The sequence below is a fragment of the Vibrio atlanticus genome (assembly GCF_024347315.1).
Lineage (GTDB): Bacteria > Pseudomonadota > Gammaproteobacteria > Enterobacterales > Vibrionaceae > Vibrio > Vibrio atlanticus.
This window is the reverse complement of sequence record NZ_AP025460.1, coordinates 2,652,050-2,882,735: the sequence shown is the minus strand read 5'-3', so window position 1 is coordinate 2,882,735 and position 230,686 is coordinate 2,652,050. Positions and strand designations below refer to the sequence as shown.

Here is a 230,686-nt window from a genome sequence, read left to right as displayed (position 1 = left end):
CAACCGCGATCTTTTTGGCGAGCAAGCTATCTCCTGATCTATTAGGTGCGATTGCGGTAGCGGCGTATAGCTACATGGCTTTAGTTCCTATTATTCAGCCACCAATCATGAAAGCGTTAACGTCTCCTGAAGAACGCCAAATTAAGATGGCTCAACTTCGTCATGTAAGCAAAGCTGAGAAGATCCTTTTCCCGCTAGCTGTACTGCTGATGACGATTTTGTTCCTACCTTCAGCAACCCCTCTAGTAGGTATGTTCTGTTTGGGTAACTTAATGCGTGAAGCGGGTGTGGTTGATCGTCTTTCAAAAACAGCCCAAAACGAACTGATTAACGTTGTGACTATTTTCCTTGGCCTAGGTGTTGGCTCTAAGCTTCAAGCAGATACTTTCTTGAATTTAGAGACTCTGGGTATTTTAGGTTTAGGTGCGGTGGCGTTTAGTATTGGTACGGCTGGTGGTGTATTGATGGCGAAGCTGCTGAACCGCTTCTCGAAAGAAGACATTAACCCACTGATTGGCGCAGCTGGTGTATCAGCGGTTCCGATGGCGGCTCGTGTTGTGAATAAGGTTGGACTTGAGGCAAATCCTCAGAACTTCCTGTTGATGCATGCGATGGGTCCGAACGTAGCGGGTGTACTTGGTAGTGCCGTTGCAGCGGGTATCCTATTAGCTCTCGTAGGTTAATGAGTTACTTGGTTATGCTGCTCGTTACGTTAATTGGTCGTCAATTTACGCATGAGCGGTTAACTTCGCCTTATTAAATGGTTTATAGTCAAAGGGATGCTTTCGCATCCCTTTCTTTTTATTAATGAGGGTGCTTACTCATCAGGGCTTCTATCAATCAAGGAAATGTGGAAATGGAAAATAAACAGATTGCGATTACTCAATTCGGCGGCGTCGAAAACCTCAGTATTCAAACCAGTGCTATTCCTGAGCCAAAGGCCGGAGAAGTGGTGGTTAAAGTTTCCTTTTCAGGCATTAATCCTATTGATGTGAAAACCCGTGCAGGCCTTGGTTGGGCGGCAGCACAAAACAAAGACAACCTTCCTTGGGTTCCTGGTTACGATATTTCAGGGCAAATTGTTACGCTAGGCGAACAGGCAGAGCGTTTTACTGTTGGTGATAACGTAGCCGGCTTTATTGGTTTTCCACTGCAAGGTGGCGGTTATAGCCAGTATGTGTGTGTTCCAGAAGTCGCATTAAGTATGGTCCCAGACTCGGTTGCGTTAGAAGCGGCTGCAGCTTTACCACTCGCTAGCCAAACCGCAGCACAAGCGCTTAACAAAGCGGAAGTGAAAGAGGGCGATCGCGTACTCATCTTAGCGGGCGCCGGCGGCGTTGGTCATCTTGCGGTTCAAATCGCAGTGGCTGCAAAAGCTGAGGTTTACACGACCTGCAGCGAGGCCAACCTTGATTACCTTGCTACGTTAGGCGCTCATGCTATTAACTATAAATTTGCGCCAGCATCGGAAAGAGTCTCTGATGTTGATGTACTGATTGATTTAGTGGGTGGTGATACCGCGCTTGATGCGTTGAAGTGTTTGAAAGATGGTGCGAGAGTGGTAACGGTGCCCACGCTGTCTGCTGAATTAATTTGCGAGAAAGCGACATTATTGGGTTTCACTGCTTCAGGTATGCTCGTTGAGCCAAATCCAGAGCAAATGGACACTATGCTTTACATGGTTAGCGTAGGATTGCTCAAAACAGAAATTCAAACTATCTACCCGTTAGATGAAGCACAGTCGGCGCATCGGCAGGTTGAAACCGGACACACCAGAGGCAAGGTACTACTTAAAATGCAAGAAGGTTAATATGCAGTGCTAGAGTTCTTTAATTCTCTTTTTGAAAACATAGCGTTGTGGTTTTCTGACTCGGCGCTGTGGGTGCTCTTCATTAGTGGCTTCTTGAGTGCCACATTGTTACCAGGGGGCTCAGAAGCAAGCCTTGTGGCAGCATTGAGCTTAGAACAGTTCTCAACATCATCAATCATTCTTCTGGCGACACTCGGTAATACTTTAGGCGGGCTGACCAACTATTGGATTGGTTTGTGGCTGCCTAATCGAACTCAATCTGAAAAGCATGGTCATAAGGCTATGGCTTGGCTGAGCCGCTATGGCTATTGGACACTGTTATTCAGTTGGTTGCCGATCATTGGTGACCCTTTGTGCTTAGCCGCGGGTTGGTTAAGAATGAAATTTATTCCTAGCGTTATTTTGATAGCGATTGGCAAAGCCGCTCGCTACAGCTTACTTGCTGCTATCTACTTCGGTTTTTTCTAAGGAGAACCTATGAAAAAGGTTTTACTTGGTACATTTTCTCTTATCGCCATTGCAGGCTGTTCTTACAATGTACCTAGCTCAACACCCTTCTTTTCCTCGTTACCTGAAGGTGTCACTCTGTTAGAAGAGGTTAAGCCTTCTAAAGATAAAGTGGTGATCCCTTACACCAAATATCAGCTTGAAAACGGCCTGACAGTTATTCTTTCTCCTGATGATTCTGATCCTCTTGTACATGTGGATGTGACCTATCATGTCGGCTCAGCTCGTGAAGAAATAGGCAAATCGGGCTTTGCTCATTTCTTCGAACACATGATGTTCCAAGGCTCTGAGAACGTCGGTGACCAGCAGCACTTTAAGATCATTACCGAGGCGGGTGGCTCGTTAAACGGCACCACTAACCGTGATCGTACTAACTACTTTGAAACCGTTCCATCTAACCAACTTGAGAAAATGTTGTGGTTAGAATCAGACCGAATGGGTTTTTTATTGGATGCGGTTTCTCAGAAGAAATTCGAAGTTCAAAGAGGCACGGTTAAAAACGAACGTGCTCAAAGTTATGAAAACCGTCCTTATGGCTTGATGTGGGAACGTATGGGTGAAGCGCTTTACCCTGAAGGTCATCCTTACTCATGGCAACCAATCGGTTATGTGGAAGATCTAGACCGTGTTGATGTGAATGACCTTAAGGCGTTCTTCCTACGTTGGTACGGCCCAAATAATGCGGTACTGACTATCGGCGGTGATATCGACGTTGATGACACGCTAGAGTGGGTTAATCAGTACTTTGGACCAATCCCTCAAGGTCCGGAAGTTAAGGCTGCTGAGAAGCAACCAGCTGTTCTAACAGAAGATAAGTACATCACCTTAGAAGACAACGTTCGTCAGCCGATGGTGCTTGTTGGTTGGCCAACAACCTACCGCGGTGAAGATACGCAAGCTTCACTGAATGCGCTGTCTAACGTGTTAGGTTCAGGGACCAACAGTTATCTGTACCAAAACCTCGTAAAAACGCAAAAAGCGGTGAGTGCAGGCTCTTTCCACGATTGTGCTGAGCTCGCTTGTACTATGTATGTCTATGCGATGGGTGACTCAGGTGAAAAGGGGGATTTGACGGTTCTAAATAAAGAACTGATGGAAACCCTAGAACAATTTTCGAAAGGCGGTGTGGAACAAGATCGTCTAGATCAAATTACCGGCATGGCTGAAGCGAATGCGGTGTTTGCACTGCAAAGTGTTAGAGGCAAGGTTTCACAGCTCGCGTCAAATCAAACCTTCTATGGCCAGCCTGATCGTATTGAATCACAACTCGATCAAATCCGAGCTGTTACCCCTGAAAGCGTAAGCAAGGCGTACCAAGATTTTATCGAAGGTAAGCACAAGGTTACCTTGAGTGTGGTTCCTAAGAAAAAACTCGACTTAGCGGTTCGCGAGGCTACATTTAGCACTCCTGCTCGTACCCTTCCTGAATACAGCAAGGTGACAGAAGAACAATTGGATTTCAGAAAGGCACCGAACACATTTGATCGCAGCGTGATGCCCGAAGTGAACTTTGGTGTTGAAGCGACTATGCCTGAGCTGTATCGCATGCATTTTGCTAATGGTACTGACTTGATTGGTACTGTGACCAGCGAAACGCCGACAGTGCAGCTACAAATTCAACTCCCTGCGGGTGAGCGCTATGTTGGTAAAGGTCAAGAGGGTTTGGCGAACCTAACTGCATCAATGATGGAAGAAGGTTCGACTAAACGAACGGTTGAAGAGTTACAGGCGACCTTAGATAAGCTGGGTAGTAGCGTTAGCATTAGTGCTGGCAGTTATACCACAGATATTTCAGTCTCGACGTTAGATAAAAACCTGCCTCAAACCTTAGCGATCGTGCAAGAAGTTCTATTCGAGCCTAAGTTTGATGTTCAAGATTTCGAACGCGTTAAGAGTCAGATGTTAGAAGGCGTAGTGTACAAGCATCAACAACCGAGCTGGATGGCTTCTCAAGCAACCCGAGAAGTGTTGTTCGGTAGCAGTATTTTTGGTCGAGCGAGTGGTGGCACCAAGGACTCTCTAGAATCGTTAACTCTAGACGATGTAAAACTGTTTTACAGTCAGCACTATACTCCTGAGGGAGCTAATATTGTTATTGTAGGGGACATCTCGAAGGAGGAGGTTGGAAAGCAGCTTCAGTTCTTTGAAGAATGGCAAGGTGACGCTGCACCACTCACTCGTCCACAGATCATCAAGGAGCTTTCGGGGCAGAACTTGTACTTAGTGGATAAGCCGGGAGCACCACAAAGTATTGTACGCTTAGTTCGTAAAGGGTTACCGTTTGATGCGACCGGTGAATTGTATTTAAGTCAATTGGCTAACTTTAATTTAGCCGGTAACTTCAATAGCCGTATCAACCAGAACCTGCGTGAAGACAAGGCCTACACTTACGGTGCAAGCGGTTACTTTGCGAGTACGCGTGAAACTGGTGCGGTAGTGTTTAGTGCTCAAGTTAGAGCCAATGCGACGGTTCCATCAATTCAAGAGTTTATTGCTGAGCTAAATGAATTTAGTCAGAGTGGATTAACTGACGAAGAGGTGAAATTTATGCGCCTTGCCGTCGGTCAACAAGATGCGCTTAAATACGAAACACCAAGTCAAAAGGCTGGATTGTTGAGTAATATTGTTACGCTAAGCCTTGATGAAGACTACCTACAGCAGCGCAACCAGATAGTAGAAACGGTTTCAAAAGAGACTTTAAATGAGCTCTCGAAGAAATGGTTTGACCCGAATGATTATCAAATAATTGTTGTTGGTGACGCGACTTCGCTGCGCCCTCAATTAGAAAAGTTAGATATTCCAATAGAAGAGCTTGAAATCATTCGTTAGAGTACACATTAAAGGGGGAGGGAGGAGATTCTACTTTTCTCCTCCAACCTAATTTATGATAGTTCTAATAAGAACAATATAAGATAAGTGAACAGAATTTTGACTGATTTTGCTGCGCGACTAAAGCAAGTTGCAACCAACCCTAAGACCTTCTCTCAATTTGGTCGTGGTGTTGAAAGGGAAACATTGCGCTACACGGAAGATGGGCATCTTGCTACTGGGCCGCACCCTAAGGCTTTAGGATCTGCGTTGATGAACGAATGGGTAACGACCGATTTCTCTGAGTCGCTACTGGAGTTTATCACGCCTGTTTCTAACGACGTTCCGACGCTTTTGAATCAGTTGTCTGATATCCATCACTTCACTCAAACCAAGTTAGACGGCGAAAAGCTGTGGCCACTCTCTATGCCTTGTTATGTGGGGAGTGAAGATTACATTCAGCTTGCGCAATACGGTACTTCTAACAACGGTAAGATGAAGACGCTATATCGTGAAGGCCTAAAGCGTCGCTACGGTAGTCTGATGCAGATTATTTCGGGTGTTCACTTCAACTTCTCTTTCCCAGAAAGCTTTTGGGACAGTCTGTTTGGAGAGCAAACCGAAGAAGCGCGTTGCGAAGCTAAATCAGATGCGTACTTCGGTTTGATTCGTAATTACTACCGCTTTGGTTGGTTAATCCCATACTTCTTCGGTGCTTCACCTGCGCTATGTTCTTCTTTTATCAAAGGAAGAGAAACCAACCTACCTTTTGAAAAGGTTGGAGAAACACTGTATCTACCCAAAGCAACGGCATTGCGCTTAAGTGACCTTGGTTACACCAACAGTGCGCAAAGTGTACTGAAGATTGGCTTCAACAGCCTAGACCAATACCTTGAAGGTTTGAATCAAGCGATTCGCACACCATCAGAAGAATTCGCTGAGATTGGCACTAAGGTTGATGGGGAATACCGTCAACTAAATAGCAACGTACTGCAAATTGAGAATGAGCTTTATGCTCCAATCCGTCCTAAGCGTGTGGCGAAAAGTGGCGAGAAACCATCTGAAGCACTGGCTCGTGCTGGCGTTGAGTACATCGAGGTTCGCTCTTTAGACGTAAACCCATTCAGTTCAATTGGCATCAATGAACAGCAAGTTCGCTTCTTAGATTTATTCCTAACGTGGAGCGTGTTATCAGACTCTGCTGAGATGGATAACTGCGAGCTTGAATGCTGGCGCGATAACTGGAATAAGGTGATCTTAGAAGGTCGTCAGGTTGGTTTAGAGCTCAAGATTGGTTGTGATGGCGAAAGACTGTCTCTGCAAGACTGGGCTAAAAATGTATTCAAAGATCTTCGAGTTATCGCTGAGTTGATGGATGCTGAGCAAGGTGGTCGTGCATACCAAGAAACGTGCGATACGCTTGAAGCCTGGATTGATAACCCAGAGTTGACCATTTCTGGCCAGTTATTAGAAGAGACCAAGAAATTGGGTGGTTTGGGTAAAGTGGGTTGTGCGTTAGGAAAAACGTATGCTCAGCAACACAAGGCACACCAATATAAAGTTTATTCTGCTGAGTTAATGGAAGCGGAAGTTCAACGCTCTGTCATTGCTCAACAGCAAAGTGAAGAAGCGAGCACTCAAGATTTTGATAGTTTCTTAACGGACTATTTTTCATATTTAAAAGCATAGCGAGACTTTGGTGGAAAGGAAGCAAACCTTATTAGGTCAGTCTACTCATGTGGGTGGAAAATGGTTACCTGTCGTGACTGTTGGTATTGTCTCTAGTCTATTGGTTGGATGTGCGACGCCTCCTCCTAAGCAGCAAAATAATATATGCAGCATCTTCAGAGAGCACCCTTCTTGGTATGAAGATGCGGTCGATATGCAAGATGAGTGGGGCACACCGATTAACGTCGCGATGGCTTTTGTTAAACAAGAGAGCAGCTTTCGGCATGATGCGCGTCCACCAAAAGATTATATTCTTGGCTTTATACCGTGGGGAAGAGTCAGTAGTGCCTACGGCTATGCACAAGCTCAAGACCCTGCTTGGGAAGACTTTCAAAAAGCGACCAATAATGGTGGTTCGAGAACCAATTTTGATGATGCATTAATGTTCATTGGTTGGTACACCAGCGAGACGCGCCGTCAGTTAGGAATCTCATTATGGGACCCGTATAACCAATATCTGGCTTATCATGAAGGCCGTGGTGGCTATAAGCGCAAATCATACAACAGCAAACCATCGTTGATTAAGGTGGCTCGCAAAGTCGAACAGCAAGCAAAAGATTATGGATGGCAACTTAAACAGTGCCGAAAAGAACTAGAAGACAATCGAAGTTGGTTTTTTTAAAGCCAATCGTCATGGAGAATAGCAATGCCTTTATTAGATAGTTTTACTGTTGATCACACGCGCATGAACGCACCTGCAGTTCGTGTTGCTAAAACAATGCAAACCCCAAAAGGGGATACCATTACGGTATTTGACCTGCGTTTTACTGCACCAAACAAAGATATCCTATCTGAGAGAGGTATTCATACTCTCGAGCACCTATACGCTGGGTTCATGCGTGCTCACCTCAATGGCTCTGCGGTTGAGATCATTGATATTTCGCCTATGGGTTGTCGTACCGGTTTCTATATGAGCTTGATTGGTACGCCTTCAGAGCAGCAAGTGGCTGAAGCTTGGTTAGCGGCTATGCAAGACGTACTGAAAGTTGAGAACCAGAATAAGATCCCTGAGTTGAACGAATACCAGTGTGGTACTGCGGCAATGCATTCCTTAGATGAAGCTAAAGAGATTGCGAATGCAATCATCGCTACCGGTATTTCAGTAAACAAAAATGATGAACTGGCATTGCCAGAGTCGATGCTTCAAGAGCTTAAAATCGACTAATCACTTTTCTTTACTTTAGATGCGCTTCACTCTAGATACATTTCAATCTAGAGACAGAGCGAGTTAGATACTAAAAGGCCCGGTTCAATGAACCGGGCCTTTTGTTGTAGAAGGACTTAGTTGGTTACTCAGTGGGTTACTCTCATATAATGAGTCGGCTCTATCCGTTTACGATCTGCGGAAACACACGCACCAGCTTGATGCGATTCTCTTCGAGCTCAACAATTTCCATTGGATGGCTGGCAACCTGAACACTCAGGTGACTCTCTGGAATATCTTCAAGATGCTCCAGTATCAAACCATTAAGTGTTCTTGGTCCATCGGTAGGTAGTGCCCACTGCAAACCTTTGTTGATATCTCGGATATTAGCGCTACCTTCAATCAAGAAGCTACCATCGCTTTGCGGTGTAATCTCTTCAGATAAACTTGGTGCGATTGAAGTCGTAAATTCGCCCACGATCTCTTCGAGAATATCTTCGAGGGTAACCAAACCGTTAATATCGCCATACTCATCAACAATCAAACCGATACGCTGTTTGTTGCGTTGGAATTTAAGCAGTTGGGTGTTAAGCGGTGTCGCTTCCGGAATAAAGTAGATCTCATCTGCAGCACGCAGCAGGGTCTCTTTATTGAATTCGTTCTTTTCGAGCATCAAGCGATAAGCTTCACGTAGCCTCAGCATGCCAACCACTTCATCTATCTGATCACGGTACAACACGATGCGACCATGAGGTGAATGAGTGAGCTGACGCACGATCGATTTCCAATCATCATTGATGTCGATGCCAGTGATCTCGTTACGTGGCACCATTATGTCATTTACGGTGACGTGTTCTAAATCGAGAATAGACACCAACATATCTTGGTGACGCTGTGGTATTAGGCTACCCGCTTCATTTACTACGGTTCTGAGTTCTTCTGAGCTTAGATGATCGGTTGCATCATGGTTAGCTTTAACGCCTAAGATACGAATGAAGCCATTGGTAATAAAGTTGACCAAGATAACCAATGGAGATAGCACCTTCATCAGTATTATTAATAGAATACTGCTGGCGTAAGAAACTCGTTCAGGGAAAAGAGAAGCGATTGTTTTTGGTGTAACCTCAGCAAACACGAGGATCACTAGGGTCAGGGCTCCGGTTGCGATTGCAACACCGATATCGCCGTAGATACGCATACCAAGAATAGTCGCGATCGCGGATGCAAGAATATTGACGAGATTGTTGCCGATGAGAATAAGGCCAATCAATCTGTCTGGGCGACTTAGAAGTTTTTCTACGCGTTTGGCACCTTTATGACCCGTATTGGCCAAGTGTTTTAAACGGTAGCGGTTCAAGGACATCATGCCCGTTTCGGAACCAGAGAAATAACCAGAAATTACAATGAGACACGCGAGTAGCGCAAATAAGATACCCGTTGATATGTCGTCCAAAACTATTCTTTTCCTTTTTGTGTATCTTGATTAATTTATGACCGAACATGGTCGAGATGTCAATTGAATGTATCGTACTCAATATTTTAAAGGCAAGGTGTGTGAGACCTTGCCTTCATTATCCAGATTAATTCAGGATTATTTCCTGAACGAAGCGGCTACCGAAGTAAGCTAATGTGAGCATGGTGGCACCCGCAAGGGCAAACCATGTAACTTTTTGCCCACGCCAACCTTTTTGATAGTGACCCCAAAGAAGGATGGAATAGATGACCCAAGCTATAAAAGACAATACTGCTTTATGTGCTTTACCTTGAGCAAACATATCTTGTACGAAGATAAGTCCAGTTAATAAAGTACCTGTTAACAAACCATTACCGATTAAAATGATCTTGAAAAGCTGTCTTTCCACCATCATTAAAGGAGGTAGGTTAGGGTTTATCACTAAGGCTTTTTTCTTTTTAAGTTTGTGATCTAGCCACGCGAGTTGCATAGCGTATAGCGCACCGATGGTAAGTGTCGCGTATGAGAACAGAGCTAAAGATATGTGTAGCAACAGCTTTGGGTCATTCTCTAAGTGTTTGATGAAGGTGCTAGGAAGAAAAGTGGCAGCCATTAGATTTAGAGCAGCGAAGCTATAAACAACAGGTAAGATGAACCACAAACGGGTTTTGAGCATAGCACCGCTCATGACCACAGATATGATTAAACTGATTAAAGAAGCAACGTTTAAGATACTGAGGTTTTGACCACTGGCATTAAAGATTAAATCGCCAAGCAACCAAGCATGGAAAGCTAAAGCAAGTAATGCGCTGATAAACACCGTTTTTACACGGATTCCTGTTTGGTGCACGAGACCTGGAATGATCGTGAAAATCGCCATTGTATAAAGAAAGGCTGCTGCGATCGCAATAAGACTGTCCATGGTATCCATTTAAATGATTACTAATTGGCGAATTATACCTCGCATCGCTCTTTGGGGCTATGGTGAACCTCATTCAATTCCAAGTGAATAATGTCTCACATCACATGCGTGGATGATTAACGCTCCACAACGGGTATGACTCTAATCCGCGCTAATGTATACTCACAGTAATAGTCGCAGTTTTGAGCGAAGAGAAAACTATGTTTGATAATTTAACGGATCGTCTATCCAAAACGCTGAAAAACATCAGCGGTAAAGGTCGCCTGACCGAAGACAATATTAAAGAGACGCTGCGTGAAGTACGTATGGCGCTACTTGAAGCCGACGTTGCACTGCCAGTTGTCCGTGATTTTGTTAAGCGCGTAAAAGAAGGCGCTGTGGGTGTCGAGGTTTCTAAATCTCTCACACCGGGTCAAGAATTCATTAAGATCGTTCAAGCTGAACTTGAAGCTGTGATGGGAGAGTCTAACGAGGCTCTTGACCTAGCAGCACAACCGCCAGCAGTTATCTTAATGGCGGGTCTACAAGGTGCGGGTAAAACCACATCGGTAGGTAAGCTATCTAAGCTCCTGACTGAGCGTGATAAGAAGAAAGTTTTGGTTGTGTCTGCCGACGTTTACCGTCCAGCCGCGATCAAACAGCTTGAAACCTTAGCAAGCGATGTGGGTGTCGACTTCTTCCCATCTTCAGCTGACCAAAAGCCTCTTGATATTGCAAACGCTGCAATCGACCACGCGAAGAAGAAATTCTACGATGTGCTAATTGTCGATACTGCCGGTCGTTTGGCTATCGATGAAGAGATGATGGGTGAAATCAAAGAGCTTCATACTGCCATTAAACCAGTAGAGACGCTGTTCGTTGTTGATGCTATGACAGGTCAAGATGCTGCGAATACTGCAAAAGCCTTTGGCGATACGCTACCACTAACCGGTGTTATCTTAACGAAAGTGGATGGTGACGCGCGTGGTGGTGCTGCACTGTCTGTTCGTCACATCACAGGTAAGCCGATTAAATTCTTAGGTGTTGGTGAAAAGACTGACGCACTAGAACCATTCCACCCAGATCGTGTTGCTTCTCGTATCCTTGGTATGGGCGACGTACTGTCTCTTATTGAAGACCTACAGAAAAACGTTGATACCGAGAAAGCAGAGAAACTGGCTAAGAAGTTCAAAGAGAAGAAAGGCTTTGACCTTGAAGACTTCCGTGAGCAACTTGGTCAGATGAAAAACATGGGCGGCATGATGGGCATGATGGATAAGCTTCCAGGCATGTCTCAACTACCAGACAACGTTAAAGATAAAGTTGATGACAAGATGTTCAAGCAAATGGAAGCGATCATCAACTCTATGACAATGAAAGAGCGTCAGCGCCCAGACCTAATCAAAGGCTCACGCAAAAAGCGTATTGCTGCAGGTTCTGGTACGCAAGTACAAGATGTAAACCGTATGCTTAAACAGTTCACTCAAATGCAGAAGATGATGAAGAAAATGCAGAAAGGTGGAATGAAAGGCATGATGCGCAACATGCAAGGCATGATGGGCGGCGGTGGAGGTATGGGCGGAATGGGTGGTGGTTTTAACCCGTTTGGCCGATAATCTACAAATGTAAGCTTTAGCTACGTTACTTTTCATAGTGTTAGCCGTGTCACAGAAAGTGAGCGGTGGCTATGTTGGTGAAAAAATAGCTAAAGCCCTTGCATTGCCCCGGAATAAGAGTAAAATTCCGGGGCTTTAATTTGGCACGAGACCCCAAGCTATTTACTTATACTTGGGGTTAATTATTTTATTAAGAAAGCAAAGAGGACGACATGGTAACCATTCGTTTGGCACGTCACGGTGCAAAGAAGCGCCCATTTTATCAAATCGTAGTTGCGGATAGCCGTAACTCTGTAACTGGCCGTTTCATCGAGAAAGTAGGTTTCTTTAACCCTACTGCTCAAGGTCAAGAAGAAGGTCTACGTCTAGACCTAGATCGTGTTAACCACTGGGTTGGTCAAGGCGCATCTCTATCTGACCGCGTAGCTAAGCTAGTTAAAGACGCTCAAAAAGCGGCTTAATTCTTTTTTAAAAAGAGAAATAGCTTATGTCGATGAAGGGTAAAGAAACGATGAGCGAGCAAAACGAAAGAATTGTTATGGGTAAACTTGGGTCTACCTATGGTATTCGTGGCTGGCTTAAAGTGTTCTCCTACACAGACAATGCTGAAAGCATATTTGATTACAGTCCTTGGTATTTAAAGCTAAAGGGCGAGTGGGTTGAGTATAAAGTTGAAAGCTGGAAACGTCATGGTCAAGGCTATGTATGTAAGCTAGCGGGATTAGATGTACGTGAAGACGCGCAACTGATGACCAATTTTGAAATTGCTATTGACCCTGCTTCATTACCTGAATTGTCAGAAGATGAATTCTACTGGCGCGAATTGTTCGGTATGCAAGTTTTTACCACTAAAGATTACAACCTTGGTGAGGTCACTGACCTATTAGAAACTGGCTCGAACGATGTTCTAGTAATCAAAGCAAATCTTAAAGATGCTTTTGGCCAAAAGGAACGGTTAATCCCGTACCTTGAAGAGCAAGTGATCAAGAAAGTTGATCGCGAAGCTCGCCGGATCGAAGTTGACTGGGATCCTGGATTCTAACTCCAAATTACAGAGCGAGAGAACACATGTGGGTTGGCATTATTAGCCTTTTTCCTGAAATGTTCCGTTCTGTTACTGATTTTGGAGTAACAGGTCAAGCGGTTAAAAAAGGTCTTTTATCTATTGAAACATGGAATCCTCGTGATTTCACTCATGATAAACATCGCACTGTTGATGACAGACCTTACGGTGGTGGTCCTGGCATGTTAATGATGGTTCAGCCTTTGCGCGATGCTATCCAAACAGCCAAACAGGCAGCACCGGGAAAGACGAAGGTTATTTACCTTTCACCTCAAGGTCGTAAACTCGACCAACAAGGTGTTGAAGAGCTGGCAACAAACGAGAACTTGCTTCTTATTTGTGGTCGCTATGAAGGGGTAGATGAGCGCATCATTCAATCTGAAGTCGACGAAGAATGGTCGATTGGAGATTTTGTGATGACGGGTGGCGAGCTGCCAGCCATGACGTTGATTGATTCAGTATCTCGGTTTGTTCCGGGTGTACTTGGAGATTTCGCATCAGCAGAAGAAGATTCTTTTGCAAATGGTTTGCTAGATTGTCCCCATTATACGCGCCCTGAGGTGCTAGACGATAAAGATGTGCCATCGGTACTCAAGTCTGGAAACCATAAGGACATTCGTCGCTGGCGATTGAAACAATCGTTGGGCCGAACTTGGCTAAGAAGACCAGAACTCCTGGAAAACCTAGCTCTGACTGACGAACAGGAACAATTACTGGCTGAATTCATTAAAGAGCAACGCTCTTAACGAAAAGCAAGCAGTAACCTATTAAATTTAGTATCAGTTTATTCTAGGAATTTATACAAATGAGCAACATCATCAAGGCTCTTGAAGAAGAGCAACTAAAATCAGACCTTCCTAAATTCGCACCAGGTGACACTGTTGTAGTTAAGGTTAAGGTAAAAGAAGGTGACCGTGAGCGTCTACAGGCTTTCGAAGGCGTTGTAATCGCTATTCGTAACCGTGGTCTACACTCTGCATTCACAGTTCGTAAGATCTCGAACGGTGAAGGCGTAGAGCGTGCGTTCCAAACTCACTCTCCAATGGTTGATAGCATCGAAGTTAAACGCCGTGGTGCAGTACGTCGTGCCAAGTTGTACTACCTACGTGAGCGTTCTGGTAAGTCAGCTCGTATTAAAGAGAAGCTTACTAAGAAGTAATTCTTTTTGCATTCTATCGATAAAAGCGGAGCCATTTGGCTCCGCTTTTTTGTGTCTGCTATTTAGAGTCTCACAGGTAAGAGATCTCCAACTTGCTCGTTCCTCACTCTTGAGGATGACGAATGACAAGCCTTGATACCTTGATAGGCTGTCGAACCGCTGAGGGAGTTTTTGAATCAACCAGAGCTGTCATTCCCTAGACTGACGAAGGAAGGAGTAGGGAATCCCCATTAGTGCCGTGTTATAGGCAATAAAAAAGGATTGCCGTAAAACGTCAATCCTTCAAATTCTATTCGCTATTCGCTATTCGCTATTCGCTACTCGCGCCTAGTGTGGGCCTTCAGACCAACCATCGCTATCCGACATATCGGGTGCGCCAGCGATGCTGTTTTCTTCGTCTGCCCATTCACCGAAATCAATCATCTGACATTGCTTGCTGCAAAACGGGCGGTGTGGGCTTTGTTCACCCCATTCAACGTCAGTATTACATTGAGGGCATTTAACGATGGTGATTTTGTTCGACATAGTGATTCTTAATTAGAGGGTGTAGTAATACCAATCGTAGCAAATAACTGGTCATCCTAGCTTGTTAAAACGCTCGATAACTTCGTTAGAAATTTTGATTGTAGAATAACTACTTATCGAAAATTTCTGTCTTGTTCTCAAGCCTTTTTCCTACGCTATTTATGAACACTTACTTACTGTGATTGGCATAAGAAATAGTTTAGGCTCAAGTGAGGACTCAAGCCAAACAATAAAGGAAATGAATTAGCTGCAGATAGCCAACTCAAATTCAATATCTTGAGTACAGGCTTGCCCAGTTTCAAAGCTCATAAATTTAATAGCGAAACGGTTTTTATGTCCCGAGATCATCGGGTAGGCACCGTACTGCATTGGAATTGAAAGGCGAAGGATATTCGCTTCATCAGCATCGCTTTGGAAGAAACCTGTACGAGCGATCTGATCCTTAAAGTGACCAGTCTCTCTGGTGAGCTTCAACCATAGTGTTAGCGCTTCATACAGAGGCTGTAAGCTATCCATCCATGTCTTAGCATCTCTAATTCTTTTATCAAGAGGAAGATGAAGCCAATAATGTAGAGCCGGTAAATCAAAGCAACATGAGCCACCTGGCAAGTTAAAGCGTTGACGAATAGCGCTAAGGAAGCGGTCCTCTTTTAATGATTGCCCAAAACGTTCCGCCTGCATCAGTTCACGATAGATATGACTAATATCATTGAGCAATGATGTCAGCATCTCTTGATCGACACCTTCAACATCTAACCAACTTTTATAGGTTACACGCTGTTTTTCAATATCTTTTGCGAGTTCGCACTTAAGTTGTATCTGTTCGAATATTTCAATCAGATCAAAGATAGAACGGAAAAAGAGTTGATACTGTTGAGCATCGGAAAATGCAGAAGACAGGTGTAACTGCCTCAAGAGTGATTCAACTCTTAAGTAGATGCGTGTTTTCTCATTTAGAGGATGTTCAAATTTGTGGGTGATCATCGAGCAAACCTTCATTCAACATTGTTCTATTCTGACCCATCTACTGCACTGATTGCCAGATACTTTTGATGTAAATCTGTGATTTGAGGCAAAAGTTCTTGGTTTTTAGTATGGTTTTTAATCACGTCATCTGCAACTGCTAAGCGCTGTTCTCTTGATGCCTGTGATTTTAAAATTGATTTAACTTGTTCCCTAGAAACATTATCGCGACTCATCGTACGTTCTATTTGCACTTCTACCGGCACATCAACGATTAATACGCGATCGGTCATGCCTTGCATTTGGTTTTCAACCAATAGCGGTGCGACTAATAAAGCATAAGGGGATGTGACTTTAGACAGGTCACTGTCAATTTTGTCGCGGATCATAGGGTGAAGCAGTTCATTGAGCCATTGTTTCTCTGTGGGATCAGAAAAGATCACTTCGCGCAGTTTAGCTCGGTTTAGCGCCCCATCTTCGAGCAATACCTCTTCACCAAAATGAGTCGCAATCTGTTTTAGACCTTCACTGCCCAACGCCACCACTTCACGTGCCACGATATCAGCATCGACAATATCAATGTGAAAATGTTCGCTGAAGAGATTAGCTACCGTCGTTTTACCACTGGCGATCCCACCGCTTAATCCGATAATGATTGCCATGATTAAATCCCTAGTACAGAAGTGAAATACCAACCCATGATGTCATTGCCCCACATCAAACTTACCCAACCCGCAATCGCCAGGTAAGGTCCAAATGGGAAGGCTTTATCTATGCCTTGCTGTTTCAAGCGAAGTTGAATCAAGCCGAAAACCAAACCAACCAGCGAGGACAAAAGAATGATCATTGGTAGGTGTTGCCAGCCAAGCCATGCACCTAATGCGGCTAGGAGTTTGAAGTCTCCATATCCCATGCCTTCTTTGCCTGTTAGTAGCTTGAACAACCAATAAACAGACCACAAAGCTAGATAGCCAGCCATTGCGCCAACTACGGAATTTTGAAGCGAGACAGGGCTGATGTTAAACAGTGCTAAAGCGATACCAGACCAAACCAAAGGTAAGGTGATTTGATCAGGTAACAGCATGGTATCTAGGTCGATAAAGGTTGCGGCAATCAATGCAAAGGTGAAAAAAATCAAAGCAATGGCGTAGTAACTGAAACCAAAGTGGCTAGCCACTACGGTGCATAGTATTGCAGTCAGCAGTTCGACCAATGGATAGCGAGCACTGATTGGGTTAGCACAGCTATGACACTTCCCTTTTAAGAACAACCAGCTTAATACTGGAACATTGTCGACGATTCTTAATTGGGTTTTACATTTCGGGCAAGCCGAACGAGGGATACTGAGATTGAACTTCCCCTCTGGCGCTGGAATTTTATATTGAGAGAAATACTCCGAGCACTCTTGTTGCCACTCTCGTTCCATCATAATCGGTAAACGGTGTATGACTACGTTGAGGAAACTGCCAATAAGAAGGCTAAAAATGAAAGCTAATACGGGGAATAGCCAAGGATAGTAGTGAAATACTTCCATAGTGTCCTTTACCACTTAATCAATACAAGCAGAGGTTCTCTGCTTGAGGGGTGTTTGGTTGCTTTTAGCTATCCTAACACACTCATAAGATTAAAGATCGGTAAGTACATCGCGACAACAAGTCCACCAATAGCGGTGCCTAAAAATACGATGATCAGTGGCTCTAGAATCTTACCTAAATTATCGACGGTGTTGTCGACTTCAAATTCATAAATAGATGCGATTTTATTGAGCATGTCATCAAGGTTACCGGACTCTTCTCCTATCATGACCATCTGCAAAACCATCTCAGGAAAGGCATCGGTATTGCGCATCGCGATATACATCGGCATGCCAGCGGCAGTTTCACGATGAACCTCGATGATGGCCGATTCATAATGCAAGTTACCTGCTGTTTTGGCTGTGGTCTTCAGGCTGGTTAAAATAGGAATCCCTGAACTAAAACTGGTTGATAAGGTTCGGCTGAATTTGGCGATTGAGGCTTTGGCCAATACTCCGCCAAGAATAGGGAATCGCAAACCTAGACGGCTGAATGATAAACGAATGGAATAAGACCGTTGACGCAGTTGGTAGGTAAATAATGTGACTAACCCTATGCCAACGGCAGCATAGAGACTGTAAGCCTGTACCCAATGCGAAAGGGAGAGTACTTGTTGAGTAAACCAAGGGAGGTCTGCCCCGAAGCCTGAAAACATCGATTCAAATTCAGGAATGACCATGGTGAGCATTAAGTAAGAGACAGTCAAAGCGACAGCGACCACCATTGTGGGGTAAATCAGTGCTTTTATGACCTTAGACTTTAGCTGCTCACTCTTTTCTCTATAGGTTGCTAAGCGTTCAAATACTTGCGCTAGGTTTCCGGAAAGCTCGCCCGTAGCGACCAAATCGGTGTACAGGTCGTCAAAGTGAGTGCTTGCCGTCCGCATCGCTTTTGATATAGGGGTTCCCGCTTCTACACCTCGACAGATGTGCAATAAAATTGATTTCATTTCAGCTTTACGGTGATTGTCTGACACTAGCTTAATGGCCTGAACGATAGGCACGCCAGTGGCAAGCATGGTCGCAAGTTGTCGAGTCAAAATGGTGATGTCTTTGGCTTTGACTCGATGTGTTAAACGAGTGACTGCTGAGATACTTTTCTTTTTGATTTTCTTAATCTGAATATGCTGCTCTTTGAGCTTTTCTCGTACTTCTAATTCAGCGAGTGCCAAGGTTTGCCCTGACACCTTTTTGCCTGAGCTGTTTATGCCTTTCCAGTGGTAGTTTTTTAATTGTGACTGCAGTTTAGTGCTCATGAGTGCTCCGATGGATTATAGATACAGAACACGTTGCAGTTCTTGATAGCTGGTGGTGCCTTCAAGCAACTTATCGATACCGGATTCTTGCAGTGTTCTCATTCCTTCTCTACGCGCGAGATCTTCAATCTCTAACGCGTTAGGTTTATTGATCAGACTATTTTTTAGTTTGTCGGTGAACGGCATTACTTCGTAGATACCCACTCGACCGGAGTAACCCTGATTACACTCATTGCATCCTTGTGGGGTGGCTTTGTAGATGTTTTGGCTGTTAGGAATAGAGTGACGTAGAAATATGTCCGGCGAGTTGTCAGCTGTTTTACAGTGGTTGCACAGTCGCCTTGCCAGTCGCTGCGCGATAATCAGGCTTAATGACGAGGCGAGGTTAAATGGTTCAATCCCCATATGGGCGAGTCGAGTCACGGTTTCCGAAGCTGAGTTAGTATGGAGTGTCGAGAGGACTAAGTGACCCGTTTGCGATGCTTTGATCGCGATCTCTGCGGTTTCTAAATCACGGATCTCACCGACCATCACTACATCAGGGTCTTGTCGCAAGAACGATCGTAGTGCTTCGGCAAACCCAAAACCGATCTTTGGCGTCACCTGTACCTGATTGATACCACACAGGTTGATCTCCACCGGATCTTCAGCTGTTGAGATATTACGCTCAGAGGTGTTAAGCATGCGAAGTCCAGTGTAAAGAGATACCGTTTTGCCACTGCCTGTGGGCCCAGTCATTAAGATCATCCCTTGGGGGCGTTTTAGGGCATTGAGATAGAGCGCTTTTTGATCCTCGCTGTAACCTAATTTATCGATATCTAAATTGGCTGCGCTGCTGTCTAGAAGACGCAGTACGATCTTTTCTCCCCACAATGTCGGCAGAGTCGACACACGCATATCGATCGCCAGCTCGTCGTTCAAACGCAGCTTAATACGGCCGTCTTGAGGTAAGCGACGTTCAGCGATATCAAGTTTGGCGAGAATCTTTAAACGAGCGGATAACCGACGGCTTAAATGAGACGCGGGTTGTTGGACCTCAACAAGAATGCCATCGCAACGCAGACGCACTCGGTAGTTTTCTTCATAAGGTTCGAAGTGGATGTCTGATGCGCCTTTACGCACCGCATCAACCAGTATCTGATTGATAAATCGACTGACAGGGGAGTCGTCTTGACTGAGATCTTCAATTGAACTCATTTCATCATCAGAGACTTCAACAAGATTGGCGAGCTCATCTTGGGTGATCTCTTTGCGCTTGGAGTCTTGCCCGGAAATAGAGCGACCATACAGCTTTCGTATGGCGCCTTCTAATTCTGAATAGTTAGCGACAACGAGTTCTATCTGCAATCCAGTCGCGAATCTAAAATCGTCTTCAGCTTGCAAGTCGGTTGGATCGGCAGAGGCGAGTGTGAGAGTAGAATTAGATATGGAAACTGGGATAGCACAGTACTTGGTGATCAGTTCACGAAGACCTAACTGTTCGCATAAAGCTTCATAGTCCGTATTGCCAAGTTGTACCAACGGCAAGCCGAAAATGGCCTTAATGTTATGCGCGAGACTCTCGCCGGTGAATAAGCCCAAAGTGAGCAAAGCTTCAGGCGTAGACCCACCAGAAGCTTGAACCTGCTCTGTAACAGCTTGTTTTTGAGTCAGGCTAAGCAAGTTAGCCTGACGGAGAACGGTTGGGAGGTTAGTTAGCACCTATGAGCAACCGTTTATACTAACACCAGCCGATACGGTTAAAGCGCAAGTCCACGAACCATTTGTAGTATCTCTTGATAGGATGACTTTAGAGCCACGACCACCACCTGATGTTACTTCAACTGTAACGTTATTAGATGCTACGGCAACAGTTCCAAGAGAGAATGGAGTTGCATTAACTGCTGCTGAAGTTCCCGGGTAAGTACCATTGACAGCAATATAATCTTCAATATTTGTTTTAAGTGCTGTAGCTGTTGCATATGCAGCGCCTGCTGCTCCTTTTTTTACGTAGGTCTGATATTGTGGTATCGCAATAGCAGCTAATACCCCAATTACAGCCACTACAATCATCAATTCAATCAGCGTAAAGCCTTTCTGGTTTTTTCTTTTGTTTTTCATAGTTCTATTCCATTCGTTAGTTTGTTTCAGTGCAAGCACCGGTTGATGGAGAGAATAGAAGTTGAGATCGAGAAGTGGAATGGTGTTCAGGTGTGGGCGCGAGTGGTTTTGTATTTATTGGTGTGTTGTTTCATATGGATCGCAAAATTATGCGATCAGCTTAGTTAACTGATTGATATACTGATAATAAAAGCAATAAAAAGGCATGGCTGATTGCCATGCCTAGAAGTTAAGTGATTGATAGAACTATGAGATTAAGCTTTGAATCGCATTGAAAGGTCCATTGCTTTTAGATGCTTAGTCAGTGCACCTACTGAGATGTAATCGACACCCGTTTCAGCGAACTCTGCAATCGTATCTAAAGTCACGTTACCTGAGTTTTCTAGTGCTGCACGACCTGCGTTAATTTTAACGGCTTCACGCATCATGTCAGTGGTGAAGTTATCTAGCATGATGATGTCTGCACCGGCGCTGATCGCTTGCTCAAGCTCTGCTAGGCTTTCTGTTTCCACTTCCACTGGCTTACCCGGGTTCAGCTCTTTTGCTGTCGAGATCGCTTTCTCAATGCCACCACATGCGATGATATGGTTTTCTTTGATTAGGTACGCATCGAAAACGCCAATACGGTGGTTGAAGCCACCACCACAAGCCACAGCGTATTTTAGTGCGCTGCGAAGTCCTGGAATTGTTTTACGCGTGTCTAATAGGCGGCATTCTGTGTGTTTGATTTTGTCAGCGTAGATTGCTGTCGCCGTCGCACAACCAGATAGTGTTTGAATAAAGTTCATTGCGTTACGCTCACCGGTTAAAAGTGCGCGAGCAGGTCCTGTTAGCGTGCAAAGTGTTTGGTTTGGTTCAACTTTGTCACCGTCTTCTACGTTCCACTCGATAGTGACTTCACCGCCCAATTGCTTAAACACTTCATCAGCCCAAGCTTTACCACAGAATACACCATGTTCACGGGTAATGATGGTTGCGCTGTTGATTGCGTCTGCAGGGATTAGACTTGCCGTAATATCAGCCGCTGGATCTAACGTTCCACCTAGATCTTCTTTGATGGTCTCAGCGACTGCGCGAGTGATCTCTAGCGGCAGTTGCTCTTTTAAGTAATCAAGGCGTTGGTGGCTGTTATGTGTGTTTTTCATCGCAAATCTAATCTTGAAAGGGAGTGGGAATGGAATGATACTCTTGCTTAACTTCAAATTAAAGAGGCTAGCGCGACTGCTCTATGGGCAAAGTCACAATCTTATTGCGCTAGTAGAAAAGAAAGCGAGACTAAGATGACGATCAGCTCCAACGGATGGTACGACAATGCTCGGCATGTTCCTTCTCCGTATTTTGATGCTAGACCCAGCACCGACGATATCTCTCTGCTGGTGGTTCATAACATTAGTTTACCACCGGGCCAATTTGGCGGCCCTTACATTGAACAGTTTTTCACGGGCAAACTTGATCCGGCAGATCATCCATTTTTTAAAGTGATTCACCAAATGGGCGTTTCGGCACATTGCTTGATTCGCCGCGATGGGGAAGTGGTGCAGTTCGTTTCTTTCTTAGACCGAGCTTGGCATGCGGGTCAATCGAGCTTCGCTGGCCGTGAAAGATGTAATGACTACTCGATTGGCATTGAATTGGAAGGCAGTGACTTTGTTGCTTATACCGAGCAGCAATATCAATCTTTGACTCAATTGACGAATACATTGATGTCGACGTTCCCGCAGATTACGCGCCAGCGTATCACTGGCCATCAATACATAGCCCCGCTACGAAAAACTGACCCCGGTTTGGTTTTTGATTGGCAGAAGTTTAAAGGCGAGCTCAAGGTTTAAGCCTCATTATCGAAGATGTTCTTATTGTTGCTAGTGGTTGAATAGTCAACGCCTAGCATAGTGACTTGTGAATTTTTGTTGTTGCGATGTAAATAAAGTGGTTAGGGGGAGGGCGTCAATAAATCGAGAGTGTGACGAGCTTATCAAACGATCTAATATTAAAACTTATGAACAGGATTTCTACCTCTAATGTGCGCTTGGTTTGATTTTTAATCAAGTGGCACTCATCTTTCTGAAACAATCCATTTTTATCCTGAAACTTTCTAGCACGGATACTCCCCAAAAGTATTACCCCTGTAAATGGTAAGACCAAATTGGTTGCTGTTTTAAATTTCATTTGTTAAATCATGGTTAATTCGTGCTGTGTTCTATGATTCAGGTCAATTTTAGTCTGGACAGTGGCGTTTTAATTATGTTAATTTCTGCCCAACTTAAAATTGGTAATACCAATTGTCAGCGAAGAAAAAGAAGAACAACAAACTATGGCTTATCAAAGGATTCGTCAGCCAAAACTCTCGGACGTTATCGAACAAGAGTTAGAAAGGTTGATAGTGGAAGGAACACTGGCTCCAGGGCAGCAGCTGCCGCCTGAGCGTGAACTGGCGAAACAGTTCGATGTGTCTCGTCCTTCAATCCGAGAAGCGATACAACGTTTAGAAGCAAAACGCTTGCTTACTCGCCGTCAAGGTGGAGGTACGTTTGTTAGCGAAAATATCTGGAAAAGCTTTTCAGATCCTTTGCTTAATTTGTTGTCCTCCCATTCTGAAACCCAACTAGACTTGTTGGAATCGCGTCATGCGATGGAAGGGATTTCGGCTTACTTCGCGGCATTACGTGGTACTGATGAAGACTTTGCTCGAATTCAAGCATGCCAAGAAAAAATTCGCGGTGCGCAAGATAAGGGTGATATTGAAGCCGAGTCTGCAGCTGTGATGGCTTTTCTTATTGCTTTAACAGAGGCAGCGCACAATGTGGTGTTATTGCACATTGTTCGTAGCTTGGCTCCGTTACTCGAACAAAACGTCTTAGAAAATTTAAAACTGTTGCATCGTCGTAAAGACGTTGTGGAGAAAGTGAGTATACATCGAGCTAACATTGTAGATGCGATCGTTTCAGGACAGCCAGAACAGGCGCGTGAAATGTCACACTCTCATTTAGCTTACATCGAAGAAACATTGATGGATTTGACCAAAGAAGAATCGCGCCGCGAACGTTCTTTACGTCGAATCCAACAGGGTAAATAGTCGTAATACTTCGGCTTTTTACGTGTTTAGTAGAATCCAACTAACAAAAAGGATAGATCGCCATGTCTGACATGAAGCATGACGTTGATGCTCTGGAAACTCAAGATTGGTTAGAAGCTCTTGAGTCAGTAGTACGTGAAGAAGGTGTAGAACGTGCACAGTTTTTACTAGAACAAGTTCTAGATAAAGCGCGTTTAGATGGTGTTGATATGGCTACAGGCATCAACACGAATTACATCAACACAATTCCAGCAGCACAAGAGCCAGCTTACCCTGGTGACGTAACTCTTGAGCGTCGTATTCGTTCGATTATTCGCTGGAACGCAATCATGATTGTATTGCGTGCTTCTAAGAAAGACCTAGACCTTGGTGGTCACATGGCTTCTTACCAGTCAGCTGCTGCGTTCTACGAAGTATGTTTTAACCACTTCTTCCGTGCTCCAAACGAGACAGACGGTGGCGATCTAGTTTACTACCAAGGTCATATCTCTCCTGGTATCTACTCTCGTGCATTCGTTGAAGGTCGTCTAACTGAAGAACAGCTAGATAACTTCCGTCAAGAAGTTGATGGTAAAGGTATCCCTTCTTACCCGCACCCTAAACTGATGCCTGAGTTCTGGCAGTTCCCTACAGTATCTATGGGTCTAGGCCCTATCTCTGCTATCTACCAAGCGCGCTTCCTTAAGTACCTTGAAGGTCGTGGCATGAAAGATACTTCTGCTCAACGTGTATACGCTTTCCTAGGCGACGGTGAGATGGATGAGCCAGAATCACGTGGTGCTATCTCTTTCGCTGCGCGTGAGAAGCTAGACAACCTATGTTTCCTAATCAACTGTAACCTACAGCGTCTAGACGGCCCTGTAATGGGTAACGGTAGCATCATCCAAGAACTTGAAGGCCTATTTAAAGGCGCAGGTTGGAACGTTGTTAAAGTTATCTGGGGTAGCAACTGGGATTCTCTACTAGCTAAAGACACGACTGGTAAGCTTCTTCAACTAATGAATGAAACTATCGATGGTGACTACCAAACATTCAAATCTAAAGATGGCGCATACGTACGTGAGCACTTCTTTGGTAAGTACCCAGAAACAGCTGCACTAGTTGCAGACATGACTGACGACCAAATCTTCGAACTGAAACGTGGTGGTCACGATTCTTCTAAACTGTTCGCTGCATTCAACAATGCAAAAGAGACAGGTGGCAAACCAACAGTAATCCTAGCTAAGACAGTTAAAGGTTACGGTATGGGTGAAGCTGCAGAAGGTAAGAACATCGCTCACGGTGTTAAGAAGATGGACATGACTCACGTACAATACCTACGTGACCGTCTAGGCCTACAAGACATCCTTTCTGATGAGAAAGTATCTGAGCTTCCTTACCTAACACTGGAAGAAGGTTCAGCGGAGTACGAATACCTACATGCTCGTCGTAAAGCACTACAAGGTTACACTCCTCAGCGTCTGCCAAAATTCACTCAAGAGTTCAAAGTTCCTGAGCTAGACGCATTCGCACCTCTACTGGGTGAACAGAAGCGTGATATCTCTACAACGATGGCTTATGTACGTACGCTTAACATCCTTCTTAAAGATAAGAACATTGGTAAGAACATTGTTCCTATCATCTGTGATGAAGCTCGTACATTCGGTATGGAAGGTCTATTCCGTCAGGTTGGTATCTACAACCCACACGGTCAAGACTACACGCCTGAAGATAAAGGCATCGTTTCTTACTACAAAGAAGCGACTTCTGGTCAAGTTCTTCAAGAAGGTATCAACGAACTAGGTTCTATGGCTTCATGGGTTGCAGCTGCAACTTCATACAGCACAAACGATCTACCGATGATTCCGTTCTACATCTACTACTCAATGTTCGGTTTCCAACGTATTGGTGACATGGCTTGGTTAGCAGGTGACCAACAAGCTCGTGGTTTCCTACTTGGTGCAACTGCAGGCCGTACAACGCTAAACGGCGAAGGTCTACAGCACGAAGATGGCCACTCGCACATCATGGCGAACACAGTACCTAACTGTATCTCTTACGACCCAACGTTTGCTTACGAGCTAGCGGTAATCATGCAAGACGGTATCCGTCGCATGTACGGTGAGAACCAAGAGAATGTTTACTACTACCTAACAGTAATGAACGAGAACTACGCAATGCCAGCAATGCCAGAAGGCGCTGAAGAAGGCATCCGTAAAGGTATCTACAAGCTTGAATCTCACGCTGGTGCTAAGGGCAAAGTTCAACTAATGAGCTCTGGTACTATCATGAACGAAGCGCGTAAAGCAGCTAAGATCCTGAGCGAAGAGTACGGCGTAGCATCTGATGTATTCTCTGTAACGTCGTTCAACGAATTGACTCGTGACGGCCAAGCGGTAGAGCGTGACAACATGCTTCACCCAGAAGCTGAAGAGAAAGTACCGTACATCACAACTGTTCTTGGTAACGAACCTGCAATCGCAGTTACGGATTACATGAAGAACTACGCTGAGCAAGTACGTGCATTCATGCCTTCTGAGTCTTACAAAGTACTTGGTACTGACGGTTTCGGTCGCTCAGACAGCCGTGAAAACCTACGTCGTCACTTCGAAGTAAATGCAGGCTACGTTGTTGTTGCAGCACTTACTGAACTGGCTAAACGTGGTGATGTTGAGAAATCAGTAGTTGCTGAAGCAATTGCTAAATTCGGCATCGACGCAGACAAAATTAACCCGCAATACGCATAAGACTGGCATTAAGGTAGGTAAATACAATGACAATCGAAATTAATGTACCAGACATCGGTGCTGACGAGGTTGAAGTAACTGAGATTCTTGTAAACGTTGGCGACAAGGTTGAAGAAGAACAGTCACTGATCACTGTTGAAGGCGACAAAGCTTCAATGGAAGTTCCTGCGTCTCAAGCGGGTATCGTTAAAGAAATCAAAATAGCAGAAGGCGATTCTGTTTCTACTGGTTCTCTTATCATGATCTTCGAAGCGGAAGGTGCAGCAGCACCGGCTGCGCCAGCAGTTGAAGCGGCGGCACCAGTTGCAGCAGCTCCTGCAGCGGCGGCCCCTTCTGTTGCGAACGAGCTTAAAGAAGTTCACGTTCCTGATATCGGCGGTGATGAAGTTGAAGTAACTGAAATCATGGTAGCTATTGGCGACGCAGTAGAAGAAGAGCAATCTCTTCTTACTGTTGAAGGTGACAAGGCTTCAATGGAAGTTCCTGCACCATTTGCTGGTATCGTTAAAGAAATCAAGATCGCTTCTGGTGATTCAGTATCTACTGGTTCTCTAGTAATGGTATTTGAAGTGGCAGGTTCTGGCGCTCCAGTTGCAGCAGCTCCTGCTCCAGCGGCGGCACCAGTTGCAGCGGCTCCAGCAGCATCTGCTGAGAAAGAAGTGAACGTTCCTGATATCGGTGGTGACGAAGTAGAAGTTACTGAGATCATGGTAGCGGTTGGCGATACAGTAGAAGAAGAGCAATCTCTAATTACTGTTGAAGGCGACAAAGCTTCAATGGAAGTGCCTGCACCATTCGCTGGTACAGTAAAAGAAATCAAGATTGCAGCTGGCGACAAAGTGTCAACAGGCTCTTCAATCATGACTTTCGTTGTTGAAGGCGCAGCTCCAGTAGCAGTAGCGGCTTCAGCTCCAGCACAAGCAGCAGCTCCGGCAGCAGCACCTGCACCTAAAGCAGAAGCAGTAGCTCCAGCAGCTGGCGACTTCCAAGAGAACGGCGAGTACGCTCACGCATCTCCAGTTGTTCGTCGTCTAGCTCGTGAATTCGGTGTAAATCTAGCGAAAGTTAAAGGTACTGGTCGTAAGAGTCGCGTACTTAAAGAAGACGTTCAGTCTTACGTTAAAGATGCACTTAAGCGTCTTGAGTCTGGTGCAGCAGCATCTGGCAAAGGCGGCGATGGTTCTGCTCTTGGTCTACTACCGTGGCCAAAAGTTGACTTCAGCAAGTTCGGCGAAACTGAAGTTCAGAAGCTTTCTAAGATTAAGAAGATCTCTGGCGCTAACCTGCACCGTAACTGGGTAATGATCCCGCACGTTACACAGTGGGACAACGCAGACATCACTGAGCTAGAAGCATTCCGTAAAGAACAGAACGCAATCGAAGCGAAGAAAGACACTGGCATGAAGATCACTCCACTTGTGTTCATCATGAAAGCTGTTGCTAAAGCGTTAGAAGCATTCCCAGCGTTTAACTCTTCTCTTTCTGAAGATGGCGAAAGCATCATTCTTAAGAAGTACGTAAACGTGGGTATCGCTGTTGATACACCAAACGGCCTAGTTGTTCCTGTTTTCAAAGACGTGAACAAGAAAGGCATTTACGAGCTATCTGAAGAGCTAATGGCTGTTTCTAAGAAAGCACGTTCTGGTAAGCTAACAGCGGCAGACATGCAAGGCGGTTGTTTCACAATCTCTAGCCTTGGTGGTATTGGCGGTACTGCATTTACTCCAATCGTAAATGCTCCAGAAGTAGGTATCCTAGGTGTATCTAAGTCTGAAATTAAGCCTGTTTGGAATGGCAAAGAGTTCCAACCACGTCTACAGCTTCCACTGTCTCTATCATACGATCACCGTGTGATCGATGGTGCTGAAGGTGCACGCTTCATTACTTTCCTAAACAGCGCACTATCTGACATTCGTCGTCTAGTACTGTAATTGAGAAAGTAATTATTAAGGTGACTTTCGGGTCACCTTAATTCTTTATATAAAGACTATTTTTAGAGAACAGTTTCCGGCATTTCTCATAAACTGCGGGGGAATTGTTGTCTAGCTCACAGGCTAACTTAAAGCTACTTTCACACTGTTAACATCTCTGTAAAATGTTTCCTGTTTGAAAGCCCAATAATTTTAAGAACATCTACTCAGCCTGTTAGGGATAATGACTACAAGAGGTCACAATGAGCAAAGAAATTAAAGCCCAAGTTGTTGTACTTGGTTCAGGTCCTGCTGGTTACTCAGCGGCATTCCGTTGTGCGGATTTAGGTCTAGAAACAGTACTAGTTGAACGTTACAGCACTCTTGGTGGTGTATGTCTAAACGTTGGTTGTATTCCATCAAAAGCACTTCTTCACGTATCTAAAGTAATTGAAGAAGCAAAAGCGATGGCAGAGCACGGCGTTGTATTCGGCGAGCCACAGACGGACATCAACAAGATCCGTATCTGGAAAGAAAAAGTAGTTGATCAACTGACTGGCGGTCTTGGCGGTATGGCTAAGATGCGTAACGTTACAGTTGTTAACGGTTTTGGTAAGTTCACTGGTCCTAACAGCATTCTTGTTGAAGGCGAAGGCGAAGCAACGACAGTTAACTTCGACAACGCAATCATTGCTGCGGGTTCTCGCCCAATCAAACTTCCGTTCATCCCACATGAAGATCCACGTATTTGGGACTCTACGGATGCACTAGAACTAAACGAAGTACCAGAAAAACTGCTTATCATGGGCGGTGGTATCATCGGTCTTGAGATGGGTACGGTTTACCACTCTCTAGGTTCTAAAGTTGAAGTTGTTGAGATGTTCGATCAAGTTATCCCTGCTGCGGATAAAGACATCGTAAAAGTCTTCACTAAGCGCATTAAAGATAAGTTCAAGCTAATGCTTGAAACTAAAGTAACAGCGGTTGAAGCGAAAGAAGACGGTATCTACGTTTCAATGGAAGGCAAGAAAGCACCAGCAGAAGCTGAGCGCTACGATGCAGTTCTTGTTGCTATCGGTCGTGTTCCAAACGGTGCACTTATCGACGCTGAAAAAGCAGGTATCGAAGTTGATGAGCGCGGTTTCATCAATGTTGATAAGCAAATGCGTACTAACGTTCCTCACATCCACGCGATCGGTGATGTTGTTGGTCAACCAATGCTTGCTCACAAAGGTGTGCATGAAGGTCACGTAGCTGCTGAAGTTATCTCTGGTAAGAAGCACTACTTCGATCCTAAAGTAATCCCATCAATTGCGTACACTGAGCCAGAAGTAGCTTGGGTAGGTAAGACTGAGAAAGAAGCGAAAGCGGAAGGCCTGAACTACGAAGTTGCTACTTTCCCTTGGGCTGCTTCTGGTCGTGCAATCGCTTCAGACTGTGCTGACGGTATGACTAAGATGATCTTCGATAAAGAGACTCATCGCGTAATCGGTGGTGCTGTTGTTGGTACTAACGGTGGTGAACTTCTTGGCGAAATCGGCCTAGCAATCGAAATGGGTTGTGATGCAGAAGATATCGCACTGACTATCCACGCTCACCCAACTCTACACGAGTCTGTTGGTCTTGCTGCGGAAGTATTCGAAGGTTCAATCACTGACCTTCCAAATAAGAAAGCAGTGAAAAAGAAAAAGTAAATACTCTTCATACTTGAAGCCGCAGCGTTGTTAACTGCGTAAGTTCACCCTAATCACATAGTAAATCTATGCCCATAGGGCTGAACTTCAGTCACTTAACAAAGAAAGGGTCACCTAGCTGCAACTCCAATTATTTTGAGTATATCTAGATTATAAAAGCCGCTGATTCGTCAGCGGTTTTTTTATGTCTGAAGAAAAGATGGTCGTCATGCTTGTAAGAGATCCCCAACTCGCTCGTCCCTCGCTCTTGAGGATGACGAAGTGAAGCGTAGTGGTTCTTTATATCCGTCATTCTCTAGAGTGACGAAGGAAGGAATAGGGAAGCTCAGGCTTTAGTGTCTGATTAATTTTTTTGTCTGTCGTTTATAGTGACGATGAAGTTAAGCGTAGTGGTTCTTTATATCCGTCATTCTTTAGAGTGACGAAGGAAGGAATAGGGAATCTGATTAGGTGAGAGGAAATAAAAAAGGGTTAGCGTAAAAGCCAACCCTTTAGTTTTGTTCGAAGATCGAATCTACTTATAAATGCACAGCATGTTCAAGTAGCTATCCGTCAAGGTCGAAAGCTCTTCTTGTGTATCAGCACGTTTCGCTTGGATGAATAGCGAGTAGCAAATGCCGTGGAATAGATTTGCTAGATGTTTAGGATCGTGATCGTCACAGACTTCGCCGCGTTCAATCGCCTTGCTAAACATGTTTTGTACTAACATCTGGTTAGTGCGGTTAGTGGTTACAAATAGAGGCCACACTTCATCGCGAGTTGATGCACTCCATTCGAACCATACATTTAACCAATTGCTATCTTGAGCCACTAACGTCACCATTTCAGTCGCAATATTATGTAGATTTTCTTTTGCGTGAATATCTAGGTCAATGTTGTCTGAAAGGAAGTTCGAGAATTGACGAACAACGTGGTTAAGTACTTCATCAACCAGATCTTCACGGGTAGGGAAGTAGTTAAATACTGTTGCTACTGACACCTGAGCGATGTCGGCAATGTCAGCGTGTCCACCGCGGCCTATGCCACGGCGAGAGAATACTTCAAGTGCGATTTCCATCAATTGAAGTTTTCTTTTTAAGGGTGAAAGCCTAGTTCTAGGTCTCTTCGTTATTGAGTCCATTTTGTTTTTCCTTGCCAACGAATTTTTATATTAATGATTTTATCATTATTTAAGCCAAGATGAGTGTAATGGTGCATATGTGAATGGTCAATCCCTTGTGCTTGTTTTATAGACAGTTACATCAAACTTGATACATAAAGCGTGATCAGTGTTGATGTGAAAGGATGCGAGTATTGGATAACGCACCAATGCACATTTCATTGAGAATCTAACAGTAAATTCGAACCATAAGGTGGTGTGGGTATTTGAGCAGTGCTAGACTTACGCACAAAATTGAGCGACACAACTGACGAAAGTGTCAACATTCGTCGTAATCACCAAATAAAATGAGAGCAGTATGAAGCATACAGTTGAAGTCATGATCTCTGAGCAAGAAGTTCAGGATCGAGTGAACGAACTAGGCAAGCAGATCACGGAGCACTACCAAGGTAGCGAAGATCTAGTTTTAGTTGGCTTATTGCGCGGATCTTTTGTCTTTATGGCGGATCTCGCTCGTGCTATCGATTTAACTCACCAAGTGGATTTCATGACAGCCTCTAGCTACGGCAACGGCATGGAAAGCTCACGTGATGTTCGTATTTTGAAAGACCTTGATGATGACATCCAAGGTAAAGATGTTCTACTTGTAGAAGACATTATCGATACTGGTAACACGCTGACTAAAGTAAAAGAAATTCTGAGCCTGCGTGGTCCTAAATCTATCGAAATTTGTACGTTATTAGACAAGCCTTCTCGTCGTGAAGTCATTGTAGACACAAAGTGGATTGGTTTTGAAATCCCAGATGAATTCGTTGTTGGTGTGGGTATCGACTACGCACAAAAATATCGTCACCTACCGTACATCGGTAAAGTTGTACCTCAAGAGTAATAACGACTCTGTTGAACACAAACAAGAAAGGCTCGCAAAACGCGAGCCTTTCTTATATCTATTCTTTCTTATATCTATTCTTTCTTATATCTACTGGTTAGACGTTAAGAATTAACCTAGGATTGGAGACGATAGGATTTTATCAAGCGCCGCTAAATGGCTGTTTTCTAAAGTGTCATTACTTGAGCAACGAACACCAAGATCTTGCAGTTTGCCATTACCAATACCATAAACCACACCGTGGATTTCAATATCTTGTCCACGTTCCCATGCGCTTTGCATGATGGTTGAGTTACCAAGATTGTAGACTTGTTCTGCAACGTTAATTTCGCATAACTTGTCACCCCATTGTTCACGAGGCAGAGATTCAATTTGCTTACGGTACTTAAGATAGTTATCGCGTATGTGGAGTAGCCAGTTGTTGATAAGACCCAGTTTAGGGTTATCAATCGCTGCGTTAACACCGCCACAGCCGTAGTGACCACAAACAATAACGTGTTTAACTTTGAGTACATCGACAGCGTATTGCACTACTGATAAGCAGTTTAGGTCGGTATGAACTACTTGATTAGCGACATTTCGGTGAACAAACAGTTCGCCAGAATACAAACCAGTGAGACGCTCGGCCGGAACGCGGCTATCTGAGCAGCCTATCCATAGAAAACCAGGGCTTTGACCCTCTTCAAGCGTTGTAAAATACTCTGGTCGTTGAGAGCGAATTTCTTCTGACCATTTAGAGTTGTTTTCAAAAAGCTGTTTAATCTCTGGCATTTTGCGTCTTACATCCCTTAATTAAGAACTCTAACTATACACAATGTTACAAATTCAATCTTGTAAAAACTGTGTCAAATAGTACTCATCTGACGTGTACTAGTCGTTAAAATCATTAACTTAGCGTAAAAGGCTTAATCCGAATATAAGAGACGAATAGTGTGATTAAATTAACACTTTCTGAACCGTTGATACATTTGTTAAAGTGATAAGGTTTGTCATTTCATCATCAGGAAGGTGTGTTTTGTTTGGAAGTCGTTTTACGGATATCAATCTCAAAGGAGATATGTTTGGCGGTGTAACTACAGCCATCATCTCATTGCCTTTAGCGTTGGCATTTGGTGTCGCTTCTGGTGCGGGCGCGGAAGCTGGCCTTTGGGGCGCCATCATGGTGGGCCTATTTGCGGCATTGTTTGGTGGCTCAAGCAGCTTGATATCAGAGCCTACCGGGCCGATGACAGTGATCATGACGGCAGTAATGACCAGCATGGTGGCCAAGTACCCTGAAACCGGGATGGCAATGACCTTTACCGTGGTAATGATGGCGGGTGCTTTTCAGATATTACTCGGTACATTAAAGCTAGGAAAGTACGTCACTTTGATGCCATATAGCGTGATATCTGGCTTTATGTCTGGTATCGGCGTGATTCTTGTCATTCTGCAACTTTCTCCTTTGCTAGGGCACGCAGCCCCTTCTGGCGGAGTGATGGGCACACTTTCGGCACTTCCTGATACGCTAGCTAATCTGAAAGTCAGCGAGCTGTTTTTAGGGGTATTAACGCTTGGTATCCTTTTCGGTTTTCCAGCTAAATATCGTAAGTATGTGCCCGCTCAATTGGTCGCTTTAGTGGCTGTAACGCTCTTATCCGTTATTATCTTTGATACCGATTCTATTCGCCGTATTGGTGAAATTCCCGCAGGCTTACCTTCTCTTGTTATTCCGACTATCAGCTCTGAGCAATTCACCACAATGGTTATCGATGCTTTGGTGCTAGGTACTCTTGGTTGTATTGATACGCTTTTGACTGCAGTTATCGGAGATTCATTGACTCGTAAAGAGCATGATTCAGACAAAGAACTTCGTGGCCAAGGCATTGCGAATATGATTTCTGGTCTGTTTGGTGCGCTACCCGGTGCGGGCGCAACCATGGGCACCGTGACCAACATTCAGGTAGGGGCTCGTTCTCCGCTTTCTGGTGTTATTCGTGCTTTGGTGCTTGCGCTAGTGGTATTGGTTGCGGGAGGCTTAACAGAGCCCATTCCTATGGCGGTGTTGGCTGGTATCGCGATGTATGTCGGTTTCAACATCCTTGATTGGAGTTTTATTCAGCGCGCACACAAGGTGAGTTATGCCGGCATGGGTGTCATGTACGGTGTGATGTTATTAACCGTATTCGTTGATCTAATTATTGCGGTCGGGCTGGGCGTTTTTATCTCAAACATTCTGATCATTGAAAGGCTGAGTCGAGAGCAAGCTAGACAAGTTAAGGCGATCAGTGATGGCGATGATGAAGACGATATCCCATTGACTGACAGTGAACGTCAGTTACTGGATAGTGCCAATGGTAAAGTGCTGTTCTTCTACCTTTCTGGGCCGATGATATTCAGTGTTTCAAAAGCGATTTCACGTCAACACTCGAGCATTTCTGATTATGAAGCGATGATCTTAGATCTAACTGATGTGCCTATGATTGATGTTACCGTTGGCTTAGCGCTAGAAAATGCGATTAAAGATGCCCTAGATGGGCAGTGTGAGGTGTACTTATTGTGTCCTAATGAGAATACTCGTCAGCAATTAGAAAAATTCCACGTGATTGATCTTGTACCTGAATCCAACACCTATCGATTCAGATATGAAGCCCTGACGGCAGCAACAAGCTACGTCGACAGAGATGAACATCAATTTGAGACAGTTTAACCTTCTGTTATAGGTTTAGATGAATGAGTCATTAGTGCTCGATTCCATATTAATAATGAGTGCCGCTAAGTGAATAACTTCGCGGCATTTTTTATGTTTACTGAACACTGAATTGCTCTTTACCTACCTAATATTCTTGTTCGCTTTCGAAATAAAGCCTCACTCGGTATTTGTATTAATCGTCAATCAACGATAAACTTGTTTGCAAAATGGCTGAGTAAACAAGTTTGAGTTAGTTTTCTGCTAGCTCGTTTTAAGCATTACTCTCTTCCTCAAATTCGGTCATCAACATCTTATCTATAGCAAATGGCAGTCTACCTCTATGTATGCATTAGAAATTGAGCAACTAAGAAAAACTTATGCAGGGGGCTTTGAGGCTCTTAAGGGCGTGAGTTTACAAGTAGAAAAAGGCGACTTTTACGCACTACTTGGCCCAAATGGTGCGGGTAAATCCACCACCATTGGTGTTATTTCTTCACTGGTTAATAAAACGTCAGGCAAGGTGAAAGTGTTCGGCTACGACATTGATACCGATCTGGAGTTAGCGAAGTTGAACTTAGGTTTAGTCCCGCAAGAGTTTAACTTTAACCCGTTCGAAACGGTTGAGCAGATCGTGCTACAACAAGCCGGTTACTACGGTGTACCGAAAGCTCTTGCTAAAGAACGCGCTAAAAAGTACTTATCTCAGCTCGATTTGTGGGAAAAGCGTGGCGAACGTGCGCGTAACTTATCTGGTGGTATGAAGCGTCGTTTGATGATCGCGCGTGCACTGATGCATGAGCCTCATTTGTTAATTCTTGATGAACCAACGGCGGGTGTTGATATTGAATTGCGTCGTTCAATGTGGGAATTCCTCAAGGAGATCAACGAGAAGCAGGGCATCACCATTATTTTAACTACGCACTATCTAGAAGAAGCGGAAATGCTGTGTCGTAACATTGGTATCATCAATCGTGGTGAGTTGATTGAGAACACCACAATGAAGTCGCTGTTGGGTAAGTTGAGTGCCGAGACCTTTATTCTTGATCTTGAAGAGGGTGCGACTGAACCTAAACTTGAAGGTGTGAATAGCCAAGTGATGGTTAATGGCTCGCTAGAAATCGAAATCGACAAGAATCTAGGTTTGAATACCATCTTTGATCAATTGAGTGAGCAGCAGGTAAAAGTTCTCTCTATGCGTAACAAAGCAAACCGCCTAGAAGAGCTATTTGTGAGTATCGTCCGTGAGGGGAATAAATAATATGTACAGCCTATATTGGACCGCTTTCTGCAGCTTGTTGACCAAAGAGATCAATCGCTTCACGCGTATCTGGGTGCAAACTCTAGTGCCGCCAGCGATCACCATGACGCTTTACTTCATCATCTTCGGTAACCTGATTGGTGCGCGTATTGGTGAAATGAACGGCTTTAGCTACATGGAATACATTGTGCCCGGTCTGATCATGATGTCGGTGATCACCAACTCATATTCCAACGTTGCTTCATCGTTCTTTAGTGCCAAATTCCAGAAGAACATTGAAGAGCTGCTTGTAGCACCTGTTCCTAACTACGTGATTATCGCCGGCTTCGTAATGGGCGGCGTGGTGCGTGGCTTGTTAGTGGGTACTATCGTCACCTTTGTATCGCTGTTCTTTGTTGACCTTCAAGTCGACCACTGGGGCGTGATCATTGCGACGGTATTTCTCACGTCGGTTGTGTTTGCTCTGGGTGGTTTGATCAACGCTGTATTCGCACGCACGTTTGATGATATTTCTATTATCCCAACCTTCATTTTAACGCCGCTGACGTATCTGGGTGGTGTGTTCTACTCGATCAGTCTATTGCCTGAATTCTGGCAAGGTGTATCGAAGTTGAACCCTATCGTGTATATGGTAAACGCGTTTAGATATGGCTTTTTGGGTGTGTCTGATGTGGGTATTGTGACGTCGTTTGGCGTACTAGGTGTGTTTATTGTCGTGCTGTATGGCATTGCACATTACTTAGTTACAAAGGGGATCGGCTTACGTAGCTAACTTTTAGTTATCCAGGAGCTATTAGTTATCCAGGAGCTATTAATTATCCAGGAGCTATTAATTATCCTGAATCGCAGGCAAAGAAAAAGGTCGATATTACATCGACCTTTTTTATGTTTTTCATCTGTGCTTTGCGGTAGAACCTGGTTTACGTAAAGAGAATAAAGCGATTACTCAGCAGTTTCTTCTTTCACTTCTTCTTTCGTTTCCGTGACCAAATCTAAAACTTGGTTGTCGATAAGACGAGTCTTACCTAGGAAAGCCGACATTAGAATCACTGCTTGAGTCGATTCTGAAGTGATTGCTTGTAACGTTTTCACATCACAAATGAATATTTCATCCGGTTGCAGGTCTGCTGCGCGCAGTTGGTCTGTTGCATCTTCAATGACAGACGCGTAATCATCACGACCACCACGAATAGCACTGCTGATCCAACGCATAGTGCGCGCTAGAACTGGAGCTCGCTGACGTTCGTCAATCGTTAGGTTGCTATTGCGAGAGCTCATTGCTAAACCATCCATTTCACGAACAGTCGCTACGCCCACAATCTCAATATCTAGCGCTAAGTCAGTTGTCATCTGGCGAATCACAGCAAGTTGTTGGAAATCTTTCTCACCGAAGCATGCAAAGTCTGGCTGAACGATATTAAACAGTTTCGTGACAATTGTTGATACACCGCGGAAGTGACCTGGACGAGAGGCACCTTCAAGCATATGAGATATACCCGGGACTTCAACAAACGTCTGTTTGTCCAATCCATCTGGGTACATAACCTCTGGTGTTGGCGTAAAGACTAACTCAACACCTTCGCCTGTTAGTTTGTTTAAATCGGCTTCTAACGTACGAGGGTAGTTATTTAGGTCGTCGGCGCGATCAAACTGCATTGGGTTAACAAAAATGCTTACAACAACAATGTCAGCTAGTTCACGAGCTTTCTTGACCAGAGTTAGGTGACCTTCATGTAGGTTTCCCATTGTTGGGACAAAAGCAACCGTACGTCCATCACGCTTAAACTGTTTAATCTGCTCACGAAGAGCCGCTATTTCAGCAAAAGTTTGCATAGTTACTCCTAAGCGATTGTATGAGCATCATCAGGGAAACGTGCGCTCTCTACTTCTTCTTTGTATAGAGCGACGGCTTTACGCATATCACCTGTTTCAGCTAGGAAATTCTTAGAGAATTTCGGCATGTAGTTCGCAGAAATACCGAACATGTCATGCATAACCAAGATCTGACCATCGGTAACATTACCTGCGCCGATACCGATAACTGGTACGTCACAAGCTTCTGTAATTCTTTTTGCTAATGAAGCTGGTACACATTCAAGAAGAACGATTTGAGCTCCTGCATTTTGCAGTGCTAGCGCATCAGCAACCATTTTATCGGCTTGCTCGTTGTCACGACCTTGAACTTTGTAACCACCAAAAATGTTTACCGATTGAGGCGTTAAGCCTAAGTGTGCACATACTGGTACAGCACGTTCTGTTAGCATCTTCACAGTTTCAATCAACCAGCTTCCGCCTTCGATTTTCACCATATTCGCACCAGCGCGCATTAAGGTTGCTGCGTTCTCACAGGCTTGCTCTGGTGTGGCATAACTCATGAATGGCATGTCAGCCATAAGAAGACAGTTTGGGCTCCCAGCACGCACTGAGCGAGTATGGTAAGCAATATCTTCAACGGTTACTGGTAATGTATCGTTACGACCTTGTAGAACCATGCCAAGTGAGTCACCGACAAGTAGAACTGGCATATCTTGGCTTTCGAATAATTGAGCAAAACTTGCATCATAAGCTGTCGACGTCGCGAATTTACGGCCTTCTTGTTTGCACTTGATTAGGTCGTTAATGGTTACTTTTTTCATTGATTTTCCTTAATGCGCTTGGCTATTGCTGCCAAACATTGAGCCCGTTCTTATCTACTATTTTTAGTAGTTCTGTCAGCTCAGTCCCATCAGGGAGTTGTAAACTTGGTGCGATTTCAGAAAGCGGGTAGAGCACAAACTCTCTTTCTTTCATTCCGTAATGAGGAACGGTTAAGCGCTCTGAATCGATCACCTCATTGCCGTATAACACGATATCGAGATCCAAGGTTCTTGGACCCCAACGCTCGTCTTTACGGACGCGCCCTTGTTCTTGCTCGATCTTTTGAGTGCAATCAAGCAGTTCAATTGGCGTTAATTCTGTTTTAATTGCTACTACCGCGTTGATGTAGTCGGGTTGGTTTTGCGGCCCCATTGGAGTGCTACTATATAGCTGTGAGGTCGCAACAAACGTTGTTCGCGGAAGATTCTTTAGCGTTTCGATAGCCAAGTTTGCTTGGCTAACGGGGTCGGCAAGATTACTGCCGACCGCAATGTAAGCCGTTATCATTCTGATTGCTTACTCTTTTTGTTCCTGTAAGTCTTACGGCGGCGATGACCCGACTTTGATGGTGCTGCTACGTCATTAGCCATCGCTTGACGCATATTGCGTCCTGCTGTCTGATAACGCTCCCACCATTTTGCTAGTTCTTTGGTTTCGCCACCTTCAATTTCGCCACGCATTTCTAGGAAATCGTAGCCAGCACGGAACTTGTTGAGTTCCATCAGGCGAACGGCACGTTTACCGTTGCGGCGAGGCAGTCGTAGTTGCAGTTGCCAAACTTCGCGAATGGTTGCGGTATGGCGACGAGGAATCGCAATTGATTTTACTTGTCGATCAAGAATGATGTTACTTGCTTCCATGATCGCATCGTAGTGCGCCATACCCTGTTCAGCGACAAGCTTATCTGCCAACTTGTTCATTGGGTACCAAAGCATTGCAGCAAACATAAACGCGGGGTTTACTCGCTTGCCATCTTCGATGCGAAGGTCAGTCGAGTCGAGTACCAAATCAAGCATTTGCTCGGTATGTGAGTCGTAGCCTTCTGTGAAGTGTTCCGCTACGGAAGGGAACATCTGCTGGAACAGGTTGTACTCACGCATCAAGTGGTAGGTTTCTAAACCGTGACCTGATTGCAGTAATTTTAGAGACTCTTCGTAAAGGCGCGCTGCTGGGATATCTTTTAGAAGATGTGCCAACTCTTCAATTGGGTCGGCTGTATCTTCCTCAATATCAAAGTCCAGTTTAGCGGCGAAGCGCATTGCGCGTAGCATGCGTACTGGGTCTTCGCGGTAACGCGTTTCTGGATCGCCAATCAGGCGGATCAGCTTATCTTCTAAATCTTCTACACCACCCGCGTAATCGTGGATGCTATAGTCTGCAATGTTGTAGTACATCGCATTGATTGTGAAGTCACGACGTTCTGCATCTTCATCAACATTGCCGTACACGTTATCGCGTAGCAACATACCTTCTTCAGATTGCGCAGAAACGTTTTTCGATGGCTCTTGGTGGTGACCACGGAAAGTTGCTACTTCAATGATGTCACGACCAAACATGATATGTGCCAAGCGAAAACGTCGACCGATAAGGCGACAGTTTCTGAATAAGTGCTTGATTTGCTCTGGCGTTGCGTTGGTCGCGATATCAAAATCTTTTGGCTGAGAGCCTAATAAGATGTCGCGTACACCACCACCGACTAGAAATGCGTCAAAACCCGCACCATTCAGGCGATATAACACTTTAAGTGCATTGTCGCTGATCTGCTTGCGTGAAATATTGTGCTCTTGACGAGTATAAATATTCAGAGCTAATTCGTGGAATCCGCGTTGTTCGCTTGGGGTATTGTCGTTTGTATTCATTAGTTTATAACAAAGTAGGTATCGCCAGCTTTGTTTTTCTCTTAGTCCAAAGTGGTAGTGCAGAGTTTAATTGCGGCTAATAATAGCTTAGCGCGAGCCATTTGAGAACATCGTCTGCTTAGTCACAGGTATTTGTTAGGGTATTTTTATGTATCGTTATTGCGATTTGCCGTTAGTTTCGAACTCATTGCTGTGCTCTTTTTGTAAACTATCAGGTAACTGATTGACGTTCCATTGCTGGCAGCCCCACAATAAAATTTCATCTATTGACGCCTCGCAAAGAGCACTCGGGATATTAAAACCTAAGAATCGCATCGCGTTGATTAACGTCGGTTTTGGGTTGTCGAGATCTATCGCGGTGGCATGATTCTGTTTTGACAGTTTATTCCCCAAGCCATCGGTTGCCAATGGTAAGTGCAAGTAGCTCACGGTTTTTTGCTTGAGCGTCTTATACAAACTGATTTGTCGACCTGTTGGTTCTATCAGATCTGCACCTCTAACGACTTCTGTTACCCCTTGTTCGATGTCATCAAGGACAACTGCCAAGTTATAGGCAAACAACCCATCTCTGCGTTTGATAATAAAATCTTCTTCAGCCAATGCTTTGGGAATTTGAATCGTGCCGTGACGAACATCGTCAAAGGACTCGATGGGAAAGTCCATACACAAGCGCACCGCCTGTTCGCCTGAATCAACCAAACCTTTGTCTCGGCAGTGGCCACTATAAAACCCACCCAAGGACTTTATCTGCTTACGGGTACATTGACAGTAGTAGGCCTGATTGTCAGTGACCCATTGAGCAATTTGAGCTTGATATAGGTCATGACGCTGGCTTTGATAAACGACTTCACCGTCCCAATACAGATGGTAAGCCTCAAGCGTCTTAAGAATGAGGTCTGCAGCGCCAGCCATTTCTCTTGGTGGATCTAGGTCTTCCATACGAACTAACCATTGTCCTTGGTGAGATTTCGCTTGAAAGTAGCTACCAAGAGCAGCAACCAGTGAGCCAAAATGAAGAGGACCTGACGGTGATGGTGCAAAGCGTCCGATATAATTCATAAGTGAAAACCTAATCTTGATGGTACCGCAGTAGCCGATTCTTAAGACGTTTGGCGATTAGTTTATCGCTATCAACAACGATATAACCCGCTTTTTAGAACAAACAAAAAAGGGAGCCAAAGCTCCCTTTCTTTACATCCGCAAGAATTAACCTTGCATCTGTTTCTCTTTGATCTCTGCAAGTGTTTTACAGTCAATACAAAGGTCAGCAGTTGGACGAGCTTCAAGACGACGAATACCAATCTCGACACCGCAAGAGTCGCAGAAGCCGAAATCGTCTTCTTCGATCTTATCTAGTGTCTTCTCAATTTTCTTGATAAGACGGCGCTCACGGTCACGGTTACGTAACTCTAGGCTGAATTCTTCTTCTTGAGAAGCTCGGTCAACAGGATCTGGAAAATTCGCTGCTTCGTCCTGCATGTGGTGCACAGTACGATCAACTTCTTCCCTGAGCTGGTTGCGCCAAGCTGATAAAATTTTTGTAAAATGTTCCGTTTGCTCAGGTGACATGTACTCTTCACCTGTCTTTGCTTGGTACGGTTCAACACCTGCGATGGCTAGGATGCCTAGCGCTTTTTTCTTAGATTCTGGCATACAGCATCTCCTATTTACACCTAGTCAACTGCAAAGCAGCTAATTTTAAGGCGGGTATCTATAGCAGAAAGAACGAATGGTGGCAAATACTCTTGTTAAAACTTGCAATCAATGTGAATAGTTCAGCATTTTTGCTTAGCTATTGATAAATTCAACGGCTTGTTTTAGTTGTATTTGAGTACTGCTGAGCTCTGCTTTATAGCAAAGCACTTCAACTCCAGCGTCTTGTGCTTGTTTTAGTAATAACGAATATTTGGCGTCTATATGGTGTGCCGCAGACACTTTTTCAATGCCTGAATGTAAAACAGTGAATAAAAGTACGGCTCTACTTCCAGATTCGACCATTTCTGTGAGTTCTCGCAGATGTTTTTGGCCTCTAGTTGTCACTGCATCAGGGAAAAAACCTTGCCCTTCGGTCGACGCTTGTTGTTTAGTTGATATTTGTTGCTTAGTTGACACTTCTTCGTCGAGCAAAGTGACGCTTTTTACTTCGATATAGCAAGGCGGCTTTTCGTTATCTTCAAGCAGAATATCAATGCGACTATTCTCACTGCCATATTTCACTTCGGTTCGTAACGCGTTATAACCTAAGAGTTCAACTATAGTCCCATTTTCAATTGCTTCCACCGCTAGCTGGTTTGCCCGCGCAGTATTTACACAAATACGGTGACCTTTGTCTGTTTCTGAGATCTCCCAGCTGTTTGGGTACTTTCTTTTTGCATTGTCTGACGTTGAGTACCACACCGTATTGCCAGGAGTCGCACATCCTGTCATCGCTCCGGTGTTAGCGCAGTGGATAGTACGCTCGCTGCCGTCTGGAAGTTGGATGTCAGTGAGAAAGCGTTTATAGCGTTTAATAAGAGTCGCTGGCTCTAATGGAGGATTGAAGTGCATATTACTTATTTAGAGAGGTAGGTTTTTATGTACAATGTTGCCAACATTACACCACAAGGTTCACCCATTGCCACAACTGCCCATAGAAGCTGTGATGCCAGATCTGCTCGCTGGCGTACAAACACACACTCAACTTATTCTAAAGGCCGCTCCCGGTGCCGGTAAGTCAACATTCTTCCCTTTACAGTTGGTTAAGACTAATGCCGTTCAAGGCAAAATCATTATGCTTGAACCAAGGCGTTTGGCTGCAAGGAATATTGCTACTTACTTAGCGAGCCAACTAGGAGAGAAAGTGGGAGAGAGCATAGGTTTTAGGGTTCGTGGTGAATCTAAAACCAGTAGTGCGACTCGCTTGGAAATCGTGACTGAAGGGATCATGACGAGAATGATCCAAACCGACCCTGAATTGACTGGGGTTGATATGGTGATCTTTGATGAATTTCATGAACGCAGCATTCACGCAGATACTGCATTGGCGTTTAGCTTGGAGATCCAAGATGCGCTGCGTGACGATCTAAAAGTGGTGGTGATGTCGGCAACCTTAGATCAACACGCTCTGCAATCTTTGTTACCTGATGCCAAGTATGTTGAATCGCAAGGCCGAACTTTCCCTGTCGACTTCTACTATCAGCCATTAGGCTCGAATGAATATTTAGCACCTAAAATGGCTAAGGTGATTCAATCTCTGATGGAGAAAGAATCGGGTTCACTTTTGGCTTTCTTACCGGGTGTCTCGGCGATAAAACAAGTGGAATCACAACTTGGGCAACTTGTCAGTGATATTGACGTGTGTCCGTTGTATGGCCAATTGAATTTTGAACAGCAGCAGAGAGCGATCGCGCCATCGGTGAAAGGGCGTCGAAAAGTGGTATTGGCCACTAACATTGCGGAAACCTCTTTGACGATTGAGGGGATTCGTTTAGTGGTTGATTCGGGGTTAGAACGAGTTGCAAAGTTTGATTTGAAAACCGGTATTACCAAGCTTGAACAAGTGAAAATTTCGCAGTCTTCTGCTGAGCAAAGAGCGGGTCGTGCTGGGCGAATCGAAGAGGGCTTGTGTGTTCGCTTGTACAGCGAAACACAGCTTATGCAGCAACCTGCTGTACCAGAACCTGAAATTCTTCATTCTGATCTCTCTTCGCTGGTGGCTGAATTGACGCAATGGGGAGCAAGTAGTGCCGATGAGCTTCATTGGTTAGATGTTCCGCCACAGGCATCGATTGAGCAAGCGACAGAACTGTTACAAGAGCTTGATTTATTAGATAGTAATGGGCAATTTACTCCAGTCGGAAAGCAAGCCCAGCGCTTAGGTATTGAGCCACGGAACGCCAGTATGCTGATCAAAGCGCAACAAAACAGCCAAGCCTTGTTGAATGTCGCAATTGTCGCCGCCGCTTTACTCGAAGAACCTGAACGTAACGTGACGGATATTCAACACTCGCTACATCGACTTAAGCAAAGAAAACACTCAAAAAATAGCGTGGTGATGCAGCGAGCGAAAAGTCTCGCTAGCAAACTCAATCATCACCTGGATTTGTCACAACTCGATGAATCATTGCTACCATTAGTGCTTTGCTTGGCCTTTCCAGACCGAATTGCCCAATCGAGAAGTGCGACTGGCTGTGCATTTCGTCTTGCCAATGGCCATGGAGCCGAGGTTCGTGATGATGATCCGCTGGCAAACAACGAATACATCGTGGTGATTGATTTGATGCGTACGGCAGGGCGAGCAAGTCAGATCTTTTTAGCGACACCGATTGATATAGTGCAGCTTGAGGCTTCATTCTCCGGTCTTTTTACACGCGAAGATTATGCGGATTGGGATGAAAAACGCGGTCGCTTGGTTGCTGAAGAAAGAGTATTACTGGGTAAGCTGATTATCAGCACTAAAGCTTTGCCAGAACCCGATGCGAATCAGGCAAGCCAAGCGTTACTGAATTACATCGCTCGACGCGGACTTGAAAGTTTAAATTGGACGGCTTCTGCTAAACAGCTGGTTGAACGCGTGCGCTGTGCTGAGTTGTGGCTGCCTGAACAGCAATGGCCTCAAATGGATGACGCGAGTTTGATTGAGCATCTTGATGAGTGGCTATCACCCTATCTGAATGGTATTAAGTCAGCCAAAGGGCTGTCGAATGTATCGATTGAACAAGCACTGTCGGCTTATCTTGGCTGGCCTCTGAATAAAGAAATAGATCAATGGCTACCGACTAATTACCTGATGCCAACGGGCAGTAAGAAGTCGATTCGATACCAATATCAATCTGAGCCAATGATCTCTGTTCGAATGCAGGAAGTCTTTGGTGAGCAAGATTCACCCTTGATTGCCCAAGGGCGTAAAAAGGTGGTGCTTGAGTTGCTTTCTCCTGCGCAACGACCACTGCAAATTACTCAGGATTTAGCCGGCTTTTGGGCTGGCGCGTACAAAGAAGTACAAAAAGAGATGAAAGGCCGTTACCCAAAACATCCTTGGCCGGATGACCCTGCTAATCATGTAGCAACCACTAAAACTAAACGACAGTTGAACCGATGATGACCAAAATGTTAACGCCAAAAAAGGCACCACCTAAAAAAGCGCCAGCAAAGAAGTCACCAGCGACGAAAGGCAAGCCTAGAAAGCCAAGAGCAGCAGCGAAAAAGACTAAACCTAAGGCTAAGCCGTCTGGTAAGAGAGGTTGGTTGAAGATTCTGTGGGGCATTTCTTGGAAAGCTGGCTTAGCACTTGCCGCATTGCTGTTGTTCGTCGGTATTTATCTGGATTCAGTGGTTAAGCAGCGTTTTGAAGGTCAGCTTTTTGATCTGCCAACCGTTGTTTATGCTCGTGTGTTGGATCTGTCTCCGGGGACTGCGGTGAGTTTGGTACAGGTTAAGAATGAACTGGATGTACTTAATTACCGTAAAGTGAATTCTCCTCGTCACCCAGGTGAGTACTCTTCTTCTTCAACCAAGATTGAAATGATTCGTCGTCCGTTCGAGTTTGTCGATGGACCGGAAGCGGATCGTCATGTGATGCTGCATTTCAACGGTAACGAGTTAACTCGTATACAGTCGCTAGAGAAGAAAGGCGACATGGGCTATCTACGTGTTGAACCGAAAATGCTGGGTATGCTTGAAAAAAGTAACGATGAGCAACGCCTGTTCTTAAAACGTAATCAGTTCCCAGAAGTGATGGTTGATGCCTTATTAGCAACTGAAGACCGAAGCTTCTATCAACACGATGGGGTATCGCCATTAGCAATCGCTCGTGCAATGGTCGTTAACGTCAAAGCTGGGCGAACGGTACAGGGCGGTAGCACGCTGACACAACAGTTGGCAAAAAACCTATTCCTGTCCAGTGAGCGTACATTGTGGCGTAAGGTTCGTGAAGCCTACATTGCGCTTATCTTGGACCATCGTTACAGCAAAGACCGTATTCTAGAGGCTTACTTAAACGAGGTTTACCTTGGACAAAATGGTGGGCAAGCGATTCATGGCTTCGGTTTAGCATCTCGCTTGTACTTCGGTCAACCAATTCAAGAACTCCGTATCGATCAGCTGGCACTGCTTGTAGGTATGGTGAAAGGGCCTTCGTATTACAATCCGGTTCGTTACCCTGAGCGTGCTAAGACTCGACGCGATCTGGTTCTTCGTTTATTGATGCAGCAAGACATATTAACTCCGCGACAATACGAAGAAGCGGCGAGTCGTGATTTGGATATTCAAGACAACCCACGTATTGCTAGCCGTCAGCCAGCTTACTTCCAGCAAGTAAACATTGAGCTTAAGAAGTATGTAGGCGATCGATTTGAAGCGAAAAAAGGGATTCGAGTCTTTACCTCTCTGGATCCCGTTTCCCAAGACAAGTTAGAAAAATCGATTGCTCGTAAAGTGCCTGATTTATCGAAAACGGCAGGTAACAAACTGGAAGCCGCAGCTATTGCCGTGGATCGCAATACTGGTGAAATTCGAGCGATGGTCGGCGGTAAACGTACCGGTTACGATGGTTTTAACCGTGCTTTGAACGCGAGTCGCCCTATTGGTTCTTTGGTTAAGCCTGCCATCTACTTAACCGCATTAGAGCAACCTCAGAAGTATACGTTGGCGACAACATTGAAGGACACGCCACTGAGCTTGAAAGGCAGTAAGGGTAGCGTATGGAGCCCAAGAAACTTCGATCGTAAGTTCCGTGGCGATGTACCCTTGTATGTGGCGCTTTCTAAGTCTTACAACGTACCAACGGTTCGCTTGGGGATGCAGTTAGGCATTGATAGCGTCTCAGATACCATTGGAAAACTGGGTGTCGATAAAAATGAAATTCGCCCAGTACCGTCGATGTTTTTGGGTTCGTTCTCACTGACTCCGTTCCAAGTTGCTCAGATGTACCAAACCATTACCAACTCTGGTCGCATTGCGCCTTTGTCTGCGCTTCGTTCGGTTATTGATAATGATGGTGAGGTTCTGTATCAGTCTATCCCTCGTGTATCACAAAGCGTTGACCAGCAAGCTGCTTGGTTAACAACGTATGCCATGAAGCGTGGTGTATCAGAAGGTACAGGTCGTTTCTTACAAGGTCAGTTTGCATGGGCGGGATTAGCCGGTAAAACGGGTACCAGTAATGACAGCCGTGACAGTTGGTTCGTGGGTGTTGATGGTCGTGAAGTCACGACGATTTGGTTAGGCCGAGATGATAATAAACCGACTAAGCTAACCGGTTCTAGCGGTGCGTTGCGTGTCTATGCTGATTATCTGAAGCAAAGAACGCCTGAACAACTATTACTGCCTTGGCCAACAGGAATTGCGACCGCTAGCTTTACTCGAACTCCTGAAGGGGCGCTAGAGTTTGACTGTGGTGGTACAGTCAAATTGCCGGTCTGGGATGAAAGTGGCAGCATTAAAAAGGGCTGTGAAAGTCAACCAAAACAGTGGCTAAAGAAGCTTTTTCAGTGGTAAAGTCATAACAGAAAAGAATGACAAGGATAGTTTAGATAATGATTTCTCGTTGGTTAGTGAGTAGCTTGGGTATTGTCGGTACTGTGATCAGTTTTCAACTGTTTGCTGCTACTGCAACACAGGTTGATTCATCAGAACATGTTGAACTTAAACAAGCTCATAAAAGGCCAACCGTTGCTGTCGTTCTTGCTGGTGGTGGGGCAAAAGGTGCAGCTCACATCGGTGTGCTTAAAGCCCTAGAAGAGATGCAAATTCCGGTTGATTACATTACCGGTACCAGCATGGGCGCATACGTTGGTGGTCTTTATGCGACAGGGATGAGCGCTGATGAGATCGAGAGCTTTATTTATACGGTTGATTGGAATCGTGGTTATCGCGATCGCGTTAACCGTAGTGATCGCCGTGTGCGAGACAAAGAATATGAAGACCGTTATCAACTGAATACCGATCTCGGTTTAGGTTGGGGCGAAATCAAAGCCAGAAAAGGTGTGGTTCAAGGTCAGAATATGTTGCGTATTCTGCGCGAGACCACTGGTAATTTATCTCCCCTCGATTCTTTCGACAGCCTCGCTATTCCATATCGCTCTGTCGCAACCGATATTATCGACCTTGAAGAAGTCGTGATCGATCATGGTCACCTTGTTGATGCGATGATGGCGAGTATGTCAGTACCTGGAGCACTTCCTCCTTATGAAGTTGATGGGCGAATGTTGGTCGATGGTGGTGTCACCAATAACATGCCTGTTGATGTTGCTAGAGCGATGGGTGCTGACATAGTTATTGCGATTGATATCAGTACTAACTACCAAAGCAAAGAAGACTTCACTAACTTTTTAGCCGCAGCAGACCAACTCTCTAATTACCTTGTTCAACGCAGCACTCAAGAGCAAGCCGCGACGTTAACAGACGATGATTTTTTCCTACGTCCTGATGTTGGGCAAATGGAGACCACCGAGTTCGATAAAATGCCGACGGCTTATCATGCTGGATACGAAGCAACAAGGCAGTATACGGATCAGCTTTCTAAGTTGGCGCTCTCTAACGCAGACTATCAAAAGTATATTGATCAGAAACAGCAAGCTCGAAAGCAGCTAAAACATGGCGACCAGACTGTCGTTGATAGAGTTATTATTAACAACAACACCCACTATTCAGATAAGTTAATCGAAAATCGTTTAAACCTCGATTCTGGTCAGGTTATTAAAACCAGTGAAATCGAATCTAAAGTGAAAGATCTTTATGCCTTAGATCGGTTCGAGTTGGTTACTTATGAATTTGAAAATGTTGATGGCGAGGATCAACTGCTGGTTGATGTGAACGAAAAATCTTGGGGTCCCAACTATCTCAATTTTCGATTCTTTCTTGAAGATGATTTCTCGACTACCAGCCAGTATTCGCTCGGTGTTTCTGCCAACTTTACTGATATTAACAAACATGGCGCAGAGTTAAGAACCAATCTTGAAATGGGTACTGACAAGCGTATTGAAGCGGAACTCTTCTCTCCATTCTTTTCGAGTCAAAAGCTGTTCACATCTGTGTCTATTGCTTACAGCAACCAGAATCGAAACCTGCCAGCAGGAATTGGCGAGATTGGAGAACCTACACTGGATGCAACCAAAGACTATTTACCAATGTCTTATCAAGAGTATCTGAGTGAATTTGCATTGGGCTATCAACCGACATTGTGGCAAGAGTTGAAATTTGGTGCACGTTATACAGATGGCAGTATTGAGGTGGCATCATTACCTTCACTAGGAAGTGGTGGCTATAAACGTATTGGCGCCTTTGCCAGTTATAGATTGGATACTTTGGATAACTTCAGTCTTCCTACCGAAGGTTATTTTGTCGATTTAGAGTACCTTATCTCTCATGACGATTTTGAGAATGAGAGCTCTAATGGTGGTTCAGATTTCTCTTCTGAGAGTGATACAGTCTTTGAACTTTCGGCCAATTTTATGGCAGCACAAAGCATTGAAAAGCATACTTTAGTCGCAAAGGTTGATTACGGCATCGTAGAAAGTAAAAACTCAGTCTTTCCGATTGATCCGAAAGAGCTAGGAGGGTTCCTCAATCTATCCGGTATTCCAAGAAATAGTTTGATCGGTCAGAACTTAGCTTACACCAGTTTGATCTACCGTTATAAGTGGTTTGAAAATGACTTCGGCCTCTTTGAATCACCGTTCTACGTGGGCGCCTCTATTGAACATGGTGGTGTTTGGTCGAACAATGACTTAAAACTGGATGAAGCACCAATGTATACTGCAGGTTCTGTTTTTGCGGGTGTCGACTCACCCATCGGGCCGATCATATTAGCTTATGGTCGAACCGAAGATAACTTTGATTCGGTGTATCTGATTGTCGGTACTTCCTACAAATAATCATGCGTAGAGTCACCGTTTAACTGCGTAAATAGGCAAAAATAGTGGGACTTTCGTCTTAACTTGCTATGTTGGTCAAAATGATAAGATTTTAATTTAACGTTAAATTTGCTATTCTACCGCCCACAGTTTGGCCTCTATGATGCCGCTCATCAATACAAATTGAATGACAAAAATGGCAATGGAGAGCCAAGTTTCCAAGGATGTTCGCTTCTTTATTTTACTAATAATTATGAAGGTAAGAAGTGAACCGCAATGAGAGGAAAAAAGTCGTGCTTGAAGCCTACCGTAAACACGTCGAAGAACGTGCTGCCGAGGGAGTTGTCCCAAGACCACTAGATGCTGAGCAAGTCGCTGGCCTAGTTGAACTTCTAAAGAATCCACCTCAAGGTGAAGAAGAAATCATTCTTGACCTACTAGAAAATCGCATTCCACCGGGTGTAGATGAAGCTGCTTACGTAAAAGCTGGCTTCCTTACGGCTATCACTAAAGGTGAAGTAGCTTCTCCACTAGTAAGCAAAGCAAAAGCTGCACAACTGCTTGGTACTATGCAAGGTGGTTACAACATCGAGTCTCTAGTGTCTCTGTTAGACGATGCTGAGCTTGCTCCAATCGCAGTTAAAGCCCTGTCTCATACTCTACTGATGTTCGATGCGTTTTACGATGTAGAAGATAAAGCGAAAGCAGGTAATGCTTCAGCACAACAAGTACTTCAATCTTGGGCTGATGCTGAATGGTTTACAGCGAAAAACAAAGTAGCGGAAAAGATCACCGTTAAAGTATTTAAAGTTACCGGTGAAACTAACACTGATGACTTATCACCAGCGCCTGATGCATGGTCACGTCCTGATATCCCAGTGCACGCGAAAGCGATGCTGAAGATGGAACGTGATGGCATTACTCCTGATGAACAGGGTAGCGTTGGTCCAATCAATCAAATTGAAGAAATGCAAAAAGACGGCATTCCACTGGCTTACGTTGGTGATGTTGTTGGTACAGGTTCTTCACGTAAATCGGCAACAAACTCAGTACTTTGGTTTATGGGTGAAGATATCCCATTCGTACCAAACAAGCGTACTGGCGGTGTTTGTCTGGGTGGTAAAATTGCACCAATCTTCTACAACACAATGGAAGATTCAGGCGCACTACCCATTGAACTGAACGTACAAGACATGAACATGGGCGATGTCATTGATATCTACCCGTACGAAGGTGTTGTTCACAAGAACGGTTCTGTGATTTCAAACTTTGAGCTAAGCAAAGTACTTCTTGATGAAGTGCGTGCTGGTGGCCGTATTCCACTGATCATTGGTCGTGGCCTAACGGGTCGTGCTCGTGAGGCTCTAGGCCTAGCTGAAACCGATCTGTTTGCTAAACCAATCGATCCTTCTGCTTCTGATAAAGGCTACACATTAGCTCAGAAGATGGTAGGTAAAGCGTGTGGCGTTGAAGGTGTGCGTGCGGGTCAGTACTGCGAACCTAAAATGACAACGGTAGGTTCTCAAGATACTACGGGTCCTATGACGCGTGATGAGCTGAAAGATCTGGCTTGTCTAGGCTTCTCTGCGGATCTTGTGATGCAGTCTTTCTGTCACACATCTGCATACCCGAAACCAGTTGATGTAAACACTCACCATACACTGCCTGATTTCATCATGAACCGTGCAGGTGTTTCACTTCGTCCGGGTGATGGTGTTATCCACTCATGGTTAAACCGTATGCTTCTTCCTGATACTGTAGGTACAGGTGGTGACTCGCATACTCGTTTCCCTCTAGGTATTTCATTCCCTGCTGGTTCTGGTTTGGTCGCATTTGCTGCGGCAACAGGCGTTATGCCTCTTGATATGCCTGAATCTATCTTGGTTCGCTTTAAAGGCGAAATGCAACCGGGTATCACACTACGTGACCTAGTACATGCCATTCCGCTTTACGGCATCAAGCAAGGTCTACTAACGGTAGAGAAAGCAGGAAAGATCAATGAGTTCTCTGGTCGTGTACTAGAAATTGAAGGTGTTGAGCACCTATCTGTTGAGCAAGCATTTGAACTTTCAGATGCATCAGCTGAGCGTTCTGCGGCAGGTTGTACGGTTAAGCTATCTCAAGAGTCTATCGATGAGTACCTGAACTCGAATATCGTTATGCTTAAGTGGATGATCGCTGAAGGTTACGGTGATGTTCGTACGATTGAGCGTCGTATTACCGCAATGGAAGAGTGGTTAGCGAACCCTGAGTTACTATCTGCTGATTCAGATGCGGAATACGCACACGTTATCGAGATTGATCTTGCTGACATCGATCAACCAATCCTATGTGCACCAAACGATCCAGATGATGCTCGTCTTCTTTCTGACGTTCAAGGCACTGAGATTCAAGAAGTGTTCATCGGTTCTTGTATGACCAACATCGGTCACTTCCGTGCTGCAGGTAAGATGCTAGAAGAGTTTAATGGCTCTTTAAATACTCGCCTATGGGTTGCTCCGCCAACTAAGATGGATAAAGACCAACTGACAGAAGAAGGCTACTACGGCATCTTCGGTCGTGCTGGGGTTCGTATTGAAACTCCGGGTTGTTCATTATGTATGGGTAACCAAGCTCGTGTTGCTGATGCTTCGACGGTTATGTCTACGTCTACTCGTAACTTCCCGAACCGTTTAGGTAATGGTGCGAACGTTTATCTAGCTTCTGCTGAACTTTCTGCTGTTGGTGCGATTCTTGGTCGTATCCCAACTAAAGAAGAGTACTTAGCGTACGCTGAGAAGATCAATGCAACCGCTGCTGATACATACCGTTACCTGAATTTCCATAAAATGGGTCAGTACACGGAAAAAGCAGATACCGTTATCTTCCAAGAGCCAGCATAAGCGGTTAATGGAGTGCGATAAAGTGCTTACTGCGTTGCAGTAAAATACTCGCTGCTAATACAACGCCTTCTCTTTGTGAGAAGGCGTTTTTGTTTCTGCGTTCTAATAGTTCGTTTGATGTTGAATGAATCAAGCTCGATCTCCAATAGACTTCGCTATATACTCTCGCCTCATTTTTTACCCTATCTGTCATTAGTGCGCGGAGCCTTTATGGAATTTGAATTTACACGAAACACTTTAATGGGCGAGTACTATGTAAAGTGCAGCATGGGTCATGAAATTGTTGGCCGCTGGCTTCAAGAAGAGATCGGAAAAGATAAGCAGAAACTGGATCATGTGATGGCGTTGATTGAGCAATCTCGACAAGATCTGAGCAATGAAGTGACGCTACTAGGCAAAGAGATCAGCCTAGCGATTAATGAAGACGACGTAACGATTCAAGAAAATGTGCTAGGGCACGAACAAGAGATGGAAGAGGGCAGTGAGTTCGATTTCTATAATTGTGAAAGCGAAGCAAGCTGCGGAATTGACGATTTCGAGTTGCTCATCGAACGTTGGATTGATTTTTTAGGTTACTAGTTGCTAATGATTTTGCATCGTGAAAGTTTCGTTGCCCAAAACTAGAGCAACGACAGTGCAACGCATTAAGATAGTGAAAAGGCCGCACCACATTGGTGCGGCCTTTTTCGTTTCTAAAACGGTATTGTTTCTATTTTATTTAAAATCAACAACTTAAATTTATGGCACGCTACTTGGATTGTAATAAGAGTATTAACGGATTAAGTGAAGAATTTAAGGAAAGAATATGAAATTAATAAATGCCATTGTAAAGCCATTCAAATTAGACGATGTACGCGAAGCGCTCTCTGATGTGGGTATTGAAGGTATGACGGTTTCTGAAGTGAAAGGCTTTGGTCGTCAGAAGGGGCACACTGAATTGTATCGTGGTGCAGAGTACCAGGTGGACTTCCTACCCAAGGTAAAGCTAGAGATTGCAACCCAAGCTGAAAATGTTGACCGAGTTGTTGAAGCGATTAGCCAAGCGGCGCACACCGGAAAAATCGGCGATGGCAAAATTTTTGTGTATGACCTAAGCCAAGCCGTACGAATTCGTACTGGTGAAATGGATGCTGAAGCACTTTAAAGAATTACAAGGACTGGAGACTTTAATATGGAACTTACAACAACAGTAACGGAACTACGTTACGCACTAGACACTTTTTTCTTCCTCATCTCAGGTGCGTTGGTCATGTGGATGGCTGCAGGCTTCGCAATGCTTGAAGCTGGTCTAGTTCGTTCAAAGAACACCACAGAAATTTTAACTAAGAACATTTGTTTGTACGCGATTGCTTGTACGACTTTCTTAGTCGTTGGTTACAACATTATGTATGTCGATAACGGCGAAGGTGGCTGGTTACCGTCATTTGGTACTCTGATTGGTACTCAAGGTGAAGGTGCAGACCACTCATTAGAATCAGACTTCTTCTTCCAAGTCGTTTTCGTTGCAACAGCAATGTCTGTGGTATCTGGCGCGGTTGCTGAGCGAATGAAACTTTGGTCATTCCTTATCTTCTCTGTCGTGCTAACAGCATTCATCTACCCAATGGAAGGTTACTGGACTTGGGGCGGTGGTTTCCTATCAGAAGCCGGCTTCAGTGACTTTGCTGGTTCAGGTATCGTACACATGGCCGGTGCTTCAGCAGCGTTAGCGGGTGTGCTTCTACTGGGTGCTCGTAAAGGTAAATATGGTAAGAACGGTGAAATCTACCCGATTCCAGGTTCAAATATGCCACTGGCAACGCTAGGTACATTTATCCTTTGGTTTGGTTGGTTCGGTTTCAACGGCGGTTCTCAACTAATGGTTTCGGATTTTGAGAACGCAACAGCAGTAGGTCAAATCTTCCTTAACACCAACGCAGCAGCAGCAGCAGGTGCGATTGCAGCACTACTAGTATGCAAAACAACTTGGGGTAAAGCAGACCTAACAATGATTCTTAACGGCGCGTTAGCTGGCCTAGTAGCAATCACTGCTGATCCTTTATCACCATCACCTTTATTTGCTGTAGCGATTGGTTCTGTATCTGGTGCATTGGTTGTATTCAGCATCATCGCTCTAGACAAAGCTAAGATTGATGATCCAGTAGGTGCTATATCGGTACACGGTGTGTGTGGTTTCTTCGGTCTAATGGCTGTGCCACTAAGCAATGCTGATGCAACGTTTGGTGCTCAACTATTGGGTGCAGCAGTAATCTTTGCATGGGTGTTCGGTGCTAGCCTAGCGGTATGGGCAGTGCTTAAAGCAACAATCGGTATCCGAGTAACTGAAGATGAAGAACTTGAAGGTATGGACATGCACGATTGTGGTGTCGGCGCCTATCCAGAGTTTGTGTCTGTAAAATAGAACACTATGTATTAATCCATAATTTACAAATATTTACACATTACCCACTTGAAACCTGCTCTCATGAGCAGGTTTTTTTGTGCTCTATCATTGAAATTAATATTTTAATAAATATAATAACGCAACTGATATAGATTATCATTTCGATATAAAGGACTTTACCAATGAAAAAATTGCTAACTCTTTCAGCTCTAGCATGTAGCGCAATCGCACCAACGGCTGCAATCGCTGCTGAAGAAGTAAACGTATACTCTTACCGTCAACCTTTCCTTGTTGAACCTATGTTTGATGAGTTCACAAAAGAGACAGGCATCGAGGTGAATGTTAAGTTTGCTAAGAAAGGTTTAGCAGAGAAGCTAGCTCAAGAGGGCGAATACAGCCCAGCAGATGTGGTATTAACTGTTGATATCAGCCGTCTATCTGAGCTAACTGAAAAAGGTTTAGTTCAAGCTGTAGAAAGTGATGTTCTAGAAAAGAATATCCCAGCTCAGTACCAAGACACAGCTAACGAGTGGTTCGCTCTAACAACTCGTACACGTAGCGTTTACTCTTCTCGTGACCGTGTTGGTCGTCTAGGTGAAGATTTCACTTACGCTGATCTAGCTAAGCCAGAATTCAAAGGTAAAATCTGTACACGTAGCGGTAAGCACCCATACAACGTTTCTCTAGTATCTTCGATGATTGCTCACAAAGGTGAAGCTGAAACGAAAGAATGGCTAGAAGGCGTAAAAGCAAACCTAGCACGTAAGCCTCAAGGTAATGACCGTGCACAAGTTAAAGCGATCAAAGAAGGTCTATGTGACGTTTCTCTTGGTAACAGCTACTACCTAGGTAAGATGGTTAACGATAAAGAGCAAAAAGCTTGGGCTGACGCTGTTTACCTTAACTTCCCTAACCAAGAGACAACAGGTACTCACGTAAACATCTCTGGTATGGCAATGGCTAAATTCTCTCCAAATAAAGAGAACGCGGTTAAGCTAATGGAATTCCTATCTGGTGACGTGGCGCAAGGCATGTACGCAGAAGTGAACTACGAATACCCAGTTAAAGCTGATGTTAAACCTTCAGAGCTTGTTGCTTCTTGGGGTGAATTCAAAGCTGATACAATTTCTCTAGACCAGATTGCTGACCACCACGCAGCTGCAATCAAGCTACTAGACGAAGTTAAGTTCGATCTATAATTTTTTACTGTAGGCTTCGGCCCAAGTAAAATGACAGCCTCAAGTCGCCATTCCGGTAACTTGGGGTTGTTTTGTTTTGGAAAATCACTTTTTGATACAAAGCTCCCCGTTAATCCCCAGAGTTATGAGCATCTCACCTTGAAGTCATTACAGTATATGGGTATAAATAACCCCCCATTAAAAGGATATGAGATGTATTTGCAAATGCATTTGTGTTTCATTAAGCCTCGTTGTAGTTAGGCGATGAAAGAAAAGAATTATTTATGGAACACCAGTAGCTGCATCATTGCTGTATTGCTGGTTTTACCGATTTTAGCGATTTTTACGACTGCTGTTGGAGAAACAGATGAGCTATTTTCTCATCTTATGTCCACAGTAATGCCCACCTATACTTATAATACGGTGGTTTTAGTCATAGGAACCTTATTCCTGTCTTTGGCTTTTGGTATTCCGTCAGCTTGGATTATGGCAATGTGCCGTGTTCCAGGAGAGCGCGTTTTACAGTGGGCGTTAGTGCTACCATTAGCAATGCCAGGCTATATTGTCGGGTATATCTTTACCGATTGGTTCGACTTTGCTGGTCCGGTTCAAATTCTGCTACGAGATTTAACAGGCTGGGGGCCCGGAGAGTACTGGTTCCCAGACATTAGAACCTTGTTCGGAGCTATTATTGTTCTGTCACTTGTTCTCTACCCCTATGTTTATTTGCTATGCCGCGCGGCTTTTATGGAGCAAAACGTCTCCTTATTGCAATCCGCTCGGTTGTTAAAGTGTTCACCTTGGGAAAGCTTTCGTCGTATTTCCTTGCCGCTTGTTCGTCCATCAATGGCGGTCGGTCTATCACTGGTTGCAATGGAAACCATTGGTGACTTTGGTACCGTAAGTTACTTTGCAGTCAATACCTTAACGACTGCGGTTTACGATACTTGGTTAGGTTACTCAAGCTTAACGGCTGCTGCGAAAATATCGGCGATCATGCTGGTTATTGTGATCCTACTATTGAGTTCAGAGCGATACAGCCGTCGCAAACAGAAATTATTCCAGAATCAATTCAGTAGTCGTGAAGATTTTCGTTACGACCTTTCCGGTTGGAAGAAGTGGTTAGCATTGTTTTGGTGTTGGGGGTTGGTGTGTGTCGCATTCTTGTTCCCTCTTGCCCAGTTAATAATTTATGCCTACAAATATTTTGCTCAAAGCTGGACCCCTGAATTTAGAGAGTATGCCGTTAATAGCCTTTATGTTTCGGTAGTTGCTGCAATTATTGGTGTCGTTATTGCTTTGATTGTGAACTTCAATCAACGTGTTAGCCCAAGTAAGAAAAATCAGGCTTATATGCGTATCGCTTCCATGGGCTATGCCGTTCCAGGCACAGTGTTAGCCATTGGTGTGATGGTCCCAGTTTTGTTTATGGATCATTTAGTCAACGACATTGCAAAAGTGATGGAATGGACAGGACCAGGTTTGATCTTCTCTGGTTCTATGTTTGCACTTATCTTTGCCATGGTCGTGCGTTTTTCAGCGGTTGCAATTGGCAGCATTGAAAGCAGCTTGAGTAAAGTTTCTCCTTCATTGGATATGGCATCTAAAACAATGGGCTGCAATACCAACCAGATGTTACGTCGTGTTCATTTACCTTTGATTAAACGAGGCGCATTGATCGCCGGATTATTGGTGTTTATCGAATCAATGAAAGAGCTAAATGCGGCATTGCTGTTACGTCCTTTCAACTTCGAAACATTGGCGACCTATGTTTATAACTATGCCTCAGATGAGCACCTAGAGTTGGCGGCGATGCCTGCTGTATTATTGGTGTTAGTGGGTTTAATTCCTCTGATTATCGTAAACCGTTCCTTGGAGCAGAAACACTAATGAGTTGTGCATTATCAATTAAAGATCTGACTTGTAAGTACGAGTCCCAAACTATTTTGGAATCTCTTTCTTTAGAAGTTGAGCATGGTGAAATTGTTTGTCTGCTTGGTGCCAGTGGTTGTGGTAAGACAACGCTGCTTAAAGCGATTGCCGGCCTGCTTCCATTGAGTAGTGGTGTCATGAGCTTGAACTGTCAAACCATCGACGATGGAGACAACTGGTTACCACCTGAGCAGAGAAACATCGGAATGATCTTTCAAGATTACGCCCTGTTTCCGCACTTGACGGTAAACCAGAATATCTGCTTTGGCCTCAAAGGCCTCTCTGAGCAGCAAAAGAAAGAGAAAGTTCAAGAGATGTTGGAGCTAGTTCACTTAGATGAATTCGGTGACCGATACCCACATCAACTTTCTGGTGGTCAACAGCAGCGCGTAGCGATTGCTCGTTCTTTAGCGTACAAGCCAGACTTATTGTTATTGGATGAACCCTTCTCAAATATTGATACTCAAGTTCGCCATGAGTTGATCTCTCAGATTCGTAAAATATTTAAAAAGCAGGGTGTTACTGCTATTTTTGTAACGCACAGCCGTGAAGAAGCATTCGCTTTTTCAGATAAAATGGCGGTAATGAACCATGGTGTGATTGAGCAATATGGTTCAGCATCTGAGTTGTACTTCCACCCATCGAGTAAGTTTGTTGCAGATTTCTTAGGTGGTGGTAGCTACTTGAATGCACAGCGTATTTCAGATAATGAATTTGAAACGAGTTTGGGTCTGATAGAAGCGAAAGCACAAACTCAGATCGAAGTGGGAGCGGAATGTGCGTTGTTACTAAGACCACAGCATATAGTAGCGAGTCATGATGTCGACAGTAACCTGTCTGTGTTGGAACAACAATTTATGGGCGACCACTGTCGCTATGTGATTGAAGCTAACGGTCAGAAACTATTAGCAACGTCTTCTGAGGCTCTAGGTGTTGGTATGCCAGTCACCGTCAAAGTAGATACCAAAGGTGTATTGGCGTTTTAATGATACGCAGTAAGTATCGTTTTGCCGAAAAGTAAAATGCATTCGTAAAAAAGCCCAGTACTTTGATACAGAGTACTGGGCAAGAGTTCTTCACCTATAGGCTTTAACAAGGCAGTGGTTTGTTAAGTCCCATTCAAAACTGCTGCACTCTATAAATCTATAGAGAGAGGAAGTCTTTCACTTTTTGAAGAACACGTTCTGCAGTGTCTTTATCTTCCATTTCTGCGAAGATTCGCAGTAATGGCTCTGTTCCGGAGAAGCGAGCGATCACCCAACCGCCATTCTTGAAGTACACTTTAGCGCCATCTTCATAGCTGACTTTTTCAATTTCGTATTCAAATTCAGGCAGTTGTTTCTCTACGTAAATCTTGGTGTAGAGCGCTTCTTTCTCTGAAGGCTTAAACTGGCAATCTCCTTCTGCCGTGTAGGCATAGCCATACTTAGAGTAGATTTCATCAAGTAACTCAGATAATTTTTTACCTGTTACACTGATCATCTCAACCAGTAAGCTTGAAGCAAATACGCCATCCTTACCTTTGATGTGACCTCGAATGGTTAAACCTCCCGAGCTTTCACCACCAATTAGTGAATCATCGGCTTCCATTTGAGAGCTGATATGCTTAAAGCCTACAGGAACCTCAAAGCTCTTCTCACCATGATCTGCCGCTACTTTGTCGAGTAGATGCGTGGTGGCGATGTTACGAACGACAGAGCCCTTCCAGCCTTTGTATTCCAGTAAGTAGTAGTAAAGTAGGAGTAGCACTTCGTTAGGGTGAATAAAGTGACCTTTCTCATCAATGATGCCTAAACGGTCGGCATCGCCATCAGTACCAATACCAATGTCATATCCTTCTGCTGCCACCAAGTGCTTCAAGCGATAGAGCGTAGCGGCATTCGGCGAAGGCATTAGGCCCCCGAAATCTGGGTTCTTACCATCGTTGATTACATCAACATCACAGCGACCGTTGATCAGTACTGTTTGTAGAGCATTTTTCGCAACACCAAACATTGGATCAATCAGTACGCGCAGGTTGGCTTTCTTTATCGAGTCGATATCAATGAAGTTGATGATTGAATCAACAAAGTCGTTCATCGGGTTGATGATCTCGATTTCTTTGTCATTCAATGCTTGTTCAAAATCGACTCTGACGACATCTTCACTGGTTAGGGTTGAAATCTGTTGTTCGATCTTTTCTGTGATGATCTCATCAGCATCACGGCCACCTTCAATGAAGATCTTAATACCGTTATAGTCTGCTGGGTTGTGAGAAGCGGTAATACACGCAGAGTAAATACATCCCATCTCTTTTGCTTGGAACATCACGATAGGTGTTGGAACGAACTTATCAATGAAGCTTACTTTGATGTTGTTCGCCGCAAGTACTTCTGCAAACCAGCATGCCGCTTTATCTGAAAGGAAGCGACGGTCATAGCCGATAACGAATCCATTCTTGGCTGCATCTTCATTATTGATGATGTTAGCGAGCGCTTGCGCTACAAGGCGAACATTGTCTCTGGTGAACTCTTCACCAATGAAAGCGCGCCAGCCACCTGTACCAAATTTAATCATTAGAAAATCCTTTTAGTCTCATTGCCTCAAGTCGATAAAGACTTGAGGCAAGAGCTGTTCGTTAAATTAAGTGACTAGCCTAGAACAACGACAACATCGTTCACGCTGCCTTCTGCTTGTACTGGGATTGCACCTTCAACTGACTCACCGTTGATAGTGATAGAGGTAACCCCTTTGCTTACTGCATTCGGGTTTTGCACTGTGATGTTGTAAGTCGCACCACGCCATTGACGAGTAACCTCGAATTCCGGCCAATCAGTCGGGATACAAGGATCAATCGTTAAGCCTTCAAAGCCTGTGCGAACACCAAGAATAAAGTTGGTTACCGCGAAGTAAGCCCAACCAGAGGTACCGGTTAACCATGGGTGGTTTGCACGGCCGTGGTCTTGGTGATCTTTACCCATGATGAACTGCACGTACGAGTATGGTTCTGCGTAGCGTGTTTCAATCATGTCATTTTGGTTGTACGGGTTCAGTGCGTCGTAGAATTTCATCGCACGGTCACCACGACCTAGCTTCGCTTCTGCTACCCAAGCCCATGGGTTCGGGTGAGAGAAGATTGCGCCATTCTCTTTTACGCCTTGATAAACGCGAGTCACAAAGCCGATATCATCGTTTGGTGTTGCGAATGAAGGAGAATTTAGGTGCAAGCCGTATTCAGAGAATAGGTTCTCATCAACAGCGTCCATCGCTTTCTCGCCACGCTCTTGAGAAACCGCGCCAGATAGAACCGCTAGCGTGTTCGACTCTAGGTGTACACGACCTTCAGCTTGTTGAGCGGTACCGATCTTGTCGCCATTTTTTGTTAGACCACGGATGTACCAGCCACCTTCGTCATCCCATAGGTGTGTTTCACAGGCTTCACGTACGTTCGCCGCCATTTCTGTGTATTTAGTAACGTCAGCATCGTTATTACGGAACTTAGCCAGGTCTAGGAATTCTTGTAGAGCCCAGAAGTGCAGGAATGAAACCATTGAAGATTCACCGCCACCAAGGTTCAAACAGTCATTCCAGTCTGCACGAAGGCCCTTACAGATACCTGTTTGCCCCACGTATTCTGCAGAAAAGTTCAGTGCCGCTTTCATGTGTTCGTAAACGGTCGCTTCGCCACCGTCTGCGTATGGAATTACTTCATCAAAGAAGTCGTGTTCACCTGTTTCCATTACATATTTGATGATGGTCGGAACGATCCATAAGTGATCATCAGAACAGGTGTCTTCAATGCCGTGGATCTTATCGTCATCTGAAGGCGTTGGAACAACCGTTGGTGATTTCGATGGCTCAACGTCTGCTTTCTCTGGATCGAACCAGTCTGGATCGAATAGGTGTAGACCGTAGCCGGCTTTCACTTGGCCACGAAGCAGGTCGATAATACGTTTCTTAGTCATTTGTGGGTTGGCATGAGGTACTGAAATCGCATCTTGCGCAGTATCACGGTAACCAAGGCCAGTACGACCACCCACTTCAATGAAGGATGCAAAGCGAGACCAAACCACACAGGTTTCGGCTTGGTATAGCGTCCATGTGTTGATCATGGTGTCTAAGCCTTCGTTTGGAGACTTAACTTGGAATTTGTTGCAACGCTCGTCCCAGTGATCTTTGATGCCTTGGAAAGCGGCATCGACATTAGCTGTGTCTTGGTACTTTTCACGTAGGCGCTCACCGTTGCCTTTACCGATACCTAGTACATAAGCAAAGCGAACTTCTTCACCCGGCTGAATCGTAAATTGCTTGTGCAGAGAACCACAATGGTTGTAACAGGTTTGGGCGCTGTTAGAACATTTACCGTTCTCAACGGCAATTGGGTTCGCTTCATCACGGTACATGCCAAGGAAGTTATCACGTTGGCCGTCGTAGCTGTCTGGTGAGAAAGTTGAAGCTAGGTAGTAGAAACCTTCAAAGTCGTTAGTGTTGTAGTACAGGTCGTATTCAAGAACACCTTCTTGGTAAGACGTACCCGCAGAGTACAAAGACATCTGATGGTTCTGATTATCCGATTGGATGTGGCTGAACGAGAACTCAACAAATGAGAAAGTACTGATGGTTCTTGGTTTGTCAGTGTTGTTCTTTAGTACGACATCCCAAACTTCCGCATCTTCACCCTTAGGAACGAATAACGTTTTGGTTGCTGTAATACCACTGTATTCACACTTGAATTTTGAGTATGACAGGCCGTGACGAACTTCGTAGTTCGCTTCATCTAGGCTCTTTGCCACTGGCTGCCAAGAGATAGACCAGTAATCGCCCGTCTCATCATCACGCAGGTAAACATAGTGTCCTGGACGGTCGAAGGTGCCGTTTGGACGGAATTTAGTAACACGGTTGTATTCCGGAGAATTGTAGAACGAGTAGCCGCCAGCATTGTGCGAAATCACGGTACAAAACTTTTCAGTACCTAGGTAGTTGGTCCAAGGTGCTGGTACATCAGGGCGAGTGATGACGTATTCGCGATTATCGTTATCGAAATAGCCGTATTTCATTGTCATTTCCTTTTTAACAAACTGCATCTATGCAGCTAATTTTTAAATAATGATGCTGAGTCGAATCTGACTGAGCACCTTAATCAGGGGAAGCAAGCACTCGACTTGAGTGTGCTTTGGTTTCGTTTATTCAGCTTTCCAAGGGTTGCGATAATCAACATTGAGTCTGTCGAGTAATGGCAGGTGGCCCTTTAGGCGAGATAGGTAATCTAGCCAGTTTCGGTTGTTTTTATGTGTCCAACATCCTTCAGCTAAAGCGCTAATTCTTGGAAATATCATGTAATCCATGCGCTTTTGATTGGTAACGATCTCACACCATAGAGCACACTGAATTCCGCGGATCCGCTTACGAATTGGATCGGTGTCGGATATCTCAGCGAGGGCTTCGTAGGTATAAGCTTGTTCTAAGGGGATAACGGCAGCCCAATCTACGCCCGGTTCTTCCGGTGCATAATCTTGGGTCATGTCGAGATAGGTAAACTGTGCTGGTTGCAGCACCACATCAAAGCCTTGGCGAGCACAATTGATAGCGGCTTCTTCACTGAGCCATGAATAGATGATGGTCTCTTTGCTCACCTTGTCGCCGTGCTGTGCTTCTTCCCAGCCCACCATGCGCTTACCAAGTTGTTTGAGTTTGTTTTCGGCATAACGGAATAGGTGGCCTTGTAAATCTTTGCTGTCTTGATATTGATGTTCTTTCATCAGAGCTTGAGCGGCAGGGCTGTTGGTCCACACTCCGGGTGGTACTTCGTCTGCGCCCATGTGGATCAATTCGCTAGGGAAAAGCTCCGCAACTTCTTCAATAACGGCATCTAAGAATTGGTAAGTACCCGGTAAACCTGGATTTAGCACGTTGTCGTTGTAGTGTTGAATACTCTTGTATTGTGTGGTGTCTGCTTGCTCAACTAGCATGTCAGGCAGTGACTTTATTGCGGCGCGGCAGTGTCCTGGGATGTCAATCTCAGGGATAACCGTGATGCTACGCTGCTCTGCGTATTCAATGACTTCACGAACCTGTTGTTGCGTGTAGAAACCGCCATAGTTATCCGCAATGTGGGTGTATTGCGGTTCTAATGCATGATCAGGACCGCGCCATGCGCCGACTTCAGTTAGCTGAGGTAGGCTCTTGATCTCGATTCTCCAACCTTCATCATCGGTTAGGTGCCAATGAAAAACGTTGAATTTGTAGTGCGCTAGTTGATTGATTAAGCGCTTCACTTGCTCTACTGAATGGAAGTGGCGCGCGCAATCTAACATCATGCCTCGGTACTTAAAGCGAGGGTGATCGGCGATTTTGCAGCATGGAATAGAAAAATTTTCGACATCCAGTTGTTGAACCAATTGAATCAGACTTGCCACGGCGTGTGTAAACCCAGACTGGCTACCTGATTCAACAATTATTTGTTGTTCAGTAATGCGGAGTTTGTATTCTGCTTCGTCTAATGTTGGATTGCTGCGAAATAGAATGTCGCCGCTTTCGTCTTTTGAAAGTTCAGTTGAAAGCTCATTCGAAAGAGATATTTCAAAGGTAGAAAGTAACTCTTGCTGCAACCAAGAGACGGCTTTATCTGCAAGGTGAGATTGAACCTCAATCTTGCATTCACAGCTTAGTGCGAAACTACCTTGCTTGAGTTCGATCTGATTTGGTTGAGGAATTAATGCGATCTCAGAAGCGTTAACTTCAGGTATTTGATTGCGTTCACGGTATGGTGAAGCCAGTACTATGGGTGATATCGCGACAGGCAGTACCGATGTTTCTCCATCATGATGTGATTGGATAAATGCATCATTAAGGCCATCCGAATAGAAGCGGAATGGTGCGCTTTGAATACTGAATTCAAGGTAGTAATGGTTATTGGCCTTTAACACGGGCGAACTTGGTTTGAACGAGCAAAAGCTTCCTACTTGAGTCAGTTCACCTTGCGATAGACTCTCAGGAAGGATGAATCGGTCAAATGCAAAATGCAGAGACCAATCTTTTACGTCGAGGTCACTTAAATTATGTACCGTAAGGCCAAATCGGCAGTTATTTTTTTGTTCAGAAAGAACAGCTAAGTCGATGCGATAATTCATATAACTTCCCTGCTAAGCCTGTTGATACAAGTTGTGTTGTGGTTTTCCGGCAAACATCAATGCACCTTCAATAGCGTCGAATTGAGGTTTAACGATCCATTGTTGTACAGGTGGTGATAGCCAGTTGAGAATACGCTCAGCGATACTTCCCATTAAGCACACCTTGTCAGCGCCTTTTCGATGAAGTGCTAATACAAACATTTCGATATCGGCTGCAGTCTGCTTAAGCATCTCGATAGCCAGTTCATCGCCTTCATTTGCCAGTTGAAAAATGACGGGTGAGAATTGACCGTAATCCTTTGGAATCGCGCCTTTTGACCATGCCACGATCGCATCAACATCATTATTGAAATGATTCATAACATGTTGAGTCAGTGGGGTTTTGTTACGAATACCATCTTCAGCGAGTAGAACTTGCTGAATTAAACGAAGGCCCATCACTGCGCCGCCGCCTTGGTCAGAAATTGGAAATTCACGACCGCCAACCACATGTTGTTCGCCGTTGTTTAGGTAGATACCACATGAACCTGTACCACCAATCATGATCGCGCCGTCTTGGCCATTATGTGCACCAATACATGCACCATAGGCGTCTGTATTGAGTGTCATACTTGCGAAAGGGTGTGCTTGTGCCATGAAGTCGAGCCATGCTGACTTCTGTTCAGCACCAGCTAGCGCCAAACCAACATGCATATTAGAAAAATCGTTAGAGTTGAGTTGCCCTTGTTGTGCGGCTTTAGTAATCGCATCAACAATTGAACTCATTGCAACATCGACACCCAAAAGGATGTTGGCACTGCCACTTTTCGCTTCACCAATGAGTTTGCCTTGGTCATCACGAATGCGAGCACGGCAAGATGTGCCGCCACCATCAATACCTACGTAGTAAAGCGTCATGATTATTGCTCCTTACTTTGTGCTAGGAAGTTGAATTGCGCAGCCGTTGCTAGCAAATACCACGCCCCATGAGGGATCCATTGTTCACCCCAGCGCCAGTTTTGAAGCATGTCGTCTTTCTGTGCTGGTGGGTTGAATGCGATGTCTTGTTCGTCTTCGAACCCTGCCGTGATGCCATTGCAAATCCCGCCTTTGGCATTGAAGAAACCAAGTTGTGGTAGATAGTCTGGGTTGTTATGACCGTGGCCATCAAGCATGCACATGTGGTAAGGATTCAATCCTAAAATCCAATCAAGGCTGTTTTGTGAAAGTTGGATTAGACGCTGCTGAAGGTCATTATCTTTAATGTGCGGTTGAACTAGGTAAGCCATGGTCGCAATTGAGCCAAGACGTGCGTTTTCGCCTTGCCACCAGTAGCCAGTTTCGTTTTGTTGAGCGACAAAGAAGGCATCGCGCTTAACACCATCGACAGACTTTACGTACTGTCTTGGGTAGCCAAATGGATTGATAACTTTGTCGGTAATGTTGATTTCGAACTGACAAGCTTGCTCAACAACCACACGTGCTTGTTCTTGCAACTCAGTGTCAGTTTCATTATCGATGTACTCGCACAGAGCAATCGCAGGAAGGCCAGCTTCAGCAGCATGGAAATAGGGGCGAGAGCCATCAGAGTTTGCCGACCAGAAGTGCGTAACTGAATCATCGGATTGCTGACGAGAGATCAAGCGACTAGCCCAAACTCTTGCTTCGGATAGGTATTGCTCGTCCTCTGTTACTCGGTACAGTTCATTGGCAGCGAGTAGGGCACAATATTCATCGATGATGTTTTCTTCGCCATCGTTTAGGTACTGTAGGTTATGTTCTTTTAAGTGCCAATAACCGCTAACGGCAGTTTCAAGATAAGTTTGGCTCGAGTAACTGCCCGAGGTTTCAAGTTCAGATGCAGCAGCTAATGCGGCGATAGCAACGCCCGCACCTTGTCGGTAGCCCGCTTGCAAGTCGGTTGATTTGTTACCTTCTTGAGTGGCGTATGCGCAGATGTCACGTTGATTGATGTCTTTACTCCACTTGTCGAATACCGTCATGTAAAAGTATCCGTCAGCGTCTTGCATACGCACTAAGAAATCGGCACCGAATAGGGCTTCTTCCACTAAACGAGTCATAGAGAATTTAGGAAAGTCTGGGTTATTGCTAGTCAAGCGCACGCTTTTGAGCATGTTCCAAACAACCATTGGAATTTGTTGTGGGTTGAGGTAGTTACCATAAGACAGGTGGCTAAAATACTTACTTACATCACCTGATGCGTCGTACCAACCGCCATGAACATCGACGTATCTGTCAGTGCCCATAATTTGTGCTTGTCGATCTTTTTTGTCGAAACTACCGCCACAGCGTTGTGACTTAAAGTAATGAAGCACATCAGAAAACGTGTGGTTCATTAATAGGTTGCTACCAATCTCAAATACTTCAGAGCGTAGGTTGTCAAAACGTAGGTAGTAGCGACCTGATTCAGTGAATGAACTGAAATCGATAGTGAAGAATTGCCCTTGATGCCAATTTGCTACGCGGCCTTGTTTAACCACATCAAAACTTCCGACAGTGATATGGTTGTCGGCACACACCAAAAGTGCAGTCGTACTTGATAAGCGAGCTTTCTTCGTTTGCAGAATAGCCTGCTTTGGAGCCGTGGATTCGTAGCCAATATGGTTGGTCAATAACAGCATCAATATTCTCCGACAGTCCTAGTTTCTATTGGCTAGGTACTTGAATGTTTTGGATATAAAATGTTTTGGATACAAATAGTTAGGGCCCGCAGACCCTAACTTGGTTTTATTGCTTAACTTTCGTGTAGGTAACAACGCACAAAGTGGTTATCAGCTAACTGCGTAACCCCTGGTAACTGCTCTTTACACTTGTCCATTGCATGAGTGCAACGGCCTGCAAATGGGCAACCTGCTGAGACTGGTGTCCAAAGAGGGATCTCACCTTTGTTGCCTGCGAGTTGTTCGTGGATCGATTTTTTAGGATCTGGAACCGCAGAAACAAGCAGTTGGGTGTAAGGATGCTGAGGGTTAGCAATCACATCATCGGTATCGCCCCATTCCACCATGTGTCCTACGTACATCACTGAAAGATCTTCAGCAATGTAACGAGCGGTTGCGATATCGTGGGTGATGTAAAGTAGAGACATTTGTTTCTCAAACTTCATTTCTTCCATCAGGTTCAAAACACCAGCACGAATCGATACATCAAGCATCGATGTTGGTTCATCGGCTAATACAACTTCTGCACCAACTGCAATGTTACGGGCTAGGTTGACACGTTGACGCTGACCACCAGAGAGTTGATGAGGGTACTTTTCTGCCGTTGCTTGTGGTGGCACTAAGCCAACTTGCTCTAGAAGATCGTACACACGTTCCTGTAACTCTTTCTTGTTGCCCGGAGATACTTTTTTGTGGATCAACAATGGTCGAGCTATGTGGTGAAAGATGTTATGTGTTGGGTTCAGGGAACCAAACGGGTCTTGCCATACCATCTGCACGCCTTCACGGTAGTGCATAAGATCTTTTCTGCTTGAGATCTCTTGGATATCACGACCTTTGTATTCGATCGTACCGCCCGAAGGCGCGTACATTTTTGCGATCATTTTTGCTGTTGTTGATTTGCCTGAACCTGACTCACCAACCACAGCTAGGCCGCGACTTTTATACATCTTGAATGATACGTCGTTAATCGCACGCATCATTGGGGTTTGAATTGTGGTACTGCTTATTGGGAAGTCTTTTACGACATTCTTGCCTTCTACCAATAATTGACCGAAATCTTTGCTCATAATTGTCTCCAGAATCCTTATTCGCTTTGCTTGCATTTCGGCGGTCGAGCCGCCTTATTCGTTATTCACGCTGAATCAGCGTGCAAGCTATAGCTTCCTTTGTACTATTGGGTCACCGTACAGGTGGCAGTTAGACAAATGTCCCGGGTCGATAGAACGCAGCTTGGTTGGCACCTTGGTACACGTTTCATGTACACGATCACAACGAGCTTGGAAACGACACCCTTCAGGAATTTCTAACAAGTTCAGAGGGTTGCCCGGAATACCCGCTAGTTTTGTCTTTGGCCCTGTCAGTGGAGGGAAAGAACTTCCCAGCCCTTTGGTATAAGGGTGGTAAGGGTTTTCTAGAATATCTTGAGCATTGGCAACTTCGATAAGCTCACCTGAGTACATGATGCCGATACGGTCAGAGAACTCGACCATCAATGACAAGTCATGAGTGATGAACAGAATCGAGAAGCCAAACTCTTCTTTTAGTGCATAGATCTTTTGTAGGATTTCGCGTTGAACAACCACATCAAGTGCGGTCGTTGGCTCATCCATAATGATCAGCTTTGGATTCAATGCTAAAGCGATAGCAATAACCAAGCGCTGACGCATGCCGCCAGAGAATTGGTGAGGGTAGTCACTCAATCGGCTCGGGTGAATATCTACGATTTCAAGTAGACCTTCAGCGCGTTGCTTAGCTTGCTCACGAGTCATGTTGGTGTGACGCATAATTACGTCACAGAACTGCTCTTCCATTGGTAATACAGGGTTGAGTGCGTTCATCGCACTCTGGAATACCATCGACATCTCGCTCCAACGGAACGCTTGCATACGGTCATCACTGTATTCAAGGATGTTCTCACCATTGAAGATAACCTCACCACCACTGATGTAAGCGGGCGGCTTATGCAGACGCATAAGAGAGAAAGCAACAGTTGATTTACCACAGCCAGATTCACCAGCTAGGCCGAATACTTCACCTGGAGCAATGTCGAAACTTACGTTGTTACACGCACGTACATCGCCAGACTCTGTGATGTAATCCACGCATAAATTGCGGATAGAAATTAGTGGTTCAGACATGATTATTTATCTCCGCTCCAAAGTGCATTTTGTGGTGGTAGTTCAGGTTCACGTTCTTCTTTGTCTTGTGCTGCTAATTTCTTCCAACGCTTCATGCCTTTGTGAGAACGCAGTTGCGGGTTGGCAATTTCATCGACAGCGAAGTTAAGTAGAGCAAGACCAGTTACAAGTAGTGTCAATGCGATACAAGGAGCCAACAGTTCCCACCAAGCGCCAATCAGCATTGATGAAGAGGTTTGAACGTTGTAAAGCATGATGCCCCAGCTGATTGTGTTCGGGTCACCAAGACCTAGGAACGAAATCGTTGCTTCCATCATGATTGCGTACATCACCGAACCGATGAAGCTCGCGCCAACGATAGAGATAAGGTTTGGAAGAATCTCTACGAAGATAATACGGAATGAAGATTCACCCAGAACTTCAGCGGCTTTTACAAACTCTTTTTCACGCAGTGCTAAGGTCTGGGAACGAACAACACGCGCGCCCCAAGCCCAGGACATAAAGCCGATAACCAAGGTTATGGTGAGTGGCCCTGCCTCACCGATAAAGGCTGCAACTACGAACAGTAATGGGTATTGAGGAATAACCAGCATGATGTTCATTGCGGCTGTCAGAACATCATCGACACGGCCGCCAAAGTAGCCTGCGGAAACACCGATAACCGTTGCTAGTAAACATACGGTAAGACCCGCACCAAAACCTACAGCAAGAGATACGCGTGCGCCGTATACCACTTGTGACCAAACGTCACGACCCATACGAGTTGTTCCCAGTACGTGGTCTGCCTTCTTAGACATTATCAACGTACGACGATCGTCTGCTAGGTTTTGAGCAACCCAGCCATCAGGGTTAGTTTGTGCAGACTTAACCACGAAGCCAGGGTATTCGTGTGGATTACCTGTACGTTTGTCTGGCACATGTTTTGTGATCAATGGAGCCGCAATCGCACCAAGAATAAAAATACTTAGGATGATGACGCCGGTTAAGGCCATCGGGTTACGCCAAATGAGTTTTAGAATATCTTTCATGATTATTTACCACCCTTACGAAGACGAGGGTCAAGAACAACGTAAAGCATGTCTGCAACTAGGTTAAAGAACAGCATGAATAGCGTCATGATAAGCAGTTGACCTTGCAGTACTTGGTAATCACGAGCGTTAATTGCGTTGAAAAGTACGCTGCCAAGGCCTGGGTAGTTAAAGATGATTTCGATAATTAACTGACCACCGATTGCCATACCTAGCGACATAGAAAGTGCTGTCACACTTGGTAGCATCGCGTTACGAGCTGCGTAATTGAATACCACTCGGTTTTCGCTAAGGCCTTTGCCTTTCGCCATGGTGATGTAATCTTCAGCTAGCAGGTTGATCATGTTGTTACGCATGTTTACTAGGAAGCCACCAATTTGAACAATGGATGCACATAGCAAAGGTAAGAAGGCGTGGTAAGCGACATCTTTAATGAATGCCCAGCTTGTCCAATCTGGAATCGTACCTGCGGTATAGGCGTAACCTGTTGGGAACCATTTCAAGCCGATTGCGAAGGTAAACAGTGCAAGCATGGCAATAACAACCTGAGGAACGGCTTGTAGAATAAGCATCCCGGGAGTCACAAAGGCATCGTATTTGCTGCCACGTTTCCACGCTGCAAAAATACCTAGGATTGAACCAATAGAGAAAGAAAGAATAACGGCGGTGCCTGCTAAGAATAGCGACCAACCGAATGCGCCACCTAACAGTGTATTTACTGAAAGTGGGTAGAATTGAATTGATGTACCAAGCTCCCAGCTTAGAATGTTCTTCATGTATGCGCCGTATTGAACCAGTAAGCCGCCATCAACGAAGCCTAATAGTTCTTTCATTGCCGCAATACGCTCAGGAGTAACTTGAACAGAAGCGTTCGCAAACATCATGGTAACTGGGTCACCAGGCATTGCTCTTGGAATAATAAAGTTTAACGTCGCTGCAACTAATAGCGCGACAAAATAAAATGACAAACGTCTTAAAAAATAACCCATAACTCACACCTTACTCACCCAGATTGTTTCCCTGTTTCTGGATTCAGGTCGCTCCTAGCGAAATTTGGAACGAAAAATCCCCTGACGACTAGCGCCATACTTTCAATTGATAGTGTGGGGATTTTTATAAGCGGCGTAAGAAGTTACGCCGCAAAGATTGAACGATTACTTATTTAACTGGTTTTAGGTCCAGTACATGAAGTAGACGCTCTGGAATACCAGCCCAAATGTTTGGACGGCCTTTTGGATTTTCTTCGTTCCACCAACCAGTGAATCGAGTTGTGTTGTATTGGTACATGTAAGCACCAGACATCACAGGGATTGTCACTTGGTCTGCAGCGATAATTTGCTGGATACCATGTGCAATATCTAGCTGTTCGTTCTTGTCAGCTGTTTTGTAGAAGCTGTTTAGAAGACCATCTAGCTTGTCATTTTTGTAGAAGTGCATAGCGAAACGAGGCATACCATCACCAGATTGTAGTGATGAGTTGTAAGCACTGTTCCAGTACGTGTATGGATCCGCACCGTGGAAGTAGTTTGTGTATGCTACGTCGTATGTACCTTCAAGCATTGCTTGGTTGTAAACAGAGAAGTCAGGTGTACGAGCTTTCGCTTTAATACCGATTTCGTTTAGTTGCTCTACCGCAAGTTGAACTGTGTTGTTGAAGTCAGTCCAGCCGTTTGGCGATTGAATCATTAGTTCGAAAGATTTGCCTGATGGAGTGTCAACAAAACCATCTTTGTTTACATCTTTGAAGCCAGCGTCAGCAAGAAGCTTCTTCGCGCCTTCAGCGTTGTAAGTGTTGAAGCCTTTGTATTTGTCGTGAGTTTTTTCATCAGACCAAGCTTCAAACGCGTAGCCAAGACCCGATGCGAAATCGTTCACAGTACCGCCACCGTAAAATGCGATGTCGATGATAGTTTGGCGATCAAGAGCCATAGAGAAAGCACGACGGAATTCAACGTTGCTCAATGCTTCATGCTTCGCAGCATCAGGGTGCTTGAAGTTAACGATGAATGCTTGTGTACCTGCTGGCGGGTACCAGTAGTGGTGTTTAGGGCTTGCTGCAGCGTATGTACGATCGATATCAGGAACGAAAGAAGACGTCCAATCCATTTCACTGTTTACAACTTTACCTAAGAACTGGTCGTTGTTCGCAATTTGTGGAACACGTAGACAGTCAACATCTAGGTTGTCTGCATCCCAGTAGTTCGGGTTAGCACACTGGATGTATAGCTGAGCTGTAAACGTATCGATTTCTGTAAACGGACCAGAACCTACTGGGTTCTCATTGGTAAACGTTGATGGATCTTTCACGTCTTTCCAGATGTGCTTAGGTACTACTGGTACTTTAGCAATCTCGTAAGGTACGTTTGAGTTTGCTTCTGTTAGTGTGAACTTAACTTGGTTGTCGTTCAGTTTTTCTACAGAAGTTACCCAAGAGTTGATACCAGATTGGTCAAGCTCTGGCTTCTCTTTTACAAGGTTGAAAGAAAAAACAACATCATCAGCAGAGAAAGTTTCTCCATCAGACCATTTAACACCCTTACGAATGTCGAAAACAACGCTCATCAGATCATCTGACATTTTGAAGTTTTCAGCTAGACGGAACACCGGAGTGTTACCGTGCATTTCGTTAAATACTACTAAAGGCTCGTACATGAAGTCAGTTGTAGTATGTAGGTTAGTAGCACCAAGGTACGGGTTAAAGTTACGTACGAATGTAGTGTACTCTTTCGGGTGAACGGTCAGTTCGCTGCGCTCTGCAGCTGTTGCTACTGATGCAAAACCTGTTGTAGCAGTTGCAATAATTGCTGTTGCTATTGCTGTTTTTTTTATATTGGCAAGCATAGCTGTTCCTTACTATTTGCTTTCATTTCACTAATGGATTGAATGTTATCTGTCGCTAATTAGTTAGTAGATACACACTCTAGTTAAAGGCCTACCTCTTCTTCGTTGCTCCAGACTCATCTTTGATTCTGAGAAGTGGTAAGAGTGGCCTGTAGGCCTTTGGCAGGAGTAAGAAAACACCTTATCGATGAATTAATCAAACTCGTTTCCCGTCAAAAACGTTAAAAACACACAGCGCCACGTCATTAACGTCAAAATGGCTTGCTTTGGTGGTTTTTTGTGCGCAATTGTTAAGGTGATGTGACTCGCATTTGGTTTTGTGGTGGTAGCTTTTTGTAAGTGGTCACTAACCCTTTCGGCTTTTAATTATAGATGCTTATCTTGCGGTGGTGTAATTGTAGATCTCGGTCACTTACCTATTTTACGTTAAATTTTTCTAGAAAATTAAATCTGCCGTTCTGTTGTGACTCGCTTCTCAAACTGCAACAAAGAGCCGGAGGAATGTGAAATTCAGCCAAGAATAAGGCTCAAAATAGTAACTGAACTGGTGATTGTTTAAGATTGAGTAACGTGTCATTTTGCTTGTTTAATGCCGTAAAAGAAGTGTGTTTGAATCGACGTCATTGTCCTTTGGTCGCGTACGATATTCACAAAAAAGCCCACGCTAGGTGGGCTTCATTATTTACAGTAGCTTGAGCTTACTTCAGAGCTAACTGGTCAGTAGTTTTTGTAGCTTATCCCTTAGGGTCTCAATATGAGTCCTTTCAGGTGTCTGTTCTTTACAGTGCTCAAGTATAAACTCGATAGAGCTCAGTACCGTTCGCCAGCGAGGCGTTTTCGGTAGAGTTTCTACACGTAGATATTTGTCTAGCGTTCTAGTTTGCAGGGTACTGCGGTCTAGGTAGACGCGCCACAAGCCACTCTTCTCTGCGAAGGCAAACTTGGTTTCCCCTGTAACAGACTCCCAGTAGATGATGGCATTAGTCATGACATCGACCAGCACTTCACGCATCAGCTCTTGTTTGTTTTTACCTTCACCGGTTGCTTTATCTGCAAGGCGAGTAAATTCACCACCAAGCTCTTTCAGTTGTTGAAGTTTATCTTTGTCACCCTCAAAGGCGTAGCTTGAAAGTGCCTCAACCGCCGTTTCAAGGTTATTGACTCGGTTTGAGTTAACCCCACCACCAACATTAAAGATATACATGGTGTCGAGCCCTGAGCCTTCAGGTAGCTTAAGGATATCACTTGGTATGCGCTGACGAGTGTCGTCTATATAGATATCAATATCACCACAGTAGTGAGCTTGTTCCACCTTAAGGTATTTAGGCGCAATGATCTCATCGGCCATAGAGCGTTTAAGCTGCTCTTGCCCGCGCCTAAATAGTTTTGCTGCAGCTTCGTTGGCAAATCGAATTCGTTGGTCATCACGAATACAGATGATGGCCTCAGGGGCTGATTCTAATTGCTCTAGCAAACGCCCTTGAGTTTCTAGTAGGTTAGCTTCAACCATGGCCCTGTGTTTAAGTTCTAGTTGCAGCTGATCATTCTCAAGACGTCTTTGCTCAGCTTTGCTTGCTGATAAGTGAGCCGTAATTCGCGCCGCCAGCTCTTGTTTGTTGAACGGTTTAGACAAGTAATCGTTGGCACCAGCTTCAAAGCCACGAACACGGTCTTCTGCTTGATTAAGAGCAGTGAGCATGATGATTGGCAACTGTGCATGATCGTATTGCTTACGCAGAGCTTCACACACCTGATAGCCACTCATACCTGGCATCATAATATCGAGCAGAAGTAACTCTGGCTTCTCTTTCTCAATCAGTTCAATGGTTTCTGGGCCGTCACATGCGGTGCGCACTCGATAACCTTCCAATTTCAAGAAACTGTCTAGCACGCGTAAATTTACTGGTTCATCGTCGGCGATAACCAGTAACGGACCGTCTGGATCTTCACTGATAATACTATTTTCTTGTTGGCTGTTATCAATTAAATCTGGCGCTTGGAAGTGCGAATAGCTTCCTGAATCACTGTAGTTATCCAATTCTTCTTGGGTGGCTAAAGGCAGGGTAAAGCTGAACGTCGTGCCAAGCATTGGTTGGCTACTTACGTACAGTGAACCGCCCATCAGTTCAATCAGTTGACGACTTATCGACAACCCAAGCCCTGCACCTTGGCGATAGTTACTTGAGTCTTGTCCTGCTTGAATCAGTGGTTCAAAGATGTGTTCTAAGTATTCAGCAGGTATGCCTTGGCCTGTATCAACAACTTGTACACGAATGTTGTCGTCGATAACGCTTGCTGAGATAACAATTTTACCTTCTGATGTGTACTTGATGGCATTGCCCACCAAGTTATACATCACTTGTTCTAATCGTTGAGGATCGGACGAAACCAACCCTAAGTCACTGGGTACTTGGTTAATAATTCGGATTGGCTTATTGCCCAACAGATGATGAGACAATTCTAGTACCAAGCTAGTAGCAGCAGATAAATCAACAGCAGATTTATTTATGTCTAAACTGCCGTAGCGCATTTTGTGGTAATCAAGTAGATCATCGACCAGTGTTGCCAATCTCTGGCCACTATTGATGATGATATCCAACTGGTACTTCTGGTTGGCAGGAATAGGACCGTTTGCACCAGATATTAGCGCTTCAGCGATACCTACCATGCCATGTAATGGCGTTCTCAATTCGTGTGATGTTGTTGCTAAGAATTCATCTTTAAGTTTGTTGGCCAGTTGCAACTCTTCATTTTGTTTTTGAATGGTCTTAAGGTTATCCTCAAGCTCATCATTTTGGCTCTTAATGAGCAGCATCTTTTCACGAATCGAACGTTGCATTCTTTCGAAGCTTACCGCGAGGCGGCCTATCTCATCTTTTCGTTCGGTATTAATCATGGTTTCATCAAGGTCACCCGCAGAGACTTTCTCTGCTGCCCATGTGAGCTTGAGTAACGGTGATGTGATGAAGTTAGACAGATAATGGGATGCGACAAATACAAGAATAATCGCCGTCAACATCACGATCACAAAGATCTTTTCTAACTGATGAATACGGGCAAACGCTTCTTTCTCTGGAAGCTCGACGACCAGTGCCCAAGTCGCATATTTGAGCTCAATTGGAGTATATGCAGCGATGATCGCTTGATCCTGAGCGTTGTCGAAGGTGCCAACGGCCGTTTCTCCTGCCAGAGCTTTATCAACAACATCTAAACTCAGATTAATCGACTCTTGTGAATGGGCAAGGCTACGTGGCAGATGATCATCGCCGACAAGCAAGGTTTGAATATTCGAACTCTTGTTGAGATCGGCAATAAGCTTAGTAATACCATTGATGGGTAGTCTAAACATGGCGTAACTGTGTAGGTAGCCCTGTTGAACGATAGGTGCGCCTAACCATGCGGTCTGTTTACCATTTTCGTCTTTAAAGTCAGAAACGATAACCGGCGTGTAGTCTTCGTTGGATTTGCGTTTGTCTTTTACGTCCTTTTCCAGGCGTTGAAAGGTTTTGCCGAGGTTTGCATCTTTGTACTTACCTGTCAGCAAGTTGGTGCCGTAGTCATCGCGCTTAAAAACTGAATAAGCGATGTTGCCGTTAATGTCGACCAATAAAATGTCGTCAAAATCAGAACGCTTAAGCAGCTCCAAATAAGAGTTGTGGTAGCGCTTGTGAAGTAGACGATAGCGCTCGCTGCCAATAAAGCTGCTGGATTCAGGGAGAATCGATGTTTTGATTTGATCGCCCGATCCTTGAATGTAGCGTTGCTGCGCATTAGCGCGTGCTTCGTCAATGTCTAAGCCGAGGCGTTGGAATGCATTGATCAAACCATAGAATCGTCCGCCACTGGCATTGGCAAGCTCTGAGCGAACAAAACCCATCACTTGGGATTCTTGAGCTTGTAGGTAATCGACAATTTGCTGCTGTTTAGTATCACGGACGGAAACAAGGTGCGAAGTACTTTGTTCCTGAAGATCCTGACTGTGCGATTGGAGGAAAAATATCGCGATAAGTGTTACTGGGGTAATACTAAGGACAAGAAATGCCAGCATTAGGGTATTTTGAAGGCGCTTAAACTTCTGCTTACGATAGAATCTAAACATAAATTGGGTACTACTTTCCTTTGATGTACTGCTTGAAAGGGATGAAAACAAGTACAGAGAATAGAATTAACGGGTTCCAATTTAACGAAATTAACGAGTTTTTTTACTTTGACAAGTAAGTGGTATTTAAAGCGTGTGCAAAAGCTCATTTTTATGGGCTTTTGATAGAAATATGAACAGACAGCGCAGATATTGACCCTGCGCTGTGTTAGATAGGCTATTTGCTTGCGTGATAGATCGCGAATTTGGTGGTCTTATTTAGAGTCGCGCATTTTCCAAAAGCTTGCTCAATAATTGGAATGTATTTTAAAAAACTGTTCGCAACAATAATCATCTCACCAGAACGCTTCATGTGGTTAGGAGCCTGAGCAAGTAAGGTTTCAGTCGCACTGTAGCTTGTATCCAAACCAGAATGGAATGGTGGGTTACTGATGATGAATTGGTAATCTTTTGATGTGTCAGAGTAGACATTTGAGGCGAAGACATTACCTGTTAAACCATTCGCTTCTAGCGTTGCTTGGCTAGACGCCACGGCAAATGCACTGATGTCGCACATTTCCAGTTCGATATCAGGGTGACGAGATGCCATTACTGCGCCCAATACGCCTGCACCACAACCGAAATCCAGTACTTTACCTTTTAGTTTTGGCAGGGTATCAAGTAATAGTTGGCTACCCACATCAAATTGACCATGACTGAAGACGCCTGGAAGGCTTTTCACGGTTAGTGATTGCTCACCAATGTTAACCGTGTAGGTTTTAAACCACTCTTGCAGGTTGAAGGCTGGTGGTTGCTCGAAGCATTGACCCCAGTAGAAAGAACAACGACGTGCTGAATCGTATTTCACGACTTTGCCGTAAGGAGCGAACATTTTCTCGATACTTTTAACACCAGAACGATTCTCGCCAACTACGACAATCTCGGTATCTTTACCTAACTTGGCAAATAACATCGCCAACAGAAATTCCGCTTCTGCTTTAGCCTTTGGCCAGTACAGCATCACTAAGTCAGCTTTGGTTTCTTCGGTAAACTCCGCACCATAAAAACGTTGGATGGTGTTGCAGCCTTCTAATTGACGGTAGTAGCTGTAATTAGAAGTAAACACGGTGACTGATTCACAATGTTTCGCTAATTCAACAGGGAATAAGTCTTCTGCCTCACCAGCAACTAAAACATGTTTGCCTTCAAAGTAGGCGAGTTGGCGTTGAGCAATCTGGCTTGGAGCGATATAAGCTGACATAGGACACTCTATTGAATCGTTAGCAAAAAATGAGGGCGGATTTTCGCATAATCCGCCCAAAGCTTGAAGTGTTTAATACGGGTTCGCCAATCAAGTTGACGTCAAGTTCGTTAACTTTTGTCTTGCTGGTTTAAAAAGTCTTTAAACTCTTCATCGTAGATGTTGAATAAGACAATGGTAATCGCAAAGATCAGTGGGCCGTAGATAAGACCAATTAGGCCAAACAGCTGAATCCCCCCTAACAGTGAGAAGAAGATCATTAGGGTATTCATGCCTGCACTGCCTTGCATCAGCAATGGACGCAGCAGGTTATCAATCGAGCCAACAATCGCTACACAGTAAACCGTTAGGAAAATCGCCCATGTGGTATCACCAGTTAGGAACAAGTAAGTTGCTGCTGGGATCCAGATTAATGCGGTACCCACAACTGGGATGAAAGAGGCAAAGCCCATCATGGTGCCCCAGAATAGGCCAGGGAAACCGGCAATCCACATACCTAAACCACCCGCAAAACCTTGCGCTATTGCGGTTAAAAATGAGCCCATAACGGCAGACTTAGAAACTTGCTCAATCTCGGTTAGAAGCTTGTCTTCTTGACTACGAGATAGCGGAAGAATATGACGAACCACACTGATGATTTTGTCGTGATCTCTTAGTAGGAAGAACAGAACAAACAGCATCAAGAAGAAATCCATTAAGAAGTTGGTCGCATCACCAAGGATTTTTGCACTGATACCAACCAGTTTAGAACCAAAACTTGTCGCGAATTCTCCGACTTTCTGTGCGATGGCTTGGGGCTCAATGTTGTCGAAAGGCAGGTAGTTATTCACAAACGACAGCGCTTTGACCACAAGTGGGTGTGCAAACAGAGTCTGAATACCGCCGTGTGTCACCCATTGGTAGGTGTTCTGAGAGAACAGAGAGCCTTGCTGAACAATTGCTGCAAATACTGCCAATAAAGGGATAACAATAATGAAAGTCAGGATCACACAAGAAAGTAGAGAGACTACGTTCTCTTTATTCGGTATCTTCTTTTCAAGCCATTCGTGAATTGGAAACATCAGCAACGAGATGATGAATGCCATTACTATGGAATTTACATAAGGCTCGATAAGCAAGTAACAAGCATAAGCCGCCGCAAGTAGGGCAATGATGATCACCCAGTGGCTGGTGTTGATTTTGAGTTTTTCTGACACGTTAATGGTCTCTATATTTGCGTTCTGAGTTTATAATGGCTGCAAAACAGAGAGTTAGCAATGAGGAGTTTTGATAATGGGATGCTGTAATAAAGATAAGAAATGCCAAGATGAAGAACAGCAGACAAAAAAAGAGATCCCTTGGTTCAGAATGTTCCTAGGTACGCTGATGTTGCTGGTTTTTCTTTTCTGGGAACGTTAGACGTTTTTGGTTAAGTTTTCGAATAAATTGACGGGTAATTAAGCGGAAACACTCGAGTTTAATTAAGTCGATGCATTAAAAAGGGCTGCGTTAATGCAGCCCTAAATTCAATCAGTTAGCGACTTATAAAGTGCTTTCGATTATTTGCTTTCAGCAGCAATGATCGCAAGAGAGCGGTCAGCAGCTTCTAGTGTTGCATCCAGTTCTTTTGAACCATGAGCAAGAGAAGTAAAGCTTGCTTCGAATGCTGAAGGTGCAAGGTAAACACCGTGATCTAACATTAGATGGAAGAAGCGCTTGAAGCGTTCTACATCACACTTAGTTACATCTTCGTAGCACGTTACCGTTTCTTGGTCTGTGAAGAAGAAACCAAACATACCGCCAACTTGGTGAACTAGCATAGGGATGCCGTGCTTGTCAGCAAGTTGCTTGAAGCCATTTGCCAACTGCTTAGTTTTAGACGCTAGACGCTTTTCGTTGCCTTCTTCTCTTAGAAGATTCAAACATGCGTAGCCAGCAGCCATTGCAACAGGGTTACCTGAAAGCGTACCTGCTTGGTAAACAGGCCCCGTTGGTGCGATGTATTGCATCACGTCTTTACGACCACCAAAAGCACCCACTGGCATGCCGCCGCCAATCACTTTACCAAGACACGTTAAGTCTGGCTTGATGTTGTAGTAAGCCTGAGCACAACCTTCAGCAACGCGGAAACCTGTCATTACTTCATCAAAGATTAGCAATGCACCTTCTTGATCACAGATCTCACGTAGACCTTCGTGGAAGCCTTCTACTGGTGGGATACAGTTCATGTTGCCCGCGACAGGCTCAACGATGATACACGCGATCTCACCTTTGTTTGCTGCGAAGATTTCACGTACTGAATCTAGATTATTGAAAGTTGCAGTTAGCGTTAGTTTCGCAAAATCAGCCGGTACGCCTGGAGAGCTTGGTTGACCTAAAGTCAGTGCGCCAGAACCTGCTTTTACAAGTAGGCTGTCTGCGTGACCGTGGTAACAACCTTCAAACTTAAGGATTTTGTCACGACCAGTAAAGCCACGAGCGAGACGAATCGCACTCATTGTTGCTTCTGTACCTGAGCTCACCATACGCAGCTGTTCCATTGATGGAACCATCTCAGATACAAGTTCAGCCATCTTGATTTCAGTTTCGGTTGGAGCACCAAAGCTAAGGCCGCGTTGAGCAGCTGCAATAACAGCGTCACGAATAACAACGTGGTTGTGACCAAGGATCATTGGACCCCAAGAGCCAACGTAATCGATATATGCTTTACCATCAGCATCAAAAATAAGTGGGCCATCAGCGCGTTCAACGAAGATAGGAGAACCACCTACGCCATTGAATGCACGAACTGGAGAGTTTACGCCACCAGGAATAGTTTGCTGTGCTTTTTCGTACAGCTCTGCTGATTTGGTCATTGATATATCCTCTTTTGACTGTCGGACCAATTGGCACGCATTGTACCTATCCGGAATCCAACTAGGAATGCCTTCGCTGATATAATCACCCGAATCTGGTTGTTTTGTGTGGTTACGCGTTTTAATTGTCAGATATTAGCGAGTTTACAGCAGTAAAAGGAACGATCCTGTGGTGAATACTTGAACGTTTCAGTCAGGTATTAGATAATCACCAGAATATAAGAAAATACTCAACAACTATGGTCTCGATTTAGATTTGTATCATGTTGTTTTTGACACAGGTAAGAGAGGTTGTCGTGAGCGAAGTAAATATCCCATTGTCCTTTTCTGATGCAGCAGCTACCCGCGTACAAACGCTAATTGCTGAAGAAGAAAACCCAGAGCTAAAACTGCGTGTATACATTACAGGCGGCGGTTGTAGTGGCTTCCAGTACGGCTTCACATTTGATGAAAAAGTAAATGATGGCGACACTACCATTGTAAATAGCGGTGTGACGCTGGTTGTTGACCCAATGAGCCTACAGTACTTAATGGGCGGCATGGTTGATTACACTGAAGGCCTAGAAGGCGCACGTTTCTTTGTGAACAACCCGAACGCGACAACAACATGTGGTTGTGGCGCATCATTTAGCGTTTAGCGTGCACTGAAAGGTAGCTTGAACGGAAAGCTACATTAGAAATATTTTAAACGCCGAGCCAATGCTCGGTGTTTTTGTTTATAAAAAATACACCATACAAAACAGACAGTAAGTCGACTTATTCTAGGCATGTACGCCAAGGTTAATTTGGGTGGTTATATTTAAGCTCTACTTCATTCATTTGTTTTATAGTAAACGCCATATTTTTTAAACTGTCGATAGCGTCCAACTTCGTTGGCTGTGGGTCTGTTAAGGTTACCTCTGTGCATCAGGATGTTGCATATGACGGTGTTAAGCTAATTAGCGCGCCTTAATCACATCGGACAAAAGGATTTGCTATGCCCACTCTATTTTCTAACTCTCCATTTTTTCAGAAACTGAAGCAGCCGTGGTTGGTTTCTCTGGTTCTAGTTGTACTGTTGTCGGTTTGGCTTGGTTTAGGAGTGGGGCAAGCGGAAGAGTCACCAGCAAAAAAAGCGACAGAAATTCCGCTGGCTAAGGTTTCCTTTCAAACATTCACTTCATCCCCCACCTTCAAAACGATTGACCTCTATGGACGAACAGCACCCGATAGGCATGCTCGATTGGGAGCGGAAGTCGCGGGCAAGATTGTTAGGTTGAACGTTGTGAAAGGCGATACGGTTAAAGTAGGGCAAGCCATTGCTCAGATAGATAAAGGTGACTTAGAGATTCAGCTAGAGCGAGCTTCGGCTTTATATCGATTGAAGCAGAAAGAATTTAAGGCGGCGCAGTCGCTGAAAAAAAGAGGGCTGCAAGGCGAGATAGCCTACACCACAGCTGAGGCTTCGTTAACTGAAGCGAAGGCTATGAAGCGTAATGCTGAACTGGCTCTAAAAAATACAGTCATCACATCGCCTTTCTCCGGTGTGGTTCAAGATTTGATGGTGGAGCTCGGTGATTTCGTTGGTGTTGGCGATCCTGTTGCGGGTGTGATTGATCTTGACCCTCTGGTCATCGAAGCCGATGTCAGTGAACGTCATATCCAGCATTTGTTAGTCAATCAATCTGCTTTGGTTCGTCTGTTAGGGCGAGAAGAAGCGGAAGGTCGTCTGCGTTACGTTTCTCGAATCTCTTCTGCTTCTACCAATACCTTCCCAATAGAGATTGAAATCGATAATTCCGATGGCCTGTTACCTGCCGGTGTCAGTGCTGAAGTAACACTCAACCTAGAAACAAGTGATGCTATCAAGATAACACCTGCGATGCTGGCACTGGATGAGGCCGGTAATCTTGGGGTCAAAACTTTGGTTTCAGCCGATGACTCACCAACCGTGAAATTTGTAGGTATTCAGCTAGTAAAGGCAGAACAAGATGGAGTTTGGCTCACAGGGTTAGGTCAGCGAGTTGATATTATCACTGTAGGCCAAGGGTTTGTGCGTGATGGTGATTCGGTGATTGCTGTTAAGCAAGGTGCTGAACTCTCTAACGTAACCGCAGAGTAGGAGATAACCGATGTATTCAATTATTGATGCAGCCTTGTCTCGTGCTCGAACAATGCTCTCTCTTTTGGCACTCATATTGGTCGCAGGTGTCGTTACCTATATTACGATCCCCAAAGAATCGAGCCCCGACATTACCATCCCGATTATCTACGTTTCTGTTGGGCACCAAGGTATTTCGCCAACCGATGCAGAACGCTTATTGGTTAGACCGATAGAACAAGAGCTGAGGTCGATTGAAGGCGTAAAAGAGATGACCGCAACCGCAGCAGAAGGCCACGCCTCAGTTGTGTTGGAGTTTAATGTTGGCGTTGATCTCACCAAAGCGATGGCTGATGTGCGTGATGCTGTCGATTTAGCCAAACCAAAATTGCCAGAAGACAGTGATGAGCCGACCGTAAATGAAGTAACACTCGCGTCTGAGCAACCTGTTCTGTCTGTTGTGCTTTTCGGTACTGTTCCTGAACGCACCATAGTGCAAATTGCTCGAGAACTTGGGGATAAGCTCGAAAGCTATCGCCAAATTCTAGAGGTCGATATTGCAGGCGATCGCGATGATATCGTCGAGATCATTGTCGATCCTCTGTTGATGGAGAGCTACAGCTTAGATCAAGCGGATATCTATAACCTGATCGCTCTGAACAATCGAGTGGTCGCCGCTGGTTTTGTTGACACTGGCTACGGACGTTTCTCAGTCAAAGTTCCTTCGGTGTTTAACTCTTTAAAAGACGTACTTGAGTTGCCTATCAAAGTGGATGGTAAACAGGTTGTAACCTTTGGTGATGTGGCCACGGTTCGTCGAGGGTTTCGAGATCCTGAAAGCTTTGCCCGTTTAGATGGTAAATCTGCGGTGGTCTTGGATATCAAGAAGCGTGCGGGTGAAAATATCATCGAAACCGTAGAGTTAGTTAAAGCGGTTATGGCTGGTGCTCAACAACAAGCGGAATGGCCAAATAACTTATTGGTTAAATACACCTGGGATGAATCTAAAGATGTGAAGATCATGCTCAACGATCTTCAAAACAATATCTTGTCCGCCATCATTTTAGTGGTGATCGTTATCATCGCCATTCTTGGTGTTCGAACCGCATTATTGGTTGGAATTTCAATACCTGGATCATTCCTCACGGGATTGTTGGTGTTGTCTGTGTTTGGTCTAACCGTCAACATTGTGGTTCTGTTCTCTTTGATCATGGCCGTTGGTATGTTGGTCGACGGCGCGATTGTTGTTACCGAGTTTGCCGATAGGCGAATGCAAGAAGGTGAAGGTAGAAAAGAAGCTTACCGAGACGCAGCGAAACGGATGGCGTGGCCGATAACCGCATCGACAGCGACAACCTTAGCTGCATTTGCTCCGTTACTGTTTTGGCCTGATGTGACAGGCGAATTCATGAAGTTTCTGCCACTAACACTGATTGCAACGCTAACCGCTTCATTGATTATGGCGTTGTTGTTTGTACCGGTATTAGGTGGCTTGATTGGCAAACCTCAATACGTATCGCCCAAGAGCCAAGCTCGAATGGTGGCACTGCATAATGGTGATTTTTCACAAGCAACGGGCTTAACCAAGGCGTATTACCACACGCTTTCGATTGCGATTAAGCATCCCTTTAAGATTCTGTTCAGTGCGATATTGCTCGCGGTTGCAGTTGGTTTTACTTACTCCAAAGCGGGCCTAGGTGCAGAGTTCTTCCCTGAGGTTGATCCACCATTCTTTAATGTCAAAGTTCGCTCACATGGTGATCTTTCTATTCAAGAAAAAGATGACATCATGCGCGATATTGAGCAAATGATGCTTAATCATGATGAGTTCGATACTGTTTACACACGCACGGGTGGGGACGACCAGATTGGCTTGATCTCGATTACTCCTGTTGATTGGCAATATCGTCGTAGTGTTAAAGCGATTATTGATGAATTAAAGGTGCAAACCGATCAATACGCTGGTGTTGAGATTGAATATAAGTTTCCAGATGCAGGGCCTCCGGTTGAAAATGATTTAGTGATTGAGCTGTCAGCAACAACACCAGAACAGCTGAATCAGGCTGCAAAAATTGTAAGAAACTGGGCGGATGGTAATCAAGCTCTGACTAACATCAGTGATACAGCAAGCAAAGATGGCATTGATTGGAAAGTGGATATTCGCCGAGACGATGCCGCCCGTTTTGCAGCTGATGCGACCTTGGTGGGTAATACCGTTCAATTCGTTACCAATGGTCTCAAGATTGGTGATTACCTGCCTGATGACTCATCAGAAGAGGTCGATATCTTGGTGCGTTACCCTAATGATAAAAGAGATATCGGACGCTTTGACCAGTTGAGAGTCAAAACACCTGCTGGCTTGGTGCCGATCACCAACTTTGCTCAGATTGTTCCCGACCACAAGCAAGATACGATTAAACGCCTCGATGGTAAGCGCGTAGTGAACATCATGGCGGATATGGAAGAGGGCTATAACCTTGCCCTCGAACTGCCAAAGATTGAGCAAGCGTTAAGTGAATTGGGGCTACCTAGTAGAGTAGAATTTCGTATCCGTGGTCAAAATGAAGAGCAAGAAAACTCTTCTGCCTTCTTACAAAGTGCATTCATGGTTGCACTGGCGGTAATGGCGTTGATTTTGATTACTCAGTTTAATAGTTTCTATCAAGCATTCCTGATTCTGAGTGCGGTGCTGTTCTCAACGGTTGGTGTGTTCGTTGGTCTGCTTATCTTCCAACGTCCGTTTGGTATCGTGATGTCCGGTATTGGAGTGATTGCACTGGCAGGTATAGTGGTAAACAACAATATCGTGCTGATTGATACCTATAATCAGCTAATCAAAAGAGGCTTAGATAAGCGCGACGCAATTCTAAGAACTGGTGTCCAGCGTTTAAGGCCAGTAATGCTGACGACCGTGACTACGATCTTAGGCTTGATGCCGATGGTATTAGAGATGAACATCGACTTGATCAACCAAAAAATAGAGTTTGGAGCGCCGAGTACGCAATGGTGGTCGCAACTCGCTACGGCAATTGCGGGAGGCTTAGCATTCGCGACAGTCTTAACCTTGGTATTGACTCCTTGTTTGCTGATGCTAGGGCGAGATAAGAAACCCGAGATGATCCAAAGCAACGACGATGAACGATAAATACTAGTTCGACGGAAATAAAAAGAGCGCCTTGCTGGGCGCTATTTTCGTTGGCTTATAGGGTTCTTAACCTAATTAGTCGCTAGTAACTGGCCGTATCGCTCAAGGTTATTCAGTCGAATCTCTGAGTTGGCAATGAAGGTTGCTTTTGCTTTACCGGTTAACGACTTAGATTGCGGTAGTTTCACGGTTCGCGCATTTTTATGTACGCCATTGACCAAGAATTCATAGTGTAAGTGCGGGCCAGTCACACGGCCTGTACCGCCCAAAGTACCAATGGTTTGGCCTTGTTTTACGCGCTGACCTGTTTTCACCATACGTCGCTTCATGTGCAGATACTTAGTGATATAGGTGTTGCTGTGGCGAATGAACACGTAGTTACCATTGAATTGGTTGTAACCTGACTTCTGAACAATACCGTCACCGGCTGCCCAGATAGGTGTGCCAACAGGGGCTGCGTAGTCGGTGCCTCGGTGAGCTCGAACCTTACCGGTTACTGGGTGTTTTCTACGAGGGTTAAAGTTCGATGTTACACGACGAAAATCAATCGGTGAGCGCAAGAAGGCTTTCTTCATGGCACGACCATTTTCATCGAAGTAGTTGCCGCTTCTATCATCTAATACCGCGGTAAATGAATCACCTTGGTTTTTGAATACTGCCGCCATGATCTTACCACGACCTATCACTTCGCCTTCAACGACTTTCTCTTGGTACAAAATCTTAAAGCTGTCGTTGTTGCGAATATCCAACGCAAAGTCGATATCCCAACCGAAGATGCCCGCCAGTTCCATAATTTGGTTTGCGGTTAGGCCTGCATTGACGCCGGCGTTCCAGAAGTTAGACGTGATGTTGGCTTCGGCATAGTTGTATTGGTAGGCCACTTCCTTTTTGTCGAAGCTAGAGGAGAATGAATCGCCAGACTTAGTGATCTTGAAGCTTTCAAACGCACTAAGTTGTCGCTTCAACTGAATAAGGTCGTTGTTTTCATCAAAGCCGAATTGTAATACGTCGCCAGGTCTTAGGTTGGACAGCTGCTTTTTAATATCGTTGTTGGTATTGAGTAGAGTGATCAGCAAACGGTATGAAAGGCCAATACGTTCAAATAAAACAGAGGTGCTTTCGCCAGAGCGAACGGTGTATTTCTCCCATTTGAGTACTGCCGTCGGTGGTGCGTCACTTGAGCTAACAAGTGCTGATGCACTGATCGTCAGTGGGTAGTGTTTTCCAACGACTAAAGCTCCCGTATCGTCACGTAAGCTGTTGACGTCGGGGAGTAAGAAAATAGCGATAAAAATTACGGCACTAAAAAATGCGATAAATGCCCGGTGCAAAATGGGAAGGCGTGCAAAAATAGACAACATGTTCCGGTTCGTTCTGTAAATATTATGAAAATAGACGACGGAATAGTGTAACTGGTTTCAAAATACATCGCTATTCAAGTAAGATGTCTAATTATTATATTTTTGCCAAATCTGTGGGAGTGAACAAGAATGGCGAGTATTGAAGCTGCACTAGCCGAGATCAAACGTGGCGTAGAAGAACTGATTCCAGAAGACGAACTGATTGCGAAACTAAAAGAAGGTCGTCCTTTACGCATTAAACTGGGTGCCGATCCAACCGCTCCAGATATCCACCTAGGCCATACGGTTATCTTTAACAAGCTTCGTGCTTTCCAAGAGCTTGGTCATGAAGTGACGTTCCTTATCGGTGATTTCACAGCAATGGTTGGTGATCCATCAGGTAAGAACTCAACACGTCCACCGCTAAGCCGTGAAGACGTATTGAAGAATGCTGAAACTTACAAAGAGCAAGTATTCAAGATTCTAGATCCTGCGAAAACGCAAATTCGTTTCAACTCTGAGTGGTTATCTGAGCTTGGTGCAGAAGGCATGATTCGTCTTGCTTCTAACCAAACTGTTGCTCGTATGCTTGAGCGTGATGACTTTAAAAAGCGTTACGCTGGTGGTCAACCGATCGCAATCCACGAATTCATGTACCCACTTCTTCAAGGTCACGACTCTGTTGCACTAGAGAGCGATGTTGAGCTTGGCGGTACTGACCAGAAGTTTAACCTTCTTATGGGGCGTGAACTGCAAAAAGCAGCAGGTCAAAAACCACAAGCGGTACTGATGATGCCACTACTTGTTGGTCTAGACGGCGTTAAGAAGATGTCTAAGTCGGCGCACAACTACATCGGTATCAGTGAAGCACCAAGCGAGATGTTTGGTAAGATCATGTCTATCTCTGACGATCTAATGTGGAGCTACTACGAGCTACTGTCTTTCCGTCCTCTTGAAGAAGTTGCGGAACTGAAAGCTGGCGTTGAGGCGGGCAAAAACCCTCGTGACGTGAAAGTACTTCTTGCTAAAGAGATCATTGCTCGTTTCCACAGCGAAGCAGATGCTGAAGCGGCTGAGCAAGAGTTCGTTAACCGTTTTGCTAAGAACCAAGTTCCTGATGAAATGCCTGAATTTGAATTCGAAGCAGGCCTACCAATTGCGAACGTTCTAAAGGAAGCCGGTCTTGTAAACTCGACTTCTGATGCGATGCGTATGATCAAGCAAGGCGCAGCTAAGCTTGAAGGCGAGAAGATTGAAGACAGCAAGTTTGTACCTGAAGCAGGTACTGCGGTCTACCAAGTAGGTAAGCGTAAGTTTGCTCGTATTACGATTAAGTAATATTAAATCTCAATGATTTATAGAAAAGGCATCTTCGGATGCCTTTTTTATTGCTTAATTAGAAGCATAAACAGAGTTGAACATTACTTAGGTTTGCTCTGTGTTTGACTGAACTCAACCACATCTGTGTAGAAAGCACGCTCAAACTGGGTGATGGGTGCTTCTACTGGTTTTTCTGGATTTTGTTCTTCAGGGAAGTAGTCACGGACAAACTGCACAAACAGAGAGTTTGGTTCTCCCGCTTTATCTAATCCGTATCCCGCCATGTTGTAACTGCCGTATAGAGAACCACTTTTGGCGATAATGTTGCCTTGAATCGGTGCTTTTCTCATGCTTGGGCGGTACTTGAGCGTTCCATTTACACCTGATGTTGGCATCACTTCAATTAGATTTAGTTTTTGGTCGTTTTCCCAGATATAGCGAAGTACCTGCGCCATGGTTTGCGATCTCATTCGGTTATTTCTAGATAGCCCTGAACCATCGACGAGCTGCGCTTTACTGAGGTCAATATTAGCTTTAGTCAGTAATATCTGCTTTATCGCTTCAGTGCCGTTATTAAAACTGCCCGGTTGAACATAAAATGTCGCACCCAGCGTTTTGGTTAGGTTGTCTGCTATTAGATTGTCTGATTTCTTGAGCATTATATTGAGCAGTTCGGGAAGTTTCTCAGAGCTGTGACTTGCGATTAACGTGCTTTTGCCTGATTTATCTTTTTTACCAACGACCACATTGCCTTTTACTTCAATTCTCAGTTCTTTAAGAATCGATGTAACGACTTGATAGGTGTAAAGCTCTGGATTTTGAATCGCGAACTTGAGCGGCAGTGGTTTCTTACGCTCAACTAAGCAACCAGAGAGCTTGTAAGTGTTGTCTGGTGTCGTTATGAGCTCCAAGTCGCATTGTGTTGCCTTCTGCCCAGAGCGAGTTACCGTGGCGGCAGTAGTTGTCACGTCTATTGGGTAATGAGCTGGGATATATACGCGTGTTGTACCGTTATCTTTTGTATAAATAGAGGCTTGTGCGCAGTTACTGTCTAAGGTCATTGCACTAGAGGGAGCGCTGTAACAAACGCCTAAAATGTCCCAAGGCCAACCAACCGCTCGTTGATAGCCAGTAAAACCTGAGTCATCGAGGTATAAGTTGCCCTTGATTGTTTTAGATTGCGACTTAGCATATTGATCTAAAAGGTTTTTTAGATGCTCTCTTTGTAGTGTTGGGTCACCACTGAATGCGATCACGACATCTTTATTAGAACGCGCAATGCTGGTCGTGTAGTTAAAATTATCTCCTAACTCCAATTTGGCTGCCAAAGCGGTGACTAGCTTTAACGTACTGGCGGGTGGGTAAAAGCCATCGCTATTGGTGTTCAACTCACTCGAATCATCACTCAATGACTTCAGTATCAAGCTTGTGCTACTGCCATCGGGCAGTTTATCGAGAGGGAGGTATTCGAAAGCACTAATTGAATAGCTACACAGTGACAAACCACATAGGAGTAAACTGGATAGAAGGCGCATAGAAGATTTTCTTGGATGACTGATGTTTTCAGTATACAGATATAAAAAACGCCCGCTATAGAGCGGGCGTTTTGATTCTCAATTAACTAATTAATCAATTAGATAATCAGAATTAGAAGTCGTAACGTAGACCTAGAGCTAGCTCGTCTTCAGCACCTTTAGTACCAACTGTTGAAGTACCTAGCTTGTCGCTAGCGCTTAGTAGGTTGAAGTTGTACGATACGTAACCACGGAAGTTAGGCTTGAAGTAGTACGTTGCATCAACAGCGATATTGTCTGCCGATGTGTCGCTACCTGTTTCTGCGTTGTTGTATGTGGTTGAGAATACAGTTTGACCTAGAGTGTAAGCGGCTGCTACTTCGTAACCAGTGTAGTCTTGAACACCTGTGAACTTGCTACCAATGCTTGAAGCGTTTGAAGAGTTGTACTGGCGGTCAAAATCTTTTTCTCCGTCAGTGAATACACCAGCGAAGTATAGGTCGCCCATAGTGTAAGAGCCCGAAAGCATGTATTCGTTGTTCTTATCTTGGTCTGCGTAACCAGCACCTAGTTTAACGCCAGTTTCACCGATTGCGTAGATACCAGATAGAGAGTAGCCGTCTTGACCGTTGTCAGTGTAGCCTACGTTGTTTGCAGTGTCGTCTTTACGGTCAGCAAAACGGTAGCTTGCTTTAACGCTTAGGTCTTGGAATTGACCTTTGTAAGAAAGCATGTTGTCAGCACGGTCAGCAGCATTGATTTTGTCTGCTGCAGAGTTGCCGTGGTAAGCCATGATATCGGTAAAGTCAGTGATTACGCCTAGAGCGCCGTCATTTTTACCGTAAGTCACTTCACCGAATGTACCGCCAAGTCCAGCGTAAGCGTAACGGTTAGTTAGGCTGTCGCTATCGCTGTCTGTAGGACCACCGTTGTCAGCAGTTGTGAATTCGCCTTCGTAGAAACCAACACCGTATAGGCCGTCTTGGATTTCAACTTGACCTAGGAAGTTAAGACGGATACGAGAGTTGTCTTGTACGTTGCCATCTTTCATAGAAAGACGAGCTTCCGCACGGCCACCCATTTCTAGAGAAGTACCGTCTTGGTTGTATAGTTCTGAAGCGTTAGCACCAGTAGCAAGAGCTGCAGCAGATACAGCAAGCGCGATCATAGTCTTGTTCATGTTATTAATTCCTAATTACTGTCCATAAAGGTATTTATCAAGGATTTGAATCCTTTTTGTGTATTGCTCGTATTAATCAAGCTTCATAATCATGCTTAGAACAAAAGCGTGAAACTTGCCAGAACAATCCGTGGGGTACTTTTTAACCCTAAAGTTCCACCATCAGGTAGTAAAATGATATCAATAAAAATTATGCACACTGTTTTATTGAGTTTGTCGCCCTCTAAGTTTTTGATTTTGTGTGGTTTTTATAAAAGTGTGATCTGTGTTTATTTGGTTTATTTTTGTTTTTTTTAGATATTTCATCGCCAACTTATTGATGGTGAGGTTATTATTCATTTTTGTGATGTCTGTAATTTAGACCTAGATAAAGCTTTTATAACGCAAAGTGGAATAAAGGTGATTTAGCCATAAAGTTTGTTTACACTAAGCCAAATCGTTTTGTTTCTATCACCCAATAACTATGTTGGGTGGATTTATGTTGGCCAAAGAAAGCTTTGGCATAGAGGTAAAAAATGGAAAAGGTTCCAATGACAGTACGTGGCGCTCAGCAGCTACGTGACGAATTAGATCGCCTACTTAAGCTACGTCCTATTATTTCAGCAGCTATTGGTGAAGCTCGTGAACTCGGTGACTTGAAAGAGAACGCTGAATACCACGCAGCTCGTGAAGAGCAGGGTATCTGTGAAGCTCAAATTCGAGATATTGAATATAAGCTATCACTGGCTCAGATCATCGATGTAACGCAGATGGATAACACAGGTAAGATTATCTTTGGCACGACAGTGACTTTGATTGACGTAGATACGGATGAAGAATTCCGCTACCAAATCGTTTCTGAAGATGAAGCCGATATCAAAACGGGTCGCATTTCTGTGAAATCCCCAATTGCACGTGGTCTTATCGGTAAGATGGAAGGCGATGAAGTACTGATCTCTACCCCAGGTGGTGATAAAGACTTCGAAATCGACAAAGTAGAATACATCTAATTGAATTTTCTTTGTTTTTGATAAGTAAAAAGGTCGCTAATGCGACCTTTTTCGTTTCTCACGCTACACTAAAAGCTAAGCGCAGTGGCTTTCTTTTAATGAAGTTAGCTTATATTAAGCTCGCTTACTTGCGTGGAATCTCGATTTTACGTGCTTCTGACTGACGGAACAGTACTAGAACTTTACCGATAGTCTGTACTTTCTCAGCTTTAGATTCACGTACAATTGCATCGATAATCAGTTGCTTAGTCTCACGGTCTTCTGATGCAACTTTAATCTTGATCAGTTCGTGGTGGTCTAGAGCTAATTCGATTTCCGCTAGAACAGCTTCAGTAAGTCCATTTGCGCCCATTAGCACAACAGGTTTTAAACTGTGAGCTAGGCCCTTTAGATGCTGCTTTTGTTTGGTACTTAGGTTCATTACGCGGCCAATTTTATTTAGTATTAGGGTTGAAAAAACCTATTTTAACGCCATCTAAAGCTGAAGACTATAATTTATTCAGCAATTAGTACTTTCCTCCAATTTAGGTATCCAATGAGCAAACAGAAACACTCGGCCAGTTCAGGCCGTTGGTTGAAGGAACACTTCGACGACAAGTACGCAAATGAAGCCAGAAAAAAAGGCTATCGTTCGCGTGCTTATTTCAAAATGGAAGAGATTCAAACGAAAGATAAATTGCTGACTCCAGGGATGACCATTGTGGATTTGGGTGCAGCGCCTGGCGGTTGGTCTCAATATGCTGCTAAGATTATCGGAGACAACGGTCAAATCATTGCGTGTGACTTGTTACCAATGGATCCGATTGCTGGAGTGAGCTTTTTACAAGGCGATTTCCGCGAAGAAGCTGTGCTAGATGCGTTGCTGGAACGTATACAACCAAACATGGTTGATGTCGTGATGTCTGATATGGCACCTAATATAGCAGGCAACAATTCTGTGGATCAGCCAAGAGCTATGTATTTAGTTGAATTAGCTTTGGATATGTGTCGACAAGTTCTAGCTACCAATGGTAGTTTTGTTGTAAAAGTATTCCAAGGCGAAGGGTTTGACCAATATGTTAAGGACGTCCGTGAGATGTTTAAAACAGTCAAAGTTAGAAAACCCGACTCTTCTCGAGCTCGCTCTCGTGAAGTGTTTATCGTAGCAACTGGTTACAAAGGTTAACGATTCTCTTCCAAGAGTGAGAGTTAACAACATGGCTACAGGTTACAAACTGTAGTACCCTACCTTTAATTACAATTAGTTATCGAGAGGCTTACACCTTGAGTGACATGGCAAAAAATTTAATTCTGTGGCTTGTTATCGCGGTAGTGTTGATGTCGGTATTCCAGAGCTTCGGCCCTGGGGAAAGTAACGGCAGAGCAGTAGATTACACCACGTTTGTACAGGAAGTTGGCCAAGGCCAGATTCAAGACGCACAGTTCAATAACAGCGAAATCACCTTCACACGTCGTGGTGGTGGCTCTAAGTATGTAACTTACATGCCTGTTTATGATCAAAAGCTACTTGATGACTTAATTAATCAAAACGTAAAAGTTCAGGGTACACCACCTGAAGAGCAGAGCCTGCTTGGCACTATCTTCATTTCATGGTTCCCAATGATCTTACTGATTGGTGTGTGGATTTTCTTCATGCGTCAAATGCAAGGCGGCGGCGGCGGTAAAGGCGCAATGTCTTTTGGTAAGAGCAAAGCTCGAATGATGAGTGAAGAACAAATCAAAACGATGTTTGCTGATGTTGCTGGTTGTGACGAAGCAAAAGAAGACGTGAAAGAGCTTGTGGATTACCTTCGTGACCCAAGCCGCTTCCAAAAGCTTGGTGGTAAGATCCCGACAGGTATCCTGTTGGTCGGTCCTCCTGGTACGGGTAAGACATTGCTTGCAAAAGCGATTGCTGGTGAAGCGAAAGTACCGTTCTTTACTATCTCTGGTTCTGACTTCGTTGAAATGTTTGTTGGTGTTGGTGCATCTCGTGTGCGTGACATGTTCGAACAAGCGAAGAAAGCAGCGCCTTGTATCATCTTTATCGATGAAATCGATGCGGTAGGTCGTCAACGTGGCGCTGGTGTTGGTGGTGGTCATGATGAACGTGAGCAAACACTTAACCAAATGCTGGTTGAGATGGATGGTTTCGAAGGTAACGAAGGTATTATTGTTATCGCTGCGACTAACCGTCCAGACGTACTAGACCCTGCATTACTTCGTCCTGGTCGTTTTGACCGCCAAGTTGTGGTTGGTCTACCTGATGTACGTGGTCGTGAACAGATTCTTAAAGTACACATGCGTAAAGTGCCACTATCAGGTGATGTTGAACCATCTCTGATTGCTCGTGGTACTCCAGGTTTCTCTGGTGCAGACCTTGCGAACCTTGTTAACGAAGCGGCTCTATTTGCTGCTCGTGGTAACAAACGCAATGTATCTATGGTTGAGTTTGAACTTGCGAAAGACAAAATCATGATGGGTGCAGAGCGCCGTTCAATGGTGATGTCTGAGGAAGTGAAAGAGTCAACGGCTTACCACGAAGCAGGTCACGCAATTGTTGGTCGTTTGGTACCTGAACACGATCCAGTGTACAAAGTATCAATCATCCCACGTGGTCGTGCGCTTGGTGTAACTATGTACTTACCTGAGCAAGACCGCGTAAGCATGTCTCGCCAGCATCTAGAATCAATGATCTCTAGCTTGTACGGTGGTCGTCTTGCTGAAGAGCTTATCTACGGTAAAGACAAAGTTTCGACTGGTGCGTCTAACGATATCGAGCGTGCAACTGATATTGCTCGTAAGATGGTTACGCAGTGGGGCTTCTCTGAAAAACTAGGTCCTCTTCTTTATGCTGAAGAAGAAGGCGAAGTTTTCCTAGGTCGCGGCATGAGCCAAGCGAAACATGTTTCTGACGATACAACTAGATTAATCGATGAAGAAATTCGTATTCTTATCGACCGTAACTATGCTCGTGCGAAACAGATTCTTGAAGAGAACATGGATATCATGCACTCGATGAAAGATGCGCTAATGAAGTTTGAAACGATTGATGCAGGTCAGATTGATGACTTGATGGAACGCAAAGACGACATTCGTGAGCCTGCTGGTTGGGGTGACCAGGCGAAAGCTGAACCTGCAAAGGAAGAAGCTAAACCTGAAGCTAGATCAGAAGAGAAAGCCGAAGCCGAGCCAAAAGCTGAAGAGTCGACAGTTGAAGAAGCTAAATCTGAATCAGATGATGCTCAAAACAAAGATTCTTAATCGCTAAGCTATTAATTAAAACCCTGAGTACTCTCAGGGTTTTTCTGTTTCTAGGCCAAGATATTTTTTACCTTTAAGACCCACCTTCCATGATATTAAAAGCACACAATAAAACGCTCGTTTTAGACCGCCCACATGTGATGGGTATCCTCAATGTTACGCCTGACTCTTTCTCTGATGGCGGAAAATTCAATTCATTAGATAATGCTTTACTGCAAGCAGAGCGAATGATTCAGGCTGGCGTTAGCATTATTGATATTGGTGGTGAGTCGACTCGTCCGGGTGCTCCAGAGGTGTCCTTAGAGGAAGAGTTAGCTCGAGTTATCCCGGCGATCAAAGCGATTCGCGCCAAGTTTGATGTTTGGATCTCGATTGATACCAGCAAAGCTGAGGTGATGCGCCAGGCTGTTGATGCAGGGGCAGATTTGATCAATGATGTACGCGCACTGCAAGAGCCCGGAGCTCTAGAAGTGGCCGCAGAGGCTAATGTACCTATTTGCTTGATGCACATGAAAGGTCAGCCAAGAACTATGCAAGCCAATCCAAGCTACGAAGATGTCCTAACTGATGTCGAAGCCTTTTTACAAGAAAGGGTCGAAGCTTGTGAGGCGGCCGGTATCTCAAAAGAGCAGCTGATTCTTGACCCTGGTTTTGGTTTTGGTAAAACCATCGAACACAATTACCACCTATTAGCGCACTTTGAAAAGTTTCATACGCTTGGTTTGCCGGTCTTGGCGGGAATGTCGAGAAAATCGATGATCTTTAAGCTACTAGACAAAGTCCCAGATGACTGCATGGTCGCTAGCGTTACTTGCGCAACTATCGCAGCAATGAAAGGCGCACAAATTATTCGCGTTCATGATGTAGAAGATACATTGGAAGCGATGAAGATAATTGAAGTGATGAACAACAATCACTAAATAATAATTAAGGAAAATCAATATGTCTGATAAAAGACGTTACTTCGGCACAGATGGTGTACGTGGAAAAGTGGGCCAGTACCCAATCACACCTGATTTTGTTTTGAAGCTTGGCTGGGCTGCCGGTCGTGTTCTTGCGAAGCAGGGCACAAAGAAAGTTATCATTGGTAAAGATACTCGTATCTCTGGCTACATGCTTGAGTCTGCGCTAGAAGCGGGACTTGCTGCTGCTGGTCTTCAAGCTACGTTTACTGGGCCAATGCCAACACCTGCGGTTGCTTACCTAACACAAACTTTCCGTGCTGAAGCGGGAATTGTTATCTCTGCATCGCACAACCCCTTCTATGACAACGGCATCAAGTTCTTTTCGTCTGAAGGTACTAAATTGTCGGATGACATTGAACTCGCCATCGAAGCTGAGCTAGACAAAGATATCGAGTGCGTGGAATCTTCCGAATTAGGTAAAGCGGTGCGCCTAAATGATGCAGCAGGCCGTTATATTGAATTTTGTAAAAGTACATTCCCACACAAAATGACGCTAGCGGGTATGAAAATTGTGGTGGATTGCGCGCATGGTGCGACTTACCACATTGCGCCGGCTGTATTTAAAGAGCTGGGTGCTGAGGTTGTTGCGATTGGTGTGGAGCCAAATGGCACTAACATCAACCATGAAGTCGGTGCGACTGATGTACGCGCTCTACAAGCTAAAGTGGTTGAAGAGAAAGCTGCACTAGGCCTTGGTTTTGATGGCGACGGTGACCGTATCATTATGGTTGATGAGCTAGGCAACAAGGTTGATGGCGACCAAATCGCTTACATTATTGCTCGTGATGCTCTACGTCGTGGTGAACTAAAAGGCGGTGTTGTTGGAACATTGATGACGAACCTAGGCATGGAAAATGGACTTAAGCAATTAGGTATTCCATTTGTACGTGCTGCTGTCGGTGACCGTTATGTCATGGAGCAGCTTCTAGCTAAAGGCTGGAAGATCGGTGCTGAGAACTCGGGGCACGTTATCCTATTAGATAAAGTGACGACAGGTGATGCTATCGTTGCTGCTCTGCAAGTATTGGCCTCAGTTGTCGATAGTGAAATGACACTGAATGAGCTTTCTCAAGGTATGACGTTATACCCTCAAGTTCTAGAAAATGTTCGTTTCAGTGGTGATTCAAACCCACTAGAAGCAGAGGCTGTGAAAGCGGCTGTTATTGAAGTCGAGACGGAACTCGGTGAGAAAGGTCGTGTGCTATTACGCAAATCGGGTACTGAGCCACTACTGCGCGTAATGGTCGAAGGTGAAGATGCTGAACTTGTTCAGAGTTCTGCACTGAAAATTGCTGATGCAGTAAAAGCGAATTGCTAATAAAACGTTTGCCGTAACAGGCGAAGTCGGTCTCACTTGTGGGGGCCGGGTTTTAGTTATGTGATGATTAAAAAGGGACGCAAATGAGTTTTGTGTCCCTTTTGCCCTTTTTTTGACCACTTGCTTGGTAAAGGCTTATTTTTTAGTAAATTCCCCTTGTCAGTCATCGTCGCATTCGCTAGTATTGCTCGGCCTTCAGTTAGGAGGTCGCTAGCCTTGTTCTTAAAAATAGTTTTTTGAACGGCGCTGGCTCAACAATTAGGAACATAGGTGGAAAAATGTTTACAGTTCTACTTGTGATTTACCTGTTGGCAGCGCTTGGTGTAATTGGCCTAGTGTTGATTCAACAAGGTAAAGGCGCAGATATGGGAGCCTCTTTCGGTGCTGGCGCTTCAAACACTGTGTTTGGTGCTGGTGGCTCAGGAAATTTCCTTACCCGAATGACTGCAATTTTTGCAACTACATTTTTTATCCTTAGCTTAGTGCTTGGTAATATGTCTACACATAAAACTGAGTCACAGTGGATTGACCCGACTCAAGGTCAGGTGATTCAACAAGCTGAAGATGCAGTGAGTGAAGTTCCGGCGCAAGGCGACGAAATTCCACAATAATCTGTAAAGATTTGATGCCGAGATGGTGAAATTGGTAGACACGCTAGCATGAGGTGCTAGTGCCTTAGGGTGTGAGGGTTCGAGTCCCTCTCTCGGCACCATGTTTACAAACTTGTAAAACATCTTGTTGGGCGTATAATGCTCACAAGTCGGACGCGGGATGGAGCAGTTTGGTAGCTCGTCGGGCTCATAACCCGAAGGTCGTCGGTTCAAATCCGGCTCCCGCAACCAATTTCAATGCTATTATATAGCTTGTATTGGTAGCAAGTTTGCACAGTGTGAACCTCACTGTGAGTTAAGTGTGATATCAAATATGATGACACTTAACATATAAGGGTCCAGCAACAAAAACCCCGGCTTATACGGGGTTTTTTGTTATCTAAGCATTTATAAATGCATTTAGATGATAATGTTTGCTTGGAATTTAAATTGGGCTTTGAGCCCTTTTTTTGTTTCTGGAGTGGTTAAATGACTGGTTTAGAAAGACAACTTACTGAAATGCTTGACGCTCCAGTAGCAGCATCGGGTTATGAGTTAGTTGGATTAGAATTTATTCGTGCTGGTGAGCACTCAACGCTACGCATTTACATCGATTCACCAAATGGTATCAATGTAGATGATTGCTCTGAAGTTAGTCACCAAGTAAGTGCCGTAATGGACGTTGAAGATCCAATTTCAGTGGCTTATAACCTTGAAGTGTCTTCACCAGGTTTAGAGAGACCACTGTTCAAAGCTGAGCATTACCAACAATTTATTGGTCACGAGGTAAGCATCGTTTTGAAAATGGCTGTCGGCAACCGTCGTAAATGGAAAGGTGATATCCAATCTATCGAAGGCGAGACAGTGAAAGTATTGGTTGAAGGACAAGAAGAAGAATTCGTCCTGAGCAATATTGCGAAAGCTAACCTGATCCCTAAATTTTAGTTCTCCTAGAGAGAAGAGCTTAAGAGGCTAGATTAATGAACAAAGAAATTTTGGCGGTAGTAGAAGCTGTTTCTAATGAGAAAGCAGTTCCTCGTGAGCGTATTTTTGAAGCGCTTGAAATCGCGCTTGCAACGGCAACAAAAAAGAAAAGCGAACTAGAAATCGAAGTTCGTGTTGAGATTGACCGTAAAACGGGTAATTTCGAAACTTTCCGCCGTTGGGAAGCTGTTGAGGAAGTTGAATTCCCAACAAAAGAAATCTCTATTGAAGCTGCAAAGTACGATGATCCAGAGATCGAACTTGGCGGTTTCATCGAAGATGATATCGAATCAGTAACGTTTGACCGTATTACGACTCAAACAGCTAAGCAAGTTATCGTACAGAAAGTACGTGAAGCTGAACGCGCTCAAATCGTTGAACAGTTTATTGATAACGAAGGCGAGCTAGTCACTGGCGCAGTTAAGAAAGTTAACCGTGACACAGTGATTCTAGATCTAGGTAACAATGCTGAAGCGGTAATCCTTCGTGATGACCAACTTCCTCGTGAAAACTTCCGTCCAGGTGACCGTGTTCGTGGTCTTCTATACGCAGTTAAGCCAGAAGCTCGTGGTTTCCAGCTTTTTGTTACTCGTTCTAAGCCAGAAATGCTAGCTGAACTATTCCGTGTTGAAGTGCCTGAGATTGGTGAAGAGCTAATTGAACTTAAAGGTGCTGCACGTGACGCTGGTTCTCGTGCTAAAATCGCCGTTAAAACAAACGACAAACGTATTGACCCTGTTGGTGCGTGTGTTGGTATGCGTGGCGCACGTGTACAAGCGGTATCTAACGACCTTGGCGGTGAGCGTATCGATATCGTGCTTTGGGATGATAACCCGGCGCAATTCGTTATCAATGCAATGGCTCCTGCTGATGTTGCTTCTATCATCGTTGATGAAGATACGCACTCAATGGACATCGCGGTTGAAGCTGACAATCTAGCGCAAGCTATCGGTCGTAGCGGTCAAAATGTACGTCTAGCGTCTCAACTTACTGGTTGGGAACTGAACGTAATGACTGTTGCTGATCTAGAGAAGAAGCACCAAGAAGAAGCAGTTGCTTCTATTGAAAACTTCATGAAGCACCTAGATATCGAAGAAGACTTTGCTCAAATGCTTGTTGAAGAAGGCTTCTCTACGCTTGAAGAAGTAGCCTACGTTCCTGTGAACGAGCTTCTTGAAGTAGATGGTCTAGATGAAGGTATCGTTGAAGAATTGCGTAACCGCGCGAAAGACGCACTGACGACTCTAGCGCTAGCGAAAGAAGAAACTTTCGATGGTGTTGAGCCAGCTGAAGACCTACTTGCACTTGAAGGTCTTGAGCGTGAAATGGCTTACAAGCTAGCAGCAAAAGGCGTTGCGACATTGGAAGACCTAGCTGACCAAGGCGTTGATGAACTAGAAGGCATCGAAGACCTAACTGCAGAGCGTGCAGGCGAGCTAATTATGGCTGCGCGTAACATCTGTTGGTTCGGCGACGAAGAATAATTCAGCAAGGAGAGAGAGCGGTATGACACAATTAACAGTTAAAGCACTGAGTGAAGAGATTGGTACGCCAGTTGACCGCTTAATTGAACAACTTGCTGATGCAGGCATGAAGAAAGCAGGGTCGGACCAAGTGACTGATTCAGAGAAGCAAACATTGCTAACGCACCTTAAAAAGGAGCACGGCGATACTTCTGGTGAAACAGAACCGACTCGTTTAACTCTTCAACGCAAGACCCGCAGCACGCTAAGTGTTGCCGCTGGAGGCGGTAAGAGTAAGGATGTTCAAGTTGAGGTACGTAAAAAGCGTACTTACGTGAAGCGCAGCACTATTGAAGATGAAGCGAAACGTGAAGCTGAGGAAGTAGCTAATCGTGAAGCGGAAGAGAAAGCACAACGCGATGCTGAAGAGCAAGCGAAACGTGATGCTGCAGAGAAAGCACAGCGCGAAGCCGAAGCAAAAGTAACACGTGAAGCGGATGCAAAACGTGAAGCTGAAGAGAAGGCTCAACGCGCACAAGCTGAAAAGGCTAAAAAAGACATGAATTCAAAAAATGCAGACGCTAACGCACAAGCGAAAAAAGAAGCGGATGAACTTAAAGCTCGTCAAGAGCAAGAAGCAACTCGTAAAGCCGAAGCTGAAGCAGCTAAGCTTGTTGAAGAAGCTCGTAAGTTAGCAGAAGAGAACCAAGAACGTTGGTCTGAAGAAGAGAAGAAGAAGAAAGAGCAAGAGAAATCTGCGGATTACCATGTGACGACTTCTACTTACGCTCGTGAAGCTGAAGATGCGGCAGACAAAAAAGATGAGAAAGCACCTCGTCGTCGCAAGAAGAAACCAGCTCCAGCAACTCAACCTGGCAATAACCGTGGTGGTCGTAACCAACGCGGTCGTGGCGGTAAAGGTAAGCTTGCTAAACCAACTTCAATGCAGCAAGGCTTCGATAAGTCAGCGACTGTTGCAAAATCTGACGTTGCTATCGGCGAAACTATCGTTGTTTCTGAACTGGCTAGCAAAATGTCAGTTAAAGCAACTGAAGTTATCAAAGTAATGATGAAGATGGGCGCTATGGCGACTATCAACCAAGTGATCGACCAAGAAACAGCACAACTTGTTGCTGAAGAAATGGGTCACAAGGTAATCCTACGTAAAGAAAACGAACTTGAAGAAGCAGTACTAGCTGACCGTGATAGCGATGCTATCGCTGAAGGTCGTGCTCCTGTTGTTACTATCATGGGTCACGTTGACCACGGTAAAACTTCAACACTTGACTACATTCGTAAAGCACACGTTGCTTCTGGCGAAGCTGGCGGTATCACGCAGCACATTGGTGCTTACCACGTAGATACTGACAACGGCATGATCACGTTCCTTGATACTCCTGGACACGCGGCCTTTACTGCTATGCGTGCTCGTGGTGCTCAAGCGACAGATATCGTTGTACTTGTTGTTGCTGCAGACGATGGCGTAATGCCACAAACAATCGAAGCAATCCAGCACGCGAAAGCGGCAGGCGTTCCTCTGATTGTTGCTGTGAACAAGATCGACAAAGAGGGTGCAAACCCAGACAACGTTAAGAATGAGCTAGCTCAATACGACGTTATCCCTGAAGAATGGGGCGGTGAGAACATCTTCGTTCACATCTCTGCAAAACAGGGTACAAACATTGATGGTCTTCTAGAGTCTATCCTTCTTCAGTCTGAAGTTCTTGAGCTTACAGCGGTTAAAGAAGGCATGGCATCTGGTGTTGTTGTTGAATCTCGTCTTGATAAAGGTCGCGGTCCAGTTGCAACAGTACTAGTACAGTCTGGTACTCTAAACAAAGGCGATATCGTTCTTTGTGGTCAAGAGTACGGCCGTGTTCGTGCAATGCGTGATGAAAACGGTAAAGACATCGAAACTGCAGGTCCATCTATCCCTGTAGAAATTCTAGGTCTTTCTGGCGTTCCTGCTTCAGGTGATGAAGCGACTGTTGTACGTGATGAGCGTAAAGCTCGTGAAGTTGCAAACTACCGTCAAGGTAAATTCCGTGATGTTAAACTAGCTCGCCAACAAAAAGCGAAACTAGAGAACATGTTCGCGAACATGACGGCAGGCGAAGTTGCTGAACTTAACGTTGTACTTAAAGCTGACGTTCAAGGTTCTGTAGAAGCGATTGCTGACTCTCTACTGAAACTGTCAACTGACGAAGTTAAAGTGAACATCGTAGGTTCTGGTGTTGGTGGTATTACTGAAACTGACGCAACGCTTGCTGCAGCTTCTAACGCTATCATCCTTGGTTTCAACGTTCGTGCTGACGCAACTGCGCGTAATACAGTTCAGAACGAAAACCTAGATCTACGTTACTACTCAATCATCTACCAACTGATTGACGAAGTTAAACAGGCAATGGGCGGTATGCTTGCTCCTGAATTCCGTCAAGAAATCATTGGTCTTGCACAAGTTCGTGACGTATTTAAGTCGCCTAAACTTGGTGCAATCGCTGGTTGTATCGTTACTGAAGGTACGATTAAGCGTAGCAACCCAATCCGTGTACTTCGTGAAAACGTTGTTATCTACGAAGGTGAACTAGAGTCACTTCGTCGCTTTAAAGATGACGTTCAAGAAGTTAAGAATGGTTACGAGTGTGGTGTTGGCGTTAAGAACTACAACGACGTTCGCGTTGGTGACCAGATTGAAGTATTCGAAATCGTTGAGGTTAAACGTACTCTAGACTAATCAGTCTGTACGACTCGACATATTGACTAAGGTTACTAACATTACTAATAAAGGTAATAAGGTAATCGGTTGTTGAATACACCATGGGGGGCTGGTAATTACCAAGCCCCCCATCTTTCTAAGTGAGAAAAGAAAATGTCAAAAGAATTTAGCCGCACACAACGTGTGTCTCAGCAGCTTCAAAAGGAGCTTGCGCTTATCCTACAACGTGAAGTTCGTGACTCACGTATCGGTATGGTAACTATCTCAGACGTAGAAGTGTCTCGTGACCTTGCTTACGCAAAAGTGTTCGTTACTTTCCTATGTATCGGTGAGCAAACACCTGAATCATGTCTTGCTGCTCTTAAAGAGCATGAAGTGCCAGTTCGTATGGCTCTTGGTAAACGTATTCGTCACCGTCTAACACCTGAAGTGCGTTTTACTTACGACAACACACTAGTAGAAGGCATGCGTATGTCTAACTTAGTAAGTGAAGTTTTAAACGACGATAAGCGTAAGCAAGAAGAGTCTGGCCGCACTGACGAAACTCAGTCTAAGGGCGAAGAGTAATGGCTCGCCGTCGTAAAGGTCGCCCTATCAACGGGGTAATTCTGTTAGATAAGCCAACGGGCATTTCGTCTAATGATGCACTGCAAAAAGTAAAACGTATTTACTTTGCAGAGAAGGCAGGGCACACCGGTGCTCTTGATCCTCTTGCGACTGGCATGCTGCCAATTTGTCTTGGTGAAGCAACGAAGTTTTCTCAGTTTCTATTGGATTCTGACAAGCGCTACGTAGTAATCGCTAAGCTTGGTGAGCGTACCAATACCTCTGACTCTGATGGTGAAGTGGTTGAAACGCGTGAAATCAACGTGACTCAAGAGCAACTTGAACGCTGCATTGCAAGCTTCAAAGGGGAAACCGACCAGATTCCATCAATGTTCTCAGCATTGAAGTATCAAGGTAAGCCTTTGTATGAATACGCACGTGCAGGTATCGAGGTGCCTCGTGAATCTCGTAAAATTACTGTTTACTCTATTGAACTGCTTCGCTTTGAAGGTGATGAAGTTGAGATGGAAGTGCATTGTTCAAAAGGCACTTACATCCGTACAATCACCGATGATCTTGGTGAAATGCTAGGTTGTGGTGCCCACGTGACCATGCTTCGCCGTACTGGTGTTGCTAAGTATCCGTACGATCGTATGGTGACTTTGGAGCAGTTGAACGAGATCCTAGAGCAAGCGCAGGCGCAAGAAATTGCACCCAAAGAGCTGCTTGATCCACTATTAATGCCAATGGACACAGCCGTTGAAGACTTACCAGAAGTTAACTTAAACGCGGAACTGACTGACCTAGTTCAGCACGGTATGCCCGTTCAGGTTTCTGGTGCGCCAACTGAAGGTACGGTTCGCATGACAAGTGGTGAAGAGAAGCTGTTTGTTGGCGTTGCTCAAATTGCTGAAGATGGCCGAGTTGCACCGAAGCGTTTGGTTGTTTTCAGAGATGAAGAGCCACAAGCGTAACGCTGAAACCTAATTAGGTATTGGCGCTTAGCCTGGAAAAGCGAATCAATAATATAGAAAGCGAGCCCTTAATTTTAATGGTTCGCTTTTTTCGTTTTTCATGAGTTCGATTGTTATTGCACCAACTCGTAAACTTCCCTATAATCCTCGGCTCGCGTAGCGGCTGAATCAGAGATTGGCTGCTACAAATATAAACTTACTCTTATCAGGAGAGATTTATGTCTCTGAATGCAGAAACTAAAGCAGCAATCGTTGCAGAATACGCACAATCTGAAGGCGACACAGGTTCACCAGAAGTACAAGTAGCACTACTTACTGCTTCTATCAACCACCTACAAGGTCACTTCAAAGCGCACAAACACGATCACCACAGCCGTCGTGGTCTATTACGTATGGTTTCTAGCCGTCGTAAGCTTCTTGATTACTTGAAAGGCAAAAACCTTACTCGTTACCAAGACCTAATCAAGCGTCTAGGCCTACGTCGCTAATAGCGATGTCTGCAAAGACAGTTTGAAGAAAAGGAGCATTTATGCTCCTTTTTTTGTGCCTGTTATATTTTTAATGTTAAAAATGAAGGTTCTCTGTGCGGTTAACCTGATTTTTAATCGTGAAAATGTCTCTTACCAAGAAAATAGTTTATACTCTCGCACGCGAATAATTGTTTGATTATTTCGCACCCTAATTAGCTCAACAATAACAGTCACAGATGTCGGCCAATAGGTCGCGACTATTAAAAGCAGATGTTTAGTCTGATTGAACTTCTCGTCTTTTTTTACTAGTCGCGATTAGTTATTGCTGAGCATTCATTCACTTATTCTGAAAAGAGATTTTCAGATGAAGGATATACAATGTTTGAAAAACCAGTTGTAAAGTCATTCCAGTACGGTAACCACACCGTTACTCTAGAAACGGGCGTAATGGCACGTCAAGCTACTGCTGCTGTAATGGCGACTATGGACGATACATCAGTATTCGTTTCTGTTGTTGCTAAAAAAGAAGCTGTTGCGGGTCAAGATTTCTTCCCTCTAACAGTTAACTACCAAGAGCGTACATACGCTGCGGGTAAAATCCCTGGTGGTTTCTTCAAGCGTGAAGGTCGTCCATCTGAAGGCGAAACACTAACAGCTCGTCTGATTGACCGTCCAATTCGCCCACTTTTCCCAAGTGCGTTTAAAAACGAAGTTCAAGTTATCGCTACGGTTGTTTCTATCAACCCTGACGTAAACCCTGACATGATCACTATGATCGCAACGTCTGCTGCACTTGCTATCTCTGGTGCTCCATTCAATGGTCCTATCGGTGCTGCACGTGTTGGTCATATCGACGGCGAACTTGTTCTTAACCCATCAAATACTGAGCTTGAAAACTCTAAACTAGACCTAGTTGTGTCTGGTACAGAAGGCGCAGTACTTATGGTTGAATCTGAAGCAGATAACCTATCTGAAGAAGAAATGCTTTCAGCTGTTGTTTACGGTCACGACCAACAACAAGTTGTAATCAAAGCAATCAACGAGTTTGCTGCTGAAGTTGCAACTCCATCTTGGAACTGGGAAGCGCCAGCAGTTAACACTGAGCTTAAAGCTCAAGTTGCTGAACTTGCTGAAACTCGTCTATCTGACGCGTACCAGATCACTGAGAAAATGGCTCGTTACGAGCAAGTTGGCGCAATCAAGAACGACACTGTTGAAGCTCTAATTGCACAAGACGAAAACCTAGATGAGCGCGAAATCCGCGGCATGCTTGGTTCTCTAGAGAAAAACGTAGTACGTAGCCGCATCATTGCTGGCAACCCACGTATCGATGGCCGTGAAAAAGATATGGTTCGTGCGCTAGACGTACGTACTGGTGTTCTTCCACGTACACACGGTTCTTCTCTATTCACTCGTGGTGAAACTCAAGCACTTGTTACTGCAACGCTTGGTACACAACGTGATGCACAAATCATCGACAGCCTAATGGGTGAGAAGAAAGACAACTTCCTTCTACACTACAACTTCCCTCCATACTGTGTAGGTGAGACTGGTTTTGTTGGTTCTCCTAAGCGTCGTGAAATTGGTCACGGTAAGCTTGCTAAACGTGGTATCCAAGCAGTAATGCCTTCTGTTGACGAATTCCCATACACAGTTCGTGTTGTATCGGAAATCACAGAATCTAACGGTTCTTCTTCAATGGCTTCTGTATGTGGTACATCTCTAGCTCTTATGGATGCTGGTGTTCCAATCAAAGCTTCTGTTGCGGGTATCGCAATGGGTCTTGTTAAAGAAGGCGACGATTTCGTAGTTCTTTCTGACATCCTTGGCGACGAAGATCACCTAGGTGACATGGACTTTAAAGTAGCAGGTACTAACGCTGGTATCACTGCACTTCAAATGGACATCAAGATCGAAGGTATCACTAAAGAGATCATGCAAATTGCTCTTAACCAAGCGCAAGGTGCACGTAAGCACATCCTTTCTGTTATGGATGAAGCTATCTCAGGTGCTCGTGAAGATATCTCTGAATTCGCTCCACGTATCCACACAATGAAAATCAGCTCTGATAAGATCAAAGATGTTATCGGTAAAGGCGGCGCAGTTATCCGTGCTCTTTGTGAAGAAACAGGTACTACAATCGAAATCGAAGACGATGGCACAATCAAGATTGCTGCTACTGAAGGCGCAGCTGCTAAAGAAGCTATCCGTCGTATCGAAGAGATCACTGCTGAAGTTGAAGTTGGCCGCATTTACCAAGGTAAAGTTGCTCGTCTAGCTGACTTCGGTGCATTCGTTACTATCCTTCCAGGTAAAGATGGTCTAGTACACATATCTCAAATCGCTGACAAGCGCGTTGAGAAAGTGTCTGACTACCTAACTGAAGGTCAAGAAGTACCAGTTAAGGTTCTTGAAATTGACCGTCAAGGCCGTGTACGTCTAAGCATGAAAGAAGCAGTTGAAACGCCAGCTGAAGGCGAAGCACCTGCTGCTGAGTAATTCTTAGCCTATTAATGGGACTATCGCTTTTTAGTGATTTCTAACCCATTGGTAAAAAAGCATGTTATAAAGGGGAGCATATCGCTCCCCTTTTTTATTGCGGTCATAACAGGAGTAATTATTTGTGAAATGGTTTCAAACCGCGAGTATGTGTTTACTGCTTGTACTGACAGGTTGTGCGACAACATCAGATAACACCTCACGTTGGGTTTATCCACCAATGGCTGTGCCGCTGCAACCAAGCGTTCAGCAAGAGGTTCAAATTGCACGTCTTAGTCAATTATTACAGCGCCCAGACTTGAATGATGAAGTTCGATCTAAGATGCTGTTTGAACGTGGTAACTACTACGATAGTGTTGGCCTGCGTGATCTAGCACGTCTCGACTTCAACCAATCTCTTTCATTGAACCCTGCTCAACCTGATATCTTCAACCTTTTGGGGGTTTACTTTACGCAGGTAGGGGAGTTTGATGCGGCTTATGAATCTTTTGATTCTACGTTAGAGCTTGATCCTGCAAACTCTTACGCAGAAAGAAATCGCTCTATCGCACTCTACTACGGCGAGCGCTATGATTTAGCCAATGAAGAGATGACGAAGCATTATACCGATGATCCAAGTGATCCATTCCGTGCGCTTTGGTTGTATATCATTCAGCACGAACTCACGCCAGAGCAAGCTAAGCTTGATTTGCAAAAACGTTACGAGAGCCGTGATGAGCAGTGGGGTTGGGTATTAGTCGCGATTATGCTTGATGACATTACTGAAGAGCAGGCATTCAAAGCGATTCTAACTGGGACTCGTGACAACACGTTACTTGCGCAGCGTCTAACTGAGACATATTTCTACCTTGCTAAGCGTTACCACATGAATGGGGACTACGCGAATGCGATCTCTCTGTACAAGTTGTCAGTGTCTTTCAATGTGTATGAATATGTAGAGCATCGTTACTCTTTCTTAGAGCTAAGCCGTATATTTACTACTCTTAAAGCCGAGCACTTAGCAAAAGTTAAGTTGGCTGAGGCCGAAGAAAAAGCCGACACAAAGTAAACGATATATTTTGATTCCGAAGAACCGCTGCCTGTCAGCGGTTTTTTTATGCTCCTTTTTTATACTCCTTTTTTATAAACAAGGGGGCTAGTTTTGATTGATTTTTATTTAAACAACACTAAAATAGTTAGCCTTGCTAACTAAATGCGATTCTTGATTAGGTGAGTATGCTGAACCAGAATTTAGAAAAGATTGAGCGCTTCGCCTCTAAGATATGGCGAACTCAGGTAAATGAAGACCCTATTTGCCAATTGAGCTTCAATGAGTATGACTATTTGAAGGTCATTCAATCTTCTCCTGAACCGATCCGATTGACTGATCTTGCGATTGAGATGCAGGTTACAAAGCCTTCAGCAACCACTATGGTTCAGAGACTAGAGAGAAAGGGGCTTGTTGAGCGTAAAGCTTCTCTCGAAGATGCGAGGTCTAAGTTGGTCGTATTGACTAGCAAAGCTGAAGTCGGCTTAGAAGAAGAAAGTAAGATCTATCAGGTCATGGCACAGATACTGGAAAGTCGCTTGTCTGAGCAAGAGTCTCAGCAGCTAAACCTATTATTAAATAAAGCTTTGAAGTAAATAATTTAGATATTTAGTTAGCCTTGTTAACTAATTTTCGAGTCATATCTTGTTGATATGCGACTCACAGATGAAAGTAGAGTAAGAAATGAGTAACTCAATTAGTCGCCAGTTTTGGCGATACACAATCCCCACTGTGGCTGCCATGTTGGTTAATGGCCTGTACCAAGTGGTGGATGGCATTTTCATTGGCCGCTATGTGGGGGCTGATGGACTTGCAGGTATCAATGTTGCGTGGCCTGTGATTGGTTCGATTCTCGGTATTGGTATGTTGGTGGGCGTGGGTACCGGTGCACTGGTCTCGATTCGCCAAGGTGAAAAAGATACTCAAGGCGCTAAGCAGATCTTAGCAACGGGCTTAACCTTGTTGTTAGCGATAACGCCTATTGTCTCCGCATTGCTGTTTTTGTTTGCTGATAACTTCTTGCTTTGGCAGGGCGCTGAAGGGCGAGTGTATGAACTTGGCCTACAATACTTACACATTCTGATTGGCGCGAGTGTCTTCACGCTAGGTTCGATCGCGATGCCGTTTTTACTGCGTAACGATGACAGCCCGAACTTGGCCACCATACTGATGATTGTCGGTGCGGTGATCAATATAGCTCTGGATTATCTGTTTATTGCTCAGCTTGGTTGGGAGTTGAAGGGTGCAGCATTGGCAACCGCGATTGCTCAGTTTGTAGTAACAGGTTTGGGGTTAGCTTACTTCTTCTCACGTCGAGCAAACCTGCGCTTGCGTTGGAATGAACTGAGACTGAAGCTTGATGTGATTCCACAAATCTTTGCCATTGGTACATCAAGCTTCTTTATGTACGCTTACGGTTCGATGATGGTTGCGCTGCACAATGCGTTGTTCTCTCAATATGGCGACCAGTTGATGATTGGTGCTTACGCGATTTTGGGCTACATAGTGACGGTTTATTACCTCACAGCGGAAGGCATCGCAAATGGTATGCAGCCTTTAGTGAGTTACAACCACGGTGCTCGCAATCAAGCGAATATCCGTAAGTTATTGAAGATTGCGATGGTGAGCTCTGTCTTGATTGGTGTGGCGTTCGTACTGCTTCTGAACGCGTTCCCACGTGAGTTTGTGTCAGTCTTTAACTCAGATGAACCTCAGCTAGTTGAGTACACCGTGTTGGGTATTCGATTGCACATGTTTGCACTGGCGCTTGATGGTTTCTTAGTGGTAGCGGGTGCTTACTATCAGGCGGTCAACAAAGGCAGTAAAGCGATGTTTGTCATGCTAGGTAATATGCTTATCCAGTTACCTTTCTTGTACATTATGCCTAAGTTGTACGGTGTGCCGGGGATCTGGGTTGCGTACCCACTGTCTAATATTGCGCTAAGTGTGGTGGTGATGGTGATGCTCTACAAAGATGTAAAGAAGCTCGATGTCTCACCGATGGATACAGCGGCGGCATAGGTCGTATTTCTTAAGTAGAATTAAAAAGGTCTAGCGAATGCTAGACCTTTTTGTCTCTGTGGCTGATGGGTTTAACTCTAGAAACTAGATGTTTTTAACGTCTAAACCCGCAAGCTGATGCCAGTAGCCATTGCACTGGCGGCTTTCAATCTTCATTGGTTTTTGACCTTGCTCGTTCGCTCTGAAGTTATTGATTTCAGAGAAAGTGTCGATACCCAATGGACTCAGGCGAACGACATCGACCAAGTCATGCATACTCGGCAGATCATTGACTAGGTTGTAGCAGTAACCTGATTGCGTCTGGATACCATTAAGGTTAAATACCGATTGGCCCTCTTGGCTTTCGACCTGTAGACCTGTTGGGTATTTGATGCAGCAGGTTTCGCAATCGTCTTTGGCTTTGTTCTCTGCTCGGGCTGTAAAGCAACGTGCAGAGTAAGCAAGAGGTAAGTAGCCATGGCTAAACACTTCTACTTCGAACTTATTACGAATATTAAGCTCTTCGCACTGTGTCATTACGTTGCTTAGCCACTCGCGAGAAAGCTCAACGGGCATACACCAACGCGTCATACCTTGTTTCAAGAACAGGTTCAGAGTGCGTGCATTGTAGGTGTTCACCGCAGGGCCAACAACAAAAGGCACCTTACTTTCACTTGCCAGTTGAATCGCAGATACATCATTGGCTTCAATGGCGAAGTCACCGTTATCAATGTACTTCTTCATGATGTTGACTTCGCTTGGGGCTTCTAGCAATGCCATGGTTGAAAGTACCACTTGCTTACCTGAATCAGACAGCTCTTTTGCTATGTCCATCCAGTGTTTTGCTTTCATCTCACGGCGCTTTGAGCACACCGCTTCACCGAGGTAGATAATGTCAGCTGAGCTTGATTTTGCTTGCTCATAGAAGCTTTCAACATCTTGTTTTGGCCAAAAATAAAGTAGAGGGCCTAATGCGTATTTCATTGAGTTCTCCATTTGGCTCTATTGCCATTTACGGTGGTAAGCGCCAAGCGTGGTTTGTGTACCTTCAGATACATTCGCCAGTGTCGCATTCCAAGCTTGTTCCACTTGGTATTGTTCAGGGTTCGCTAAGTAGCGATCGATGGCTGCGCGCCAAGTGCGAGTGACTTGCTCGACATAAGCAGGGCTACGTTGGCGACCTTCAATCTTCACAGAAGCAACATTCGCGGCGAAAAGCTCTGGCAACATAGATAGTGTGTTAAGGCTAGTTGGCTCTTCAAGTGCGTGATAACGCTTTCGCTCACCATCTACTTCTGCTTCAAATCGGCCTTTACATAGCGTTGGGTAACCTGCGTTCTCACCTGCTTCATACTTGTCGATAAGGATTTCGTTCAAGCGAGATTCAAGTCCGCCATCCGTTTCTTGCCAGCGAACGTATTTTGCTGGAGAACATGCCCCAACCGTATTTGGCGATTCACCCGTCATGTATGAAGAGAGGTAGCAACGGCCTTCTGCCATGATACATAAGCTACCAAAAGCGAATACTTCGAGGTCAACGTCAGAAGTGATGTTACGAGAAAGCTGTTTGACCTGATGGATCGACAATACGCGCGGCAATACCACACGCTTAACGTTGAAATTTTTATGATAGAAGTCGATAGCGGCTGCATTGGTCGCAGATGCTTGTACTGATAAGTGCAGCTCTAGTTCTGGATATTTATTTGCAGCGTACTCGAGCACCGCAATGTCAGCGATGATCAGCGCATCAACGCCTAGTGCGGCGGCGTTATCTACAGCGTTAGTCCAGCGTTCGAAGCCGTTTGGGTGAGCAAAAGTATTTAAGGCAACGTGAATTTTCTTGTTGCGGTCATGCACATACTGCACAGCACGATCGAGCTTTTTACCCGCAAAGTTAAGGCCTGCGAAGTGTCGGGCATTCGTATCGTCTTTGAATCCGATATAGACAGCATCCGCACCGCAATCAATAGCGGTTTTCAAAGCAGGTAAGTTACCCGCTGGGCATAAGAGTTCCATTTGCTCACTACCAATAGAATAAAATTGAAGCGAGTATTTTATGAAGAATTATGAATGACGGAATTGATGTAAGGCAGGTTTAGATGGATAAATCTGCTTTTACCCCATTTGAGGTACTGACGAATGGCGAATTTACGCTTTAGCTTGGTGTTGGAGGGCGTGTTTAATTAATTCTTGTGACGACGGTTTTGGGCGAACAGTTCTTCAACCTCTTGTTTTGGTTGAGGGCGATAGAAGTGGAAACCTTGAATTGAACCACAGTTGAGGTTAGACAGCAGAGTTGCTTGTTCACTGGTTTCGACACCCTCTGCAACCACGGTTAAATCGAGAGATTTCCCAAGGTTGATGATGTTTTCAATTACGGTAATTTGCTTTGGTAAGGTATCGATATCTGAGATAAAAGCCCGGTCAATTTTAAGCTCATCAATCGGAAAGCGAGCAAGGTAAGATAGAGAAGAGTAACCCGTACCAAAGTCATCGATGGATAACGCAAAGCCAAGTCTCTTAATCGCGTTCAGCATTTGAAGCGTGTGTTCACTATCACTCATTACGGCACTTTCTGTAAGCTCAAAGGTAATCGCACTTGGATCTAGCTCAGTAGAACGCAGCAACTTCTCCATGAAATCAATCAATTTTGGATTACCAAACTGCTCTGGTGAAAGGTTGATCGCGACGCGACCAGGTAAAATACCTTGCATCTTCCAACGTTTCACCGTGGCAAATACTTCGCGCATTACCACACGACCAAGTTGTTCAATAAGGCCAGCTCGTTCCGCTACAGGAATAAATGCGGCAGGGCTAATATAACCTTCTACGGGGTGTTTCCAACGTACCAGAGCTTCTGCTCCGTTAATGGTGAAGTCACGCGCATTTACTTTTGGTTGGTACCAAACCTCAAGCCCGTTCTGTTGCAGTGCTTTTTGCAGTTCTATCTCAAGCCACAGTCGCATTCGCGCTTCTTTGTTCATCTGTTCGTTGAACTTGATCAGGCGGTTGCGTCCACGATCCTTAGCTTCATACATTGCGGTGTCAGCATTCTGTAGCAAGATACGTGCGTCACAGCCATCGTGAGGAAAGCTCACACTACCAATCGAGCAGGCTAAACGCTTGCTAAAATGGTGGAGATCGAAGGGTTGGTTGATCAGAGATATGATCTTTTCAGAGAGTATTTCAGGTGTTCGTGGGTGTTCAGGCTCAGGTAGAATAATACCAAATTCATCACCGCCTAAATGGCCAATAATAGCTTGACGAGGCAGTTGTCGTTTTAAGCGAGATGCGACCTCTTTAATCACTTTATCACCGATGTGGTGGCCAAGTGAGTCATTGATATTTTTGAAGTTATCGATGTCTAAGTAGAGCATCACAACAGGGGTCTTGTTGTGAATGAACTGCTCAAGGCTTTTGGTAAACCCAAGTCGGTTGTAGAGCTTAGTCAGTGTATCGATGTAGGCATCTTCACTGTTAGCGGGTGTGTATTGTTTTGTTGTTTCTTGAGCGTCTTGAATAAGTACGAGTTGGGTACTGCTTCCAAGAATGACCGTCGAGTCGATATTTAACTGAACTTTACGTTCAAAGCCACATCGAGCACCCGTTAAACAAACCAAGCCAGACTCAGAAATAATGGAGCTGAGGTCATTATTAAAGACTGTTTTGGTTTGTTCATCGATAAATAATCGGCCTAACTCTTCGCCAATCAATTCTGTGGTGGAGTTAAAACCAAGTAAGCGCGCAGCTGCAGGGTTCGAAGACAGAATGTAGTCGTTTTCAACTAATAGCAATCCGTCTGGGAGCAGGTGAGATAGCTTGTGGAATTTCGCTTCAGACTCTTCTAACGAACGGACAAGTACTTGGTTTTCAGATGTATCGAAGGCGTGAAAGATGATGTATTCAGTCTTTTTTCCATTGGTAAGCGGAGATAGGCTGAAGTGAAGGCTAGTGTCTAAAGCCGTTTCGTTTAGGGTAATTTCCGCCTCAATCGTTTCGCCATTGAATGCACGCTCATAGTAAGGCTTAAGGTGTTGGTAGAATTGCCCGCCCAAGGTTTGGCGGTCATTCATGCCTACAAGCTCTGTTTTACTTAAACCAGCAATATCACAGTAACGCTCATTCACCATAAAATAGTTATGTTGAGCATCAAGTACCGCAAAAAAGAACGGGCTGTTTGCAGTTAGCTGTGTAAACCAATGTTGTAGTTGCTGGGGAGGCATCAAAGTACTACCAATTCTCCAAGAGCTTGAATATTCACTATCGATAAACATTGATTGCTTTTTGTTCAGCTATCGATGTTTACTTGTGAGTGCAGCGATTCGCTGTGATTTTCATGACCAGAGTTACTATAACTGCGATTATCAATATATTAAAGGTCGAGCATCAAACTGAATTAATTTGATACATAACAGTAACTGAGATCTCAACATCATCTATGATGCTTTCTATATTATTGACAAAGTTACGGATAAGTCACGTGATAAACAAGATACGCACTCAACTAGTTCAAAATGCCGCATCAATTTTGCGATCTCCAGTCCAGTTATTACCAAAATCAGTACAAAAAAAAGCCTTATTAGAAGCATTGAAAAATGTATTCAAGGAGGCTTTAGAGGATGGTGATTTTGAGTTCTTAGAAGACAAGTGGCTTAAAGTTTCAATAAAAGATATGGGGTTAAGTTGGTGTATTAGCTACAAAAATGAGCAACTAGTTGTCGCTGATAAAGAGGTCAATGAAGATGTGAGTTTTAGTGGCAATCTAAATGATCTCGTGTTGATTGCTGGGCGAAAAGAAGACCCAGATACGCTTTTCTTCCAGCGTCGACTGTCGATTGAAGGGGATACTGAGCTCGGTTTAGAGGTCAAAAACTTGATGGATAGCGTAGATTTGGACTTATTGCCGGCTCCTATGAAAACTTTGTTAAATCAATTAGCTGATTTTGTGCAGAAGGGAGTACAATCCCCAGATACACAAAGTGAGGTAATGAATGCTTATTCGAACTGAAGCACCGGCAGATATACTTGTCATTGATCGTTTATTGAAATCTGTTTTTGAAACGGATGCAGAAGCTAATTTGGTTATGAGCTTACGTGAGAATAGTCATTTAACGCTATCGCTGGTGGCTTGTTCTGATGAAGGGGAGGTGGTTGGTCACCTGATGTTTAGCCCTCTTACTCTTGATGGTGACGATCATAACTGGCAGGGGCTCGCACCTCTCGCCGTGAAAGAAGAGTTCCGCAATCAAGGCATTGCCAAATCACTGGTTGAAGACGCATTTTCTACTTTGGTAGATTTTGGTTACCCAGCCTGTGTTGTACTCGGTGATCCTGCTTACTACGGTCGTTTTGGTTTCAAGGCGGCGAGCGAATTTGGCCTGAGTTGTGTTTGGGATGTGCCTGAAGGCGCTTTTCAAGCGATTGAGTTGGTAGAAGGGGCGTTTGCTGGGCATTCTGGTGAAATTGCTTACAGCCCAGAGTTCAACGACTTATAAGCTGATTTACCACTCAATAAGATACAAACTGATTTAGTCTAAATAAAGGAGCTTGATGCTCCTTTATTTTTTGTTAGTATCAGCCCCAATGAGCACCGTTTAAGTTCACTCGAAGAATATTAATACCAACAAACCAAAGGTTACGACCGCTAGATATGTCACAAACACACGCGCAATATCTACAAGAGATGGGCATTAGCCAATGGGAGTTAAGTCACCCAGAGCGTTTGGCTGGTTATGAATCTGAATTGATTCCGCTATCGAGCGATTGCAAGTTACTATTGGTTTCGCCTGAAAAACCTCAGGAAGATCTCGCCGTGATGTTTGAGCGAGTACTCAAAAGTATCAAGCTCGACTTATCTCAAGCTTTACACCTTCAACCGCAACACTTGTCTGCTGTGGATTTAAGTTCGGTTGAATGGGTATGGTTTGCTGGTTGCGAATCTGCCCATGAACTGAAGGCAAAAACACTTCAATCTTCATTACTGTCTGACATTAACGGTAATAACCAACATCGCCGCGACTTATGGCAACAAATTTGTGCTTATGACTAATCAACTTTTACCCACTTCAGAACAACACCTAGACGCAATTTGGCAAATTGAGCAGGCCGCGCATTCTCATCCATGGTCTGAAACCATGATCCGAGATCTTGAGAGTCGAGGTGCTTGTCATCATGTTCTTGAAGTCGATGGGCAAGTGGTCGGGTACTTCTTTGCGCAAAATATCGTTGGCGAAGTCACGTTGCTTAATATCGCGGTAGACCCAAGCCAGCAAGGCAAAGGGTATGGGAAAGCGTTAACTGAACATTTCCTTGATATGTGCGAACAAGCTGACGCGGAAAGTGCTTGGCTGGAAGTTCGCGAAAGTAATGTGAATGCTTTTAATCTTTACGAGAAGGCTGGCTTTAATGAAGTCGACCGCCGTCGTAACTATTATCCAACTAAGCAAGGCAACGAAGACGCCATCATTATGAGCTATCTTTTTATGTCTTTTAGCTAGTCATGTTACGCCTTTTCGCGAACTAGACCGCTAGCTCCGGAATGAGCCACAAAATAGGGTGTAAACTGACCCTTTAGAAAGTGACACGCTTTCTGTATAATCCGCACACAGAATTCAAGGGCAAGTATTATCTACTTGCCCTTTTTACGCTTTAGATCAGCAAAGGGCGACTATGTCTTTCCAACAAGAAGTGAGCAAACGTAGAACGTTTGCGATTATCTCTCACCCGGATGCGGGTAAAACCACGATTACTGAAAAAGTTCTTTTATTCGGAAACGCGATTCAAAAAGCGGGTACCGTAAAAGGCCGTGGCTCTAACCAGCACGCTAAATCTGACTGGATGGAGATGGAAAAAGAACGTGGTATCTCGGTAACTACGTCTGTAATGCAATTCCCATACAACGATTGTCTAGTCAACCTACTCGATACTCCTGGACACGAAGATTTCTCGGAAGATACGTACCGTACATTAACCGCGGTTGACTCTTGTTTGATGGTTATCGATGCTGCGAAAGGTGTCGAGGATCGTACTCGTAAACTGATGGAAGTAACGCGTTTACGTGATACACCAATCGTAACGTTTATGAACAAACTTGACCGTGATGTTCGTGACCCAATGGAAGTGCTAGATGAAGTGGAAAGCGAGCTAGGTATGGCTTGTGCTCCAATCTCTTGGCCTATCGGTTGTGGTAAAGAGTTTAAAGGCGTTTACCACATTCACCGTGATGAAACGATTTTGTATGAATCTGGCCACGGCCATGAGATCCAAGAAGTTCGCATTATCAAAGGTCTAGATAACCCTGAACTAGACGAAGCTGTTGGCGAAGATCTGGCGAGCAGCGTTCGTGAAGAGCTTGAATTGGTTATTGGCGCATGTCCTGAGTTTGATCACGAACTATTCCTTGCTGGCGAGTTGACTCCAGTTTACTTCGGTACTGCATTGGGTAACTTCGGTGTTGACCATATGCTTGACGGCCTAACTCGATGGGCTCCTGCACCTCAAACGCGTCAAGCAAATGAGCGTGATGTTGAAGCGACTGAAGAGAAGTTCTCTGGTTTCGTATTTAAGATCCAAGCAAACATGGATCCAAAACACCGTGACCGTATCGCATTCATGCGTATCGTATCGGGCACTTACGACCAAGGTATGAAGATGAACCATGTTCGTACTGGTAAGAACGTGAGTATCTCAGATGCAGTAACCTTCATGGCGGGTGACCGTGCTCGTGCTGAAAAAGCATACGCGGGTGACATCATTGGTCTGCATAACCACGGCACAATCCAGATTGGCGATACCTTTACTCAAGGCGAAAGCTTGAAGTTTGCTGGTATTCCTAACTTTGCGCCTGAGCTATTCCGTCGTATTCGTCTGCGCGATCCATTAAAGCAGAAGCAACTTCTAAAAGGCTTGGTTCAGCTTTCTGAAGAGGGCGCGGTTCAAGTATTCCGTCCTTTGCAAAATAACGATCTGATCGTTGGTGCAGTTGGTGTACTTCAGTTTGATGTGGTTGTAGCGCGCTTGAAAGCGGAATACAACGTTGAAGCGATTTACGAAGGTGTGAACGTTGCAACTGCACGTTGGGTTGAATGTGATGACGCTAAGAAACTAGAAGAGTTCAAACGTAAGAGCCAAGCTAACCTAGCGTTAGATGGTGGTGATAACCTGTCTTATATTGCACCGACTATGGTGAATTTGAACCTAGCTTCTGAACGTTTCCCAGAAGTTCAATTCCGAGCGACGCGCGAGCACTAATCACTCTGTGCTCTATTCGAGTTAAACAAAAACGTCTATTGTTCTGCAATAGGCGTTTTTTTATTCGTGTCATTTGAGGTTAGAGGCTTAAGGTAAGTATGTTCAGTTGGATAAAAGCTTGGATTAAGAAATACGACAAGTGGTGCGAAGAGCTTGGCTTAACGCCTGAAAATAAGCGCAGCTGTGTGGCTTATCGCCGTGATCCTCAAGGAAAACAAACAGAGAGCAGGGAAGATGACATCGAAAATAAGTGACTTTCCGCTGTTTGACACCCATTGCCATGCGGACTTTGACATCTTTGAGCAAGGTTTTTCACTTGATAAAGGTATTGAAGGTTACGTTAAAGAGGCGAAACAGGCGCAAGTCGAGAAGTTGATCATCCCTTCTATTGGCCAAAGTAACTGGAGGAAGCTTGATGAAATCGCTCAATCTTACCCTAATGTTTACTACGCTTTAGGTTTCCATCCTTATTTTTTAGAGCAAGCCAATGACGAGCAATTCTCAGAGCTTCACCGATTACTCTCATCAAAACACAGTCAATGCGTTGCGATAGGAGAGTGTGGTCTCGACTTTTTTGTCGATGTTGCACGGGAGAAACAAGAGCGTTTTTTCATCCAACAAATAGAGCTAGCTAAGGCGTTTAAGCTGCCTTTAATCATCCATGAAAGGAAGTCTTTTAACCGACTTATTGAGCTAATAAAGCAGTATAAATTTACTTTGGGTGGTGTGATTCATGGATTTTCAGGGAGCGAACAGCAGGCTTTGGCGTGGATTCGGCTTGGTTTCTATATTGGCGTCGGTGGAACGATTACTTACCCAAGAGCACAAAAAACACGCACCACTATCTCAAAACTGCCTCTTGAATGCCTGGTATTAGAAACGGATGCCCCGGATATGCCCATGCATGGAAAACAAGGAAATGTTAATCATTCCAAGTATTTAGTTACGATCTTAAATGAACTATTTTTGCTTAGAAAAGAACCGAAGCAATCGGTTGCAGCGCAAATTTGGCAAAATAGCCATCGCGCATTCGGTATATGTGAATAAAATCGAAGGTTTTTGTTTATCGTTTGCGTAAATTGCACTTGGCTTGTGATTTGGCTCACATTTACGTGTGAATGGTACATGAATCTTCTACGAAAGTGTGAGGACGGCATTACTTTATTAGTGGTCGCATGAGTATAATTGCCTCCGCTTTATAGCCCCATTTTGTAACACGCCAATAAATAACTAATAAGGAAGTCATAAACTATGAGCCTGTTTATGAGCCTCGTCGGAATGGTTGCACTGATTGCAATCGCAGTACTACTATCCGACAACCGCAAAGCAATTAATCTAAGAACAGTGGGTGGCGCTTTCGCTATCCAATTCGCACTTGGTGCATTCGTACTTTACATCCCTTGGGGTCGTGATCTACTTGCAGGTTTCTCTGCTGGTGTAGCAAACGTGATCGACTACGGTAAAGATGGTACTGGCTTCCTATTTGGTAGCCTTGTTAACTTCTCAGTTGACGGTATCGGATTCATCTTTGCATTCCAAGTTCTACCAACACTAATCTTCTTCTCTGCTCTTATCTCTGTACTTTACTACATTGGTGCGATGCAAGTTGTAATCAAGGTTCTTGGTGGTGGTCTTCAGAAAGCTCTAGGTACTTCTCGCGCCGAGTCTATGTCTGCAGCTGCAAACATCTTCGTTGGTCAAACGGAAGCGCCTCTAGTTGTTCGTCCATTTGTTCCTAAAATGACTAACTCTGAACTATTCGCAGTAATGTGTGGTGGTTTAGCGTCTGTTGCTGGTGGTGTACTAGCGGGTTACGCATCTATGGGTGTACCTCTAGAGTACCTAGTAGCAGCGTCATTCATGGCAGCACCTGGTGGTCTACTATTCGCTAAAATCATCAAGCCTGAAACTGATGAAGTTGACGAGAACCTAGGTTCAGACATCGACGGTGGCGACGACAAGCCTGCTAACGTTATCGATGCAGCTGCTGGCGGTGCGTCAGTTGGTCTACAACTAGCACTTAACGTTGGTGCAATGCTACTAGCATTCATCGGTCTAATCGCTCTTATCAACGGTATCCTAGGTGGCATCGGTGGTTGGTTCGGTATGGAAAACCTAACTCTAGAACTTCTTCTAGGTTGGATCTTCGCACCGTTAGCATTCATCATTGGTGTTCCATGGGAAGAAGCAACTATTGCTGGTTCTTTCATTGGTCAGAAGACAGTTGTTAACGAATTCGTTGCATACCTAAACTTCGTACCATACATCGGTGAAAACGCTCAAATCGTTGAAGCGACTGGTCAAGTAATGTCTGTTAAGACTCAAGCAATTATCTCGTTCGCTCTATGTGGTTTCGCAAACCTTTCTTCAATTGCGATTCTTCTAGGTGGTCTAGGTGGTATTGCTCCAAACCGTCGTCACGACATCGCACGTATGGGTGTTAAAGCGGTTGTAGCTGGTACTCTATCTAACCTGATGGCAGCAACAATTGCTGGCTTCTTCCTGTCTTTCTAATCAGTTAGAAATCGATATATAGACGCCATAATAATATCGCCCCGTAGCAAGAAATTGCTGCGGGGCTTTTTTGTTTTTGGGCCTAGTGATTTTGAGCATTAGCATGAGTGAATGCTTGAAGTCGAAAATGGGTCTAGAATGTTTTTTTGAGATACAAACCGTTTGCGTTCTAAGGAGCACTACAATTTATTGATGGATACCTATAATGTATTAGCTAAAGGGATAGGATGTCTCTGCTGGCAAGAAAGTAACATTGAGATTAGCTCGAACGTTATTCTTCTGGGATTAAGCCAAACTTAGCAATACGCTATATTAGCAATACACTATAGATGTTAGACACAACATGACTGATTTGTTGTGCCATAGACCAAACTGGTACTGTGCGGTGACAAGGATTGCAATTGGTAGCGAAAGTTATCAAGTCTTCAGGGAACCAAGTCCGTTCATTTGTGACTACTGAGCATTACTAAAATATCCATCTATACTGGATGGATGGTGAAGTAGTTAACTATTTGAATATATTGATCGGAGATAGAAATGAGCGATTTAAAAGCAGCAGCTCTACGTGCACTTAAACTTATGGACCTAACTACGCTAAATGACGACGATACTACTGAAAAAGTAGTGGCACTTTGTCATGACGCGAAGACTGCAGTTGGCAACACCGCTGCAATCTGTATTTACCCTCGCTTCATCCCAGCAGCTAAAAAGGCGTTGCGTGAGCAAGGTACTCCAGAAGTACGCATTGCGACTGTAACTAACTTCCCTCATGGTAATGACGACATCGAAATTGCTGTTGCAGAAACAAAAGCAGCGGTAGCGTACGGCGCAGACGAAGTTGACGTAGTATTCCCATACCGTGCTCTTATTGCTGGCAACGAAGAAGTGGGTTTTGAGCTAGTTAAACAGTGTAAAGCCGCTTGTGGTGACATCACGCTTAAAGTGATCATCGAAACTGGTGAGCTAAAAGAAGAAGCACTGATCAAGAAAGCTTCTCAAATCTGTATCGAAGCCGGTGCAGACTTCATCAAAACTTCAACCGGTAAAGTGCCAGTAAACGCGACTCCTGAGTTCGCACGCATGATGCTTGAAGTTATTCGTGACATGGGCGTAGCTAAAACAGTGGGTTTCAAACCAGCTGGTGGAGTACGTACAGCTGAAGATGCTCAAGCTTACCTAGCGATGGCTGATGAGCTACTAGGCGCTGAGTGGGCAGACAACATGCACTACCGTTTTGGTGCTTCAAGCCTACTGACTAACCTTCTTAATACATTAGAAGTGACAGACGAAACTGCTGATCCAGCAGCATACTAATTTACCTATCGGGTATAACAAGTCTGTTTGATGGAGTGGTGTTAAGTCACTCCATATTACCTCTTTCCCTACAAACCATACTCACTAGAGTTTGGGAGGCACTAATGTATCTACCTCAAGAAATTATTCGCAGAAAACGTGATGGTGAAGTCCTAACGACTGAAGAAATTAACTTCTTCATTCAAGGCGTGGCTAAAAATACCGTTTCTGAAGGCCAAATTGCAGCATTCGCAATGGCTATCTTTTTTAATGAAATGACGATGCCAGAACGTATCGCACTGACGTGTGCAATGCGTGATTCGGGCATGGTGATTGACTGGAGCCACATGAACTTTGATGGCCCAATCGTTGATAAGCACTCTACTGGTGGTGTTGGTGACGTAACTTCTCTGATGCTTGGCCCTATGGTGGCAGCATGTGGTGGTTTCGTTCCAATGATCTCTGGTCGTGGTTTAGGCCACACTGGCGGTACGCTAGACAAACTTGAATCTATCCCTGGTTACAATATTACACCCACCAACGATGTGTTTGGTGCTGTAACCAAAGAAGCTGGCGTAGCGATCATCGGCCAAACTGGCGATTTAGCGCCAGCTGATAAGCGCGTTTACGCGACTCGAGATATCACGGCAACAGTCGACAACATCTCGTTGATCACAGCTTCAATTTTGTCTAAGAAATTGGCTGCTGGTCTTGATTCTTTAGTGATGGACGTAAAAGTAGGTTCAGGCGCATTCATGCCGACTTATGAAGCGTCTGAAGAGTTAGCAAAATCTATCGTTGCAGTAGCAAACGGCGCAGGTACTAAAACAACGGCAATCCTAACGGACATGAACCAAGTTCTGGCTTCTTCAGCGGGCAACGCAGTAGAAGTACGTGAAGCGGTTCAATTTCTAACCGGCGAATATCGTAACCCTCGTTTGCTAGAAATTACGATGGCATCGTGTGCTGAAATGCTGGTTCTAGGTAACCTTGCAAAAGATTCAGACGAAGCGCGTGAAAAACTGATGGCAGTACTGGATAACGGTAAAGCAGCAGAGTGCTTCGGTAAAATGGTAGCGGGCCTTGGTGGTCCAACTGATTTCGTAACGAACTACGATAACTACCTAGAAAAAGCAGAAATTGTTAAACCAGTGTACGCGCTAGAAAGCGGTGTAGTATCAGCGATGGATACGCGTGCAATTGGTATGGCTGTCGTTGGTATGGGCGGTGGTCGCCGCGTAGCAACAGACAGCATTGATTACGCAGTCGGTTTTGATAGCTTCATTCGCCTTGGCGAAGTAGCAAGTGACGATAAACCATTAGCAATGATTCATGCTCGCAATGAACAACAGTGGCAAGAAGCTGCAAAAGCATTACAAAATGCAATCACTGTGGGCGGAGAATATACAGCAACGCCAGACGTTTACCGTCAGATTCGTTCTGAAGACGTGTAAATAACAGGTATCGGCATACCTTGTGTATGCCGATAAACAGAGTTCTGGTGCAAAGAGCAATTAGTTGGTGAAGAAAATGAAAAGAGCATTTATTTTAGTTTTAGATTCATTCGGTATCGGCGAAACCGCAGATGCGAACACATTCGGTGATGTAGGTTCAGACACTATGGGTCACATTGCTGACCATTGTGATCAAGGTCTTGCGGACAATGCAGATCGTAAAGGCCCACTAACGCTGCCAAACCTGTCTAAGCTAGGTTTAGCTATGGCTCACAAAGAGTCTACAGGTCGCTTTGCTCCTGGTATGGACGTAGACGCTGAGATCATTGGCGCGTACGGTCACGCTGCTGAGCTGTCTTCTGGTAAAGACACGCCATCAGGTCACTGGGAAATCGCAGGTGTACCGGTATTGTTTGACTGGGGCTACTTCACCGACAAAGAAAACAGCTTTCCAAAAGAACTGACTGATCGCATCCTTGAGCGTGCAGGTCTATCTGGCTTCTTAGGTAACTGTCACTCATCGGGTACAGAAATCCTAGATAACCTGGGTGAAGAACACATGAAGAGTGGCTTGCCAATCTTCTACACTTCAGCAGACTCTGTTTTCCAAATCGCATGTCATGAAGAGACATTCGGTCTACAGAACTTATTAGACCTTTGTCAGATTGCTCGTGAAGAGCTAGAAGACTACAACATCGGCCGTGTTATTGCGCGTCCGTTCATTGGTCCAGGTAAAGGTCAGTTCGAACGTACTGGTAACCGTCGTGACCTTTCTGTTGAGCCGCCAGCGGCGACAGTTCTTCAGAAGTTGGTTGATGAGAAGGGCGGTAACGTTCACTCAATCGGTAAGATCTCTGATATCTACGCAGGTTGTGGTATTACTCAGAAAACGAAAGCAACAGGTATTCCTGCGCTATTTGAAGCAACTAAAGAAGCGATCACTGAAGCGGGCGACAACACTATCGTGTTCACTAACTTCGTTGATTTCGACTCAGCTTACGGCCACCGCCGTGATGTTGCAGGTTACGCAGCGGCACTTGAGTACTTCGATGGCCGTATCAATGAAATCATCGATATGATGAAAGAAGATGATGTACTTATCTTAACTGCTGACCACGGTTGTGATCCGACATGGCCAGGTACTGACCATACTCGTGAACATATCCCTGTGATTGTATACGGAAATAAGGTTCCTGCTGGCTCTCTAGGCCGTCGCGATACCTTCGCTGATATCGGTCAAAGCTTAGCGTCTTACTTTGGCACATCGCCAATGGGACACGGTACAAGCTTTCTATAATAGTTAACGAAGAGAGAGGGAAACCTCTCTCTTCTTTTTTGTTTTGAGATTAAGGATATTTTCAATGGCTACTCCACATATTAATGCTGAAATGGGTGATTTCGCTGACGTAGTTCTAATGCCCGGCGATCCGCTACGTGCAAAATACATCGCTGAAACCTTCCTAGAAGAAGTGGTTCAAGTGTGCGATGTTCGTAACATGTTTGGTTACACGGGGTCTTACAAAGGCCGTAAGGTTTCGGTAATGGGACATGGTATGGGTATTCCATCTTGTTCTATTTACGCGACTGAGTTGATCAAAGACTTTGGTGTGAAAAAGATCATTCGTGTCGGCAGTTGTGGTGCAGTGAGCGAAGATATCAAAGTACGCGATGTGGTTATCGGCATGGGTGCGTGTACCGACTCAAAAGTGAATCGTATTCGCTTTAAAGGTCATGACTTCGCGGCTATTGCGGATTACAAAATGGTGCGTGCGGCAGAAGATGCGGCAAAAGCGCGTGGTGTAGACGTCAAAGTCGGCAACCTATTCTCGGCTGAGTTGTTCTACACGCCAGATCCTGAAATGTTCGAAGTAATGGACAAATACGGCATTGTCGGCGTAGAAATGGAAGCAGCGGGTATCTATGGTGTATGTGCTGAATACGGCGCAAAAGCTCTGACAATTTGTACTGTTTCAGATCACATCAAAACTGGTGAGCAAACCACATCAGATGAACGTCAAACGACTTTCAATGACATGATGGTTATCGCACTAGACTCTGTGCTGCTTGGTGACCAAGACTAATCAGCTCATAGATTTCAAAAAGCTTAATAGATACCGCAAAGTTTAATAGATACCGCAAAGTTTAATAGATAACAAAAGCCCCGTTGCTGCCTGAGCTTCGGGGCTTTTTATTGAATTTGTTAAACTAAGCCGTTAAGAGCTGACATTTTTAAGCAGCCAGTTTTCCCCAGACTTAGCCTTTCTTTTACGAATAAGCATGATGAACAACACGCCACTGACAAATCCCATTAAGACCATGCCGATCATGTAGCGATCGCTCTTACGGTAGTGATGATCAGAAATAGCTGTCATTTTTCCTGTCTCAAAAGTCACGCGGATAAAGCCAATGATCGTACTCTCTGGAGAGTAAATAGGTTCAACGAGTTGCTGCCTGCCGATACTTGCCGTTGAAAGAGGTGTGTCTAAGCCAAGAACCTCGCGTACCGAGAGCGCTTTTTCACTCGAAGCCAGTCGGATCCCTTCTGCATCGTAGATGGTGGTATCAAATACCAATCGATCCTGAGACAGTTGGTTAGTGAGCTCTAGCAGGCGCTCTTGGTCTTGCTGAGTGATCATCTTACTGGCTGAAAGTGATGCCTGTGAGATCAGTAGCTTGGTCAGCGTTTCCAACTGTTTTGCTTGGATCTTCTCATTACCTTTACTGATCACGACCGTGTTTTTAATGGTTACCACGAACATAGCAGCCAACAAAATTAGGGCTAGTACTCGTAAAGCGTTACGTATTGAGAACAATGATTCATTCATGTTTCACGAAGCCTGAAATAAACAAATGTTATGATTAAGACATATTGAGACTTGCGTTTTCAAATTGCAATAGGTTAACGTTTAGCATAGTTAATTAGGAATCATACACATGGACGCTCAGAAATATCTGCCGATTAAAAGGCATACGACATTATTAACCCGACTCCCCGAGACACGTTTCGCTTCTCAACTCGCTAAATCTAAAGCCAATTGGATTGTGTTCGGTGAGTACCTATCTCCACAATCATTCGATGACATCGACTTTTTCACTGGTACCTACAACACCATCCTCAATACGTGGAAGGTGGGACATTATGAAGTGGCACTGATGTCAGGGAACTTAACCCCTGCACACGAAGAAATTTTACAAGCACTGAAGCTTGATTATGCTTGCCTTAGCGAGGTCCCAGACTTATCTAAGCCAGGTTTGATCGTGATGGATATGGACTCCACAGCAATCCAAATTGAATGCATCGATGAGATAGCAAAGCTCGCAGGAGTCGGAGAGTTAGTTTCTGAAATCACAGAGCGTGCGATGCAAGGCGAGCTCGACTTTGAACAGAGCCTACGCCAACGCGTTGGGGCACTGAAAGGTGCGGATGAGTCGATACTGGAGCAAGTGCGCCAGTCATTACCATTCATGCCAGACTTGGTTGAGCTAGTGAATACTCTGAATAAACTTGGCTGGAAGACGGCGATTGCATCGGGTGGTTTTACTTATTTCTCAGACTACCTGAAAGATACGCTTGATCTTGACCACGCTCAGTCAAACACGCTAGAGATCGTCAATGGTAAATTGACGGGTGAAGTATTAGGCGATGTTGTTTCCGCACAGACCAAAGCGGATATCTTGGTAGAACTTGCTGAAGAGTATGAACTGGAACTGCATAACACCGTTGCCGTGGGTGATGGTGCCAATGACTTGGTTATGATGGGTTCTGCTGGTTTAGGGATTGCTTACCATGCAAAACCGAAAGTTGAACAACAGGCACAAACTGCTGTGCGTTATGCTGGCTTAGGTGGGGTGCTTTGTATCTTGTCAGGTGTATTAGCTAAGCAGCAAAAAATCAGCTGGCAAGCGAAGCCTTAGTCATATTTAGGGCGGTATAACGGATACAAAAAAGCAGGCGATAAGCCTGCTTTTTCTACTTTTAAATCCGATAAGTCGACAAACCGGTAAGTTGATCTGGTTATTTAGTGCGAGAGTTCTAGTCGAATCAATACTTCATCGGTAATGTCTTCTATCTCACCATAACCAATAAAAGCGGTGACCTCACTCTCTAACTTCTTCGCTTGGTGCATACTGATGCGCGAAAGCTCGGCTAAGTCTGATTGGAACAAACTTGTTAATGGATTAAAGATAGGGGCGGTAGTGACTCGCAGTACATACACATCACCCAGATCTTGTGCTTTCTTAATGAACGAAATACGTTCTTTTGTAGATGCAAAGTCTTTCACCAACTTCGTATGTACAGATTGAATCTTGTTACCAAACTTTATCGCAGCAATGTATACGTCATGATGTTTTGGCTCTGCACCTTCAATTCTTTTCAGTGGCTCAGCTAATAGTGAATTAGAATGACCTTTGAAAATCGGTTCTAGTGAAAACTTTTGGTTGTGCCCAAGTTTAGCGAGTAACGCTAGATGCTTGTTCAGCGGGAAGTTCACACCAATGAGCTTACAACGCAACGTTGAGCCCGGCTTATCAATGAAAATTGGATTACTGACCATTTTGTTAAGCAAAACAGTGTGCAGTGATTTAAGCAGTGAATCGGTGGGCAGTATTTCTTGCTTCTTATTTAGCTTACTTTGGTTCTGATCGATAAGCCCATTAAGGAAGGCGATGGTGCGCATTGTTTTTGCATTCTCGGTGATAACCAATTGAACGTTGCAACCGTTCGGGCTTACACGAATTACATGGTAAGGCACTGTGCTTAATGGCAAGTTTTTATCATAGAGTTGCAGTTCATTGAAATTCACCACAACCGGATCATCAATCTTGAGTACCATTGGGTGTTCAAGGGTAATGCTTAGGCCACGTTTTGATATGTCTACAGTGTGTCCGTTTATTGTTGGGCTATCTTGTGATGTGAGTTGAATTGGTGATTTAAAGCTATATCTCGGTTCTTTACGACGACTTTGGGAATCAAAGTAGATACTTTGAATGTTCCCCACCACCGTTCGCGGATGACGAAAGCGATTAAGATCACTGCTTGGAATGCGTGGTTTTTCACTTAATAGATAATCGGCAGCACTTTCGTGATCACCGATCTCTTGCAAGATACCGCAATGAGTCAGTTGCGCTGAGCTTTGAGCAAGCGTATCTGAATGCTCAGCTAAGGCTTGTCGCTCAGAGTCGGATAATTCGAAAACCGAGAATTTGAACGCCTTCCAACTTTTACGTTTACCGCCGATGTGCCAGAACAGTTGCCTCTCTTCACGAGAAGCTTCAGGCAGCATCATCGAGTAGAACAAGGTCTTATTTTTATGTTCATGGGTAAAAGAGTAGATAACGTTACTGGTTCCCTTCACGCCAGGCTTAGCGAGTAAGTTCATACGTTGTTCGTTGAACAAAGTACCCAGAGCCTGTTGGTTACGCTCATCATGCCAGTATTGCCATTGGGGATGATTGTTATCCGTGAGCAGCGCGAGCTTCAACTCACTACCACTGAAGAATAGAGGGAGATTACAGGTGTACTTTAGATAGGTGTGTTCAATACCGCGAGTTCGCGTTCGAATGAGCCTATCTTGATTCTCATGGCTGGTTTTCTTGCTGACACTATTTAGAGATTCATCGAGTAAACGAGCCACACTCGTTGTATCGCTGATTCTCATGCATCTTAAAAATTTGACTGCATTGTTCTCGTAGGATTCATCAATGCCCAGAATACGAAATTCAACCGCCTCATTAACATCGGCCTCTAGCGACTTTTCAACAAGCTCAGTGAATTTAACACTGATGATTTCCCCTAGGTTGTATTTAAACGCTCTTGGTACCTTGAACTTTGCACCTGACGGAGAAATATCAACCGTCACACCATGTAGGCTTTGTCCTTTAGGCGTGGTGATTTCAACCTGTGAGCTAATCTTGAGCCTGTTTTCTTTGCGTTTTAAATCGTAACCGAGGTTAATGGCTTCTGCTTCATAGGGGCTATCAGCGTTAGTGATATCGTGGTCATCTTGAGAGGATGTTTTAACAATATTACGAAGAGGTTGAATGCGAGGTGTCATCACTAACTCCCACACGCCCTCGGTATAACCTTTAAATTTTTTAGTACCACGTTGATACGCGTTCAAAGCTATGTCATCAAGCCAATGTTTACGCTCGTCTAGCGTGAATTGATGACATTCATTATCAATACGCCCGCGTAAATCAATGCTCTTTGTGCACGGAGCCATGATACGATTCAGTTCCATTTTAACGAGCAGTTTTAGAGACGGTGATTCGCCTTCTGTCATTTGAGAAAGAAGGAATTCGAAATCTTCGGCATGGTAGGCCGGAATAAGTCGTTCTGCTACAGATAGAATTTCAGATTGCTGCATACTTTTCTTGTTAGAATGGATGGTGCGTTATTGTTATCGACGAGTTGTATTTGATCTTTAGGTATTCGTGGCCCTACTGCAACTTTTATTTTCACCTGTACGGTCAACGGGGTCACAAAATAGCAACATTTACCCGTTACTAAGCAAATTATTGAGGTTTTATGGCTAAGGCAAAGCGAGCTTATGTGTGTAATGACTGTGGTGCTGACTTTCCACGTTGGCAAGGGCAGTGCAATGCATGTGGTGCTTGGAACACGATTACAGAAGTTAGGTTAGCCGCTTCACCTCAGGTCGCGCGCAATGAACGACTAAGTGGTTACGCTGGTGGTGCAACTGAATCTTCGGTTCAAACGCTATCGGAAATCGACTTGCAAGAGGTCCCGCGCTTTAGTAGTGGCTTCAAAGAGCTTGATCGTGTACTTGGTGGTGGTGTTGTACCTGGCGCTGCGATTCTTATTGGTGGTAACCCTGGTGCCGGTAAATCAACGCTGTTATTGCAGACTATGTGTCAGCTTTCTTCCCAGTTACCGACACTTTATGTCACTGGCGAAGAATCTCTTCAACAAGTTGCGATGCGAGCATCTCGATTAGGGTTACCAAAAGAGCATCTCAAAATGCTCTCTGAAACCAATGTTGATAAAATCTGTCAGGTTGCAGAAAGAGAGCAGCCTAAGATCATGGTTATCGATTCAATCCAAGTTATGCATGTCGCTGATGTTCAATCGTCTCCAGGTAGTGTTGCTCAGGTGCGTGAATCGGCAACCGCATTAACGCGCTATGCGAAACAGAACAACGTTGCCGTATTCCTAGTGGGACACGTAACTAAAGACGGTACCTTAGCGGGACCAAAAGTACTTGAACACATTATTGACTGCTCTGTGCTGTTAGATGGCGGAACGGACAGTCGTTTTAGAACCTTGCGCAGCCACAAGAACCGTTTTGGTGCAGTGAATGAGCTAGGTGTGTTTGCTATGACAGGGCAAGGGCTAAAAGAAGTTAGCAATCCATCGGCTATTTTTCTGTCTCGTGGTGAAGAAGAAACCTCAGGCAGTTCAGTGATGGTAGTTTGGGAAGGAACGCGTCCACTTCTTGTTGAAATCCAAGCGCTGGTGGATTATTCGCAGCTGGCTAACCCGCGTCGTGTCGCTGTTGGTCTCGAGCAAAATCGACTGTCATTGTTACTAGCCGTGCTGCATAAACACGGCGGCTTACAAATGGCTGACCAAGATGTGTTTGTGAATGTCGTTGGTGGTGTTAAAGTAACCGAAACCAGTGCCGATCTTGCATTGGTAATGGCTTTACTTTCGAGTTTCAGAGACCGCGCATTGCCAAAAGATGTGGTGGTTTTTGGCGAAGTAGGCCTTGCTGGTGAGATTCGACCTGTACCGAGCGGTCAAGAGCGCTTAAATGAGGCGTTTAAACACGGCTTCAAGAGAGCCATTGTACCAGCGGCTAACATGCCTAAAGGTGGCATTCCAGGAATGCAGATCCACGGTGTGAAAAAATTATCGGAAGCAATTAATGCTTTTGATGAGTTGTAATTGAGCTCACTTCAGCTACTCTATACAGCAGAAATTCAGTCTAACTTAAACGCTATTTTCGCTTTAAGTTAGCACTAAACTTAACAATCATTTAGATTGTTTCTTCAGATTGCCTTTTTCTATATGTTAGAAAAAGGCAAAGTTTTTTAGTCCCAAATGCATGCAAAGCTATCAGTCCTCACAGATTGTGATATACTCTGCGCGCATTTTATATCCTATTAACAGAGTAAGACAATGGCAGATTTATCGAAATACAGAAACATTGGTATTTTCGCGCACGTTGATGCGGGTAAAACAACTACCACTGAGCGTATCCTTAAGCTAACTGGTCAGATCCACAAGACTGGTGAAGTACATGATGGCGAATCAACTACTGACTTCATGGAACAGGAAGCTGAGCGCGGAATTACTATCCAATCAGCAGCTGTAAGCTGTTTCTGGAACGGTCACCGTCTAAACGTTATCGATACTCCTGGACACGTTGACTTCACAGTTGAAGTATACCGTTCTCTTAAAGTACTTGATGGCGGTATCGGTGTATTCTGTGGTTCTGGTGGTGTTGAACCACAATCAGAAACTAACTGGCGCTACGCTAACGAATCAGAAGTATCTCGTCTGATCTTCGTTAACAAACTAGACCGTATGGGTGCAGATTTCTACAACGTTGTTGACCAAGTTAAAAACGTTCTAGGTGCAACTCCTCTAGTTATGGTTCTACCAATCGGCCGCGAAGATGAATTCGTGGGTGTTGTAGACCTTCTAAGCCGTAAAGCATACGTTTGGGATGACACTGGTCTTCCTGAAAACTACGAAATCACTGATGTTCCTGCGGACATGGTTGATGACGTTGAGCAATACCGTGAAGAGCTAATCGAAACTGCTGTAGAGCAAGACGATGACCTAATGGAAGCTTACATGGAAGGTGAAGAGCCTTCTATCGAAGATATCAAACGTTGTATCCGTAAAGGTACTCGTGATATCGCATTCTTCCCTACGTTCTGTGGTTCTGCGTTCAAGAACAAAGGCATGCAAGTTATCCTTGATGCTGTAGTAGATTACCTACCTTCTCCAACTGAAGTTGATCCTCAACCTCTAATGGATGAGAACGGCGAAGAAACAGGCAACCACGCTATCGTTTCTACTGAAGAAACTTTCAAAGCGCTTGCGTTCAAAATCATGGATGACCGTTTCGGTGCTCTAACTTTCGTTCGTATTTACTCTGGTAAATTGAACAAAGGTGACACGATCCTTAACTCATTCACAGGTAAAACTGAGCGTGTTGGCCGTATGGTTGAGATGCAAGCTGATGACCGTAACGAACTAACTAGCGCACAAGCTGGTGACATCATTGCGATCGTTGGTATGAAGAACGTGCAAACTGGTCACACTCTATGTGATCCAAAAGACCAAGTAACGCTTGAGCCAATGGTTTTCCCAACTCCAGTAATCTCTATCGCTGTATCTCCAAAAGATAAAGGCGGTTCTGAGAAAATGGGTATCGCGATCGGTAAAATGGTTGCAGAAGATCCATCTTTCCAAGTTGAGACTGACGAAGAAACTGGCGAAACTATCCTTAAAGGTATGGGTGAGCTTCACCTAGACATCAAGGTAGATATCCTTAAGCGTACTTACGGCGTTGACCTAACAGTTGGTGCTCCTCAAGTTGCTTACCGTGAAACTATCACTCAAGCAATTGAAGATAGCTACACGCATAAGAAACAGTCTGGTGGTTCTGGTCAATTCGGTAAGATCGATTACCGTATCAAACCTGGTGAAGCAGGTTCTGGCTTCAAGTTCAACTCAGTAGTTGTGGGCGGTAACGTTCCTAAAGAATTCTGGCCTGCAGTTGAGAAAGGCTTTGCTGGCATGATGGATAACGGCGTACTAGCTGGCTTCCCTACGCTAGACGTTGAAGTTGAACTTTTCGATGGTGGTTTCCACGCAGTCGATTCATCTGCTATCGCATTTGAAATCGCAGCGAAAGGCGCATTCCGTCAATCTATGCCTAAAGCTGGCGCGCAACTTCTTGAGCCTATCATGAACGTTGACGTGTTCACTCCAGACGATCACGTTGGTGATGTTATCGGTGACCTTAACCGTCGTCGTGGCATGATCAAAGATCAACAAGCTGGCGTTACTGGTGTTCGTATTAAAGCTGACGTACCTCTTTCTGAGATGTTCGGCTACATCGGTCACCTACGTACTATCACTTCTGGTCGTGGCCAATTCTCTATGGAATTCGCACAATACGCACCATGTCCAACTAACGTTGCTGACGAAGTGATTGCAAAAGTTAAAGCAGAAAAAGAAGCTGGTAAGTAATTAGCCCTTTTCTAAATTAGCTAAAAAAGCCCCGCAAGTGAAAGCTTGCGGGGCTTTTTATTGTTTGTAATATACCGCGAGGTGCGAGGTGCGAGGTGCGAGGTGCGAGGTGCGAGGTGCGAGGTGCTGATGTAGCCCCTAAAAAGTAGACACAGTGGTTGTCCCGTATTTATTCAACACGGGACTGATAAAGCAGGGAGAGACTAACGCTTTAAGTCGATGTAAATCTGCTCTACTTTGGTGCGTGCCCAATCTGTTTTACGCAAAAATTTTAAGCTCGATTTAATGCTCGGGTCTTTTTTAAAGCAGTTGATGTTCACCATGTAACTCAACTCTTCCCAACCGTAATGTTCAACCAATTCAGTCAGTAGCTTCTGTAGAGTGATACCGTGAAGTGGATTATTGTCTTGTGTCATGAGATGTTCTCGCCATTTATTTGAGCTAAGTATACCAGTTTCGCTTTATGAATTATCAGACCATTTAAGCTGGTAATCTGTCTCTATAATAGTTAGTTCTTCTCGACCTCTATTCCCAAACAACTGAACCTGATTTTGCATCCAAGCCTCAAAACGCTTTATCTTTTCTCGATGAAAGTAGCCAGCAGGGGCACATAAGAAGTAATTGTATTTAGGCTTGAGTGCTAAGTTACCGATTCGAACGAGTTTCTTTTCCTGCAAATACCGATAGACCAAACTGTGCTTCACAAGAGCAACGCCTTGTACGGATAATGCACCTTCTAAAACAAAATGCGAGCCATCAAATTGCAGTGATGAGCGTCCTGCCTTCGCTCCTACAATGTCTAGCCATAGATTCCAATCCATATCTGGCCATCGGTCTTCAATTAGCTCTGCTTTGTGTAGATCGTCGATGTCATAAATACCATGCTTCTCTTGGTAGATAGGGTGGCAGACAGGGTAAACCACTTCGTCCATTAACCAACGTGATTCAATGTTTGGATAATTACCATGACCATATCGAACGCAGACATCGACATTAGAATCTTCAAACGTCACCAGCTTGTTGGTCGGTTCAATCAACATGGATAGATCAGGGTGACGATCGCGAAAGTCTCCAATTCTAGGCACCAACCAGTGTTGAGCAAATGATGGTACGGTTGAAATAGACAGTTGAGTAGGATTGGGGTCTTGGTTTATTCGTCTTACCCCATCTTGAATATGAGCAAAGCCTTTCTTAGCTTGCAGGTAAAGCACATCACCTTCGTGAGTGAGTACTATTTTTCGGTGCTGACGAATAAACAAGTCTGCACCTAGCCACTCTTCAAGTTGACGAATTTGTTGGCTGACGGCAGCTGCCGTGACGAACAGCTTTTCAGCCGCGAGTTTAAAACTGCCTGTTTCAGCCGCAGTATAAAAATAGTAGATCCCTTGGAAAGGTGGGGTTCGTTCTCTCACATTAGTTTTCCTTAACCGAATGTCAGTATCTATCGTTTGTCGATATTTATCTATTGGTTGATTATTGACCATGATAAAGCGAAAAATCAACAGGAGATAGGCTATGAACACGATAACAGCGACATCAAGGGCTAACCAATCATTCTTATCATCGTTATCAATTAAGAAATTCTATTCTAACTTTGAGCGTTATCTTCAGAATCGTAGAACCAGAAAGCAGCTGTCTGAGTTACCAGAATATTTGTTGAGAGATGTCGGGATTACACAGGAACAAGTTGATAAGGAACTGAAGAAATCGTTTTGGGAGTGAGTGGAGTGTGTTAGGTGAGGCAGTAACTGACCTAAGGTTGAGCGCTTTGGTGCTAAAAAAGGAGCCGTAATGGCTCCCTCTCGGTTTTGATTACTCTTCCCAAACCACCAATTTATCTTTTGGCCAGTTATGACCGATTTCATGGTATTTCTGCTCAAGGATATGTCGCTTTATCTTGAGAGTAGGGGTAAGTACACCGTTGTCGATGCTCCACGGTTCCTTAATCATCAGTACCCCTTTGATCTTCTCATGCGAGGCTAACTGTTGGTTCATTTTTTCAATGACACGTTTACTTGTTCTTTCATAACGAGCCCGATCAAAATTAGGGAAGTCATGCGGTACCACGAGTAGGATAGGACCAGGTAAGCCTAAGCCGATCAAACACATCATTTCTACGCGGCTGTATTCAAACAGTTTGTTTTCGATTGGCACTGGAGCCACAAACTTACCTTTCGCAGTTTTAAAGGTGTCTTTTTTACGTCCCCGGATCGTTAGGTAGCCCTCGCTGTCGATATCACCAATATCGCCAGTATGAAGCCATCCCTCAGAGTTAAAAGACTCTTGGGTGGCTATGTCATTTTTGTAATAACCAGAGAACATACCTTTGCTTCGAACCAAAATCTCTTCATCTTCTGCAATTTTGAGTTCGATGCCCGGACCAGCATTACCCACAGTACCAATTTTGTCGGCTCTAAACGGGTGATTAATCGTGCTGTAGGCGAAAGACTCAGTCATTCCCCAAGCCTCGGTAATGTGTAGGCCAACACTCTCATACCATGCGAGTAGAGCCGGTGATACAGGTGCAGAACCACATCCCAAAACGCGGGCTTGATCTAACCCTAGGCCATCAGCCAGTTTCTTCTTAATGATGTTGTTGATAAACGGAATCTTAAGTAAGAAATTCAGTTTCTTCTGCGGAAGCTTATCTTGGATTCGTTGCTGGAACAGAGTCCATAAACGAGGAACTGAAATAAATAGAGTAGGGCGATGCATTTTCACATCATCAATAAAGGTATCTAAAGACTCCGGGAAAGCAGTGACTATACCGCCCATTACCGATGAGCCAAAGATGTAAACGCGTTCTGTAATATGGGCAAGCGGTAGATAAGAGAACAAGCGATCGCCGGGTTGGATACCAATATGATCGATCAACCGTTGAACTGACCACGTAAAGGCACCGTATGTGAGCATCGCGCCTTTTGGTAGCCCTGATGTACCCGACGTATAAACAAGCGACATTACTTTATCATCGTGATGCTGAGGACGCTTGGTTGAGGGGTCATGGGTATCGATGAGTTGTTCGAAAGTATGTTGGCACTTCGCTGCGCTATCGTAGGGAAGTGAGATACTCGCCAAGTTTGGATTGTCATCCAGTACTTTTTGAGTGGCCTTAGGATCGTCGAGTTTACCCGCAATCACAATTTTACTTTCACTGTGTTCAATACAGTACTGTATGGTATCGGCACCCGCTGTTGGAAAGATTGGGACGCTGACAAAATCTCCTAACATCATGGCAAGATCGCAGATAAACCACTCTGCACAGTTTTTCGATACGAGAGCGACTCGATCACCGGGTTGGGCTCCGAGTCCTTCTAATGCTGACGCCAGTTTCAGTGCTTTGTCGGCCACTTCTTTATAAGTAAACTCAACAAATTGGCGGTTAATAATTTGCTTTAAGTAGACTTCATCTGGGCGTTCTTCTGCCCATTTTAAAATCATGTCATTGGGTGTAGGGAGAGCTGTTGCTTGTTCTTGGCTAAACTCGTTAGGCTGAATCATTGTCTAACTCCATGTTTTTCGCTAAGTTATTTTTGTTAAAATCATGTTAAATGTACCATGATTTTTTCTTTTAGGGAGTAAAATTAGCGTTTATGTTCTTTGTTTTCCGTTATCTGTGCAGGCTCGCCTGTAACTTGCAGGCGTTACTCCAGTCCGTTTCTTAAAAATTCTCGAGAAATATGACACATCCTTGTATCCACATTGATAGGCAATGACAGCAATTTTTGATTCGGTATCTGCTTCGATTAACTTTTTGGCAAGTAGAATACGTTTATCGCACACGAAGTCTCTAAAGCTTACTCCAAAGTGTAGATGAAACTTCTTAGAAAAATAGGTGGTTGAACAGTGACATTTTTCGGCGATCTCTATTTCTCTGATTTCTTTGTTGATGTTGTCCATCACAAAGTTAACGACTTCGGATGTGAAGGCTTTTACAGGAAGCTGGTTGTTGTTGTTTGTGTCTCTGTCGATATCGAAGTGGGACTCGAACATATGCTGTGTCTTAGCCTTAAGATCTTCGAATTGACTGGTCAGATGATTACTGTTTGTTTCTATGATGAAAAATATATTTTTATGATTTCGAACGATATTAGGTAACGGGTCAGAGCAAATAATAACAATTCTTTTGTTCAAATTTTCGCAAATAGATAAAGCCATGGTAAGTAGTTGGATTTTATCAGGGGTATTCAAAATGAAAAATACCAGTCTGACGTCTAAGTTACTGATTATAGATATGTCTTGTTTGAAATTTGCAATAGAGAAATAGTGACTTATTTTATTAATAATAACGGAGTTGAAATCACTCTCTTGATCCGATAATAACGGGGTTACTATTTTCATACAGATACCCAATGCATTTCATATTCTCTTTTAGTCTAAAAGTGGCTAATTAATGAAGCTTTATATTTAGATTAGAAGTACCACAAAAAAGTGCAAGTAAATGGCAAAAAAATCCTAACCAAATATATCTCTCACCTCTAGATTTACTTTACAGGCAAACAAAGCCTGATACGTAAATCAAGGAGAGGTTCTCATGGATAAGTTTTTGAATAATTGTAAAGAATTCATGAAAGATGAAGAAGGGTTGACTGTTATCGAGTATGTAATTGGTGCAGCGTTACTGGTATTAGGCTTGACCACTATATTTACTGGTTTTGGGGCAGCCCTATCCGCTAAGCTTAATAACATCATTAACAGTATTTAATGATTACTGCCATGGTTGATCGGAGAGTGAGAAAGCAAAAGGGGTTAACGACTATTGAGTATGTCATTGGTGCTGCCTCGCTCATAATTTTTGTCGGGCTAATTTTTTCTGGAATGGCTACGACATTAGTGAGTAAATTTCAAAGTATTATATCGAGCGTATGAATTGAAATTATGATTAATGAGCCTTCTGTTTTTTGGGCATTGCTAATTGCTGTATCGGTATACGATGTTGAGAAACATCGTATACCGAACAAAATATTGATTCTTTTTTTGTTTTTTTATTTCTTATCAATGTTCAACAGCAATTACACCTTTGATAGTTTCTTAATGTCTTTATTTGGGTCGGTCGTATTCTTTTGTTTTGGATTGCTATTCTATTTTTTAAGAGCAATGTCTGCAGGGGATGTGAAGTTATTAGGTGTTGTAGGAATGTATTTGGGGTGGGGACAATTACTCGATGCATCGTACTTTATCTTGGTTTCTTCTGGAGTTGTTGGGGTTTTCTACCTGCTATACAACCTGTCCAACTCGAGCTGTTTTAGTATTAAAAGCTATTTTGAAAATAAGATAATTGTGCTTGGTGGAGCTGCACCAGTCATTGATAAAACAGCTAATTTACATACTCGGTATTCAAATAAAGTAACGATGCCTTTTGCTCCTTCTGTTGTTATAGGGTTAGCGATGTATAGCTACTTTACTTAAATCTGTTGTTGGTTAGCTTTGTGGGGAGACATAATATATGGATATTATAGGGCGTACTGCTCCAACAACCTTGAAGCCACAAATTTCAGCCCCAATCGTCCCTACATCTCTTGATATGTTGGGTGTTCCTGAAGTCGTTATTGAAAACCTTGTACTTAAGCATTTGTCGGCTTACCCAAAATCGGATGTTTTAGAGCTTTCTAATTATTTATGTGTTGTTACTCATATTGTAGAAAGCGCTTTGGCCGTTTTAAGAAAGAAGTCACTAATCGAAGTATTTCAGCCTACTTCTGATATTTCCCTCTCATCTGTGTCGCATAGTCATGTTCGTTATTCACTATCAGAAAAAGGGCTTGAAGAAGCGGATCTTGCTTTCAAGCGTGATGCTTATTTAGGCCCCGCACCGGTTTCGCTTACCCAATATAGTGAGGTGGTAAAACAACAAGACTTGAGAGCTGAGTTAGTAACTCGGCCACATGTCGAGGCGGCACTGAATGATGTATATGGTGTCGACAAAATGATTTCAGTACTTGGGCCTGCAATCAATTCGGGACGTGCTTTGTTACTGTATGGACATGCAGGAACGGGGAAAACATTTGTTGCGAGCCGTATTGTGAATGCTTTACATACCTCTGTGTTTATCCCTTATGCCGTCTATGCTCTGGGTAACATTATCAAAGTGTTCTCGGCGCAACATCATAAACCGTTGGATAGTAACGGCAGCGATCAAAGTATTTCCCTCAAAGATCAGTACGACAAGCGTTGGCTTAATTGTGAAAGACCCAATATCCAAGTTGGGGGAGAACTGACGATGGATATGCTTGAAGTCAATCACTCAGAAAATAGTCGAGTCTGGTTAGCTCCAGTTCAAATGATGGCAAACAATGGGATTTTTATCATTGATGACCTTGGTCGTCAGCCCATGCCTGTGGATGCGCTTCTTAACCGTTGGATAGTACCGATGGAGTACTCATTCGATTATTTGTCGCTGCCTAATGGTCAGCAGATAACGATGCCATTTGTATTAACGCTGGCCTTCTCTACCAATCTAAATCCCAAGAAAATAAGCGACCCTGCCTTTTTGCGTCGTTTAGGTTACAAGATTGAATTCAAGCCACTTAACCAACGAGACTATGAAGCTTTATGGATGAGCGTCGTTGCTGATAAAGAAGTAGAGCTTCAAGATGGATTCTTTGAGCGTTTGTCTCAAATGCACACGCTTCTTAAGGTGCCACTTTTCCCATGTTTACCGAAAGATCTCGTTGGTATAAGCAAAGATATTCTTTCGTTTGAACAACTCCCGCCTGTTATTACCTTCGATATTCTTTCCATGGCATGGGAAGTCTATTTTACCTCTGATGGACACGAGGAAGAAAATAATGAATAAGAGTCAAGTTTTCCTACTGTTTTTACTGTCCGTAGTATTTGGCTTAGCGGCTGTATTTTTTGCTAAGCAGTGGATGGAAGATCAAGTTCAACCAACCGTTGAAGTTGAAGCTGTGGAGCGTCATCCAGTCGTGGTGGCATCACAAGAAATTGAAGCTGGAACCATTATTGAGGAACAGTTCTTAGCGACAAAGTTGATGGAAGTTGATTGGATTAATGAAAATAATTTTTCCGATGCTTCTGAATTGGTTGGCAAAGTGGTGGCCAATACTATTTATGCTGGAGAAGTGCTTCATAAAATGCGTTTTACTATTCCAGGAGAAGGCTCAACGCTTGCTGCATTAATACCTGAGAATAAACGTGCGGTAACAATACGAGTGGATGACGTTATTGGTGTGGCTGGTTTTCTATTACCAGGTAATAAAGTTGACATACTTAGCACCGTTTCTTACAGCAAAAACTCAGCAGCAACTCGTACCGTGTTGAAAGATATCAAGGTATTGGCAGTAGACCAAACGGCAAAAACGAATGAAAACAGTCCTATTATCGTACGAGCTGTGACATTAGAGGTTTCACCTAAAGATGCTGAAAAACTTTTAACAGCGAAGAGTAAAGGCAGTATTCAACTGACACTGAGAAACCCTCATGAAGTTGAGAAAAAGGTTGTTCGTCGATACGTACCTAAGCCGAGTGTGACGATCATTAAAGGTACTCAAGCATCTAGTGTTCGCGTCAAGGATTGAGGTGAGTTATGAAAATAATAATAACGTGTATTTTGAGCTTCGTTTGTTTCTCTACACTGAGCTTTGCTGCTCTACAAACGGGTAAAACGGTAACGGTTCCTCATCACAAATCAACACATGTGGTGTTGTCAGGGAAAGCGAGCAAAGTGTCGCTTGGTGATCCTGATGTACTTGATATTGTGATGTTGAAATCGAGCGAGCTATTTTTAATCGGAAAAAAATTAGGTGCTACTAACCTAATGGCGTGGGACTCCCGTGGCCAGCTGATTGAATCGATCAACATCGAAGTCACTCATGATCTTAATAGCTTGAAAGCGAAGTTATATGAGTTTCTTCCTGATGAAACTATAGAGGTGCACAGTGCTCAGAATCGCTTGCTGCTGAGTGGGCAGGTGAGTAATCAGCAACAAATGAATGTAGCGATGCGAATAGCAGAAACCTACTCTTCGGGTGAAACAGCTGATGAATCGAAGGAAAGTGGTAGCGAGCAAGCTGCAGCGACAGGTGTTATCAACTTGATGTCTATTGGCGGTGCTCAACAAGTTATGTTGGAAGTGACGGTTGCCGAGGTTCAAAGAAGCTTGGTGAGAAAATTTGATGCAAACTTTCACTTCTTCCAAACGAGCGGATCGAATATTTCTTGGGGGGCGTCGTCAGTTCCTGCTGGTGTTCTAGGGGCTACGCCAATCTTTGATATTCCAACCTCTACTGATTACGGCATTTTAGGCTCGTTTATTGATAGTAATACCCTGTTTACATTCGCCCTGGATGTAGCCAAACAGAATGGTGTAGCGAAAGTATTAGCTGAGCCTAACTTAACGGCATTAAGTGGCTCCAAAGCTGAGTTTTTAGCGGGTGGTGAATTCCCTATCCCTGTGCCAGATGAAGATGGCATTACGATTGAATATAAAGAGTATGGAGTTGGATTGAAATTTATCCCAACGGTTCTGAGTGATAAAAAGATCAATCTAAACTTGGCTGTTGATGTGAGTGAAATTGCCAATAGCAGCTCGTTAACGATTGACCCAGGAACAACCAATGCGACCTACTTTATCCCACCAATTACTCGTCGAAGCGCGTCATCGACGCTTGAGCTAGCCGACGGACAAACTATTGGTATTGCTGGATTGCTCAGCGAGAATGTTAGGGATGTGAGTAACAAAATGCCGGGTATTGGTGATGTTCCCATCTTAGGGCAACTCTTTAATAGTCAAGAGTATGTATCTGGTGAAACAGAACTTGTCATTCTGGTCACCCCTCGACTTGCGAGTCCTATTGACCGAAGTAAAGTAACGTTACCAACAGACGCCTTTGTTGACCCGAATGATTTGGAATATTACTTATTAGGTCGAAGCGCTTATATCGCTGAACCGTCTGAATCGGATTCAGAGCAATCTCAAGCTTCACAGGGAATATCACCAACAGATGGTGGTAGCGAAGGCTCATTTGGACATGATTTATAAGGAGATAGATATGATTAGAATAATGATGGTCTTTCTCGTAATGGTGTTAGTTGGCTGTGCTAATGATGCTCGTTTAGGGCATTCGGTAGCACTCGTAAAAACGGAACAAACGTATAACCCTAATGCGACCCAAGAGAATTTACTCGTGGTACCGGATGGTACGGGGGAGCGGATGCAGACTGGTTACGATAGATATGTAGGCAGAGGTGAAAACGAACTGTCTGGAAGTAGTAGCCAGATCTTAGAAGAATTTAACTAAATCTGGAGGTACTCATATGTTGTATCGAGTATCAAAAAGTCCCAGAAAACAGCAAGGCTTAGTTGTCGTATTAGTTACCGCTGCGTTGCTTGTTTTCTTAGCTGTGTCAGCGTTGGCTGTAGATGTTAACCATATGCTGGTTAATAAAACACGCTTACAAAATGCTGTAGATTCAGCGGCGTTAGCTGCGGCAACCATACTGGACAATAGTAAAGACAAAGATGCGGTGGATGCTGAAATAGGCACTGCGTTAAATGCAATGGCAGCGTCAACAGGGAATCATGAGATTGATTTTACCACGGCTTCCATAAGCATTGATTACTCTAACGATCCTCAGGATTTTACTGGCACAGCCACCTTCGGTGACGACGATGATGTATATGTGCGCGTTCGAGTTGATTCGTTGGATATGGACGAATTCTTTATTCAAATGTTTGGATTAGTAAAAGAGGTTTCAGCAAGTGCCGTCGCTGGGCCAAGCTCTGGGCAAGAGGTTGTTAATAACGTTGTGCCAATTGGTGTTTGTATTGGTGACGGAACTTCGGACAACGACGTCGATCCTGAAGATGGATATCATGACGTTACAGGCGATGCAATAACGAGCGTGTTTGGTTATGAAGTCGGGACTGTCCATGCATTGAAGGTGGGTGACAGTAGCTTATCTGAAATGGGTAACGGTAATTATCATCTATTAGACTTTGGGTCTGGTGGTAAGGCTATAAAAGAGGGGTTAGGTGGTAGTTATGACCAACCTGTTAAAATTGGCGAAAACATCACGACCAAACCTGGTGGTACAGTTGGCCCTACAGGCGATGGTTTGAATACTCGTTTTGGTGATTACGGTGGTGGCTTAACGGCATCAGATTACCCTTCTGACTATGTAACTACAGAGCCTAGCGATGAGATTACGATTGACGCTAGTACTGGAGATATCGATTTTGATGGTACTTACAACTATGCGCAATATGAAGCTGATACCAACGCATGTATAGCAAATAACGGTTCAGGGTGTGCCGCTAATGGTGTTGCTTGGCGTCGTATTTTACCGATACCTATGGTGGATTGCTCAGGTAAAAGTGGCGGTGCCACTGACTTTACTGTGAATAAAATTGGTTGTTTTTTCTTGTTGCAAAAAGCACCAACTAATAACTCAGGTACGCCTGCCGTCTTTGGTGAGTTTATTCACTCCTGTAGTGTTGTTGGTGGTTCAGGCAGTACAGAATCAACAACGGAAGGAACTTATAAGATTGTTTTGTATAAGGATCCTGATAGTGGGGAGTCTTGATTATGAAATCTTTAATTAAATCTAATCGTGGCTTTGCTGCTATCGAGATGGTAATCGCGACTCCTGTATTGCTATTTTTCCTTATATTAGTGCTTGAGTTGGGCAATATGATGATTCACTACAATGTGATATCTAAATCCGTTCAAAATGGCGCCCGCTATGCGGTTAGTGAGGTCTATGGAACCAAAGGTGGAACGCTGGCTCCGTCAACAGAAATACAGAATGTGGTGGTTTATGGTCAAAACACCGCTGGAACGGCGCTATTGTCGAATTTAGTTGTTTCTGACGTGACAATTAGCCCACCAAATACAGACAGCTATGTACGTGTGAGTGTGACCTACAATTATATTCCTCACTTTGTGTCGATCCCGTTTTCTTCGGCGAGCTTTTCTATTCCGATTAGTGTCTCTTCGATAATGAGGGTGTTGTGATGAAACGTTACAAAAAGCGCATTAAAGGCATCGCTATTATCGAATTTACCATAGTGTCTTGGCTCGTTTTTCTTTTGGTTTTTCTTATATTAGCGCTGGGTGCTTACATATTTTCGCTTCAAATGGTGAGTGAGGCGACTAGAAAAGCGGCAAGATTGGCCACGGTTTGCTACGTTGCTGATAGGGACAATATCGCGGGAATGGTTGTTGCTGATCTCCCTCTTGTTGGTTTTACCGCGGCGAATTTGGAAGTTGCATATTTAGATGTGAGTGGGAATGAAATTACATCTGGTTATGATACGGATCCTGTCTTTAGTAGCATTAAATTTGTAAGGGCACGAGCGACAGGGTACGGAATTCAATTAATTGATAATTTGAGTTTTTTAGGTACGAGTGGTTACTTGGCTGCTCCCTCATTTGAAACCATCTTACCTGCAGAAAGTTTAGGTGTGGTAAGGGCGGACTCCGAAACTCGGAATCGGTGTCCATAAGTTATTTTATACAGGAGTAGCGGTATGGGGGAAGCGATCAAAATCACGCCTAATGAGAACGATATTACGCGTTTGAGAACAAACCTAAAAGTCTGGTTGATCTACAGTACTGAGGGTTTTCTCTCACACATGAGTCAAGAGCTGAAGAAATGTCGAAATGTGCATGTGACATCATTTTCTCTCGGAGCAATGAGTGAAGAGTACTTAAAAAGTGCCGATGTTCCAGAACTTATTTTTGTTGAAGCACATGGCAACTGGGCTCAAAAAATGGTTGAGCTACAGGGTTATGATCTATCGCTAGAAGAACAAGATTTATCTTTAGTTGTACTCGGTGATGAAAGTGACAATGGCTCATTAAAAATCGCGCTGCGTCTAGGGGCTTCTGATTTCTTATCTCACAACGTGACGCTTTCTGATTTGCTCCCGCTGCTCAAGAAAACGGCGGCCGAAAAGCTTGAGAACTCAAGCTACGGTGAGTTTATTCTGTTTTTAAACACCAAGGGGGGAATGGGGGCGACCACCTTGGCGTTGAATACCGCTATTGAGATGGCCAGTCAGCACCCCGGTGAGGTTTTGTTACTTGATATCGACCTTCAATTTGGTGTGATTCCTGATTATTTAAATATTGTTCCTACTTATAGTGTTTCGGATGCGATCAATAGTTCGAATGACCTAGATGAAATATCGTTGGGAACTTTGGTAAATAAGCACGAATCTGGCTTACATGTTCTAAGCTTTAAGCATGAGAACAATGCTGATGACTTTGAACAGGCACAGAAAATAGGCCGATTGCTTCCTATATTACGCCGTTTTTACCCTTATGTGATCATTGACCTCTCTAGAGGATTAGACCATGTGTTTGCATCCGCAATATCACCAGCAACAAAGGTGCTTCTTGTTTTGCAACAGAGCCTAGTGTCAGTCAAAAACACAAGTCGACTCATTAAGTCTCTGAAATTTGAGTACGGCTTACAAAGTGATTCTATTGAGGTCATTCTGAACCGTTATGAAAAGCGACACTCAATTAAATTAAAAGATATTGAACAGGCGGTAGGTAAGCATGACATACACCTTATGCCTAATGATTTCAAAGTTGCATTAGAGAGTGCCAACTTGGGGCAACCGCTAGTTCAGTCGAGAAAGAAAAGTTCTATTACTCGCTCTATTATCGATTTGTCACACATTCTTTCACCACCAGAGCAGGAAGAGAAAGGGTGGCTGAAAAAGCTGTTTTCATAATGGGTTGATAAAAAGTAAACGCGAGGGATTGTGATGTTCTTTAAACGAAAAAATGTAAATCCAGAGTTTGAAAAAAGAGTAGAACAGATTTCGCATGATTCAGAAGATGCCAATCCTGTTGAACGTTTATCAAGCGTTGAGGTGTCTAGCCACTCTCGCAGTGCAGAAGCTCATGTAGAAAAAGAAAAGGCGATTGATGAGGCTCGGAAAGTTCTCGAACAAGAGCTATCAATTAAACACTTTTTCCATAAGCAGCTCCTTGAAACGTTAGACTTAGGGTTGCTTTCAAGCTTGGAAAAAGAGCGAGCTAAGCTAGACCTACATGAAGCCATCGTACAATTGATGGCTGACGATGGGAGCCATGCACTCAGTGCCGAAGGGCGTAAGCGGGTGATCAAGCAGATAGAAGATGAGGTTTTTGGCCTTGGGCCGCTTGAGCCTCTATTAGCCGATCAAACGGTCTCCGATATATTAGTCAACGGCCCTAAAAGTGTTTACGTTGAGCGAAGGGGTAAACTCGAAAAAACGCCATACACTTTTCTGGATGACCGTCATCTGAGAAACATTATTGATCGCATAGTCAGTCAGGTAGGGCGTCGAATAGATGAAGCATCACCTATGGTAGATGCGCGCTTAGTCGATGGGTCACGTGTTAACGCCATTATCCCTCCTTTGGCTCTTGATGGTCCTTCCGTTTCAATCCGTCGTTTTGCCGTTGATCGTTTGACGATGGATAACTTGATTAGCTACGACTCCGTCTCGCCTCAAATGGCTAAGTTTGTCGAAGCCGCCGTGAAAGGAGAACTTAATATCTTGATTTCAGGAGGGACGGGGTCAGGAAAAACAACCACACTAAACATCTTTTCTGGTTTTATCCCTCGAGACCAACGAATCATTACTATAGAAGACTCTGCAGAGTTACAACTTCAACAACCCCATGTTATTCGCCTAGAAACCCGCCCTGCTAACTTAGAAGGGAAAGGGGAGATTAGTCAGAGAGAGTTGGTAAAAAACACCTTACGTATGCGACCAGACCGAATTGTGGTTGGTGAGGTGCGTGGTAGCGAAGCCGTTGATATGTTGGCGGCAATGAATACTGGTCACGATGGGTCTCTCGCGACTATTCACGCCAATACCCCCCGAGATGCCTTAAGCCGTGTTGAAAACATGTTCTCTATGGCTGGTTGGAACATTTCAACCAAAAACTTAAGAGCCCAAATTGCTTCGGCGATCCACCTTGTTGTTCAAATGGAACGACAAGAAGATGGTAAGCGCCGTATGGTGAGTATTCAAGAGATCAACGGCATGGAGGGGGAGGTGATTACCATGTCGGAAATTTTCCGTTTTCAACGTAAAGGTATTGATGAAGATGGCAATATTATCGGCTATTTCACTGCGACGGGGGTCGTACCTCAATATCATGACCAGTTAGTTAAACGTGGACTCGATCTGCCTTTCGAGCTCTTCACTGAGACTCATGGTTAAGGAGAGATTATGGATAATGTAAGTGTTTCACTCGGCCTATTATTCATCGCGGTGCTTTTTATCTCCCAAGCTTTGTTATTGCCTGCTGCGGGGAAAAAAGCTAAGCATAAAGAGCTTTCTCGACGTTTGAAAGAGACCCAACGTAATATCGATGAAGAGAGCTTATCGCTACTCAAAGAGCATTATAATAAAGACTTATCCCCATTAGATCGCAAGCTCATCGTTATCCCTTATTTTGCTGGCTTAAAACGGATGTTGGAGTTAGCCGGTATTAGAGTTTCGCTAAGTCGCTTTTTACTCATTGTTGCTCTATGCGGTGTGTCGCTCACTCTGATATCAATAATGACTCAACAAGAGTGGTTCATTAGCCTAACTGCATTCATTGCTGTCTGGGTTGTTGCTTACCTGTATGTGCAAAATCGAGTGAGTTATCGAATGGCTCGATTTGAAGAGCAGCTCCCTGAAGCGTTGGATATTATTCGACGAGCATTACAAGCTGGGCAGCCGCTAATTCAATCATTCAATGAGGTTGGTGAAGAACTCCCTGACCCTATCGGTGCCGAGTTTAAAAATACCTATAACCTACTTAACTATGGTTACGATTTACGTTTGGCTATTTTACAGATGGCTGAGCGTGTCCCCACCGTATCAATGTTAGCTTTTTCTAGTGCGGTAATGTTGCAGAAAGAAACAGGGGGTAACCTCTCCGAAAATCTTCAAAAAGTATCCGAAGTTCTCAGATCTCGCTTTAAGTTAGAAAGGAAAATAAAAACGCTTTCTGCTGAAAGTCGGCTATCAGCATGGATATTAACCTTATCCCCATTTGGTTTGTTTTTTGCTTTGAAAGTGGCGAATCCAGATTATATTGAGCCGCTTTATAATGACCCTCGCGGCGTTTCAATGGTCAGTGTTGGTATCGTACTTTTAGCGATTGGAGCCCTATGGATTAAGCGAATCATCAGCATAGAGGTTTAACCTATGGAATTATTAAACATTGAAGTTTGGAAGCAAATGTTAGCGGACTTTGGAGTCAGCTCTCAGATGGTTATCTACGTAATGATTTTGCTTACCACCATTTTGTTAACATTGACTCTAGGGTTGTTTATTTTGGGAACCCGATCCCCTTTAGATAAAAAGCTCAAACAGATATCAGAAACGGGTTCACCCAATAATAGAAAGCCTTATGACTTCTCTAATACGTTGGAGTCGCTGAGTCCTTTTATTAGTAAAGGTAATAAAAAGGATAATGAAACCTACTCACAAAAGTTGATGCATGCAGGCTTTCATGAAAAAAATGCGTTATCGGTTTTTTATGCATTGAAAGTGTTATCGAGTTTGGTCGGTATCATCGCGGGCTTTATGGTTTATTACATCTCATTCGGTGGTAGCTACAATAATTTATTGATCATGACCTGCGTCTTTCTTGGGACTTTCACTCCCAATATTATCTTGAGCAAGTTGCAAAAAGAGCGACAGAAGAAAATTAGAAATGGTGTACCAGATGCTCTTGATCTTCTTGTAGTTTGTACGGAATCTGGTCTAGGCTTTAATGCAGCACTTGGACGAGTTGCTTCTGAGCTTTATGTTTCTCAGCCAGAGTTAGCCGATGAATTGGAGACTGTTTTTGCCAAGATACAAGCAGGTGTCACCATGCCAGATGCGCTGAGGCAGTTCATTGACCGGACGGGGCTGGTCGAATTAGAGGGGTTGGTTTCTTTGCTTTCTCATGCGTCTAGAATGGGGGGAAGCTTAGCGCAGACTCTTCGTGATTATACGGTAGATTTTCGAGATAAGCGTCAGCAAGCTGCTGAAGAAATCGCGGCCAAGATACCGACTAAAATGTTGTTCCCTATGTTGTTGTTTATTTGGCCTTGCTTTTTTATTGTCGCGTTAGGGCCTGGGATCATTATTGTTATTGATGCACTTGGTGCACCAGGAGTAAGTTTATGATACGAGTGAGTAGATATTTTCTAGCTTTATTAGTGTTCGTTATTCTTGGTTGTGCATCCTCGGATGAGCCGACAAACCAATTTGATGCAGAGTTGTATTCAGGTAAACCAATCGATACCTTAAGCAGTGATGACCCTCCACTGAGTGAGAAAGAAGCCATTATGCGTGGTGATGTAGCATTGAGGGATAACAATATCGATTTGGCCCTTTATGAATATATTCGCTCTCTATCCTTTCCAGAGAAAGAGTTTCACGATAAAACGCTTTTTACGATAGGCCAAATTCATTCATCTCGTGGTAACTATGCACTATCCGAGAAAGCTTATTTAGCAGCATTAGATTTTAACCCTGCACATACCGAAGTCCTAGAGCAATTAGGTGTTTTGTATACAAAGCAGCGTCGCAAAGAGGAAGGGCGGAGTTATTTCTTTAAAGCGATTAATGCAGATCAAGTACGTTTAAAAAGTAGTGAAACGATTACAAATTACCAAGCCTTAAGTCAAAGTGAAGTGGCTGGTTTGAAGGTTGATAGCATGTCTCCCGAATTAGCTTTCATGGGGATAGGTGTGCTGGAAGATGTCGATGGAAAACACCAGATAGCGCAAGAGTACTTTAAAAAATCACTGACAATAGACAAAAGTTCAGTTAAAGCTTTGTTGAATATGGGGTACTCCCACTACATGTATGGCAATTACAAGGAAGCGTATCAATACACTCGTTCGGCTTTAGAGATAGAACCTAATAATGAAAAGGCTCAAAACAACCTTGCGCTTATTTACTTGGCTGCCGGGGATATCAAAAAGGCAATCAACGTTTTTATGAGACACATGGAAGCTCCTGAAGCTTTGAATAATGTCGGTTATTTTTTAATTTTGCAGGGTAAGCCTGACGAAGCCATTCCCTATCTACAACAAGCTATCGATAAAAAAGCATCTTATTATAAAGTAGCCAACGACAACTTAAGTAGAGCCTTATCAGAGGTCAGAGAGATGGAGCAGTAACGACTTAAATTATTATCTTTGGGTTAATGAAAAGGATATTCATCTTGCCTAAGAGTGAAAATTTTAATAAAGATATCATCATTATTTCTGTTGTTTGGCTGCTGTGTGCGACTGCGATATTTTTCTATAAATGGGAGAGTATCTCAACACTGGTTTTAAATGATAATGACGATTACATGCGCTTTGTTCAATTTCAAGATTGGATGAATAGTGGGCGCTGGTATCTAAAACCAATGGATAATTTCAATGCCGCTGATGGTATTGTTATCCATTGGTCCCGATTCCCCGATCTGATACTTTCTGTTATTGCGTATCCTTTATTGTTTGTTGTGGATGAAAGTACCGCTTATTCACTGTCTATTTCTATTGTACCTTTGCTTTATCTACTCCTCTATTCACTGTCATGCTTCTATTTATGTAACCATTACTTCGGAGAGCGCTATCGGTTTTTGAGCATGATGTTTGCCCTGTTTTCCCCATCGGTTATGCATTTTATTCCTGGCTCCATAGATCACCATAATATTCAGCTTATTTTGGCTATCTTGTTCCTATCTCTAACACCTATAACTGTAAGTCAAATTAATCAATTATGGCGAGTGTATGCTCAATCTATTCTATTGGCATTGTCGTTATGGACTGGGTTAGACAATATCCTTTTGTTTGCGAGTTTTTTTATCGTCTACACTGTGTATTGTTTTTTTGTTAGCAAGAGTTGGTTTGTTTATGTATCAAGGCTATATCTGTTCTGCTGTGTTTCAGTTGTTATCTCCGTTTTATTAAACAGACCTTATAATGAGTTCTTTGATTTTAAGTACGATGAAGTGTCATTTGTTATTGTGGTTTTGTTTTTTGTTGGTTGGGCTTTTGTTAATAATTACAATTGGTTTAAATTTGATAGTTGGCCTTTTGGGTTGCGTTCGTTTATGTTTGTTATATTGGGTATTGGATATGTGACTCCAGTAGCTTTGTTATATCCAAATATTACCAGTGCTTTGTTTGTCGATTATCCACCTATACTTCAGACTTATTGGCTTGACCATGTTTCTGAAGCTAAATCAATTTTTCAGTATATAAGTGAGAATGGATTATTATCTATTGACAATTATGTGTTACTGGTCATCCCTGCTTTATTGTATCCTTTTTTTAGAGTTAATAATCATCATTGTACAATCTTGTATATTATTTTTGTATTGAATTTATTCCTTGCCATATTCTGGCAGGTTAGGGTGATAAGATTATGTTTTATTTTATCAAGCCCTTTTCAGGCTTATGTAGTTATAAGGTTGTCTGAGTTTGTAAAATATTCAATATTTAAAGTGTTGATTATATTATTAGGAGCTCCATTAGTAATGGCATTTCTAGTGATAGCGGTTGGTAATGATGACTTCGAAAGAAATGCGGTTGAAAATGACAAGAAAACTCTATTTAGAGTATTGGAAGAAAAGGGCATCGAATCAAAGGTTATTCTTACTGGGATTGAGACGGGTGCACCTGTGTTGGCACACACTAATAACCGCATAATTGCAGCCCCTTATCATAGAAATATTGTTGGTAATCAATTTCTTATAGAGGTTATGTTAGAGAGGGATATGAGTTTAGCCAAGGACGAAATCCAAGCTAAGAACATTGATTATATTGTTATAGGAAATGACGCCCACTTAATGGTTTTGAAAAAATCAGCAAGTGAAGAGGCTCTTATAAACAAATTATACAGCTCAAATGTTCCCAGCTGGTTGGAGATCATATATGACGATGTTCCTGATGGCTACCGAATCTTTAGGGTTAGGGAGAGTTTATGAATAGTATAAAAGTTGCAGTATTACTCCCATGTTTTAATGAAGCGGGTGCTATCGGAAAGACAGTTATGTCTTTTAAGCAGGCTTTACCTGATGCGTCTATTTATGTGTATGACAACAACTCAACCGACAACACGGTAAACGAGGCCTTGCAAGCTGGGGCTATTGTTCGACATGAGCCTCGCCAAGGTAAAGGGGAGGTAGTCAGGAGAATGTTCTCTGATATTGATGCTGATATCTATGTGATGGCTGATGGTGATGACACTTACGATGCGTCAATATGCCCTGCGCTGATCGAACAATTGGATAATGAAAAACTTGATATGATTATTGGAAGTCGAGAGCGAGCTTCAATGGCTTATCCCAAAGGGCATATCCTAGGAAATAAGCTGTTTTCATCGCTGATTAATTTAGCATTCAATGCTCAATTGAGTGATGTGTTTTCTGGTTATCGAATTATGAGCCATCGATTTGTCAAAACCGTACCCATTTTCAGTGATGGCTTCCAAATAGAAACAGAGCTTACCGTTCATGCGCTACATCATAATATGCCAATCAAAGAAGTTTCGACGCAATATCAATCAAGGCCTGAAGGCACAGCCAGCAAATTGAATACCTTTAGTGATGGGCTCAAAATTCTCAATTTCATTTTGTTCTTATTGAGAGATGTAAAGCCAATGTTTTTCTTTGGCGTGTTGTCTATGTTGCTTTGCTTCATTTCATTGGTTTTAGGAATCCCCGTTATCATCGACTTCATCGATACTGGGCTCGTCGAAAGGGTGCCTACTGCGATTTTGTCTAGCTCAATTGCGTTGATAGCGGTGATGTCTTTTTTCTGTGGGTTGATACTCGACAACGTATCACGAGGTAGGCGAGAGATGAGGATTCTTTCTATATTAAGAACGAGTGATAAAACGCTATCTGAATAGGAATCAAGCATGAGAACAAGCAAGGATGAAGACAAAGAGTGGATCGATTATTTGTCCCGTTTCAGTGACGAATATGATGAGCGAGTTTATAACGGCAATACAACGGGTTATGTGATGAGAGCTGGCCACATAGCATGTGAAAAGCCATTTGGTGAAAGTGAACACTTTTCGAGAGTGTTAGAAGTGGGCTCCGGTACAGGTGAACACTTGCTGCACGTCAAACACACCTTTGACGAGTATATCGTGAGTGATGGCGATGCTGCGGCTCTTAAGGTGGCAAAAGAGCAACTCAGTCGTATCAATTCTTATGACAAACTCACTTTTAACGTAACTAATGCTTGTGAGTTAGATTTTGAAAGCAATAGTTTTGACCGCGTGATCGCAACTCATATATTGGAGCACTTATACGAGCCTCACTTGGTGATCAAAGAGTGGTTGCGAGTGTTAAAACCTGGAGGCACTCTGTCTATTTTGATTCCTACCGATCCTGGGATCGCTTGGAAAATCGGCCGTTATATGACGACAAGAAAACACGCCTTACAGAAGGGGTGGCATTACGATTACATTATGGCGAGAGAGCATGTCAATCCATGTAATAACTTAATCGCTTTCTTAAGGTATTACCTTCCTGAACACCAAAAATCATTTTGGCCGCTGAGCTTTGTACCGCTTATTGATTGCAATTTGTTCTTTAACTTCCACGGGGTTAAACCACTATAGGAAGTAAAAGATACTTTTAGTTTTTGAAAGAAGAGCGGGAAAACAAGAAGTAAGCGATCAAACCTCTCACTTCTTATTTGTCTGTCTATTAATGGATAGCTCAGATCGCCAATCCTGTCACTGCGCCAAACAACATAAACACACCCACTAACCCTACAATCGGGACCTTTACGGTTTTTAATAACCACACACCAACAATGATCAGAGCGAAGTCTATGCCGCTGCTCACTGCGCTTGTGAAGATGGGTTGATACAGGGCCGCAAGCAATAGACCAACAACTGCTGCATTCACACCGGTAAGCGCACCTGCCACCAAAGGCTTGCTTGCAATCGCCTGCCAATTCTTCAGTACAGCCAGTAGCAATAAGAAACCCGGTAAGAACACCGCAACTGTTGCGAGCAGTGCACCTGTAATCGGTGCCGATGGCATCAACACATAGCCTAGATAAGTGGCTAATGTAAACATTGGGCCCGGTACAGCTTGCGCAGCGGCATAGCCTGTTAGGAAGGTATCTTGGGACAGTTGATCACCAATACCATTTTGTAGCAGAGGAAGAACCACGTGCCCGCCACCGAATACCAAACTACCTGCTTGGTAAAATAAACCAAATACTTCGATGCCTTGAGAATATGCACTAAACAGCGGTAAACCGACCAATAGTGCTACAAAAATGACAAGCGGCGTTATGGATATCTTATGTGTCGAAGGCGTTGTTTTTAAGTCCTGTGAGGTTAAGAACTTACTGCCAACCATCGCTGCAAATAGGAGCACTAAGACTTGAGGCCAGATCCCAGGAATCAAAAGTAGAACAATCGCGGTGATCACACACAGTGCTGTTGCTATCTTTGATTGGCAAAAGTTTTTGTACATGCCGAAAGTGGCGTCAGCTACAACCACGACCGCGAGTAGCTTAAGTCCGTGGATGATTGAAATGAAAAGCGGTGCTTCCAACAACTGATTGCTCACTAAGGCCAATATCAACATTAGGATGACAGAAGGGGAGGTGAAGCCTACAAATGCGGCAATCGCACCGGTTAAGCCACCTTTTTTGTAACCAACCGCGAAGCCAACCTGACTTGAGCCTGGGCCCGGTAGAAATTGACTGAGGGCGACAATTTGTCCGTACTCTTCGTCGGATAACCAATTCAGCTTCTCAACAAAGGTTTTACGGAAGTAGCCAATATGTGCTGCTGGTCCGCCAAAGCTAATCCAGCCAAGCCAGAAAAAGGTTTTAAAAATTGAAAGCATGATCGATTCCAGATAAATGTTTAGCGTAATTTAGGTGGAGTTGAACTATGATTCAAATTAATTGTTTTAATTATAATTATGAATGATATGGGATTGATTTGTGGCTGATTTTAACTGGAAAGGAATTGACCTTAACTTATTGATTGCACTGCAAGCTCTATATAAAACCAACAGTGTGAGCAAAGCGGCTGAACGTTGTTATGTCAGCCAGTCTGCGATGAGTCATAGTTTACAAAGGCTACGAAAGTTGTTTGATGACCCTCTGTTTGAGCGTGTCGGTAGCAAGATGGAGGCGACCGATCGAGCCATTGAACTGTCCAGTACGGTAGAAGCTCTGCTCAATGCCATCCAGTCAGAGGTGTTACTGTCTAAATCGTTTGATGCCGCGACTTATAAAGGGACTTGGAAGATTGGTCTTACCGATTATGCTGAGCAGATGTTCGCGCCAGCATTGTTTGACCTCATCAAGCAATCCTCTCCTAATTCGCAAGTCGTGCTGTTCAATGTAAACCGGAGTAACTATCAGCAAGTATTTGAAGACGCCAAGCTTGATATGGCGATAGGCAGTTTTGGTGAGGTCTCAAAGCAATATCGAACCACACATTTGTACACAGAGCAACATGTATGTTTATTCGACAAGTCGGTTGTATCTATTGAGGGGCCGATATCGTTAGAACAGTTTGTTGCTGTCGAGCATGCTCTTGTTTCACCTGCTGGATCTTTAAAGACTGGCGTTGATAAACGTTTGGCTGAATTAGGCTTCAGCCGAAAAGTGGCTATATGTTCAAGCAATTTTTTAACAGTAAAACGTTTGATAAGAGGTAGGGAGCTATTGTGTATCGTCCCCAAACTGGTGGCACGCAATGATATTCAAGACCAAGATACCGTGGTAGCAGTGGAGCCACCTATCGATGTGCCTGATTTTGATATACAGCTCATCTATCGCAAGGCTAAGCATTTAGATGATAAAAATAAGCTACTTAGAAAGCTTTTTACACAAGCCGTTTCATCTGTGGTTGCTGCATAGTTGCAGCAGTTGTTCGGTCATCAATTTTATGCGAATTATTTTTAGAAAAATCCGGATTATTATAAGAACCCGACTATACTTAATTTACGACTAAAAGCAGTCGTAAAGAATAGGCTTTTTGATTTACCTAAGTAAAAAAATTGATTATATCCTAATGATATAGCTGAAAAAACTACCAGGCTAAACGGACTTAGTTGGTCTTAAAAGCGCTAGCTCCCCCTAGCGCTTTTTCTTTTGTTCTAAGTTAGCTCTAATCTCTTAGGTGTTTACAGGTTTGAGTTGTTTAACCCCGATTTAGAACAGCTAACGATCGAGTTCACTGACTAAGAGCAACGAGCTATGTAGACCGACAAATTATGAGTATCAACTAGCTACGAACGGTCAGTATCAAGCCATCAATCACACTGTGGTGGTGATCAGAAACCCCAGCAAGGTTGCCGTATTTCGGCTGGTGGCGATCATTTTCTAATGGATGGTGCCAACCTTGTGTATGTTCCACAAAGTGCGCCGCAAAGCTTTCAGACACCTCTAAACATCCTGCCATGACAGTATCAACATAGGTTTGAACGATAGGGCTGTTTTCACAAGGCGCTTCGATTTCGTCTTTGATGTATACCCAGATCGATTGATCCGCTTTAAATTCGGTTTGGCTCTCTATCTGATCGTTTCTTAACTCAATTCGATGATAACCACGCTCACGACGATCAAATTCAGCCAACGCAACATCATCGACCTCCAGCAAAACACCATTCACTTGTCCCTCACCAAGATTGACGATCAACGGTGACAAAACATAGCTGTCGTCGATTTTACTCCAGTGACGCACTAGGCCGTGCACTATCGCAGGAATCGCTTGTCCTGTTTGACCTGTGAGTTGACGAGAAGAGGAGTTGATCAAGCTACCATAACCAAAAATATACATCGCGTTCCCTGTCTGTTCTTTTGTATTTGAGACTAGTCTTACTATATGTTTGGCTTCATCAAATGTCAGTAGTTTTTTATTTTACACACCTTCGAGTCTAAATGACTTTTTGTGGTGTGTTTAATTGACACTTTTTTGATGTCTAAATACCCCTTATTGCTTGTTTTTATTGGCTTTATATCTTTGGCGCGTTTCATGCATTGTGTTAGGCAATATTGCGGTGATGATTACTGTACCTTGAATTTGGCTATTGGTAGCAATTCAATATAAGCCACACTTGGCTTGTTATCTGAAATGAGGAATGAGTTTGTTAAATATCACAGATAAAAGCGTAGAAGATGCGATTCCAGCTTATCTTCGTTTAGGTTTTAGACCTTTCTTCTTTCTAGGCAGTCTCTATGCCGTGATTGCTATCGTCGCTTGGGTTGTCATGTTCCAAAATGGTCAGCCTGAAGTGTTAAAAGTGCCCGCGCTTTGGTGGCACGTACATGAAATGCTGTTTGGTTTTTCTATGGCGATTGTGGTTGGTTTTGTTTTAACCGCCGTGCAAACGTGGACGGGAGTCAACGGAACCAAACATTATCGATTAGCTGCGCTCGTTGGTTTGTGGCTAGCACCTCGCATTCTATTTTGGACACCGGCGCCATTGTGGTTAATCTCATCGGTTGAAGCGTTGTTCTTGATCTTTGCCGCTTACGAGATTGGTTTCCGTGTCGTGAAATCGAAAGGCTGGAAGAACCTGTTTTTTGTGCCGCTGTTTATATTGGCTATCGTCGCCAACTTTGCTAGTTACGCGACGATTAAAGGCATGCCTCCATTCCCATCGTCTGCAGTATGGCACGCAATGTTATGGTGGTTTACCTTGCTATTATCCGTGATGGGTGGACGAGTTATCCCGTTCTTCACGGCCCGTCGTTTTGACTTTGAAAAAGCACAACCACTGGTTTGGTTGGAATGGCTAGCGAACCTGCCTTTGGTTGGATTGTTTGTGCTGAGCTTCTTCCCGTTGACTTTTGCTCAAGTGGGCAATGAGTTGATGGTGTTTGCAGGTGTGACTCAGTTGGTTCGCTTTGTTCGTTGGAAGCCTTGGACAACGTTGTCTGAGCCTTTGGTGTGGTCACTGCATGCGGCTTATTTGTGTATTCCTTTGAGCTTGTTGCTAAGAGGCTTGTTAGATAATCCATTTGCAAGCCATAACATGCTGCACCTGTTTGCGATTGGCGGTTTGAGTGGGCTCATTCTTGCGATGATCACACGTGTCACCATGGGACACACAGGCCGTGCTATCTATAAAGGGCCAAGTATGGCACTGGCGTTCTCGGCTATCTTTATCGCGGCATTAGTTCGTAGCTTAGGTGTCACTTTCTTCCCTGCTTACTTATTTGAGATGGTCAACATCAGCGCGGGTTTATGGACGTTGGCGTTTGGTCTGTTTATCTGGAAGTTTGGCATGATGCTGTTAACACCAAGAGTGGATGGTCATCCGGGGTAAGCGTATTGATTTTCTAACACATTTTTAAAGGGAAGCACTAAGCTTCCCTTTTTGATCGCAGCTAATTATCGCTTTAATTTGTCTCTGTTTGAGAACAGTTCATTTCATTGTTGTCGATAAAATAGCATAGAAGTTGATGGTGAATCGGAGAGTTACGAACCCATTGAAATCCGGCACACACGATTTACGGCACTGGAGTGTGATCCGCTGCAAATATTTGCAGCAATATTCATTGATTTGTGCTCTAATACCGCGCTTACCAAGGGATGGTGTTAAAAGATGCTCACTTAGATGGAGTTATCAAAGTTGACCGATCCCTTAATGATCTCCCTTAGGAAAAATAGAACATGTCTAAGAACAAAAAATTTGATATCCGCTTTACAGAAAAACGCAACGGTTGGTGTGCAGAGATTACTCGTCAAGTAACGTCTCGCAGCACAACAGTATCTAAGCGTGAGTCTGGTTTTGAAACTGAAGCTCTAGCACAAGAGTGGGCAGAGAAAGAGCTAGCATCTTTCATCGCAAACCAAGCTGAACGTAACGAGCGTAAATCAGAGCAGCGTAAAGAGCGTGACGAACTACGTCATACTAAAGAGCTTAAAGCTGAGCAAGCACGTGAAGCACGCGCAAAAGCTCGTGAAGAAGAGCAAGAAGACGCTGAGTAATTTAGCGCTTAATTAATTTACAGGTTCCTTAATTTTAAGATAAGGGACAAGTAAAAAAAGCCCCAATATAACTTTTTTCTTTCTAGTCAAAAGTGTATTGGGGCTTTTTAGTTTGTGGAGTTTATTTTCGAAAATGTAGCCACTTCTTGCTAGGGCGTGTTGATCTTTCGTGAGTGTTTTTTGAACAGCATGGTAAAGAGTTATAATTTGCTTCGCCAAAAGTAAAACCATAACCAATACCATGCCAAGAACAATGCTAACTGATATTCGCTGGGAACTGCTACTCCAAGTTATGAAAAGTACAGGTCGTATTTACGATAAAACTGAACATCGAATGACATTTGAAGGAATACTTTATCGAATGAGAACAGGTATTCCTTGGCGAGATCTACCCTCTGAGTTCGGAGAGTGGAGTACCGTTTACAGACGATTTAATCTTTGGTCAAAGAAAGGGATTTTAGATAAACTTTTCAAAAGCTTATCTAGCATGGCTGATTTTGAATGGGTCTTTCTTGATGGCTCTATAGTTCGAGCGCATCAGCATAGTACAGGTGCAGCTACTGAAAGCTCAGAGCAAATAGGAAAAAGTCGCGGGGGCAACTCAACCAAAATTCACTTAGCCGTAGATAGTGGTGGTCTGCCGATTTGCTTTGATTTATCAGAAGGACAACGCCACGATATAGTGCATGCCGAAAGCTTAGTTGAACAACTCGATGAAGTTAATACTATCGTTTGTGATAAAGGATATGACAGCGAACCTTTCCGTACTTTTGTTAAGGAACGTGGCGGAGAAACGGTAATTGCTAAACGCAATTACGGACAAGATATAGACAAAGACAGTATGGATTGGTGTCTATACAAGTATCGTCACTTGGTCGAAAATGCCTTTGGGAGAATTAAGCATTATCGAGCTATTTCAAGTAGATATGACAAGCTAGAAAGGAATTATGCCAGCATGTTATCGCTGGCATTCATGTTAATGTGGCTACCGATGTATTGTTGAACACAAAATGTACAGCAAAGATCAACACGCCCTAGTGACTACATGTCATTCATTGATTAGTTGTTAAGCGTCGTTAGCCAATCATCTTCCGCTACTTCTTCAATATAGCTCTCAACTGATTGTCCCACTTCATCGTCATCTTGTTTGAAGTAAGCAATGTGGAATACTGCGTCACCTTCGTTTACTAACGGTAGAGTTTGTTGGCCAATTACGATACCGCCTTTGGTTGTGATCACTTGGCCCTCTTGGTGACCTAATGGAGAGCTTATGTAAGCAAGGGTTTGTCCTGCTTCAACTTGTTCGCCAAGTCTCACCATGTTACGCAAAATACCGTCTGACTCAGCGCGGATCCAGCTGGTGGATTTGCTCAACACTGGCTCTGGCAACTTTTTACGGTTTGGGCGCAGCATGCCGATTTCTTTCATCACTTGATGTACGCCAAGGTAACCCGCACGAATCGCTAGGTGATCAAAACGCAACGCTTCACCACCTTCGTAAGTTAATACAGGGATACCCAATTTTTCCGCTTCGCTACGAAGTGATCCGTCACGCAGTGGTGAGTCAATGATCACTGGTGTTGCGAACGCTTTTGCGATGCGCAATGTTTCTGGGTTCGACAGGTTTGCACGGATCTGTGGCAAGTTAGTACGGTGAATTGCACCTGTGTGTAGATCCAAAATAAAATCACAGTGCTTCGCCACATTCTCAAAGAAAGTGTAAGCGATGCGTGATGTTAGCGATCCTTTCTCACTGCCTGGGAAGCAACGGTTTAGGTCACGACGGTCTGGTAGGTAACGAGATTTATGGATAAAGCCAAACACGTTAACGATAGGCACAACAATCAAGGTACCTTTCAGTTTCTTTGGATCAATCGCGTTTGTCAGTTGTCGTGCAATCTCAACACCGTTTAGCTCATCGCCGTGGATAGCAGCATTTACCATCAGTGTTGGGCCTGCTTGGCGACCGTGAATAATTTCAATCGGGATCGAAAGTGGAGAGTGCGTGTAAAGCTGAGCCGCTTGCAGTTCAATCTCCATTCGCTGTCCTGGCTGAACAGTATAACCAAGTAATTCGAATGGTTGATTAGGTTTTAGTCTTGCCATTTAGGTTGTTCTCAACATGGTGATAATTCGTTAACACGGAATGTACCAATCGTTGATTTTTAGTACGAATCAATCGGTTTACGGTGACGACAAAAGTTTTCTATGGAGTTGTCTATAAATAAGCTTCCAGTTTTAATTTGACTCATTATAGGGTGTTTCAAATTGTGGTTTTTCTGACAGTACACTGATATTTGTCATTTGGTTGGTTGCTATTATCCACCGCCATTTTTTGGCGGCCAAATTCAAATATCGAGATGAAAATGAAGAAAACAATTTCAAAAGTTGTAGCACTAGCGGTGGTATCTGTTGCTTTATCTGGCTGTGTTGGTAGCAACGCAGTAACGGGTTACCTAATGAAGTTCAACCTTAAAGCCGTTGATAACCGTTACGCTCGTGGTGGTTTGAACATATTGCTTGCACCGGCTTACGGTCTAACAGTTGCAGCTGATTACTTGGTATTCAACTCACTAGAGTTCTGGACGGGCAGCAACCCACTAACAGGTGCACCGCATATATTTGATACTAAGATTGATACTTACCTTGATATCAACCATCAGCTTGATAAGTCACTGACTGAAGCACCTGTGGGTCCTATTACGAGTGCTGATATGATTGAGAAAGGTCAAATGCAGCAGATCGACGAAAACACGATCCAAATGGACATCACTTACCAGTCTGGTGAGCGTGCGACATTGATCGGAGTTCGTGATGGTGAGATGGTGACATACTTCATCGACGGCGAAGTAGTGGCACAAACTTCAATTGATGAGTTAGAAAGCTACGCGGCTTCACGCGCTTAATTGTTTATTTAGTCACAAGTACATAGCTACAAAGATTGGATACAAAAACAGGTACTCATTGAGTACCTGTTTTATTTTGTGTCTATAAACGGTGTTTACTGAAAAGTGCTATTTAGTGAAGAGCCCTATTTATTGGAAACACCATTTATTGAACATACATAGTTTATCGAATTATGCTTTTTCTGGGATAGCTGCAAGCAGTGCAACCATTTGATTCCAGAATAGCTCAACCGTATCGATCTTCACTTTCTCATCAGGAGAGTGAGGGAACTTGATGGTTGGGCCGAAAGAAACCATATCCATGTTCGGGTAAGGTTCTTTGAATAGACCACACTCAAGACCAGCGTGGATAACCATGATGTTTGGTTTGTGACCGTAGATACCTTCGTACATGTCGCGGAAGATGTGCATGATTTCTGAATCTGCATCTGGCTTCCAACCTGGGTAAGCACCAGAGAACGCGATGTTAGCGCCTGCTAGTTCAGCAACAGAGTGAAGCATGCTTTCTACTTGGCTACGACCTGAATCGATAAGAGAACGGATCAGGCAAAGCACTGTGATTGAGTTCTCTTCTGTTGTGATAACACCTACGTTTAGAGACGTTTCAACAACACCTTCAATCTCGTCACTCATACGAGTCACGCCGTTTGGACATGCGTTAAGTGCCGCGATAAAGCGAGCTTGGTCTGCTGACGCAAGTGCGCCCATTTCTACAGAAGCTTCTTCGTTGAAAGTCACGATGCTGTCTTCTACTTTACCTAGCTCTGTTGAAAGCAGCTCTGTGTAGTAGTTGTATAGCGAAGCCAGTTTCTCTTGGTTTTCAGCAGGAACAGCAACCGTTACGAAACCTTCACGAGGAATAGCGTTACGAAGGCTACCACCTTTGAATTCGACGATGCGAAGGTCTAGCTCTTTTGCGTGACCCGCTAGGAAACGAGCAAGCAGTTTGTTTGCGTTTGCACGACCTGTGTGGATGTCGCAACCAGAGTGACCGCCTTTTAGGCCTTTTAGCGTTAGCTTACGTGTAACGAAGTCAGCTGGAATCGCGTTACGTGCAATTTCAAATGTCATTGCCCCGTCGATACCGCCAGCACAACCCATGTACACTTCGCCTTCTTGCTCTGAGTCAGTATTAAGAAGGATATCACCTTCTAACCAACCCGCTTCAAGACCGAAAGCACCTGTCATGCCTGCTTCTTCATCTACGGTAAGTAGAACTTCGATAGGGCCGTGTTGGATTTCGTTCGAAGCCAGAACCGCTAGGCAAGAAGCCATGCCCATGCCGTTATCAGCGCCAAGCGTTGTGCCTTTCGCTGTAACCCACTCACCATCAATGTATGGTTGGATTGGATCTTTAGCGAAGTCATGAACTGTGTCTTCGTTCTTTTGTGGAACCATATCGATGTGAGCTTGCAGCACGACACCTTTTTTGTTTTCCATACCCGCCGTTGCAGGCTTTTTGATGAATACGTTACCCGTTGGGTCACGACGTACATCTAGGCCTTGCTCTGTTGCCCAAGCAATAATGTATTGAGCAAGTTCTTCTTCATGTTTCGAAGGGTGCGGGATTGAACAAATTTTATCGAAAAACTGCCAAATAGGGGCAGGGGACAATTTACTGATCTCAGAATGGAATTCAGACACGGATGACTCCTTTTTTATTTGATAACCATATATTTAGGTTTTGTAATGGCAAAAAACTAGAACAAAAATCTAAAATATGGGTCTGTTTTGATGGCAACAGCATACCACTTGAGCGTTTTGACGAGTAGCGGTTCTAAACCTCAAATAGCTCAAATTTTGAAAGCGATCTTGTCTATCTGATCATAAATAAGCGCGTTGATGCTTATAAATGGTACAGGCAAACGTTTGTTTAATTCAATTTTGTAATTTAATTGCAAGAATGAGTTTGTAAAATAACCGTAAATAGCCAAAAGTGTGACGTATAGCAAAAAATACTTGTAATCTTTTTTCTTTAGGGTATGTTAATAACCAACTTCTGAAGTGAAGAGTAAATGCTCAAAGGATGAGTCCGTTTTATCGCCTCCAAGGAACCGAGAAATCAAATTCGTTTTTTATTGATTTATTAAGGTGATAGTTATGAAAGGTTTACCATCTGCAATGTTCTGGATTAACAGCTCTGTTTACACTCGCAACTTTGCATACCCTACAAGCTTTGGTTACTAATACCACAAGCATGTAACTCGAACAGTTTTGTTCACCCCTATATATTGGAATTATTTTACAGCCCTTTTGGTTGACAGATTCTACCGCCACTCAGTTTTGAGTGGCGTTTTTTTTGCCTGCTACTTTTCCAAACCGCTTTCGCTTATCACTTTTCCTGCTGTTCTGCGTGGTTGTTTTTTAAACGCCGAAATATCAATTTGCGCCTTATTACTGATCCTGTTGAAAAATACATAACTATTGTGGGTTTGAATTCGGAATTTATTAGCTAGATTCTCAATGAAAATAGCCGATGGTAGAAAAAGCAACCAACTAATCATATTGAATGTTTTGATTTTAATTGCTTGTTTTTAATAATTATTTTCCATTTATGCTTTTATTTTTAATCGCTCTGTTTCATACGGCATTCTGATAAAGATCGATTAGAGCCTTAATTCTATCTGGAATTTGTTATTTGATAACTTTATAATCCACAGCCAATCGATTACGCAACCGTTTACTTTTTACCCTTATAGGATTCGATAATGTTCGAAAAGCTATTCAAACTCAGTGAAAATGGCACCAATGTGCGCACTGAAATCATCGCAGGTCTAACAACCTTCCTAACAATGGCTTACATCATTTTTGTAAACCCAATGATTCTAGCTGATGCTGGTATGGACCATGGCGCTGTATTTGTAGCAACCTGTTTAGCAGCTGCTATTGGCTGTTTCATCATGGGCTTTGTTGCTAACTACCCAATTGCTCAAGCTCCAGGCATGGGTTTGAATGCATTCTTTACCTACGCTGTTGTAATGGGGATGGGTTATACGTGGCAAGTTGCTTTGGCAGCGGTTTTCGTATCGGGCGTGATCTTCATCTTCTTAAGCATCTTTAAGATCCGTGAATGGATTATCAACTCGATCCCAATGTCTCTGCGTGTTGGTATCTCTGCAGGTATCGGTCTTTTCCTAGCGTTTATTGCTCTTAGCAATGCTGGCATCGTTGTTTCTAACCCTGCAACGAAAGTTTCACTGGGTGACATTACCGCGATTGCTCCTATCCTAGGTGCGCTTGGTTTCTTCCTTACGATTGCTCTTGTTCACCGTGGCGTGAAAGGCGCAGTAATGATTGCGATTCTAGCTATCACAGCTGTCGGTATTGCTATTGGTGACGTTCAATACGGCGGCATCATGTCGACACCACCAAGTCTTGCACCAACATTCATGCAGCTTGATTTCTCTGCTGTATTTGAAATAGGTATGATTTCAGTAGTATTCGCTTTCTTGTTCGTCGATTTATTCGATACAGCGGGCACTCTGGTTGGTGTTGCAACGAAAGCAAACCTAATCAAAGAAGACGGTAAACTGCCTCGTCTGAACAAGGCACTGCTTGCTGACTCAACAGCAACATCAATTGGTGCACTGCTAGGTACATCAAATACAACCTCTTACGTTGAGAGTGTTGCGGGTGTCGCTGAAGGCGGCCGTACCGGTCTAACAGCGGTTGTTGTTGGTATCTTGTTCCTACTGGCTCTTTTCTTCTCACCGCTTGCCGGTATGATTCCAGCCTACGCAACATCAGGTGCATTGTTCTATGTAGCAATTTTGATGATGTCTGGCCTAGTTGGTATTGATTGGCGTGATCTTACGGAAGCAGCCCCAGTCGTGGTAACATGTCTGCTTATGCCGTTGACATACTCTATCGCTGAGGGTATCTCACTAGGCTTCATCGCTTACGCTGCAATTAAGCTGCTAAGTGGTAAAGGTCGCGACGTTTCACCGGCTGTGTGGGTAATGTCGGCTATCTTTATTCTTAAATATACTTTCGCTTAATCGTCTAGATTTCTGCTTAATCGCTGAAGAGGCTATGTTTGAAATAGCCTCTAATAACATGACAAAATTATTAGGTTTTATACTATGAGCAACAAATTCGTTATCACTTGGGACAACATGCAGACTTACTGCCGTCAACTTGCTGAAAAGCAAATGCCAGCAGAGCAGTGGAAAGGCATCTGGGCTGTAAGCCGTGGTGGTTTGGTTCCTGGTGCAATCTTGGCTCGTGAGCTAGGTATTCGTCACGTAGATACGATTTGTATTTCTAGCTACGACCACGATCACCAACGTGATATGACAGTCGTTAAAGCACCTGAAGGTGACGGCGAAGGCTTCCTAATCGTTGAAGATCTTGTTGATAGTGGTGACACTGCACGCAAGCTTCGCGAAATGTACCCGAAAGCGAAACTGATCGCTGTGTGTGCAAAGCCATCTGGTGCTGACTTGCTAGACGAGTACATCGTTGATATCGCTCAAGACACATGGATTGAGCAACCTTGGGATACTAGCCTAAGCTACGTTGAGCCGGTAAATCGCAAGTCAAAATAAGCGTAAACTTAGTTTTTTGAGAAATGACCCTTTATAGGGTCATTTTTTTTTATATGATTAGTAACAACCATTTCTTATTAAGTATCCCAATGTCTGAATCAGAAGAAACGAGCTCAAACCTTTCGGAAACCTTGTTTGTAAAGCACAAGCAGGCTAAAGAGACCTCAATGCTGACACAATACATGCCAAGCTCTGAAGCGCTATTGGATGAGAAGCGTGAACAGCAAAACTCATCATGGTACCGAAACCTAAGACGTCTTCAGTGGGTATGGCAAGGCGTTAACCCCATTGAGCAAGAAGCGGTATTGGCTCGCATCGCGTCATCAGATAACTCTCGTACAACCGATGAGTGGCTTGATACGGTCATGGGTTACCGAAGTGGTAACTGGGCATACGAATGGACCAAACTGGGTATGCAGCATCAAAATCGCTCGAACGAGAAGAAGGGTGAAGAGATGGCTGAAGAGCTGTTTTCAGCATCGTTGTGCTTCAGCATTGCGGGCTACCCACATCTCAAGAACGACAATTTGGCGGCTCAGGCTCAAGTGTTGGCCAACGCAGCTTATTCTGAAGCAATTAAGCATACGAAGTTGATCGTCAAACAGATTGATATTCCATACCAAAACAAAAAGATCAAAGCGAATTTGCATCTAACCAAAACAGACAAACCACAACCGGTTGTGATTGTCAGCGCTGGTCTAGATAGCTTGCAAACCGATATGTGGCGCTTGTTTAGGGATTATTTAGCACCAAAGAACATTGCCATGCTAACGGTAGACATGCCATCGATAGGGCACAGTGCACATTGGCCGTTAACAGAAGACTCATCTTGTCTTCACCAAGCTGTCTTGAATGAACTGCCTAATATCCCGTGGGTCGATCACCACAAGGTTGGCTTGTTTGGCTTCCGCTTTGGTGGCAATGCGATGGTGAGATTATCTTTCCTTGAGCAGCATAAGCTTAAAGCGTGTATCTCTTTAGGCGCGCCAATTCACGATATCTTTGTTCATGCCGACAAATTGAAACAGATGCCTAAAATGCATTTAGATGTGTTGGCTTCGCGTCTTGGTAAAGGGGCCGTTGATATCAATAGTCTTTCTGGGCAATTGATGGCGTGGTCACTCAAGGTGCAAGGTTTGCTGTCAAACAGTAAAACCAGTGTGCCTATCTTGGCATTAGCGTTAGAGGGCGACCCAGTATCACCTCCAATGGATAACCAACTGGTTGCTATTTACAGTGATTACGGCAAAGCGAAGAAAATCAAAGCTAAATCAATTACACAGGGGTATGAGCAATCCCTCGAATTGGCGATAAAGTGGCTTGAGGATGAATTATTTAGATGACATTTCTCCTAAATTAGTTAAGCATGAAAAGTGTACAAAGTAAGTACCTGATACTCAGAAATAATTTATAAAACCCAATTACGTAGTTTCTACGTATAACAGTCTGAGTAACGTCATTCTTAACATTGAAATGGAGATTCAATATGTCAGAAGTGACACAACAACCTACGCATTATCGCTTGTTAAATGTTTTAAAGGCTATTGGCCCTTACTTAAGGGAGCCGCAATCAGAAGAAGGCCACTATATTTTTGATTGCTTGTCTGTGTGTGTGAACGATAAAAAATCGCCAGAAGAACGTGAGTTTTGGGGCTGGTGGTTGGAGCTGGATAAGTCGGAAGAAGGATTTTCGGCGAAGTACAACACGGGTAAATACAACATCGATGGTAACTGGGATCCTTTGCCATTACCTAAAAAGGCGATCGCTGAGGTCTCTCGAACTCAAGAAGCCTTTCACCAAAAGCTGGTTGATGAACTTCAAAAGAAATTTGAAATCGGCGTTCAGTTAGACGAAGAGTCTGTCGAATTCGTCTGATTTTAAAGGTTACTCTTCTATATAAAGCAAAAAGGTGCGATTTCGCACCTTTTCTGCTTGTGAATTCCCCTTTTGATTGCTAAAACATCACCTCTTATTTGTTTTATCCATAAAAGACTTCATGACAACAAATCATCAAAGCGGGACAACAACACAGCGTAAAACTGTCGTTGTTAAACTGGGTACCAGTGTCTTAACTGGTGGAACATTGGCATTAGACCGCGCTCATATGGTTGAGCTGGTTCGTCAATGTGCTGAATTAAAAAAACAAGGCCACTCTGTGGTTATGGTTTCGTCTGGTGCAATTGCAGCCGGACGTGAGCACCTTGGTTACCCCGCACTTCCCAACTCGATGGCAAGCAAACAATTGCTTGCGGCAGTTGGGCAAAGTCAGTTGATTCAAGTTTGGGAGTCTTTGTTTGCTATCTATGGCCTTAAGATTGGCCAGATGCTACTGACTCGTGCTGATCTCGATGATCGCGAGCGCTTTCTTAACGCACGTGACACGATCAACGCGCTTGTTGAGCACGATATTATTCCGGTAGTAAACGAAAACGACGCAGTAGCCACCAACGAAATTAAAGTGGGCGACAATGATAACTTGTCGGCCTTAGTGGGGATTTTGTGCGGCGCTGATAAGCTTTTGCTTTTAACTGACCAAAAAGGCCTGTTTACCGCTGACCCTCGCAAAGATCCAAACGCTGAACTCATCAAAGAAGTAAAAACCATTGATGACACATTGCGTAAGATCGCAGGCGGCAGTGGTACTACGTTAGGTACCGGCGGCATGGCGACAAAACTGCAGGCGGCTGATATTGCTCGTCGCGCTGGCATCGAAGTAATTATTGCTGCGGGCAGTGCTGAAAATGTGGTGTTTGACTCACTGAGTGACAACCCGCAAGGAACTCGTTTCTTACCGTTAGCGGAAGCGCTTGAAAATCGTAAACGCTGGATTCTAGCGGGCCCTGCTTCAGCTGGTGACATTGTGGTCGACGACGGCGCAGTAAACGCAGTCAACACTAAAGGCAGCAGCTTGTTGGCGAAAGGGGTTGTTCGAGTTAAAGGCGAATTCTCTCGTGGTGAAGTCACCCAAGTCACAGACAGTAAAGGCAAAGTAATTGCGCGTGGTATCGCCAGTTATTCAAGCCAAGACCTAGCAAAAATTGCAGGCAAGCACAGTAAAGATATTGGCGACATCCTTGGCTACGATTACGGGGCAGAAGTCATTCACCGTGACGACTTGGTTGTAATCCAAGAATAGCTCGTGATGAGAAGGTGAATCACCTTTTTGCATCCAAAGACAGACAGAATTTAGGGAGAGTTAAACGTGGATTTAACTAACATGGGTATCGCAGCAAAAGACGCTGCTTTCCACCTAGCGACCGCATCTACGGCGCAAAAGAATAAAGCATTGGCGATCATCGCTGATGAGCTAGAAGCAAACGCAACAACGATTTTAGAAGCAAACGCGAAAGATATCGAACTTGGCCGTGAAGCGGGTCTGACTGATGCACTGCTTGATCGTCTATTGCTGAACGAAGAACGCTTAACCGGTATCGCTAACGATGTACGTAACGTGATTAGCCTGAATGATCCAGTCGGCAGCGAGATTGACAGTAAGGTACTTGAAAACGGTATGTCACTGTCTCGCCGTCGTGTACCACTTGGTGTGGTTGGTGTTATTTATGAAGCGCGTCCAAACGTAACCATCGATATTGCAGCGCTGTGTCTCAAAACTGGTAACGCAAGCATCCTACGTGGCGGCAAAGAGACATTCTTCTCAAACATGGAGCTGGTTAAAGTAATCCAGTCTGCATTAGAGAAAGCGGAACTTCCTGCAGCTTCTGTGCAGTACATCGAGAAACCCGATCGTGAACTTGTCTCTCAACTGCTTAAACTGGATGACTACGTGGATATGATCATTCCTCGTGGTGGCGCTGGTCTGCACAAGATGTGTAAAGAGAACAGTACTATTCCAGTTATCATCGGTGGTTTCGGTATCAGCCATATCTTTGTTGATGAGAGCGCTGATCTTGAGAAGTCTGTTGATGTGGTTGAAAACTCGAAAGTACAACGCCCATCTGCGTGTAACTCGTTAGATACATTGCTAGTGCATGAAGCGGTTGCTGAAGCTTTCTTAGCGCAGCTAACACAGCGTTTAGCGGGCAAAGTAACCTTGGTTGCTGACGCTAGTGCAAAATCATTGCTTACTGGTTTCGAAGACCAACGTGATGCAGTTGAAGGTGACTTTGACACTGAGTGGCTAAGCTACACGCTAGGCGTAAAAGTAGTTGCGGATGTGGCAGAAGCGATTGACCACATGCGCGTACACAACGCGAGTCACTCAGATGCGATTATGACTAACAGTCTAGAGAGCTCAGAGCGCTTTATTAATTCAGTCGGTTCAGCTGCAGTCTATGTGAATGCATCAACACGTTTTACTGATGGCGCACAGTTTGGTTTGGGTGCAGAAGTTGCTGTGTCTACTCAAAAGCTGCATGCTCGAGGCCCAATGGGCTTAGAAGAGCTGACAAGCTACAAGTGGGTAGGTAAAGCGAACTATTTAGTTCGCGGTTAACGCTGGTCGTTAATTTTATTCCTCAGCTCATTTTTGAAATGGCGCTCGAGTAGCAATAATCAATGAATTACCACACAAAAGGGCCTTAATTGGCCCTTTTTCTTTCCTAACGTTTGGCAATTCCGTTACACTGATATTCAATTATTTGGAGGTGATATGCATTGTCCTTTTTGTTCAGAGAACGACACTAAAGTAATCGATTCAAGACTGGTAGCCGATGGCCATCAGGTTCGTCGTCGCCGTCAATGCCTTGCATGTAGTGAACGTTTTACGACTTTCGAATCGGCAGAACTTGTGATGCCTAAAGTCATAAAGTCGAATGGAAACCGCGAACCATTTAATGAAGATAAAATGGTCGGTGGTGTACAGCGCGCCCTAGAAAAACGCCCAGTGAGTGCTGATGCAATTGAACTTGCGATCAGTACGATTAAGTCACAACTCCGTGCAACTGGTGAGCGTGAAGTACCAAGCGAGATGATCGGTAATCTTGTGATGGGCCAATTGAAAGAATTGGATAAAGTGGCGTACATCCGTTTTGCCTCTGTTTACCGCAGCTTTGAAGACATCCGAGAGTTTGGCGAAGAAATCGCTAAATTAGAGGATTAACTCCTCAATCATGTCAAACTTTACTCCCCTAGATTTTCAAATGATGTCGCGTGCTATTAAGTTAGCCAAACGCGGCATTTACACTACTGCACCAAACCCGAATGTGGGTTGTGTCATCGTACAAACCGACGGTCAGATCGTTGGCGAAGGTTTTCATGCCAAAGCTGGCGAAGCTCATGCCGAAGTGCACGCTATGAGAATGGCGGGTGATAAGGCAAAAGGTGCGACAGCTTACGTTACGCTTGAACCTTGTTCTCATTACGGTAGAACGCCGCCTTGTGCTGAAGGTTTGATTAAGGCTCAAGTTTCAAAAGTGATTTGTGCCATGCAGGATCCAAACCCTAAAGTCGCAGGCCGTGGTATCAAGATGCTATGCGACGCGGGCATTGAGGTTGAAATCGGTTTATTAGAGCAAGACGCTCTCGACTTGAACCCTGCATTTATCAAGCGTATGCAAACGGGCATGCCATTCGTTCAGTTAAAAATGGCCGCTAGCCTTGATGGCCAAACGGCATTGGAAAATGGTCAAAGCCAGTGGATCACGTCGCCAGAAGCGCGTCGTGATGTTCAGAACTACCGAGCAAAATCAGGCGCTGTGTTGTCAACTAGCCAGACGGTGATTGAAGACAACGCGTCGTTGAATGTTCGCTGGACTGAGTTACCAAGTAGTATCAAAGATCATTACGCTGAAGACGAACTGCGTCAGCCAATTCGCGTAATTCTTGATCGCCAAAATCAACTGTATCCTGAACTCAAGTTATTCCAAACTCCAACATCGGTATTGAGAGTCGCTGAAACCTCTGCTGATATTGAAGTCGGAATCACAGATGCAGGTCAGCTCGATTTACACGATCTGATGCGTCAATTGCCAGCGAACCATATTGATCATATTTGGGTAGAAGCGGGCGCAACATTGGCAAAAAGCTTGATTGAAGCGCAGTTAGTGGATGAGCTAATCCTTTATTTAGCACCTAAACTAATGGGCAGTGACGGACGAGGTTTGATGGGCGCATTAGGGCTCACTTCAATGTCTGATGTGATTGACCTAGAGATTAAAGATGTTCGACAGGTTGGTGTGGATATTCGCATCGTCGCGAAACCAATTGTGGCTAACAAATAGTAACGAAACCATAGTGGAAATAGTTCTGCTAACCAAATACATGTCGTTGACAACAAAAAGAGTTTTAAAATGTTTACAGGAATTGTAGAAGCCGTAGGTACATTGAGTGCAATCACTCCCCGCGGAGAAGACATCACCGTAACGGTTAATGTTGGTAATCTTGATATGGCTGACGTTAAGTTAGGCGACAGTATCGCGACCAATGGTGTTTGTTTGACGGTTGTTGAGTATAACGATCACAGCTACAGTGCAGACCTTTCGCTTGAGACCCTGAAAAAAACGGGTTTTGTCGATTACCAAGCTGGCGACAAGGTCAACCTAGAAAAAGCAATGTTACCGACCACGCGTTTCGGTGGTCATATCGTATCGGGTCACGTTGATGGCGTGGGTGAGATTGTTGAGCGTAACCAAGTTGGTCGTGCGATTGAGTTTTGGGTAGAAATGCCAGCAGAGATCTCAAAGTACGTAGCTCAAAAAGGTTCAGTCACCGTTGATGGTATTAGCCTGACGGTGAATGATTTACGCAAGAATGCCTTTAAGCTGACTATCGTTCCTCATACCTCTTCAGAAACGACCATAGAGCAATTCAATGTTGGTCGTAAAGTGAATCTAGAAGTCGATGTATTAGCGCGCTATATGGAGCGTTTACTGCAAGGCCAGCAGCAAGAGTCTGAGCCTGAATCTCGATTAACAATGGAATTCTTACAGCAGAATGGTTTTGCCTAACCGTTGGTATAAAGTGCACTAAACATCACTTTGTAAAAGCGAGCAATATCATCAGGTTTAAATAGTGTCGGTTCTAGGAAGAAGAACCATTTCAAAGGATATAGAACAATGCCAATTAGTACTCCTCAAGAAATTATTGAAGACATTCGCCTAGGAAAAATGGTTATCCTGATGGATGATGAAGATCGCGAGAATGAAGGCGATCTGATCATGGCAGCAGAACATGTCACGCCAGAAGCGATTAACTTCATGGCGATGTATGGCCGTGGCTTAATCTGTCTTACATTGACCAAAGAGCGTTCAAATCGCATGGGTCTAGCGCCTATGGTTCAAGATAACAACGCTCAATACACGACTAACTTTACGGTTTCAATTGAAGCGGCAGAGGGCGTAACAACCGGTATTTCTGCATCAGACCGCGCTGTTACCGTTCAAGCTGCTGTGGCAAAAGACGCAAAAGCGGCTGACTTAGTTCAACCTGGGCATATCTTCCCTCTGACTGCTCAAGAAGGTGGTGTTCTAACGCGCGCAGGCCATACTGAAGCAGGTTGTGACTTAGCTCGGTTAGCAGGCTGTGAGCCAGCGTCTGTTATCGTTGAGATCCTAAATGACGACGGCACCATGGCACGTCGTCCTGATCTTGAAGTCTTCGCAGAAAAGCATGACATCAAGCTAGGCACCATAGCTGACTTGATCGAATACCGTAACAACACAGAAACAACGATTGAGCGCGTTGCACAATGTCATTTGCCAACAGAGTTTGGTGATTTCGAGCTTGTTACTTACCGTGACACGATTGATAACCAGATCCACTATGCAATGCAAAAAGGCAGCTTAACCGAAGGTGCTCCTTTGGTGCGTGTTCACCTGCATGACACGTTTACCGATCTGCTTCATTCAGACCGTGGTACCGAGCGCAGCTGGTCGCTAGATAAAGCGATGAAGCGCATTGGCGATGAAGGCGGTGTGCTGGTTATTCTGGGCAACGAAGAGTCGTCTGATTCTTTGATTCATAAAGTGAAGACGTTCGAAGCTCAAGATAAGAATGAGCAACCTACCATGGCTAAGAAACAAGGTACTTCTCGTCGTGTTGGTGTGGGTTCTCAGATTCTACAAGACCTAGGTGTTCATGATATGCGTCTGCTTTCTTCAAGCACTAAGCGTTACCACGCATTGGGTGGTTTTGGCCTTAATGTTGTTGAATACGTTTGCGAGTAAGATGACGTCTGTCCGTTTATAGCGACATAATTTACCGATGATTTCAGTGGCTCTTTTAGAGGTTAATTACGATAAAAGAGTAAAGTAGCCAAGCCCGATTCAAAACGTGTTGAATACACAAGTTTGGCTACTTGCTGCTCCAATATGGTTGGCAGCAGCGCTGCGTTATCATCTTTACATCTCCGGTGTCTGTTCTTCTAAATTAGCATTAGATATTGCTCACAGTTTTGTGCTAGAATCCGGCGATTCTCACTTGATGAAAATAGTTAAAGGAAGGCTTATGAAAGTGATCGAGGGTGGCTTCCCAGCGCCAAATGCAAAAATTGCTATCGTTATTGCTCGTTTCAACAGTTTTATTAACGAAAGTTTACTTTCTGGTGCAATCGATACTTTAAAGCGTCATGGACAAGTAAGCGAAGACAACATCACTGTTGTTCGTTGCCCTGGTGCAGTAGAACTTCCACTTGTAGCGCAACGCGTTGCAAAAACGGGTAAGTTCGATGCGATTGTATCTCTTGGTACAGTAATCCGTGGCGGTACACCTCACTTTGACTATGTTTGTAGTGAATGTAATAAAGGTTTGGCACAAGTGTCTCTGGAATTTTCTCTTCCAGTAGCGTTTGGTGTTCTTACTGTTGATACGATCGATCAAGCTATTGAACGCGCAGGAACCAAGGCTGGTAATAAGGGTGCAGAAGCAGCACTTAGCGCACTTGAGATGATCAACGTTCTTTCTGAAATCGATTCCTAATGGGGGCCAGTGTGAAACCAGCCGCACGTCGTAACGCACGTCAATTTGCTCTACAAGCAATTTATTCTTGGCAAATTACTAAAGAAAATATTGCTACCGTTGAAGAACAGTTCTTATCTGGTGGTAAGTATGATGAAGAAGAGCATCATGCCGCAGAACCTGCTCTAGCTATGCCAGAAACAGACGTTGCATACTTCCGCGACCTACTAACTGGTGTTGCTCTTAGCCACATGGAACTTGATAGCAAGCTTCGTCCATTCGTATCTCGCCCTATGCAAGATCTGGATTTGATGGAACTAGCGCTTCTACGTTTAGCTATGTACGAGATGACTCGTCGCGAAGATGTACCATACAAAGTGGTTATCAACGAAGCTATCGAGCTTGCGAAAGTATTCGCAGCAGAAGACAGCCATAAGTTTGTTAACGGTGTGCTTGATAAAGCTGCACCGCACGTTCGTAAGAAATAAGACGTTCGTATATTGAATCTAAAGGTCAGCTTTTATGCTGGCCTTTTTTGTAACTAAATTTCTGTAATATCAATAATTACGGTGATTTGTATGAAGACTAAAGATAGGGCATGTGATGTCTGGCGAATTTAACCTGATTGAAAAATATTTTGTAAATCGACAACCACAACGTAAAGACGTACATCTGGCAGCGGGCGATGACTGTGCTTTGGTCAAAGCGCCAAGTAATGTTCAGATCGCGATCAGTACAGACACCTTAGTAGCGGGCACTCACTTCTTAGCGGAAGCAAACCCAGCTTGGGTGGCACACAAAGCCTTGGCTTCCAACATCAGTGATCTTGCTGCTATGGGCGCGACGCCTGCCTGGGTTTCGTTTGCGTTAACCATGCCTGAAGTCGATGAAGCGTGGCTTGCTCCCTTCTGTGATTCTTTTTTCAAACTTGCAGACTACTTTGGAATTCAACTTATTGGTGGTGACACGACCAAAGGACCGTTGAGTTTAACGCTTACTGTGCAGGGCTTTGTACCCGAAGGTCGAGCACTACGCAGAGATGGCGCGAAAGTGGGTGACTGGATTTACGTAACGGGCAACTTAGGCGACAGCAAAGCGGGACTAGAGGTGATATTAGACCCTGAACAGAACAAAGCTAAGCCTTATGCGTTAGAGCTTGAAGAGAGACACTACCTGAGCACTCCACGAGTTTTGGCGGGTCAAGCATTAGTGAGTCTTGCTTCGTCTGCCATCGATATCTCTGATGGTGTTATTTCTGATTTAAAACACATCCTTAAGCGTTCTCAGGTCGGTGCAAGCATTGATGTGAGTGCGTTGCCTATCTCCGCTGAATTACGCCAGTTTTCTTCCGATATCGCTTCTGCACAGCAGTATGCGCTTACCAGTGGTGAAGAGTACGAACTCTGCTTTACCGTGCCGGAAGAAAATAAAGGTTCACTGGAAAGTGCTTTGTCACACACTGGCACAAAAGTCACCTGCATTGGCCAGATAAGACCTGTAGAATATTTTGAATTACACAATAATGGTGAACCACTAAGCTGGAACTTAACTGGTTACGATCACTTTAAGGTTAATTGATGACAAACCCACTTTCTCTTATTTCTCTTAAAAATCCTTGGCACTTATTGGCAACGGGTTTTGGTAGTGGCTTATCGCCTATTATTCCAGGCACAATGGGCACGCTTGCGTCGATTCCATTTTATCTATTGCTGGTTCAGTTACCGTTTCCTGCTTATGTCGCAGTAGTGGTTGTTAGTTGTATTATCGGTATCAAGATCTGCCAGGTGACATCTGATGATATGGGTGTACACGACCATGGCTCTATCGTATGGGATGAGTTTGCGGGCTTTTGGATCACCATGGGTCTAGTGCCTTTATTGAATATCCCTACGGATGATTGGAAATGGCTGTTCACTGGTTTTGTGCTTTTCCGCTTTTTTGACATGGTAAAACCATGGCCAATTGGTTGGTTAGACAAGCGAGTTCACGGCGGCTTAGGTATCATGATTGATGATATCGTGGCGGGTATTATGGCGGCGATTTCGCTGTATGCAGTGGCACATTTCGCGGGCTGGTTAGTTTAAGTTAGCTGAAGGATTAAGACTTAGTTGCAAGCACATTAAGCTAAGTCTCGGATACTAAAAAGGTTGACCCTAGGGCCAACCTTTTTTGCTTTTATTGCTTACGACTTTAGAGCTTACGTATTAAGGCTATTTAGCAAGATAGTCAGAGATAGACTTCTCAATGCCTTTAGCATCTAAGCCAAGCTCTTCATGCAGTTCGCCTTGAGTACCTTGAGCAATAAACTTGTCTGGTAGACCAAGGTTCAATACTGACATCAGCAGCTTTTCTTTCATCAAGAATTCAATCACACCCGCGCCTGCACCACCTGCAATCGCATTTTCTTCGATTGTAACCAATACATCGTGGTCAGCAGCAAGCTGTTTGATCAAAGCTTCATCGAGTGGCTTCACAAAGCGCATATCAGCAACTGTCGCATCAATAGCGTCAGCCGTTTGAAGTGCACTCTCAAGGAAAGTACCAAAGCTCAGGATAGCGACTTTCGAGCCATCTTTTGCTTTTTCGCTTTCACGAACGATATGACCTTTACCAATTTCTAGCGCAGTAAATTCACTTTGAATCTCAGTACCCATGCCATTACCACGAGGGTAACGAACGGCACTTGGACCTGTGTGCTGGTGGCCAGTGTATAGCATTTGGCGACATTCGTTTTCGTCGCTTGGCGCCATAATCACCATGTTTGGAATACAGCGCATAAAGCTTAAGTCGAACGCACCTTGGTGTGTTTGACCATCGGCGCCAACAAGACCTGCACGGTCAATAGCGAACATAACCGGTAGATCCATGATAGCGACATCGTGGATCAGTTGATCGTAGCCACGTTGTAGGAATGTCGAGTAGATAGCCACAATCGGCTTATCACCCGCAATCGCCATACCCGTTGCTAGTGTCACTGCGTGTTGCTCAGCAATCGCTACATCGAAGTATTGCTCTGGGTACTCTTTCGAGAAACGTACCATGCCAGAACCTTCACGCATTGCTGGCGTAATTGCCATCAGCTTAGGATCTTGCGCAGCCATATCACACAGGAAGTCGCCAAAAATCTTAGAGAAAGTTGGTTTAGAGCTGGTGCTCTTAGGCAGACTTGAGTGTGCGGGATCGAATTTCGGAACGCCGTGGTAACCGATTGGATCTTTCTCTGCTGGCTCGTAGCCTTTGCCCTTCTTCGTCATGATATGCAGGAACTGAGGACCTTTTAGGTCTCTCATGTTCTTAAGCGTTTTAATCAGCTCATTCACATCGTGACCGTCAACCGGACCAATGTAGTTAAAGCCTAACTCTTCAAACATGGTGCCAGGGACAACCATGCCTTTTAGATGTTCTTCTGTACGACGAACGAGCTCTTTAATCGGCGGAACGCCCGATAGCACTTTCTTGCCACCCTCACGAATTGACGTGTAAAGACTGCCAGAAAGAACTTGAGCTAGATGGTTGTTCAGAGCACCGACGTTTTCAGAGATCGACATCTCGTTATCGTTAAGGATAACCAGCATGTCATTATGAATATCGCCCGCGTGGTTCATCGCTTCGAAGGCCATACCCGCAGTAATCGCGCCATCACCAATCACACTGACGACTTTACGATTCTTGCCTTCTTTCTTCGCACTGATCGCCATACCAAGCCCGGCGCTGATCGATGTTGAAGAGTGACCAACAGAAAGCGTGTCGTATTCGCTCTCTTGACGCCATGGGAATGGATGCAGTCCATCTTTTTGACGGATAGTCGATAAGCGGTCACGACGACCTGTAAGGATCTTGTGCGGGTAGGCTTGGTGACCAACATCCCAAACCAACTGGTCAAAAGGCGTGTTGTACACGTAGTGCAGAGCAACGGTTAGCTCTACCGTACCTAAGCCCGATGCTAAGTGGCCACTTGACTGGCTCACTGAGTTTAGAAGATAGGTGCGTAATTCATCACAAAGCTGTGTAAGCGTCTCTTTTGGAAGTAGACGCAAATCCTCTGGCTTATCAGCCAAAGCAAGAGTTGGGTACTTGGATATATCAAGAGTCATAGGTAATGCGCGCTTATTGTCTTAGTTCTTGCGCTCGATGACGTATCGGGCGAACTCTTCGAGTAACTGGGTATTGTATGGGATTGCAGCCAAAGCTTGAAGCGCTTCCTGTAGCAGAGTTTGCGCTTTTTCTTGAGCGCCCTCTAAACCTAACAAAGAAGGGTAGGTGCTTTTGTTCAATTCTTGATCAGAGCCCTGTGGTTTACCCAAAGTTTCGGTATCGCTAATGATATCTAAAATATCATCCTGAACTTGGAAGGCTAACCCGATTGCATCGGCGTACTTATCTAATTGAGGCATCACTTCGAACGCTTTTTCGCCAGCAGCTAGAGCACCTAAACGAATCGCACTCTTCATTAGAGCACCAGTCTTGTTACGGTGAACTTCTTCTAACTCCTCTAGCGTGACAGAGCGGTTTTCAGCTTCAATATCAAGAGCTTGTCCAATACACATACCTTGTGCACCAGACGCTTCTGCTAGGCGTTGAATCATTCGAACGCGATTGCTCTCCCCGTCAGCACTTAATGTACCTTCCGCAAGTATAGTAAACGCGAGAGTTTGTAGTGCATCGCCAGTTAAAATTGCCGTTGCTTCATCGTATTTAATGTGACAAGTCTGATGGCCACGACGCAATTCGTCGTCGTCCATTGCTGGAAGGTCGTCGTGAATCAGAGAATAGGCATGAATACATTCGATTGCTGAAGCTGGAGTGTCGAGTTCTTCCGCAGTGCAACCGAGCATTTCCCCTGTAATGTAGACAAGAAACGGACGTGCGCGTTTGCCGCCTAAAAGTAACCCATAACGCATCGCGTTAATGAGATTCTGATTTTGGTGTGGCAGGCGATCAAGCCAAAGGTTAAGTTGCTCGTTATTACGTGCTTGATAAGACAATAACGTCTCGATCATAGGGGATCTCATACAATTTGTTATTCAGGTTGTGGGTTAAAGTCACTCAGTTCTGCATTTTCATCATTTTGCAGCAGGATGCTAACACGCTGTTCAGCGTCGTTTAGTTTACTTTGACCAGCACGAGCGAGGGAGATGCCTCGTTCGAACTTTTTCAGCGCATCATCTAAAGCTAGATCACCATTTTCTAGTTGATCAACCAAGCCATCAAGCTCTTCGATAGCCGCTTCAAAGCTCATATTTTCAGGTTTCTTAGTAGCCATAATAAATCTGCGTTTGGAAAGATGAACGAACGTTACCCTAGGCCGCTGAGATGGTCAAATGTAACCAAGAATTTTTGCTAGAAAGTTCGTTTTTAAGGCGCTTGAATTTACTTTGATTGAATAACCGTGGCTTTATCGAGTTTATACGCTTTGGATAAGTCCAAAGTAAGCCAATAGTTGTGATTCAAAAACGAAAAGTGTGATACTTAGACGAAGAATTAACTAAAAGATCTTATAGTCTTGCCGATAAGAATATTATCGTCGACGTAGAACTGTAAAAAAGCATGAGGAGTGCTCAGTGGATTTAGCAACCCTAATAGGTTTGATTGGTGGATTTGCCTTCGTAATTATGGCAATGATCCTAGGTGGAAGCCTCGGGATGTTCTATGACACGACATCCGTTTTGATCGTGATTGGTGGTTCAACGTTTGTTGTTCTAATGAAATTCACCATGGGACAGTTCTTTGGTGCGGCAAAAATTGCCGGTAAAGCATTTATGTTTAAAGCCGATGAGCCAGAAGATCTTATTGCTAAAGTCGTAGAGATGGCGGATGCCGCGCGTAAAGGCGGTTTCTTAGCACTTGAAGAGATGGAAATCAGCAACAGTTTCATGCAAAAGGGTATCGACCTATTGGTTGATGGCCATGATGGTGATGTAGTGCGTGCAGCACTGCAAAAAGACATCGCGTTAACCACAGAACGTCACGAACAGGGCGCTAAAGTATTTACAGCTTTTGGTGATGTTGCACCCGCAATGGGTATGATTGGTACCTTGGTTGGTTTGGTTGCCATGCTTTCGAACATGGATGATCCAAAAGCGATCGGGCCGGCGATGGCGGTTGCACTTTTAACCACTCTATATGGTGCAATTCTTTCGAACATGGTGTTCTTCCCTATCGCGGACAAACTTGCTCTACGTCGTGACCAAGAGACACTGAATCGTCGTTTGGTGATGGATGGCGTACTCGCGATTCAAGATGGTCAAAACCCACGAGTTATTGACGGTTACCTGAAGAGTTACCTTAACGAAGGTAAACGTACGATTGATGGTGAAATGGCTTAAGGGGAATAAAAATGGATGAAGAAAATCCATGTAAATGTCCCCCTCCGGGTTTGCCACAATGGATGGGAACATTTGCTGACTTGATGTCATTGTTGATGTGTTTCTTTGTACTGCTCCTCTCATTCTCTGAGATGGACGTACTGAAATTTAAACAGATCGCAGGCTCAATGAAATTCGCGTTTGGTGTACAAAACCGCTTGGAAGTAAAAGACATTCCTAAAGGTACCAGCATTATTGCGCAGGAGTTTCGTCCTGGTCGCCCAGAACCGACGCCTATTGATGTAATCATGCAGCAAACCATTGATATTACGCAGCAAACTCTAGAGTTTCATGAAGGGGAGTCTGAGCGTGCTGGCGGTACGATGCGTGATCAGGGCAAGATGACTGGGGGTAAATCAGCAGAGGTTTCTGCGCACAACAACCAAAACTCAGAATCAGATCAGCAGCAACAGCAAGCTCAAGAACAGTCTCAAGAGATGGAAACCTTGATGGAGAGCATCAAGAAGGCGTTGGAGCGAGAGATCGACCAAGGCGCGATTGAGGTGGAAAACCTTGGCCAGCAAATTGTGATTCGAATTCGTGAAAAAGGCGCATTCCCATCGGGTTCTGCTTTCCTACAACCTAAGTTCCGACCATTGGTTAGACAGGTTGCCGAGTTAGTGAAAGATGTTCCGGGCATTGTCCGAATCTCTGGGCATACTGATAATCAACGTCTTGATTCTGAGCTTTATCGCTCTAATTGGGATTTGTCATCGCAGCGTGCGGTGTCTGTGGCTCAAGAGATGGAAAAGGTCCGTGGTTTCTCTCATCAACGTTTAAGAGTTCGCGGTATGGCCGATACTGAGCCAGTAGAGCCGAACGATACTGAATGGCAACGTAGCTTAAACCGTCGTGTTGAAATCAGTATTATGCAGGGCGAACCGCTTTACAGTGAAGAAGTCCCAGTAATCACTGAATAGTATTTACCAAGAATATGCATCCCAAAGCTCAATCTGTCGTAGATTGGGCTTTTTCTTTGTCTGATACACAAAAGGGTTTGTACCAAGCTAGTAAGAGAAGAGAAGAGAAGAGAAGAGAAGAGAAGATATGGATAAATGAGCTTGGATGAAATCGAGACGATAGTTTGTCACTAAGGTGAGTTTATTAATGGCACCAAAGCACGCACTCTTTTCCTTGTTTGATTTTCTCATGTATAATTCGCGCCCTTAGATTTAATATTGATCTATTATTGCTTCAATAACTATGTGAAATGACCTTTTACGTGGTGATGAACCTATTAAAATTGTGAACCTTATTGGCGTGAAAGTACTATGAAATTTATTGTTAAGCCCCACCCGGAAATTTTTGTAAAAAGTGAATCGGTGCGTAAGCGCTTCACAAAGATTCTAGAACGTAATATTCGTACTATTCTTCAGCGTCGTACTGAGTCTGTGGCTGTCTTCAACCGCCGTGACCATATCGAAGTGACGTCTGAGAGCGACAAATACTTTAAAGAAACACTCGAAGTATTGACGCAAACTCCGGGTATTCATCACTCCCTTGAAGTTCAGCAATCAGAATTTAAAGACCTGCACAATATTTACGAGCAAGTCCTTGAGCGTAGCGGTGCTCTTATTGAAGGTAAGACTTTCTCTGTACGTGCTAAGCGTCGTGGTAAGCATGACTTTACTTCTATCGAGCTAGAACGCTACGTAGGCGGCGGTCTAAATCAAGCGGTTGAATCAGCAAAAGTAAAACTGAAAAATCCAGATATTACCGTTAAAGTTGAAGTCGAGAACGATAAGCTAAACCAAGTTATTGAACGTCATAAAGGCCTAGGTGGTTTCCCTCTTGGTACTCAAGAAGATCTGCTTAGCTTGATCTCTGGTGGCTTTGATTCTGGTGTTTCAAGCTACTTACACATCAAACGTGGTTCTAAAGTGCATTACTGCTTCTTCAATCTTGGTGGCCCTGCTCACGAGATTGGTGTTAAGCAAGTTTCTCACTACCTATGGGATAAATACGGTTCATCTGCAAAGGTGAAGTTTATCTCTATCGATTTTGAACCTGTAGTTGCAGAGATCCTTGAGAACGTTGAAGACGGCCAAATGGGCGTTGTTCTTAAGCGTATGTTCATGCGTGCTGGTGGTATGGTTGCAGAGCGTTTCGGTATCGAAGCACTAGTAACGGGTGAAGCTCTTGGTCAGGTCTCTAGCCAAACGCTAACTAACCTGCGTCATATCGACAACGTGACGGACACTTTGATCCTTCGTCCACTGATCAACTGGGACAAAGAAGACATCATCGACCTGTCTCGTAAGATTGGTACTGAAGACTTCGCTAAAGTAATGCCTGAGTATTGTGGTGTTATCTCTAAGAAGCCGACCGTGAAAGCGAAGAAAGGCAAACTAGAAGCGGAAGAAGCTAAGTTTAACTTCGAAGTGCTAGAGCAAGTGATCGAGAATGCTCGTATTATGGATATCCGTGATATCGAGAAAGAGAGCCAAGAACAGGCACCAGAAGTGGAGCAAGTTCAAGCCGTTGCTGAGCACGCTGTCGTTCTTGATATCCGTAGCCCAGACGAAGAAGACGAAAGCCCGCTAGAGATCGATGGTGTTGAAATCAAACACATCCCGTTCTTCAAGCTTTCAACTCAGTTTGGTGACCTAGACCAATCGAAAGAGTACTTGTTGTACTGTGACCGTGGTGTCATGAGCCGTCTGCAAGCGCTTTACTTGCAAGAGCAAGGCTTCCACAACGTTAAGGTTTACCGCCCATAGTGGTGTGTTGACCAACCGTTAATAATTTTGCAAAGCCGCATACTGAAAAGTAAGCGGCTTTTTTATTGTCTATGATGAAGGATTGACAGTAGAAAGAGGCATGCGTTTGGACGTGGTATCATCATGCTCTTTCTTGAGACTCTGAGATTGAAATGATGGGGTTTAAGTTGGCTTGTAGGTGACCGAAGAAGTGTGAGTATCTGAGGAACTCTGTTACTTTTTAGTGCTATTCAATGGTTCTATTTGTATGTGTTCAGTTGATTATTTGAGTGGGTGTCTGATTCTGTGATTAACGATGAAAAATAACAAAGATTAATTAGCACAGCTATTGATAAACTTGTTGTTATTTTTCTTTGCACATAAAAAAACACCGCCCATAAGGCGGTGTAAACAAATTTGACAGACAGGTCAAAATAAATACAGGAAGTACATGTCTCGTTTCAGTATAGAACTGCAACAAAACATTTGGTAGAACTCTACCCAACTCGAAAAGAACGAGTTTGCAAACACAACATCGCAGGAGCTAAACCAATTGATTCTAGAGAGAATCAAGCCGTTCAGGCTAGCTACTGCGGGATGAAATATAGAATTTCTCTGGCCGCTAGGCAATGGACAAATTATAATGTTTCAGATAAAAAAAACTAATGCTTATTTAGAGAGTACCTATGTCTCGTCGATTACCCCCATTAAACTCGCTAAGAGTGTTTGAAGCCGCTGCTCGACACTTGAGTTTTACGCGCGCTGCAGAAGAGTTGTTTGTTACTCAAGCTGCAGTGAGTCATCAGATTAAAGCGCTTGAAGAATTCTTGTCTTTGAAGCTGTTTCGTCGAAGAAATCGCTCTTTGCTGCTGACTGAAGAAGGTCAGAGCTACTTCTTAGACATCAAAGATATTTTTACATCACTGGCAGAAGCGACGGATAAAGTGCTTGAGCGAAGTGAGAAGGGCGCATTGACCATCAGCTTACCGCCAAGCTTTGCCATTCAATGGTTAGTGCCAAGGCTTGCAGACTTTAATCAGCAAGAACCTGATATCGACGTACGAATTAAAGCCGTTGATATGGATGAAGGCTCGCTGACCGATGACGTAGACGTAGCTATTTATTATGGTCGAGGCAATTGGTCGGGGCTTAGAGCCGATAAGCTTTATCAAGAATACTTGATCCCTCTTTGCTCACCTTCAGTGTTGCTTGGTACCAAACCATTAGAATCTCTAAGCGATTTGGCATGTCATACGCTATTGCATGATACTTCTCGAAAGGATTGGAAGCAGTTCGCTAAGCAAAATGGCATCGATGGGGTAAACGTCAATCACGGTCCTATCTTTAGCCACTCAACCATGGTGTTGCAGGCGGCAGCTCACGGCCAAGGTATTGCACTGGGTAACAACGTGTTGGCGCAACCTGAAATCGAAGCGGGTCGTTTGATTGCGCCTTTTGACGAAGTATTGGTGAGCAAGAATGCCTTCTATGTGGTTTGTCATGAGAAACAAGCCGATATGGGCCGTATCGCTACCTTCCGTGATTGGATGCTGGCGAAAGCGCAAAGTGAACAAGAGGATTTACTCGATGAATAACGTCATCATTGATGGTGAAAACAATCCAATCACCTTTGTCTTTGCACATGGTGCTGGCGCAGGTATGGATCATGAATTCATGCAGTTGGTGGCAAAAGGGTTAGCCTTTAAAGGGATACGAGTGATTCGTTTTAATTTCCCTTACATGGTTAAACGTGCTGAAGATGGCAAGCGTCGTCCACCTGACAGAGCCCCTAAGCTGCTTGAAGCTTACCAAGACATCATTGAGCAGTGCGATGCCGATAAGCTTGTGATTGGCGGAAAATCGATGGGAGGGCGTATGGCGAGCCATTTGTCTGAAGTTGATAAGGTGGCAGCGATGGCCTGTTTAGGCTTTCCTTTCCACCCTCCAGGTAAGCCAGAGAAGTACAAAGGTGAGCACTTAGCTGAGTTACAAAAGCCATGTCTTATTTTGCAGGGTGAGCGCGATACCTTTGGTAAGCGTGAAGAGTTTACCGATTTCGCCCTGTCGGATTCTATTCGTGTTGAATTTATCCCAGACGGTGATCACAGCTTTAAGCCTCGTAAGAGTTCTGGTTACACAGAGCAGCAGAATATTGCCTTAACGGTTGAGAAGCTGTCGGCGTTTATCAAAGAGGTACTCGATGAGAAGTAAGTATTTACTCACGTTTGCAGGTATCTCTGGCGCGATTGCTGTGATGCTTGGTGCCTTCGCGGCTCACGGGTTGAAAGCTATTTTACCTGAGTATCTGTTAGGCGTGTTTGAGACGGGTGTTCAGTATCAGTTTATCCATACTTTGGCGATATTGGCGTGTGGCGCTCTACTGCAGATGAAACTTGGCGCTAAATCACAAAAATATTTTTTCATTGCGGCAATTTGCTTTATCATCGGCATCCTTTGTTTTAGTGGCAGCCTTTATGGCTTGGCACTGACAGGAATAAAATGGTTCGGCCCTATCACTCCGTTTGGTGGTCTACTATTTATCATTGGTTGGGGAGTCTTCTCCTTCGCTGCTTTGAATATAAAAGAGGTAACTCAGTGAAACACGTACTACTTTATTGTCGCTCTGGTTTTGAAAAAGAATGTGCTGGCGAAATTCAAGACAAGGCAACACAACTGGAAGTGTTTGGTTTTCCTCGCTTAAAGAACAATACAGGCTTTGTATTGTTTGAATGTTATCAAGCAGGCGAAGCCGATAAATTGGTTAAAGAGATCGACTTCCAATCGCTGATCTTTGCTCGTCAAATGATCGCGGTAGCCACTGAAATCAAAGATCTGCCGACTGATGATCGTATCTCTCCAATTCTTGAGGCGCTTTCTGAGAAAGAAGGTTTCCCACGTTGTGGCGATATCCGTATTGAAACGCCAGACACCAATGAAGCGAAAGAGCTTTTGAAGTTCTGCCGTAAGTTTACCGTGCCAATGCGTCAAGCTATGCGTGGTAAAGGTCTGATGACAGCGAAAGACAATGTTAAGAAGCCTGTGCTTCACTTATGTTTTATCGCTCCGGGTCATTGCTTGGTGGGTTACTCTTACCCAACCAATAACTCACAGTTCTTTATGGGCATTCCTCGTTTGAAGTTCCCATCAGATGCGCCAAGCCGTTCTACATTGAAGCTAGAAGAAGCGTTCCACGTATTCATCCCTCGTGATGAGTGGGATGAGCGTCTTGCTCCTGGTATGTGGGGCGTAGATTTAGGTGCGTGTCCAGGTGGTTGGACTTACCAACTGGTTAAGCGTTCTATGTTCGTTCACTGTGTTGACAACGGCATGATGGCGGACAGCCTAATGGAAACGGGTCAAATCAAGCACCATATGGTAGATGGCTTTAAATTTGAACCTGACCGTAAGAACGTTACTTGGATTATCTGTGACATGGTTGAGAAGCCAGCTCGTGTTGCTCACTTAATGGGTGAGTGGATCATCAAAGGCTGGGCGAAAGAAGCATTGTTCAACCTTAAACTGCCAATGAAAGGCCGTTACGATGAAGTACTGCAGGATATCGAGAACCTGAAACAGTTCCTGATTGATAACAAAGTTAAATTCAAGATGCAGGCGAAGCACCTTTACCACGATCGCGAAGAGATCACGGTTCATATTCAGTCGCTTTCGAATATCTCACCGTACTAATATTTACATTAGTGTGTCAGTGATAAAGAAAATGCTCCTTTAAGGCAACACCTATCATTTAAGGTGTTTAGATCGCACAGTGTAGCGAGTCTTACTAAAACGAACGGTCCTATCTTTGGGCCGTTTTTGTTTTTCGGGCAAAATATAACGTTTCACTCGCTCTCTCATAGCTCGCAGCTTTTTGGGAACCGAACCTGGGGAGGCGATAGCACACCACATTAGCTCATCTTGAATATCTCGAAGTGCCATCGTAAAGCTTATCCTAAGTGGTGAGACTTCAGCCTCTTTTGCTATTCGGCTAATCTCCAGGCGGATTAAGTTATACGCGATAAGGATACCCCATATCTCTTGCTCTACACCCTCTACAGATTGACTGCGGAGCAGAATTTCATCGTCAAGCATGTCATGCTTAATCTCGCCATAACTATTCTCGATTTCCCACCTTTCGAAGTACACATCTAATAATGATTTTAAACTGTATTTTCTATCTGTTAGAGAAGTCAGCAGCCCTTGTATATGATTGGGTTGTTGTTCACCATCATCGGGGTATAGAGCCAGCCTAGCTTTCCACGTTTCCGGGAGGCTCGGGTCTTGCTTTCTAGCTTGTGGAGAGACTTTCATCTCTACAATCAGATCTCGCCCATCATCATCGAGTTGCTCGATGGTTTCATATTTCACATTCGACTTTATTGGCGTCATCCAGTGACTTGTCCCATGCTCTTGTTGCCAGTTAAGCATAAGTTCTGCGCTCAAGTAGCAACGGTCAAAAATGGTCAATGAATTCGGGACTGCTGATGAAATTAAATCTTTTGCATAGCTGATTTCACCTTTAGAACTTTCCCCAAAAGCCACATCATGAATAAGTCGACTCCGTAGTGATGTGAGTGCGCACATTCGAACGATTGGATATTCAGTGTGCCTGTCTTTTCGGTAGTAAACATATTGATAATGCTCAGCTAAGCTTGGATTGTCGTGAGTTCTAAACTGTGTGCCATCGATTGAAAATAGGCTCAAACCATTCCATTTATCACCCGCATCTTCCGACTGTGTCCAGTGCTTTGCTGTGATTGAGAATAATGACTTTAAAGGCTTAGCGGTGAGGCGTTTTCTTGCCTGAGGAATTGCACTAGGTGCAATTGTTTCACCCAATGAATTAGACAATTTGAGGTCGAGTTTATCGAGTACATCAGTAATCGGTCTATCTCGATATAGACCAATACCAACGACTAACCATACAACAAGTTCGGCAGGTAACTTTCTACGGCGCATGCTCGCTTTGTTCGTTTCAGATAAAGCTTGGTTTATCCAATCTAGCGGAAGGTCTTTTTGGAACAAAGAAAGAGATTCTGGATTAGCAAAATCGTCAACATCGATTAACCAGTGTGACAGCATAAAAAAATACCCTTAAACAAAAGTGCTTAAGGGTATTGTTAACCATCTGTAGGATCGTTCAACTGATCAGGAAAATGCTTAAATGATCAGTGTTATCCTTTAAGGGGCATTTTTTATATCTGAAGTTTGTTTATGAGCTTGATTATCGCTTCGTATGGGTAGTTTAGAAAGGTTGGTCTATATGCGTTTTTAGTCATATTTAAGTGTAAATGTGACTAATTCAACTTGGTTGATAGTCGTCGAATTGTCGACTATTAGTGTCAATATGAGACAAAAAAGCCGTAAGCTATCGATACTTACGGCTACCTAGTTCAGCGATGAAACGAAGAAGGGTTTATTTAAAATTCAGCAGTAAATTACAGCAAGAACATCCTAATCAAATTGTATTTTATTATAAGTAAGTAAATGTAAGTAAAGAATGTAAATGATAACTATTACTATTAACATTGTTATTAGTGTCATGTATTATTCGTGCACTTTTACTTAAATCTATAAAATATAAGTCGCATTATGAAACTTAAAGCATTATCAGTAGCCGTTACGGTTGCCTTAACCTCATTTACAGCATTTGCTGCCGACGAACCAGAAACCGTAGTCGTTATCGGTTCTGCCCTTGACCAATTGATTCAGACTGAAATCAACTCTGACACACTGGAAAAGAAGCAAGCATCAGACATCAAAGATGTTTTGAATACTATGCCTAGCGTTACGGTTGACGGGAACGCACGTTACTCTCGCAAAGTATTTGTACGTGGTATGGAAGACAAATTTGCCGTAGTGACTATTGATGGTGCGCGACAAGAAGGTCAGCTTTTCCACCACTCTGGTGACCAAGCGATTGATCCTGCAATGCTAAAAAGAGCTGAAATTGAATTAGGTGGTAACTCTGCACTGTCAGGTTCTGGTGCTATCAATGGTTCATTTAGCTACGAAACGAAAGACCCAAGCGATCTTCTTAAGCCGGGTGAAAGCGTTGGTGCTCGAGTAAAAACAAGCTATCAAACAGCTTATGAGCGTTTTGCAACCAACGTTGCTGTGTATGCAAAAGTGAACGACAAGCTACAGTTCATGGGCATTGCGAACTATTCAGAAGATGGCGATCTGCACATTCCTGATCAAGAAGCGGTAACCTCTAAGCAGGGGGAGCTTAAGTCGGGTTTGGCCAAAGTTGTTTTCATTCCTAATGATGCCAATGAATTTAAACTGACTTTCAACCGATACAGTGATGGTGGTACGCGTCAGCTTTCTGGCGAAAAGGCGGGTGCTCTGTATGCTGACGATAGACACGACTATCATTCGCTTAATCGCGATACAGTGACGCTACAGCACGAATACGATGCAGGTAGTGATCTAGTTCGTCTGAAAAGTAATGTTTACTACAACCGTCAATACATGGATCGTGATGCTCTTGAAGGCACCGCTTGGGGCAAAACACCGGCAGGTAAATGGTTCAAAGATGGCAAAATGTCTTACCCTAAGCGTGAATACAATGTAACAACCATTGGTGGTGACATTCGTAACGTTTCTTGGGTTGGTGAGCATGAGCTTACTTTTGGTCTTGAGGGCTACAAAGCCAAGCAATGGATTGATGCTGGTGAAGGCGTATATCTAAGCGGTACTAAGCAAGGCCAAACTGAGAAGTACAGCATGGATGGTGGTACGGTGACGGCTTACGGTCTGTATCTACAAGATATGTACGAATTCAGCGATTTCCGTCTGACAACAGGTCTTCGTTACGACGTTCATAAACTGGGTGGCGTGTATAAGGGCGAGTTTGATCAGCTATCTCCAAAGTTCAAAGGTGAATACCAAACAACGGAAAACCTAAAACTTCGTGTGGGTTACGGTCGTCTGTTTAAAGGCGCGTCACTACCAGAAACGCTAACGATGAAAGCACCAAGCAAAGTTAAGCAGTCTGATACTAAGGCGATGACGGGTAATAACTACGAAGCGGGCTTTGATTACGAGCTAACACGTTTGCTTGCGGCTGATTACGCGATTCTAGGTTTCACGGCTTATACCTACGACCTTGATAACCAAATGCACCCAACTAAGAACAACGCAACATTATCGAATAAGTATGATGTTGAAGTTTGGGGTGTAGAGACTGTATTGAGCTATCAGTTAGACGCGTTAAGTGTTTACGCTAACCACTCTTACTCTGATGGCGAGCAAAAGAGCCTGAAAAATGGCAAGACAAGCCACATGAATAAAACCGGTATTCATAACTTTAAGGCCGGTTTTAACTACAGCCTAAACAATGAATTTGTGTTTGGTTGGGACTCACGCTTTGTTCCGGGGAACGATTACGAGAACGAAAAAGGCAAAGAGATCAAACGCTCAGGCTTCGCAACGCACAACATTTGGGCGGCTTACACACCGACGTTTGCTAAAGACCTAGAGATGAACCTTGGTATCGATAACCTGCTTGATAAGAAGTACGCTGAGCATACTGGTTTTGGTATCTCTTGGGGTTCAGAAAAGTACACCAGCTATGAAGCGGGTCGTAACTTTAAAGCTTCTATCGCTTATAGCTTCTAATCTGCTCTTAGCTGAAAGTTACTCTAGAAATAGAGAGTTATCAGTATAAGTGCAATGTTTCGTCTTAAAATGAAACAACAAAAAAGCCTTAGTTCAGACTAAGGCTTTTCTGCTTTCTAATGATTGAGTTTCTAATTTGTTGATTTATAAGCGATCTATTTCTAACGGTTAGCTTTTAATGACTAAATTTGTAACGTCGGATTAAGACACAGCTTCGTAGCGAATATCTTGCAGATTAAAACCTAAATCGATGTCTGTTTTGAGTGCAGAAACGAGCTTACATACGCGAGCCGACTCGATATGCTCATCGAATTTCTTACGATACTTTTTCGGTAAGTCTTCAGCTAGGAATGCTGTTTCGATATCAGGGTATGTCGTTAATATCTCTTTGGCTGCTTTTGGCCCTATACCTGGAATTCCGGGGACTTGGCTTGAGCTGACGCCCGTTAATCCCCAGTAATCTGCCAGTTGCTCTGGCTTTACGCCAAATTCCGCTTCGATAAAGGGCTTATCTAACCAACGGTGTTGGAAATAATCACGGATCTGAAGCGTTGGTGACAACAGTTGGCAGTAGCCCTTATCCGTGGAAATGATAGTGACAGTTTCTCCGTGGTCAGCGACTTTCTTTGCCAATGTTGCGACGAGATCATCCGCTTCATCGCCGTCAGAGAGCAGTGAATCAATACCTAATTCCCACCAAGCTTGTTGAATCGCATCGAGACCTTTCATCAATGGTTCTGGCATCGGCTTACGGTTTTGCTTATAAGCAGGAAGGACTTCCGCGCGCCAACCTCGATCTTGTAAATGATGATCAAATACCGCAATGATATGAGTGGGCTTTGATTCGTTTAGGATGCGATTAAGAGTACGAGCAGTCGTGGTGATGGTTCTTGCTATATCGGTTGGGTCCGGCTGAACAGAGTGCACGCGTCGGATGAGGTTCAAGGCATCGATAATAACAAGATGGATAGACATAAGTTTCCACTAAATAGGCAATAAATAAGGGGCTGCTAGCCCCTTATAGTAACGTATCACTTGGTGAGTTGAAACTTTGGTGACGTAAACGTCATGACTTGTTTAACTTTATGCTTGTGGCTTGTTATCAGTTACTTGCTGTTATTCGCTGCTAGGCATAATTTTATAGCAAGGTACATAGTCAGTGCCGCCCGGCAGTTTCATTCGATGTTGTTCAACAAAGTCATTCAGCAGCTGGTCCATTTTTGTCATCAGCTCTTTGTCGCCATCAATCAGGAAGGGGCCATGTTCCTCTATCTCCAAAATACCTTCAGCTTTGACGTTACCTGCCACAATTCCTGAGAAGGCTTTACGTAGATTAGCCGCAAGGCTTTCTGTTTTCTGATCCATATGCAGATCAAGCGCCGCCATAGATTCATGCGTAGGGTCGAATGGCAGTTGGAACTCAGGTTCAATATGCAGTGACCAGTTGTAGCTGTAGGCATCGCCAGTCTCTTTACGGTGAGAGCGTACATCTGGCATTGCCTGCTTCATGATTTTCGCAGCGCGTGCTGGGTCATCAATTACGATCTCATAGTGTTTTTGCGCATCAGGCCCTAAGGTTTCGCCGATGAACTTGTCGATAGAACGGAAGTAAGCTTCACTCTCTTTTGAGCCTGTTAAAACAATCGGCATGGGTTGGTCGACGTTATTTGGGTGCATCATGATCCCTAAGATATACAGCAGCTCCTCAGCCGTGCCTGGACCACCGGGGAAAATAATGATGCCATGCGCCATACGAACGAATGCCTCAAGACGCTTCTCGATATCTGGCATTATCACCAGTTCGTTCACTATCGGGTTTGGTGGCTCAGCCGCAATGATTGATGGTTCAGTTAGCCCTAAGTAACGGTGGTCGGTATAGCGCTGTTTAGCGTGACCAATGGCAGCCCCTTTCATTGGCCCTTCCATTGCCCCCGGTCCACAACCGGTACAGATATTCAGCTCACGCAGGCCAAGTTCATTCCCCACTTCGCGAGTGTATTGGTATTCAGTGGCATTAATTGAATGACCACCCCAGCACACGATCAGGTTAGGTTCGATACCTGGCGTAAGTGCGCCTGCATTTCTCAAAATGCCAAATACAAGGTTGGTAATATGAGTGGCATTGGTTAGGTTGAGTCTTTGGTTATCTGCAAGGTGCATGTTGACATAGACAATGTCGCGCAACACTGAGAATAAGTGTTCTTGGATACCCTTGATGATTTCACCATCGACAAAGGCATGTTCTGGAGGGTTGCTCAGTTCAAGCTTGATCCCGCGCTCACGGCGCACGACCTCAACATCAAACGATTGATATTTATCGAGCAGCTCTTTGGAGTTGTCGGTGTGGCTACCCGAGTTGAGTACCGCTAACGTACAGTTACGATAAAGCTGGTACAGATCACTAGATGCGGTTTTCTTAAGACGCTCAACTTCAAGTTGAGAGAGTAAATCCATGCTACCGGCAGGGCTGATATGAGTGATCATAGTGCCTCCTTGTTGAAAAGAACTAGGGGACGTTGGAAGTGGCCCTTTAGTTCGAGATGAGAAGCTAACGTTGAAAGTGTTTGGTTAAAGGCGAGAGAATTAACCAGACGAAACGATTACGACAGCGTTGCTCTTTTAAATACAGCATTGCTTGCCAAGAATGCTTGTTAAGCGAATGTTAATCATTAGCTTAGCAAACATTGAGGGATATGGTATGTGATAAGTATTTGAAAAAATGAAATAAATTAAATCTAGGGCAGTCTTAGTCCCAAACAAGTTGGTTGTTACCGCGCTGTTTGGCTTTGTTAAGTGTTTTATTGAGTCGTTCTAATACTTCTTCAGGTGTGTCTGACTCTTTAAACGGAGTACTTGCTGCGCACAAGGTAATTGTGATTTGTTGGTCACGGAATTTGAAAGGTAAGCGGCTGACTTGATTCTGGATGCTTTGAGTCACTTGATGGCAATATTCATCGCTTTGCTCGGGGAGTAGCAAGATGAACTCTTCACCAGAAAAGCGAGCGACAGTATCGGTAGTACCAATTTCTTTGGTGATGGCTCTTGCGATGATCTTGAGTGCTTTGTCACCAGCGGTATAGCCAAAGCTATCGTTAATTGCTTTGAAGTTATCGATATCTAGCAGCACGACTCTTAGTGAGTGTTGTGCGCGAATCCAGCGACGATATTCTAACTCTAAACGATCGGTGAAGGCGGTACGGTTGTAGATCTTAGTCAGAGGGTCAAGCAGCATACGCTGAGCCTGATCTTCTAGACGCTTGCGGTAATCTTGGGTGACTTCATAGAGCGAATCTAATTGGTTTTTTCCGTAGCTCATTCTTTCTATTAGAGCTTGTTCTTTCTGTTCTGCGTGATTCAGTCTTTCTGAAAGAGAGGCAATTTCACTGAGCAGCGGGTTTATCGAAAGTTTTAAGTTATCAATATCCGTTGCTTTATCAACAGAGCTTTGGCTCTTAATAACAAGTTCATTCAACTCAGAATTAAGACCTTGGCGATGTTCAAAATAGCTTTGGCTCTGGTCGGAGTTTTGATCTGCTGTTTTGATACTAGAAGCGAGCGAGGAATTGAGTTGTTCGATAAATTGTTCAGACTGCTTACGCTCTAGGCTCGTGCCATCAATCACCAGTTTGAGGATCTGAAGTGCTAGCTCAAGTAGGTTTTGTGTTGAAACACCAAGTAGTAGCTTCGCTCTAATATCGGTCAGTAGATCCCCCGATTCACCCTCGAAGTCGAGTTCAGTGATCAGGTGTTGTAATTCGTTTGATAGTTCGGAAAGGAGTTCTTGTTCAGTTGACTGATCTACGTCGGCAAAATGAGTGCGTGAGTTGTTTGCCATAATCTTAATGGCACGCTCATAAATGCTGAGAAGCTTCATGGCATGGTCGACTTTTTGACTGCCATGACACTCGGAGAAGCTAAGTAAGTTTCTTAGATCGCGCTTTAGCTGTGCCGGAAGGCCAGTTATACGCTGCAGCGTTTCCCCACTGTGCTTAATACTATCATCCAGATATCCGTTCTGTTTATCCATAGCCAACGTTTTTTGCTTGAGCATCCTTTCTAATACTGCCAACTTGGGGATCATTGAGCTAATGTCTTTTTGCTTTTCGAGCTCTTCCCTAAGGGCAATGAGGTTTTCATCTAAATGAGTGTTGCTGCCAACACATGCACCACTTAAAGACGTAACGATACGCTTGAGAACTTTTTGTTCTCGAATAAATTTGAACGAGGTATCTCTTTGCGTCAAGCGGACTTGATCCAACTGATATTTCAGCTGGTGGAGTTGCGCCTGAATGTCTTTTTCAAGAATGCCCATAGGTGTATTAATTAGCGCCGCGTAGATCGTACTCGATCGTATAGATGAAATTCCGTGACCTTGATAATAACAAAACTAAAAATAAGGTCACGACCTACGACGTTTAACCGCTCGCAAATCAGTCATCTTTTAGCATTTTTTTGATATTGTCCTCATTCTGGTGTGAGGATTGTATCTTTATTAACCCTTGATTAATCGCATGTTTACAAGCCTCTCTTATGTTACCCGTTGCAAGGCTCGCTGCGGGGGCATTGTCGATGGCTTTAAGGTAAACCCATTGGCTACTGCGTTCTTTGAGGCTGATTTCACGTGCCAGGTTGGTCGACATTAATAGTACATCGAGCAGCTCTTGGTCGTTAATCGCGGTATAAGCGCGTGGCAAGAACGGGTAGTCAGCGATGCCCATGCGGACGGTTCGATTAATGTTTCGCTCTGGTTCGAAGTGATTAATCCAAGATTGAATCTTTCTGAACATAGCCTCAGGCGATGTATCACGGTCAGCATTTGGTTCGATGTAAAGCAAGTTCGCATCCGAGAAGTGGTAGACGCGCGCAGGACCTTCGAGCTTAGATTTAAGGAACTCGCCGAAAGCATCTTCGAGCTCTAAACCTGCTTTATAACCGTTCTGAGTGTACATATTGCGTAGGAACGGCAAATCTATCATCACAAAGCGTAAACGGTCGTTGAGTGGTTCATGAATCAACTCACCAAGTTGCCATTGTTCGAAGTTTTGGCTGGTTTGTTCTAGAGAATTTGATAGCTTCGCGTTCAGCATTCTTAGATTTGGAAGCTTTGAGCGTGAGTGTGTAAATAGGTCGGTACGCAGTGAATCCATTTCCGTGACTAAGGTTTGAATGATGTAGCCTCGGCGTAGCACAAAGAAGAACAAAACAATGCTGAACAAAAATAAGGCGAACGATATTTTTTGGAACTTATGGTGCTCAAGTTTGTATTTCTCTAATTCTTGTTCTTGACCTGCATAGTGGAGCGTTTGCTCGGCAAACTCTTTTTGTTGGCGGAATGCGTCTTCACCAACACGGTTGAGTTTTTGTTGTTCCAAAGAGACAAGGATATTGTATTGTTTGAGATTTGCTAGCGCTTGTTGTGGACGCCCTGCTTGCTCATAACCTAAAGAGAGCAAGTGGTAGGAGTGTTGCGACAGGCGCATGTTTTCTACCTGACGCGAAATCTTGAGCGCACGTGTCGCATGCTTAATTACATCTTCGCTTTCTTGTAGGTGGTATGCCAAACCTGCGGATAAGAGTGCAGCGCGGCCTTCCAATTTAGGAATGTCGGAATACTCCAGCAGTTCAAGAGCTCGTGCTAGGTATTGCTCGGCTAGAGGGTAGTTATAAAGTCGTAAGTAAGTCGCAGATAAACTTAGACGAATGTCAATGACTTGGTGGATGTCTCGGTCTGTACTCTCATGATCAAGGACATTGAAAAAGTGCACGAGGGCAAGGTTATATTTGCCTTGATTGAAGTACACATCACCCATCTTTTTTAGTACTTGCGCTAATATGGGAGAGCTTTCAAAATTATCATAAAAGTCAGCAGCTTGAGACAGGTGCTCTAGAGCTTTATCTAATACTTGACGTTCAAAGAAAAGCTGTGCAAGTAGGCGGTTTACTTTAGCCAAGCGCGAACTCAGGTTACCTTCTACTGATTTCCAGTAGCCGTACAATAACTCAGATAGTGCATGGTTGTACTCTTTATGGGTAAGATAAAACTCGCCGACGGTGATGTGATAATCAATGACGACTTTTTCCGAGTGACGCTGTTCTAGGTAAGTTTTTGCTTCTTGATAGAGTTTTTCTGCTTCCCCTACGTTGTTGTTATAAGAAGAAATGTCGGCTTTCAACATGATTAAGCGATAGGTAATCCCTTCCGTCAGGCGTAAGGTCTTATTAACCGACTCTAAGCTTGTTTCTATTTTTTTTAGCTCTGATTCTGCTTGGGCAGATTTTCTGTCCGTAAGCCAAAGTAACCTAACTTTAAGTATTTCCAGATCTAACTTTAGATACTCAAGCTTATAGGTTTTTGCTAGCTCAGAGGCTTTGTCGATGTGCTGAATCGCAATACGAATGTTGCCTAGATTAAACTCTGCTTTCGCTAAGATCTTATACGCATCGATACTGCTGTTCGGGGTTCTAATCGAAGAGTCGGCCTCTTCACGAGAAATAGCTGACGGGCTCTTTTCGCGTTTATCTGAAAGGATACGTAGCGTTAGGTAGCTGTTGGCCATTCGTTTTGCTTGACTCGGTTCTATCTCAACCAAGTTATTGGCTTCATTGAGGAGCGCCGACGAATAGACCGACGCATTAACCGATGTACTTAAGCTTAAAATGAATAGACTAACAACGTATAACCAACGCATTTCAATGTCCCTTTAAAGATTTTGTAGGTTCAAATAAGTGTGGGCGGTTCACGCCGATTATTGGCGAGCCATACGCTTATTGTGGCTTGGTCTATCTTGCTCAGTTGAACGATATGGATTGATATCCAGACCGCCACGACGCGTGTAACGTGCAAATACGGTTAGCTTCGATGGTGCACAGTATTTCATGATGTCAGTGAAGATACGCTCAACACACTGTTCGTGGAATTCATTGTGCTCACGGAAAGAAACTAAATAGCGTAGCAGAGCTTCACGGTCAATTTGCTTACCGGAATATGCGATCTCTACGCTGCCCCAATCCGGTTGATTGGTGATTAAGCAGTTCGACTTCAATAAGTGACTATGTAGAGTTTCTTCTACTTCTTGCTCGCCAGCAGCGCCTTCAAGCAGTGACGCTTCAAAATCATAGCTGGTGATTTGGATGTCTTGATTGTCGATACAGTCACCTTCCATCGTCACGATAGGTTGGTTGGTGTAATCGGTTACTGAGTTTACATTCACAATCACAGACTCGCCTGCACATGCCGACAAATCTTGAGTTAGACGCTCAGTGACTTGATCCCAGTTTTCAAACTGAGTTTGGTTGTAGCTGTTTAGGTACAGCTTGAAAGATTTTGACTCAATCAAATTTTGGCTGGTTGCCGGAATGAACACTTCACCAACAGCCACTTGTGGTAAGCCATTGGTGTTTAGCCACGAAAGCTCGTACATCGTCCAAATATCATGACCAACAAAAGGCAGTTCGCCGTTTAACGCAAGATCATTACGATTAAGGCTACGAGGTACTGGTTGCAATAAACTTGCATCGTATTGGTTAGAGTACTCAGTTTTTTGGCCCAGGGTTAACCCCGCTAGCTCTTTTGCGTCAGAATATTTGCTCATACTTTCGTTTCAAATTCGATTAGAATGGGGTCGATTTTACTGAATCCCCATTACCCTGTCATTAAGTCATCGCTTAATCGGCACGGAAAGGTCCCCGATTCTATTTATTATTTTGTGTTTAGGAGATTTTCATGACTCAACGTGCTCAAGACGCACTACTTTCTTTTAGTCAGCGATACGTTGACGCGTGGCAGCAGCAACACCAAAGCTTACCTCGTAATGAGGAGTTGGTGGACATCGTATCGCCATGCGTAGAAGAAGAGAGTGGTGATGCCGTGTTGTGGAAACACTATCCACGTGAGCAATTCGCAGATTTCACCAATGTTGAAACTGGTATTGAGTTGACTCTGCATGAAGACGTCAAGACTTTCTACGGCGCACAATTTAGTGCGGATATGAACGCGACTTTTGATGGTAACGAACTGACTCTGTTACAGATTTGGAGTGATGAAGATTTCGAATGCCTACAAGAAAATATTTTGGGTCACTTGGTAACTCAGCGTCGTTTGAAGCTAAAACCAACGGTTTTCATTGCTGCGACTGATGCTGAACTGGATGTTATCTCTATCTGTAACCTAACGGGTAACGTGATCCTAGAGCGCTTAGGCACCAAAAATCGTGATGTACTAGCCGAGACATTGGCAGAATTTTTAGAAAAGCTACAACCAGCGGTATAAATAGATGTACGTACTAGAACTTCAATTTGAGTGTTTTGATAACACAACGGTAAGCGCTGTCGATAAGGCGGTTAATGGCTTAATGGATGCTCTTCGTTATAACGGACAAGTGTTAGGTCGTGAGTTTCCAATCGTGATGGGTGACGGTGAATTCTATGTTCGCGTTGTGTGTCCGGAGCAAGATAGCTTACACCCACGTAATCATTCAGACTTCGTCAAAGTCTGTTTCGAGCGCTTATCTGCGGCGAGTTTATTAGCGCCTAAGATGCGTCTGCTTGGCCGAGATCTTAACTCCGAAGAAGTAGCCGAAGATGAAACGCCGAGCTGGCAGGTGTTGTACACGACGTTCGTGCATACCTGTTCACCGCTGCGCAGTGGCGACAGCTTGTTGCCGATCCCACTATATCGTAACCCGCCGACATTTAATGGCGATCATAAAGCCGTACTGAAATGGCAAACCGAATGGCAAGCCTGTGATGAAGTGCAAATGGGTGGTGGTTGCCGTGCTGAACATGCAACGCTAACCGAGATCAGTGATACTAAGAGTGTGCTGTTTAAACGCGGTTGGGGTCTAAGAGGGCGCATTGAATTTCTGACTAAGATTCCAACTTACTACTACTTATATCGTGTCGGTGGGATCAGCCTGAAAGATGAAAAAGAGCGCAAATGCCCACAATGTGGTGGTGAATGGCTGTTAGATGCGCCGATCCACGATATTTTCTATTTCAAGTGTGATGATTGCCGTCTGGTATCCAACATTTCTTGGGATCACCTCAAGTAATCGACTTCGTTTGATTCACCCTGAGAAGCTTTACTTTTTAGCAAACTTTCATCATTAAAAAAGGGGCTGACATTGAGTCAGCCCCTTTCGGTATCTATAAGTGTCTATTTAAGCTGATTACCAACCTTTAACTACGCCACCTTGGAAGATGTCAGAAGCTGCGTTGTACACTTCTTCAGTTTGATATGCTTTAACGAAGTTTTGTACGTTTTCTGCATTTAGGTTGTCTTCACGAGAAACGATTAGGTTCACGTATGGAGAATCTTTGTCTTCAACGAATACGCCGTCTTTTTGTGGAGTCAGGTTGATAGAGCTCGCGTAAGTAGTGTTGATGATAGATAAAGTTACATCATCAAGAGAACGTGGCAGTTGAGCTGCGTCTAGTTCAACAATCGTTAGGTTCTTAGGGTTACCAACGATGTCACGAACGGTAGCTAGAAGACCTGCACCTTCACGAAGTTCAAGTAAACCTTGCTGCTCAAGAAGCAGTAGAGAACGACCTAGGTTTGTTGGATCGTTTGGTACAGCGATACGAGCACCATCTTGGATTTCATCTACCGATTTAATTTCTTTAGAGTAACCTGCAATAGGGTAAACAAAAGTGTTACCAGCGACCGTTAGCTTGTAACCACGGTCAGCCACTTGCTGATCTAGGTACGGCGTGTGTTGGAATGCATTGATGTCGATAGAACCATCATCTAGCGCTGCGTTAGGTGTTACATAATCCGTAAAAGTGACCAGTTCAACATCCAGGCCGTATTGCTCTTTCGCGACTTTAGCTGCTACTTCAGCAACTTGTGCTTCTGCACCTGCCATTACGCCAACTTTGATCTTAGAAGTATCGACTTCTTTATCACCACAACCTGCTAGTACTAGCGCTGAAGCTGCTGCTGCAATAGTAAGTAAACCTTTAAGGTTAAATTTCATAATAATCTCCTTTTAATAAATCTATTTAATTTGGTTCAGATGACTTTGATTTTGGTCTGTAAGTCGTTATCTGTGGTCAACGCGGCGAACTAATGAATCACCGATTGATTGAATAATTTGTACTAGCACAATCAACATGACGACTGTCACTGCCATAATGGTCACATCGTAGCGGTGAAATCCGTAACGAATCGCGACATCACCTAGGCCACCACCACCCACAGTTCCGGCCATTGCCGAGTAACTCACAAGAGTCACTAGCGTAATCGTCACTGAGTTGATGATAGTCGGCAGTGCTTCAGGAAGCAGAACCTTATTGATGATTTGTGTTGGTGTTGCGCCCATTGACTGAGCTGCTTCCACTAGACCTGTTGGTACTTCAAGTAGTGCACTCTCGATAAGTCGAGCTACGAATGGGATAGCACCAATCGTCAGCGGAACAATCGCTGCGGTTGTACCGATGAAGGTACCAATCAGCATCTTGGTGAGAGGGATGATCGCTACCATCAGTACTAAGAAAGGCACAGAACGGCCCACGTTCACAACCGCACCAAGAATTTTGTTTAGCTTGGTGTTCTCTAACAGACCACCTTTTTTAGTCGTGTGTAGAATCACGCCTAATGGGATACCGACAGCGAAACCAACGATGCCAGCAACAGCAACCATGTAAAGTGTCTCGCCTGTTGCTTCCAATAGAAGGTTGCCGTTAAGGCTGATCCAGTCAGCAATCTCGTTGAAACTAAAGGACATAACCAAGCACCTCTACTTTTACATTGTTGTCGCGTAGGAATTGGATAGCAGCATTATCATCGGCTTCGTTACCGAACAGCTCTGCGACCATCATGCCGAACTTCACGCCGCCGGCGTAATCGAGGTCAGAGCTTAAGATGCTGACATCGATATTGAATTTACGAGCAATTTGCGTCATCAGCGGAGCATCAACCGTTGCACCAGTAAACTCAAGACGTACTAATGGGTAGCTACTGTTAACACGAGTCTCTTGCAAACGCGCTTGATAATCTTCAGGGATAGATAGGTCTAGCGTTGAGCGAATAAACTGATGTGCTAGCTCTGTCTTAGGGTGTGCGAATATGTCGCCAACTGTGCCTTTCTCTACTAGCTCGCCACCACCAATGATCGCGACTTCGTGACAAATGCTCTTAACTACGTCCATCTCGTGCGTAATAAGTAGGATCGTGATGTGTAGCTTGCGGTTGATTTCACGTAGTAGCTCAAGAATAGATTGAGTCGTTGCTGGATCCAGAGCACTGGTCGCTTCATCACACAGTAGTACTTTCGGGTCTGAAGCTAGCGCACGAGCAATCGCGACACGCTGCTTTTGACCACCACTTAAGTTCGCAGGGTAGGTATCACGCTTATCAGATAGGCCGACAAGCTCAAGTAGTTCACTCACTTTCGCTTCAATCGCAGCTTTATCTTTACCAGCAAGCTCTAAAGGCAGTGCTACATTGTTAAATACAGTACGAGAAGACAGCAGATTGAAGTGTTGGAATATCATGCCGATGTTACGGCGTGCTTCGCTAAGTTCTGATTTGCTGAGTTTTGTCAGGTCGATACCGTCAACAATCACTTCACCTGATGTTGGAGCTTCCAACATGTTTACACAACGGATAAGGGTACTTTTGCCTGCACCTGAAGAGCCGATGACTCCAAAGATTTGACCTTGAGGTATGTGGAGGTTGATATCAATTAAGGCATTGATTTCTTTAGTGCCTTGATAAAAAACCTTATTGACTTGATTCACTTTAATCATAGAGAAACCCGTGCAGGTAGAACAGAATAATATATTGATGACTCACTCGATTTACAGATGATGCTATGGTGTTCTATGATCTAAGTCAATAGATATTTTTACGTCTAGACGGCTAAACGCGAGTTGCGAAGTTAAACTAGAAACAAATCGTTAACGAACGCAAAACTAAATAGATAGTGATGAAGCAAATAAAGCGTGTAATAATTAATGATTAATAGAGAGTTGATAGAGAACTGAATTTTGTCTAAACCTGCTGTTTTTTTAGATCGTGATGGTGTGATTAACGTTGATCACGGCTACGTACATGATGAACATGACTTTGAATACATCGATGGTGTGTTTGAAGCGGCGAAAGCGTTTAAAGATATGGGTTATTTATTGGTGTTAGTGACCAACCAATCTGGTATTGCTCGCGGCATGTTTAGTGAAGACCGTTTTCTTTCTCTAACGCAGTGGATGGATTGGAACTTTGTTGATAACGGCGTTGAGCTAGATGGTATTTATTACTGCCCGCACCACGCTGAGCACGGTGTTGGTGACTACAAACAAGATTGTGAATGTCGTAAACCAAAGCCAGGCATGTTCATTTCTGCGCGTGACTTTCTGAAGATTGATATGGCTAACTCGGTCATGATCGGCGATAAAGCTGAAGACATGATGGCTGCAGAAGCCGCTGGTGTTGGTACTAGAGTGTTGGTGAGAACCGGTAAGCCAATCACTGAAAAAGGTGAAGCGCTTGCAAGTGTCGTGCTTGACAGTATTAAAGATGTACCAGCATTCTTAAAAGGTTAAGACACTAAGTCTCTTTCACTTAGATATAAGTGTTATTCACTATATAAAGATGAGGAACGCAGTATGAAAGCATTGTTGATAGCATCTCTATGTACGGTAGCGTTATTCGGATGCTCTAAATCAGCAGCTCCTGAGACTGAGAGCGCAGTATCGGACGATCAATTCGTGACTTATCAATGTGAGTCTGACGCTTCATTTAAGGTCGCTTACCTTGTTGATGAAAAAGCGGTATTACGTTTACCCGATAATGAATATCGCCTCACTCAAATAGCGGCAGGCTCAGGAACGAAGTACATCTTAGATGATGGAACCTCTGAACTGATCAATAGCGTAACTTTACGAACTAAAGGTGACAATGCACGTCTAGAACTTGGTCGTGTTATCTATAAAAACTGCCGAAAGTAGGTCATAGTGAACGACTAGGATTTACAAACAGTTAAGTGAGGGAGTTCGCTCTCACTTTTTCTTTCTCTTCCCTTTAACGTCAGACTTTTTATGAGCAAAAAACTCACTATTCTCGATATTGCTAAGCTGTCCGGTGTTGGTAAGTCTACCGTATCTCGCGTTCTGACCAATGATCCCAAAGTAAAACCTGAAACCCGTGAAAGGGTGGAAAGAGTAATTCAAGAATCAGGGTACACGCCTTCGAAGTCTGCGCAGTCGATGCGTGGTGGCAGTCAAAAAGTCATCGGTGTCATCATTTCTCGTCTGGATTCTCCCTCTGAAAACAAAGCGGTTAGCACCATGCTGGCTGAATTGTATCGAGCAGATTACGATGTCGTGATCATGGAAAGTCAGCTAGACAGAAAAAAAGCCAACGAGCACCTTCAGGTTCTTAAGCGTCGTAATGTAGATGGCATTATTGTGTTTGGCTTTACTGACTGCGATATTCCTGCAATCGAAGCTTGGGAACACAAAGCGGTGGTGATTGCTCTGGATACCGAGAACGTGACGTCGATTAACTATGATAACCAACAGGTGATCAATAGTGCGTTGGCGCATCTGTCGGATCAAGGGATCTCTGACGTTGGTTTCATTGGCGTTGATCCTAGCGACAAATCAACCGGTGAACTGCGTCTTAAGGCCTATCTAGATTGGTGTGAAAGCGCTGGAGTGATTGCCAACTATCGTACTGGTCAACTTCATCATGAAAGCGCTTATCAGTTGGTGGATGAGGTGCTTGCTCCTGCGACTCAAGCGATTGTCTGTGCGAGTGATACACTGGCTCTTGGCGTAATCAAACGTCTGCAAGAGTTACAACGTGAAGATGTGGTGGTGACTGGCGTTGGTGGCAATGATCTTCTCTCTTTCTTGTTCCCTCGAGTATTTAGCATTGATCCTGGATATCAATCTGCGGGGAAATTAGCCGCTAATCTATTGATCTCTCAGCTTTTAGGCAATGCAGAGATCTCTCATCACACTCAATCTCCTATTCTATAATCCACTCAATCAAGCGAAATTGAACCGCTTAGATTAAAATTAGAGTGTGATCTCTTTCAATTAATGGGACTGTTCCCATTTCAATTTATTATTCATGAGGGCATTATAATATCCGCAATTGGGAATGTTCCCATTAATCTGAATCGAGTGGTTATCGCTGCATGGTTTAGATGAGTAATTGAATGAAACCAGGGTGGGGTAGTATGAGTAAGATAGCGAAGCAAGACGTTGCGCGTCTTATCGAGTTAGTCGGTGGCAAAGAGAATATTGCGAGTGTCAGCCATTGTCTGACTCGACTGCGTTTTGTATTGAATGATACGGAACAAGCGAACAAAGCAGAATTGGAGAAGCTTAAGCTGGTAAAAGGCTGCTTTACTAACGCAGGTCAATTTCAAGTGGTTATTGGCACCGAGGTTGATGAGGTGTACGCCCTTCTTATTGAGCAAACCGGTAAAGATGCATCATCAAAAGATGAGGCGAAACTAGCGGCTCGCCAGAACATGAACTTCCTTGAGCGTGGTATCTCCCATTTAGCCGAAATTTTCGTACCACTGCTACCTGCCATTATTACGGGTGGTTTGATTCTTGGTTTCCGTAATGTGATTGGCGACATTCGCATGTTCGACGGCAAAACCTTGGTTGAGGTAAGCCAATTCTGGGCTACCGTTCATTCTTTCTTGTGGTTGATTGGCGAAGCGATCTTCTTCTTCCTACCGGTTGGTGTGTGTTGGGCAACGGTTAAGAAACTCGGCGGAACCCCTATTTTGGGTATCACGCTCGGTGTGACCTTGGTTTCCCCACAATTGATGAACGCTTACATGATAGGTAAATCGGTACCTGAGGTGTGGGACTTTGGTTTGTTCGTGATTGAGAAAGTCGGTTATCAAGCTCAGGTGATCCCTGCGATGTTAGCGGGCGTGGCTCTGGCTTTCATTGAGACCAACCTTAAGCGCATTGTACCCTCTTATCTGTACCTAGTTGTCGTGCCATTTGTCTCGATCATCTTGTCTGTGATTCTGGCTCACGCCTTTATTGGCCCATTCGGTCGTATGTTGGGTGATGGTGTGGCATTCGCTGCCAAAGTGGCAATGACAGGTGACTTCGCGGTTCTTGGTTCAGTGGTCTTTGGCTTCCTATACGCACCTTTGGTTATTACGGGTATTCACCACACAACCAACGCTGTGGACTTACAACTGATGCAAGACTTAGGTGGCACACCAATCTGGCCTTTGATTGCGCTATCAAACATTGCACAAGCTTCAGCGGTTGTCGGCATCATCATTTTGAGTAAGCGCGAAGGCGAACGAGACATCTCGGTACCTGCGGCAATCTCTGCGTACTTAGGTGTGACGGAACCAGCGATGTACGGCATCAACCTTAAATACAAATTCCCAATGCTGAGCGCAATGATCGGCAGTGCCGCAGCGGCTGCAATCTGTGGTAGTGCAGGTGTGATGGCGAATGGTATCGGTGTTGGTGGCTTGCCGGGCATCTTATCGATTCAACCTCAATATTGGTCGATTTACTTAGTCGCGATGCTGGTGGCGATTGTACTACCGATAACGCTGACATTGTTCTTCTATAAACGAGCACAGATGAAAGGCGAGCTAGAAACCGCCAACGCGTAATGCATTTAACAAGCGATGATTCAATTGAGTCATCGCTTTTCTCTTAGTTATAGCTTTTTCTCTCAGTTATAACGGCTATTCGACCATGATTTGCATGGTGATTTTTATTTTATATTTTCTGGTAAGTGAGTGTTAGAGATGGCGATGACTGAACATGATGAAAGCTGGTGGAAAACCGCGACCATCTATCAAATCTACCCAAAGAGCTTCTGCGACAGTGGCAGTAAGGGTACTGGCGATATCAAAGGGATCATTTCGAAACTGGATTACCTCAAACATTTGAGTGTAGATGCGATTTGGCTAACCCCAGTCTACGCGTCACCCATGATCGACAATGGTTACGATATCTCAGACTACTACGCGATAAACCCTCAATTCGGTACCATGGAAGACTTCGACCTGTTATTGTCTGAAGCGCACCAACGTGGCATCCGCATCGTGATGGATATTGTAGTCAACCATACTTCAACAGATCATGCATGGTTTCAGTCTGCATTGGGTGACAAAAACAGCCCATACCGCGATTACTACATCTGGAAAGACCCTGTGAAAGGCCAAGCACCAACCAACTGGCAGTCGAAGTTCGGTGGTAATGCATGGGAGATAGATGAGGCGACTGGGCAATATTTCCTGCACTTATTTGCAAAAGAACAGGCCGACCTTAACTGGGAGAATCCGGTTGTACGTGAAGAAGTGAAAGATGTTATTAGCTTCTGGGCTGAGAAGGGTGTCGATGGTTTCCGTTTAGATGTAATCAACCTGATTTCAAAGCAGCAAGATTTCCCTAATGATGATATCGGTGATGGTCGCCGTTTCTATACCGATGGCCCACGAGTGCACGAATACCTGAAAGAAATCAGCGAAGCAGTATTCCAGAAATACGGTAGCGTGACGGTTGGTGAGATGTCTTCAACTACGTTGGAACATTGTCAGCAATACTCAAACGTTGATAACAGCGAGCTATCAATGGTGTTTAACTTCCACCACCTTAAGGTTGATTACACTAATGGTGAAAAGTGGACCAATGCGCCGTTTGATTTCTTACAGCTCAAATCGATCTTCAATCATTGGCAAACTGGCTTAAACGGAAAAGGGTGGGGCGCACTATTCTGGTGTAACCATGACCAACCACGAGTCGTGAGCCGCTTGGGCAACGATCAACAATATCGTGTTGAGTCGGCTAAAATGTTGGCTGCGTCTGTCCACATGATGCAAGGCACACCTTATATCTATCAAGGTGAAGAGATTGGCATGACCAACCCGGGTTACACCGAGATCAGCCAGTATCGTGATGTAGAGAGCACCAACATGTACGACATCATGGTGAACCGTGATGGTGTGGATCATCAAGATATGATGACGATCTTAGCGCAGAAATCTCGTGATAATTCTCGTACACCAATGCAATGGAATAGTGAGCCTTACGCTGGATTCTCACAAGCTCAACCATGGCTTGATGTGGCGAATAACTACACTGAAATCAACGCCGAGCAAGCGTTGGAAGATAAAGATTCTGTATTTTACTTCTATAAGGCTTTGATTGAGTTACGTAAACAAGTACCGGTGATTACTCATGGTCGCTATCAAGACCTTCTGCCTGAGCATCCATCCATTTTTGCGTATGTTCGTGAGAGTGAAGGACAAACTCTGTTGTGCATTAACAACTACTATGGTGAAGAGGCTGAATGCGTTTTACCTGAACGTTTTGAGATGGCGAAGGCTAAGAGCTTGTTGTCTAATTATCAAGTGAGCGAGAGTTTAGTGGCGTCTCATCATCAAGTTTTGCGACCTTACGAGACTCGTATTCTCTTGATTGAAGATTAACCTTGTTTCTATTTCTATAAGCCTAGTTCTATTCCCCTTAAGAATTAGGCCTCTACAAAGGCTTTGGAGTGCTTCCCAAAGCCTTTTTGTTTTACTGATGTATGGATTAATCGTGCCTCGAGTTTGCTTGCGAAAAACTTGCGTATCGAGTGCCAGTAACGACAGAGCAGGTAATGAACGCTAAGACGCGTAATTCACCGAGTAGCGAGTTGGTTTGTGGTTCATTGCCAATACGATGTTCAATACTGCGGTGCCTAATACAGATACGGCAATCACCCAAGGTGATACAAAGAAGAAGGATGCAAACAGAATACAAGCATCAATGCACATCTGAGTTTTTCCTACTGATATACCGTAGCGGTCTTGGATAAACAAACACAGTACGTTGAAGCCACCCAAGCTTGAGCGATGACGGAATAGGATTAGCATACCTAAGCCCATTAGTAAGCCACCAGCAACAGCACAGTAGATTTCGTTATGAACTTCTAGTGAGATAACTAGGTATAAATGATCGGCAAAAACAGACACTAAAGCGCCAGCAATTGCACTGCTAATGGCAAAGCTACGACCAAATCGTTTCCAAGCTAATAAATAGAATGGACAGTTGGCAACAAAGTACAAAATACCAAAGGTTACAGGTAAGAATTGACTCAAAAGCAGAGCCAAGCCAGTAGTACCACCGGTAAGCAGATTTGCTGACTGTAAAAAGAAGACGCCTAACGCCACTAAAAACGTGCCAGTAAGAATGGCTACCCAATCTTCTTTACGTGAGTGTTTTTCCATCGTTTTTATAATTACCTAACCAATAAAGGCGTGCATAGTAGAGAAAAACCTTAGCTTTCGGTAGCTTGAGGTGCAAAATTAAGGTAAACCTATGTAATCTGCGTTTTACAGGGTGTAAAGCGTAAAATTGACAGTAAGCGTCATCTTTGGTTGGATAAGCTCAATAACCATGATGAATCTTATTTGTGATTATGAAAAAACTGCATGATAAAATTGCAATTAGCTCTTTATGACCTAGATCAAATTATGTAGAATGCGTCACATCAAAACGGTGACGGAAACGTTTGCTTTCGGTCGTTGTGTGGTTTTTTTGAAACTTTCAGTACAATCTGAGTCAGGAGATACAGATGCTTAAGCGTGACATGAACATTGCTGATTACGATGCGGACCTATTCGCAGCTATCCAAGAAGAAACTCTTCGTCAGGAAGAGCACATCGAACTTATCGCTTCAGAAAACTACACAAGCCCACGTGTAATGGAAGCTCAAGGTTCTCAACTTACAAACAAATACGCTGAAGGCTACCCTGGTAAGCGTTACTACGGTGGTTGTGAGTTCGTAGATAAAGTTGAAACTCTAGCAATCGAACGTGCATGTGAACTGTTTGGCGCTCAATACGCGAACGTACAACCTCACTCAGGTTCTCAAGCAAACAACGCTGTATACATGGCACTACTGAATGCTGGCGATACTGTTCTAGGCATGAGCCTAGCACACGGTGGTCACCTAACTCACGGTTCTCCAGTAAACTTCTCTGGTAAGCTTTACAACATCATTCCTTACGGTATCGATGAAGCAGGCCAAATCGATTACGAAGAGATGGAAGCGCTAGCTATCGAGCACAAACCTAAGATGATCATCGGTGGTTTCTCAGCTTACTCTCAAGTTTGTGATTGGGCGCGCATGCGTGAAATTGCTGACAAAGTAGGTGCTTACTTCTTCGTAGATATGGCTCACGTTGCCGGTCTAATCGCTGCAGGCGTTTACCCGAACCCAGTTCCACACGCTCACGTTGTAACAACGACAACGCACAAAACGCTTGCTGGTCCTCGTGGTGGTCTTATCCTTTCTAACGAAGGCGAAGATCTTTACAAGAAACTAAACTCAGCAGTATTCCCAGGTGGCCAAGGTGGCCCTCTAATGCACGTTATCGCTGGTAAAGCAGTAGCGTTCAAAGAAGCTCTAGAACCAGAGTTCAAAGAATACCAAGCTCGCGTAGTTGCTAACGCAAAAGCAATGGTTGCTGAATTCTTAGCACGCGGTTACAACATCGTTTCAGGTTCTACAGAGAACCACCTGTTCCTAGTTGACCTAATCGACAAAGACATCACAGGTAAAGAAGCAGATGCAGCACTAGGTTCAGCTAACATCACAGTTAACAAGAACTCAGTACCAAACGATCCGCGTAGCCCGTTCGTTACTTCTGGTATCCGTATCGGTTCTCCTTCTATCACTCGTCGCGGTTTCTCAGAAGCAGACGCGAAAGAGCTAGCAGGTTGGATGTGTGACATCCTAGATAACATGGGTGATGAGTCTGTTATTGAAGCAACTAAAGCGAAAGTACTAAATATCTGTAAGCGTCTACCTGTTTACGCATAATTTTTCTGCGTAGTAATTTGAACTTCGTTGTCGAGCATGCTCACTTACATCCGTAAGCTCCGCGTGCTCTCCTAGAATTTCAAACGACTACTTTGAAATTGATTTAAAGGTCCCTGTTGGGGCCTTTTTTGTATCTGTAGGTATGAGAGTTAGGTTATCTGAGAATACAGAAAGGCAGGTACTAAAAAGGGCTAATGCTTTCACATCAACCCTTTACTGCTTTATCGCTTTCTTGTGTCGCTTCTACTTTTTAATGCTAAGTAGGGTGCCTGACTTACACTTGAAAGAGTAGTAGTGACGGCTTTCGTTGAATTTACCTAAGCCTTCTCCATCACAATAGTCGATGTTGATATCGCGCATAATTTCTAGCGTATCTTCACTGTTTAAGGCAAATTTAGAGCCGTCAGAGCAGACGATACGTACTCTTTCATCATGGCTTACAGAGTAGATATCGACTTCAGTATTACACAGCTCAAAAGAGGCTTCACGGAAGTTGTCTTGTTGAGTATTTGAAGCACAACCTGCGGTAAATACGGCTGCGATAACGGCTAAAAGTCCGAGTCTTTTCATTGTTAGTCCTTCGATATCATCGAATTTGGTGATGAGTTTTATATGCTGTTTGGAGTAGCCTATACAACAACACGCTTTGATTCAAGGCGCGTTAGCTGACTCTAGGATATAAAAGTATAGGCGCAAACAGATAATTTCTAATAAGTTTATTAGTTTTTAGCCTATTATGTACCCGCCAAAAAACAAAAAGACCAACACAGAGGCTGGTCTTTAAAATTTAAGTTTGTTCTAAATGACTATCGAAACTGTTTTGCTTCAGGAAGAAACTCAAAACCGGCAGACGCAAGTTTTGCGGTCAATGCAGCTTTGTCGATTTCATAGAAGTTGACTACTCGATCTAAATCACCACCGAAGTCGTCACGCAGCTTCATGTTGACGATGCTCATCAACATCACAGGATCCATCTTTTCAAAGTTAGCGAGGTTCATATTAGTCCTCGAAATCTGAGATCAGTAGATTCGCTGCGGCAAATGCAGCACGATCTCTTGCTTCTTTAGGAAGAGATTCATCTGCAGCAAGGTCGTTCAATGTTTTTACCGCGCAGGTGATCGCTTTAGGGATATAGCCTTGGTCGCCACTGCCAATTTGAGAATACAGTTCACGCACCAAATCACAACAATCGTATACTTTCATTTTTATACCTAACCAAATGATAACTGATCTCAATATACACATAGAGATAAGCAAAAACAAAGTGGATCTGACTAAGTTCAGAGTTAGTTTGTTCTTGCTCAATATCTCATTCTGTTGATGCTCAATGTATCACTTTGCTAACTTGTTACTTAGCGTGATATTTGCGGCTTAGCGTGATATTTACTGATTCGCCTGATAATTACCGCTTAACTAGAGATCTGCTGTTCAAGTTGATGAGCGACCTCATCAGCTAAGTTGAGCTGCTTTGCTAACTCTTTGAGGTAAGCCTTCTCCATAAAGTTCTGCTCATCCGCTACAATCAAAGAGGCTAAGTAGATCTCACTCGCTTGTTGAGGTGACGTTGCTAATTGAGCAATTTCACTTGGATCGAGTGGTTTGTGCAGCTCTTCTGAGACCAATTTAGTCAGTTGATAATCGGCGCCCATATTTTCGACCGCTTGCTCGATCTTTGCCATCTCCTCTTCATCGACATGACCATCGGCTTTGGACGCAGCAATCATCGATCTTAGAATCAGCACACTATGGTTTGAGTCGTTCTCATCAAATTGAGCTTGTTCGGAATTCGGTGCTTGGCCTTGTTTCGACTGATAGTCGTTATAGACCTTGTAAGCGAGTGCGCCAAGTGCCGCTGCGCCACCAATACCAGCGGCTTTCTTCCCCATTTTCTTGGTTTTCTTAGAGCCCATTAACGCACCTAAGAGTCCGCCGCCCACTGCGCCAGCGCCGAAGGCTCCGAGCGTGCTTTTGTTGATATTCTTACCACTGCCGCCTTGAGTTAGGCCACTTAAACTTGAAGAGCCTTGGGAAAGCTTCTGAGTACCTTGTTTAACGAGATCTGACTTAAGTACTTGGTTAAGTAAGCTTTTGATATCCATCGATACCTCCAATGTAATCGTGTCTAAAGAGTTGATGAACCCAATATACGGATTTAAAGATGAACAGGGGATTAACTTACGTTATTTACTCTGGTGATAAATCGAAGGGAGTTTGAAGAGAAACGACAGGCACAAAAAAGGCCACCTAATGGTCTGTCTCTTGATCACAAGTCTGGTTAATCAAGAGACTTAGCGAGTTCATACCCTTCAAGGATGGTTTGTAACCTAAGCCATCCTTGCCATAACGTCTTTATAGAAGCGCGACCTGTTCGCTTGGTATTCTTCCAACCACCTAACCGAGCAATACCGTTGTAAGCCCATGATATATTAGGCGCTTCTTTCGGTAGTTTTTTGCTCTCCAACTTGAGCCACATTAACTTCCACGCTTTGCCTTTTAATACCTGCTCACAACTGGTCTTAGATAACTCGTCTGATTCATTCATAAACCTCAATTGGAGTAACCGAGTCGCGATAAAAGCCAAAACGACGCTGAGCCTTTCTAAGTTATCCTTACTTTGCATTCTCAGTTGCTCAACTTCAGTCCCTTCACTTTTCCAGACTTTATGAAAATCTTCTATTAGCCAGCGCCGCTCATAATAACTGACGATTTTGAGTGCCTCTTCCTTGCTCGTTATCGGCTCTGAAGTCAGTAAGTGCCATGCGAGCTTATTACCACTCTCTCCTTGTTCTATACATCCCACGTAGTAAAGCGGAATGTTATCGAACTCTTTCTTGTTAGCAGGAGACTTGAGTGTCACGGGGGCATATTTGATATCTAAATGAGCCTTGCGAGCTTTACGACCGCCTTTTTGCGGTATTTCGAGCACTTTCTCTCCGGCTGATAACAGGGTAGAGGCATAGCTATAAAGACGATTATCATGCTCTTCAATACAGCGGCTTTGCATTGAGCGAACGAGGAACCTTTGTTGTTGCTCTCGCTTGTAAGTGAGGTATTCAAATAGGTCGGCTTCTCTATCGCACACAGAAATGACATCCGAAATTTTATCGCCAAGTCGCTCAGCGACATGGCGAGAGGCTTGTTCCCACTTATAACTTTCTTTCTCTTTGTATGGTCGAGTCGCATGCTGGTGCCTTTGACCTCGCTTTTCTATATCACGAGTCCAGCGCTGTTGTTCAATTAAACCAATAACAGATTGAGTGTCGGGAGCAAAAAGTAAGGTTGAGTGTACGAACATGGCGCGATGTCGATTGCCTTGATTGGAGTGCCCGAGTTCATCTCGAATGCTGCGATGGGAGTAACTGAGAGAAGTGGTGTCTTCTAAGGCAAGAAGTGTCTGTTGCTCTAATGCTTCTTGTGCAGTGACATAAAAACCCGCCTCTGCGATATCTTCTGCTTTGATTTGCTCATTACGGATGAAGCGATAAGCCCCTTCCATTTCAGCAGGGGAGATAATGAGTTTCGAGACGGGTACGCCAGGTTGCTCGGCCAGTGAGGCTGCGAGAGCAACGAGTCTTTGAGTGCGTCTAGGGTCATTAAGGTGGGCTTGACCGAACTGTTTTTGTGCCCAAAGGGTTGGCTCTATATAGGTCATGATAATCATCCTTGTCATTGCTTAGATGATCAGATCATGAAACCTAAAAATAGTTCAAAAAAAAACCCCAAGCGTGGCTTAGGGATTTGTGTATAAGAGACAGACCTAATGGTAGCCTTTCAATGTATATCTAGCGAGTAATCGGATTACTAAGCTAGTTGAGCTGTAAGGTGCTCGATAACCGTGTCCATAGCGATTGCTTCTTTATCACCAGTACGACGGTTTTTGTATTCAAAGTTACCTTCGTCCATGCTGCGATCACCGATAACGATAGTGTGAGGGATACCCACTAGCTCGATATCTTTAAACATAACACCTGGGCGCTCTTTGCGGTCATCAAATAGTACTTCGATTCCCATAGCCGTTAATTCAGCGTAGAGCTTCTCAGCTGCTTCTTTAACGCGCTCAGATTTGTGCATGTTCATTGGTACGATAGCAACTTGGAATGGTGCTAGTGCGTCTGGCCAAGTGATACCGAACTTATCGTGGTTTTGCTCGATAGCAGATGCAACAACACGTGAAACACCGATACCGTAACACCCCATTTCTAGGATTACGCTCTTACCATCAGGACCAAGCACGTTACAGTTCATTGCTTTAGAGTAAGTATTACCTAGTTGGAAGATGTGACCAACTTCGATACCACGCTTAAGTTGGATAGTACCTTGACCACATGGGCTAAGGTCGCCTTCAACAACGTTACGTAGGTCTTCAACTTGAGCAAGCTCTACGTCACGCCCCCAGTTGATGCCGAAGTAGTGCTTACCATCTACGTTTGCGCCAGCGCCGAAGTCACTCATTACAGCAACAGAACGGTCAACGATGAATGGTAGCTCTAGACCAACAGGGCCAAGTGAACCAGGACCAGCACCAACAAGTGCACGGATTTCTTCTTCAGAAGCCATCTCTAGCGGAGAAGCAACCTGTGGAAGGTTCTCTGCTTTCACTTCGTTAAGCTCGTGGTCGCCACGGATGATTAGCGCGATGATATCAGCGTCTACTTCATCAGAAGCTTTAACGAATAGAGTCTTAACTGTCTTCTCGATTGCTAAACCGTGTTGCTCTACCAATTCTGCGATTGTTTTTGCGTTTGGCGTATCAACCAGTTCCATCTCTTGAGTTGGCGCTGCCGCTTCAGTCGTTGGAGCTAGTGCTTCTGCTTTCTCGATGTTCGCTGCGTAATCAGATTCTGAAGAGAATGCGATTAGGTCTTCGCCGCTTTCAGCAAGAACGTGGAACTCTTGAGAGCCGCTGCCACCGATTGCGCCAGAGTCTGCTAATACTGGACGGTACTCAAGGCCCATGCGGTCAAATGCTTTACAGTAAGCATCGTGCATCGCTTGGTAAGACTTTTCTAAGCCTTCTTTATCGATATCAAAGCTGTACGCATCCATCATAGAGAATTCACGAGCACGCATTACGCCAAAACGAGGGCGGCGTTCATCACGGAATTTAGTCTGGATTTGGTACAGGTTTAGAGGTAGCTGTTTGTAAGAGCTGATCTCGTTACGTACTAGGCTCGTTACCACTTCTTCTGCTGTTGGGCTAAGAACAAATGGACGAGAATGACGGTCTGTGAAACGAAGTAGCTCAGGACCCATCTTTTCAGAACGGCCAGTCTCTTCCCAAAGCTCAAACGGTTGAACTACGGGCATCAAGATTTCAACGGCACCTGCATTATCGATCTCTTGGCGAACGATATTTTCGACTTTACGCAGTACACGTAGACCAGTAGGTAGCCAAGTATATAAACCTGAAGCTAGCTTACGGATCATACCTGCACGTAGCATCAGCTGGTGGCTGATAACTTCTGCGTCGTTTGGAGTCTCTTTCAGAGTAGAAAGAAGGTAGTTACTGGTACGCATTCTATGGTATCCGTTTCATCATTGATAAAAGAAAACTTGCTGTCGTTCGTAACCACAGCAAATCTGATATAGCCGCATATAATATCAGCCTATTTGGGATCTCAAAAGCGTTCAATGTCAGTTACATTGATGAAAAGCGTTTCAACCACGAATTTCACGTTAAGATCGAACAAATTTACCGCATATTCCTTGTTGTCAGGTTTCCCTTTCTTATAGGCAGGGCGAGGATCTTGGCCTAATACTTCTTTGATCACCTGAATGATATGGCGTGCTTGTGGGTGGCTTGCGAGCTTACTTTGCGCTTGTTGCGAGAAGTTAACGTCGAGCACTGCTGGTTCATCGGCGGCAAACCCCCCTAGTGCATCGGGAATTGAATCCGAGTAGGGGATATAAGGTTTGATGTCGATGATCGGTGTGCCGTCAACGAGATCAACACTGCCCAAGTCCAACCAAGTTTGTCCCTTTTCTTGAGATACCCCTTTGAGTTCAACTGCAGACATGCCTATTCCATTCGGTCTGAATGTGGCACGAGACGCGAATACACCAATACGTTCGTTCCCGCCAAGGCGAGGTGGCCTCACGGTTGGTTTCCATCCTGCTTCAAGGTTCTTATCGAACAAAAACAACAACCACACATGGCTAAATTGTTCAATATCACGAACAGACTCAAGGCAGTTCGCTGCTTCAACTAGCCTTACTCTTGAGGTAGAAGTGGGTACTAACCTAGGCTGTCTTGGCACAGCGAACTTCTCTTTATAAGGAGACTCAATAAAGCCAACAGGTTCAATGGTGTACATAGCAAGGTGTTCTCTGGTTTCAGTTAAGACGGAAAAATATCATAAAATCACTTGTTTTTCTTTTGATAATAATTATCATTTGATATGTTATAACATATCAAATTAGCCATTTAAGGGAAATACAATGAAACCGAATATCCACCCTGATTACCGCCCCGTGGTTTTTCATGACACCAGTGTCGATGAGTACTTCTTAATCGGATCAACATTGAAAACAGATCGCACTATCGAATGGGAAGACGGAAATACTTATCCTTACTTCACGATTGAGGTGTCGTCAAAGTCGCATCCTTTCTATACGGGTAAACAGCGAGTGCTACATAAAGAGGGACGCGTTGCGAACTTCACTCGTCGTTTTGGTCAATTAGGTAAGGGAGCGAAATAGAATGAAAGTTGTGAAATCACTGAAAAGTGCGAAAAGCCGTCACCCAGATTGCCAAATAGTAAAGCGTAGAGGCCGTCTCTATGTCATCTGCAAATCCAACCCGAGATTCAAAGCGGTTCAAAAATAGTCAGTCAATTTGATGTGACATGAGTGTAAAAACGAGGGGAAAGTCAAACTTCATTCATTTGTCTGTTTTTCTTTTCCTTCGAGAGGAACTTTGCAGGAGAGTATGTGCTCACTTAGCGTACGCTGTTTCTTATTTGTCACTTTATCAATGGCTTACAAGCGCAAGCATAAACCGAATGAATGCATCCATACCAACTATAAACCTAACTTTCATACTTTAATTGGAGTTATTTGCTAATTTTTTGTTTTTATTAAGTTAAAAAGAATGGTTTGTTACACACTTTGTAACATTTACGATTTCTAATTGACCCTTTTGTCGAGTAATCTGCGCGGGCAATTTAAACATCTTTGTCACAATTGCACAGGAATCACTACAAGGAGGGAACTGATGAGTTCATCAGCTTCAATAAAAAACAATTCGCCTAAAAAACCTATTTTTACTCGCTTTTTAGATGGCGTTGAATATTTGGGGAACCTATTACCCCACCCAATCACTCTTTTCGCAATCTTCTGCTTAGCAATCCTCGTTACTTCAGGTATTGCTGGTTACTTCGAAGTGTCTGTTATGGACCCTCGACCAGAAGGTGCTAAAGGTCGTGCTGCTGACGGCATGATCCACGTTGTAAGTCTGCTTAACGCAGAAGGTCTACAACTTATTGTGACTAACTTAGTTAAGAACTTTGTTGGTTTTGCTCCACTAGGTACTGTACTTGTTGCTATGCTTGGTGTAGCGATTGCTGAACACTCAGGTCTACTATCTGCTGCAATGCGTGGCATGGTAATGGGTGCTTCTAAGCGTATGGTTACAGTAACGGTTGTGTTTGCAGGTATTATCTCTAACACAGCATCAGAGCTTGGCTATGTGGTACTTATTCCACTAGCAGCAATGCTTTTCCATTCTTTAGGTCGTCACCCTCTTGCTGGTCTTGCTGCGGCATTCGCTGGTGTGTCAGGTGGTTACTCTGCAAACCTACTTATCGGTACGGTTGACCCACTGCTTTCTGGTATTACAGAAACAGCGGCACAGATGATTGACCCGTCTTACACGGTTGGTCCTGAGTCAAACTGGTACTTCATGTTTGTTTCTACTTTCTTCATCGCGATTACAGGTGCATTTGTAACTGAGAAGATTGTTGAACCTAAGTTGGGTAAATACAACGACGAAGAAGCTTCTGAAGATTTATCAAATGATTCGATGGGCAGACTGACGGATGTTGAGAAGAAAGGTCTAAAACTAGCAGGTATTGCTGTATTGGCTGTTTCTGCACTTCTAGCGTGGACTATCGTTCCAGCTGACGGTGTTCTACGTTCAGCGTCTGGTACGGTTTCGGGTTCTCCATTCTTGAAGAGTATTGTTGCGTTTATCTTTGTATTCTTCGCTATTCCTGGTTTTGTTTACGGTAAAGTTACCGGTTCAATGAAGAACGATCGTGACGTGATCAATGCGATGGCAACGTCTATGTCTTCAATGGGCATGTACATTGTTCTTGTATTCTTTGCTGCACAGTTTGTTGCTTTCTTTAAGTGGACTAACTTTGGTCAAGTAATCGCTGTTGGTGGCGCTAGCTTCTTACAAGATATCGGTCTTACTGGCCCAATGTTGTTCTTTGCATTTATCCTAATGTGTGGCTTCATTAACCTAATGATCGGTTCGGCTTCTGCTCAGTGGGCAGTAACAGCACCTATCTTTGTACCTATGCTAATGCTTGTTGGTTACGCACCAGAAACGATTCAAGCAGCTTACCGTATCGGTGATTCAACGACGAACATCATTACACCAATGATGAGCTACTTCGGTCTTATTCTTGCTGTAGCGACGCGTTACATGAAGAACCTTGGTATCGGTACTCTGATTGCTACAATGCTTCCATACTCAATCTGCTTTATGTTCGGTTGGAGCATCTTGTTCTACCTATGGGTGTTCGTGTTTGGTCTTCCAGTAGGCCCAGGTGCAGCAACGTTCTACACGCCGTAGTAACGTTAGTACAAGTCATATTGTTAGATTTTAAAGCCTGCCTCGTGCAGGTTTTTTTTGATCGAAATTATGGTGTACCAATCACGGAAAGTGATCTGAAAGAGTGTAGAAAATTGGGATGATTTAAAAAGAAGAGATGGTGGCAAGATGGATCATCAATACTCCGTTAAAGTAACACTTAGTATCAAGTGTTAAGTAACAAGAACGGAGTATGTCGACAAACGTATCTACAGGTTTACGGTTTTGGCTATGAACGAATATCAATGTTTCTTAATGATTAGCGCTTTGCTAGCAGGCGATCAAGGTGATTCGCGAACTCACGACGATCGGTCTGTGAGAGGGCGCTTGGTCCACCCGTTTGGATGCCGCTTGAACGCATGGTATCCATAAAGTCACGAATGTTCAGGCGCGCTTTGATGGTTTCTTTGGTGTAGAGCTCGCCACGAGAGCTAAGTGCTTGACCACCTTTGGTGATCACTTCATCGGCGAGAGGGATATCGGATGTAATCACGAGATCACCGGGTTCAGTGCGTTTTACGATTTCATCATCTGCAATATCAAATCCGCTTGGGACTTGAATTGAGTGGATGTTATTGCGTTTAGGGACAGGAACCAGATGGTTTGCCACGAAGGTACATTCAACCCCTGTGCGCTCAGCTGCGCGTACGATTGTTTCTCGGATAACCTTAGGACAAGCGTCCGCATCAACCCATATTTTCATAGTGTTCTATTTCTCAGTTAGCTTATTGCTCAGTTAACTTATTGACCAGTTAATTTATTGATCAGTTAACTTGGCTTCTAGCGTGGCAACGCGGGCGGTAAGTTCAAGGATTTGCTTTTCCAGTTGGCTAACACGATCAAGTGCAGGCTCTTCTTGTGTCGCGACTTCAACTTTAGGAACGCGATTCGCGCCTTTCCAGCTCTTGATGGTTGTGATTAAAGCGGGCATCGGAACCGATGTACTCATACGAGCTTTAACTAAAGCAACTGTAGGCTCTTTCCCTTGTGCTTGCAGTCCTTCAAGCACTGATTTCAACTCTTCAGACACATCTTTTGTCAGCATGTTGACCTCCATTTTTAGTCTTCAGCCATTTTACTCGCTCTGGTGAGTGATAGCGAATCATAAAACCGCCCATAGCTTGTGAGAGATCTCTTACAAAGGTTGTGAGATAACACGAATACATTGCTAGATATATTGAGGTGCATATGGTTAAGTGATTGATTTTTTGTTGTTTTATATAATTAACAACTTTAATGAATTCAAAGTGTGATGCAAATCTATTGTCCCAAATCGTAAATCGCGTAAATTAAACCTTGTCGGAAGGATTCTGACACGGAACAGGAAAGCACCAAGGATTTGGTTATCTTCAGGATGAAGATTTGGTTACTTAGGATTGAGTAGTCAAGCATGGAGCGTAAGGACATTGTAGGGATACAGTCAGTTAACAGGAAGTTAGCTGCAACGGAATGACAATGGACACCTTTAGGATTTAAAGGGTTGGATTAGCATCAGGACGATGTAAAGGACACCGCTCACGGAACAAGTGATGTGCGCTAACTAGGATTGTTAGCTTTCAGGATGATTGGACACCGCTAGGACGGCGAAGTAAAGGAAAGAGCTGAAGGATTACAGCCACTATTATGGATGATGCATGGAGCATTTATTAGTAGCCGGACTGCTGCGAGTAAGACCCTAGCCCTGACACTTCGGTGTCGGGGCTTTTCTTTATCTGAGGCTTTTCTTCTCTCTAGGGGGCTCTTTAATTCAGGAGCTTTTATCTAAGATCGCGACATCTGCTTTTCTGCTAATGGTCAACACAAGGAGTGTTTTATGACGATAGCAACCTCAAGAACGCTGTTGATACCTTATACCGAACAGCTACAACACGACTTTATCAAGTTGAATTGCTGCCCCGTTAATCGTTCTGAAATGAATGGGCCGCACTCTATTGCCTCTGCGAAGTTCTTATTTCAAGAGATACTGCAAGACAACGTCGGCTTCTGCCGCGCTATCATCCACAACCAAACCCGTGAATATCTTGGACATGTCTTTATTTCAGCAGAAGAGGGTAGGCATGAGCTTGGCTTTATTTTGGATAAAGAGTATTGGAATCGCGGCTTTGCTAGTGAGGTGCTAAAACCATTTTTAAGTTTGGTGTGTTTTGAAGAGCGCCTAACGAATGTTGTTGCGACTGTGAATGTCGGCCACAACCCATCGATTAAGTTATTAGAAAAACTAGGGTTTGAATTTAAGGAAACCAAACAAGATTCGTTTGGCCCTTATCATGAATATAGCTATAACGCGCACTGCGACGTTACATTCTATGAGGCTGTAGCTCAAACCGCATAGAGCGGAAGCCCACCATGGTCAGTTTTCCTTGGTACAGGTCATCACCTAACGCCGAAAATTCAAAATGGTACACAGTATGCCAGCGCCAAATGGTCGTGAGCTCATGGCGCATCTTAAGTTTATGACCGTTGAAGGCGACACTTAATAATTGTAGGTCGAGCTCTTTACACTTTCTCGCAATGGCAGCTTTCGCAAGCTCGGATTGCCTGCGCTGCTGCCAAAATAGAAAGCAAAAGAAGCACAGCATCAAAATAGCCACTAAGTTATCTATCATTTAGTCCACACTTCCTTTTATCTTTCTATTCCAATCGTGTTTTTAGCTTATTGTTACGAACTACTGAGCTGTTCTGTCTAGTTTTTATTGCGACTTAGCCGCTTGTTGTAACTCAATCAATGCGTTTGCGAGTTCTGGTGATGGGTTCGAATTCAACAACGGCAAAAATACCATTCTTAGTGTCGGAATCATCACTAAATCTGCAAATAGCTGATTGAACAGGTTTTGGTTGCCTGTTTGTGCGAGGCGCAACAAGAATTGCTCGGCAATCGCTGGATCTTGTAGTGCGTGCCAGCTGCGACCAGCTAAACCAATTAACACCTCTTGGTGGCTTAAGCGTGGACTAGCGAGAACTTGGTTAATGATGTTATTCGCGATCCCTTGTTCTGCACCGGAAAGGGCACGAACCAAAGCTGACAGTAAGAACAAGTCAGGCTCTTTGCTTGCGATTTCATTCTCTGCAAGCTCTTGTAAGCGTTGCGCGAGTTTGTCATTGATTTGTGTATGCTCAAGCGCACCTAACGTCGCGTATAGCGGTTCTGATGGCAGCTTATTGATGGCTTTGCGAATTGACACACCGTTTTGTTGGCTGCCTAAACGCGCGCACATATCTGTGATACCTTGTAAGCCAACCGTTTTCCAGTTATTCCAACCAAGCTCACCTGTGAAGTAATGCTGAGCGTGCTCGTAATATTGGCTCGTCGCGAGGTCTAACCCTGCTCTTACTTGGCTATGGAATACGGCCATTTTGTCTTCAGAAGGCTTGAAGGTATAAGGGTTGTTTGACAGCTTTTGTTGTTGCTCTTCGCTGATATCACCGTTCAAACGCGTGCCCATTGCTTCGATAACAAACTTAAGAAAATTACCCACATCCCCTTGATGCAGTAAGCCTCTTTCATCGAGTTTGAATTTTAGGAACCAGATCCAAGGTTGCTTGTGTTCGTTCCAGTAGCTAATCGCTAAGTGAGCTTGTTTTTGAAGTGGAAACGGGTATGGCTGTTTCCCCTGCTCAACATCAGAGAATAGGGTGTTGTCGATCTTTTGGATACGACGACCGAGGTCGTAGATATCGTATTGGCAACCGCTATTCTTTAGCAACTGAGTGAGCGTGTGAATCGTTTCCATAGTAATAAAGCTCCTAACTTTCTTTCCTAAATAGATGGTACTCTATGCCCCAATTTCAAGGTCACTAGATAAATAACTTGGTGAAAAATGACAGCTGCCACAAAGTTACCTCTTTTACTTCAACAATTAGAACAACAAATGCGCCAATGTTCGCTATGGAGTGATGTTTCGCCTTCGGATGAAGCTTTGGCGAGCGTTGAGCCTTTTGCGATTGACTCGCTACAGCCAGAAGAGTGGTTGCAGTGGATCTTTATCGTAAAGATCAACGCAATGATGGATGCCCAAATGAGCCTACCGAAAGGCTTTGCGATTCATCCTTATTTTGGTGAAGTGTGGAAAAATGAGGCAGACAAAGCTGAGCTGCTAGTGACGATTCAGAGCATTGATGAGGTATGCGCGTAATGTTAGAGATCATTTATCAAGATGAGCATTTTGTCGCGGTGAATAAGCCTGCGGGTATGCTAGTGCATCGCTCATGGTTGGATAAACACGAGACTCAGTTTGTGATGCAGACTCTGCGCGACCAAATTGGTCAGCACGTATTTCCTCTGCATCGCTTAGACCGTCCAACGTCTGGCGTATTGGTGTTTGCTCTGTCGAGTGAAGTTGCCTCTGAGGTGATGCCGATGTTCGCCAACCACGAGATGCAAAAAACCTATCATGCGATTGTGCGTGGTTGGATAGAAGAGGGCGATACGCTCGATTATGCGCTTAAGGTTGAGCTGGATAAGATCGCCGATAAGTTCGCGAAAGAAGATAAAGAACCACAAGAAGCCGTCACTGTTTACGAGCCGTTAGCTAAAGTTGAAGTGCCGTATTCAACAGGCCGTTTTCCTACCAGTCGTTATTGCTTAGTTGAGATGATGCCAAAGACAGGACGTAAACATCAGCTGCGTCGTCACATGGCTCATCTAAGACACCCAATCGTGGGCGATACTTCACATGGTGATGGTAAGCATAACCGACTGTTCCGTGATGATTTAGACTCACACCGTCTGTTGCTGCATGCTTCTGAATTGCGCTTCATTCATCCTTTCACTAAAGAAGAGTTGGTGATGAAGGCGAACTTAGATGAAACGTGGTTAAGGTTGTTTGAAACTTTTGAGTGGAATGCCAACTTAATCGATGCTCAAACTTGCTTGTCGAAGTAAGTCACGCGTGTTTAAGCAATCGCGAGTCTAAGTGAATAGAGAAAATAGAATAAAAACAAAGGGCTGATAGTGATATCAGCCCTTTTTGATGTCTGTGCGACCTTAACGGCATAACTAATGTAGGTTAGTTAATCGTTAATCGCTAACAGTTAATCGCGGGATCATTTAAGTTTTTCTAGATCGGCTTCGATCTCTGCGATCTTGCTTGATACCACTTTTTCTAGATGGCGTAAGTCAGTAAGGATCTTCTGCTTCACATCCACCTCAGCCGTTGGCGTCGGTTTGGTGATCTTGTTGAGTTCATCAATCACAAGAGTGAGGTTGCGGTTAATCTCGGTCACTTCTTTGTATTGATTATTGCCGCCGCTAACAAGCACACTTTTTACTTGTCGCGGGTACTTAAACTTAACGCTTTTCGCGAACAGTTCACCTTTCTGCTTACGAAAGTAAATCTTCAGGATATCTTTGTGCGCTTCTTGGCGAAGGGAGTAACGTTCAATCTGTTTAGGTTCGTGGATACCTAAGCCAGTGAGGTTTGGATACATAAGCGACCTCTAGGTTATGAATGTAATACTTTTATGTAATTGACTTGATCAATGTAGCAGCCTAACGACGAGCTAGATAGTTGATATCTGTGAATTGATTGTAAGTTGTGGGCAAGATCGCTCTCTATCTTTGCCCACACTTATTTGGCTATTAAAGCAGCTCCTAGAGCTAAACTTGTTTCCTCGTCACAACTTATTTCTAGCTCTAAATTAGCTTTCTAAGGTGCGAGTTCTGAAACGTGCTCGGTTAATCTTTCTCTTAAGGCTTGTTCTTGCTCTTCAGACAACCTTCCTCCCGCGTCACTGGTCAGAATAAACAAATCTTCTGCACGTTCGCCGATGGTGGTAATTTTAGCGCCGTGCAAATTGATGTCTAACTCAGCAAAGGTTGCGCCGACTTGAGCCAACAAACCCGGTGTGTCAAGAGCTCTCAATTCCATCAAGGTGCGCTTCTTGCTCTTAGTTGGTAGGAACTCAACCCGAGTTTTTACCTTGAAATGCTGCAAGTTTCGAGGCGTGCGACGTGTCTTAATCTTAGTTGGACGGCCATCAGCTAGAACATGAGTTAGATGTTTCGCAACGGCTTTGTGTCTTGCTTCATCAATCGCTTCACCATGCTGATCAAGTACGATAAAGGTATCCAAAACGTGACCATCTTTGCTGACCATGACCTGTGCGTCGTGAACGTTAAAGTTACGTCTGTCGAGCTCGGCAACAACGGTTGCGAAAAGTGCCGCTTGGTCTTTACAGTATACGAATACCTCTGTACCACCTCGTGTTGCTTTTTTGCTGATAAGTACTAAAGGTTGGCTCGGATCTTCTAAGCGAAGTAGGTGCTCACAGTGCCAAGCAATTTGAGTGTGTGTATGACGCAAAAAATAGTCAGCTTTAAAACGCTGCCACAACACTTCAATTTCACGAGCGGAGAAACCTTCTTTACGCAGCAGTGCAGATGCCATTTGTTGATTGTGACGAATACGGTCTCTGACATCGACTGGGTTTTC

General features: G+C 44.1%; 202 protein-coding genes and 2 tRNA genes (2 of these 204 cut by a window edge). 128 read left to right on the top strand and 76 right to left on the bottom strand.

Translation table 11 applies throughout. The features are described 5' to 3' along the window. From OCV30_RS12790 to luxS, 7 genes are all read left to right on the top strand, one after another. Positions 1-683, top strand: partial view of a sodium ion-translocating decarboxylase subunit beta gene (locus tag OCV30_RS12790; RefSeq protein WP_009847617.1) — the 3' portion only. The gene continues 448 nt to the left of window position 1, outside the view; only the last 683 of its 1,131 coding nucleotides appear in the window; its start codon lies beyond the left edge, outside the window; it ends in the stop codon at positions 681-683. 173 nt (positions 684-856) lie between these two features. Further along, complete coding sequence (locus tag OCV30_RS12785; RefSeq protein WP_065678056.1) at positions 857-1,810, top strand: NADP-dependent oxidoreductase; 954 nt, start codon at positions 857-859, stop codon at positions 1,808-1,810. 6 nt (positions 1,811-1,816) lie between these two features. After that, positions 1,817-2,278, top strand: a complete 462-nt coding sequence (locus OCV30_RS12780) for a YqaA family protein (RefSeq protein WP_017097357.1) — start codon at positions 1,817-1,819, stop codon at positions 2,276-2,278. 9 nt (positions 2,279-2,287) lie between these two features. Then, the gene (locus OCV30_RS12775) at positions 2,288-5,146 is read left to right on the top strand and encodes a M16 family metallopeptidase (RefSeq protein WP_065678057.1); all 2,859 of its coding nucleotides are present in this window, start codon (positions 2,288-2,290) and stop codon (positions 5,144-5,146) included. Positions 5,147-5,245: 99 nt separating this feature from the next. Beyond that, positions 5,246-6,814, top strand: a complete 1,569-nt coding sequence (gene gshA / locus OCV30_RS12770) for a glutamate--cysteine ligase (protein WP_009847614.1) — start codon at positions 5,246-5,248, stop codon at positions 6,812-6,814. Positions 6,815-6,824: 10 nt separating this feature from the next. Further along, positions 6,825-7,475, top strand: coding sequence for a transglycosylase SLT domain-containing protein (locus OCV30_RS12765; protein ID WP_083994557.1), 651 nt, complete (start codon positions 6,825-6,827; stop codon positions 7,473-7,475). 24 nt (positions 7,476-7,499) lie between these two features. Further along, positions 7,500-8,018, top strand: coding sequence for an S-ribosylhomocysteine lyase (gene luxS / locus OCV30_RS12760; protein WP_009847612.1), 519 nt, complete (start codon positions 7,500-7,502; stop codon positions 8,016-8,018). Between the two features lie 160 nt (positions 8,019-8,178). Here luxS and OCV30_RS12755 read toward each other — a convergent pair whose 3' ends face one another. Continuing rightward, the gene (locus OCV30_RS12755; RefSeq protein WP_009847611.1) at positions 8,179-9,450 is read right to left on the bottom strand and encodes an HlyC/CorC family transporter; all 1,272 of its coding nucleotides are present in this window, start codon (positions 9,448-9,450) and stop codon (positions 8,179-8,181) included. 127 nt (positions 9,451-9,577) lie between these two features. Further along, positions 9,578-10,372, bottom strand: coding sequence for a cytochrome C assembly family protein (locus tag OCV30_RS12750; RefSeq protein ID WP_065678058.1), 795 nt, complete (start codon positions 10,370-10,372; stop codon positions 9,578-9,580). Between the two features lie 200 nt (positions 10,373-10,572). On the opposite strand from OCV30_RS12750, the gene ffh reads away from it, so the two are divergent. From ffh to rplS, 5 genes are all read left to right on the top strand, one after another. After that, the gene (gene ffh, locus OCV30_RS12745) at positions 10,573-11,967 is read left to right on the top strand and encodes a signal recognition particle protein (RefSeq protein ID WP_004735506.1); all 1,395 of its coding nucleotides are present in this window, start codon (positions 10,573-10,575) and stop codon (positions 11,965-11,967) included. Between the two features lie 212 nt (positions 11,968-12,179). Continuing rightward, positions 12,180-12,428: a 30S ribosomal protein S16 gene (gene rpsP, locus OCV30_RS12740; RefSeq protein ID WP_004735508.1), complete on the top strand. Its 249-nt coding sequence runs from the start codon at positions 12,180-12,182 to the stop codon at positions 12,426-12,428. Positions 12,429-12,454: 26 nt separating this feature from the next. After that, entirely contained in the window at positions 12,455-13,009 is a 555-nt protein-coding gene (gene rimM, locus OCV30_RS12735) for a ribosome maturation factor RimM (RefSeq protein ID WP_065678059.1), read from the top strand. Positions 13,010-13,035: 26 nt separating this feature from the next. Then, the gene (gene trmD, locus OCV30_RS12730) at positions 13,036-13,776 is read left to right on the top strand and encodes a tRNA (guanosine(37)-N1)-methyltransferase TrmD (protein ID WP_009847608.1); all 741 of its coding nucleotides are present in this window, start codon (positions 13,036-13,038) and stop codon (positions 13,774-13,776) included. Between the two features lie 59 nt (positions 13,777-13,835). Further along, positions 13,836-14,189: a 50S ribosomal protein L19 gene (gene rplS, locus OCV30_RS12725; protein WP_009847607.1), complete on the top strand. Its 354-nt coding sequence runs from the start codon at positions 13,836-13,838 to the stop codon at positions 14,187-14,189. 327 nt (positions 14,190-14,516) lie between these two features. Here the strand turns inward: rplS and yacG are convergent, their stop codons facing one another. The 8 genes from yacG to nadC form a co-directional block, all read right to left on the bottom strand. Then, on the bottom strand, positions 14,517-14,714 hold the full coding sequence (gene yacG / locus OCV30_RS12720; RefSeq protein ID WP_065678060.1) for a DNA gyrase inhibitor YacG: 198 nt from the start codon (positions 14,712-14,714) through the stop codon (positions 14,517-14,519). A 243-nt stretch (positions 14,715-14,957) separates the two neighbouring features. Continuing rightward, positions 14,958-15,698 carry a cell division protein ZapD gene (zapD, locus tag OCV30_RS12715; protein ID WP_065678061.1) on the bottom strand — a complete coding sequence of 247 codons (741 nt, stop codon included), beginning with the start codon at positions 15,696-15,698 and terminating at the stop codon, positions 14,958-14,960. Between the two features lie 26 nt (positions 15,699-15,724). Further along, entirely contained in the window at positions 15,725-16,339 is a 615-nt protein-coding gene (coaE, locus tag OCV30_RS12710; protein WP_065678062.1) for a dephospho-CoA kinase, read from the bottom strand. Positions 16,340-16,341: 2 nt separating this feature from the next. After that, positions 16,342-17,211, bottom strand: coding sequence for a prepilin peptidase (locus tag OCV30_RS12705; RefSeq protein ID WP_065678063.1), 870 nt, complete (start codon positions 17,209-17,211; stop codon positions 16,342-16,344). Between the two features lie 68 nt (positions 17,212-17,279). Beyond that, entirely contained in the window at positions 17,280-18,506 is a 1,227-nt protein-coding gene (locus OCV30_RS12700) for a type II secretion system F family protein (RefSeq protein ID WP_065678064.1), read from the bottom strand. Positions 18,507-18,521: 15 nt separating this feature from the next. Further along, positions 18,522-20,207, bottom strand: coding sequence for a type IV-A pilus assembly ATPase PilB (gene pilB / locus OCV30_RS12695; RefSeq protein WP_065678065.1), 1,686 nt, complete (start codon positions 20,205-20,207; stop codon positions 18,522-18,524). Then, on the bottom strand, positions 20,208-20,606 hold the full coding sequence (locus OCV30_RS12690; RefSeq protein WP_065678066.1) for a pilin: 399 nt from the start codon (positions 20,604-20,606) through the stop codon (positions 20,208-20,210). It lies immediately after the preceding gene. 254 nt (positions 20,607-20,860) lie between these two features. Beyond that, entirely contained in the window at positions 20,861-21,751 is an 891-nt protein-coding gene (nadC, locus tag OCV30_RS12685) for a carboxylating nicotinate-nucleotide diphosphorylase (protein ID WP_017103843.1), read from the bottom strand. A gap of 135 nt (positions 21,752-21,886) precedes the next feature. Between nadC and ampD the strand changes: the two genes are divergently transcribed. From ampD to lpdA, 5 genes are all read left to right on the top strand, one after another. Next, positions 21,887-22,435: a 1,6-anhydro-N-acetylmuramyl-L-alanine amidase AmpD gene (gene ampD, locus OCV30_RS12680; protein ID WP_065678067.1), complete on the top strand. Its 549-nt coding sequence runs from the start codon at positions 21,887-21,889 to the stop codon at positions 22,433-22,435. A gap of 482 nt (positions 22,436-22,917) precedes the next feature. Continuing rightward, positions 22,918-23,679, top strand: coding sequence for a pyruvate dehydrogenase complex transcriptional repressor PdhR (gene pdhR, locus OCV30_RS12675; protein ID WP_009847596.1), 762 nt, complete (start codon positions 22,918-22,920; stop codon positions 23,677-23,679). Between the two features lie 62 nt (positions 23,680-23,741). Continuing rightward, a complete protein-coding gene (aceE, locus tag OCV30_RS12670) occupies positions 23,742-26,405 on the top strand; it encodes a pyruvate dehydrogenase (acetyl-transferring), homodimeric type (RefSeq protein ID WP_065678068.1) in 2,664 nt (887 codons plus the stop codon). Positions 26,406-26,431: 26 nt separating this feature from the next. Then, the gene (aceF, locus tag OCV30_RS12665) at positions 26,432-28,336 is read left to right on the top strand and encodes a pyruvate dehydrogenase complex dihydrolipoyllysine-residue acetyltransferase (RefSeq protein ID WP_065678069.1); all 1,905 of its coding nucleotides are present in this window, start codon (positions 26,432-26,434) and stop codon (positions 28,334-28,336) included. A 242-nt stretch (positions 28,337-28,578) separates the two neighbouring features. Beyond that, positions 28,579-30,009 carry a dihydrolipoyl dehydrogenase gene (gene lpdA / locus OCV30_RS12660; RefSeq protein ID WP_012604738.1) on the top strand — a complete coding sequence of 477 codons (1,431 nt, stop codon included), beginning with the start codon at positions 28,579-28,581 and terminating at the stop codon, positions 30,007-30,009. Between the two features lie 514 nt (positions 30,010-30,523). On the opposite strand, the gene OCV30_RS12655 is transcribed toward lpdA, so the two are convergent. After that, positions 30,524-31,129, bottom strand: a complete 606-nt coding sequence (locus tag OCV30_RS12655; RefSeq protein ID WP_017101672.1) for a LuxR/HapR/OpaR family quorum-sensing transcriptional regulator — start codon at positions 31,127-31,129, stop codon at positions 30,524-30,526. Positions 31,130-31,466: 337 nt separating this feature from the next. On the opposite strand from OCV30_RS12655, the gene hpt reads away from it, so the two are divergent. After that, on the top strand, positions 31,467-31,997 hold the full coding sequence (gene hpt, locus OCV30_RS12650) for a hypoxanthine phosphoribosyltransferase (protein WP_009847591.1): 531 nt from the start codon (positions 31,467-31,469) through the stop codon (positions 31,995-31,997). A gap of 111 nt (positions 31,998-32,108) precedes the next feature. On the opposite strand, the gene can is transcribed toward hpt, so the two are convergent. Beyond that, positions 32,109-32,768 (bottom strand): carbonate dehydratase, encoded by a 660-nt coding sequence (gene can / locus OCV30_RS12645; RefSeq protein WP_009847590.1) that lies wholly within the window; start codon positions 32,766-32,768, stop codon positions 32,109-32,111. A 286-nt stretch (positions 32,769-33,054) separates the two neighbouring features. Here can and OCV30_RS12640 point away from each other — a divergent pair, with 286 nt between their 5' ends. The 3 genes from OCV30_RS12640 to OCV30_RS12630 all read left to right on the top strand — a co-directional run bounded on the left by OCV30_RS12640 (position 33,055) and on the right by OCV30_RS12630 (position 36,698). Beyond that, positions 33,055-34,686: a SulP family inorganic anion transporter gene (locus OCV30_RS12640; protein ID WP_209439689.1), complete on the top strand. Its 1,632-nt coding sequence runs from the start codon at positions 33,055-33,057 to the stop codon at positions 34,684-34,686. A gap of 322 nt (positions 34,687-35,008) precedes the next feature. Continuing rightward, positions 35,009-35,926: an ABC transporter ATP-binding protein gene (locus tag OCV30_RS12635; protein WP_065678071.1), complete on the top strand. Its 918-nt coding sequence runs from the start codon at positions 35,009-35,011 to the stop codon at positions 35,924-35,926. Position 35,927: 1 nt separating this feature from the next. After that, positions 35,928-36,698, top strand: coding sequence for an ABC transporter permease (locus tag OCV30_RS12630; RefSeq protein ID WP_009847587.1), 771 nt, complete (start codon positions 35,928-35,930; stop codon positions 36,696-36,698). Between the two features lie 170 nt (positions 36,699-36,868). Here the strand turns inward: OCV30_RS12630 and panC are convergent, their stop codons facing one another. From panC to sfsA, 7 genes are all read right to left on the bottom strand, one after another. Next, positions 36,869-37,759 carry a pantoate--beta-alanine ligase gene (gene panC / locus OCV30_RS12625; protein ID WP_017103847.1) on the bottom strand — a complete coding sequence of 297 codons (891 nt, stop codon included), beginning with the start codon at positions 37,757-37,759 and terminating at the stop codon, positions 36,869-36,871. Between the two features lie 8 nt (positions 37,760-37,767). Beyond that, positions 37,768-38,562 carry a 3-methyl-2-oxobutanoate hydroxymethyltransferase gene (gene panB, locus OCV30_RS12620; RefSeq protein ID WP_009847585.1) on the bottom strand — a complete coding sequence of 265 codons (795 nt, stop codon included), beginning with the start codon at positions 38,560-38,562 and terminating at the stop codon, positions 37,768-37,770. Between the two features lie 22 nt (positions 38,563-38,584). Further along, positions 38,585-39,070, bottom strand: a complete 486-nt coding sequence (folK, locus tag OCV30_RS12615) for a 2-amino-4-hydroxy-6-hydroxymethyldihydropteridine diphosphokinase (protein WP_065678072.1) — start codon at positions 39,068-39,070, stop codon at positions 38,585-38,587. Next, on the bottom strand, positions 39,067-40,422 hold the full coding sequence (gene pcnB / locus OCV30_RS12610; RefSeq protein WP_009847583.1) for a polynucleotide adenylyltransferase PcnB: 1,356 nt from the start codon (positions 40,420-40,422) through the stop codon (positions 39,067-39,069). The genes folK and pcnB overlap by 4 nt, the downstream gene beginning before the upstream one ends. A 156-nt stretch (positions 40,423-40,578) precedes the next feature. Next, positions 40,579-41,481, bottom strand: coding sequence for a tRNA glutamyl-Q(34) synthetase GluQRS (gene gluQRS, locus OCV30_RS12605; protein ID WP_065678073.1), 903 nt, complete (start codon positions 41,479-41,481; stop codon positions 40,579-40,581). 147 nt (positions 41,482-41,628) lie between these two features. Further along, positions 41,629-42,075: an RNA polymerase-binding protein DksA gene (gene dksA, locus OCV30_RS12600; RefSeq protein WP_009847581.1), complete on the bottom strand. Its 447-nt coding sequence runs from the start codon at positions 42,073-42,075 to the stop codon at positions 41,629-41,631. Positions 42,076-42,210: 135 nt separating this feature from the next. Further along, positions 42,211-42,969 carry a DNA/RNA nuclease SfsA gene (gene sfsA / locus OCV30_RS12595; protein WP_009847580.1) on the bottom strand — a complete coding sequence of 253 codons (759 nt, stop codon included), beginning with the start codon at positions 42,967-42,969 and terminating at the stop codon, positions 42,211-42,213. 94 nt (positions 42,970-43,063) lie between these two features. Between sfsA and hrpB the strand changes: the two genes are divergently transcribed. From hrpB to OCV30_RS12545, 10 genes are all read left to right on the top strand, one after another. Then, positions 43,064-45,502, top strand: coding sequence for an ATP-dependent helicase HrpB (gene hrpB, locus OCV30_RS12590; protein WP_065678116.1), 2,439 nt, complete (start codon positions 43,064-43,066; stop codon positions 45,500-45,502). Beyond that, a complete protein-coding gene (gene mrcB, locus OCV30_RS12585) occupies positions 45,499-47,898 on the top strand; it encodes a penicillin-binding protein 1B (protein WP_065678074.1) in 2,400 nt (799 codons plus the stop codon). The genes hrpB and mrcB overlap by 4 nt, the downstream gene beginning before the upstream one ends. Positions 47,899-47,936: 38 nt before the next feature. Further along, on the top strand, positions 47,937-50,276 hold the full coding sequence (locus OCV30_RS12580) for a patatin-like phospholipase family protein (protein ID WP_065678075.1): 2,340 nt from the start codon (positions 47,937-47,939) through the stop codon (positions 50,274-50,276). 272 nt (positions 50,277-50,548) lie between these two features. Beyond that, positions 50,549-53,137 (top strand): bifunctional aconitate hydratase 2/2-methylisocitrate dehydratase, encoded by a 2,589-nt coding sequence (gene acnB / locus OCV30_RS12575; protein ID WP_065678076.1) that lies wholly within the window; start codon positions 50,549-50,551, stop codon positions 53,135-53,137. Between the two features lie 210 nt (positions 53,138-53,347). After that, on the top strand, positions 53,348-53,716 hold the full coding sequence (locus OCV30_RS12570; protein ID WP_029223087.1) for a YacL family protein: 369 nt from the start codon (positions 53,348-53,350) through the stop codon (positions 53,714-53,716). Positions 53,717-53,942: 226 nt separating this feature from the next. Continuing rightward, a complete protein-coding gene (gene glnK, locus OCV30_RS12565) occupies positions 53,943-54,281 on the top strand; it encodes a P-II family nitrogen regulator (RefSeq protein WP_004738200.1) in 339 nt (112 codons plus the stop codon). Positions 54,282-54,308: 27 nt separating this feature from the next. Further along, complete coding sequence (locus OCV30_RS12560) at positions 54,309-55,538, top strand: ammonium transporter (RefSeq protein WP_017097325.1); 1,230 nt, start codon at positions 54,309-54,311, stop codon at positions 55,536-55,538. Positions 55,539-55,702: 164 nt separating this feature from the next. Then, the gene (locus OCV30_RS12555; RefSeq protein ID WP_012604721.1) at positions 55,703-56,719 is read left to right on the top strand and encodes a Fe(3+) ABC transporter substrate-binding protein; all 1,017 of its coding nucleotides are present in this window, start codon (positions 55,703-55,705) and stop codon (positions 56,717-56,719) included. A gap of 243 nt (positions 56,720-56,962) precedes the next feature. Further along, complete coding sequence (locus OCV30_RS12550) at positions 56,963-58,588, top strand: ABC transporter permease (RefSeq protein WP_065678077.1); 1,626 nt, start codon at positions 56,963-56,965, stop codon at positions 58,586-58,588. After that, complete coding sequence (locus OCV30_RS12545; protein WP_017097323.1) at positions 58,588-59,616, top strand: ABC transporter ATP-binding protein; 1,029 nt, start codon at positions 58,588-58,590, stop codon at positions 59,614-59,616. The genes OCV30_RS12550 and OCV30_RS12545 overlap by 1 nt, the downstream gene beginning before the upstream one ends. A 157-nt stretch (positions 59,617-59,773) precedes the next feature. Here OCV30_RS12545 and OCV30_RS12540 read toward each other — a convergent pair whose 3' ends face one another. From OCV30_RS12540 to OCV30_RS12480, 13 genes are all read right to left on the bottom strand, one after another. Continuing rightward, positions 59,774-61,186: a phosphoglucomutase/phosphomannomutase family protein gene (locus OCV30_RS12540; protein WP_065678078.1), complete on the bottom strand. Its 1,413-nt coding sequence runs from the start codon at positions 61,184-61,186 to the stop codon at positions 59,774-59,776. 74 nt (positions 61,187-61,260) lie between these two features. Continuing rightward, a complete protein-coding gene (locus tag OCV30_RS12535) occupies positions 61,261-63,666 on the bottom strand; it encodes a glycoside hydrolase family 94 protein (protein ID WP_065678079.1) in 2,406 nt (801 codons plus the stop codon). Positions 63,667-63,792: 126 nt separating this feature from the next. Then, on the bottom strand, positions 63,793-65,739 hold the full coding sequence (locus OCV30_RS12530; RefSeq protein ID WP_065678080.1) for a beta-N-acetylhexosaminidase: 1,947 nt from the start codon (positions 65,737-65,739) through the stop codon (positions 63,793-63,795). Positions 65,740-65,751: 12 nt separating this feature from the next. After that, positions 65,752-66,636 carry a glucosamine kinase nucleotide-binding domain-containing protein gene (locus OCV30_RS12525; RefSeq protein WP_065678081.1) on the bottom strand — a complete coding sequence of 295 codons (885 nt, stop codon included), beginning with the start codon at positions 66,634-66,636 and terminating at the stop codon, positions 65,752-65,754. 2 nt (positions 66,637-66,638) lie between these two features. Further along, positions 66,639-68,360, bottom strand: a complete 1,722-nt coding sequence (locus tag OCV30_RS12520; protein ID WP_065678082.1) for a glycoside hydrolase family 9 protein — start codon at positions 68,358-68,360, stop codon at positions 66,639-66,641. 113 nt (positions 68,361-68,473) lie between these two features. Further along, positions 68,474-69,469, bottom strand: a complete 996-nt coding sequence (locus OCV30_RS12515) for an ABC transporter ATP-binding protein (protein ID WP_009847565.1) — start codon at positions 69,467-69,469, stop codon at positions 68,474-68,476. Positions 69,470-69,556: 87 nt separating this feature from the next. After that, the gene (locus OCV30_RS12510) at positions 69,557-70,540 is read right to left on the bottom strand and encodes an ABC transporter ATP-binding protein (protein ID WP_009847564.1); all 984 of its coding nucleotides are present in this window, start codon (positions 70,538-70,540) and stop codon (positions 69,557-69,559) included. A 2-nt stretch (positions 70,541-70,542) separates the two neighbouring features. Further along, on the bottom strand, positions 70,543-71,568 hold the full coding sequence (locus OCV30_RS12505; protein WP_009847563.1) for an ABC transporter permease: 1,026 nt from the start codon (positions 71,566-71,568) through the stop codon (positions 70,543-70,545). Positions 71,569-71,570: 2 nt separating this feature from the next. After that, complete coding sequence (locus OCV30_RS12500) at positions 71,571-72,557, bottom strand: ABC transporter permease (RefSeq protein ID WP_065678083.1); 987 nt, start codon at positions 72,555-72,557, stop codon at positions 71,571-71,573. A gap of 169 nt (positions 72,558-72,726) precedes the next feature. Further along, positions 72,727-74,409 carry an ABC transporter substrate-binding protein gene (locus OCV30_RS12495; protein WP_009847561.1) on the bottom strand — a complete coding sequence of 561 codons (1,683 nt, stop codon included), beginning with the start codon at positions 74,407-74,409 and terminating at the stop codon, positions 72,727-72,729. Positions 74,410-75,118: 709 nt separating this feature from the next. Then, positions 75,119-78,508, bottom strand: coding sequence for a response regulator (locus OCV30_RS12490; protein WP_065678084.1), 3,390 nt, complete (start codon positions 78,506-78,508; stop codon positions 75,119-75,121). 217 nt (positions 78,509-78,725) lie between these two features. Then, positions 78,726-79,748 (bottom strand): 16S rRNA (guanine(1207)-N(2))-methyltransferase RsmC, encoded by a 1,023-nt coding sequence (gene rsmC, locus OCV30_RS12485; RefSeq protein ID WP_065678085.1) that lies wholly within the window; start codon positions 79,746-79,748, stop codon positions 78,726-78,728. A 110-nt stretch (positions 79,749-79,858) separates the two neighbouring features. Continuing rightward, positions 79,859-80,944: an AI-2E family transporter gene (locus tag OCV30_RS12480; RefSeq protein ID WP_009847558.1), complete on the bottom strand. Its 1,086-nt coding sequence runs from the start codon at positions 80,942-80,944 to the stop codon at positions 79,859-79,861. Between the two features lie 76 nt (positions 80,945-81,020). Between OCV30_RS12480 and OCV30_RS12475 the strand changes: the two genes are divergently transcribed. After that, positions 81,021-81,146 carry a hypothetical protein gene (locus OCV30_RS12475; RefSeq protein WP_004734537.1) on the top strand — a complete coding sequence of 42 codons (126 nt, stop codon included), beginning with the start codon at positions 81,021-81,023 and terminating at the stop codon, positions 81,144-81,146. Between the two features lie 140 nt (positions 81,147-81,286). Here OCV30_RS12475 and hemL read toward each other — a convergent pair whose 3' ends face one another. Further along, positions 81,287-82,582, bottom strand: a complete 1,296-nt coding sequence (gene hemL / locus OCV30_RS12470; RefSeq protein ID WP_012604713.1) for a glutamate-1-semialdehyde 2,1-aminomutase — start codon at positions 82,580-82,582, stop codon at positions 81,287-81,289. Positions 82,583-82,878: 296 nt separating this feature from the next. Here hemL and erpA point away from each other — a divergent pair, with 296 nt between their 5' ends. The 3 genes from erpA to OCV30_RS12455 all read left to right on the top strand — a co-directional run bounded on the left by erpA (position 82,879) and on the right by OCV30_RS12455 (position 87,807). Next, positions 82,879-83,220, top strand: coding sequence for an iron-sulfur cluster insertion protein ErpA (gene erpA / locus OCV30_RS12465; RefSeq protein ID WP_004734539.1), 342 nt, complete (start codon positions 82,879-82,881; stop codon positions 83,218-83,220). A 338-nt stretch (positions 83,221-83,558) separates the two neighbouring features. Continuing rightward, positions 83,559-84,683, top strand: coding sequence for an efflux RND transporter periplasmic adaptor subunit (locus OCV30_RS12460; protein ID WP_065678086.1), 1,125 nt, complete (start codon positions 83,559-83,561; stop codon positions 84,681-84,683). Between the two features lie 10 nt (positions 84,684-84,693). Continuing rightward, complete coding sequence (locus tag OCV30_RS12455) at positions 84,694-87,807, top strand: efflux RND transporter permease subunit (protein WP_065678087.1); 3,114 nt, start codon at positions 84,694-84,696, stop codon at positions 87,805-87,807. 71 nt (positions 87,808-87,878) lie between these two features. On the opposite strand, the gene OCV30_RS12450 is transcribed toward OCV30_RS12455, so the two are convergent. Further along, positions 87,879-89,168, bottom strand: a complete 1,290-nt coding sequence (locus OCV30_RS12450) for a peptidoglycan DD-metalloendopeptidase family protein (RefSeq protein WP_009847553.1) — start codon at positions 89,166-89,168, stop codon at positions 87,879-87,881. 129 nt (positions 89,169-89,297) lie between these two features. On the opposite strand from OCV30_RS12450, the gene tyrS reads away from it, so the two are divergent. Next, on the top strand, positions 89,298-90,485 hold the full coding sequence (gene tyrS / locus OCV30_RS12445; RefSeq protein WP_004734518.1) for a tyrosine--tRNA ligase: 1,188 nt from the start codon (positions 89,298-89,300) through the stop codon (positions 90,483-90,485). Between the two features lie 83 nt (positions 90,486-90,568). Here tyrS and dacB read toward each other — a convergent pair whose 3' ends face one another. Continuing rightward, a complete protein-coding gene (dacB, locus tag OCV30_RS12440) occupies positions 90,569-92,002 on the bottom strand; it encodes a serine-type D-Ala-D-Ala carboxypeptidase (RefSeq protein ID WP_065678088.1) in 1,434 nt (477 codons plus the stop codon). A 112-nt stretch (positions 92,003-92,114) separates the two neighbouring features. Further along, the gene (locus tag OCV30_RS12435) at positions 92,115-93,161 is read right to left on the bottom strand and encodes a porin (protein WP_065678089.1); all 1,047 of its coding nucleotides are present in this window, start codon (positions 93,159-93,161) and stop codon (positions 92,115-92,117) included. A gap of 515 nt (positions 93,162-93,676) precedes the next feature. Between OCV30_RS12435 and greA the strand changes: the two genes are divergently transcribed. After that, positions 93,677-94,150, top strand: a complete 474-nt coding sequence (gene greA / locus OCV30_RS12430) for a transcription elongation factor GreA (RefSeq protein ID WP_009847549.1) — start codon at positions 93,677-93,679, stop codon at positions 94,148-94,150. 124 nt (positions 94,151-94,274) lie between these two features. Here greA and yhbY read toward each other — a convergent pair whose 3' ends face one another. Then, positions 94,275-94,571, bottom strand: a complete 297-nt coding sequence (yhbY, locus tag OCV30_RS12425) for a ribosome assembly RNA-binding protein YhbY (protein ID WP_004734509.1) — start codon at positions 94,569-94,571, stop codon at positions 94,275-94,277. Positions 94,572-94,685: 114 nt separating this feature from the next. Between yhbY and rlmE the strand changes: the two genes are divergently transcribed. The 17 genes from rlmE to OCV30_RS12340 all read left to right on the top strand — a co-directional run bounded on the left by rlmE (position 94,686) and on the right by OCV30_RS12340 (position 112,967). After that, positions 94,686-95,315, top strand: coding sequence for a 23S rRNA (uridine(2552)-2'-O)-methyltransferase RlmE (gene rlmE / locus OCV30_RS12420; protein WP_009847548.1), 630 nt, complete (start codon positions 94,686-94,688; stop codon positions 95,313-95,315). A 107-nt stretch (positions 95,316-95,422) separates the two neighbouring features. Next, a complete protein-coding gene (ftsH, locus tag OCV30_RS12415; RefSeq protein WP_065678090.1) occupies positions 95,423-97,393 on the top strand; it encodes an ATP-dependent zinc metalloprotease FtsH in 1,971 nt (656 codons plus the stop codon). An 89-nt stretch (positions 97,394-97,482) separates the two neighbouring features. Continuing rightward, positions 97,483-98,313: a dihydropteroate synthase gene (gene folP / locus OCV30_RS12410; RefSeq protein ID WP_065678091.1), complete on the top strand. Its 831-nt coding sequence runs from the start codon at positions 97,483-97,485 to the stop codon at positions 98,311-98,313. A gap of 22 nt (positions 98,314-98,335) precedes the next feature. Next, positions 98,336-99,676 (top strand): phosphoglucosamine mutase, encoded by a 1,341-nt coding sequence (gene glmM / locus OCV30_RS12405; protein WP_065678092.1) that lies wholly within the window; start codon positions 98,336-98,338, stop codon positions 99,674-99,676. Positions 99,677-99,954: 278 nt separating this feature from the next. Continuing rightward, a complete protein-coding gene (gene secG / locus OCV30_RS12400; protein WP_009847546.1) occupies positions 99,955-100,287 on the top strand; it encodes a preprotein translocase subunit SecG in 333 nt (110 codons plus the stop codon). Positions 100,288-100,303: 16 nt separating this feature from the next. After that, a tRNA-Leu gene (locus OCV30_RS12395) sits at positions 100,304-100,388 on the top strand. Positions 100,389-100,441: 53 nt separating this feature from the next. Further along, a tRNA-Met gene (locus OCV30_RS12390) sits at positions 100,442-100,518 on the top strand. 237 nt (positions 100,519-100,755) lie between these two features. After that, complete coding sequence (gene rimP / locus OCV30_RS12385) at positions 100,756-101,211, top strand: ribosome maturation factor RimP (protein WP_004734501.1); 456 nt, start codon at positions 100,756-100,758, stop codon at positions 101,209-101,211. A gap of 35 nt (positions 101,212-101,246) precedes the next feature. After that, the gene (gene nusA, locus OCV30_RS12380; RefSeq protein ID WP_009847542.1) at positions 101,247-102,734 is read left to right on the top strand and encodes a transcription termination factor NusA; all 1,488 of its coding nucleotides are present in this window, start codon (positions 101,247-101,249) and stop codon (positions 102,732-102,734) included. Between the two features lie 22 nt (positions 102,735-102,756). Then, positions 102,757-105,447, top strand: a complete 2,691-nt coding sequence (gene infB, locus OCV30_RS12375; protein ID WP_009847541.1) for a translation initiation factor IF-2 — start codon at positions 102,757-102,759, stop codon at positions 105,445-105,447. A gap of 135 nt (positions 105,448-105,582) precedes the next feature. Continuing rightward, on the top strand, positions 105,583-105,996 hold the full coding sequence (gene rbfA, locus OCV30_RS12370) for a 30S ribosome-binding factor RbfA (RefSeq protein WP_009847540.1): 414 nt from the start codon (positions 105,583-105,585) through the stop codon (positions 105,994-105,996). Beyond that, the gene (gene truB, locus OCV30_RS12365; RefSeq protein ID WP_065678093.1) at positions 105,996-106,949 is read left to right on the top strand and encodes a tRNA pseudouridine(55) synthase TruB; all 954 of its coding nucleotides are present in this window, start codon (positions 105,996-105,998) and stop codon (positions 106,947-106,949) included. The genes rbfA and truB overlap by 1 nt, the downstream gene beginning before the upstream one ends. 218 nt (positions 106,950-107,167) lie before the next feature. Beyond that, a complete protein-coding gene (gene rpsO, locus OCV30_RS12360; protein ID WP_004734493.1) occupies positions 107,168-107,437 on the top strand; it encodes a 30S ribosomal protein S15 in 270 nt (89 codons plus the stop codon). 360 nt (positions 107,438-107,797) lie between these two features. After that, on the top strand, positions 107,798-109,918 hold the full coding sequence (gene pnp, locus OCV30_RS12355; RefSeq protein WP_012604701.1) for a polyribonucleotide nucleotidyltransferase: 2,121 nt from the start codon (positions 107,798-107,800) through the stop codon (positions 109,916-109,918). A gap of 124 nt (positions 109,919-110,042) precedes the next feature. Further along, on the top strand, positions 110,043-110,966 hold the full coding sequence (gene nlpI, locus OCV30_RS12350) for a lipoprotein NlpI (RefSeq protein WP_009847537.1): 924 nt from the start codon (positions 110,043-110,045) through the stop codon (positions 110,964-110,966). A gap of 167 nt (positions 110,967-111,133) precedes the next feature. Beyond that, positions 111,134-111,541: a MarR family winged helix-turn-helix transcriptional regulator gene (locus OCV30_RS12345; protein ID WP_009847536.1), complete on the top strand. Its 408-nt coding sequence runs from the start codon at positions 111,134-111,136 to the stop codon at positions 111,539-111,541. 88 nt (positions 111,542-111,629) lie between these two features. After that, positions 111,630-112,967: an MATE family efflux transporter gene (locus OCV30_RS12340; protein WP_065678094.1), complete on the top strand. Its 1,338-nt coding sequence runs from the start codon at positions 111,630-111,632 to the stop codon at positions 112,965-112,967. An 84-nt stretch (positions 112,968-113,051) separates the two neighbouring features. On the opposite strand, the gene OCV30_RS12335 is transcribed toward OCV30_RS12340, so the two are convergent. The 3 genes from OCV30_RS12335 to OCV30_RS12325 all read right to left on the bottom strand — a co-directional run bounded on the left by OCV30_RS12335 (position 113,052) and on the right by OCV30_RS12325 (position 117,169). Next, on the bottom strand, positions 113,052-113,930 hold the full coding sequence (locus OCV30_RS12335; RefSeq protein WP_017096660.1) for a U32 family peptidase: 879 nt from the start codon (positions 113,928-113,930) through the stop codon (positions 113,052-113,054). Positions 113,931-113,948: 18 nt separating this feature from the next. Beyond that, a complete protein-coding gene (gene ubiU / locus OCV30_RS12330; RefSeq protein WP_009847533.1) occupies positions 113,949-114,962 on the bottom strand; it encodes a ubiquinone anaerobic biosynthesis protein UbiU in 1,014 nt (337 codons plus the stop codon). Between the two features lie 167 nt (positions 114,963-115,129). Further along, positions 115,130-117,169, bottom strand: coding sequence for a sensor domain-containing protein (locus OCV30_RS12325; protein ID WP_065678095.1), 2,040 nt, complete (start codon positions 117,167-117,169; stop codon positions 115,130-115,132). Between the two features lie 257 nt (positions 117,170-117,426). Here OCV30_RS12325 and ubiT point away from each other — a divergent pair, with 257 nt between their 5' ends. From ubiT to deoD, 12 genes are all read left to right on the top strand, one after another. Further along, positions 117,427-117,954: a ubiquinone anaerobic biosynthesis accessory factor UbiT gene (gene ubiT / locus OCV30_RS12320; protein WP_065678096.1), complete on the top strand. Its 528-nt coding sequence runs from the start codon at positions 117,427-117,429 to the stop codon at positions 117,952-117,954. Further along, positions 117,938-118,441, top strand: a complete 504-nt coding sequence (locus tag OCV30_RS12315; protein ID WP_009847530.1) for a GNAT family N-acetyltransferase — start codon at positions 117,938-117,940, stop codon at positions 118,439-118,441. The genes ubiT and OCV30_RS12315 overlap by 17 nt, the downstream gene beginning before the upstream one ends. Positions 118,442-118,596: 155 nt before the next feature. Continuing rightward, positions 118,597-118,995: a DNA polymerase III subunit psi gene (locus tag OCV30_RS12310; RefSeq protein ID WP_065678097.1), complete on the top strand. Its 399-nt coding sequence runs from the start codon at positions 118,597-118,599 to the stop codon at positions 118,993-118,995. Then, positions 118,988-119,443, top strand: a complete 456-nt coding sequence (gene rimI / locus OCV30_RS12305; protein ID WP_065678098.1) for a ribosomal protein S18-alanine N-acetyltransferase — start codon at positions 118,988-118,990, stop codon at positions 119,441-119,443. Before OCV30_RS12310 ends, rimI begins: the two co-directional genes overlap by 8 nt. 172 nt (positions 119,444-119,615) lie before the next feature. Then, a complete protein-coding gene (gene prfC / locus OCV30_RS12300; RefSeq protein WP_012604694.1) occupies positions 119,616-121,196 on the top strand; it encodes a peptide chain release factor 3 in 1,581 nt (526 codons plus the stop codon). 98 nt (positions 121,197-121,294) lie between these two features. Next, complete coding sequence (locus OCV30_RS12295; protein WP_167351934.1) at positions 121,295-121,450, top strand: DUF5363 family protein; 156 nt, start codon at positions 121,295-121,297, stop codon at positions 121,448-121,450. Continuing rightward, complete coding sequence (locus tag OCV30_RS12290) at positions 121,431-122,243, top strand: TatD family hydrolase (protein WP_065678099.1); 813 nt, start codon at positions 121,431-121,433, stop codon at positions 122,241-122,243. The genes OCV30_RS12295 and OCV30_RS12290 overlap by 20 nt, the downstream gene beginning before the upstream one ends. Positions 122,244-122,447: 204 nt before the next feature. Next, positions 122,448-123,710 (top strand): NupC/NupG family nucleoside CNT transporter, encoded by a 1,263-nt coding sequence (locus OCV30_RS12285; protein WP_009847523.1) that lies wholly within the window; start codon positions 122,448-122,450, stop codon positions 123,708-123,710. A gap of 537 nt (positions 123,711-124,247) precedes the next feature. Beyond that, complete coding sequence (gene deoC, locus OCV30_RS12280; RefSeq protein ID WP_017080007.1) at positions 124,248-125,024, top strand: deoxyribose-phosphate aldolase; 777 nt, start codon at positions 124,248-124,250, stop codon at positions 125,022-125,024. Positions 125,025-125,128: 104 nt separating this feature from the next. Beyond that, entirely contained in the window at positions 125,129-126,457 is a 1,329-nt protein-coding gene (gene deoA / locus OCV30_RS12275) for a thymidine phosphorylase (RefSeq protein WP_009847521.1), read from the top strand. Between the two features lie 76 nt (positions 126,458-126,533). After that, the gene (locus OCV30_RS12270) at positions 126,534-127,754 is read left to right on the top strand and encodes a phosphopentomutase (protein WP_065678100.1); all 1,221 of its coding nucleotides are present in this window, start codon (positions 126,534-126,536) and stop codon (positions 127,752-127,754) included. A gap of 64 nt (positions 127,755-127,818) precedes the next feature. After that, positions 127,819-128,538, top strand: a complete 720-nt coding sequence (deoD, locus tag OCV30_RS12265) for a purine-nucleoside phosphorylase (RefSeq protein WP_065678101.1) — start codon at positions 127,819-127,821, stop codon at positions 128,536-128,538. Between the two features lie 132 nt (positions 128,539-128,670). On the opposite strand, the gene OCV30_RS12260 is transcribed toward deoD, so the two are convergent. Further along, entirely contained in the window at positions 128,671-129,282 is a 612-nt protein-coding gene (locus OCV30_RS12260; protein ID WP_009847518.1) for a YtjB family periplasmic protein, read from the bottom strand. Positions 129,283-129,391: 109 nt separating this feature from the next. On the opposite strand from OCV30_RS12260, the gene serB reads away from it, so the two are divergent. Continuing rightward, a complete protein-coding gene (gene serB, locus OCV30_RS12255) occupies positions 129,392-130,372 on the top strand; it encodes a phosphoserine phosphatase (RefSeq protein ID WP_009847517.1) in 981 nt (326 codons plus the stop codon). Positions 130,373-130,476: 104 nt separating this feature from the next. Here serB and OCV30_RS12250 read toward each other — a convergent pair whose 3' ends face one another. Continuing rightward, complete coding sequence (locus OCV30_RS12250; protein ID WP_017096670.1) at positions 130,477-132,825, bottom strand: PilZ domain-containing protein; 2,349 nt, start codon at positions 132,823-132,825, stop codon at positions 130,477-130,479. A gap of 161 nt (positions 132,826-132,986) precedes the next feature. On the opposite strand from OCV30_RS12250, the gene radA reads away from it, so the two are divergent. Together radA and fusA are read left to right on the top strand one after the other, a co-directional pair. Further along, positions 132,987-134,366: a DNA repair protein RadA gene (radA, locus tag OCV30_RS12245; RefSeq protein WP_009847515.1), complete on the top strand. Its 1,380-nt coding sequence runs from the start codon at positions 132,987-132,989 to the stop codon at positions 134,364-134,366. Positions 134,367-134,600: 234 nt separating this feature from the next. Further along, positions 134,601-136,688 carry an elongation factor G gene (gene fusA / locus OCV30_RS12240; protein WP_009847514.1) on the top strand — a complete coding sequence of 696 codons (2,088 nt, stop codon included), beginning with the start codon at positions 134,601-134,603 and terminating at the stop codon, positions 136,686-136,688. A gap of 203 nt (positions 136,689-136,891) precedes the next feature. Here the strand turns inward: fusA and OCV30_RS12235 are convergent, their stop codons facing one another. Next, positions 136,892-137,104: a VF530 family protein gene (locus OCV30_RS12235; protein ID WP_012604684.1), complete on the bottom strand. Its 213-nt coding sequence runs from the start codon at positions 137,102-137,104 to the stop codon at positions 136,892-136,894. Between the two features lie 45 nt (positions 137,105-137,149). Further along, positions 137,150-138,100, bottom strand: a complete 951-nt coding sequence (locus OCV30_RS12230; RefSeq protein WP_065678102.1) for a LysR substrate-binding domain-containing protein — start codon at positions 138,098-138,100, stop codon at positions 137,150-137,152. Between the two features lie 103 nt (positions 138,101-138,203). Between OCV30_RS12230 and OCV30_RS12225 the strand changes: the two genes are divergently transcribed. Further along, the gene (locus OCV30_RS12225; RefSeq protein ID WP_012604682.1) at positions 138,204-138,410 is read left to right on the top strand and encodes a DUF1127 domain-containing protein; all 207 of its coding nucleotides are present in this window, start codon (positions 138,204-138,206) and stop codon (positions 138,408-138,410) included. 90 nt (positions 138,411-138,500) lie between these two features. On the opposite strand, the gene OCV30_RS12220 is transcribed toward OCV30_RS12225, so the two are convergent. Together OCV30_RS12220 and OCV30_RS12215 are read right to left on the bottom strand one after the other, a co-directional pair. After that, positions 138,501-140,189, bottom strand: a complete 1,689-nt coding sequence (locus tag OCV30_RS12220) for an AMP-binding protein (RefSeq protein WP_065678103.1) — start codon at positions 140,187-140,189, stop codon at positions 138,501-138,503. 90 nt (positions 140,190-140,279) lie between these two features. Then, a complete protein-coding gene (locus OCV30_RS12215) occupies positions 140,280-141,029 on the bottom strand; it encodes a helix-turn-helix domain-containing protein (protein WP_065678104.1) in 750 nt (249 codons plus the stop codon). A gap of 193 nt (positions 141,030-141,222) precedes the next feature. Here OCV30_RS12215 and OCV30_RS12210 point away from each other — a divergent pair, with 193 nt between their 5' ends. From OCV30_RS12210 to OCV30_RS12130, 17 genes are all read left to right on the top strand, one after another. After that, positions 141,223-141,393, top strand: coding sequence for a Flp family type IVb pilin (locus OCV30_RS12210; protein WP_012604678.1), 171 nt, complete (start codon positions 141,223-141,225; stop codon positions 141,391-141,393). A 173-nt stretch (positions 141,394-141,566) separates the two neighbouring features. Next, positions 141,567-142,097, top strand: coding sequence for an A24 family peptidase (locus OCV30_RS12205; RefSeq protein WP_017096676.1), 531 nt, complete (start codon positions 141,567-141,569; stop codon positions 142,095-142,097). Positions 142,098-142,134: 37 nt separating this feature from the next. Beyond that, on the top strand, positions 142,135-143,484 hold the full coding sequence (locus OCV30_RS12200; RefSeq protein ID WP_012604676.1) for a P-loop NTPase family protein: 1,350 nt from the start codon (positions 142,135-142,137) through the stop codon (positions 143,482-143,484). After that, entirely contained in the window at positions 143,477-144,226 is a 750-nt protein-coding gene (gene cpaB / locus OCV30_RS12195; protein ID WP_041472893.1) for a Flp pilus assembly protein CpaB, read from the top strand. Before OCV30_RS12200 ends, cpaB begins: the two co-directional genes overlap by 8 nt. Before the next feature lie 8 nt (positions 144,227-144,234). After that, positions 144,235-145,689 carry a type II and III secretion system protein family protein gene (locus OCV30_RS12190; RefSeq protein ID WP_012604674.1) on the top strand — a complete coding sequence of 485 codons (1,455 nt, stop codon included), beginning with the start codon at positions 144,235-144,237 and terminating at the stop codon, positions 145,687-145,689. Then, on the top strand, positions 145,679-145,948 hold the full coding sequence (locus tag OCV30_RS12185) for a hypothetical protein (RefSeq protein ID WP_029223092.1): 270 nt from the start codon (positions 145,679-145,681) through the stop codon (positions 145,946-145,948). Before OCV30_RS12190 ends, OCV30_RS12185 begins: the two co-directional genes overlap by 11 nt. A 16-nt stretch (positions 145,949-145,964) precedes the next feature. Further along, a complete protein-coding gene (locus OCV30_RS12180) occupies positions 145,965-147,233 on the top strand; it encodes a Tad domain-containing protein (RefSeq protein ID WP_065678105.1) in 1,269 nt (422 codons plus the stop codon). A gap of 2 nt (positions 147,234-147,235) precedes the next feature. After that, entirely contained in the window at positions 147,236-147,664 is a 429-nt protein-coding gene (locus OCV30_RS12175) for a TadE/TadG family type IV pilus assembly protein (protein ID WP_065678106.1), read from the top strand. After that, positions 147,664-148,155, top strand: coding sequence for a TadE/TadG family type IV pilus assembly protein (locus tag OCV30_RS12170; RefSeq protein WP_065678107.1), 492 nt, complete (start codon positions 147,664-147,666; stop codon positions 148,153-148,155). Before OCV30_RS12175 ends, OCV30_RS12170 begins: the two co-directional genes overlap by 1 nt. Positions 148,156-148,179: 24 nt before the next feature. Then, on the top strand, positions 148,180-149,394 hold the full coding sequence (locus OCV30_RS12165; protein ID WP_012604669.1) for an AAA family ATPase: 1,215 nt from the start codon (positions 148,180-148,182) through the stop codon (positions 149,392-149,394). A 33-nt stretch (positions 149,395-149,427) separates the two neighbouring features. Next, on the top strand, positions 149,428-150,879 hold the full coding sequence (locus OCV30_RS12160) for a TadA family conjugal transfer-associated ATPase (protein ID WP_029223095.1): 1,452 nt from the start codon (positions 149,428-149,430) through the stop codon (positions 150,877-150,879). 9 nt (positions 150,880-150,888) lie between these two features. Continuing rightward, positions 150,889-151,854, top strand: a complete 966-nt coding sequence (locus OCV30_RS12155; RefSeq protein ID WP_065678108.1) for a type II secretion system F family protein — start codon at positions 150,889-150,891, stop codon at positions 151,852-151,854. Between the two features lie 3 nt (positions 151,855-151,857). Then, complete coding sequence (locus OCV30_RS12150; RefSeq protein WP_012604666.1) at positions 151,858-152,829, top strand: type II secretion system F family protein; 972 nt, start codon at positions 151,858-151,860, stop codon at positions 152,827-152,829. After that, positions 152,826-153,830, top strand: a complete 1,005-nt coding sequence (locus tag OCV30_RS12145) for a tetratricopeptide repeat protein (protein ID WP_065678109.1) — start codon at positions 152,826-152,828, stop codon at positions 153,828-153,830. The genes OCV30_RS12150 and OCV30_RS12145 overlap by 4 nt, the downstream gene beginning before the upstream one ends. A gap of 26 nt (positions 153,831-153,856) precedes the next feature. Further along, entirely contained in the window at positions 153,857-155,629 is a 1,773-nt protein-coding gene (locus OCV30_RS12140) for a hypothetical protein (RefSeq protein ID WP_065678110.1), read from the top strand. Next, on the top strand, positions 155,626-156,555 hold the full coding sequence (locus tag OCV30_RS12135) for a glycosyltransferase family 2 protein (protein ID WP_017096776.1): 930 nt from the start codon (positions 155,626-155,628) through the stop codon (positions 156,553-156,555). The genes OCV30_RS12140 and OCV30_RS12135 overlap by 4 nt, the downstream gene beginning before the upstream one ends. A gap of 9 nt (positions 156,556-156,564) precedes the next feature. Continuing rightward, a complete protein-coding gene (locus tag OCV30_RS12130) occupies positions 156,565-157,275 on the top strand; it encodes a class I SAM-dependent methyltransferase (protein WP_012604662.1) in 711 nt (236 codons plus the stop codon). Positions 157,276-157,375: 100 nt separating this feature from the next. Here OCV30_RS12130 and chrA read toward each other — a convergent pair whose 3' ends face one another. Next, complete coding sequence (gene chrA, locus OCV30_RS12125) at positions 157,376-158,524, bottom strand: chromate efflux transporter (protein WP_065678111.1); 1,149 nt, start codon at positions 158,522-158,524, stop codon at positions 157,376-157,378. 100 nt (positions 158,525-158,624) lie between these two features. Between chrA and OCV30_RS12120 the strand changes: the two genes are divergently transcribed. Next, complete coding sequence (locus OCV30_RS12120; protein WP_065678112.1) at positions 158,625-159,551, top strand: LysR family transcriptional regulator; 927 nt, start codon at positions 158,625-158,627, stop codon at positions 159,549-159,551. Positions 159,552-159,918: 367 nt separating this feature from the next. Here the strand turns inward: OCV30_RS12120 and OCV30_RS12115 are convergent, their stop codons facing one another. Continuing rightward, positions 159,919-160,473, bottom strand: coding sequence for a gamma-glutamylcyclotransferase family protein (locus tag OCV30_RS12115; RefSeq protein ID WP_009847482.1), 555 nt, complete (start codon positions 160,471-160,473; stop codon positions 159,919-159,921). 307 nt (positions 160,474-160,780) lie between these two features. Between OCV30_RS12115 and OCV30_RS12110 the strand changes: the two genes are divergently transcribed. From OCV30_RS12110 to OCV30_RS12100, 3 genes are all read left to right on the top strand, one after another. After that, positions 160,781-161,965, top strand: coding sequence for an NnrS family protein (locus OCV30_RS12110; protein WP_029223481.1), 1,185 nt, complete (start codon positions 160,781-160,783; stop codon positions 161,963-161,965). A 347-nt stretch (positions 161,966-162,312) separates the two neighbouring features. After that, positions 162,313-162,630, top strand: a complete 318-nt coding sequence (locus OCV30_RS12105) for a DUF3622 domain-containing protein (RefSeq protein WP_065678113.1) — start codon at positions 162,313-162,315, stop codon at positions 162,628-162,630. Between the two features lie 241 nt (positions 162,631-162,871). After that, the gene (locus tag OCV30_RS12100; protein ID WP_102552608.1) at positions 162,872-163,633 is read left to right on the top strand and encodes an IS5 family transposase; all 762 of its coding nucleotides are present in this window, start codon (positions 162,872-162,874) and stop codon (positions 163,631-163,633) included. Positions 163,634-163,689: 56 nt separating this feature from the next. Here OCV30_RS12100 and OCV30_RS12095 read toward each other — a convergent pair whose 3' ends face one another. Continuing rightward, positions 163,690-164,736, bottom strand: a complete 1,047-nt coding sequence (locus tag OCV30_RS12095) for a succinylglutamate desuccinylase/aspartoacylase family protein (RefSeq protein WP_009847479.1) — start codon at positions 164,734-164,736, stop codon at positions 163,690-163,692. 260 nt (positions 164,737-164,996) lie between these two features. Between OCV30_RS12095 and OCV30_RS12090 the strand changes: the two genes are divergently transcribed. Continuing rightward, positions 164,997-165,536, top strand: a complete 540-nt coding sequence (locus tag OCV30_RS12090; protein WP_041472888.1) for a DUF3332 domain-containing protein — start codon at positions 164,997-164,999, stop codon at positions 165,534-165,536. 171 nt (positions 165,537-165,707) lie between these two features. Here the strand turns inward: OCV30_RS12090 and OCV30_RS12085 are convergent, their stop codons facing one another. Further along, a complete protein-coding gene (locus OCV30_RS12085; protein WP_065679451.1) occupies positions 165,708-167,180 on the bottom strand; it encodes an aminoacyl-histidine dipeptidase in 1,473 nt (490 codons plus the stop codon). Positions 167,181-168,244: 1,064 nt separating this feature from the next. Between OCV30_RS12085 and OCV30_RS12080 the strand changes: the two genes are divergently transcribed. From OCV30_RS12080 to pgpA, 14 genes are all read left to right on the top strand, one after another. Further along, entirely contained in the window at positions 168,245-169,534 is a 1,290-nt protein-coding gene (locus tag OCV30_RS12080) for an NCS2 family permease (RefSeq protein ID WP_012604654.1), read from the top strand. Between the two features lie 84 nt (positions 169,535-169,618). Then, positions 169,619-170,083: a xanthine phosphoribosyltransferase gene (gpt, locus tag OCV30_RS12075; protein ID WP_009847475.1), complete on the top strand. Its 465-nt coding sequence runs from the start codon at positions 169,619-169,621 to the stop codon at positions 170,081-170,083. Positions 170,084-170,172: 89 nt separating this feature from the next. Beyond that, positions 170,173-171,426, top strand: a complete 1,254-nt coding sequence (gene frsA / locus OCV30_RS12070) for an esterase FrsA (protein ID WP_009847474.1) — start codon at positions 170,173-170,175, stop codon at positions 171,424-171,426. 143 nt (positions 171,427-171,569) lie between these two features. Then, a complete protein-coding gene (gene crl / locus OCV30_RS12065; protein ID WP_009847473.1) occupies positions 171,570-171,959 on the top strand; it encodes a sigma factor-binding protein Crl in 390 nt (129 codons plus the stop codon). A gap of 76 nt (positions 171,960-172,035) precedes the next feature. Further along, entirely contained in the window at positions 172,036-173,220 is a 1,185-nt protein-coding gene (gene proB / locus OCV30_RS12060) for a glutamate 5-kinase (protein ID WP_209439698.1), read from the top strand. Positions 173,221-173,286: 66 nt separating this feature from the next. Continuing rightward, entirely contained in the window at positions 173,287-174,537 is a 1,251-nt protein-coding gene (locus tag OCV30_RS12055) for a glutamate-5-semialdehyde dehydrogenase (RefSeq protein ID WP_065679449.1), read from the top strand. 156 nt (positions 174,538-174,693) lie between these two features. Beyond that, complete coding sequence (nrdR, locus tag OCV30_RS12050; RefSeq protein WP_004734394.1) at positions 174,694-175,143, top strand: transcriptional regulator NrdR; 450 nt, start codon at positions 174,694-174,696, stop codon at positions 175,141-175,143. Positions 175,144-175,183: 40 nt separating this feature from the next. After that, positions 175,184-176,263, top strand: a complete 1,080-nt coding sequence (gene ribD / locus OCV30_RS12045; RefSeq protein WP_065679448.1) for a bifunctional diaminohydroxyphosphoribosylaminopyrimidine deaminase/5-amino-6-(5-phosphoribosylamino)uracil reductase RibD — start codon at positions 175,184-175,186, stop codon at positions 176,261-176,263. 69 nt (positions 176,264-176,332) lie between these two features. Next, entirely contained in the window at positions 176,333-176,989 is a 657-nt protein-coding gene (locus OCV30_RS12040; RefSeq protein ID WP_065679447.1) for a riboflavin synthase, read from the top strand. 108 nt (positions 176,990-177,097) lie between these two features. Next, on the top strand, positions 177,098-178,207 hold the full coding sequence (ribBA, locus tag OCV30_RS12035; RefSeq protein WP_017096788.1) for a bifunctional 3,4-dihydroxy-2-butanone-4-phosphate synthase/GTP cyclohydrolase II: 1,110 nt from the start codon (positions 177,098-177,100) through the stop codon (positions 178,205-178,207). Between the two features lie 280 nt (positions 178,208-178,487). Next, a complete protein-coding gene (gene ribH / locus OCV30_RS12030; RefSeq protein ID WP_004734398.1) occupies positions 178,488-178,958 on the top strand; it encodes a 6,7-dimethyl-8-ribityllumazine synthase in 471 nt (156 codons plus the stop codon). Beyond that, on the top strand, positions 178,958-179,425 hold the full coding sequence (gene nusB / locus OCV30_RS12025) for a transcription antitermination factor NusB (protein WP_004734399.1): 468 nt from the start codon (positions 178,958-178,960) through the stop codon (positions 179,423-179,425). The genes ribH and nusB overlap by 1 nt, the downstream gene beginning before the upstream one ends. Before the next feature lie 115 nt (positions 179,426-179,540). Beyond that, positions 179,541-180,515 (top strand): thiamine-phosphate kinase, encoded by a 975-nt coding sequence (thiL, locus tag OCV30_RS12020; RefSeq protein ID WP_065679446.1) that lies wholly within the window; start codon positions 179,541-179,543, stop codon positions 180,513-180,515. Then, a complete protein-coding gene (gene pgpA, locus OCV30_RS12015) occupies positions 180,515-181,021 on the top strand; it encodes a phosphatidylglycerophosphatase A (protein ID WP_065679445.1) in 507 nt (168 codons plus the stop codon). The genes thiL and pgpA overlap by 1 nt, the downstream gene beginning before the upstream one ends. A gap of 126 nt (positions 181,022-181,147) precedes the next feature. Here the strand turns inward: pgpA and dxs are convergent, their stop codons facing one another. The 3 genes from dxs to xseB are packed head-to-tail and all read right to left on the bottom strand — an operon-like array spanning position 181,148 to position 184,200. Then, the gene (dxs, locus tag OCV30_RS12010) at positions 181,148-183,031 is read right to left on the bottom strand and encodes a 1-deoxy-D-xylulose-5-phosphate synthase (RefSeq protein ID WP_065679444.1); all 1,884 of its coding nucleotides are present in this window, start codon (positions 183,029-183,031) and stop codon (positions 181,148-181,150) included. Between the two features lie 21 nt (positions 183,032-183,052). Next, on the bottom strand, positions 183,053-183,937 hold the full coding sequence (gene ispA, locus OCV30_RS12005; RefSeq protein WP_009847465.1) for a (2E,6E)-farnesyl diphosphate synthase: 885 nt from the start codon (positions 183,935-183,937) through the stop codon (positions 183,053-183,055). A gap of 20 nt (positions 183,938-183,957) precedes the next feature. Continuing rightward, complete coding sequence (xseB, locus tag OCV30_RS12000) at positions 183,958-184,200, bottom strand: exodeoxyribonuclease VII small subunit (RefSeq protein WP_004734405.1); 243 nt, start codon at positions 184,198-184,200, stop codon at positions 183,958-183,960. Between the two features lie 298 nt (positions 184,201-184,498). Here xseB and pomA point away from each other — a divergent pair, with 298 nt between their 5' ends. From pomA to rlmM, 7 genes are all read left to right on the top strand, one after another. Further along, a complete protein-coding gene (pomA, locus tag OCV30_RS11995; protein WP_009847464.1) occupies positions 184,499-185,263 on the top strand; it encodes a flagellar motor protein PomA in 765 nt (254 codons plus the stop codon). An 11-nt stretch (positions 185,264-185,274) separates the two neighbouring features. After that, positions 185,275-186,222, top strand: coding sequence for a flagellar motor protein MotB (locus OCV30_RS11990; protein WP_009847463.1), 948 nt, complete (start codon positions 185,275-185,277; stop codon positions 186,220-186,222). Between the two features lie 351 nt (positions 186,223-186,573). Continuing rightward, positions 186,574-188,022 carry a tRNA uracil 4-sulfurtransferase ThiI gene (gene thiI, locus OCV30_RS11985; RefSeq protein ID WP_009847462.1) on the top strand — a complete coding sequence of 483 codons (1,449 nt, stop codon included), beginning with the start codon at positions 186,574-186,576 and terminating at the stop codon, positions 188,020-188,022. A gap of 665 nt (positions 188,023-188,687) precedes the next feature. Then, positions 188,688-189,596: a transcriptional regulator GcvA gene (locus OCV30_RS11980; protein WP_017080068.1), complete on the top strand. Its 909-nt coding sequence runs from the start codon at positions 188,688-188,690 to the stop codon at positions 189,594-189,596. Further along, complete coding sequence (locus tag OCV30_RS11975; protein WP_065679443.1) at positions 189,589-190,212, top strand: alpha/beta fold hydrolase; 624 nt, start codon at positions 189,589-189,591, stop codon at positions 190,210-190,212. The genes OCV30_RS11980 and OCV30_RS11975 overlap by 8 nt, the downstream gene beginning before the upstream one ends. Continuing rightward, a complete protein-coding gene (locus OCV30_RS11970) occupies positions 190,202-190,600 on the top strand; it encodes a DUF423 domain-containing protein (protein WP_004734382.1) in 399 nt (132 codons plus the stop codon). The genes OCV30_RS11975 and OCV30_RS11970 overlap by 11 nt, the downstream gene beginning before the upstream one ends. Beyond that, complete coding sequence (gene rlmM, locus OCV30_RS11965) at positions 190,597-191,688, top strand: 23S rRNA (cytidine(2498)-2'-O)-methyltransferase RlmM (RefSeq protein ID WP_065679442.1); 1,092 nt, start codon at positions 190,597-190,599, stop codon at positions 191,686-191,688. Before OCV30_RS11970 ends, rlmM begins: the two co-directional genes overlap by 4 nt. A gap of 54 nt (positions 191,689-191,742) precedes the next feature. On the opposite strand, the gene OCV30_RS11960 is transcribed toward rlmM, so the two are convergent. Beyond that, entirely contained in the window at positions 191,743-193,080 is a 1,338-nt protein-coding gene (locus OCV30_RS11960; RefSeq protein WP_065680110.1) for an IS4 family transposase, read from the bottom strand. A 510-nt stretch (positions 193,081-193,590) separates the two neighbouring features. Between OCV30_RS11960 and OCV30_RS11955 the strand changes: the two genes are divergently transcribed. Further along, positions 193,591-195,621 (top strand): TonB-dependent receptor, encoded by a 2,031-nt coding sequence (locus OCV30_RS11955; protein ID WP_065680085.1) that lies wholly within the window; start codon positions 193,591-193,593, stop codon positions 195,619-195,621. Positions 195,622-195,822: 201 nt separating this feature from the next. Here the strand turns inward: OCV30_RS11955 and xni are convergent, their stop codons facing one another. The 5 genes from xni to queF form a co-directional block, all read right to left on the bottom strand. Further along, positions 195,823-196,596: a flap endonuclease Xni gene (xni, locus tag OCV30_RS11950; RefSeq protein ID WP_009847458.1), complete on the bottom strand. Its 774-nt coding sequence runs from the start codon at positions 196,594-196,596 to the stop codon at positions 195,823-195,825. Positions 196,597-196,737: 141 nt separating this feature from the next. Continuing rightward, positions 196,738-198,105 (bottom strand): nucleotide 5'-monophosphate nucleosidase PpnN, encoded by a 1,368-nt coding sequence (gene ppnN, locus OCV30_RS11945; RefSeq protein WP_065680086.1) that lies wholly within the window; start codon positions 198,103-198,105, stop codon positions 196,738-196,740. 262 nt (positions 198,106-198,367) lie between these two features. Continuing rightward, a complete protein-coding gene (locus OCV30_RS11940) occupies positions 198,368-199,933 on the bottom strand; it encodes a sensor domain-containing diguanylate cyclase (RefSeq protein WP_065680087.1) in 1,566 nt (521 codons plus the stop codon). Positions 199,934-200,051: 118 nt separating this feature from the next. Further along, positions 200,052-202,310, bottom strand: coding sequence for a tetratricopeptide repeat protein (locus tag OCV30_RS11935; protein WP_065680088.1), 2,259 nt, complete (start codon positions 202,308-202,310; stop codon positions 200,052-200,054). A 57-nt stretch (positions 202,311-202,367) separates the two neighbouring features. Next, a complete protein-coding gene (gene queF, locus OCV30_RS11930) occupies positions 202,368-203,213 on the bottom strand; it encodes an NADPH-dependent 7-cyano-7-deazaguanine reductase QueF (RefSeq protein ID WP_009847454.1) in 846 nt (281 codons plus the stop codon). 131 nt (positions 203,214-203,344) lie between these two features. Between queF and syd the strand changes: the two genes are divergently transcribed. Next, positions 203,345-203,890: a SecY-interacting protein gene (gene syd / locus OCV30_RS11925; protein WP_065680089.1), complete on the top strand. Its 546-nt coding sequence runs from the start codon at positions 203,345-203,347 to the stop codon at positions 203,888-203,890. 4 nt (positions 203,891-203,894) lie between these two features. Next, the gene (locus OCV30_RS11920; protein ID WP_012604630.1) at positions 203,895-204,671 is read left to right on the top strand and encodes a Zn-ribbon-containing protein; all 777 of its coding nucleotides are present in this window, start codon (positions 203,895-203,897) and stop codon (positions 204,669-204,671) included. A 117-nt stretch (positions 204,672-204,788) separates the two neighbouring features. Here the strand turns inward: OCV30_RS11920 and OCV30_RS11915 are convergent, their stop codons facing one another. The 3 genes from OCV30_RS11915 to metN all read right to left on the bottom strand — a co-directional run bounded on the left by OCV30_RS11915 (position 204,789) and on the right by metN (position 207,372). Then, entirely contained in the window at positions 204,789-205,598 is an 810-nt protein-coding gene (locus OCV30_RS11915) for a MetQ/NlpA family lipoprotein (RefSeq protein ID WP_065680090.1), read from the bottom strand. A gap of 66 nt (positions 205,599-205,664) precedes the next feature. Further along, positions 205,665-206,348 carry a methionine ABC transporter permease gene (locus OCV30_RS11910; RefSeq protein ID WP_009847449.1) on the bottom strand — a complete coding sequence of 228 codons (684 nt, stop codon included), beginning with the start codon at positions 206,346-206,348 and terminating at the stop codon, positions 205,665-205,667. After that, on the bottom strand, positions 206,338-207,372 hold the full coding sequence (gene metN, locus OCV30_RS11905) for a methionine ABC transporter ATP-binding protein MetN (protein ID WP_012604625.1): 1,035 nt from the start codon (positions 207,370-207,372) through the stop codon (positions 206,338-206,340). The genes OCV30_RS11910 and metN overlap by 11 nt, the downstream gene beginning before the upstream one ends. Positions 207,373-207,612: 240 nt before the next feature. Here metN and gmhB point away from each other — a divergent pair, with 240 nt between their 5' ends. From gmhB to treC, 5 genes are all read left to right on the top strand, one after another. After that, a complete protein-coding gene (gmhB, locus tag OCV30_RS11900) occupies positions 207,613-208,164 on the top strand; it encodes a D-glycero-beta-D-manno-heptose 1,7-bisphosphate 7-phosphatase (protein WP_065680091.1) in 552 nt (183 codons plus the stop codon). A 63-nt stretch (positions 208,165-208,227) separates the two neighbouring features. Beyond that, positions 208,228-208,569, top strand: a complete 342-nt coding sequence (locus OCV30_RS11895; RefSeq protein ID WP_065680092.1) for an MliC family protein — start codon at positions 208,228-208,230, stop codon at positions 208,567-208,569. 90 nt (positions 208,570-208,659) lie between these two features. Beyond that, entirely contained in the window at positions 208,660-209,604 is a 945-nt protein-coding gene (treR, locus tag OCV30_RS11890; protein WP_065680093.1) for a trehalose operon repressor TreR, read from the top strand. A 203-nt stretch (positions 209,605-209,807) separates the two neighbouring features. Continuing rightward, on the top strand, positions 209,808-211,232 hold the full coding sequence (gene treB / locus OCV30_RS11885; RefSeq protein WP_065680094.1) for a PTS trehalose transporter subunit IIBC: 1,425 nt from the start codon (positions 209,808-209,810) through the stop codon (positions 211,230-211,232). A gap of 138 nt (positions 211,233-211,370) precedes the next feature. Beyond that, on the top strand, positions 211,371-213,056 hold the full coding sequence (gene treC / locus OCV30_RS11880; RefSeq protein WP_065680095.1) for an alpha,alpha-phosphotrehalase: 1,686 nt from the start codon (positions 211,371-211,373) through the stop codon (positions 213,054-213,056). Between the two features lie 180 nt (positions 213,057-213,236). Here treC and OCV30_RS11875 read toward each other — a convergent pair whose 3' ends face one another. After that, positions 213,237-213,839, bottom strand: a complete 603-nt coding sequence (locus tag OCV30_RS11875; protein ID WP_017096802.1) for a YitT family protein — start codon at positions 213,837-213,839, stop codon at positions 213,237-213,239. 347 nt (positions 213,840-214,186) lie between these two features. Here OCV30_RS11875 and glyA point away from each other — a divergent pair, with 347 nt between their 5' ends. Next, complete coding sequence (gene glyA / locus OCV30_RS11870) at positions 214,187-215,437, top strand: serine hydroxymethyltransferase (RefSeq protein ID WP_009847439.1); 1,251 nt, start codon at positions 214,187-214,189, stop codon at positions 215,435-215,437. 243 nt (positions 215,438-215,680) lie between these two features. Here the strand turns inward: glyA and OCV30_RS11865 are convergent, their stop codons facing one another. The 7 genes from OCV30_RS11865 to tsaA form a co-directional block, all read right to left on the bottom strand. Beyond that, positions 215,681-216,007: a hypothetical protein gene (locus tag OCV30_RS11865; protein WP_009847438.1), complete on the bottom strand. Its 327-nt coding sequence runs from the start codon at positions 216,005-216,007 to the stop codon at positions 215,681-215,683. Positions 216,008-216,243: 236 nt separating this feature from the next. After that, a complete protein-coding gene (locus OCV30_RS11860) occupies positions 216,244-216,435 on the bottom strand; it encodes a DUF4250 domain-containing protein (protein WP_009847437.1) in 192 nt (63 codons plus the stop codon). Between the two features lies 1 nt (position 216,436). Beyond that, on the bottom strand, positions 216,437-216,640 hold the full coding sequence (locus OCV30_RS11855) for a YaeP family protein (RefSeq protein WP_009847436.1): 204 nt from the start codon (positions 216,638-216,640) through the stop codon (positions 216,437-216,439). Positions 216,641-216,846: 206 nt separating this feature from the next. Further along, positions 216,847-217,536 (bottom strand): tellurite resistance TerB family protein, encoded by a 690-nt coding sequence (locus tag OCV30_RS11850; protein WP_065680096.1) that lies wholly within the window; start codon positions 217,534-217,536, stop codon positions 216,847-216,849. A gap of 176 nt (positions 217,537-217,712) precedes the next feature. Beyond that, a complete protein-coding gene (locus OCV30_RS11845) occupies positions 217,713-219,089 on the bottom strand; it encodes an IS4 family transposase (protein WP_261879028.1) in 1,377 nt (458 codons plus the stop codon). 149 nt (positions 219,090-219,238) lie between these two features. Then, the gene (locus OCV30_RS11840; RefSeq protein ID WP_065679084.1) at positions 219,239-220,954 is read right to left on the bottom strand and encodes a proline--tRNA ligase; all 1,716 of its coding nucleotides are present in this window, start codon (positions 220,952-220,954) and stop codon (positions 219,239-219,241) included. 101 nt (positions 220,955-221,055) lie between these two features. Further along, entirely contained in the window at positions 221,056-221,751 is a 696-nt protein-coding gene (gene tsaA, locus OCV30_RS11835; protein ID WP_065679083.1) for a tRNA (N6-threonylcarbamoyladenosine(37)-N6)-methyltransferase TrmO, read from the bottom strand. A gap of 124 nt (positions 221,752-221,875) precedes the next feature. On the opposite strand from tsaA, the gene OCV30_RS11830 reads away from it, so the two are divergent. The 3 genes from OCV30_RS11830 (at position 221,876) to OCV30_RS11820 (ending at position 224,237) form a co-directional block, all read left to right on the top strand. Next, positions 221,876-222,136: a type B 50S ribosomal protein L31 gene (locus tag OCV30_RS11830; protein WP_009847432.1), complete on the top strand. Its 261-nt coding sequence runs from the start codon at positions 221,876-221,878 to the stop codon at positions 222,134-222,136. A gap of 1 nt (position 222,137) precedes the next feature. Further along, positions 222,138-222,263 (top strand): type B 50S ribosomal protein L36, encoded by a 126-nt coding sequence (ykgO, locus tag OCV30_RS11825; RefSeq protein WP_009847431.1) that lies wholly within the window; start codon positions 222,138-222,140, stop codon positions 222,261-222,263. Positions 222,264-222,650: 387 nt separating this feature from the next. Next, the gene (locus OCV30_RS11820) at positions 222,651-224,237 is read left to right on the top strand and encodes an AbgT family transporter (protein WP_009847430.1); all 1,587 of its coding nucleotides are present in this window, start codon (positions 222,651-222,653) and stop codon (positions 224,235-224,237) included. A gap of 277 nt (positions 224,238-224,514) precedes the next feature. On the opposite strand, the gene OCV30_RS11815 is transcribed toward OCV30_RS11820, so the two are convergent. Next, the gene (locus OCV30_RS11815) at positions 224,515-224,958 is read right to left on the bottom strand and encodes a YaiI/YqxD family protein (protein WP_009847429.1); all 444 of its coding nucleotides are present in this window, start codon (positions 224,956-224,958) and stop codon (positions 224,515-224,517) included. 54 nt (positions 224,959-225,012) lie between these two features. Then, a complete protein-coding gene (locus OCV30_RS11810; RefSeq protein ID WP_065679082.1) occupies positions 225,013-225,300 on the bottom strand; it encodes a hypothetical protein in 288 nt (95 codons plus the stop codon). A 768-nt stretch (positions 225,301-226,068) separates the two neighbouring features. Here OCV30_RS11810 and OCV30_RS11805 point away from each other — a divergent pair. Continuing rightward, positions 226,069-226,587: a GNAT family N-acetyltransferase gene (locus OCV30_RS11805; protein ID WP_065679081.1), complete on the top strand. Its 519-nt coding sequence runs from the start codon at positions 226,069-226,071 to the stop codon at positions 226,585-226,587. On the opposite strand, the gene OCV30_RS11800 is transcribed toward OCV30_RS11805, so the two are convergent. Together OCV30_RS11800 and OCV30_RS11795 are read right to left on the bottom strand one after the other, a co-directional pair. Then, positions 226,553-226,861: a DUF3301 domain-containing protein gene (locus OCV30_RS11800; RefSeq protein ID WP_009847426.1), complete on the bottom strand. Its 309-nt coding sequence runs from the start codon at positions 226,859-226,861 to the stop codon at positions 226,553-226,555. The genes OCV30_RS11805 and OCV30_RS11800 overlap by 35 nt on opposite strands. An 84-nt stretch (positions 226,862-226,945) precedes the next feature. After that, positions 226,946-227,986: a DUF3549 family protein gene (locus tag OCV30_RS11795; protein ID WP_065679080.1), complete on the bottom strand. Its 1,041-nt coding sequence runs from the start codon at positions 227,984-227,986 to the stop codon at positions 226,946-226,948. A gap of 87 nt (positions 227,987-228,073) precedes the next feature. Between OCV30_RS11795 and OCV30_RS11790 the strand changes: the two genes are divergently transcribed. Then, the gene (locus OCV30_RS11790) at positions 228,074-228,388 is read left to right on the top strand and encodes a YqcC family protein (RefSeq protein ID WP_012604609.1); all 315 of its coding nucleotides are present in this window, start codon (positions 228,074-228,076) and stop codon (positions 228,386-228,388) included. Continuing rightward, positions 228,388-229,137, top strand: a complete 750-nt coding sequence (gene truC, locus OCV30_RS11785; RefSeq protein ID WP_065679079.1) for a tRNA pseudouridine(65) synthase TruC — start codon at positions 228,388-228,390, stop codon at positions 229,135-229,137. Before OCV30_RS11790 ends, truC begins: the two co-directional genes overlap by 1 nt. A 161-nt stretch (positions 229,138-229,298) precedes the next feature. On the opposite strand, the gene OCV30_RS11780 is transcribed toward truC, so the two are convergent. After that, the gene (locus OCV30_RS11780) at positions 229,299-229,682 is read right to left on the bottom strand and encodes a DUF3461 family protein (RefSeq protein WP_004734354.1); all 384 of its coding nucleotides are present in this window, start codon (positions 229,680-229,682) and stop codon (positions 229,299-229,301) included. 218 nt (positions 229,683-229,900) lie between these two features. After that, a protein-coding gene (gene glnD / locus OCV30_RS11775; RefSeq protein ID WP_065679078.1) for a bifunctional uridylyltransferase/uridylyl-removing protein GlnD crosses the window boundary here: on the bottom strand, positions 229,901-230,686 show its final stretch. 1,836 nt of this gene lie beyond the right edge of the window; 786 of the gene's 2,622 nt are visible here — the last part of the coding sequence; its start codon lies beyond the right edge, outside the window; it ends in the stop codon at positions 229,901-229,903.

Bases quoted from the DNA above. Each gene is read 5' to 3' on its own strand.
- trmD (WP_009847608.1), top strand. From the start codon at position 13,036: ATGTGGGTTGGCATTATTAGCCTTTTTCCTGAAATGTTCCGTTCTGTT.
- OCV30_RS11970 (WP_004734382.1), top strand. From the start codon at position 190,202: ATGAGAAGTAAGTATTTACTCACGTTTGCAGGTATCTCTGGCGCGATT.
- OCV30_RS12450 (WP_009847553.1), bottom strand. From the start codon at position 89,168: ATGTTGTCTATTTTTGCACGCCTTCCCATTTTGCACCGGGCATTTATC.
- rpsP (WP_004735508.1), top strand. From the start codon at position 12,180: ATGGTAACCATTCGTTTGGCACGTCACGGTGCAAAGAAGCGCCCATTT.
- OCV30_RS12460 (WP_065678086.1), top strand. From the start codon at position 83,559: ATGCCCACTCTATTTTCTAACTCTCCATTTTTTCAGAAACTGAAGCAG.
- queF (WP_009847454.1), bottom strand. From the start codon at position 203,213: ATGAGCAAATATTCTGACGCAAAAGAGCTAGCGGGGTTAACCCTGGGC.
- OCV30_RS12455 (WP_065678087.1), top strand. From the start codon at position 84,694: ATGTATTCAATTATTGATGCAGCCTTGTCTCGTGCTCGAACAATGCTC.
- deoC (WP_017080007.1), top strand. From the start codon at position 124,248: ATGAGCGATTTAAAAGCAGCAGCTCTACGTGCACTTAAACTTATGGAC.
- rsmC (WP_065678085.1), bottom strand. From the start codon at position 79,748: ATGTCAGCTTATATCGCTCCAAGCCAGATTGCTCAACGCCAACTCGCC.
- thiI (WP_009847462.1), top strand. From the start codon at position 186,574: ATGAAATTTATTGTTAAGCCCCACCCGGAAATTTTTGTAAAAAGTGAA.
- dacB (WP_065678088.1), bottom strand. From the start codon at position 92,002: ATGCGCCTTCTATCCAGTTTACTCCTATGTGGTTTGTCACTGTGTAGC.
- OCV30_RS12220 (WP_065678103.1), bottom strand. From the start codon at position 140,189: ATGATTCAGCCTAACGAGTTTAGCCAAGAACAAGCAACAGCTCTCCCT.
- OCV30_RS12540 (WP_065678078.1), bottom strand. From the start codon at position 61,186: ATGATTAAATTTGGTACAGGTGGCTGGCGCGCTTTCATTGGTGAAGAG.
- hrpB (WP_065678116.1), top strand. From the start codon at position 43,064: ATGCCAGATCTGCTCGCTGGCGTACAAACACACACTCAACTTATTCTA.
- tsaA (WP_065679083.1), bottom strand. From the start codon at position 221,751: ATGTACACCATTGAACCTGTTGGCTTTATTGAGTCTCCTTATAAAGAG.
- OCV30_RS11840 (WP_065679084.1), bottom strand. From the start codon at position 220,954: ATGCGTACCAGTAACTACCTTCTTTCTACTCTGAAAGAGACTCCAAAC.
- treB (WP_065680094.1), top strand. From the start codon at position 209,808: ATGAGTAAGATAGCGAAGCAAGACGTTGCGCGTCTTATCGAGTTAGTC.
- zapD (WP_065678061.1), bottom strand. From the start codon at position 15,698: ATGATCACCCACAAATTTGAACATCCTCTAAATGAGAAAACACGCATC.
- OCV30_RS12335 (WP_017096660.1), bottom strand. From the start codon at position 113,930: ATGAAATACGCATTAGGCCCTCTACTTTATTTTTGGCCAAAACAAGAT.
- OCV30_RS12135 (WP_017096776.1), top strand. From the start codon at position 155,626: ATGAATAGTATAAAAGTTGCAGTATTACTCCCATGTTTTAATGAAGCG.
- secG (WP_009847546.1), top strand. From the start codon at position 99,955: ATGTTTACAGTTCTACTTGTGATTTACCTGTTGGCAGCGCTTGGTGTA.
- OCV30_RS11960 (WP_065680110.1), bottom strand. From the start codon at position 193,080: ATGCTGTCACACTGGTTAATCGATGTTGACGATTTTGCTAATCCAGAA.
- rbfA (WP_009847540.1), top strand. From the start codon at position 105,583: ATGTCAAAAGAATTTAGCCGCACACAACGTGTGTCTCAGCAGCTTCAA.
- truC (WP_065679079.1), top strand. From the start codon at position 228,388: ATGTTAGAGATCATTTATCAAGATGAGCATTTTGTCGCGGTGAATAAG.
- OCV30_RS11940 (WP_065680087.1), bottom strand. From the start codon at position 199,933: ATGGGCATTCTTGAAAAAGACATTCAGGCGCAACTCCACCAGCTGAAA.
- pgpA (WP_065679445.1), top strand. From the start codon at position 180,515: ATGACAAACCCACTTTCTCTTATTTCTCTTAAAAATCCTTGGCACTTA.
- OCV30_RS11780 (WP_004734354.1), bottom strand. From the start codon at position 229,682: ATGTATCCAAACCTCACTGGCTTAGGTATCCACGAACCTAAACAGATT.
- OCV30_RS11845 (WP_261879028.1), bottom strand. From the start codon at position 219,089: ATGACCTATATAGAGCCAACCCTTTGGGCACAAAAACAGTTCGGTCAA.
- OCV30_RS12580 (WP_065678075.1), top strand. From the start codon at position 47,937: ATGATTTCTCGTTGGTTAGTGAGTAGCTTGGGTATTGTCGGTACTGTG.
- OCV30_RS12260 (WP_009847518.1), bottom strand. From the start codon at position 129,282: ATGAATGAATCATTGTTCTCAATACGTAACGCTTTACGAGTACTAGCC.
- OCV30_RS12100 (WP_102552608.1), top strand. From the start codon at position 162,872: ATGCCAAGAACAATGCTAACTGATATTCGCTGGGAACTGCTACTCCAA.
- OCV30_RS12210 (WP_012604678.1), top strand. From the start codon at position 141,223: ATGGATAAGTTTTTGAATAATTGTAAAGAATTCATGAAAGATGAAGAA.
- rimI (WP_065678098.1), top strand. From the start codon at position 118,988: ATGACTAATCAACTTTTACCCACTTCAGAACAACACCTAGACGCAATT.
- OCV30_RS12285 (WP_009847523.1), top strand. From the start codon at position 122,448: ATGAGCCTGTTTATGAGCCTCGTCGGAATGGTTGCACTGATTGCAATC.
- OCV30_RS11800 (WP_009847426.1), bottom strand. From the start codon at position 226,861: ATGATAGATAACTTAGTGGCTATTTTGATGCTGTGCTTCTTTTGCTTT.
- thiL (WP_065679446.1), top strand. From the start codon at position 179,541: ATGTCTGGCGAATTTAACCTGATTGAAAAATATTTTGTAAATCGACAA.
- infB (WP_009847541.1), top strand. From the start codon at position 102,757: ATGACACAATTAACAGTTAAAGCACTGAGTGAAGAGATTGGTACGCCA.
- OCV30_RS12160 (WP_029223095.1), top strand. From the start codon at position 149,428: ATGTTCTTTAAACGAAAAAATGTAAATCCAGAGTTTGAAAAAAGAGTA.
- OCV30_RS11860 (WP_009847437.1), bottom strand. From the start codon at position 216,435: ATGAACCTCGCTAACTTTGAAAAGATGGATCCTGTGATGTTGATGAGC.
- OCV30_RS11980 (WP_017080068.1), top strand. From the start codon at position 188,688: ATGTCTCGTCGATTACCCCCATTAAACTCGCTAAGAGTGTTTGAAGCC.
- frsA (WP_009847474.1), top strand. From the start codon at position 170,173: ATGTCTGAATCAGAAGAAACGAGCTCAAACCTTTCGGAAACCTTGTTT.
- OCV30_RS11850 (WP_065680096.1), bottom strand. From the start codon at position 217,536: ATGGATATCAAAAGCTTACTTAACCAAGTACTTAAGTCAGATCTCGTT.
- OCV30_RS12150 (WP_012604666.1), top strand. From the start codon at position 151,858: ATGGAATTATTAAACATTGAAGTTTGGAAGCAAATGTTAGCGGACTTT.
- OCV30_RS12475 (WP_004734537.1), top strand. From the start codon at position 81,021: ATGGGATGCTGTAATAAAGATAAGAAATGCCAAGATGAAGAACAGCAG.
- OCV30_RS11865 (WP_009847438.1), bottom strand. From the start codon at position 216,007: ATGAAAAGACTCGGACTTTTAGCCGTTATCGCAGCCGTATTTACCGCA.
- rplS (WP_009847607.1), top strand. From the start codon at position 13,836: ATGAGCAACATCATCAAGGCTCTTGAAGAAGAGCAACTAAAATCAGAC.
- OCV30_RS12635 (WP_065678071.1), top strand. From the start codon at position 35,009: ATGTATGCATTAGAAATTGAGCAACTAAGAAAAACTTATGCAGGGGGC.
- OCV30_RS11790 (WP_012604609.1), top strand. From the start codon at position 228,074: ATGACAGCTGCCACAAAGTTACCTCTTTTACTTCAACAATTAGAACAA.
- OCV30_RS12705 (WP_065678063.1), bottom strand. From the start codon at position 17,211: ATGGAAGTATTTCACTACTATCCTTGGCTATTCCCCGTATTAGCTTTC.
- OCV30_RS12515 (WP_009847565.1), bottom strand. From the start codon at position 69,469: ATGAGCAAAGATTTCGGTCAATTATTGGTAGAAGGCAAGAATGTCGTA.
- OCV30_RS12775 (WP_065678057.1), top strand. From the start codon at position 2,288: ATGAAAAAGGTTTTACTTGGTACATTTTCTCTTATCGCCATTGCAGGC.
- ykgO (WP_009847431.1), top strand. From the start codon at position 222,138: ATGAAAGTTGTGAAATCACTGAAAAGTGCGAAAAGCCGTCACCCAGAT.
- aceE (WP_065678068.1), top strand. From the start codon at position 23,742: ATGTCTGACATGAAGCATGACGTTGATGCTCTGGAAACTCAAGATTGG.
- OCV30_RS12570 (WP_029223087.1), top strand. From the start codon at position 53,348: ATGGAATTTGAATTTACACGAAACACTTTAATGGGCGAGTACTATGTA.
- nadC (WP_017103843.1), bottom strand. From the start codon at position 21,751: ATGAAAAACACACATAACAGCCACCAACGCCTTGATTACTTAAAAGAG.
- rimP (WP_004734501.1), top strand. From the start codon at position 100,756: ATGACTGGTTTAGAAAGACAACTTACTGAAATGCTTGACGCTCCAGTA.
- gluQRS (WP_065678073.1), bottom strand. From the start codon at position 41,481: ATGAATTATATCGGACGCTTTGCACCATCACCGTCAGGTCCTCTTCAT.
- OCV30_RS12690 (WP_065678066.1), bottom strand. From the start codon at position 20,606: ATGAAAAACAAAAGAAAAAACCAGAAAGGCTTTACGCTGATTGAATTG.
- deoA (WP_009847521.1), top strand. From the start codon at position 125,129: ATGTATCTACCTCAAGAAATTATTCGCAGAAAACGTGATGGTGAAGTC.
- OCV30_RS12170 (WP_065678107.1), top strand. From the start codon at position 147,664: ATGAAACGTTACAAAAAGCGCATTAAAGGCATCGCTATTATCGAATTT.
- OCV30_RS12325 (WP_065678095.1), bottom strand. From the start codon at position 117,169: ATGCCTCCCCAGCAACTACAACATTGGTTTACACAGCTAACTGCAAAC.
- rpsO (WP_004734493.1), top strand. From the start codon at position 107,168: ATGTCTCTGAATGCAGAAACTAAAGCAGCAATCGTTGCAGAATACGCA.
- OCV30_RS12090 (WP_041472888.1), top strand. From the start codon at position 164,997: ATGAAGAAAACAATTTCAAAAGTTGTAGCACTAGCGGTGGTATCTGTT.
- cpaB (WP_041472893.1), top strand. From the start codon at position 143,477: ATGAATAAGAGTCAAGTTTTCCTACTGTTTTTACTGTCCGTAGTATTT.
- hemL (WP_012604713.1), bottom strand. From the start codon at position 82,582: ATGACCAAATCAGCAGAGCTGTACGAAAAAGCACAGCAAACTATTCCT.
- OCV30_RS12700 (WP_065678064.1), bottom strand. From the start codon at position 18,506: ATGAGCACTAAACTGCAGTCACAATTAAAAAACTACCACTGGAAAGGC.
- OCV30_RS12500 (WP_065678083.1), bottom strand. From the start codon at position 72,557: ATGGGTTATTTTTTAAGACGTTTGTCATTTTATTTTGTCGCGCTATTA.
- OCV30_RS12525 (WP_065678081.1), bottom strand. From the start codon at position 66,636: ATGACGCTTTACTACGTAGGTATTGATGGTGGCGGCACATCTTGCCGT.
- glnK (WP_004738200.1), top strand. From the start codon at position 53,943: ATGAAATTAATAAATGCCATTGTAAAGCCATTCAAATTAGACGATGTA.
- OCV30_RS12290 (WP_065678099.1), top strand. From the start codon at position 121,431: ATGACATCGAAAATAAGTGACTTTCCGCTGTTTGACACCCATTGCCAT.
- OCV30_RS12505 (WP_009847563.1), bottom strand. From the start codon at position 71,568: ATGAAAGATATTCTAAAACTCATTTGGCGTAACCCGATGGCCTTAACC.
- OCV30_RS12510 (WP_009847564.1), bottom strand. From the start codon at position 70,540: ATGTCTGAACCACTAATTTCTATCCGCAATTTATGCGTGGATTACATC.
- OCV30_RS12140 (WP_065678110.1), top strand. From the start codon at position 153,857: ATGAAAAGGATATTCATCTTGCCTAAGAGTGAAAATTTTAATAAAGAT.
- glyA (WP_009847439.1), top strand. From the start codon at position 214,187: ATGCTTAAGCGTGACATGAACATTGCTGATTACGATGCGGACCTATTC.
- folP (WP_065678091.1), top strand. From the start codon at position 97,483: ATGATATTAAAAGCACACAATAAAACGCTCGTTTTAGACCGCCCACAT.
- OCV30_RS12190 (WP_012604674.1), top strand. From the start codon at position 144,235: ATGAAAATAATAATAACGTGTATTTTGAGCTTCGTTTGTTTCTCTACA.
- ffh (WP_004735506.1), top strand. From the start codon at position 10,573: ATGTTTGATAATTTAACGGATCGTCTATCCAAAACGCTGAAAAACATC.
- OCV30_RS11830 (WP_009847432.1), top strand. From the start codon at position 221,876: ATGAAACCGAATATCCACCCTGATTACCGCCCCGTGGTTTTTCATGAC.
- OCV30_RS12640 (WP_209439689.1), top strand. From the start codon at position 33,055: ATGTTTGGCGGTGTAACTACAGCCATCATCTCATTGCCTTTAGCGTTG.
- OCV30_RS12550 (WP_065678077.1), top strand. From the start codon at position 56,963: ATGAAAGAAAAGAATTATTTATGGAACACCAGTAGCTGCATCATTGCT.
- ribD (WP_065679448.1), top strand. From the start codon at position 175,184: ATGATGTCGCGTGCTATTAAGTTAGCCAAACGCGGCATTTACACTACT.
- coaE (WP_065678062.1), bottom strand. From the start codon at position 16,339: ATGGCAATCATTATCGGATTAAGCGGTGGGATCGCCAGTGGTAAAACG.
- OCV30_RS12105 (WP_065678113.1), top strand. From the start codon at position 162,313: ATGTCTAAGAACAAAAAATTTGATATCCGCTTTACAGAAAAACGCAAC.
- OCV30_RS11855 (WP_009847436.1), bottom strand. From the start codon at position 216,640: ATGAAAGTATACGATTGTTGTGATTTGGTGCGTGAACTGTATTCTCAA.
- ribBA (WP_017096788.1), top strand. From the start codon at position 177,098: ATGCCAATTAGTACTCCTCAAGAAATTATTGAAGACATTCGCCTAGGA.
- prfC (WP_012604694.1), top strand. From the start codon at position 119,616: ATGTCTTTCCAACAAGAAGTGAGCAAACGTAGAACGTTTGCGATTATC.
- chrA (WP_065678111.1), bottom strand. From the start codon at position 158,524: ATGCTTTCAATTTTTAAAACCTTTTTCTGGCTTGGCTGGATTAGCTTT.
- OCV30_RS12205 (WP_017096676.1), top strand. From the start codon at position 141,567: ATGATTAATGAGCCTTCTGTTTTTTGGGCATTGCTAATTGCTGTATCG.
- OCV30_RS12115 (WP_009847482.1), bottom strand. From the start codon at position 160,473: ATGTATATTTTTGGTTATGGTAGCTTGATCAACTCCTCTTCTCGTCAA.
- OCV30_RS12155 (WP_065678108.1), top strand. From the start codon at position 150,889: ATGGATAATGTAAGTGTTTCACTCGGCCTATTATTCATCGCGGTGCTT.
- OCV30_RS12520 (WP_065678082.1), bottom strand. From the start codon at position 68,360: ATGCTGTTATTGACCAACCATATTGGCTACGAATCCACGGCTCCAAAG.
- dxs (WP_065679444.1), bottom strand. From the start codon at position 183,031: ATGACTCTTGATATATCCAAGTACCCAACTCTTGCTTTGGCTGATAAG.
- OCV30_RS12180 (WP_065678105.1), top strand. From the start codon at position 145,965: ATGTTGTATCGAGTATCAAAAAGTCCCAGAAAACAGCAAGGCTTAGTT.
- OCV30_RS11915 (WP_065680090.1), bottom strand. From the start codon at position 205,598: ATGAAATTTAACCTTAAAGGTTTACTTACTATTGCAGCAGCAGCTTCA.
- OCV30_RS12435 (WP_065678089.1), bottom strand. From the start codon at position 93,161: ATGAACAAGACTATGATCGCGCTTGCTGTATCTGCTGCAGCTCTTGCT.
- OCV30_RS12165 (WP_012604669.1), top strand. From the start codon at position 148,180: ATGGGGGAAGCGATCAAAATCACGCCTAATGAGAACGATATTACGCGT.
- dksA (WP_009847581.1), bottom strand. From the start codon at position 42,075: ATGCCAGAATCTAAGAAAAAAGCGCTAGGCATCCTAGCCATCGCAGGT.
- OCV30_RS11895 (WP_065680092.1), top strand. From the start codon at position 208,228: ATGAAAGCATTGTTGATAGCATCTCTATGTACGGTAGCGTTATTCGGA.
- OCV30_RS12535 (WP_065678079.1), bottom strand. From the start codon at position 63,666: ATGAAATACGGCTATTTCGATAACGATAATCGCGAATACGTCATCACT.
- OCV30_RS12200 (WP_012604676.1), top strand. From the start codon at position 142,135: ATGGATATTATAGGGCGTACTGCTCCAACAACCTTGAAGCCACAAATT.
- OCV30_RS12530 (WP_065678080.1), bottom strand. From the start codon at position 65,739: ATGAATTATCGCATCGACTTAGCTGTTCTTTCTGAACAAAAAAATAAC.
- glmM (WP_065678092.1), top strand. From the start codon at position 98,336: ATGTCTGATAAAAGACGTTACTTCGGCACAGATGGTGTACGTGGAAAA.
- nusA (WP_009847542.1), top strand. From the start codon at position 101,247: ATGAACAAAGAAATTTTGGCGGTAGTAGAAGCTGTTTCTAATGAGAAA.
- OCV30_RS11955 (WP_065680085.1), top strand. From the start codon at position 193,591: ATGAAACTTAAAGCATTATCAGTAGCCGTTACGGTTGCCTTAACCTCA.
- luxS (WP_009847612.1), top strand. From the start codon at position 7,500: ATGCCTTTATTAGATAGTTTTACTGTTGATCACACGCGCATGAACGCA.
- OCV30_RS12215 (WP_065678104.1), bottom strand. From the start codon at position 141,029: ATGAAAATAGTAACCCCGTTATTATCGGATCAAGAGAGTGATTTCAAC.
- OCV30_RS11920 (WP_012604630.1), top strand. From the start codon at position 203,895: ATGTACGTACTAGAACTTCAATTTGAGTGTTTTGATAACACAACGGTA.
- pnp (WP_012604701.1), top strand. From the start codon at position 107,798: ATGTTTGAAAAACCAGTTGTAAAGTCATTCCAGTACGGTAACCACACC.
- greA (WP_009847549.1), top strand. From the start codon at position 93,677: ATGGAAAAGGTTCCAATGACAGTACGTGGCGCTCAGCAGCTACGTGAC.
- OCV30_RS12310 (WP_065678097.1), top strand. From the start codon at position 118,597: ATGTCACAAACACACGCGCAATATCTACAAGAGATGGGCATTAGCCAA.
- OCV30_RS12545 (WP_017097323.1), top strand. From the start codon at position 58,588: ATGAGTTGTGCATTATCAATTAAAGATCTGACTTGTAAGTACGAGTCC.
- fusA (WP_009847514.1), top strand. From the start codon at position 134,601: ATGGCAGATTTATCGAAATACAGAAACATTGGTATTTTCGCGCACGTT.
- yhbY (WP_004734509.1), bottom strand. From the start codon at position 94,571: ATGAACCTAAGTACCAAACAAAAGCAGCATCTAAAGGGCCTAGCTCAC.
- OCV30_RS11975 (WP_065679443.1), top strand. From the start codon at position 189,589: ATGAATAACGTCATCATTGATGGTGAAAACAATCCAATCACCTTTGTC.
- OCV30_RS12495 (WP_009847561.1), bottom strand. From the start codon at position 74,409: ATGCTTGCCAATATAAAAAAAACAGCAATAGCAACAGCAATTATTGCA.
- pdhR (WP_009847596.1), top strand. From the start codon at position 22,918: ATGGCTTATCAAAGGATTCGTCAGCCAAAACTCTCGGACGTTATCGAA.
- OCV30_RS12270 (WP_065678100.1), top strand. From the start codon at position 126,534: ATGAAAAGAGCATTTATTTTAGTTTTAGATTCATTCGGTATCGGCGAA.
- OCV30_RS11815 (WP_009847429.1), bottom strand. From the start codon at position 224,958: ATGAAAATATGGGTTGATGCGGACGCTTGTCCTAAGGTTATCCGAGAA.
- OCV30_RS12655 (WP_017101672.1), bottom strand. From the start codon at position 31,129: ATGGACTCAATAACGAAGAGACCTAGAACTAGGCTTTCACCCTTAAAA.
- OCV30_RS12040 (WP_065679447.1), top strand. From the start codon at position 176,333: ATGTTTACAGGAATTGTAGAAGCCGTAGGTACATTGAGTGCAATCACT.
- metN (WP_012604625.1), bottom strand. From the start codon at position 207,372: ATGATTAAAGTGAATCAAGTCAATAAGGTTTTTTATCAAGGCACTAAA.
- OCV30_RS12095 (WP_009847479.1), bottom strand. From the start codon at position 164,736: ATGGCAAGACTAAAACCTAATCAACCATTCGAATTACTTGGTTATACT.
- ftsH (WP_065678090.1), top strand. From the start codon at position 95,423: ATGGCAAAAAATTTAATTCTGTGGCTTGTTATCGCGGTAGTGTTGATG.
- ispA (WP_009847465.1), bottom strand. From the start codon at position 183,937: ATGATCGAGACGTTATTGTCTTATCAAGCACGTAATAACGAGCAACTT.
- OCV30_RS11795 (WP_065679080.1), bottom strand. From the start codon at position 227,986: ATGGAAACGATTCACACGCTCACTCAGTTGCTAAAGAATAGCGGTTGC.
- OCV30_RS12185 (WP_029223092.1), top strand. From the start codon at position 145,679: ATGATTTATAAGGAGATAGATATGATTAGAATAATGATGGTCTTTCTC.
- treR (WP_065680093.1), top strand. From the start codon at position 208,660: ATGAGCAAAAAACTCACTATTCTCGATATTGCTAAGCTGTCCGGTGTT.
- OCV30_RS11990 (WP_009847463.1), top strand. From the start codon at position 185,275: ATGGATGAAGAAAATCCATGTAAATGTCCCCCTCCGGGTTTGCCACAA.
- OCV30_RS12225 (WP_012604682.1), top strand. From the start codon at position 138,204: ATGAACACGATAACAGCGACATCAAGGGCTAACCAATCATTCTTATCA.
- serB (WP_009847517.1), top strand. From the start codon at position 129,392: ATGGACGCTCAGAAATATCTGCCGATTAAAAGGCATACGACATTATTA.
- OCV30_RS12175 (WP_065678106.1), top strand. From the start codon at position 147,236: ATGAAATCTTTAATTAAATCTAATCGTGGCTTTGCTGCTATCGAGATG.
- OCV30_RS11910 (WP_009847449.1), bottom strand. From the start codon at position 206,348: ATGTCCTTTAGTTTCAACGAGATTGCTGACTGGATCAGCCTTAACGGC.
- OCV30_RS12750 (WP_065678058.1), bottom strand. From the start codon at position 10,372: ATGGACAGTCTTATTGCGATCGCAGCAGCCTTTCTTTATACAATGGCG.
- folK (WP_065678072.1), bottom strand. From the start codon at position 39,070: ATGATAACGGCTTACATTGCGGTCGGCAGTAATCTTGCCGACCCCGTT.
- xni (WP_009847458.1), bottom strand. From the start codon at position 196,596: ATGTCTATCCATCTTGTTATTATCGATGCCTTGAACCTCATCCGACGC.
- nrdR (WP_004734394.1), top strand. From the start codon at position 174,694: ATGCATTGTCCTTTTTGTTCAGAGAACGACACTAAAGTAATCGATTCA.
- can (WP_009847590.1), bottom strand. From the start codon at position 32,768: ATGCCAGAGATTAAACAGCTTTTTGAAAACAACTCTAAATGGTCAGAA.
- pcnB (WP_009847583.1), bottom strand. From the start codon at position 40,422: ATGAATACAAACGACAATACCCCAAGCGAACAACGCGGATTCCACGAA.
- OCV30_RS11935 (WP_065680088.1), bottom strand. From the start codon at position 202,310: ATGCGTTGGTTATACGTTGTTAGTCTATTCATTTTAAGCTTAAGTACA.
- OCV30_RS12130 (WP_012604662.1), top strand. From the start codon at position 156,565: ATGAGAACAAGCAAGGATGAAGACAAAGAGTGGATCGATTATTTGTCC.
- OCV30_RS12315 (WP_009847530.1), top strand. From the start codon at position 117,938: ATGCTTATTCGAACTGAAGCACCGGCAGATATACTTGTCATTGATCGT.
- sfsA (WP_009847580.1), bottom strand. From the start codon at position 42,969: ATGCACTTCAATCCTCCATTAGAGCCAGCGACTCTTATTAAACGCTAT.
- deoD (WP_065678101.1), top strand. From the start codon at position 127,819: ATGGCTACTCCACATATTAATGCTGAAATGGGTGATTTCGCTGACGTA.
- OCV30_RS12250 (WP_017096670.1), bottom strand. From the start codon at position 132,825: ATGCAGCAATCTGAAATTCTATCTGTAGCAGAACGACTTATTCCGGCC.
- OCV30_RS12630 (WP_009847587.1), top strand. From the start codon at position 35,928: ATGTACAGCCTATATTGGACCGCTTTCTGCAGCTTGTTGACCAAAGAG.
- OCV30_RS11820 (WP_009847430.1), top strand. From the start codon at position 222,651: ATGAGTTCATCAGCTTCAATAAAAAACAATTCGCCTAAAAAACCTATT.
- xseB (WP_004734405.1), bottom strand. From the start codon at position 184,200: ATGGCTACTAAGAAACCTGAAAATATGAGCTTTGAAGCGGCTATCGAA.
- OCV30_RS12785 (WP_065678056.1), top strand. From the start codon at position 857: ATGGAAAATAAACAGATTGCGATTACTCAATTCGGCGGCGTCGAAAAC.
- OCV30_RS12145 (WP_065678109.1), top strand. From the start codon at position 152,826: ATGATACGAGTGAGTAGATATTTTCTAGCTTTATTAGTGTTCGTTATT.
- truB (WP_065678093.1), top strand. From the start codon at position 105,996: ATGGCTCGCCGTCGTAAAGGTCGCCCTATCAACGGGGTAATTCTGTTA.
- gpt (WP_009847475.1), top strand. From the start codon at position 169,619: ATGAGCAACAAATTCGTTATCACTTGGGACAACATGCAGACTTACTGC.
- OCV30_RS12490 (WP_065678084.1), bottom strand. From the start codon at position 78,508: ATGTTTAGATTCTATCGTAAGCAGAAGTTTAAGCGCCTTCAAAATACC.
- panB (WP_009847585.1), bottom strand. From the start codon at position 38,562: ATGAAAAAAGTAACCATTAACGACCTAATCAAGTGCAAACAAGAAGGC.
- treC (WP_065680095.1), top strand. From the start codon at position 211,371: ATGGCGATGACTGAACATGATGAAAGCTGGTGGAAAACCGCGACCATC.
- rimM (WP_065678059.1), top strand. From the start codon at position 12,455: ATGTCGATGAAGGGTAAAGAAACGATGAGCGAGCAAAACGAAAGAATT.
- aceF (WP_065678069.1), top strand. From the start codon at position 26,432: ATGACAATCGAAATTAATGTACCAGACATCGGTGCTGACGAGGTTGAA.
- OCV30_RS12560 (WP_017097325.1), top strand. From the start codon at position 54,309: ATGGAACTTACAACAACAGTAACGGAACTACGTTACGCACTAGACACT.
- OCV30_RS11805 (WP_065679081.1), top strand. From the start codon at position 226,069: ATGACGATAGCAACCTCAAGAACGCTGTTGATACCTTATACCGAACAG.
- OCV30_RS12080 (WP_012604654.1), top strand. From the start codon at position 168,245: ATGTTCGAAAAGCTATTCAAACTCAGTGAAAATGGCACCAATGTGCGC.
- ampD (WP_065678067.1), top strand. From the start codon at position 21,887: ATGACGATCAGCTCCAACGGATGGTACGACAATGCTCGGCATGTTCCT.
- OCV30_RS12340 (WP_065678094.1), top strand. From the start codon at position 111,630: ATGAGTAACTCAATTAGTCGCCAGTTTTGGCGATACACAATCCCCACT.
- ppnN (WP_065680086.1), bottom strand. From the start codon at position 198,105: ATGATCACTCATATCAGCCCTGCCGGTAGCATGGATTTACTCTCTCAA.
- hpt (WP_009847591.1), top strand. From the start codon at position 31,467: ATGAAGCATACAGTTGAAGTCATGATCTCTGAGCAAGAAGTTCAGGAT.
- OCV30_RS12555 (WP_012604721.1), top strand. From the start codon at position 55,703: ATGAAAAAATTGCTAACTCTTTCAGCTCTAGCATGTAGCGCAATCGCA.
- lpdA (WP_012604738.1), top strand. From the start codon at position 28,579: ATGAGCAAAGAAATTAAAGCCCAAGTTGTTGTACTTGGTTCAGGTCCT.
- ubiU (WP_009847533.1), bottom strand. From the start codon at position 114,962: ATGGAACTCTTATGCCCAGCGGGTAACTTACCTGCTTTGAAAACCGCT.
- OCV30_RS11875 (WP_017096802.1), bottom strand. From the start codon at position 213,839: ATGGAAAAACACTCACGTAAAGAAGATTGGGTAGCCATTCTTACTGGC.
- OCV30_RS12295 (WP_167351934.1), top strand. From the start codon at position 121,295: ATGTTCAGTTGGATAAAAGCTTGGATTAAGAAATACGACAAGTGGTGC.
- syd (WP_065680089.1), top strand. From the start codon at position 203,345: ATGACTCAACGTGCTCAAGACGCACTACTTTCTTTTAGTCAGCGATAC.
- OCV30_RS11810 (WP_065679082.1), bottom strand. From the start codon at position 225,300: ATGCTGACAAAAGATGTGTCTGAAGAGTTGAAATCAGTGCTTGAAGGA.
- mrcB (WP_065678074.1), top strand. From the start codon at position 45,499: ATGATGACCAAAATGTTAACGCCAAAAAAGGCACCACCTAAAAAAGCG.
- ribH (WP_004734398.1), top strand. From the start codon at position 178,488: ATGAAAGTGATCGAGGGTGGCTTCCCAGCGCCAAATGCAAAAATTGCT.
- crl (WP_009847473.1), top strand. From the start codon at position 171,570: ATGTCAGAAGTGACACAACAACCTACGCATTATCGCTTGTTAAATGTT.
- panC (WP_017103847.1), bottom strand. From the start codon at position 37,759: ATGCAAACTTTTGCTGAAATAGCGGCTCTTCGTGAGCAGATTAAACAG.
- rlmE (WP_009847548.1), top strand. From the start codon at position 94,686: ATGAGCAAACAGAAACACTCGGCCAGTTCAGGCCGTTGGTTGAAGGAA.
- radA (WP_009847515.1), top strand. From the start codon at position 132,987: ATGGCTAAGGCAAAGCGAGCTTATGTGTGTAATGACTGTGGTGCTGAC.
- nusB (WP_004734399.1), top strand. From the start codon at position 178,958: ATGGGGGCCAGTGTGAAACCAGCCGCACGTCGTAACGCACGTCAATTT.
- tyrS (WP_004734518.1), top strand. From the start codon at position 89,298: ATGGCGAGTATTGAAGCTGCACTAGCCGAGATCAAACGTGGCGTAGAA.
- OCV30_RS12235 (WP_012604684.1), bottom strand. From the start codon at position 137,104: ATGACACAAGACAATAATCCACTTCACGGTATCACTCTACAGAAGCTA.
- OCV30_RS12345 (WP_009847536.1), top strand. From the start codon at position 111,134: ATGCTGAACCAGAATTTAGAAAAGATTGAGCGCTTCGCCTCTAAGATA.
- yacG (WP_065678060.1), bottom strand. From the start codon at position 14,714: ATGTCGAACAAAATCACCATCGTTAAATGCCCTCAATGTAATACTGAC.